Origin of the sequence: Streptomyces sp. NRRL F-5126, from assembly GCF_000721265.1 — a bacterium.
Classification (GTDB): Bacteria; Actinomycetota; Actinomycetes; order Streptomycetales; family Streptomycetaceae; genus Streptomyces.
In genome coordinates this window covers 683,718-910,390 of record NZ_JOFZ01000001.1, presented here as the reverse complement: position 1 = coordinate 910,390, position 226,673 = coordinate 683,718, and the positions used below count along the sequence as shown (strand labels likewise).

Genomic DNA, 226,673 nt, shown 5'->3' with positions numbered 1-226,673 from the left:
CGCACTGGGAGAGGGGAAGGGCCTGCGGTACGAGCAGGCCTGTGTGTGTCTGCACGCGCTACTGGTTCGCATGGCGATCGGCGAAGCGTTCCGCCGGGGGCCTCTGTGCCGGATCACGGGTCCTGAGCTGAACGACCTCGCCCACCAGGCGGCGGCCGACGCTCTTATGGGGATCACCCGCAAGATCCACGACTTTCGGGGTGACGCCAGATTCACGACCTGGGCCTTCCGGTTCGTGGTGCTCGAAGTGTCGAGCAAGCTGGGCCGCCATTTCTGGCGAGTCCCAACCGCCCGGTTCGACTTGAACGAGTGGGCGCAGATGCCAGATCACTCGGGCATCGACCCTGTCGACCACTGGCAGGCACAAGAGCTGGGTGAGGCCGTCCGAGAGGCTGTCGAGACGGCGCTGAGCGACCGGCAGCGACGGGTCTTCACCGCGGTGGTAGTCGAGGGGGTCCCCCTGGGAACCCTGGCCGACGAGCTGGAAACCAGCCGGAACGCCCTCTACAAGACCATGTTCGACGCTCGCAAGAAGCTGCGCGCCAAGCTGATCGCTGATGGTCACCTCACTGCGGTGGGCTGAGCCGCTGCCTCACGCACGGGCCAGTGCTGTCGCGAGAGCCGGGACTCGTCGCTCGCTGCCGACAGTGTGGCCAGTTCGTGCCGGACGGTACGGGGAAAGGCGTCGCCCGGCTCGGCATGGGTGGCGCCTCGTTGGCGGTCCTCCTGAGCGACGGATGAGCCTTCACCCCGCTTACCCGGCTAGTGGCCGGCCGTGCCCTCCGTGACGCGGAAGCTCGCCCGGCCGACGCGTATCACCCCGTCGATCAGTGGCGTGCACCGCACACCACCCCTTGCCCTCAGCGCCCGCTGGGCGCCGGGGCCGATCACCGCGTCCATCCACGCGCAGGGCCGTGCAGCGCGGTTCACGGCGAGTGCGACGGGTCCGTCGCCGGTGTCGAGCTCTATGGTCCAGCCGACGTAGGAGTCGATGTCGACGCCCCGCAGCAGGATATTCCTGCGCGTCTGACAGAGGTCGGTCGCCGGGTCGACAGCCACGGGCAACCCCTCCTCGGTCATGATGGTCACAGACGCATCCCGGTGGGCCGGCCGCGCGTAGTAGCGGTCCCCGACGATCCCGAGGTGCCTGCGCACCTTGATGCACGGCACCAACCCGCCCTCTGGATCGGGCTCCGGGCCATCGACTGGGCGCCCCGAGTAACGGTGCACCGGTGACACAAGGAGCTGCACCACCTCCACCTCGCTGGGAGGCGCTTTTGGAGAGCTCATACCGAGACGGACTCCCTATCTCCCGTTCTTCCGGGCTGAGGTCGGCCGGGATCAGACGGCTTCAGCGCACGTGTCTTGAAGGCGAAGCCTTCCGTCCCGCCCGGGACAGCCTTTGCTTCGTCGACCGGACGGATGCCGAGGACCCCGTGGACCAATGGGGAAGAACGGTCGGTCTGGTCAAGGCCGGGTGCCATACCCCGGCGGCGGGGGACACACGACGGTGGCCGGCGCGCCGGCCACGAGACGTTCTGACGGAGGTCGTGCTCGAACGCTTCCGCGTGGTGAAGGACCTGCGCGAAGGCGACTGAGGGCCCGGGCCGCGCGGTCCGGGCCCTCAGCCCCCTCCTCAGGTGTGCGGCACCGGCGCCGTACCCAGGCGGCCCGCCTGGAAGTCGTCGAACGCCTGGCGAAGCTCGTCCTGGGTGTTCATCACGAACGGCCCGTAGTGCGCCATCGGCTCCCGGATCGGGCGGCCGCCGAGCAGCACGACCTCCAGGTCAGGGGTGTTCGAGTCCTGCTGCTCGTCGGCCCGCACGGTCAGCGAGCCCCCGGCTCCGAAGACCGCCGCCTGGCCCGTGTGCACGGGGCGCCGGTCCGTGCCGACGGAGCCGCGCCCGGCCAGCACGTACGCGAGGCCGTTGAAGTCCTCGCGCCACGGCAGCGTGACCTCGGCGCCCGGGCGCAGCGAGGCGTGGATCATGGTGATCGGCGTGTGCGTGGCGCCGGGGCCCTCGTGCCCGTCGAGCTCGCCGGCGATGACGCGCAGCAGCGCGCCGCCGTCGGGTGAGGTGAGCAGCTGCACGGAGCCGCTGCGGATGTCCTGGTAGCGCGGCGCCATCATCTTGTCGCTCGCCGGGAGGTTCACCCACAGCTGGAGTCCGTGGAAGAGGCCGCCCGACACGACGAGCGCCTCCGGCGGCGCCTCGATGTGCAGCAGGCCGCTGCCCGCGGTCATCCACTGGGTGTCGCCGTTGGTGATGGTCCCGCCGCCGCCGTTGGAGTCCTGGTGGTCGAAGATCCCGTCGATGATGTAGGTGACGGTCTCGAAGCCGCGGTGCGGATGCCAGGGCGTCCCCTTCGGCTCGCCCGGCGCGTACTCCACCTCGCCCATCTGGTCCATCATGATGAACGGGTCGAGGTACTGGTAGTTGATGCCGGCGAAGGCGCGGCGCACCGGGAAGCCCTCGCCCTCGAACCCGCTCGGCGCCGTGGTGACGGCGAGCACGGGGCGGGCGACGGCGTCGGCGGGCGCGGCCACGCGCGGCAGGGTCAGCGGGTTCTCCACGGTCACAGCGGGCATGGTGTGCCCTCCTCGATGTCTGCTTCCAATTCAGTTGAACACTTAACATCCAGCAGCGCGACTCCATTCCCGTGGACCCGAAAGGGGCCCGTGCCCTCGCGGACACGGGCCCCTCCGGGGTCGCACGGAACGTCTCGGCCGGTCACCCGTACATCCGGCGCATCGCGTAGTCGACCATCTGCTCGACCGCCTTGGCGTCGAAGACCATCCGGTGCTCGCCGTCCATGTCGAGGACGAAGCCGTACCCGGTGGGCAGCAGGTCGATCACCTCGGAGCCGGTGATCACGAAGTACTTCGAGTCCTTGCCGGCGTACCTGCGCAGCTCCTTCAGCGTGGTGAACATGGGGATCACCGGCTGCTGCGTGTTGTGCAGCGCAAGGAACCCGGGGCCGTCGCCGCGCGGGCAGTACACCTTCGACGTCGAGAAGATCTGCTGGAAGTCCTCCGCGGACAGCGCGCCCGTGGTGAACGCCTTGACGGCGTCCGTGAGCGACGGAGGGGACGGCTCCGGGTACAGCGGCTGCTCGCCGTAGCCGCCGCCCATCGGCTGCTGCTGGTGCTGCTGGTGCTGCTGGTGATGCGGCGAGGCGTACTGCTGCTGGGCGCCAGGCGTCTGCTCGTAGCCGTACATGCGCGCAAGAATACTGAGGAACGACCGCCCGCGTGGGGGCGGGAGAAGCGTCACACCCGCCGGGCCGGGGTTGCTCTTATTACCGACGGGTAGCATCATCGGAGAAGCAGCGTGCCGCAGGATGCCGCACGCTGCGCGCAGAACCGGATACGTCCGCAGAACCGGATACACGTCTGAGGAAGCCCCGAAACCGCCGGGCGTCCTCGCGAGCCTTACGGAGCCGTGGCCATGGGGCACTACAAGTCGAACCTCCGCGACATCGAGTTCAACCTCTTCGAGGTGCTCGGCCGCGAGAAGCTGTACGGCAGCGGTCCTTTCGCCGAGATGGACGTCGAGACCGCGAAGAGCATCCTCGGCGAGGTCGCCCGGCTCTCGGAGCACGAGCTCGCCGAGTCGTTCGCCGACGGCGACCGCACGCCGCCGGTCTTCGACCCCGAGACGGGCACCGCGCCGCTCCCCGACGCCTTCAAGAAGTCGTACGCGGCCTTCATGGACTCCGAGTACTGGCGCCTCGGCCTGCCCGAGGAGATCGGCGGCACCACCGCGCCGCGCTCGCTGATCTGGTCGTACGCGGAGCTCGTGCTCGGCGCCAACCCGGCCGTGTGGATGTACTCCTCGGGCCCGGCCTTCGCGGGCGTCCTCTTCGAGGAGGGCACCGAGGAGCAGAAGAGGATCGCGGCGCTCGCCGTCGAGAAGCAGTGGGGCTCGACGATGGTGCTGACCGAGCCCGACGCGGGCTCCGACGTGGGCGCGGGCCGCACGAAGGCGGTCAGGCAGGACGACGGCACGTGGCACATCGAGGGCGTGAAGCGGTTCATCACGTCCGGCGAGCACGACCTCTCCGACAACATCCTCCACTACGTGCTCGCGCGCCCCGAGGGCGCGGGCCCCGGCACCAAGGGCCTGTCCCTCTTCCTCGTGCCGAAGTACCACTTCGACCCCGAGACCGGCGAGCTCGGCGAGCGCAACGGCGTCCGCGCGACGAACGTCGAGCACAAGATGGGGCTCAAGGTCTCCAACACGTGCGAGATGACGTTCGGCGGCGACGTGCCGGCGAAGGGCTGGCTGGTCGGCGAGAAGCACGAGGGCATCAGGCAGATGTTCCGCGTGATCGAGTTCGCCCGCATGATGGTCGGCACGAAGGCCATCGCCACGCTCTCCACCGGCTACCTGAGCGCCCTGGAGTACGCCAAGGAGCGCGTGCAGGGCCCCGATCTCGCGCAGTTCACGGACAAGGCCGCGCCCAAGGTCACCATCACCCACCACCCCGACGTGCGCCGCTCGCTGATGACGCAGAAGGCGTACGCGGAGGGCATGCGCGCGCTCGTCCTCTACACGGCGTCCGTGCAGGACGAGATCGCCGCGAAGGAGGCCGCCGAGGAGGACGCGTCCTCGCTGCACGGCCTCAACGACCTGCTGCTGCCCGTGGTCAAGGGCTACGGCTCCGAGCGGTCGTACGAGCAGCTCGCGCAGTCGCTGCAGACGTTCGGCGGCTCCGGTTACCTCCAGGAGTACCCGGTCGAGCAGTACATCAGGGACGCGAAGATCGACACCCTCTACGAGGGCACCACGGCCATCCAGGGCCAGGACTTCTTCTTCCGCAAGATCGTCCGCGACCAGGGTGTGGCGCTGAACACGCTGGCCGAGGAGATCAAGCAGTTCCTCGCGGTCTCCACCGGCGGCTCGGACCTCGCGGGCGCACGGGAGTCGCTGGCCAAGGCAGCGGCCGACCTGGAGGCCATCGTGGGCAGGATGCTCACGGACCTCACCGCCACCGGCGAGGACGTCAAGAACATCTACAAGGTCGGCCTCAACACCACGCGCCTGCTGCTGGCCTCGGGCGACGTGATCGTCGGCTACCTTCTGCTGCGCGGCGCGGCCGTGGCGGCGGAGAAGCTGGAGACGGCGGCGGCGAAGGACGTGCCCTTCTACCAGGGCAAGATCGCGGCGGCGAAGTTCTTCGCGGCGAACGTCCTGCCGGACGTCACGACGCAGCGGCAGCTGGCGGAGGGCGTGGACGCCTCGCTGATGGAGCTGGACGAGTCCGCGTTCTGACGCACCCGGGCCGGCCCTTCCGGCCGGCCCGCGCGCTTGCCCCGAGGGGGCGCTCCCACCAGCCGGTGGGGGCGCCCCCTCGCTGGTTTCCGGCGGCACATGCGCCGGCTGGGCTCTCTGGCGCCGCCTGGGGACTCAGACGTCCGGCGGACGGTTGTACGAGTCGAGCGTCGCCCGCGCCGTGGACGCGTCGTGGAACACGAGCTCCCATGGCCCCGTGTTGATGTCGAACTCCTTCCCGAAGCCGACCCACTTGCCGCGCATCCGGCGGCCGGTCGGCTCGACCAGGAGCTGGATGGCGCCGTGGTACCTGGCCCCCCGGTAGTAGCCCTCCGGGGCAGTCTGCTCGGTCCACGTGCCCGTTACGACGTGGCCGTCGAGCTCCATGTCCATGGTCAACGGGGAGCCCGAGGACCCGGGCAGGCTGCGCACGGAAAGCCGATGCCCGTGTTGCAGCAGCACCACGTAGTGCAGACCGGTGAACGCCGCGTCGCGTCCGCTGGAGAAGTACTCGTACCGCGACAGCCACACCCCCGAATGCGTGGCTCGCGGGTCGCGTTTCGGCCCGCCGGAAGCCGGTGCGGTGGCGCCCGCCGGCCGTTCCTCCATGTCGTGGCCGCCCTGCCCGTCGTCCGAGACCCGTGCGGTCGGCACCATGGAGAAGCCGAGGGCCTCGATCGGCAGGCCCGTCACGGCTTCCAGAGCGCGCGCGTACACGGGCCGGGGCGCGGTGGTGGTGCCGGACTCCCAGCGCTGTACGAGCCTCTTGTTGGCGTCGTTCGGCTGTCCCGCCCGGGTCCCGACGTCGCGTACGGCGCGGGCGAAGTCGTCCTGCGACATCATCATCCCCATGCGCACGGCACGGAGCGAGGTGTTCGGCGTGCTCATAGGTATACGGTAGCCCCCAACGTGCCTGTAATGACACCGAAATGACGTCCCCTCTGTCGTCGCTTTGACGCCCCGTCAGGCGTCGCGCCACTCTCCGTGTCCGCGCGATCGTTTTCCTGTGACGACTACAGGCTGTACGACATGACCCCGATGCGGGACGACGAACCGGAATCGCCGAGTGCCGGACTCCGGCTCCGGCTCCGGCTCCGCGCGACGTCTGACAGCTGCCCACGTCCTGTGGAGATCCGCTCGCTCACGGACGAGCAGCGCCGAGGCGGCGCCTGCGCGTACTGCGGCAGCCCCTTGTCGACGTGTACTGCCGTCGACCTGGGCGAGCGGCAGGACATCGACGGCACCCGCCTCTTCCTCCGCGCCTGCCCGGGCTGCGCCGAGAGGCGCATGCCATGACGCAGTGCTTCGGCGCCTACTGCGAACAGCACGGCGTCACCGCGATCTGGAGGTGTCGCCGCCCCACGCCGGGAGTCCCGCACCACGACCACGAGACAAGGAGAATTCCTGTGGAACGCACGGCAGCAGCGGAAGCCGGCAAGCACGGCGGCGAGCCGTCCGACAGGCCGTGGAGTCCGCCGCCCACACCGCCCTCCCCGGACGGGTCCGGGCCCTCGGGGCCCTCGGACGGCGGCGGGGAAAAGGCGACCGAGGGCTGACGCATGCCGATCACCCCTGACGCCACAGGGGGCCATGCCGCGCTCGTCCGTTCGCTCGACGAGCGCGGTCTCCTGAGCCCGCGTTGGCGCGCGGTGTGGCAGGAGCTGCCCCGCCACCTGTTCATCCCGGACCGCGTCTGGCGCCAGGGACCCGAGCGTTGCGAGCCCGTCGGCGCCGCCGAGTGGTGGCCTCTCGTTGCCTCGGACGAACCTGTCGTCATCCAGGTGGACGACGGCGCCGAGGGCGGGCCCGCCCTCGCCACGTCCTCCAACAGCAAGCCCAGCATGGTGGCGCGCATGCTCGGTCTCCTCGAACTCGGCCCGTCACACCGGGTCCTGGAGATCGGCACCGCGTCCGGGCATCGCCGCGCTCCTGGCCCGCTGTCTCGGCGACGACGACCTCGTGCACTCGATCGAACTCGACCCGTCCTTGGCCCGTCTCGCCGCCCAGAACCTCGCCCGGGCCGGGCACGCGCCGCGGCTGCGGCAGGGCGACGGCGGTCGCGGGTGGCCCGAGGCCGCGCCGTTCGACCGGATTGTCTCGACCTGCGCAGTCCGGCGCGTCCCGTACGCGTGGGTCGGGCAACTGCGGCCGGGCGGCCGTCTCGTCCTGCCGCTCCACCGCGAGTTCTGGAGCGGGGCCGTCGTGGCGCTGGTACGGAGTCCGGACGGCACGGCACAGGGGCGGTTCCACGGCGGCGCCTCGTACATGCTCATGCGCGACCAGCGCGGTGACGGCGGCGAGGCGGACGTCGACAGCTCCACGGCCCGCGCCTCGGCGACGGACCTGGACCCGGCCGCCCTGCTGTCGCTCGGCGCCGCGCTCTACCTGGGCGCCCGCCTTCCGGGCGTGTCCCTCCAGCACGCCGGGACCGAGGACGGCGTACGCGTGTGGGCGCGGGCCGCGGACGGTTCGGCGGCCACGGCGGCGGCCGGCGAGGTGGTGCGGTACGGGGTCCGGGACCTGTGGTCGGAGATCGAGGCCGGGCACCGCGCGTACGTGCGCGAAGGCGCGCCCACATCCGACGCGTTCGGTCTCACCGTGACAGCCGAGGGGCATGAGGTCTGGCTTCACGACCCGCGAAACACGATCGCGAGGGAGTTTCGCCCGGAGGGGTGACGGTGAATCGTTTCGTCCGTATTCACGCTCAATGCCCGTTGTAGAAAGAGCTCGTCCTGTTGATCACCTGATGGGCTCTCTCCATGCTGAAGGCAGTTCTGCGCGTCACCGCCGCCGCCTCTCTCGCCGTCGCCTCTTTGGCCATCACCGCCCCGGCGGACGCAAGCGGCCCCGCCGCCCCCCGGGCGGCGGCCCCGGCCCCCGACACCGGGCCCTGCGGGCCGGTCGGGCCGTTCCGCAGTTCGGACTGGTGGCGGACCACCACGTCCCCGTCCATCTTCCCGGCCATCAGGAAGGCCTCGGAGAACGAGCACTGGCAGTGGCGCGATGACGCCAACTCCCTGTGGCGGGGCGACACCCGGGAGAGCGTGCAGCAGATCTTCGACGACGGCTTCACTCCGCGAGGCGACGCGGTCACCCCGCTGGCCGAGTACATCGTCAAGGGCGGTGGCCAGAACACCGCGCACGTCAGCACCAGTTGCGAGAAGTGGGTGGCGGAGAAGTTCGCCACCTACGGCGCGGCGAAGACGGGATGGGTCTACGAGATCGAGGCTCCCGGCGGGATCGACGTGAACGCCACGGCCCATCTCGACGGCTACAAGTCCCCCTACCTCTGGAACAAGGAGATCGACTTCCCCGGTGGGATCCAGGGCACCGACATCAAGCGGGCCTGCAAGTACCACCTGGTGAAGACGGACCCGGACACCAAGGTCAACACGTACGAGAACCTCGGCTGCCGGACCAACCACCACTTCGAGCCCACGTTCGTACTCGCGCGCTGATCTGCGGAACGGGCAGCCGTCCCGATGACTCAGGCCGTGGGACGGCTGCCCGAGGTGGTCGCCGGTCCCGGTGACCCCTCCTGAGCCCTGCCCGCCGGCGAGGATCCGCCGAGCGGCGTGGTGTCGAGGTACCGGATCTCGTAGACGCGTTCGGTGAACTTCCATCCGTCCGCCGTGCGCCGGTACGTGTCGTGGTAGATCCCGTGATTCCGGTGCGATTGGCCGTCGCGTGTCCGGATCAGTTCGCTGATGTACGCCCGGCCGGAGGCGGTGTCCTCGCCGGACTCGCCGAACCGGACCGTTCCCGGGTGGGTGGTCTGGACGAAAAGGTCCATGCGGCCCTCCCGTTGCCTGCCCAGGGCGACCAGCCCCTCCCGGCCGACGGCCTCGATGCCGGCGTCCGGGATCCTGACGACGCCGTCGGGCGTGAACAGGTCCGCGAGCCGCTCGTGGTCGTTCATCATGGCCGCGTCGGTGAACTCCGCGCGCAGGGCGTCGATCGCGACGCGATCGGCGATCGTGTGGAAGTCGGTCATTGCTTCTGCCTGCCTTTCGTTGCCGGATCACTTGTTCCGGCGTTCCGTTGTTCCGACGAAACGGGCGGCCTGGATGTCAGGCCGGCCGATGGTGGGGGCGGGCTCACACTTCGGACCGCTGGTTCGTCGAACGGGAGAAGGACACTGCGAGCAGGGGGAAGCGCGCGCCATGGACATGCGTCCGGAACAAGCAGAGCCGTGCCGCCACAACGAGGACGCCGCACGGCGCCGCGCGATCGGTGACGAGCGGCGGCCGCTGATCAACCTCGCCTACCGGCTGCTCGGTTCGCTCGCCGACGCGGAGGACGCGGTCCAGGAGGGCTACGCCCGCTGGTACGCGCTCGACCCGCAGCGGCAGAACGCCATCGCCTCACCGGGTGCGTGGCTGAGTACCGTCGTGAGCCGCGTGTGCCTCGACCTGCTCGGCTCGGCCCGGGTCAGGCGCGAGCGCTATGTCGGCGAGTGGCTCCCGGAACCCGTGCCCGATGCCGTGGAGTGGCCCGGCAGGCGGTCGGGCGCCGCGGCCGACCCGGCGGACCTGGTCACGCTGGACGAGTCCGTCGACATGGCCTTCCTCGTCGTGCTCGACTCGATGACCCCTGCCGAGCGGGTGGCCTTCCTGCTCCACGACGTGTTCCGTTACCCGTTCACCGAGATCGCCGAGATCGTCGGACGCACGCCGGCGGCCTGCCGCCAGCTCGCGTCATCGGCCCGGCGCCGCGTCGGTGACTCACAGCCGGTCACGGCACGGCCGGCCGTGGCGCAGGGTGTCGCCCGCGCGCGGGTCGTCCGCGACTTCAAGCGGGCGTGGGAGGCCCAGGACATCCGGGCGCTCGTCGAACTGCTCGACCCGTCGGCGACCGCGACAGCCGACGGCGGCGGCCGGGTCGCCGCGACGCTGAAGCCCGTCGAGGGCGGCGCCGAGATCGCCCGGTCCCTCGTCGGACTCGCCAGGCGGGCCGGCACGTTGAACCTGCTGGAACGAACCGTCAACGGCAGGCCGGGACTGGTCGCCACCGACCGGGGAAAGACGGTCGCGGTGTTCGCTTTCGAGATCGCCGACGACCGCATCCAGCGGCTCTGGGCCATCCGCAACCCGGCGAAGCTCCGCGCCTGGGGGTAGCGGGCGGCCCGCATGCTTACGCGCTGCGCAGGCAGAACGGGTGGCCCGCCGGGCTCGCGTACACGCGGGAGCCGGTGGCATCCGGGCCGGGGCCGCCGGCCGGGCGCAGGCGGCGGCCGCCGGAGGCGAGGGCCCGGCCGTCGGCGGCCGTGATGTCGTCCGTGGCGAGATCGAAGTGCACCTGCTGGGGCGCGCCTTCGGGCCACCGGGGCGGTGTGTGCTCCGGGGCGTGCTGGATCACGATCACGGGGAGGCCGCCGGCCGCCAGGAAGTGGTGGGCCGGGGTGCGCGTGATCGTGCCGCCGAGCAGTCCGTGCCAGAACGAGCTCTCGCTCTCCAGGTCAGCGGCGTCAAGGACCAGGGACGTGAGGGTGATGGCCATCGGATTCTCCGTTTCGCATGAGTGCCCGTGCTTCAGACCGTGGGGATGATGCCGCCGTCGACCCGGAACTGGGCCCCGGTGAGCCACTTGGCGCGGCGTGAGGCGAGGAACGTGATCATTTCGGCGACGTCCTCGGGTTCGCCGGGCCGTCCCATCGGCACGCCCAGGTGGTCCACGAGTCGGCGCTTGACGTCCTCGACGCCGGTTCCCTGGCTGTCCGCCATCTTCCGCAGGTGCTCGGCGGCCCCCTCGGTGACGACGAATCCGGGCAGCACGCACACCACCCGCACGCCGTGCTCGCCCACCGCCGTGGCCAGTTCGCGGCTGTAGGCGTTGAGGGCCGCCTTCGACGCGGCGTACGACGCCTCGGCGGGCTGGGGGAGGTGGCTCGCGATCGATGAGACGTGCATCACGACGCCGGACCCGCGCTCGGCCATCCCGGGAACGAGAGCGCGGTCGAGCCGGACCGCGGAGAGCAGGTTCATCTCCAGGTCGGCGAGCCAGGACGCGTCGGGCCGCCGCAGTGTCGGCACGGGGCCGCCGGTCGCTCCGGCGTTGTTCACCAGCACGTCCACGCCGCCGACGCTGTCGAGCACGCGCCGCGCCAGCGCCTGGGCCCCCTCGTCGGAGCGCAGGTCGGCGGGGATGAACGTGGCGGGCATGTCGTCGGCCGGACGGGTGCGCGAGGCCACCACAACGGTGGCGCCCGCCGCGGCGAAGCGGCGCGCCGTGGCCTCGCCGAGGCCCCGGCTGCCACCTGTCACGAGCACGCGCAGCCCGGCCAGGCCTTCGTCGTCCATGGTCATGGTCATGGTCGCGTTCCTTCGGTGGGCGATAAGGTGAGTCGGACTCCGGAAACTGTACAGGGAAACGGAGTCCGACTCACCTTAGGGAGGACTGTTGCCGTCATCACGTCCGTTGCGCGCCGACGCGCGCCGCAACCGCGACGCGCTCCTGGGCGCGGCCAGGGAGGCGTTCCTGGCCGAGGGCGACGTGGGTGTGGAGGAGATCGCCCGGCGGGCCGGCGTGGCGATCGGCACCCTCTACCGCCACTTCGAGACCCGCGAGGCGCTCATCGCGGAGGTCTACCGCCAGGAGGTCGCCGAGCTCTGCGCGACGCCCGCCAGGCTGCTCGAACAGCAGGCGCCCGAAGAGGCGCTGCGCACCTTCTTCCTGCTGCTCGTGGAGCACGCGGCGGTCGGCAGGGGCATGGGCGAGGCGCTGGAGAGCATCATGGCGACCGACTCGCCGGTCTTCGACGAGGCGCGGGACGGGATGGCGGCCGCGCTCGACGAACTGCTCGCCGCCGGGAGAGCGGCGGGCGTCGTCCGCGACGGCGTCGGCGGCCGCGTCGTGCTGCGGGCGCTCGGCGGGATCTGCGGGATGCGTGCCGCCGGATGGCAGGACGACGCGGTCACCATCGCCACGCTCCTCCACGACGGGCTGCTCCACGGAGCGGCGGGCGGCGCGTAACGGCGCGCCGCGCACAGGCCCCACGCGCAGGTGCGGTGCGAGCATTGGCCGTGCTCAGGGCATTGGCCCGTTTCGTCACCCCCTCCGGAAGCTGCAGCGCGGGGAAGAGAACCGGTGAGGTCGGCCGTGGTCTCGTCACCCCTCGTTAGGGTGAGTTCCATGAGCACTTCCGCCGGCCGCCCCACCGAGCCGTTCGACCGCGGCCACACCGACGACCTGATGGCCTTCCTCGCGGCCTCGCCGTCCCCGTACCACGCGGTGGCGAACGCCGCGGCCCGCCTGGAGAAGGCAGGGTTCCGGCAGGTCTTCGAGACCGACGCCTGGGACGGCACGGCGGGCGGCAGGTACGTGCTGCGCGGCGGCGCGATCGTGGCCTGGTACGTGCCGGAGGGTGCGAGCGCCCACACCCCGTTCCGCATCATCGGCGCCCACACCGACTCGCCCAACCTGCGGGTCAAGCCGCTGCCCGACACCGGCGTGCACGGCTGGCGCCAGGTCGCCGTGGAGATCTACGGCGGCGCGCTGCTGAACACCTGGCTCGACCGCGACCTCGGCCTCGCGGGGCGGATCACCCTGCGCGACGGCAGCGACCGGCTCGTCACCGTCGACCGTCCGGTGCTGCGCGTCCCGCAGCTGGCCGTGCACCTCGACAGGTCGGTCAACAACGACGGCCTCAAGCTGGACCGGCAGCGCCACATGCAGCCCGTCTGGGGCCTCGGCGACGCGCAGGAGGGCGACCTGCTCGCGTTCGTCGCCGACGAGGTCGGCGTCGCGGCGGACGACATCGTCGGCTGGGACCTCATGCCCTACCCCGTGGAGCCGCCGGCCTACCTGGGCCGCGACCGCGAGCTCGTGGCGGGCCCGCGGATGGACAACCTCCTGTCCGTCCACGCGGCGACCGCAGCCCTCGCCGCCGCCGTGACGACGGCGGGCGCGGACCTCCCGTACATCCCGGTGCTCGCCGCCTTCGACCACGAGGAGAACGGCTCCCAGTCGGACACCGGCGCCGACGGCCCGCTCCTCGGCACCGTGCTCGAACGCTCGGTGCTGGCGCGCGGCGGCACCTTCGAGGACCGGGCGCGCGCCTTCGCGGGCACCGTCTGCCTCTCCTCCGACACGGGCCACGCCGTGCACCCCAACTACGCCGAGCGGCACGACCCGACGCACCAGCCGCGCGCCAACGGCGGCCCGATCCTCAAGGTCAACGTCAACATGCGGTACGCGACGGACGGCGCGGGCCGCGCGGCCTTCGCCGAGGTCTGCGAGCGCGCCGGCGTGCCGTGGCAGTCGTTCGTGTCGAACAACGCGATGCCCTGCGGGACGACGATCGGCCCGATCACGGCCGCCCGCCACGGCATCACGACCGTCGACATCGGTGTGGCCATCCTGTCGATGCACAGCGCACGCGAACTGTGCGGCGCGGACGACCCGTTCCACCTGGCGAACGCGCTGACGGCGTTCCTGGAGGGCTGACAGTCGGCTGACGCGATACCAGGAGCCGCCGCCCGCATGCCTGTTCCCTCGTGGGGTAACCGAGGTCAAGTCCCCGCAAGTCGGGGCCGAGGCCCGGAAGGCCACCACTCGTAACAGGAGGCGGGACTCATGGGCATAGGCGGAAGCATCGCACTCATCGCGATCGGCGCGATCCTCACGTTCGCGACCGACTGGCACATGAAAGGGGTGAACCTCGACCTGGTGGGGATCATCCTCATGGCCGTCGGGATCATCGGCATCGCGACCATCACCAGCATCGCCCGCCGCAGGCGCGGCGCCGTCCTGGAGGAGACGGTCGTGGAGCGCGACCACCACCACGGCCCGATCCTCTGACGCCCGTCAGGCGTCGGCGGCCCCGGCGCCCTCTGGACCCGCGCCGGCCCCGGCGCTCTCCGCGTCCATTCCCGCGAGTACGAGCCCGAGGCGGCCCGTGCCGTCCGGGGTGACGCGCACAGGGACGCCCCAGTCCTGCTGGTGGACGTGGCAGGCGGGGAACTCGATCGCCGGGTCGTCGTCGCAGGACGCTGCCATCGCCGACACGTGCAGCACGCCCTCGCCGATCCCGTCGGCCAGCACGAGGTCGCGGACGAGGTCCGTGCCGGCGCCCTCGCCCTCCCGCAGCAGCTCGGGCGGCGTCGACGACACCAGCAGGCGCGTCGAGGGCCCGTACCGCGTGTCCAGCTTCTGCCCGCCCGGCGCGGAGAAGACCACGTCGAGGCGGACCTTGCCGGGCGCCACGTCCGTCGCGGCCCGCCGGGTGCGGTGCGCGACCGCTGCCACCCGGACCGCCTCGTCGGGCAGGCGCAGCCGCGTCAGCCGGTGCCGGCCCGACTCCACCACGACGATGTCGTCGCCCACGAGGACCGCGTCCGACGGCTCCCGCAGGTCCGTGGCGAGCGTGGTGACCTCATCGCTCGCCGGGTCGTAGCGGCGCAGCGCGTGGTTGTAGGTGTCGGAGATCGCGAGCGAGCCGTCCGGCAGCGCGGTCACCCCGAGCGGGTGCTGGAGCAGCGCCTGGCCCGCCGGGCCGTCGCGGTGGCCGAAGTCGAAGAGGCCGAGCCCCACGGCGGTACCGACGGTGTACGAGCCGTCCTGGCCGCGCTCCACGTACCGCAGTGCGCTGTTCTCGGAGTCCGCGACCCACAGCCGGTCGCCCGCGACGGCGAGCCCCGACGGCTGCGCGAACAGCGCCTGTTCCGCGGGGCCGTCCTCCAGGCCCTCGCCGGTCGTGCCCGCGACGGCCTCGACCGTGCCGGCGGCCGGATCGTACGTCCACAGCTGGTGCACGCCCGCCATCGCGATCCACAGCCGGTCCTGCCACCACGCGACGTCCCACGGCGACGAGAGAGGCACCTCGGTGGCCGGGCCCGAGGTGGGCGACTCGTGCCACCACCACTGCCTGCCGGTGCCCGCGATCGTCGTGACGGCGCCGGTCGCCGGGTCGTACGCGCGCAGCGCGTGGTTGACGGTGTCCGCCACGGCCACCGTCCCGTCGGGCAGCAGGGCGAGGCCCTGCGGCTCGCGGAAGGCGCCGGGGCCGAAGCCGCGCTCGCCGCTGCCGACCCGCCGTACGACGCTCTCGCCGTCCTCGGCGAGCTCCACCAGCTGGTGGCGGGTCGTGTCCGAGACGAGGAAGTGGCCGCTGCCGGGCAGGACGACCGCCTTGCCGGGGAAGCGCAGGTCGGTCGCGACCGGCTCGGGCTCCACGTACGGCCCGTCGCCGCGCCGCAGCGTGCCCTTCGCCGCGTGCTCGGCCTCCAACTCCGTGATCAGCTGCTCGATCGCGTGGGTGTGCCCCTCGCCGGCGTGCTGGGCGACGATGTAGCCCTCGGGGTCGATCACGACGAGGGTCGGCCAGGCGTGCACCGCGTACTGCTTCCACGTCGCAAGCTCGGGGTCGTCCAGCACGGGGTGGCGCACCTCGTACCGCTCGACGGCGTCCACGACGGCCGCGTGCTCGGCCTCGTGCACGAACTTCGGCGAGTGCACGCCGACGACCACGACGGTGTCCTTGTGGGCCTCCTCAAGATCACGCAGGGCGTCCATGGCGTGCAGGCAGTTCACGCAGCAGAACGTCCAGAAATCCAGCACGAGGATGCGGCCGCGGAGGGCGGCCAGGGAGAGTTCCTTGCCACCGGTGTTGAGCCAGCCGCCCTTGCCGATCAGCTCGGGGGCACGGACGCGGGCGCGGCGGGGTGCGGGCGCGGAGGCGGGGTCGTTCATGGAGTCAAGGGTGCCATGACGTCGTGGTTCGCATAGGTTCGCGGCCATGGGGACAGGGGAGCGGGCGGAGCCGGGCAGGCTCCTGGGGGCCGGGCGGGACGCCGACGTCTACGCCCTGGACGACAGCGACAACGGCGGTTGGGTGCTGCGCCGTTACCGCAGCGGGCTGGACGCTTCGGGTGAGGCGGAGGTCATGACGTACCTGCGACGGCACGGCTACCCCGTGCCCGAGGTGCGTCCGCGGCGCGACAAGGGTGCGGTCGCCGACCTGGTGATGCGGAGGCTGACGGGTCCGACGCTCGCCGCGTCCCTGCTGGCGGGGGACACCGAGCCGCGGGAGGCGGGCGCGCTGCTGGCGCGTCTGCTGCGGCGGCTGCACGCCGTGCCGTCCCGGCTGGGCACCGGGCGGATCCTCCATCTGGACCTGCACCCCGAGAACGTGATGCTCACAGGCGACCGGCCCATGGTGATCGACTGGTCGAACACCGAGGAGGGCGACCCGGGTCTCGACCGCGCGATGTCGGCGCTGATCCTCGCGCAGGTCGTGGTGGGCGACTTCGGGGTGGCGCGGGAGGCGGGGCCCACGGTGCGGACGGTGTTGGAGGCGCTGTTGGCCCAGGCCCCGGTTTCACGTGAAACACTCGCCGGCGCGGTGGCCCGCCGCCTGGCGAACCCGACGATGACGGCGGCCGAACTGGCGCGCCTGGACGACGCGGCGGCCCTGGTGTGGGAGACCGGGCATGCGGCCGGGTAGGCATGGCCGCATGAAATACCAAGTACGGGACCGGATCTTCGGCATTGGCGACGACTACTGGATCGAGGACGAGCACGGCCGCAAGGCGTTCCTCGTCGACGGCAAGGCGCTGCGGCTGCGCGACACCCTGGAGATCAAGGACACCTCCGGCCGGATCCTGATCACGCTGCGCGAGAAGATGTTCAGCCTGCGGGACTCGATGACGATCGAGCGGGACGGCGAACCGCTGGCGACCATTCACAAGAAGCGGTTCTCGCTGCTGCGCAACCACTACCGCGTCGACCTGGTCGAGGGCACGGAGCTCGACGTCAGCGGCAAGATCTTCGACCGCGAGTTCGCGATCGAGTACGACGGCGAACTGCTGGCGGAGGTGTCCCGCCGCTGGCTGACGGTGCGCGAGACGTACGGGGTCAACGTCGTGCGGGAGGACGCGGACCACGCGCTCCTGCTCGCGGTCGCGGTGTGCGTGATCCGCATGGACGACAAGGAGCGCGCTGGCGACTAGCCGCGGGCCCGGCGGGGGCCGTCAGCGCGTGGGCTCCTGCGCGTCCTGCGGCTCCCGGCCCTGCGCGGGCGGCCGCCCCGCCCCGGCTCCGGCCCCGGCTCCGGGACCGGTCGCCGTCCCGGCCGACCTGGCGACCACGGGCGACCGGCGGCTGCCGCGGTCCAGGACGCCGCCGGTGATGGCGAGGCCGAGCCCGGCCATGGCGAGCACCGCGCCGACCAGGGTCGGCGATGCCCAGCCCCAGCCCGCCGAGATGACCAGGCCGCCGAGCCAGGCGCCGCCCGCGTTGGCCAGGTTGAAGGCCGAGTGGTTCGAGGCGGCGGCCATGGTCGGCGCGTTCTCGGCCTTGGCCATCAGCAGCATCTGGACGGGCGTCGTGATGAGCGAGCCGACGGCCCCGATGAAAGCGATCGTGATCAGCGCGGGCACCGTGGAGTGGACGGTGAAGTAGAACGTCACCAGCGCCCCGGCGAGCAGGACGAGCCCCGCGTACAGCGTCGGGCGCAGGGCGCGGTCCGTGAGAGGGCCCGCGACGAGCGTGCCGAGCGTCATGCCGACGCCGTACAGCGCCAGCACCCAGGTCGTCGAGGAGTCGGCGAGGCCGGTCAGGTGGGTGAGCATCGGCACGAGGTAGCTGTAGACGGCGAAGAACCCGCCGAATCCGACGACGGCGGTGATCAGGCCGAGCGCGATCTGCCGGTTGCCCATGGCGCGCAGCTCGTGGCGGATGCCGGACTGCGTGCCGCGCGGCTGGTGCGGGACGAGGAAGGCGAGCGCGGCGAACGCGATCAGGCCGATCACGGCGACCGCGAAGTAGGCGTACCGCCAGCCGAACTGCTGGCCGAGTGCCGTGCCGGCGGGCACGCCGACGATGTTGGCGACGGTGAGGCCGAGGAACATGGTCGCGACGGCGCGCGCCGCGCGTCCCGGCGCGACGAGCCGGGAGGCGACGACGGCGCCGACGCCGAACAGCGCGCCGTGCGGCAGGCCCGCGAGCACCCGGGCGGCGAAGAGCAGCCCGAAGTTCGGGGCGAGCGCGGAGGCGGTGTTGCCGACGATGAAGAGCCCGGACAGGAGCAGCAGCAGCCGCTTGTGCGGTATGCGGGCGCCGATGCCGGTCAGCAGGGGAGCGCCGACGACGACGCCGAGCGCGTACGCGGAGACGAGGTTGCCGGCGTGCGGCACGGACACGCCGACCCCGTCAGCGATCTGGGGCAGCAGCCCCATCGTGACGAACTCGGTCGTGCCGATGCCGAACGCGACGACAGCCAGGGCCAGCAGTGCCAAGGGCATGGCGGCAGGGGAACCTTCCGGAGTGGGCGGTCGGCTGAGCACCATTGCCCGGCGCACGCGAGAACAGGGGCCGACGCGGGTGGCCCCCGTCCAGTGCAGCAGACGGGGAGGGCCGCACATTCCGTATCGGCCCGTACAGCACCGTGACGTATCTCGCACCGAGCGGCGGCGGGCGGCGGAGCCGCCGAGTCGCGGGGCTGCCGGGCCCGGTACGGCCCGGCATCGAGGCCGCCCGCCCCCGCGCCCCCGCGCCTGCGGGGCTGTTACGCCGCCGGCGTGCCGGTCGCTTTGGGACGCGGGGGCAGGGGGCTGCCGGGGCCCGGGCCCCGACGGCACCGGCGTCGCGAGGTCGCTCGGCGGCCTCTGCGCCCGGGTTACCGGGCCGCAACTGCCCGCAGGGCGGGGACCGCCCCGCGCCGCCGGCGCGTCGGGTCCTTGGGGACGCGGGAGCAGCGGGCCACCGGACCGCGCGCCCCGCGCCCCCGCGCCTACGGGGCTGTTACGCCGCCGGCGTGCCGGTCGCCTTGGGACGCGGGGCCACGGGCCGGATGCGGGAGCAACGGGGCTGCTGGGGCCTGGCCCCGGCCCCGACGGCACCGGCGTCGCGAGACCGCTCGGCGGTGCCGGCCGGCGCGCCGCCCGTCGCCACGCCGGGGCGGCGGGGCGAGTCCCGCGCGCCGCCGTGCACCCGCGCCTGCGGCGCTGTTACGCCGCCGGGGCGGGCGGCCGCGGCGGTGTCGGGAGGCCCAGGCGGCGGTCCTTGAGCGCCGGGAAGCGCTCGCGCGTCGCGGCCACCGCCGTGACGTCCAGGTCCACCGTCAGGACCTCCTCGCCCGTGCCGCCCTCCGCGAGCACCTCGCCCCACGGGTCCACGACCATGCTGTGCCCCGACTGCTCCACGCCCGCGTGCGTGCCCGCGGTCGCGCAGGCCAGCATGTACGACTGGTTCTCGACGGCCCGCGCCCGCGCCAGCAGCGTCCAGTGCGAGCGGCGGCGCGCCGGCCAGCCCGCCGGGACGACCAGCACGTCGGCGCCCGCGTCCACGAGGCCGCGGAACAGCTCGGGGAAACGCAGGTCGTAGCAGGTCGCCAGGCCGAGAACGGCCCCCGCCGCGCCCGCCGTCGTGATCTCGCGGCCCGCGCTCATCAGCGTGGCCTCGCCCCGGTCGAAGCCGAAGCGGTGGATCTTGCGGTAGGTGCGGACGAGCGTGCCCTCGGGCGAGATCAGCAGCGACGTGTTGTAGAGGTCACCGGCCCCGGAAGAGCCCGCGGCGGCCCGCTCGACGATCGACCCGGCGTGCAGGAACACCCCCGCGTCGCGCGCCGCGGGCGCGAGCGCCGCGAACGTCGGCCCGTCCACCGACTCCGCCTCGTCGGCAAAGGATTCGTAAGCGAATGCGCCGACGGGCCACAACTCGGGGAGGACGACGAGGTCGGCGCCGCGCTGTGCGCGGACGAGTTCGGCCACGCGGGCGCGGCGCGAATCGACCGGTTCGTCCGGTTCTACCGCGATCTGGAGGAGCGAGGCGCGCACAGTACCACCGTCCTGGCATTCGATCCGTCAACACGGGCCTACGATCGTCACACGAAAGCACTGCCGGGGTGCCATCGGGCAGCGTAACTTAGGGCCTGCCGCTCGCCCACAGCCCGCCAGACAGCCCGCGAACCGCAGAACCGCCGAGGGGTCACGTGACCGTCCATCCCAGCCTCCAGAACTATGCCGATGCCTGGACCCACTCCGTCGACGCGATAGCCGCCCTGGTGCAGCCGCTCGACGAGCCCGACTGGAACAGGCGCACGCCGTGTCCCGGCTGGTCCGTTCGGGACATCGTCTCGCACGTGATCGGCATGGAGAGCGAGATGCTCGGGGACCCGAGGCCGATCCACACGCTTCCGCGCGACCTGTACCACGTGACGGACGAGCTCTCCCGCTACATGGAGATGCAGGTCGACGTGCGCCGCCACCACACCTCGCCGGAGATGACCGCCGAGCTGGAGTACACGATCATCCGCCGCAACCGTCAGCTGCGCAACGAGAGCCGTGAGCCCGGCACGATGGTCCGCGCGCCCCTCGGCACGGAGCAGACCCTCGAAAGGGCCATGCAGCTGCGGGCGGTCGACGTGTGGGTGCACGAGCAGGACCTGCGCACGGCGCTCGGCGAGCCGGGCGGCCTGGACTCCCCCGGCGCGTACGTGGCCCGGGACACGCTGGTCGCGGCGCTGCCCAAGGTCGTCGCCAAGGACGCGGGCGCGCCGGCCAACTCGGCGGTCGTCTTCGACGTGCACGGCCCGATCGAGTTCATGCGGACGGTCAGGGTCGACGCGGACGGCCGCGGCACGGTCGACGGCGCTCCGTCCCTCGGCCCCGCCGTGACGCTCGTGCTGGACTGGGAGACGTACTTCCGCCTGGCCTGCGGCCGGGTGAGGCCCGCGGCCGTCGCGGACCGGGTCAAGGTCGACGGCGACCAGGAGCTCGCGGATGCGATCCTCGCCGCCTTCGCCGTCACGAAGTAGCCGGGAACGGCACGAAGTGGCGCGATGAGGCCGCGTCGCCCCGGGGCGGGCGACGCGGCCTCATCGCAGGCCCCGTCCTACACGGGCACGTGGTGCACGGCCTCGACCTTGCTCGCCACCAGGTGCTCGCGCTCGCGCTTCGCGGCGCGGGCGCGCAGCCGCAGGATCTGCGTGACGCCCAGGGCTTCGAGGAAGAAGACCGACGAGAAGGCGATGCGGAAGTTGTCGCCCGTCGCGTCGAGCAGCACACCCACCGCGAGCAGCGTCGTCATGGACGCCGTGAAACCACCCATGTTGACGATGCCGGACGCCGTGCCCTGACGGGACGGCGGGTTCGCCGGCCTGGCGAAGTCGAAGCCGACCATCGACGCGGGCCCGCAGGCGCCCAGCACGGCGCAGAGCGTGACGAGCAGCCACATCGGGGCGTGCGGACCCGGGTAGGCGATCGCCGCGGCCCACAGCAGCGCCGTCGTTCCCGCGGTGCCGAGCGCGAGCGGCAGCCGCGCCGCGTGGTGGCGCGCGATGACCTGCCCGTAGACGAGGCCGATCACCATGTTGGACGCCACGACCAGGGTGAGCAGTTCGCCTGCCGTGGCCCGGGAGAGGCCCTGGGCCTCGACGAGGAACGGCAGCCCCCACAGCAGCAGGAAGACCATGCCGGGGAACTGGGTCGTGAAGTGCACCCACATGCCGAGCCTGGTGCCCGGCTCGCGCCAGGACGCCGCGATCTGCCGCCGCACGTAGCCGAGCCCGAGGCCGCCGCGCTCCGAGGCCGGGGGCGGCTCGTGGCCCTCCGGGTGGTCCTTGAGGAACAGCAGCACGAGTGCCAGCACGGCGACGCCCGCGAGCGCGCTGCCCCCGAACGTCGCGGTCCAGCCGAGGCCGTGCAGCGTGCGGGCGATCACCACGGTCGACACGAGGTTGCCCGCCATCCCGAACAGCGCCGCGATCTGCGCGATCATCGGCGCGCGCCGCGCCGGGAACCAGCGGGTGCCCAGCCGCAGCACGCTGATGAACGTCATCGCGTCGCCGCAGCCGAGCAGCGCGCGGGACGCCAGCGCCGCCGCGTAGGAGGGGGACAGCGCGAAGCCCAGCTGGCCGATGGTGAACAGCACCGTGCCGAGGGCGAGCACCTTCTTCGTGCCGAGGTGGTCGACGAGGAGGCCGACGGGTATCTGCATGCCCGCGTAGACGAGGAGCTGCAGGATCGAGAACGTCGAGAGCGCCGAGGCGCCGACGTGGAAGCGCTCCTGGGCGTCCAGGCCCGCGACGCCCAGGCTGGTGCGGAAGATGACCGCGACGAAGTAGACGGAGACGCCGATGCCCCACACCCAGACGGCGCGGCGGCCGCCGGGGGGATCACCCGGCAGGGACAGGGCAGCCGTCCCCGGCCGCCCGGACGCGGCGGCGGGCTGTATCGTCACCTGCCCTCCCCGCGCACCAGCGTGGAGACCCTGCCGAGGTGGGCGTTCACGCGCCCGGCCGCGAACTCCGCGTCGCCTGTCCTGATCGCGTCGAGCAGCTCCGTGTGCTCGGCGATGTTCGTGGCGATCCTGTCGGGGTGCGCCTCGAGCACGGCGACGCCCATGCGCAGCTGGCGGTCGCGCAGCCGGTCGTAGAGCTTGGAGATGATCTCGTTGCCCGCCGTGCGCACGATCTCGAGGTGGAAGGAGCGGTCGGCGGCGGCGACCGCCGCCAGGTCGCCCGTGACCGCGCAGGCACGCTGCTCGTCCAGCAGCGCCTCCAGGCGCGCGATGAGCCGCACCGGTGGCGTGGGAAACCCGAGGACCTTGCGGACCGCGAACTCCTCGACCAGCAGGCGGGTCTCGACGACGTCGGCGATCTCCTGCGCCGAGACGGCGAGCACGAGCGCGCCCTTCTTGGGGTAGAGCTTGATGAGCCCCTCGACCTCCAGCTTGAGGAGCGCCTCGCGTACGGGCGTGCGGGAGACGCCGACGGCCTCGGCGAGCTCGCCCTCGGTCAGCAGCGTCCCGCCCTCGTAACGGCGCGCCAGTACCCCCTCTTTGACATGGCTGTACACACGGTCGGCTGCGGCTGGCGGTCTGACGGGCGCGGATGGCATGCGCACAGCATAGATACAACATGGACGCAAGCGGCACGGCCGTCCGGGATGTGGACGCCGCGCCCGCGGCGTGCCGCACCCGGGCTCGTCCCCCGGCCGTGCGACGCCCGCCCCGGCCGGTGCGCGACGGGCCGTCCCGCGGACGTGCCGTGGGCCCGGCGTGGAGGGCCCCGCGCTCGGGTCCGTGACCCGCCGCGTGCCCGGTTCCTGCACGGCCGGGTCTGCCGTGGCACCTGCCAGGCGGGCAACCCGCCGCGCGGTCGCCAGGGCGCGGCCCCGGCGCTCGGGGCCGGCCGCAATCGGCCGGCGAACGCGCCGGGGCGTCACGCGCCGGCGTCTCCGTGCCGCACGCGGCGCACGACCCGCAGCAGGTACGCGCGGCGGTCCAGCGGGTCGTCGTCCCAGCGCGGCCGCACCGGCGGCGTGCCGTGCACCGGCGCGTAGTGGTCGAACGCCGTCTCCAGCAGCCCCTCGCCGCGCGTCGGCCCCACGAGGCGCCGCTCAAGCGCGTGCACGGACGCGGCGGGCACGCGGCCCTCCACGGTCGTCGTGGCACCCGTCACCGCCGGCGCGTCCGGCACGCCGCCCAGCCGCGCGAGCAGCGGCAGCACCGCGCCGTACGTGTCCGACGGCACATCGAGCCTGAACCGGTGCACGGGTTCGTGGACGCGCGTGCCCGCCGCGCGCAGCGCGTCAATCAGCACGAGCGGCGTCAGGTTCCTGAAGTCGCCCGCCGTGCTCGACATGCTCTTGTCGAACGTCCCGTGCGCGTGGCTCTGCCGGGCGTTGTACCCGGTGTGCGTCAACGTCACCGCCAGGTCCGTCACCCGCCAGCCGTACAGCCCCTGCTCCAGCGTCTCGCGCACGGTCTCCTCCACGGCCCGCATGAACGCGTACGGCATCGAGCCCAGTTCGACGCCGAGCCGGTACACCACGCCCGAGCCGGCCGGCGCCGGGTCCACGCGCAGCCCCACCGTCGCCAGGAACGGGTTGCCGTCACGCGACTTCACCTCGAAGGCGGCGCCGCTGCCCGCGAGCCGCTCCCGGCAGATCACCGTCGTCTCGCGGAAGGTGACGCCGATGCCGTAGTCGTCCGCGAGCGTCTCCCGCACGACCTCCTTTTGCACCTCGCCGTAGAGGCAGACGTACAGGTCCTGGGCGCCGCCGCGCCGCAACTCGCCCTTGCGGTAGCCGATCAGCGGGTCCTGCTCGGCGAGTTCCGCGAGCGCGGCGTGCAGCGCGGCACGGTCCGCGTCGCGGGCGGGCACCACCAGCGTCTCCAGCGTCGGCGGCGGGAAGAACCCGCGGGACGCCCTCGTCTCCGCGCCGGACGCACCGGTACGTGCGTCTGCCGGCGCGTCGCCCGCCGGGGCGAGCGCGTCGCCGATCCGCACGTCCGCGAGCCCCCGCAGCGTGCCGATCCGGCCCGCCCGCACCTCCCCCGCGGGCACCGCCGCGCCGTTGTCGAAGACGGACAGCCCGGTGACCTTGCCCTCGCCGCCCTCCCCGTCCGCGCCGAACCGCAGCCGGTCGCGGACCCGTACCGTCCCCCGGGCGATGCGCGCGTACGCGATCCGCTCGCCGCCCCGGCCGCGCTCGACCTTGAAGACGGTGCCCGCCAGCGCCCCGCACGGGTCGCCCTCGGCCGCGGGCAGCAGCGTGCGCACCGCCGTGACGAGCGCGTCGACGCCCGCGCCCGTGATCGCGGACCCGTACAGCACGGGATGGACGAGGCAGCGCGCCGTCTGCGCCGCGAGCTCACGGCGCAGACGCCCGTACGTGAGGGACGTCTCGTCCGCCACGTACGCGGCGAGCAGCTCGTCGTCCTGGTCGGCGAGGCTCTCGGCCAGCGCGGCGGCGTGGTCCGCGTCGTGCGGCCCGTACGGCACGTACGCGGCGCCGGGGCCGCCGGCCGCGGCGATCCGGCCGAGCGGCACGAACGACGTGCCCAGGCGGCGGGCGAGCGCGGCCGGCAGCCGCTCTCCGGCGCCCTGCGCGCCCGCGCGGTCGATCTTGTTGACGAAGACGAGCGTGGGGATGCCCAGCCGCCGCAGCGTGCGCATCAGCACGCGCGTCTGCGCCTGTACGCCCTCGACGGCAGAGACGACGAGCACCGCGCCGTCCAGCACGGACAGCACGCGCTCGACCTCGGCGATGAAGTCGGGGTGGCCCGGCGTGTCGATCAGGTTGACGGTCGTGGTGCCGACGGGGAACGAGACGACCGCCGACTTGACGGTGATCCCGCGCCGCCGTTCGAGCGCCAGCGTGTCCGTGGTGGTGGAGCCGGCGTCGACGCTGCCGACGGTGTCGATGACGCCGGCGCTGTGCAGCAGGCGCTCGGTGAGGCTGGTCTTACCCGCGTCGATGTGCGCGAGGATGCCGAGGTTCAGCGTAGGCAAGGAGGCTGGTTTCCTTCGAGGAGAGCGTGACGGCCGGCAGGCCCTGGCGGGCCTCGTGGGTGGTCGCGAACGCTCCTCGCATGGACATCTCCTCGGTCGACCGCACTTCTCGGGCTGCTCGTACCGCTGCTACCGCTGTGGCGCCGGTACGGCTCGTCACGCGCGGGCTCCTCCGGCCGCTTCCCCGGTGAGGCGCCCTCGCCGGGGACAGTGCACCAGCGGGCGCGCCGTGGGCGCAACCGGATTACGGCCCTGGGCGGCGCGAGGTGCCGCCGTACGCCCCCGGGCGGGCAAACGCGAACCGCCGCCCGGGGCGGCCCCGGACGGCGGTGGTGCGCGCGGACGCGCGGAACGCGGGCGTCAGCTCAGGCCGGCCTGCTTCAGCCAGGCCTGCGCGACCGCCAGCGGGTCCGCGCTCTTCGCCTGCACCTTCGTGTCCATCGCCAGCAGCGAGTCGGTGGTCAGCTTCGCCGAGACCGCGTTGAGCGCGTCCACGCCCTTCTGCGGCAGCTTCGACTTGTGGACGAGCGGCACCACGTTCTCGAACCCGAACAGGTTCTTCGGGTCCTGGAGGACGACGAACTTGTCCTTCGCGATGCTCGGGTCCGTGGTGAACACGTCACCGGCCTGGATGTTGTTGGCCTTGAGCGCCGCGATCGTGAGCGGGCCGCCCGCGTCGAGCGCCTTGAAGGACTTGTACGTCTGCCCGTAGTCCGACTTGAGGCCCACGAGCCCCTGGTGCCGGGTCTGGAACTCCGGCGAACCGCCGATGACCAGGTCGGGCGCGGCCTTGGTCAGGTCGGCGATCGTCGACTTCGAGGTCAGGCCGTACTTCTTCGCGGTCTGCTCGTTCAGGACGACGGCGTCCTTGTTCTGCGCGGGCGCCGGGTTCAGGATCTGGAGCTTCGGGTCGAGCTTGGCCGTGACGGCCGCCTGCGTGGTCTCGACCGTCTTCGGCGTCGCCTTGGGGTCGAGGTAGGCGAGCAGCGCGCCGTTGTACTCGGGGAGCACGGTCAGCGTGCCGTTCTTCATGAGGCCGTAGGTGGTCTCGCGGCTGCCGATGTTCGGCTTGTAGGTCACCTTCAGGCCCTTGGCCTTGAGTGCCTCGCCGTAGATGTCGCCGAGGAGGATCGACTCGGCGAAGTTGTTGGAACCGACGACCACGGTGTCGCCGCCTGCCGCGGGCTTCTGGAGCGGGTCGCTCGAGCCCTTGCCGGACGAGGAGGAGGAAGAACAGCCGGCCAGCGCCGTGGTTGCGGCCGCGAGGGCCACCGCGGCTGTGAGGGCACGTCTGCGGCTGTTACCGATTACGGTCACGTTTGCCAACCTGGGGTCGGATCGGGGGGATGAGACGCCGCGCGCCGAAGACGCGCCGCGTGAACATGTGGGGAAACCGAGGGCGCGCCGCACGCATGGTTGACGGGGCCCTGGAAACACATGGTGTCGATCCAAGCCAGGGGGACTCTGTGAGTCAAGGGTTTCTTGTTACCGATTGACATCATTCGGTCGTCGCCGCAAACCGCCCGGTCGGTACCGGTCGCGATTCGTTCGGAAGGCGGCTCGGGCGCGTTCAGGAGTTGACTCCGACGCGTTCGCCGTGCGCTCGTGGCGTGATCGCATCCGGTCATGTGCGCGCGGCAATTGTTGTCACGTGCAGCGAATCGATGGGGTCAATTCTTTCGTGGGGTCGTAGACGTCACCGTAGGGCGACTAGATAATCTTCATTCCTCGGTCCCGGACCGCTCACGCGTGGTCCGACTGAGTTGGTTTCCGCTCGCCGAACGGCCGGAATTCCCGGCCACCGCGCCCTGACCAGTCAGAACGGGCGTACAGCCGAGGAGGCTTGGTGCCCACGCACAGGAGGGACAAGAGGGACTTCGGGGACGGCGAAGCGGCGCCCGGGCGCCCCTCCCCGATGGCCAGGCTGCGGCGACGCGCCTCGGGCCTGCTCGAACGGTGGCCGTTCCGGCGCAAGTTGAACGTCATGGTCGTGGTGCCGATCGCCGCCATCGCCGCGATGCTCGTCTACGTCACCTACCAGCAGATCGACCAGGCACGGTCGGCCGCCGCCACCTCCCGCCTCGTGCGCAACAGCCGGGAGGTCGCCGGGCTCATCGACGGCCTGCAGAACGAGCACCGTGAGGCCCTCCTCGTCTCCCTGCACTACGAGGCCGGCCTCAAGCAGGCCAGGACGACGGCGACCGCCGGCTACCGCGAGGCCCAGCAGAGCACCGACGCCCAGGCACGGGCCGTCGCCGCCGCGTTCGGCGACGAACTGCCCCCGCAGGAGAGCGAGGCGCTCAAGGAGATCGGCGGCCTGTCGGCGCTCCGTGACACCGTCGAGAGCGGTCCGCTGCCCGCCGACAACATCGACCCCGCCTACACCGCGGCGGTGGGCGACCTCATCGACGGCCTCGGCCTCGGCTCGTCCCCCGACCGCTCGGCGACCTCGTCGGCCAACGTGCTGGACGCGCTGCTGCGCGCCGACACCGCGCACGCGTCCTTCGAGACCAGCGTGTTCGCCGCGCGCACGGGCGACCCGAACGCGCTGATCGAGTTCACCGGCGCTGTCGGCGAGTACGCCAAGTACAGCTACCAGGCCGACCGGTTCTCCCGGTACGCGACGACGCGCCAGGGCCGCGAGCTGGCCGGCATCGAGCGCGGCGGGTCGCAGAACGTCATCGGCCAGCAGTACGCGGCGCTCCAGGTCGACCCGGGCGCGCTCGTCGCGCAGGGCCACCTGGCCGTGCAGAACGCGCTGAGCACGGCGCTGGCCGCGCAGCCCACGTACGAGCAGCAGGCCGCGAGCCGGCTGCGGATCACCCGCTCCCTGATCGGCCAGATCGCCTCGGACGCCGACTCGGCGTCCAACGCGGCCTGGTGGCGCGCGGTCTACCTGCTGGGCGCCGCCCTCGTCGGCTTCGCGCTGTGGCTCGCCTTCTCCGTACTCGCGCGCCGTTCGGTCATCCGCCCGGTGCAGGCGCTCACCGAGGCGGCGCAGCGCGTCGCGGACCTGGCGGGCCGCGAGCTCGCGCGCGTGGCCGACGACGACTCCGAGGACACCGCGCCGCCCCGCCTCGAAGCCGTGCCGGTGCCCGTGCGCGACGAGATCGGCGACCTGGCGTCCGCGTTCAACCAGGTGCAGGCCACGGCCACGGCGCTGCTCGAACGGCAGGTGCTCGGCCGGCGCAACATCGCCGAGATGTTCGGCAACGTGGGCCGCCGCGTCTCCAACCTGACGGTTCGCCAGCTGACCCTGATCGACGCGGTCGAGCGCGGCGAGACCAGCCCCGACGTGCTGGAGCGGCTCTACCGCATCGACCACATCGCGGTGCGCCTCCAGCGCAACGCGGAGTCCCTGCTGCTGCTCGCCGGCATCAGGGACGACACCCCGGAGACGGGCCCGACCGCGCTCACCGACGTCGTACGGGCCGCACTCGGCCAGATCGAGGGCTACCAGCGGGTCGCGCCGCGCGCGGAGAACGACGTCACCGTCATCCCCGACATCGTCGGCGACCTGACGCTGATGCTGGCCGAACTGCTGGAGAACGCCGTCGCGTTCTCGCCGTCGGGCAGCCGCGTCGAGGTGATCGTGCGCTCGCGCACCGAGGGCGACGACGGGGACGGCGCCCTCGTCGAGATCGTCGACCACGGGCTCGGGATGAGCCAGGAGCGGCTCGACGAGGAGAACGCGCGCCTGGTGCGCCGCGAACGCCTCGACCTGGTGCCGACGAAGGTGCTCGGCCTGTTCGTGGTGGGCGGCCTGTCCCGCCGCTGGGGCATCAGGGTCGCGCTCAGCCGCACGCCGGGCGGCGGCACGACGGCGGCCGTGCTCGTCCCGCCGTCGCTGCTGCTGGCAGGACCGGTGCCGAAGGTCGGCCCGCGTGCGCTCGCGGCCGTGCCCGACCGGCGCGCGGTGAGCGCCGCACCGTCCGCGGGCGCCGCACGTCCCCTGCCCGGGCCCGCGCCGACCGCACCGGGTCACGCGCCGTCCGCCCAGGGTGGCCCGCCGTCCGCCCGGGGCGGCGCGCAGGGCCCGGGGCAGTACGGCGGTGCGGGGCAGTACGGCGGTGCGGGGCAGCGCCCGGGCGGGCGCGCACGCGCCGACCAGGCCCAGGCGCGTGCGTACAGGCCCGCGGAGAACGAGGCCGGCCAGGGCCTGGGCGCGGCGCCAGGCAGGCCCTCGGGCCATGCCCCGGGGCAGGACGGCGGACCTTCCCACGAACAGCCCTTCGCCACGGCCCACGACCGGTCCCCGGGAGGGCTCCAGGGCCAGGCTCCTGGCAGCCCGTACGGCGGGCCCGCAGGGCCGGTCGACGGCCAACGGCCGGGCGCAAGCACGCCCGGCACCCGCGCTCCCGGCCACGGTGCGGGCGAGGAAGGAGGACCGGGCCGGCGGCCCGGCCAGGCGCCACCCCCCGCGGGCGGCGTGCCGCCGCTGCCGCGCCGCACGGCGCAGCGGGCCCCCCAGCAACCCGAACGCCCCACACCGGACGGCCGCGTGAACTATCCGACACAGCGAGCCCAAGCACCGCAGGCGCCACAGGGATCGCAGACACCCCCGGCGCCACGACCGCCGCAAGCGGGACAACCGCCGCTACCGCCGCAACCACCGCGCCAGGCGCCGCCGCCGCAGGGCCACCCCTACGACGCGGACCGCTCCGACGCCCCCCGCCCGCTGCGGCGCCGGGTGCGCGGTGCGACGCTCCAGGGGCGCGGCCGGTTCGCGGACGAGCTGCCGCGCACCGTCCCGCGGGCCTGGCGGCCCGCCGACGCGCAGGCGGCGCGCGACGCCATCGACGAGTTCGAGGCGGCCGTGCAGCGCGCCGACCACGACGCGCCCCCGGAACGTCCGCAAAGTCCGGAAAATCCGCAAAGACCGCAAAGACCGCAACCGCAGGGAATGCACAGAGAGGCCAGTGACGATGTGGACAGGTGACGCCGGGCAGAATCCGCCGGAACCCACCGACGTACAAGCCGCGGCCGCGGACTTCACCTGGCTGCTGAACCGGTTCGCCACCGAGACGGCGGGCGTCGTGGACGCCATCGCCGTCTCGTCCGACGGGCTGCTGATCGCCGTGTCACGGCGGGACGCGCCGGCCGACTCGGAGCGGCTCGCCGCGATCGTGTCGGGCATCACGAGCCTGGCCATGGGCGCGTCGGGCAACTACGGGCTCGGCGGGCTCAACAAGGTGATCATCGATCTGGAGAGCGGGCACGTCCTGGTCTCGGCGATCGGCAACGGCGCCGTGCTCGGCGTCGTCGCCTCCAAGGAGGCGAAGCTCGGCAACATCGCCTACGAGATGCAGCTCTTCGCCAACCGCGTCGGCGCGGCCCTCAGCCCGCAGCTGGTGCTGGAACTGAAGAACAATGTGGGCGTTTCACCGACAAGGTGACCGGAAACGGCCGCACTCCGCCGGGCCGGGCGGACCGGGCGCCCCGGGAGGGATCGTGAAGGTGGCTGGTGAAGAACCGGTCGAGGGGGACGGAGCGCTCGACGAGGACGGCGTGGGCCGTGCCTCGGCCGTGCGTCCCTTCCTGCTGACCGCGGGCCGGGTCGCGGGCACGGCGGGCACGAGCAAGGGCCCGCCGATCCCGATCGAGACGCAGGTCGTCGCGACGTCGGGCGGGATCGCCGCGCTCGACTCCTTCGCGTCCGAGCACCGCGAGATCATCGCGGCCTGCCGTCGCCCGCAGTCACTCGCGGAGCTCGCCGCACGGCTGCGGCTGCACCTCAACGTGGTCCGTGTAATCGCCGACGACCTGCGCGCCCAGGGGCGCCTGCGGGTCTATGTGCCCCGGGCGAACGCCGCCCAGGACGCCTCTGTTCTTCGAAGGGTGATCGATGGTCTCCGCACCGTCCCCGACTCCAGGGGGTTCCTCCGTGAAGGCTGACCCGTCAGGCACGGTGTCCCCCGGCGCTCCTGGCGCCCCAGCCGTACTCGGCGCCGCCGACGCGGCCGTCCAGCAGCCGCCGCTGCCCGTGAAGATGGTGATCGCGGGGGGCTTCGGCGTCGGCAAGACGACGACCGTCGCGTCGATCTCCGAGATCGAGCCGCTGACCACGGAGGCCGCGATCACGACGGTCGCCGCGGGCGTCGACGACCTGAGCCACACCCCGGAGAAGACGACCACGACGGTCGCCATGGACTTCGGCTGCATCACCCTCGACCCGACGCTCAAGCTCTACCTGTTCGGCACGCCGGGGCAGGAGCGGTTCGGGTTCATGTGGGACGACGTGGTGGAGGGCGCCCTCGGCGGCCTGGTGATCGTCGACGCGAGACGCCTCGACGACTGCTACGCGGCCGTCGACTACTTCGAGAACCGCGACATCCCGTTCGCCGTCGCGCTCAACGCGTTCGACGGCAAGGTCGAGTACGAACTGGACGAGGTCCGCTGGGCGCTCGACGTCTCCGACCACGTGCCGGTGACGGTGTTCGACGCGCGCGAGCGCGGCTCCGTGCGCGACACGCTGCTCGTCGTGCTCGAACTGGCCCTGGAGCGCGTGGAACGGGCTCAGGGTCGCGCCTGAGCCGGTCGCCGCGGCTACGGCGGACAGCGGACGGCGGACAGCGAACGCGCCGGGCGCCCGCGAGGTCTCTCGCCTCGCGGGCGCCCGGCGCCGCCGCGTTCAGCGCTGCCGCACGCCCCGCGACACCGCGAACCGCGACGCGAGGCCGAACAGCCCGAGCGTGGCGAGGGCGAGCGCGGCGACGAGCGTCGCGCCGCCCACCACCTTCTCGTAGTTGCGCTGGTAGAGCCCGTCGATGATGTACCGGCCCACCCCGCCGAAGCTCACGTACGCGGCGATGGTCGCGGTCGACACCACCTGGATCGCCGCCGACCGCAGGCCGCTGAGGATCAGCGGGAGCGCGACGGGCAGTTCGACCTGGAAGAGGATCTTCATCGAGTGCATGCCCATGCCCCGCGCGGCGTCCACCGGCGGCGGGTCGACGGTGCGCACCGCCTCGTACGTGGTGACGAGGATCGGCGGGATGGCCAGCACCACCAGGGGGATCAGCACCGGCAGCTTGCTCAGGCCCATCAGCACGAACAGCAGCACGAGCAGGCCGAAGCTGGGCAGCGCGCGCGCCGCCGTCGCCAGCAGCGCGAGCGCGTTGCCGCCGCGCCCGTAGTGCCCGGTGAGCAGGCCGACGGGCAGGCCGACGGCCGCGGCGATGCCGAGCGCGATGAGCGAGAACTCGACGTGCTCGACGAGGCGGGTGGGGATGCCGTCGTAGCCGTGCCAGTGCGCGCCGTCGGAGAAGAACGCGGTGATGAAGTGGATGACGGTCACAGCGTGCTCCCCGCGGTGGGCCTGACGTCGGTCGTGCCGCCGTCGAGCGGCTCGCCCGTGACCGGGCCCGTGCCCGTACCGGCACCGGCGGCGCCGGCGGCCCGCGCCTTGTCACGGCCGCGCAGCGCGCGCCTGCCGCTCTTGGGCAGCCACGGCGTCAGCGCCACGCGCACGAGGACGAGCGCGGTGTCGGCGAGGATCGCGAGGACGGCCGTGGTGACCACGGAGCTGACCGCGTAGATCGGCCGGTGGAAGGTCATCGCGTCTTGCAGGAGGTTGCCGAGCGCGCCCTGGTTGCCGATGAGGGCGCCGACGCTGACCAGGCTGATGCTGGAGACGGTGGCGACCCGCAGGCCGGCGAAGATGGCGGGCACCGCGATCGGCAGCTCGACCTGGAGGTAGCGGCGCACGGGCCCGATGCCCATCGCCACGGCCGCCGCGTGCGTCTCGGGGGACACGGACCGCACCCCGTCCACGATCGCGGGCACGAGGACGACGAGGCTGTAGAGGCTGAGGGGGATGACGACCGTGGTCTTGGTCTGCCCGGTGTAGTCGATGAGGACGACGAAGAACGCGAGCGACGGTATCGCGTAGAGCACGGTGGTGGCCCAGAGTACGGGCGGGTAGAGCCACTTGAAGCGTACGCAGAGCTGCGCGATCGGCAGCGAGAGCAGGAGGCCGATGGCGACGGGCAGCAGCGCTTCTTGCAGGTGGAGGCCGATGAGCCCCAGATAGGAGTGCTGGAGGTCGCTCGGCATGTGGAAGAAGCCGTTGTTCATCGAGCGGCTCCCACGTCCACGGGCGCCGTGCCGCGCTGGCTGTGGGCGGCGCGTATCCCGGCGGCGATCTGCTCCTGCGAGACGACGCCGACGGCGCGCCCCTCGCCGTCCACGGCGACGGCCCAGCCGGTCGGGGACAGGACCGCGCAGTCGAGCGCGACGCGCAGCGAGTCCTCGCCGTGCCGGAACACCTGCCCGTGCGGCAGGAGCTCCGCGGGGCCGCCCTCGGGGCCCGCGCCCGCGGCGCCGGATTTGCGCAGACGCGCCGCGTCGGCCCAGCCGAGCGGCCGGCCGTCGACCCCGACGACGAGGAGGTGCGCGAGCCCCTCGGTGGCGCGTGAGGAGACCTGCTGCGCGGTGGCGTCGGAGGCGACGACGCCGCCCGGGTCGACGCTGAGCGCTTGCGTGCCGAAGAAGGACAGGCCGCGTATGCCGCGGTCCGCGCCGAGGAAGTCCTCGACAGCCGCGTCGGCGGGCGTGGACAGCAGCTCGTCCGGGGCCGCGTACTGGGCGAGCCTGCCGCCCGTGCGCAGCACCGCGATCATGTCGCCGACGCGTATCGCCTCGTCTATGTCGTGCGTGACGAAGACGATGGTCTTGCCGAGCTCCTCCTGGATGCGCAGCAACTCCTCCTGGAGCCCGCGCCGTACGACGGGGTCGACGGCGGAGAACGGCTCGTCCATGAGCAGCACCGGCGGGTCGGCGGCGAGGGCGCGTGCGACGCCGACGCGCTGCTGCTGGCCGCCGGAGAGCTGGTACGGGTACCGCTTGGCCATGGACGTGTCGAGGCCGACGCGCTCCATCAGCTCCATGGAGCGCTCCCGCGCCCTGGCCTTGGACCAGCCGAGCATGCGGGGGACCGTGGCGATGTTGTCGGCGATCGTGCGGTGCTGGAAGAGGCCCGCGTTCTGGATCACGTAGCCCATGGACCTGCGGAGCGCGTTGACGGGCTTGTGCTGGATGTCCTCGCCGTCGATGAGGATCCTGCCGCCGGTCAGCTCGATCATGCGGTTGATCATGCGGAGCGTCGTGGTCTTGCCGCAGCCGGACGGGCCGACGAGAACGGTGATGGACCGGTCGGGGACCTCCAGGGAGAGACCGTCGACGGCGACGGTGCCGTCGGGATACCTCTTGCTGACAGCTTCGATGGATATCAAGGCACCAATCACCCTTCGGTCCGGGCACCGGGCTGGGAAACGATCGATGAGCGACGATCGCAGGTGCGCAAGTGTAGACACCGCGGGTGAGCGGGCGGTGGGCGCCGCCGTGCGGCGGCGCGGCGGGAATAGGGGACGGGGTGCTTCCGTTGCCATGATTAGTTCAAATTTCAACCAGTGTGGCCGCCGGCCCGGCGGATCACGCGGCACGGAAGGGATGAGTGCGCGATGGAGTTCGGGATCTTCACCGTCGGCGACGTGACCGCCGACCCGACCACCGGACGTACGCCGAGCGAGCACGAGCGGATCGAGGCGATGGTCGCCATCGCGCGCAAGGCGGAGGAGGTCGGACTCGACGTCTTCGCCACGGGCGAGCACCACAACCCCCCGTTCGTGCCGTCGTCGCCCACGACCATGCTGGGCTACATCGCGGCGCGGACCGAGCGGCTCGTCCTGTCCACGTCCACGACGCTGATCACGACGAACGACCCGGTGAAGATCGCCGAGGACTTCGCCATGCTCCAGCACCTGGCGGGCGGCCGCGTCGACCTCATGATGGGCCGCGGCAACACGGGACCCGTCTACCCGTGGTTCGGCAAGGACATCCGCGAGGGCATCCCGCTCGCCGTGGAGAACTACGCACTCCTCCACAGGCTGTGGAGAGAGGATGTGGTCGACTGGACGGGCAGGTTCCGCACCCCGCTCCAGGGCTTCACCTCGACACCGCGCCCGCTCGACGGCGTGCCCCCGTTCGTCTGGCACGGCTCCATCAGGTCCCCGGAGATCGCGGAGCAGGCCGCCTACTACGGCGACGGGTTCTTCGCCAACAACATCTTCTGGCCCAAGGGCCACTTCCAGAAGCTGATCGAGCTGTACAGGCGGCGGTACGCGCACTACGGGCACGGCACGCCCGAGCAGGCGATCGTCGGGCTCGGCGGGCAGGTGTTCATGCGGGCGAGGTCGCAGGACGCGGTGCGCGAGTTCCGCCCGTACTTCGACAACGCGCCCGTCTACGGGCACGGCCCGTCGTTGGAGGAGTTCACCGAGCAGACGCCGCTGACCGTCGGCAGCCCGCAGGAGGTCATCGACAAGACGCTGTCCTTCCGCGAGACGTTCGGCGACTACCAGCGCCAGCTCTTCCTGATGGACCACGCGGGACTGCCGCTCAAGACCGTCCTGGAACAGCTCGACCTGCTGGGCGAGGAGGTCGTCCCGGTGCTGCGCAAGGAGTTCGCGTCGGGCCGCCCGGCGGACGTCCCGGACGCACCGCCCGCGCACCCGGCCGTCGAAAGGACAAGGACATGACCGCGGACGTGAGGGATGCGGGCCGCACGAAACTGGTCGCCGTCACGGCCGGCGTCGGAAAGCCCTCGTCGACGAGGCTGCTCACGGACCGCCTGGTGGCGGGCGTGAACGAACACCTCGACGCGGACGTGCGCGTCGTCGAGCTGCGCGACCTGGCGATGGACATCGCGGGCAACGTCGTCTCGGGCTGGCCGTCGCAGGCGCTGCGCGAGGTGCTTCAGGCCGTGTCGGAGGCGGACGGGCTGATCGTCGCGACGCCCGTGTTCGCCGGGTCGTACAGCGGGCTGTTCAAGTCGTTCTTCGACCTGGTCGAGCCGGACGCCCTGACCGGCACACCCGTGCTGCTGGCCGCGACGGGCGGCACCGCGCGCCACTCCCTGGTCGTCGAGCACGCGCTGCGTCCGCTGTTCTCGTACCTGCACGCGCTGACGCTGCCGACGGCCGTGTTCGCGGCCACCGACGACTGGGGTGCGGCCGCGGACACGCACGCGGGCGGCCTGCCGGGGCGCGTGGCGCGCGCGTCGCGCGAGTTCGCCGAGCTGCTGGGCCGCGCGAGGGGCACGACGGGTGCGGTGGGCGTGGCGCCCACCGCGACCGTTCCGGCGGCGCGCGCGGAGGACGGCGAGGCGGCGGACGGCGGGGCGGAGGACGAGGTCGTCCCGTTCGCCCGGCTGCTCGCCGACCTCGCCTGACGCTCCCGGCCGGTGCTCAAGCGCCCCCGGGGCTCACCCGGGGACTCCCCGGGGGCTCACGTGCCCTCGGGGGCCTCGGGCACCTCGCCGAGCAGCTGCCGCAGCAGCCCCTCGTCGCGGTCCGACAGGTCCGCGACGAACCGGGCGAGCACCGCCCCGTGGTCCGAGTCGGCCTCCAGCTCCTGCCGCATCCTGCGGGCGGTCAGCCCGTGCCCGTCCGCGACGGGCGCGTAGGCGTACGCGCGGCCGCGCTTGCCGCGGGTCAGCAGCCCCTTGTCGAACATCCGGGAGAGCACCGTCACCACGGTGGTGTAGGCGAGCCCCTCGCCGAGGCGCCTGCCCACCTCGCCGGGGGTCAGCGCCTGCGGCGACGACTGGAGCACGGCGAGCACCTCGGCCTCCAGCGCCCCGCCGGGACGGCGTTCCCGTTCCCCGGGAGCAGGTCCGGCGTTCAAGAGTTGGCCCGCCTCCCGGCATCGTTTACAGTCCCAGGGAACTTCTACCATTGTGTAGAAGTTGATTGATCGCCGAGTCTGCCACATCCGCACGCCATGCCGGGTCCGGCGCACTTACGCGCCCTCACGCACGGCGAGTGACGGGCCGGACCCGCATGTCCCTTCCGTCCTTGGGAGACTGGCCCGATGACCCTCCACTCCACCGTCCAGCTCGCCTTCGACGGCTCGTCCATCGACGGCTCGCTGTTCACGTCGGTCACCGGCATCGCGAAGTCGACCCGTTGGCTGAACGGGCCGCTCGACTGGTGGACCAACACGGGGCTCGGCGTCTTCGCGGTGCTCATGGTGATCGGCTTCTGGAACGCCCGCCGGCGCGACAACCTCGCCATGACGCGCGCCCTGGCCGCACCGGTGGCGGTGGTGTTCGCCTTCGCGGTCGCCGAGGTCATCAAGAAGGCCGTGGCCGAGGTGCGGCCGTGCTACTCGGTGCCGCACGCGTACTTCGTCGACCCCTGCCCCGTACGCAGCGACTACGCGTTCCCCAGCGGCCACACCACCACGGCGTTCGCCACGGTCGCCGCGCTGTGGCTGCTCGACCGGCGCCTCGCGGTGGTCACCGCGGCCTTCGCCGTCTTCGAGAGCTTCACCCGCGTCTACCTGGGCGACCACTACCCGCACGACGTGGTCGGCGCCGCCGTGATCGCCGTGCCGGTCGCGTACCTGGCCAGCAGGGTCCTCAGCCGCTTCGCCACGCCCCTCGTGGGCCGCTTGCGCGGCGGCGGGCTCCTCCAACCGGTCCTGACGGCGGCCCCCCGCGGAGCCCACGCAGCGGGCCGCTCCCGCCCGGCGGACCCGGTCCGCGCCGAGACCGCACGCCCCGATGCAGGCGGTCCTGACACCTACCGCGCCGATGCCGCCCGCTTCGACGCCCCGCCCGGGGACCCGGGCCGCGCCGAGCGCCGCCCCACCGACCCGGCTCTCTGACGCGGGACGGGCTGAGCCGGGCCCGGCACGAGCCGTCTCACTCGGGGTCGCGTCCCCCCGCATGCCTGCCCAGGAACGAGATCTCCGCCGCGACGGCCTGCTCGTGCGCCTCCAGGAACGGCGCGTAATGGCATCCTGGCAGGCGAACCACTTCTGACCGTGGCGCGTTTCCGGCGGCCCGCACGCCGGGCTCGGTGAGCACGCTCCGGTCCTGCTCGCAGACCACGACCAGCAGGGGGCAGCGGATCCGGGGCGCGTGCCGTCCCGGCCGGTAACCGCCGAGCCCCAGGATGATCCGTGCCGCGACCGTCCGCTCCCAGCCGGTGTGGCGGCCGCCCGGATCGAGGGCCCGGTCGCCGTCCATGGCGTCCGGTGTGGTCAGCGAGGCGACCGCGCCCCGTGGCCCTGCCGTCGGGACGAGCAGCGGCGGACGCCCGGCGAGGCTCCCGAGCGCGTCCCCGACGCCCCGGCCGAACAGCCGCACCGCCGCGGACGGTGGCATGCTGCGTAGCGCGTTCGGGGCGATGCTGCGCCCGTCGACCAGCGGCGTCTGCGCGATCGCACAGGCCAGGCGCGGGTGGTCTGCCGCGACACGGAAGACATGGCCGCCCGCGAGCGAGAAGCCCCACACGGCGATCCGGTCCGGATCGACGTCCGGCAGCCCGGCAGCGCACTCGATCGCGGCGTGCCAGTCGTCGATCTGCTCGCCGAAGCGGACGATCTGGCGCGGCGCGCCCCCGCTCTCCCCGAACCGCCGGTGGTCGAACGCCAGGACCGCGAAACCGGCGGCGTTGAACCGCGCGGCGAACAGGTCCGAGGCCGGCTCCTTCGTCACCGAGGTGCCGCCGGCCATGATCACGCAGCCGCCGTTGGTGCCCGGATAGTGCCAGGCGGCACACGAGGTGTCACCGCTGGCGAAGCGCACTTTCCGCCGTTCCCCCTGCCGTTCTTCCTGCCGTTCTTCGAACGCGGTCACGCGAACCTCCGTGGTCGATGGGTCGTTCCGAACTGATCAGGTGGCCGGGCGGTCAGCGGGGGAACCACACGAGCGGGTCGAGAACCATCGGGTGCCTCCTTCCTGCGGCGCGGAGCAGTCGCTTTCCATCCTTGGGCGCGGCCCGCGAAACGGGCGGCGCACGGCCGCTCGATGGGCGAAACTCGTCTCCATGGCACGCTCATCGGCGGATTCCGTACTGAGCCCCACGGACCAGCGGCTGGTGGCCGCGCTGCAGTGCGACGGCCGGCTCACCGCGGAGCGCGCGGCCCATGTGCTGGGCCTCAGCCCCGCCGTCGTGCGCCGCCGCCTGCACGCGCTCGGCGCCGACGGCACGGTGCGTGTGGTGGTCTCACCGGTCGCGCTGCCCCGAGGCGGCGGCGCGACCGGCGCCCTGTTCCTGCGCATCCGTGTGCTCCGGGGGAAGCTCGACACGATCGTCGCCGCGCTCGCGGCGCGCGACGACATCCCGTTCATCGACGTCACCACCTCGGGCGACGAGATCTTCGCGGTCACCGCCACAGAACCGGGCTCGCGCGATCCCCTCGTCTTCCGCCAACTGCCCTCCACCCAGGCGGTGACGTCACTGGAAAGCGCCTCGATCCTGCACGCCTTCCGCTTCACCTCCGAGTGGCGCCACCAGGCGCTGACCGCACCGGAACGCGCGGCGCTGACCCGGCTGGACCCAGCCGCCGAGACGGCCTCCGTCCCGCCTTCCCCCGACCTGTACGGCGTCGACACCGACGCCCTGGAACAGGCCCTCGTCGAGGCGCTTGCGCCCGACGCGCGCCTGAGCGCGGCGGCCCTGGCGGCCCGCACCGGCCACCCGGAGTCCACGGTGCGCCGCCGCCTGGCCCAACTGGCCGCCCAGGGCCGTCTGATCACCCAGGTCCTGGTGGACCCCCACCGCCTCGGGCTGGCCATCGAGGCCAAGCTCCTGCTGCACGTGACCCCCGACCACCTGGCCGCGACCGGACAGGCACTGGCCGACCATCCGTCGGTACACGGCGCGTACGCGACGTCGGGCCCGTCGAACCTGCACGCGGCCGCGTACTTCCCCGACCTGGCGGCCCTCTACGGCTTCCTCTCCCGCGACCTGACCGGCCTGGGCATCAGCCACGTCGAGACGGCGGTCGTCAGCCGGGTCGTCAAACGCACCCCGGCACTCACCACGGTGGAACACCATCGCCGCTCGTAGAATCACGGTGTGGCATTCATGAGCATCCCGCACTGCTGCTTCCTCTGACCGGAAGGCACTGAGGGCGACGCCTGGCGGCATCGCCCTCCTTGGTGTGCCTGCCGCGTGCGCCACGCTCCCTGTGTGACGTTCTGAGCGCGCGTGCAGGCACGGTCCCTTCCCTTCAGCTGTGTCAGGAGTGCCCTGTGCCCGTGTCGCTTCCCCCTGCCCTCGAACTGTCCCTCGCCCTGCTGCGCTGCCCAACGTGCCGCGCACGTGACCTCGCGTTCGACCGCGGTGCGCTGCGCTGTTCGGCCGGCCACTCCTTCGACGTCGCTCGCCACGGCTACGCCGGGCTGCTGACGGGCGCCCGCGCCACCAGCGGCGACGACGCGGCCATGGTCCGTGCCCGTAGCCGTTTTCTGTCCACCGGTGCCTACGCGCCCCTCCGCGAAGCCGCGGCCCGCCTGGCGGCCGGCGCCGCGCCCCGGCAGGCCACGGTCGTCGACGTGGGATGCGGCACGGGCTACTACCTGGCCGGTGTGCTCGACCGGTTGCCCGGAGCCCATGGCCTGGGCCTGGACACATCGGTACGGGCGCTGCGCTCGGCGGCCCGTGCCCACGAACGAGCCGCCGCGGCGTCCTGGGACGTCTTCCGCCCGTTCCCCCTGGCCGACGGGGCGGCCGATGTCGTGCTTGATGTGTTCGCCCCGCGCAATCCGGCCGAGTTCCACCGCGTGCTGCGCCCGACGGGCCGGTTGGTCGTCGTCCGCCCCACCGGGCGGCACCTGGCCGAACTGCACGGCCGCTTGCCTGCGGCCGTCACGGTCGATCCGTGCAAGGAGCAGCGCCTGCACCGGGCGCTTGACTCGTTCTTCGACGCCGCGGTCACCGAACACGTCGAGTACGCGGCACCCCTGACGGGGCCGGAGTCCCTGGACCTGGTGGCGATGACACCGAGCGCACGCCACCTGCGCCGCGCGGACCTGGACGTCGACGTCCTCCTACCCGGTCAGGTCACCGTCTCGGTGCTGGTCACGGTGTACTGGCCGCGGTGACCGTGCGCCGACGTGCCCGCGATCACGCGCCGAACAGAAGCGCGGTGACCGCCTCCGGGGCTTCGTGCATGGCGTCGTGACCGGTTGCCAGATCGGTCACCCGCCAACCGGGTTCGGCCAGCAGCCGGCTGCGCAGTCCGGCGAACGGCGTCCGATCCTCCCAGCCCGAGCAGTAGACGAACTCCCGGTGGGGGACCTGATCAACTGCGCCTGACAGCCGTGCCGTCTGCAGGAACGACGCGAGGGGATGGGGACGGCGGCGCGGATCGCCGCCGTCCGGTGGCCGGACGGCGTAGCCGGTGGCCGCGGCTCCGACAGCGAACACCTCGCGGTAGCGCTCGGTCGTCGACGACCAGCAGGACTCGCCGTCGCGCGGTACGTACGCGTCGAGATGCACCAGGCGTGAGACCCGGCCGTCTGCACGATCAGCAGCCGCGGCGATCACCATCCCGCCGTAGCTGTGGCCGACCAGCGTCACGTCGCTGATCCGGGAGCGATCGAGGAGCCGCAACACGTCGTCGGCGTGCGTGTCGAGGTTGGCGGCCGCGACCGTCGCACTGTCGTCGTCAGGCCGCAGACCGGTCAGGGTCAGGGCGTGGACGGTATGGCCGGCCCGCTCAAGCAGCGGGACCACCGCCTCGAACGACCAGGAGCCGTGCCAACCGCCGGGCACGAGGATGAACGTCGCCATGATCGTCTCTTTCTCTCAAGGCCGCGGCATCGGGCACGCTGCCTCGGCGTCATCCGGTTCGGAGTTCCGGCCCTCCGGCGTTGGCCGGCCAGGGTCGCGTTCTCCGTGGCCGGCCAACGCCGCAACCACGCCAACGCCAGGCGCAGTTGGAACTGTTCCGCGTCCTCGCCTCCTGCGAGCCTTCGCCGAGGAACTGAAGCCGCAGGTGCGCGCACCGGCCGGCGCTGATCAGGTCGCCTGCGGATGCACGGGCAGTGGATGCACTCGGGGGCGGAGCTCAGGAGCCGGCGGCCGGCTCGGGCGACGGCTGCCACTCCCGCCTGAGTAGCCCGTAGACCCACGAGTCGGAGACGTCGCCTGCCACGACGCAGTCCTCCCGCAACGTGCCCTCGTGCACGAAGCCGAGCTTCTCCAGCACACGGGCGGAACCCCCGTTGCGCGTATCGACCTCGGCCTGGACGCGGTTCAGGTCCAGCGTGTCGAACGCCCAGTCCAGCAGGGCGCGCGCGGCCTCGGTCGCGTAGCCGTGGCCCCAGGCCGCGTCGTCGTAGCAGTAGCCGAGCGACGCGCTGCGGAAGTCCGGGTTCCAGTTGTTCAGTGTGCACCAGCCGATGAACGCCCCGTCGGGGACACGGTCCACGGCCCACCGCAGCCCGGTGCCCTCCTGCTCCATCCGCCGGCACGTGGCGAGGAACTTCTCGGCGCGCGAGCGTTCGGTCCACGGGGGCGAGTCCCAGTAACGCAGGACGTGTGCGCTGCTGTGCAGGGAGAAGAGGTCGTTCGCATCCGCGTCCTCGAAGGCACGCAGCCGAAGGCGGGCGGTGCGCAACTCGGGGACGTGCAGCGAGTCGCTCATGTTTGTCTGCTCCCTGGTCGGTGGCGGCCGACCCATCAGACATTCGGCGCGGGCCGCTCGCAACGGGTTTTCGGGCCGCCACCGGGGGACCGGTGGCGGCCCGCAGCGGGGCATAGGCCCCCGCCGGGGCACCACCCTCGCGATCACCGGGCTCACATCGTCAACGGGCAGCCCCCGCTTACGGTCCGTGGCCTTCGCCGACGCGTCGCTCGCCACCCTGATGCCCACCGGGCGCAGCGGCTCCGCGCCCGCGCCCACCGGCCCCGCGCCGAGCGGCAGGCGCGGGCCCGGCGGGACTCGTCCGCCTCCAGCCGCAGATGCCCGTAGCGGCCGGCGCGCCCGCCGCACGCGTAGTCGTGGAGCGTCAAAGCGCCACCACGTCCGCGACCACGCACGCCACGTTGTCCGGCGCGCCCGCCTCGTGGGCCAGGGCCGTCAGCGCGTGGACCGCCTCCTGCGGGGTGGGCCGCGTACCGCCCGGCGGCGCCGTGAGCGTGCGATCGATCTCCGGCTGCGCCACCACCACCGACAGGCCCTTCGAGCACAGCAGGTAGCGGTCCCCCGCCCGCACGTCCTGGAGTCGCACGTCCGCGCGCAGCCCCTCGTCGCCGCCGGTCAGGGCGCGCACCAGCATGGCACGCTGCGGATGGGACGCGGCCTCCGCCGCATCGAGGTCGCCCGCGTCGACCATCGACTGCACCACCGTGTGGTCGTGCGTGACGAGGAACAACTCGCCGTCGCGCAGCAGATACGCGCGCGTGTCCCCGATGTGCACGAGCGCGAGCTGCGAGCCCGTCCACGCCATCGCCGTCAGCGTCGTGCCCGAGTCCTCGAACCGCTCGACGGCGCGGTTGGCGTCCGCCATCGACCCCGCCAGCACGTTCAGCAGGTCGGCGCCCGCCGCACCGGCCGGGATGCCCGCGCGCAGCGCGCCGATCGCCGCCTCGCCCGCGGGCGCACCGTCCCTGCCGAAGCCGTCCGCGACCGCGAACAGCCTCTCGCCCGCGTACACCGCGTCCTGGTTGACCTCCCTGACGAGGCCGCGCTCCGTGCGCGATGCGTACCTGATCCCCAGCGTCGACCGTTCCATGACCGCCGTCCCCTTCTCCGGCCGGTCCGTGGGACCGCCCGTCAGATGCTCGACGAGGAAGGCAGCGAGGTCGCGGCGGGCGGCCGTCTCGGCCTCGACCCGCGCCCAGTACGCCTCGACCTCCCGGCCCGCGGCCGGTGGATCGGTTGCGAACAGGTCGCAGACGAGCCGGATGCGGGCCAGTGGCATGCCGATGTGGCGCAGCCACGCAACCAGCCTGGCCCGCTCCAACTGCTCGGGCCTGTAGTAGCGGTAGCCGGTGAACGCGTCGACGTACGCGGGCGTGAGCAGCCCGAGCTCGTCATAGCGCCGCAGCGCCTTCGCGGACAGCCCGCAGGCGCTCGCGAACGCGCCGATCGTCAGCCGTGCCACCGCACCCGGTTCGCTCACGCCCACCCCGTTGCCCTTCCCCTGCCGAGCGGCCGTTTCCGCCCGGCACGGACGATGCTGGGGCTTCCCCCGCGGGCAAGGTCAACCATCGCGGTTCCCGCACTCCGGGTAGGGGATCTTGGACTCACGGTGAGACAGGGGACAGGGAACAGGGGACGGGGGCGGGCGGCCACGCCAGTCCGGCGTGCCGCCCCCACGTCTCGCCCCTACACCTCGCCCGTGTCCGACGGCCGCTCGTGCGTGTACCACCAGTACCAGGTCACGAGGATGGTGGCGAGGCCGATCACGATGCCGATCCACACCGAGCGGTAGTTGCTGAAGCCGCCCACGCTGCGCAGGAAGCCGACCGTGCCGCCGACGAGCACACCCCACAGCAGCGCCCGCAACTCGCGGGACATGAGGTGGCCCGCGCGCGTGAGTGTGAAGCAGATCGCGGCGAAGCCGAAGCCCGACGCCAGGGCGAGCCAGAGCTGCCCGAAGGTGGCGGGTCCGCCGTCGCGTGCCAGGTAGGCGGCGAACGCGCCGACGGCGATGCCGAGTATCAGGGCCGTGCCGACGGCCGCCGGGTGCATCTGCTGCGGAACGCCCGGGCGGCGCCTGGTCGTTGCCCGCCGGGGAGACGGTTCTGCGTGAGCCATGCCGGTGCCTCCTTCGCCTGCGCCTCATGCCCCGTTCACGAGTTCGCGGATCTCCGGCGCACGAGTAACCCTCCCGGCGCCGGTCATGCCTCTGCCGGGCTCCCGGGCAAGCCCGGCGGCCGAATGTGCAGGTCAACGAGGGTGAAAACGAGATAAATATCCCTTTTGCCCGAATGGGCGCACCATGAGGACATGAGCCACAACACCGCACAACACCCCCGTAGCACCGGTTCCGACATGGGCATGGGACACGACGCGGGTACCGGACGTGGACGGCACGACCACGACGCGGCCGCCGTCTGGGCGGCGGGCGGCACGCTCTTCGCGGGCACGCTGCTCGTCGTCTCCGGCGTCATGGACATACTCCAGGGCATCGTCGCGATCGCCAGGGACAACGTCTACGCGCACGTGAACAACTACGTGTACTCGTTCAACCTCACGAGCTGGGGCTGGATCCACCTGGCGCTCGGCGTGCTGATGGTCATCGTCGGGCTCGGCGTCTTCCGCGGCGCCACCTGGGCGAGGATGACCGGCATCGCGCTGGCCGCACTGAACGTGTTCGCGCAGTTCATGTTCCTGCCGTACGCGCCGGTCTGGGCGATCCTGGCGCTCGGCGTCTCGGTCTTCGTCATCTGGTCGCTGGCCTGGGACCGCGGAGGCCGCAGGTCGGCGTGAGGCCGGCGTGAGGCCGGCGGCCCGGTGGGTAGGGATGCGGACGGCGCGCAGGCGGGCCCGGCCCGCCGTACGCGCCGGCCGACTCCGTCCACGCCACCGCCACCGCCACCGCCCGTACGCCCGCCAGACGCCCGAGAGGCCGCCGGTTGCCCACGTCCACGCCCATGCCGTCGCGCGCCGATCGGCCCCGCGCCCAACCGCCCCGCCCCCGGCGCCCGTTGGTGCTGAGCCTGGCGCGCTGGGCCACCGGGCTGACGCTGCTCGTCGTGTCCGTCGTCGTGGCGTGCCGCGTGCTGGGGACCGACGCGGTCACGCCCGTCACGCAGTTGCTCGCGCCACTGCCCTGGCTGCTGGTGCCGGCGGGCGCGGCGCTCGCGGCAGCGGCCGCGCTGCGGTGGCGCGCGGGCGCGCTGTGGGCGGTGGTGGTGCTCGCGGTGACGGCCTGGTTCGCGCGGCCCTTCGGGGCGGGCGAGACCGCGCCCGCGCCGCCCGGTCCCGTCGTCGCCCACGTGAGCGTCCTGACGTCCAACGTCGAGTTCGGCCAGGCCGCGCCCCGGCTGATCGACGAGGTGCGGCGCGAGACGGCGCACGGGCAAAAGCCCGGGATCGTCTTCGTCGAGGAGTGCTCGCTGCGCTGCTCCGCGCTGCTGGAGCGGCTGCCGCGCACGGCCTATCCGTACCGGAACGTCGTCAGGCAGGACGGCTCGAAGGGGTCGGCGATCCTGTCCGTCTACCCGCTGCGGAACACGGCGGGCATCCCCTCGACGATGGCGATGCCCGGCGCGGTCGCGACGATCGGCGGCCGAGCGGTACGGCTGCAACTCGCCCACCCGCTGCCCCCGATCTCCGGCCAGGTGGCGGCCTGGCGCACCGAACTCGGCCGGATCCAGGCGTACGCGGCCGCCTCCGCCCGCGACGGCACGCCCGGGATCGTCGCGGGCGACTTCAACGCGACACGCGACCACGCGGCCTTCCGCCACCTGCTCTCGGCGGGCGGCCTGCGCGACAGCGCCCTGTACGGCGGGGCCGCGCACACCCCGTCCTGGCCGCACGCGGCGCCGCGGCCGCTGGGCGTGCAGATCGACCACGTACTCGTCAGCCGGGAATTCCAGGTGCGCGAGGCGCGGTTCATCGATCTGTCCGGCACGGACCACCGGGCCCTGCGCGTCCGCCTCGACCTGCACGGGTGACGGGGGTGACGGGGAGGGCAGGATGGGCGGAGCACGACCCGTACGAGTGAGAGGTGGATGCGGCGATGACCCCTTCGAAGGACGACCAGGGCATCTTGCACACGATCAACGGCCTCGTGGACGAGGAACACGCGCTGCGCGAGCGCTCCACCGGCAACCAGGGACTCGGCGACGAGGAGCGCGCACGGCTCAGGGCCGTCGAGGTCGAACTCGACCAGTGCTGGGACCTGCTGCGGCAGCGCAGGGCCAAGTCCGAGTTCGGCGAGGACCCGGCGGAGGCGAGGGTGCGCCCGGCGGGCGAGGTCGAGGGCTACCGGGGCTGAGGGCACCCGGGCGGCGCCGCCCGGCCGCTCATCAGTGGTGGCCCTGCAGCCGGTCCAGGTCCCTGCGCTCCCGCTTCGTCGGGCGGCCCGCGCCGCGGGGGCGCAGGGCGGCGGGTGCCGTGTACTCCTTGGGCGGCGGGGGCGGGCTGTTGTCGACGTAGCACGTCACGGCCACCGGCGCGCCCACGCGCTTCTTGATCACCTGCCGGACGACGACGAGCCGCTCGCGTCCCGCGTGCCACACGCGCACCTCGTCGCCCGCCTTCACCGGCTGGGACGGCTTCACGCGCTCACCGTTCACGCGGACGTGGCCGCCCTTGCACGCGGCGGCGGCCTGGGAGCGCGTCTTCGTCAGGCGCACGGACCACACCCAGCTGTCCACCCGCACGGACGGACCGCCGCTCGCGGCCGTCGCGGGCACGCGCGGCGCGGACTCGGCCGTCGTGGGCACGCGCGGCGCGGACTCGGCCGTCGCGGACTCGTGCGGCGTGGGGGCGGTGGCGGCCGGTGCGTTCGGTTCGGTCGCGTCCTCGGAAGCCATGCCACCGAGCCTAACGGGCGGGGGCGGCTCTCTCCGTGGCCCGAGCAAAAGGGCAGGTCAACGCCGAGCACGGGGCGAGGCTGGGGGTCCGCGGCCGGGGCGGCTAACCTTACGTACCCGCCCTGGCCAGAATTGCGGGGTCACCCGGGCCCGAACCACGGGCCCCAGGTCTCCCGCCGGCACCCACAACTGATCTGAAAGGGCTCCCTCATGGGCATTCGGAGCTTGCTGCGCAAGGTGTTCGGACGCGACGGTGGCGACACGAGCGGCCCCGAGGGGCACGACGAGTCGACCGGCACCGTCCTCCCGCCGCAGGCGGACCGCGAGCGCGCGGACCGCACGCAGCCGGCCCCGGCTGCCCCGGACGCCGCCGCGCCGGCGGACTCCGGCGACGCCGCGGCAGACCTGGTGGCGGCGGCCTTCGACAACCCGCGCGCCACGACGCCGCCGACCCCGAAGGTCCCGGCCCAGGCAACGCCGGACGACGCCCCGGACACGAAGATCACCGAGGCGGTGGCGACGCCCGAGCCGACGAAGCCCGATCGCGTGGCCGCCGAGCAGGAGCCCGAGCCCGAGCCGACGGCCCCGGAGGATCCGCAGACGGCCCCCGAGCCCGAGCGGGCGGAGGCGGCTCCCGAGGCCGGGCGATCGGAACCGGGCCCCGGTGCCGACGAGCAGGAGCGGTCCGCGACGCCCGCGTCCGAGCCGGAGCCAGAACTGGCCCCCGAAGCCGGTGAGCAGGAAGCACACGCCGACACCCCGGCCGAGGCTCCCGCCGCGGCGCCGGAGGACTCGCACCCCGAGCAGCCAGAAGCGGAATCGGCCGCAGAGTCGGCTCCCGAGCCGGACGCGGCATCGACCGCGGAGTCAGAGGCTGCGGAGCCCCCGGAGCCCGAGCGGCCGGGAGCGGAACCGCCGGCCGACGCCAAGAACGCGGCGGACGCCCCCGCCGCCCACGTCCCCGATGGCCTGCGCGGCGCGTACGACGCCGCCGGCGAGGCGCTGGGTGACAGGGCGCCCGAGCGCGCCGTCTACCTCGTGCTCGACCGGTCGGGCTCCATGCGGACGTTCTACAAGGACGGCAGCGTGCAGGGCCTCGCCGAGCAGGTGCTCGCGCTGGCCGCGCAACTGGGCGGCGAGGACGCCGTCGACCCCGTCGTCCACACGGTGTTCTTCTCCACCGACATCGACGGCTCGGCCGACCTGACCCTCGGCGCGTACGAGAACGTCATCGACGAGACGCACGCGGGCCTCGGGCGGCTCGGCCGCACGAGCTACCACCGCGCCGTCGAGGACGTCGTCGAGCACTACGAGAAGTCGGAGGCCGCGTCCGAGGGCCGCCCCGCGCTGGTCGTCTTCCAGACCGACGGCGCCCCCGACGCCAAGCTCGTCGCGCGCCAGGCGCTGAACGACGTCGCGGGCAAGCCCCTGGCCTGGGCGTTCGTCGCGTTCGGCCCGTCCGACTCCAAGGCGTTCGACTTCCTGCGCAAGGCGGAGCAGGAGATGGACCACGTCGGCTTCTTCCACGCGGGCCCCGAGCCCCGCGGCCTGAGCGACGCCGAGCTCTACACCGGCCTCGTCGCGGCCTGGGACGCGGCGGGCGGCCGCGCCTGATACAGCCCCACAAGGCTCCCCGTTCGCGGCTCACTGTGACCAGCGTCCAACAGATAGTCGTTGCGACGCAGTCCTGGCCGTTGGGAAGATGGCGCACATGTCTGACCACGGGGGCGAGGCGGCGCAGCCGCGCAACGGCGCGCGCGACCTGCGCTTGGCGGACGTGGCGCAGACGACGGAGGGACCCACACCCGCTGAAACCGGCACTGGCTCGGCGAAGGCCCGCAGGCACGCGTTCGCCGAGCTGCTGGGCGAGTTCCGTCGCACCGCAGTGCTGGTCCCGCTGGGCGACGGGCCGGGGCCCGACGAGGAGCGGGGCCTGCTGACTGCCGACTTCAACGGAATCCGTTTCGTCCTGGCGTTCTCCGACGAGCAGGCGCTGGCCCGTTACGCGGTGGCGCGTGGCGAGACGGCACGCGAGTGGGCGTACCAGACCGTCCTCGGCGCGCGCCTGCTGGACGTGGCGGTGCCGGCGGCGGGGGTGCCGTGCGGGGTGGCGCTGGACTGCGCGGACGGGGAGGACGGGATGGTCTTCCCGCCCCTGCACGGGATCGTGCCGGACGCGGCGGCCGTGGACCTTCCGGTGGGTGAAGGGGGCGCGGCATGACGGGCAGCGACGGCAAGGCCCTTCAGACCGAGGGGCTCGGCCTGATCGCACAGGGGCTGACGGCAGCCCTGGGCGAGCTCAAGGAGCTGGGCATGGTCGGCGCGGCCGACGCCGGGCGGGGCTTCAGCGACATCGCACTGTCGGGTCTGCAACTCGGACACGAGGGCCTGACGGACGAATTGCGAACGTTCTGCGACCGCTGGGAGTGGGGGTGCGTGCGCTGGTCGACGAGGGCAACGCGCTGGCGGCCAAGACGGGCATGTCGGCGGGTGCGCACTACGAGACCGAGCACTACCTGGAGGGCAGCTTCAAGGTCGCCACGAACGCGGCGGTCGGCAACCCGTACGCGTCCGAGGACGACATCGAGAAGACCGGCTGGCGCGACATCGTCACGTCCGGGGCGAGCACGGACTTCAGCGAGAAGTCCTTCGACGACGCGCTGACGAACATCGGGCAGGGGTGGAAGGACGCGGGCCACGACGTGATGACGTCGCACACCCTCGGCCCCCTCGGCCCGCTGGGCCCGAATCCCGCGGACCTGGACGGCGCGTTCGGCATCCCGGACGGGCAGCAGGACACGCAGCAGGACGGCAACGGCTGATGGGCCTGCTGGGGGACATAGGCGACGGCATCAGCCACGGCATCAACAAGGGCCTCGGCTACGGCGAGCACCTCTTCGACGAGGGCAAGAAGAAGGCCGGCGAGGGCGTCGACTGGGCCACGAACAAGGTCGGCGACGGCCTGGACCACGTCGGCCTGCACGACTGGGCCGATCACGTGGAGGACTGGGGTGACGACCTCGCGTCCGACCTGGGCGCCACCCCTGGCGAGCAGCAACTCGGCCAGAGCGACGAGCCGAACGAGCTCGTCCACGGCGATCCCGGCAAGATACGCGAGAGTGCCAAGCACCTCACCGACTTCCACTCCGCGTTCGGCAAGGTCGCCACGGGGATGAAGAAGGTCGACTCATCGGGCTGGAAGGGCGAGGGCGGCGACGCGTTCCGGGAGGAGTTCGGGCTCCACCCCGCCAAGTGGGCGCAGGCCGCGGCCGCCTGCGAGGCGGCTGCCGGCGCTCTCGACGCCTACGCGCACACCGTCACCTGGGCACAGGGCCAGGCCAAGGAGGCCATCGCCCTGTACAAGAAGGGCGTCAAAGCCTCCAAGGACGCAGTCAACGCGTACAACAAGAAGGTCGACGCGTACAACGCGAAGGTCGACGCGAACGAGGACCCCGGCCCGAAACCCGACCCGTTCACCGACCCCGGCGAGGCGGACGTCAAGGCGGCCCGTGCCAAGCTGGCCGAGGCGCGTAAGCAGCGCAACACCGCCGGCTCTGAGGCGCAGGGAAAGATCAAGGCGGCGCTCGCCCACGCCCCGGCCGAGCCCCCACCCCTGGCCCGCCTCGGCAACGACTTCCTCGACGCCAACACGGCCGTAAACACCGAACTCGCCCACGTCGGCGGCGGCATCATCAAGGGCACAGCCGGCCTGGTGACGTTCGCCCGGGGCCTCGACCCCATGGACCCCTACAACCTCACGCACCCGGCTGCGTACCTGCAGAACGTGAGCATGACCCTGTCGGGCCTGGTCTCCACGGCCGCGCACCCTGAGCGGGTCGTCCAGACGGCCGTCAACGGGTTCAAGAAGGACCCCGCCGAGTTCGTCGGCCGCCTCATCCCCGAACTCGTCGGCACCAAAGGCGTGGGCCTGGCCCGCGGCGGGCTGCGCCTGGCAGCGGAGGACGGGGCGAAGGAGGCCGCGGAGCAGGGCCTGCGCACGAGCGCCCGCAAGGCGGTGGAGGACGGCGCCGAGGACGTCTCGCGGCGGCCGGGCGAGAAGGTCTGCGCGAAGGATCCCGTCGACGTCGCGACCGGCCGCATGGTGTTGCCGTCAACCGACGTGTCGCTGCCGGGAGTACTCCCGCTGATCCTGCGGCGCCAGTTCGAGTCGTCGTACCGGCTGGGCGGCTGGTTCGGGCCCACCTGGTCCTCCACGCTCGACGAGCGTCTGGAGATCGACGCGCAGGGCGTCGTGCACGTCGGCGAGGACGGCGTGACCCTGGCCTACCCGCATCCCGCGCCCGGCGTCCCCACCCTGCCCGCCCACGGTCCGCGCCTGGCCCTGGACCGCACGGAGGACGGCTACACGGTCACCGACCCCAAGACCGGCCAGGTGCGGCACTTCGAAGAGCGCGGCGACGGCCTCGCACTGCTGGAGCAGCTCGACGACCGCAACGGCAACTGGACCGCGTTCGAGCGCGATGCCGACGGCACGCCACGCGCCATCGTCCACAGCGGCGGGTACCGGCTGCGCATATCGACCGCGGACGGCCGGGTGACGGCCCTGCACCTGGAGGGTGCCGCCGCGGACGGCGCGGACCAGGAACTGCTCCGCTACGGCTACACGGACGGCCACCTCACGACCGTCACCAACTCATCGGGGCGCCCTACCCGGTTCGGCTACGACGCACACGGCCGCATCACGTCCTGGACCGACACCAACGACAGCCGCTTCGACTACAACTACGACGACCAGGACCGCTGCACCCACCAGTCCGGCGCCGCAGGCCACCTGCGCTCGGACTTCACCTACAGCGCGGTCGACCCGGACACCGGCGAACACACCACCGCCATCACGGACTCGCTCGGCCACGCCACGCACTACACGGTCAACGCCCACTGCCGGGTGATCGCCGAGACCGACCCGCTCGGCGCGACCACCCGCTACCAGCGCGACCATCGGGGCCGCCTGCTGGCCCGCACGGACCCACTCGGCCGGACCACGTCGTTCCAGTACGACCAGGCAGGCGACCTGGTGACCGTGACCCGCCCGGACGGCCGAGCCACGCGGGCCGAGTACAACGGCCAGGGCCTGCCGACGAAGGTGATGAACACCGACGGCACGGTCACCAGGCAGACCTACGACGAGCACGGCAACCGCACCTCGATCACCGACCCCACCGGCCGGACCACACACCTCGCCTACAACACGGCCGGCCACCTCACCTCCGTGACGGACCCCCTCGGTAGCACCACAACCGTGGCCTCCGACCCCGCCGGACTACCACTGCTGGTCACCGACCCACTGGGCGCGACCACCCGCTACCAGCGGGACGCCTTCGGCCGCCCGACGGCGATCACGGACCCGACGGGCGCCACGGCACGCATGACGTGGACGGTCGAGGGCCACCTGACCCGGCGCACGGCTCCGGACGGTACGGCCGAGTCCTGGACGTACGACGGCGAAGGCAACTGCACAAGCCACACCGACCCGCTCGGCGGCGTGTCCCGGTACGCATACACGCACTTCGACCTGCTCACGGCCCGCACAGGACCCGACGGTGTGCGCTACGAGTTCGCTCACGACACCGAACTGCGCCTGACGAACGTCACCAACCCACAAGGGCTGACCTGGACCTACAGCTATGACGCGGCAGGCCGCCTGGCCGAGGAGACGGACTTCGACGACCGTACCCTCGCCTACGCCTATGACACCGCCGGGCGGTTGGCCTCTCAGACGAACGCTCTCGGCGACCGCGTGGAGTTCGAACGCAACGACCTGGGACAGGTGCTCCGCAAGAACGCGGCGGGCCGGGAGACGACCTACGCCTACGACCTCACCGACCACCTGGCCCAGGCGACCGGCCCCGACGGCACGACCCTCACACTCCTGCGCGACCGCCACGGCTGGCTGCGCTCGGAGACGGTCGACGGCCGGACCCTGACGTACACCTACGACGACCTGGGCCGCCGCACCGCCCGCACCACCCCGGCCGGCGCCAGCACCACGTACTCGTACGACGCCGCGGGCCGCCTGACCGGCATGAACGCCTCCGGCAGGGCCATCGACCTCACCTACGACGCGGCGGGACGCGAGCAGACCCGCCGCATCGGCGGGGCGATCACCCTGCACCACACCTTCGACGCCCTGGGCCGCCTGACCGAGGAGTCGGTAACGGCCGCGGGCGGCCGCCCGGTTCAGCACCGCGCCTACACCTACCGCGCCGACGGCAACATCACCGACATCGACGACCAACTCTCCGGCCACCACCACTACGACCTCGACACGTCAGGCCGCGTCACGACCGTCCAGGCGTCCGACTGGACCGAGTCCTACGCCTACGACGAGGCGGGCAACCAGACCCACGCGTCCTGGCCGGCCGAGCACCCCGGCCAAGACGCCGTGGGCACTCGCGAGTACACCGGCACCCGCGTCACCCGCGCCGGCGGGGTCCGCTACGAACACGACGCCCTCGGCCGCACGACCTTGCGCCAGAAGACCCGTCTGTCCCGCAAGCCGGACACCTGGCGCTACGAGTGGGACCCCGAGGACCGCCTCACCCAGGTCACCACCCCCGACGGCACGCGCTGGCGCTACACCTACGACCCCCTCGGCCGACGCACCGCGAAACTCCGCCTCGCACCGGACGGCGAAACAGTCACCGAACGCGTCGACTTCACGTGGGACGGCACGACCCTCTGCGAACAGACCACCACGTCCCCGGCTCTCCCCGCCCCCGTCACCCTCACGTGGGACCACCACGGCCTGCGCCCCCTGACGCAAACAGAACGCCGCACCACCACCACGGACGTCGCTGACGCGCCCCAGCCGGACATCGACTCCCGCTTCTTCGCCATCGTCACCGACCTCGTCGGCACCCCAAGCGAACTCATCGACGACCATGGCGACATCGCCTGGCGCACCCGCTCCACCCTCTGGGGCACAACGGCCTGGACAGCCGACAGCACCACGTACACGCCCCTGCGTTTCCCAGGCCAGTACTACGACCCGGAATCCGGCCTCCACTACAACTACTTCCGCCACTACGACCCCGAAACAGCCCGCTATATAAACCCGGACCCGATGGGTTTGTCGGCTTCACCCAATCCGGTTGGTTACGTCCCCACGCCCACATCCCTTATTGATCCGTTGGGCTTGGCTCCTGTGGGATGTCCGGAGGAACCACATCTATTTCGCGGTACCACCAGGGGGTACGATGCGAGTAGTGGTACTCAGGCGAGCGGTTACACACCTACCTCCACAGACGCTGGAGTAGCCACTGCCTTTGCGAGACACTCCGAGCAGTTCGGAGACGCTGTAGTCCAACTATTCCCCCGTAGTGCGCTCAATGGTGTGGCCACCGCTCCCGGATACATTGCAGCGGAAGCCGAGGTCGGCGTAGAGTTGTCGGCCGGCGAACTCGCGGGCCGCGCCAGCGTGACACTGCCTGTCGACTCTGCGCGCGATATCCTCGCAGATATGGGAATTCACGTACCGAAAGTGACCTCATATCAGGGAATCAGCGATGCCCTGGAGTGGGATATACCCAAGCTCACGCCAGAGCAGACCACCCAGTTCCTAAGGGAAGCCTACAGGCATGGATAAAATGGAAGAAAATAGAATTCAGATCGTTTCCGTTGAGTTGCAAGCCTCCGACCAACTGACCTGTGTAGTTCGATGCGTAGGAGGTGTCGTCCGGGTCGGCCAAAACTTTGCCCCTGAGCATCAGGATGATAGGGAGGACGCAGTGCGCTCGCTGCTGACCCTGGAACAGATCGACCGGTACGGGCGGTCTGTGGAATTCTTCGACGCTCCGCACGGAGCGAAAATTTCACTTTCGGTTAACGAGCCATCGGTCGATCTTGAAGTGGGTATGATTCTCCACAGTGTTCCCTGACAATATCGGCTCAGTGTTGCGGTGAGGGATAAGATGGGTGCTGGGAATGTCCCGACCTGTCTCGAATGCGTGCAGCCTTGGTGAGGCAATGGCCTATTTCCCGGACTTGAGTCCGTATTCATACAGCCCATCCGTCCAGGAAATGCTGAATATCGGTTGGCTGGCACGAGAACATCCCTACAATACGGGAGACGCGCCCGACGGGCTACTGACGTCACTCGTGAGTATGGCCCACGACCCCATCAACATGCAGCGCGGAATGCATTTTTGCGAACTGTGTCCCGAATTTCAGACTGCACGGTCGAATACCTCGCGTGGCCACCTTTTTCTCGGGAGCGGGGAAATTCGTGTCGCTGGTCGCCGGAGAATCACTTACGTGTCTCCCGTGATGATCATCCACTATATTGAGCAACGCGATTATCTACCACCAGCGGAGTTTTGTGCTGCCGCCCTCGCGTCGGCGCAGTAGCTACTGCGGATGTAAAAAAAGGTTGCGCAGAACGATCTCGCCTGCTTCGATCCAGACCCGGTGAACACCCGCCAGGCGCGTTGACCGATCGACGTCTGGAGATACCCCGCGAAACGCGGAGGAAATCGAGGAAGCCAGTTTTTCGGGCTGAGGAGCCGTCCGCATGACCGACACGCCCCCCTCACGCGGGGTCCGCGCTGTCTTCGACGCCGAGGTCGTCACGGTCTACCAGGCCTACCCGGACCGGATCGCCGGACCCGCTCTGCGTGTGGGGACCTTCGTCGAGCCGTTCAAGCGGGAGCGCATGACGTGGATCAAGCCGTCGTTCCTGTGGATGATGTACCGCTGCGGCTGGGCGGCCAAGCCCGACCAGGAGCGGGTCCTCGCCGTCGGCATCACGCGGGAGGGCTTCGAATGGGCCCTCGCCCACGCGTCCCTCAGCCACTTCGATCGCGACCACCACCCGACCGAGTCCGCATGGCGCGAGGAGCTGCAGGGCAGTCCGGTCCGCGTGCAGTGGGACCCGGAGCGCGATCTGGGGCTCAACCCGTTGCCGCACCGCGCGATCCAGATCGGTCTGTCGGGCGAGGCGGTCGACCGGTACGTGGACGACTGGATCACGTCGATCCGCGACGTGACGGCGCTCGCCCACGAGGTGCACGCAGCCGTGACCCGCGGGGACGGCTATGAGGCTCGCGGCCTGCTTCCCCGAGAGCGGCCCTACCCGCTTCCGGACGACATCGCCGCCCGGGTCGGCGGACGCTGACAGGAGTTGACGGGCCGGCCCGCTGCCACTCGCCTGTCACCGTCGGCACACGACCCACACCGTCTTGCCCGACGGCGGGTAAGGCCGTACCCCCCATTCCCCTGCCAGGGCCTCGACGAGCAACAGCCCACGACCCGACTCGCCACCTTCGCCGCCCTCCGGGCGCGTCGTCGGCAGCCGGTCGCCACGGCAGTCCGAGACCTCGATCCGCAACTCCGCCGGGCCGAGCAGGACATCGAGACGCGCCCGGCGCCCGCGCACCCGGCCGTGCACTGCCGCGTTCGCGGTCAGTTCGCCGACGAGAACGGCTGCGACGGCGAGGAGGTCGTCACGATCGCACACGGTGGACGGCAGTTGGTCCGCCAGCCACCGATCGGCGGCGTGCCGGACGGCATGGGCGCCGCGCCTGGTGGTGGGGAAGGGCCTGCTGAAACATGCGTGGTTGGTATGCGCGAGTGGGGCGTGGGTCGCGGTCCCGGATTCCTGGTTCACGTCACCGAGCGTGAGGCAGCGACGCTACGGTGGGTAGTAGTTGAATGCGTACGGTGAGCGACTGTCCGGTGGTACGGGCGGGTTGTCCGGGCTGCGGGCCGTGCTTGTCCGGGCGTCCGGGCGTGACACCGGCAGATGACGGTCGGTGGTCAGGAGAACGAGAACGGGGTGGCGGACATGGCGGTACGACCGGACGCAGGCCCGGAGGATCCGGCGGGCTCGGACGAGGCGGCGGATCTGTTCCGCGCAGTCGGCCGCCAGGTCAAGGCCGGGCGGGAACGGGGCGGGCTGAGCCAGAAGGAGCTGGGCGAGCGGACGGGGTACAGCGAGGAGCAGATCTCGTCCATCGAACGGGGCCGCCGCACCCCCCAGCCCGCCTTCTTGGCAGCGGTCGACGAACTCCTCGGCTGCGGCGGGTTGCTGGCGGTCACGGCGGAGGACGTGGAGCGGGCGAAGAAGCGGCGGCGGCTGCGGCACCCGGAATGGTTCCGCGACTACGCGGAGCTGGAGGCGCAGGCGGTTGAGATCTGCTTCTACAGCACGCTGACCGTGCCGGGGCTCCTGCAGACCGAGGAGTACGCGCGGACCGTTTTCACCGCGCGACGTCCCATCCTCGACGAGGACACCATCGAGCAGCGCGTGTCCACACGCCTCGCTCGCCAGCAGATCCTCGAACGATGGCCGCCGCCTGTAGTGACCGCTGTGGTCGATGAGTCGGTGCTGCTCCGAGAGATCGGTGGGCGACTGGTGCAGCGCGGGCAACTGGAGCATCTCGTGGCACTGAGCCGACTGCGCAACGTGGAGATTCAGGTTCTGCCGTTGGCCTGCGAAGGGCACGCGGGGATGGAGGGGCCGTTCATTCTCCTTACTCCCGAGGGCAAGTCCCAGCTGGGGTACGGCGAGTTCCAGAGTGTCAACCGGATCATCACGGACCCCGACGAGGTCCGTATGCTGGCCGCACGCTACGGAAGCATCCGTGGTCAGGCGCTCACCCCGCCGGACTCTCGGGTGCTCATCGAGAAGCTGCTGGGAGAATGATGAAGAGCGAACAGGCCGACAGGCTCCGCTGGTTCAAGAGCACCTACAGCGGTGGCGACGGCGGCGAGTGCATCGAGATCGCCCCAGAGGACACCGTGGTTCACATACGGGACTCCAAGGAGCGAACCGGCCCGCAACTCGCGTTCGCGCGTGACGCGTGGACCGGCTTCGTCGCCGGCATCGGACGCCGGTCAAGCGCCCACAGGGACTAGCGGGCCGGATTCGAGAGCGTCGCTCTCAAGGTACGCGCGTACCAGGGCTCGTCCTCGTGCTGCTGCGGTGGCGTGCTGGGAAGGTGCGTCCGGCGGTGGGGTGTTCAGGTTCTCGCAGCGGCGGCAGGTGCCTTTGTGTGCCGTCGGCCGACCGCACTCCGTGCACTCGTGCCAGCGCGGTGCGGTAGGCGTGACGGCGGGTGGCTCAGCCGCCGGTGGCAGTTTGCGGGTGAGGCGGTCGCGCAGAAGCGCGGACGCGCTGTGGATCCGGCCCGGCAGGCCGCCGAGAAGTGCGTTCGCGAGCTCGCGGGGACCGTGGCCACGTTCCAGCCAGGGTGTCACCAGCGGAGCGAGCGCCGCCGCCTCGGCCGTGCCGAGACGCAGACGCGGTTCTGGCGCCGTCACGCGGTGGAGCAGCGCTGCAGCTTCGCCCATGGTCGCGTAGCTTGTCTCCCGCCCGGCCGCCCGTGCGCGCTGACGGGGGAGGGTGGGTACTTTCTCCGGGGTCTTTACGGGGTGACCGCCCGCGCCGTCGGCAGCCACTGGACCGGGACCCGGGTTCACGGCACCCGGCGCCGTCACCCCGGCGCCCCGGGGCACGTCGAAGACATGGACCTGACTGCTGAACGTGCCGTCCGCGTGTCGCACCCGTTCGACGAGGTAGTAGCCGAACGCCGTGAGTTCGCGTAGAGCCTTCGCCACGGCGAGGCGCCCTTGCGGGCTGGTGTCGGCCATCTTCCGGCCGTCTTCGCGCCAGCCGTCCGGCCGCGACAGAAGGTCGGCGAGCAGGCCGCGAGCGGTATAGGACAACCGCCGGTCCTGCAACACCTCGTTGGGGAGGACAGTGAAGCCGCGCGTATGGCGGCTACGATGGATGTGCATGGGGAGGTGGTACTCCTTGTGCCCGGCCCCGGAGCGCGTTGCTGGCGCTGCCGGGGTCATCTATTGAGTTTGTCGCAACAGACAGTACCACGCTGGTCACACATGGTCATCACACGTGTGGGCCTGCCTCGGCGGGCGGACGCAGCACCCGCAGCGGCCCGCCCGACTCGGCATCGGGGACGTCTCGTGCGTGAAGCGGTACATCGAAGCGCAAGCCGATGCACCGGAGGCCGACGTCCAGCTCGTTCCTGCGCTGCGGAACGTTGCCGCGCGACTCGTTGGTGTAGGAGTCGTAGGCGCCCTGGACCACGGCGCAGTTCGCTGAGTCCTTGTCGGTCTCGCTGTAGACGGTGATGGTCGTCGCCTCGCCGCTCTCCTCGTACTTCTTCCGGGCCGCGGTCGCCTGCTCGCGGCGCGTGGCCAGGCCGTCCTAGCCGTGCACAAGGCCGGCGCCTGGCCGGACGGATACGTCTGCCGGACCTGCTCGGACCACACCGTCCGGACGCGTGGCACCTGCCCGGGACGCGGCCAGGGCCGGGCCTTTCCCGCGCCTCGCCCCGGTGATGGGGACGGCAGAGTGGGCATGCCTACGAACCAGCGTAGTAGAATTGAGAAAGTAGGAAAGTGAGAGAGTTTGATAGTTGCTATTTCCTGGGTAGACTGGCTGTCGATGACATGGATAGGAGGGAATTCCATGGCAATGGCCACATACCAGACCCGGATGCGCGAAAAGGGGCAGTTGACGCTTCCGGCACGCGTACGGGAGGCACTGGGGGTCGCCCCGGGAGACGAGCTTGAGTTCGAGGTCAGCGACGCCGGCACTGTCGAGGTCCACGGACTTACAAGGATCCGCTCCGACCAGGCGTGGTTCTGGACGCGGGAGTGGAGGGAGGGTGAGCGCCAGGCAAGCGAGGACATCGCCGCCGGACGCACCACCGTCCACGAGGACGCGGACGCTATGTTCGCGCACCTCAACGCAGACGACTGACCCCAGCACCCGGAGGCCCTATTGCCAACGTTTGAGACTGCTGCCCACTTCAAGCGCGACTTCAAAAGGCTCAGCCCGGAAGACAAGAAGCGCTTCGAGGAGGTCATCCAGACCAAGTTCGTTCCGGATGTGGTAGCAGGGCAGTTCCGACCCGGCCTCCGGGTCAAGCCCATACAGGGAGTCAGCGTTCCCGCAGGTCAGAGCCCTATCATAGAGATGACGTGGGCTCCTGACGGCCGGGCCACCTGGCAGTTCGGTGCGCAGGTCCGCGACGACGAGACGCACATCGTCTGGCGCCGGGTCGGCGGCCACGAGATTTTCGATCCCGGACCGCCCTGACGGAGCGCGGGGCCCACCAGCACATGTGGTGGGCCCTCTCGCATCGTCGAGGCCCTCGGACATGAGCAATCACCTCCCTTTGCAGCTCACCACAGGGCACCTCAGGTACCTGACCGAGCCCGACTCGCCGTCTCAGGCGCGCCCGCCGCGCCCCCGCGCCCCCGCCGCCGCCAGGCGGTCCGTGCGGGTGGTGGGGAGGGTGACCGTGATCTCCAGGCCGCCCGTCTCGCCGCGGCCCGGTACCGCGGAGACGCCGCCCCCATGCGCCTCCGCGATGGAGCGCACGATCGACAGGCCGAGCCCCGCGCCCGTGCCGCCGCCCAGGCGGTCCCTGCCCTCGCCCCTGCGGAACGGTTCGAACAGCGCCGGTATCTCGTCGGCCGGGACGGTGGGGCCCGTGTTGCGCACGCGCAGCGTGCCGTGCTCGACCGAGACGTCGACCGTGCCTCCCGGCACGTTGTACTTCTTGGCGTTCGTCAGGAGGTTGGCCACCAGGCGCGACAGGAGGAGACGGTTCGCGCGCACGGCGCGCACCGCGCGCGGCGGGCCGGGCGCGTCCCCGGCGATGGGGCCCGCGTCCCCGGCCACGGGCGCCGCGACGCCGTGGCGTGCCGCCTCCTCCGCGACGAGTTCGCGCAGGTCCACGTCCTCCAGCTCCTCGTCGGCGAGCCCGCGCTCGCTGCGCGCCAGCACCAGCAGCCCCTCGATGAGCTGCTCGCTCCTGCGGTTGTTGTCCAGCAGCGTCCGCCTGGTCTCGGCGAGCTCCTCGGGTGACGACGCGTCGTCGAGGCCCACCTGGATCGCCGTGCGCTGTGTGGCCAGCGGGGTGCGCAGCTCGTGCGAGGCGTTGGCGATGAAGCGCCGCTGGCTGTCGAACGCGTTCTCCAGGCGTGCGAGCAGGGCGTCGAGTGTGTCGCCGAGCTCCTTGAGCTCGTCGTCGGGGCCGCTCGCCGCGATCCGCTCGTACAGGTTGACCTCCGACAGGCCGCGCGCCTTCTCCGTCATCGCACGCACCGGCCGCAGCACCCGGCCCGCCGTCCACCAGCCGACCACCACCGCGAACAGCGCCATCACAAGCAGCGCGACCAGCGACCAGAACATCAGCTCGTTGCGTGCCGCGTCGCCTACCTGGTCCGTGAGCTGGAACAGCGTCACCCGCGCCGGCCTGCTCGCCCGCTGCTCGACGACGCCCGGCGAGCCGATCGCGCGTCCCGCGCTCGGCACCGCGCTCCACACGGGCACGACGTCGGCGCGCGAGGCGATGCGTGCGGCCTGGTCGCTCGTGCTGGCGCTGGAGAGCAGGTTCACGACACCGAGGAGGCCCGCGCCGAGTACGACGAAGACCGCGCCGTAGATCAGCGCGATGCGGGTCCTGACGCCCGAGCCGTGGCCGAGCACGGTCTTGCGGGGCGAACGGCCCGGGCCGGCGGACGAGCCCGGGCCGGCGGACGAGCCCGGGCCGGGGCCACGCCTGGGGCCCGGTACATGCGCGGCGGCGGACGTCGTGGCACTCACAGCGCGTACCCCACTCCCTGCACCGTCCTGATCACCGGTGGCTCCCCGAGCTTGCCGCGCAGCTTGCTCAGGCACACGCGTACCGCCCCCGTGAAGGGGTCGGCGTGCGCGTCCCACGCCCGCGCCAGCAGCTCCTCCGCCGAGACGGGAGCGCCGTCCGCCTCCAGCAGGATCTGCAGCACCGAGAACTCCTTGGGCGACAGGTCGAGCCTGCGCCCATCGCGCGACGCCTCGCGCCGTACGGAGTCGAGCCGTACGCCCGCGCGTTCGAGCTGCGGCGGGACGGGTCTCGCGCTGCGGCGGCGCAGCGCGCGCACCCGCGACACCAGCTCGGGGAACTCGAACGGCTTGCCCAGGTAGTCGTCGGCGCCCAGGTCGAGCCCCTCCACCCGGTCCTCCATGGACGCGGAAGCGGTGAGCATCAGGATGCGGGTACGCGACGACTCGGCGACGAGCTTGCGCGCCACGTCGTCACCGTGCACGCGCGGCAGGTCGCGGTCGAGGACGACGACGTCGTAGTCGTGCAGGCCCAGGTAGGCGAGTGCCGCGTCACCGCTGTAGACGGTGTCGACGGCGAACCCCGCCCGGCGCAGCCCCGTGGCGACCAGCTCCGCCAGGATCTCCTCGTCCTCCGCGACCAGCACCCGCATGCGACGTCTCTCCTGCCTTCCGCCCCGTTCCTTGAGCCCCGCGGCACCCCTGCGGGCCCGTGCCCCAGCGTCCTGCGCCAGCGACGCCCGGCCCCGGGTCCCGGCCCTGGGCCCCGGCACTCGGCCCTCCGGCAATGATCCTCCGCCCCTCGACGGAACACGCCGTTTCGGGGCAACCGGGGGCGGCTTCAGCCTGCCGTCCACGTGCCGTGCCGTGCCGTGTCGTGCCGGCCTCCAGCCCTCGTCCCGGTCCTGAGCACCGGATTCGGCCGGGTTCACCCAGAGATGTGACAGCCGCTGCCACTCTTACCCGACCGGGTGTTTCGCAAAGCTCTCCACACCACCGGCCCCTGTGCGCCTACTGGCCGCCCACCACCAGGCGTTCGAGCGCAGCCCGCGCCCTGGCGTCCGAGCGTGCGCGCGCCGTGATGGCCTCGGCCAGCCGCCGCGCCCAGTCGTCCATCTCGACCGGCGTACGGGACAGGGCCACGCCCCGCACCACCTTCACGACCTCCGCCGCGACGCGCCCGTGCGCCATGGTGAGCACGAGCCGGTCGTCGCCGAGTGTCACCTCGGCACGCTGGATCCTGCCCTCACGGCCCGCCATCCGGTCCGCGACCGAGCGCTTGCGCTCCAGCTCGACCGCGCCAGGCGGCAGCGCCTCGGCGAGCGAGCCGCTCAGCACCTGCGCGTAGACGTCCAGGTCCGCCGCGTCCCTGCGCAGCGCCGCGGCGAGCAGCTCGACGGACGCGCCGGGGCCGCCGCCCTCCGGCTGCTCCGGCTGCACCGGCTCCCCGGGCCCCTCCGGCCGCCTCGGCTCGATCGGCCCGCCGGTCCCGTCCGGCCCGTCTCCCGCCGCGTTCACCGTGCACGTCCCCCTTCGCTCGCTCCACGACCGGCCCCGAGTCCGGCTCCGACAACTGCCATCGTGACCATGGCGAACATGGTGACCACGAGGACCATGGTGACCCCTCGCGTCCGCGAACCCCTCAGCCGTCGAGGCTCAGCACCATCGTCGGCCGGGCGATCTCGTGGTCCTCGCGCAGCGGCCGCACCGCCGTGCCGATGGAGAAGAACTCCGTAGTGTGCCCGCCCCACCGGTGGTTGTGCGCGTTGAGCTGGACGCCGACCACGCCCTCCGCGTGCAGCTCCTCCGCCTCCGCCTGCATCCGGGCCATGGCCAGCTCGCGCGCGTCGTACAAAGCCTGGGTGAACTTCTCGATCTCGACGTTCTTGCCGATGTTCGACAGCGCGGCGCCCATCCGCTGGTGCGCGACGTGGTAGACGCAGGTGCCCATCACCATGCCGAGCGGCGCGTACCCCGCCCTGATCAGCGTCCAGAAGTCCTGGCCCGACAGGTCGGACGTGAAGGGCTGGCCCTTGTTGTTGCGCCAGGACGTGCCGCCCGGCGCGGGCTCGTCCGCCTTGACGGCCGTGCCGATGGCGATGAACTCGGCGATGTCGTTGCCGAAGTCCCGCGCCTCGACGCTGAGCCGTACGCCGACGATGCCGTCGGCCCCGAGCTGGGCAGCCTCGGCCTCCATGCGCGTCATGGCCAGCTCACGCGCGTGGTACATGGCCTGGCTGAGCGTCTCCAGCTCCTGGTTCTTGCTCCACCGGCCGATCTGGATGCCGACGTGGTAGATCGAACTGCCCAGCACAAGACCGATGGGCCGGAACCCGGCCTCCCGCACCAGCAGGAACTCGTTGACGGACAGGTCGCTGGTGAAGATCGACCCCGCCTTGCCCGGCTGGAGCTCCGAGAGCCTGCGCATGGCGTCCTCGGGCACGCCCTCCTGCGAGAACTCCGGTCGCGTACCGCTCACGTCGTCGTCACCCCTGTCGTGTGGAAAGCCTCTTTGCTACTGGTCATCCCTGGTCCCCCAGTTCCCGCAGTTCGTCCGCGAGTCGCGCGCGTTCCAGCGGGTCCCCGTACGGCGACGATGCCACGGCCGCGAGCCGCGCCCGCAGCCGTTCCGAGCGGCGGCCGAGCGGCAGCACGGCCAGCGTGCGCGGCTCGGCCGGGCGGCGGCGAAAGCCTGCGACGGTCGTGCCGATCATCGTGGACTCCGCGATGCGGTCCCGCGCCTCCGAGCCGTTCAGCACGCTGCGCTGGCACGAGCGCTCCCACACCCGCAGCGAGCCGCTGGCGAGGATGACGCCGTCGCCGCCGCGCGAGCGCGCCTGCAGTTCGAGCTGGTGGCGCGAATCGGCGCGGGCGCCGCCGACGAGCTCCGTCCACCCGTCGACCTCGGCGTTGTCCCAGCCGTTGGCCTGCATGCCGGTGAGGAACGTGTCGTGCGTGACGCCGATGGACATGCCGATCAGCAGCTCCACCGGCACCCACCCGCTGTCGACGAGCTTCGCGAAGCCCTGGCCGTCGAGGTGGCATGTGAACGGGCGCGGCGAGCGCACCCCGCCGCGCGCCCGTACGGCGGTGCCGATGACCTTGAACTCCAGGCAGTTCTGCTGCGTCGCGAACGGCGCTATCGTCAGCTCGGCCGCCACCACCCCGTCACCGCCGAGCGCCGTGCACTCCGCGCGCAGCCGGGTCAGGGCCGTGCGGCGTGCCTCGTCGAAGACGGCGACGAGCCGCGAGCTCGCGCCGCCGGTGCCGGAGAGGACGACGGGGGCGGGCGCCTGGGAGAGCGAGACGCCGGCCCCGAAGTACTGGCAGTCGTAGTAGCCCCAGTACTGCCCGGCACGGTCGACGTGGTAGACGGCGGACCCCATGACCTGGCCGACGGGCTCGAAGCCGACCGAGCGCACCGCCGCGAACGCGCCCGTCGACAGGGCGGAGGTCCAGGTGCCGCCGCGGTGGGCGCGCGCCACCCGCTCGCGGGCCGCGGGAGGCAGCACCTCGCCCTCGCCCCACGAGGGCGGCTCCGCACCGCCGGCATCATCCGACCCACTCGCACCACTCACCCCGCTCGCCACCGGACCGCCACCTCCCTGCCTCCCTGCCACGACCGCCCCACCGGACAACTGCCGCCGGAAACCCGGCGCACGAAGTCGAACGATCGGCCCCGCGCGGTTGCTCCCGCGGCACCGAACCTTAGACGCAAGCGCCCGGCCACCGCGCCGTACGGGTCTGCCGTGTCCCGGCCGGCCGGGACGCCGCGCGCACCGTCCGCCCCTCCATCCGCCGGGAAACGATTCGGACCCACCGGAACGCGCCGGATACCATTTCGTCCATGGCGGCCACAGAACCAGAAGCGCGAGGCGGGAAGACGTACTACGTCTCCACCCCCATCTATTACGTCAACGACGCTCCCCATCTGGGCCACGCCTACACGACCGTCGCAGGCGATGTGCTCACGCGCTGGCACCGGCAGCGCGGCGAGAAGGTGTGGTTCCTCACCGGCACGGACGAGCACGGTCAGAAGATCCTGCGCACGGCCGAGGCGCACGGTGTGACCCCGCAGGAGTGGTGCGACAAGCTCGTCGAGGAGTCCTGGCGTCCCCTGTGGGAACACCTCGACGTCGCGAACGACGACTTCATCCGCACCACCGAGAAGCGCCACACGGACCGCGTCCAGGAGTTCGTCCAGGACCTGTACGACAAGGGCGAGATCTACAAGGGCGGCTACGAGGGCCCGTACTGCGTGAGCTGCGAGGAGTACAAGCTCCCCGGCGACCTCATCGAGGCCGAGGACGGCACGCAGCTGTGCGCCGTCCACAAGAAGCCGGTGGAGCTCCTCAAGGAGGAGAACTACTTCTTCAAGCTCAGCGAGTACGGCCCGAAGCTGCTCGCGCACTACGAGGCGAACCCGGGGTTCATCCAGCCCGAGTCCGCGCGCAACGAGGTCGTCAACTTCGTCAAGCAGGGGCTGCAGGACCTGTCGATCTCCCGCTCGACGTTCGACTGGGGCGTCCCGGTCCCGTGGGACCCCAAGCACGTGATCTACGTGTGGATCGACGCGCTGCTCAACTACGCGACGGCCGTCGGCTACGGCTCCGACGAGGACAGGTTCGCGTCGACGTTCCCGGCCGACGTGCACCTCGTCGGCAAGGACATCCTCCGCTTCCACGCCATCATCTGGCCCGCCATGCTGATGGCGAACGGACTGCCGCTGCCGGGGAAGGTCGCGGCGAACGGGTGGCTGCTCGTCGGCGGCGAGAAGATGTCGAAGTCCAACCTGACCGGCATCAAGCCGCAGGACCTCACCACCCACTTCGGCGTCGACGCGTACCGCTGGTACTTCCTGCGCGCGATCGCCTTCGGGCAGGACGGCTCGTTCTCCTGGGAGGACCTCAGCGCCCGCTACACCTCCGAGCTGGCCAACGACTACGGCAACCTGGCGTCCAGGGTCGCCGCGATGATCGGCAAGTACTTCGGCGGCGAGCTGCCCGAGGCGACGGCCGCGGGCGACGCCGAGAAGGCGGTGCACGACGGCCTGGCGAAGGCGGCGGCGGAGGCGGACCGGCGCATCGGCGACGAGCTGGACTTCTCCGGCGGCATCGCCGCGGTCTTCGACTTCGTGAAGCAGGTCAACGGCTACCTGACGGAACAGGAGCCGTGGAAGGTCGCCAAGGACACCTCCGAGCAGGGACGGGCGCGGCTCGCGACGATCCTGTACACGGCGGCGGAGTCGCTGCGCGCGATCGCGGTGCTGCTCAACCCGGTGATGCCCGGGACCAGCGCGAAGCTGTGGGACTCCCTGGGCGCGGCGGAAGGACTCGGCGCGCTGGCCGACCAGCGGGTGGCCGAGGTCGCCGACTGGGGCAGGCTGCCGGCGGGGACGACGGTCACGAAGGGCGCGGCGCTCTTCCCGAGGCTCGAAGAGCCGCCGACGGCGTGAGCCGCGCTGCGTGAGCCGCGCTGCGTGAGCCGCGCTCGGGCCGGGTCGGGCCCGGTGGCGCCGTGACGCGGGCCCGGCTCGCGCCGGCGCCGGGCAGATGGCGCCGGACTCGCGTCAGCCCGTGCCCCGCCGGCTTCGGCTCTGGGCCGGTGCTGACCTGGCTATGGCAGCGTCCAGGCCCACCCCGGCGACGCGGGCCCGGCCTGGGCCGGCGCCTGGGGGCGTAGGCCCGGGCCGGCCCGTGCCCCGCCGGTGGCGGCCCGGACCTCCTTGCGGTGGCCGCTGCCTGGCCGTGCCTTTGTGATGGCGCGGCCTCCGGCCCGCCGGCGCGGCTCCGGCGGCCGCTGCCTGGCCGGGCTTCCCGGCAGGGTCCCGGCGCGGGCCCGAGCCAGGCTTGGGCCGCTGGGCACCGGCGCGGGCGGACTGCCCGCTCACGGTGCGCCGTCGTCCGCCAGGGCTGCCGTCCGTAGCGCCTCGGCGACCCGCAGGACGGCGTCGGCCGGGCATTCGGGCAGGCGGGCCAGCAGCAGCCGGCGCAGCTCTTGCGGGCCTCCGCGGACGGGCAGGATCTTGACCCCGGGCGGTGCGACGCCGCTGTGGAGGACGGACACTGTCGTCAGGCCCGCGCCCGCGGCGACCAGTTGGAGCTTGGCCAGCCAGTCGCGCGCCGTGTGGGTGACGTGGGGGCGTTCGTCCAGGCCCGGCCAGACGCCCATGTGGCGGTCCTCACCGGGCGGGCCCGCGATCCACTGCCGGCCACGCAGGTCTGCTATGTCCACGTAAGTGCCGTGGGCGAGCGGGTGCCCGGCGGGCAGGGCCAGGCGCAGCCCGCGTTCTGCCAGCGTCGTGAGCACCAGCGGCGGCGACTCGGTGTCCGGTGGGCGAAACGGCGGTGCGGAGGCCAGGACGGCGAGATCGACACTGCCTGCGCGCAAGGCGCGTACGAGTGCCGGCGTGAGGCCCTCCCGGCTCACGACGGTGATTTCCGGGTCGGTGCGGCGCAGCTCGGTCAGGGCCCGGGGCAGGAGCGAGGCACCGGCTGCGGGAAGCCAGCCGACCCGAACGGTGGCGGCCTCGGCCGACGCCCCGGACAACTCCCGTGCCGCCGCATCCATCTCGTCGAGTACGACGATCGCCCGGCGCAGCAGCGTCCGCCCGGCCGTAGTCAGGCGGGCGCCCTCGCGGTGCCGCTCCAGCAGGGAGCTGCCGGCGGCATGCTCCAGGGAGGCGATCTGCCGGGAGACCGCGGACTGCGTGTATCCGAGCGCCGCGGCGGCGGCGGTGAACGTTCCGCTCTCCGCGACGGCCCGCAGGACTCTCAGAGCCGTGAGGGAGGCGTCGCGGATATCCATGAGGGATACGCATACCACAGGTGCCTTATTGTCGTTGGACTCATGGACCCTCGCCCGTCACGGTTGACGCATGAGTACTTCCCGAATCGCCCTGGTGACGGGTGCCAACCAAGGACTGGGCCGTGCGCTCGCAGCCGGTCTGGCAGCCCGCATGCGTGCCGAGGACACCGTTCTCCTCACAGGGCGCGACGCGGGCAGGGTCGCCGCCGCGGCCGAGGAGATCCGCCGGTCGCCAAAGGTTGTCGCGCGCGTCGAGGACCGCGTCCTGGACGTGTCGCGTCCCGAGGCTGTCGCCGCTCTGGCAGAGGAACTGCGTGGACGGCACAGCGGAGCGGACGTCGTGATCTCCAATGCCGCCGCCCGACTGCGGCCCGACGTATCGCAAGCCGCGCAGGCCGACGAGTTCATCGACGTTTCCAACGGCGGCACCCACGCGGTGCTGCGTTCGTTCCCGCAGGTCCTGCGACCCGGCGGACGCCTGCTCGTCGTGGCGAGCAGCCTCGGTACGCTCGGCCGTCTCCCGGAGAGCCTGCACCCCATGTTCGACGGTGCCACTCTCGATCAGGTCGAGCACGTCGTGGAGTCGTGGCGTTCGTCGATCCACCGCGGCGTCGCGCGTGAGACCGGCTGGCCGTTGTGGCTGAACCTGCCGTCGAAGGTCGCGCAGGTGGCCGCGGTACGCGCGGTGGCTGCCGACCGTCGAGGGCAGGACCTCGCGAACGACATCATGATCGCGTCGGTCTGCCCGGGCATGGTCGACACCGCCGCGTCCCGGCCCTGGTTCACCGACTACAGCGCGGCGCAGTCCCCGAAGCAGGCGGCGGAAGCCGTGCTCGACCTGGCTCTGGCGACGTCGGCGGATCCCGCCCTGTACGGCGAACTCGTCCGCTTCGGTGAAGTCCTGCCCTGGCGCGGCGGTACCCGGCCGACCGAGCAGGAAGGCCTGCTGATCCCGTGAATCCCACCCCTGACCCGTCTCATGCCGGGAGTCTCCCCATGCGCACACCGAACACACCGTTCGGCTTCTCCAGCACCGCCGCCGACATCGTCGCAGGCGTCGACCTGACGAGGCGACGGGCGGTCGTCACCGGGGCGTCGTCCGGACTCGGCGCCGAGACCGCACGCGCCCTGGCGGTGGCGGGCGCTGCCGTCACCCTCGCGGTGCGGGACACCGGTGCCGGAGAGCGGGTGGCGAAGGACATCGTCGCGGAAGAGCCGGATGCCGACGTGTGCGTTGCCCACCTCGATCTGGCCGACCCCGTCTCCGTGGCCGCGTTCACCGGCGCCTGGCGTGGCCCGCTGCACATCCTGGTCAACAACGCCGGTGTCATGGCCTGCCCCGAAAGCCGCACCACTCAGGGCTGGGAGACGCAGTTCGCCGTCAACCACCTCGGGCACTTCGCCCTGGCCACCGGGCTGCGGCCGGCCCTCGCGGACGTGGGGGACGGCCGGATCGTCGTCGTCAGCTCCTCGGGGCACCAGCTGTCGCCGGTGGTGTTCGACGACATCCACTTCGCTTTCCGCCCCTACGACCCCTGGCTGGCCTACGGCCAGTCCAAGACGGCCAATGTCCTCTTCGCGGTCGAAGCGGCCCGGCGCTGGGCGGGCGACGGCATCACGGCGAATGCCCTGATGCCGGGGGCGATTTACACCAATCTCCAACGGCACACCGCCGGCAAGGGCAGCGGCCGGGTGCCGGCGGAACTGATCAAGACCGTGGAGCAGGGAGCAGCCACCTCCGTCCTGCTGGCCGCATCCCCTGTGGTCGAGGGCGTCAGCGGACGCTACTTCGCCGACTGCCAGGAGGCGGTCACCGTCGACCGCCGCACGGGAAGCATGACCGAGGTCGCCCGCTACGCGCTCGACCCGTGCGGCGCCGCACGCCTGTGGGAGGTGTCGGAGCGGATGCTGTCCGCCGCCGCTTGAGCGTCTCTCATCCGGCCGAACCGTCTCCGCTCCGTCGCCGTGTGCGCGACGGGGCGGCGACGTGGTTCAGGAGAGCGCCATTTGTGGCACACGCCTGCGGATGGCCTCCATTTCGGCTTCGTCCGACACACCCTGCCAGTCGTGCCGCGGCGTGTACGGGGCCTCCAAGCCGCGCACCTCGTCCTCGGTGAGCGTGACGTCGAGGGAGGCCACGGCCTCGTCGATCTGCCGGATGGAGCCGGCGCCGACCAGCGGTGCGGTGACGACGGGCCGGCGGCGCAGCCAGGCGAGCGCGATCTGTGCGCGGCTGACGCCGTGAGCGGCCGCCACCTGCCCGACCGCGTCGATGATCGCGTGGTTGGACGCCTCCTGCGCGGGCGAGTAGAGCAGGTCCGCGTACGCCCCGTCCGTCTCGGAGCGCACCGACGAGCGAGCGTCGTCCCACGCGCGGGCCAGGCGGCCCCGGGCCAGCGGTGACCAGACGATCGTGCCGACGCCCTCGTCCCGGCACAGAGGGAGCATCTCTCGCTCTTCCTCCCGCGCGAGGAGGTTGTAGTGGTCCTGCATCGACACGAACCGCGCCCACCCGTTCTGCTTCTGCAGGTGCAGCGCCTTCGCGAACTCCCACGCGTGCATGGACGAGGCACCGAGGTAGCGGACCTTGCCGGTCTTCACGAGGTCGTTGAGCGCTTCCAGGGTCTCCTCCCACGGAGTCGCGTGGTCGTTGCGGTGGATCTGGTAGAGGTCGATGTAGTCCGTGCCGAGGCGGCGCAGGGAGTGGTCGACCTCCGTCATGATCGCCTTGCGTGACAGGCCGCGGCCGTTGGGTCCTGGCCGCATCGGATGCCTGAGCTTGGTCGCGATCACCATGTCGTCGCGGTCCGCGAAGTCCTTGAGCGCACGGCCGAGAATCTCCTCGCTGGACCCGTTGGAGTACATGTTCGCGGTGTCGAAGAAGTTGATGCCTGCCGCCAGCGCGTGCTCGATGAGCGGGCGCGCCTCGTCCTCGGACTTCGACCAGACGGGATGGCCGCGGTCGGGTTCGCCGTAGGTCATCGCGCCGATCGCGATCGGGGACACGTCCAGGCCGGTCGTGCCGAGCTTGATGTATCGCATGGTGCTCCTTAAGCTATGTGGAGAGCTCTCCGAATAACGTAGTGGAGAGGTCTCCACATAGCAAGGTGGCACTCGGCAAGGTGAGGTCCAGTGGTCCGATCGGACGCCCGCGAGAACAGGGCGCGCATCCTCGCCGCCGCCCGCGAGGCACTCGCGGCAGACGGCAGCACATCGATGAACCAGATCGCCCAGCGCGCCGGTGTGGGCCCGGGCACCCTGTACCGCAACTTCCCCACCCGCGAAGCACTCGCTCTCGCCGTCTACCAGGACGAGGTCGCGCGCATTACCGGCACCGTGCCCGGGCTGCTGTCCGGGAAGCCGCCGCTGGAAGCGCTCCGCCACTGGACGACCGACCTCGTCGAGGCGATGCGCAGGAAGCACGGCCTCGGCGACGCGCTCAGCCCCGGCGCGCACCAGGCGATCACCGAACAGACCTACGGGCCGGTCATCGCCGCGATCACGCAGCTCCTCGACGCGGGCAAGAAGGACGGAACCATCCGCGCGGACGCCGACCCCGGCGACTTCCTCCAGCTCACCGGTGCACTCTGGCGCGCCGCGTCCGGACCCGAAGACCGGTCGCCCCGCATGCTCGCACTCATCCTCGACGGACTCCGCACGCACCGGTAGGGAAGGGGACACCCCACGGCAGGGCCCGCCCATGTCCGCGATGCGGACGGCCCCCTCAGCGCCGTCCGCCGCCCGCCCGCAGGTCCGGGTGGCCGAAGCGGACCGCGACCCCGGGCGAGTACAGCACGCTCGCCGGGGGGCCCACCGGCGCCGGGAGCCCGGCCGCGGTGATCACCGTCTCGCGGCAGTCGAGGAGTTCCGCGCGGTGCAGCGGCCAGCGCGCATGCGTGTTCGGCAGGTGCATGAGGCGGCCGAGCACGGTCGTGTGCAGCGCCCAGCGCGCGGTCAGGAAGTGTTCGAGCGGGGTCGGCTCCGCGATGGCCTCGCCGACCCGGACGCCGATCCGGGTGGCGGCGCCCACGGGACCCGGCCACCGCCGCCCGCTGGTGTACGTGAACACGCCGGGCTCGTCCTGCCTGATCCGCATCCGCGCCCACATGTACGGCAATCGCAGCGACGCGCGCGCCACCAGCACCGGGACGAGGCGTGACGCGTCGAGCGACCGGAACACGACGGCGCGCCGGCCGCGCCCGTCAACGGAGTACAGCCGCACGTTCGTCTCAGGGAACGTGCCGAGGTAGGGCACGCCGGGCAGCCGGAAGAACCCCACCCGGTGCATCCGGAACGCGATCAGCCCCACGTAGGCCGCGCCGTCGAAGACGTCCGGCACCGTCCCCGCGGGGAGCAGCGGCGCCACCGCCTCGGGATCGACGGCCCAGTGCAGCATGGCCAGGTCACGCCACTGCTGCGTCAGCAGCGGGCGCCGCAGATGGCCGCCGGGCGGCTCGGGGACGACGGGCTCGGTGCCGACGGGCCCGGGCGGTCCGCCGTCACGTGCCTCGCGTCCGCGCATGCCCCCACCATCGCAACCCGAGGCGTCAGCGCGCGAGTGACGCCGCGTCGCCCATCACCACGACCGGGTGGCTCGCCGGGTCGAGCAGGCGCAGCAGCTTCCTGATGTGGTCCTTGGAGATGGAGACGCAGCCCTGCGTGGGCCCGCCGTGGTCGACGTGGATCCAGATGCCCCCGCCGCGCGCGTCGCCCATCGGCTTGTCCTTGTCGAGCGGGCTCGTGCCCGGGTCGCGGTTGTAGTTGATGGCCACGACGTAGTCGAACGCGCCCGAGAGCGGCTCCCCGTGGAACCCGTACCCGTAGGCCGTGAAGTGGAAGCTGTGGTCGTACGGCATCCGCGTGCCGGGGTCGGTGAGCTTGCCGCCGGCGTCCGTGAGCGAGAAGACGCCCACGGGCGAGCGGCGGTCGTCCATCATGTGGTGCCGCGTCCAGCCGTGCAGGGCGTTGTGCGCGCGCCACACGTCGGTGACGGGCCGCCAAGGGGAGCCCGCGCTGTCGCGCTCGTAGAGGCGGAAGGTGGCGGTGTTGGTGTCGCTGTCCGCGCCCGTCACGAGGACGGCCTGGCGGGTCGACGGGGAGATCTCGCCGGTCATCAGGGGGCCGACGCCGGGGAGCGTGGGCGCGGACTGGTCGGGGATGCGGGCGGTCAGCGCGGAGCGCGTCTCCGAGCGGTTCGCGTTCCCCTTGCCGTCGTCGGAGGACTGCGCGCCCTGGCCGCCGTGCCCGCCGCGTCCGCCGTCCGCGTCGGACTCGGGACTGCCCGCCGACTTGTCGCCCGCCGCGTCGTGGTGGACGGATGCCGGGCCTGCGGTGCCGCAGCCGGCCAGCAGCAGTCCCCCGACCAGCAGTGCGGCCGCCGGCCGTTGCCCGCCGCGCAGCGCGCGGCGGAGGCGGGGGCGGACGGACGGCAGAGACATGGACGAGCCCTTCGCGGTACGAGGCCGCCCGCCCGTACGAGGTGTACGGGCCTTTCGGCGGCTCCTGTTGTTGCGGGTGCCGGCGCGGCACCCGGTGGGTCAAGTGTCCCTCAGCTGTCCTGCGACACCCGAAGCGGTCTCGTGAAGCAGTCCCGCGCCGTCCCGCACACAATAGCCGCCCCGTGCACGGCGGGTGACGGCAAGCATGCCGAACGTCACTGTATGTCAATACGAAGAACCCCCATCGCGCTGTGAAAGATCCCCGCTGCGGTTTCCCGGCCGCCGTCCGTCCTGCGACGATGGACGCAGACGTTCACGGTCCGCACGGGCCCAGGTGGGAGGACAACCTCACGTGGCAGAAGTCTTCTTGCGCCATCTGAGCAGGTGGCAGGCCGAGCAGCAGCAGGAAGAGCTCGCAGACGAGTTCATCGAGACGTACCGGCGGGCGCACGGCGCGGAGTACGACGACCGGCAGGCGTTCCTGAAGGCGTTCAACCGCGCCTTCACCAGGGACGGTTTCGACATGGTGGTGGCCGGCGCGGCGGGCAGGACCGCGGGCCACGCGTACGGGTACCTGATCGACAGGTCGGGCGGTTGGTGGCGCGGGCTCGGCTCGGACGAGCCATGGGACGTGGAGGAACTGACGGTCTCCGGCCAGGTGTTCGCGCTCGCCGAGTTGACCGTACGTCCCCCGTTCAGGCGTACGGGCGTGGCGGGCCGGCTGCTGGACGCGCTGCTCACCCGCACGGACGCGGCGCTCGCCGTCACGCGCGTCGACCCGGCCAACGCGGGCGCGCTCGCGGCGCTGCGCTCGTGGGGCTGGGTGCGCCTTGGCACAGCCGGCGCGGACGACACGCAGGTGCCGTCCGTCGGCACGGGCCGGGCCACCGAGATCTGGGGCCGCGCCCTGCGCGCCTGAACGGGCCGGGCCCGCCACCAATGGCCGTTTCCCGGCCCGGCATCGCCCGCCCGAAGCGCGGTTGCCTCAGCCCCCGCCAGGGGGCGGGGCCCGGCCCCGCGCGGGTGGCGGGGCACGGTGGCGTCAGCCCGCTACCGCAGGTCGGGGTGTCAGTTCCGCGTTGCACCGGGCGAGCGGGCGGCGCCCGGCTCGGTACGGGCCGCGGGCGGCCCCCGGCCCGCCACCGGCGTCCGGGGCGGGGTCCCGGGGCGCGCTCGGCCCGCAGGCCGGGGACATGCGCGTCAGCCGGTCCCGGCAGGAGCGGCCGCCGCCTTGGACCAGTCGGACTCGATCTGGGAGAGGATCCGCCCGGCGCCGGTGTACCCGATGCCGAGCATCCAGAGGTTGTCGTCCACCCGGAACGCGCGCCCCGCGCGCACCGCCGTGAGCCCGTGCCACAGCGGCCCCGCGACGACGGCGGTCTCCCCGGCCTTCTTCGGGTCGCCGTACGTCGAGTAGAAGAGGAGGTCCGCGTCGGCCTTGTCGATCCGCTCGGGGCTCACGTCCAGCGAGAACCCGTTCTTGTCCTGGTCGGCGGGCCTGCCAAGGCCCAGGTCGTGGAAGATCGAGCCGACGAACGTGTCGTTGAGGTACAGGCGGATGTCGGCGCCTTCCACGAACCGCACGAAACCGACCTTGGTGGCCTTGGCCTTGGCGGGCCCGCCCAGCGCGTGCACGACCTGCCGCACGTGCGCCGTGTAGTCGCGCTCGACGCGCGCGGCGCGCGCGGTCTCGCCCAGTGCGCGGGCGTGCACCGTGAAGTTGGCGCGCCAGGTGGGGCCCGTGGTGTTGGTGAAGACGGTTGGCGCGATCTTCGAGAGCTCCTTGTAGCTCTTCCCGTCGCGCGCCTTGCTGCCGAGGATCAGGTCGGGCTTGAGGGACGCGATGGCCTCCAGGTCGGGGGAGCCGATGACGCCGACGGACCGCACGCCCGCGAGCCGCGACTTCGGCAGGTACGTGGACAGCGGCGCCCCGGCGGCGACGCTGGTGGCGCCGACGGGCGTGACGCCGAGGGTGACGGCGGAGTCCAGGGCGTCCGTGTCGAGCACGACGACGCGGTGCGGATGGGCGCTCACGGTGACGCTGCCCATCGCCGTCTTCAGCGTGTGCGCGCCGCTCCCGGAGGCGGCGGCCCCGCCCCCGCCGCCGTCCCCGCCGGGGCTCCCGCTCCCGCCGCAGGCGGCCAGCGCCGCCCCGAGCGCGACGGCGACGGCCCCCGCCCCGACGCGCGTACTGCGTCGCAACAACACCACGATCAGCGCCTCCCCCTCAGCCGGTACGACGAAGTTAGGTGAACCTAACCCACCGAACCTAGCCCACGCCGGGACGGCGTCTCAAGTCCCTTTCAGCCCAGCCGTGTTACGTGCACGGGAAGGCGCGGCCCGCTGCCGCCACCCGCTTCTCGAACCAGTGGTGGGCGTACGGCTCGTCGTTGAAGGCGGGCACTTCCTCAAACCCCGCGGAGTGGTAGAGCCCGATCGCCGCGGACAACGTCTTGTTCGTGTCCAGCCGCAGCACCTCGCGCCCGTGCTCGGCGGCGCGCGCCTCAAGATCGGCGAGGAAGCGGCGGCCGAGCCCGAGTCCGCGGGCGCGGGGCGCCACCCACATGCGCTTGATCTCGGCGGGGGCGCCCGCCGGGAGCTTCAGCCCGGCGCAGCCGACCGGCTCGACGTGCAGCCTGGCCACCAGGAACAGGCCGCGCGGCGGCCGGAGTTCGCCCGCGTCGGGCAGCAGGCTGCGCGCCGGGTCGAACCCCGTCTCGAAGCGTTCCGCAAGCTCCTCGAAGTAGTGGCGCAGGCAGCTCTCGGCGTCGGGGTGGGCCGGGTCGACGACGTCGAGCGTGACGGTCGCGGCCGTCAGCAGCCGCTCGGCCTCGGCCATGGCGGCGACGAGCCGGGCGCGCTGCCCCGCGTTGAGCGGTTCGAGCAGCGACCCGGCGAGTTCGTCGCTGCGGGCGTCGAGCAGCGCGTGCTCGGCCCGCCCCGCCTCGGTGAGGCGCACGCTCCGCACGCGCCGGTCGCCCGGCACGGGCTCCACGACGACGAGGCCGTCGTCCTCCAGGGACCGCAGCAGCCGGCTGACGTACCCGGAGTCGAGCCCGAGCCGCTCACGCAGCCGCCGCACGTCCTGCCCGTGCCCGCCGATCTCCCACAGCAGCCGCGCCTCGCCGACAGGCCGGTCGCGGCCCAGGTAGTGATCGTGGAGCACGCCCACGCGCTGGGTGACGGTGCGGTTGAACCGCCGCACCTGCTGAATCTGCGTCTCGTCCATTGCCTGACTCTAGTCAGAGATTACGGTGCCAGAACAGGTAGTGCGTCACTCCGCTCGGGCTCGGCACGACATCCAGATGGAACCGGTCGAGCAGCTCGTCGGGTGACTCCCACAGGCGCACCCCGGTTTCGAGCTTCATCGGCGACACCGCCACGTGCAGGCTGTCGACGAGGTCGGCGTCGAGGAACTCCCGGATGGTGGTGGCCCCGCCGCCGAGCCGCACGTCCTTGCCCCGCGCGGCCTCCCGCGCCTGTTCGAGGACCGTGGCCGGGTCGCCGTCGACGAAGTGGAACGTGGTGTCGGAGAGGGTGAGCGACGGACGCTCGTGGTGCGTCATGACGAACACGGGCGAGTGGAACGGGGGCTCGTCGCCCCACCAGCCGCGCCACTCGTCGTCCTGCCAGGGCCCGCGCTGGGGCCCGAACTTGTTGCGTCCCATGATCTCGGCGCCGATGTTGCGTCCGTAATCCCGCGTGAGGTAGTCGTCCAGGCCACGGCTCCCGCCGGGGTCGCTGCGCATGGGCCAGCTCGCCGTGGCGCCGGCCCAGGCGAACAGCCTCTCGGGGTCGACATGGCCGAAGGGCCGCTCCAGGGTCTGGTCCTCCCCGGCGCCGATTCCGTCACTCGAGACGTTGAAGTTCTGCACCCTCAGTAGCTGCTTCACGTATTGCCTCCGGCGATCCGGTGATGGTGACGGTGATGACGAGGGTGGGACTCCCCGGGCCGGAAAATCTCATCGCCGTGCCGGGCGGCCGGCTCGGGTCAGTGGGGGATGGTCAGTGGTTCGCCGGGGTTGATGACTTCGACCGGGACGTCGGGGACGAGGCGGTGGACGGCGTCGACGAAGAGGGCGGGATCCTTGTCGCTCTTGAGGAAGAGCGCGTCGCCCACGGTGCCGCCGGTGAAGGCGTAGTGCTGTGGGATGGCGATCTTGGGGCGGAGGCGGGCGGTGAGTTCGGCGGCCTCTTCGGCGTTCATGACGACTTGCCTGCTGCGTGGTATCCGGGTGCGCAGGCCGTTGACGGGGAGCAGCGCGGCGTCGAGCGGGCCGTAGCGGTCGGTGAGGGTGTGCAGCTCCGGGATGAGCAGGGTGTCTCCGGCGAAGTAGACGCTGCGCCCGCCGCCGCTGATCACGTAGGTGACCTCGTGGACGCCGTGCTTGCCGGGTGCCGCGGAGACGGTCAGGTCGCCGACCCGCGCGGACTGCCACGGGTCGAGCGCGCGGACGTCGCTGAATCCCGCCTTACGGGCCTTCCCGAGGACCGGTCCGGCGACCAGCAGCGGCACGTCCTTGCGGGGGTAGCGGCTGAAGGTATCGAGATCGCAGTGGTCGTAGTGCTCGTGGCTGATCACGACCGCGTCGAGGCGCGGCAGTGCCTCGGGCCGCAGGGCGATCGGTTCGCCAGGGTGGTAGAAGGCGCGTTGGGAGAACCAGGGGTCGGTCAGCACGGTGAGGCCGCCGATCTGGATCAGGTGGCAGCTGTGGGTGATCCGGGTGATGACGAGCGGCTCGGTCATGGGGTTTTCCTCGTCGGGCGAGCGAAGGGAATTGAGGCGGGCGGGCCGGGCGCGGTTCCGTCCCCGCGGGCGGAGCGCACGCTCAGCGCTCGGACGCGTGCGTCAGGTGCAGGCCGCCGAGCGGTGTGCGCTGCGCCAGGATGGCGCGCCGGCTGATCCGCCAACTGCCGTTCTCGCGCCGCAGGGTGTCGCGGTGCGTCACGCTGCCGACGGATCCGTCGGCCATGATGATGAGTCCTTTGGACTGCGCGGTGGCGCGGTCATCCTCGTGACCGGTGATCACGATGTTCGTGATGTGGTGCGCGACGGGGTTGCCCGCGCCGAGTGCGACGGCGCCGTCCCTGATCGCCGCGATGCCCTCGAACGTACCGGCTCCCACGTCGCTGAGGTCGTAGACGGCCTCGGGCGTGAAGATCTCATCGAGCCGGTCCAGCTCGCCCCGGTCGAAGATGTGCCCTGTCAGAGCCAGGGTCCGGTCGATGGCCCGGTGGTCTTCCGTGGTCAGTTCGCGCATCATCTGATTCTCCGTTCGTGTTGGTACTGCGTACCAAAAGATACCCAGTTCCGTACGGTACGGCAACCGCCCGGGGTATGCTGCGTGCATGACCTCGTCGCGGCCTCTTGTCGAACGCAAGCAGCGCCAGGCGCGGCAGCGCATCATCGAGGCTGCCCAGGAGCTGTTCCACGAGCACGGCTTCGACGGCGTCTCGGTCGGCGACATCGCCGAACGCGCCGAGGTCGGACGCACCACGTTCTTCCGCCACTTCCGCGACAAGCAGGAGGTCGTGTTCGCCAGGGAGCAGGAATTGCTCGACCTGGTCGCCGAGGCCGGCCGGGCGGACCGCGCGCCGACTCCGCGCAGCGTCACCGAGGCCGTCGAGCAGCTGGGCCCGGTCCTGCTCGCCCTGTGCGCCCGGGCGACCGCCGACCCCGCGGCCTACACGCGCCACTTCGCGCTGATCGAGCAGCATCCGGAACTGCGCGACCGCGACGCCGTGAAGATGCAGCAGCTCGGGGACAAGCTGAGCGAACTGCTCATCCGACGCGGATCCGATGAAGCAGCCGCCGTCCTCGCCGGCCAGATCGCGCTTGCCTGCTTTCAGACCGCCAAACGCCTCGGCAACAATCCGCGCACCCTGGCGGACGACATCCGCGCCGCACTCACCCGGGCACTGACCCTCGGGACCCGTGACGCCGGCGCGGCGACCCCGTGAACCCGGCCGGCGTCGTGTTGGGCCACGTTCGCCGGCAGCCCTCTGCCCTCCTCATCGTCGATCTCGCGAACACGTACTGGCTTCGCCACCCGGCCGGGGTACCTTCGCCGACGCCGCCGTGACCTCGTGCGCGGACGCCGTGCCCCCGGCGGCGCGCCTGCGGCGTACCGCCGCCGCCGTCGTGGCCGCGAGCACGGCGGCGGCCGTGGCGAACGCGCCCGGTACGCCCGTCGCGTGGCTCACCATTCCGCCGCCGAACGAGCCGATCCCGGTGCCGCCGTCGTAGGCGACGTTCCACACCGTCCCCGCCCGGTGCGCGTCGGTGTGCAGGAACATCACGCTGAGCGTGTCGTTCTGCAGCGCCCCGAAGCCCAGCCCGTAGAGGGCGGCCCCGGCGAGGACGCCCGCGGCGGAGCCGCCGGCCGCGGAGGCGGCCAGGGCGCCGAGGCCGAGGGCGGACGCGGCGGCGGAGGGAAGCTGGAGCCCGCCGGCGCCGTGCCGGTCGGACCAGTGCCCGGCGGCCCACCGGCCGGCCGTGATCCCGGCCGGGAGCAGGAACAGCGCACCCGAGACGGTGGCCGAGGAGACCCCGGGGGTGAGCGCGAGGAACGCGCTGAGCACGCCGAGCGCGATCGCCGCGGCCACCATCAGCGCAGTGGGCCGGACGAGCTCGCGCCCCGCGCCGGGCATGTGCGGCGGGACCGGCCGCGCCGCGGTGGAGTCGGCGGAGGCGGTCGCCGTCGCGGAGGCGGAGGCGTCCGGCTCCCGGATCGCCCAGGCCAGCGGCGCCGCGGCCACGCTGAGCAGCGCGGCGACGACGAACACGGCCGTGAAACCGAGGTGTTCCGCCGCCCACAGCCCCAGCGGCAGCCCGACGAGCTGCGGGACGCCGATCGCCGCCCCGTACAGCCCCACGGCCCGCCCGCGCCGTTCGGCGGGTACGAGGACGGCGGTGAGCGCGCTCCCGGCCACCGTCACCATCCCGAACCCGACGCCCCGCACCGCGGACACGGCCAGCACGGGCGCGAGCGCGTCCGAGACGACGTATCCGAACGTCGGCAGCCCCATCAGCAGCGACCCGGCGGCGGCCAGGCGCCGCAGCCCGAACCGCGGGATCAGCCGCCGCATCGCGAACTGCGCCCCGACGGTCGTCGCCATCGTCACACCGGTCGTGGCCCCGAGCCCGGCCGACGAGGCACCGCCGTGCGCGGCCCAGACGGGGACGACGGGCAGCAGCGGCGCGTAGTTGGCGAAAGCCCCGAGCGTGGAGAGGAGCAGCAGGCGGAATGCGGACATGGGTTCCGTTCTAGGTTCGAACGGCACGCGTGTCCAATGTGACCACCAGCGAAAGGCTTACGGATCAATGAGGCGGTACGTACTCACGGGCACGCCAGGTGCGGGCAAGACGTCGATCCTGCGGCGCCTTGCCGAGCTTGGCCACGAGGTCGTCGAGGAGGCGGCGACCTCGGTCATCGCGCGGTCGCAGGCGCGGGGCGTGGACGAGCCGTGGACACGGGCGTCCTTCATCGACGAGATCGTCGCGATGCAACGACAGCGGCAGTTGGAGACGGCCGTCACCACCAGCCCGGTCCAGGTGTACGACCGCTCCCCGGTCTGCACTCACGCGCTCGCCACCTACCTGGGGTGGCCGGTGTCACGGGCGCTGGCAGCGGAGCTCGAACGCATCACCTCCATGGACGTCTACGAGCGGCAAGTGCTCTTCGTGCGCAATCTGGGCTTCTGCGAGCCCACCGCGGCCCGCCGGATCAGCTACCACGAGTCGCTGGTCTTCGAAGAGATCCACGAGCAGAGCTACCGCGCGTTCGGGTACGAGCTCATCGACATCCCGGCCGCCGACCTGCCCGAGCGTGTCGCAACCATCGACTCGGTGATCTCCCGGTCCACCGGGTGAGGGCCCTCTGGGCCGGGGTGGGTCCGTACTCGTGAACATGCGTCCGCCCGGCAGACCGTCGTGTCCCGTAATACCGATGCATCAGTCGATCGGCTACCCGTAATGTCAGGTGATCCTCACCTGATCCGACCCGTACGGGGAGTTCCGCTTGAGCCAGTACTACGACGTGGGCGATCAGACCCTGTGGAACCCGTCCAACAGCGCGTCCCGGCTGTTCATGACCCAGGTCACCGCCCATCAGGCCGAAGTGGGTCTGCCGTCCGGTATCGGGCCCATGGAGGCAGACGAGTGCCAGATCGATCCCGTCGTGTTCGCAGCGTTCGTCAATGCCCTGCTCGCCTGGCACGGCAGGACGGGGCACGCCGTGATGGTCGCTCTGTCCGAAGGGTTCGTCGCCACGACGCTCGTCCTTGCCGAGAGGGCGAACATCGAAGTGAACTGGCAGGCGGTCGAGGGCGCCGAGCGTGACGATCTCCCAATGACGTCGGATCCTCACGCAAGGGGGCGTACAGCCGCGTTGCGGCAGACGACGCGAGAGCTCGCCCGTCACATGCCGGCCTGACTGCGTCCGCCGGGGTATGTCTGCGACGACATGGGCTCGCTGCTTGCGTACTCAGAAGGCGCCACGGCGCTGCCTGGAGCGGTGGCCTTGCAGGGGCACGCGTTCATCGCCGACGGGTACCGTTCTGGTGTCGAGTCAGAACAGGAGCCGGTATGCACGCTCTGCCGCATGACCACACCGGCGCACGCATCAAGCGCTTGCGCCTGGAACGTCACCTCACCCAACGGGCTCTGTCCGACCTGTCCACGGTGCCGTACAGCACCCTGACCAAGACCGAGCAAGGGGTCATCGCCGCGACGCCCCACGTCATCGCCAGTCTCGCGCGTGCCATGCGCGTGGACGTTGCCACTGTCACCGGACAGCCGTACGCCAGTGAGCTGCGCGCCGACGAACTCGACGTTCTGATCCGGCCGATCCGCGAGGCGCTGGACGTGTACGACCTCGGGCCCGACCCCGATATCGTCCCCCGCCCCCACCAGTTGCTGGCCGACGATGCCGAGCAGCTGCTCGCCGACGTCCGTGCGGGTGAGATCAAGAAGGCGGCAGGCCAGGTGCCCGGCCTCATCCAGGAGGTGACGACTGCGGCGCACACGTCGCCCACCACTCAGGGGTGGCTGCTGCTCGCGTCCACGTACCGCACCGCCTACGACGTCACCACGAAGCTCGGGTTCGGAGACCTCGCGAGCATGGCGCTGACCCGGATGGACTGGGCGGCGCAGCGTGGGTCGAGCGCTGTGATCGGCGGTATGTACCGGTACATGCGTGCCCTCACCTACCTACGAGAGGGCCAGTTCCGCACCGGTGACCGCCTGGTCGACCTAGGCCTGTCGACACTGCAGCAGAGCGACCCGAGCCGAGAGCGCGACGTCGTCACCGGACAGTTGCACCTTGGGGCCGCGGTCATGGCCGCGAGAGCGCAGGACAAGGCCCGTGCGGATGGCCACCTCGCAGAGGCGGACACGCTTGCCGACCGCACCGGCGAGGCCGTCAGGGTGCACTGGCTGTCCTTCGGGCCGACGAATGTGGCCGTACATCGGGTGTCCGTGTCCGCCGAGCTGGACGAGTACGGGGATGCGGCGGCCGTCGGCGGCCGGATCAGGTTCGGTGCGGACTGGCCGGCCTCACGGCGAAGCCACCACTATGCCGAGCTGGCCCGGGCACAGATGTGGACCGGGGAGCTGGACAGCGCGTTCAAGAACCTGCTCCTCGCTCGGAAGTCCGCGCCTCAACAGGCGCGCTATCACGCGACGGTACGGGAGACGTACGCCGGTCTGGAGGCAGCGAAGCGCCAACTCCCGGAGTCCTTTCTCTCGTATGGCTCCTGGCTTGGCGCCTGACAGCCCGCTACCTTCTGGCCCCGGCTATCAACAATCCGTGATAGTCGGGGCCTTGTCGCCCGCCCACCATGTCGTCACCAGTCCTTCTCGACCTGGAGCCGACCATGGCCCGAAGCCGGGGCAATGAACCCCCCGCACCACCCGTGCCCCTCACAGAGCCTGCCCTGTCCGACGAACAGCGCCGCGGCGCGGCATGCGCGTACTGCGGGCTGCCCGTATCGACCGGTAGCGCCGTCGACCTCGGCGTACGCCACGACACCGACGGCGTGCGGATCTTCCTCCGCGCACACCAGGGCTGCCTGCCAGGCGGTGCCAGATGACGCAGTGCTACAAGGGCGGCCACGACTTCCCCATCGAGGACGAACACGGGGCCTACTGCGAGGAGCACGGCGTCACCGCGATCTGGAAGCACCCCCACCAGACCGAGCGCCCCCTGTCCGGCGCCGGCGCCTTGCGCAGATGCTCTTCGTCCGAGTCTGCGACTGGCCGAGAAACGGCGTTGTCGGTGGGCTCTGCAAGGGTGTGCATCGTGGATGAACTGGTGGAGCGCGTCGATGGTCGAGATCGTGTACTGGGGGTGGTCAGCCGTCGGGAGGCCATCCGGGAGGGCTGGCTGCATCGGGTCGCCGTGACGCTGTGTCGTGACGAGAGCGGCCGGGTCCTCGTCCACCGGCGGTCGGAGCAGGTGCCGCGGTTCCCCGGGCTCCATGAGGTCGTGGTCGGTGGCGCCGCGAATGTCGGCGAGTCCTATGAAGAGGCCGCCGCACGGGAGTTGGCCGAGGAGCTGGGTATCCGTGTGCTACCGCGCTTGCTGTTCACGTTCGTCAACCGAAGCGGTTTGAGCCCTCACTGGCTCGGCGTGCACGAGGCCGTGTTGCCTGACGCCGTGATCCCCGATCCCGATGAGGTCGCCTGGCATGGCTGGCTGACCGAGCCGGAGCTGCGGTCGGCCCTTCTGGATTGGCGCTTCACCCCCGACAGCCACGAAGTCTTCGGCCGGTATCTCGCGTTCCGGGGCACGCAGACCTGAGCTCTCTCGCCTCTGGGATGCCTCTTTGAGGCCGCTGCACGCACCTCGCGCCGGGCGCTACCCCTGCGCCGCCTTGAAGGCCGTCGCCCAGGTGCGGTCGCGGCCGGGCAGGCCGTCCGTTGCCGTGCGGCAGACGTACGGGCAGAACACGCTGTTGAGCACCCACGGCGAGCTGCTCGCGCCGAAGTCGCGGATCGGGCCGCCCTGCGTGATGCCGTAGGCGGCCACGGCGAGCTTGCCGGTGTCGCGCAGGCGCGCCATCTCGTTGGTGAGGAACGTCTTGTGGCTCGCGAACCACCTGTTGGAGAGCAGGAAGTCGTTCCACTTCCCCTCCGTGAACGGGTTGTTGGCGGCCTCGTGGATGACCTGCCACACGCGCGTGCCCGCCGGGGTGCCGTAGGCGCGGGTGAAGGAGGCGTCCACCGGGTCGTGCATGTGCTGTTTCCAGAGCTTGACCAGCGAGAACTCGGTGGCGAGGAACTTCTGGTCGGCGCGGAGGTACGGCAGTACGAAGTCGGTGTACTCGCGCGCCGCGCCGATGCTCGTCACGTGCGGGTGGATGTCCACGCCGGCGATGTCGGTGTTTCCGGCCGCGAAGGTCATCCAGCGCCTCGTCTGCGCGTTGCGGAACGCGGGGTCCTCAAGGCGGTTGAGCGCGCCCATGTACAGGGCGGTCTTGCAGTGCGCGCCGAAGTGGGCGCTGCGGTACTTCGCGGCGTGCTGCGCGAGCGCCTCGTAGAAGTCGTTGATGCGGGACGTGGCGCGGTCGGCCGGCCTCGTCTCGTAGAAGGGCTCGTTGCCGATGGTGAGGATGTCGATCTTGCCGAGCACGGCGGCGAGCACCTTGTCGAGCCTGGCCAGGGCGGTGTCCATGGCCGCGGTGCCGGGCTCGGGGAGCCGCGTGCCGTGGTACTGGAACTTCGTGGAGAGCACGGTCCCGTAGCCGTTGGAGGCTGCTTGGAGCAGCTTCGCCGTCCCGGTCCTGGCCGCCGGATCCGACCGGTCGGCCTTGGACATCAGGTAGAAGCCGCGTATCCACGTCGCGGAGACGGCCGCGAGCTCGGCGTGGTCGATCTTGTCCAGGGACTCGTTGACGTTGGCCGCGAGGACGCCCGAGGCGGGCGGCGCGCTCACCCGGCCCGCGCCGGACGGCGACGGCGATGTGCTCGCGGAACCGCCGGCTCCGGGCGCGCGGCCGTGACCGCGCTTTCCGTGCCCGTGACCGTGCCCGTGCGCGCCGCAGCCTGCCAGCCCCGAGACCGCGAGCGCGGCGCCCGTGGACAGGGCGAGCATCCGCCGCCGTGACGTGGTCCCGTTCTCCGGTCCGCCACCGGATCCGGATCCGGTCCCGCTTGCCCGCATGTGCCGCCTGCCCTTCCGTGCGACCGGTCACCCGGCCCGGCAGGCCGGGGACGATAACCGCCGCCACGCTACATGGCGGTGGCGGTGGCGGTGGCGGTGGCGGTTCGGGGCGCGGGCCCGAGTGGGCGGCGGAGTGGGCGTCAGATGACCGGGGGCCGGCCGAGCGCCGTCATTCTGCGTACCGTGCGCCACCGCATCGGCCGCCGCGCGCCGCACGGCTTGCGCATGCCCTCGCCGAAGCCGCCGAACCAGGCGCGCAGGCCCGAGACCGAGCGCGTGCGGGCGATCGTCAGCAGGATCCACGTGCCCAGGTACACGGGGACGAGAGGGGCCGGGAGGTTGCGGCGCGCAAGCCAGACGCGGTTGCGTGCGGTCATCCGGTAGTAGACGGCGTGCCGCGCGGGCGAGGTGCGCGGGTGCTGGAGCACCAGCTCGGGCTCGTAGCGGATCGTCCAGCCCGCGTCGAGCGCGCGCCAGGCCATGTCCGTCTCCTCGTGGGCGAAGAAGAACTCCTGGGGCCAGCCGCCGATCCCCGCCAGCATCTCCATCGACAGGGAGTGGCCGCCGCCGAGGAACGTGGTGACCTCGCCGCCCCGCATCGGGTCGTCCGCCCGCAGCCGCGGCACGTGCCTGCGGGCGGTGTACCCGGTCTCGTCCGCGATGCGGAAGGAGACGATGCCGAGCCGCGGGTCCGCCTCGTGCAGGTCCGCGACCCGGGTGAACACGTCCGTGTCGATCAGCAGGCCGTCGTCGTCGAGATCGACGAGCAGGTCCACGTCGCCCGTCTTCCGCAGCTCCGCGATCGCCGCGTTGCGGCCGCCCGTGACGCCCAGGTTCTCCGGGAGCTCCACGCCGGTGACCCCCTCGGGCAGCTCGGGCAGCGGCGCACCGTTGCAGACGACGACGATCCGCTGTGCGGGCTCCTGCTGCTTGGCGACGGAGTCCAGCAGCGCGCGCAGCTCGACGGGCCTGGTCCCCATGGTCAGGACGGCCACTCCCACGCGTGGTCGCGTCACGCCGCATCACTCCGCTCTGCTTCGGGCCCCGTGCGCATACCGGCGGCCTGCCGGGATTTCCTGGCCGCGGGGTCTGTCGTACCGAGCCTATAGGGCCCTCTCCACCGTCAGGCCACTGCAAGGTATCGCCGCCGACGCCCCGGGTTCACCTTGCCCGGCACGTACCCGGCACGTACCGGGCACGTACTCGGCACATATCCGGCACCGAAGCCGCGGCGCGGGCGCCCCCGCGTGGAACGATCACCTCCGGTCACGTCGCGATCGCGTTGCGGCGGGCACGCGAACGGCGGCGGAACAATGTGTACCGTGCAGGTCCGCCGGCGATCCCCTTGTGTCAGACTGCCGGAATGGTTCAGCGCGGACGGCGGACGAGGGGTGGGCATGAGTGAGCCGCGTTCTGCCCCGACGATCGGTCAACTCGTCCTGAGCAGACAGCTTCGGGCTCTGCGCGAGGGCGCGAAGGTCAGCCGCGAGGAAGCGGCCAAGTTCCTGCATGTGACCGTCGCCACCATCCGCCGGATGGAGTCGGCCGAGGTCGCGCTGAAGATCCCGTACCTCCAGGTGCTGCTGCCCGCCTACGGCGTGGCGCCCGACGAGATCACCGCGTACCTGGAGCTCACCGAAGAGGCCAACAAGCCCGGCTGGTGGCAGCGGTTCCACGACGTCCTGCCCGACTGGTTCGGCGGGTACGTGAGCCTGGAGGAGTCCGCCAAGACCATCCGCGAGTACGAGCCGCACTTCGTGCCCGGCGTCCTGCAGACCGAGGCGTACACGCGCGAGATCCTCATCAACGGCGCCGTCGGCCAGCCCGACCCGGAGCGCGTCGAGCGCCAGGTCGCCCTGCGCATGCGCCGCCAGTCGTTCCTCACCCGCGCCGAGGCGCCCCCGACGTTCTGGGCCGTCATCGACGAGACGGTGCTGCGCAGGCCGGTCGGCGGCCCCGAGCTGATGCGCGAACAGGTCGAGCGGCTGCTGGAGATGACGGAACTGCCCAACGTGACCCTCCAGATAGCGACGCTGGGGGCGGGCCACCACCCGGGCACGTACAGCCCCTTCGTCCTGTTCAGGTTCGACGTCCCCGAGATCCCGGACATGGTCTACATCGAGTACCTGACCGGCGCGCTCTACCTGGACGAGGAGAACGAGGTCTCCGAGCACATGGAGGCCATGGACCGCATGGTCGCCATGGCCGAGTCCGCCACCGGCACGCGGCGGCTGCTGGAGCGGTTCCGCGACGACCTGGGCTGAGGGCGCCCCGCCCGGCCCCGGCCCGGTGCCGCCTGCGGTGGTTCGGTCCCACGGGGCTCCGCCTGCTGCGGCTCGGCCCCGCGCGGCGCTGTGCGTCCGGGCCTGACCCGCGCGGTGTGGGTTGCTTGGGCCTGGCCTCTGCCCGGTGCCGCCTGCGGTGGCCCGGTCCCGCCCGGCGCAGCCCGCCGCGGCTCGGACCTGTCCGGTGTGGTGTGCCCGGGCTGGACCTGTCCGGTGCGGTCTGCTGGGGCTCGGACCTGCGCGGTGCCGCCCGTCCGGGCCTGACCTGCGCGGTGTGGTGTGCCGGGCTAGATCTGCGCGGCGCCGACCGCTCGGGCTCGGACCTGCGGGGTGCGGTGTGCCCGGCCCCGGCCCGGTGCCGCCTGCGGTGGCTCGCACCCACCGGGCTCCGTCTGCTGCGGTTCGGGCCTGTGCGGCGCTGTGCGTCCGGGCCTGACCTGCGCGGTGTGGGTTGCTTGGGCCTGTCCTCTGCCCGGTGCCGCCTGCGGTGGTTCGGTCCCACGGGGCTCCGCCTGCTGCGGCTCGGCCCCGCGCGGTGTGGTGTGCCCGGGCTGGACCTGTCCGGTGCCGTCTGCTGCGGCTTGGACCTGCGCGGCGCCGTGCTTCCGGGGCCTGACCTGTCCGGTGTGGTGTACCCGGGCGCGACCCGCCCGGTGCTGTCCGCCCGGGCTGGACCCCGCCCCGACGCTGCCCCCGCGCCGTGGGTCACGGCACCGCCCCGTGGGCAGCGGCACGCGCGCCGTGGGTCACGGCACCGCCCCGTGGGCAGCGGCACGCGCGCCGTGGGTCACGACACCGCGACCGCCTCCCGCTCGCGGTCGCGGCCCGCGCCCGCCGCTCCCGCTCCCGCTGCCGCCGCGCGGCGCTCACGCGACGCGCCGGGACCGCGGCGCCGCCAGCGCCGGTTCAGCGGCCGTTCGACGAGGTAGTACGACGCGGTCGCCGCGGCGAACGACGCGGCCAGCGTCGCCACCAGGTGCCAGCGGGTCACACCCAGGTCGGCCATCAGCCGTCCCAGCGGGTAGTGCCACAGGTAGAGCCCGTAGCTGAGGTTGCGCCCGATCCAGGCGAGCGGCGCGAGCGACAGCACCCAGGAGAGCGCCGAGCGCGGCCGCAGCTCGAGCGCTGCGATGATCGCCGCCGAGAACAGCGCCGTGGCCAGGAAGCCGACCGTGTACCAGCTCTCCGTCCACGCCGTCGCGCCCGTCACCGGGATCTGCCACACGATCAGCCCGAGCAGGATCATGCACGGCCAGGCCAGCCGCCCGGCCCACCGCCGCAGCGCCGCGAGCCGCGGGTCGTCGTGGCGCAGCCTGGCCACGGCGATCGCGAGGAGCGCCCCGGCGAGCAGCTGGTCGGCGCGCGTGTCGGTGCCGTTGTAGATGCGGTGCGCCTCGGTGGGGTTCCACAGCAGCCACCGCCAGGCGACCGGCAGCAGGCAGAGCACGCCGGCCCAGATCAGCACGGTGCGCGGACGCACCTTGCGCAGCAGCGCGCGCAGCAGCGGCGGCCAGAGCAGGTAGAACTGCTCCTCCACGCCGAGCGACCAGTTCTGCGCGAGGAGCGCGGTGCCGTTCGAGTACGGCCCGGGCTCGGTCGCCCGTACGAGGTTGACCAGGAACGTCACGGACAGCAGCAGCGACGTCCACGCCCCGTCGAACCCGGCGAGCTTCGTCACCCCGGCCAGCACCGCGCACAGCGCGCACACGGTCAGCAGCGCGGGGACGAGCCGCAGCCAGCGCCGCCAGTAGAAGGGGGCCATGGCGACGTTGCCCGTACGCGCGTACTCGGCGACGAGCAGGCGCGTGATCACGAAACCGCTGATGGTGAAGAAGATGTCCACCCCGATCGAGCCGCCGGGCAGCAGCCCCGGCTCCAGGTGGTAGACCATCACGAGCCCGACGGCGAGCGTCCGCATCCCGTCGACGCCCGGCACCCGCCCGCTGCGCCGGATCGCGGACGGGAAACCCCGCCCACCGCCCGGCGCCGCGAGTTTCGGCTGGACGGGCATGCCGCCGTGCGACTCGCCCGAGGCGCTGGCGTCGGACCCGGGGCCGCCACCCGTACCGGCGACGGCGGACGCCTCGGCCCCCTCTGACGCACCGTCCTGCGCGGACCCGCCGGACCCGCCGGACCCGCCGGAGCCGGGGGCGGCTCGCGCGGGCGCGCAGGACTGCGGCCGGGCATCGCGTCTGCCGCCGCCGTTCGCTTCCTCGGCCGAGTCGCGTGTGCGGCCGGCCGCTGCCGTGTCGGTTCCAGGGGTAGCGTCCACGTCGTGCCCGTGCCCGGAAAGCGCGGGCCCACACGGTGTCCGCCATGCATTAAGCCAAAACTCATAGTGGCCGTATCGATGCGGTGAGTTTGCCGTACCGTTATGCCGGATCCGGGTGTGTCCGTTATGCCTGTCCCGAACTCGGCTGATATGTCATGTCCACGTAGTAGACGGCGGACCCGACCCTACCCGGCGGGTGGGGCAAGGTCCGGCCGCAGTGCCGAACGCGGCGTGATCACCGTCATGCCCGGCGACGGTGACGGCGATGGTGACGGCGACGGCGCCGTCACCCGCTCGCCCATCGCCGCGAGCGCCGCCGGTGCCGCGTCCAGGCCGATCACCGACGTCACCAGCAGGTCGGGCCGCAGGGCGCCCGCCGCCACCTGCCGCATCAGCCGCGGATAGGCGTGCGCCGCCATGCCGTGCGAGCCGAGGACGTCGATCTCGTACGCCACGACCCGGTCCATCGGCAGCGGCGTGCCGTCGCCCGGCAGCAGCCCGACCTGTACATGCCTGCCCCGGCGCCGCAGCGACATGACCGACGCCGCGCACGTGGCGGGCGAGCCCAGCGCGTCGAGCGAGGCGTGGGCGCCGCCGCCGGTGGCGTCGCGCACCGCGGCCGCCGTGTCCGGCACGGACGCGGCGTCGACGCACACCGCCGCGCCGAACTCGCGCGCCAGCTCCAGCGCGCGCGGCGCCACGTCGATCGCGACGACCCGGGCGCCGCTCGCCGCCGCGATCATCACGGCGGACAGGCCGGCCCCGCCGCAGCCGTGCACCGCGAGCCACTCGCCCGGCAGGACGCGCGCCCGCTCCACGACCGCGCGGTACGCGGTGGCGAACCGGCAGCCGAGCGACGCGGCCGTCAGGAAGGACATCGAGCCCGGCACGGCGACGAGGTTCGCGTCCGCGTGGCGCAGCGGCACGTACTCGGCGAACGAGCCCCAGTGCGTGAAGCCGGGCTGCTCCTGCGCCTCGCACACCTGCTGGTCGCCCGTCGCGCACGCCGGGCACCGCCCGCACGCGCACACGAACGGCACCGTCACGCGCTGCCCCACCCGCCAGTTGGCGACGCCGGAGCCCACGGCCACCACGTGGCCCGCCAGCTCGTGCCCCGGGACGTGCGGCAGCGCGATGCCGTCGTCGTGGCCCATCCAGCCGTGCCAGTCGCTGCGGCACAGGCCCGTCGCGCCGACCCGCACGACGACACCGTCGGGCGACGGCGCCGGATCCGGCACCTCGCGCACCTCCGGAACCGCGCCGAACTCCTCGAACACCACGGCCCGCATCCCCGTCACGCCCCTTCCCGGTCCTATGGGCACGGCGGTGCTGGTTGGCCCGCGCCGGTCCCGGGCCTACCGTAGGCCGGCAGAGTCGGCGCATTCGCACACCGAGCCCGGAGGTACCGATGCCCGAGGTGACGCTCTCGGCCGGCACGATCGAGTACGAGGACACCGCCCACGGCGAGACGGCGGCGGGCGAGACTGCGGCAGGCGAGCCGCGCGAGCGGCCGACTCTGGTGCTGCTGCACGGGCTGACCATGGACAGCTCGGTCTGGCACGAGGTCGTCGCCGACCTCGGCCCCGGCTTCCGCTGCGTGCGCCCGACGCTGCCGCTCGGCGCGCACCGCATCCCCATGCGGGACGGCGCCGACCTCACACTGCGCGGGATGGCGCTGCTGGTAGGGGAGTTCCTCGAAGCCCTCGACCTGCGTGACGTGACGCTCGTCCTCAACGACTGGGGCGGCGCGCAGGTCCTCCTCTCTCAGGGGCGGCCCGAGGTCGTCGCGCGCGTAGGGCGGCTGGTGCTCACGGCGTGCGAGGCGTTCGACAACTACCCGCCCGGTCTGCCCGGCCGCCTGGTGGCGGCCGCGTGCCGTGCACCGGCCACGGTGCGGCTGATGATGGAGGGGCTGCGCTTCCGCGCGCTGCGCAGGGCGCCCGGGGGATGGGGCTGGATGAGCCGGCGCCCGGTGCCCGGCGCGATGATGGACGCCTGGTTCACCCCGGGCCGCGTCGATCCGCTGGTACGCCGCGACCTCGCCGCGTACGTCCTGTCGGTGCCCGACCGTGCCACCCTGCTGCGTTACGCGGACGGCATGCGGACGTTCGACCGTCCGGTGCTGGTCGTGTGGGCGAAGGAGGACAGGCTGATGCCGCGCGCGCACGGCCCACGGCTCGCCGCCCTGTTCCCCGACGCGCGCCTGGTGGAGCTCGACGACACGTACACGCTCATCCCGATCGACCAGCCGCACCGGCTGGCCGAACTCCTGCGGGACTTCACCGCCGGCCGAACCGCCGGCCGAACCCGCGGCTGATCCCGGCACACGCAGGCAGGAGGGGCACGGACCGGCCGACCCGTAAGATGGGTTGCGGTGTGCCGGGAAGCCTGGTCGGCGGCGTGACAGCTCTCTGTTCTCTGTCGCGTCAGTCAGCCGATCAGGGAGCCCCATGGCCAGCTTGACCGTCATCCTTCTCCTCGTCGTGCTCGCCACCGCCGTGGCGACGGGCGCCCGGCACTGGAAGGTGCCCGCCCCGTCCCTCCTCGTGGTGGCGGGCCTGCTCGTGGGACTCGCGCCGTGGGTGCCCGACGTGCGCGTGCCGCCCGAGGTCATCAGCCTGGTCGTGCTCCCACCACTGCTCCACGCGTCGGCCGAGGAGCTCTCGGCGCGTGAACTGCGTCCCGTGTGGCGGCCGGTTGCCGCGCTGGCCTTCGGCCTCGTCCTCGCGTCGGCCGCCGCGGTCGCGCTGGTCGCGTCGGCCTTCACGCCGCTGTCGCCGTCGATGGCGTTCGTCCTCGGCGCGGTGCTCGCGAGCACCGACCCGGTCGCGGTCACGGCGCTCGGACGCAGGCTCTCGCTGCCGCCGCGCGTGCAGACGATGGTGCAAGGGGAGAGCCTGTTCAACGACGCGACGAGCCTCGTGTTGTTCAAGGTCGCCGTCTCCGGCGCGGTCGCCGCGGGAGCCGTGTCCTTGCCGGGCGCCGCGTGGCGGTTCCTGCTGCTCGGCGGTGGCGGCGCGCTGATCGGCGGCGCGATCGGCGGCCTCGTGGTGCTCATCCGCCGCCGCACCGAGGACCCGACGCTGGAGACGGTGATCGCGCTGGTCACCCCGTACGCGGCGTACGTAGTGGCCGAGGAGTCGCACGCGTCCGGTGTGACGGCGGTGGTGGTCGCGGCGGTGGTGCTCGGCAGCACCGGCCACCGGCTGGGCAGCCCGGGCATCAGGCTCCAGACCCACGCCGTCTACGGGACGATCGTGTTCCTGCTCGAAAGCGTGGTCTTCGCCCTCATCGGGCTTCAGCTGCCGGTCATGGTGCCGGAGTTGGAGGCCACGGAGGGGAGCTGGCCGCTGTGGGTGATCGCGTGCGCGTGCACGGTGCTCGCCGTGCGGCTGCTGTGGGTCTTCCCGATGTCGGCGCTGACGCAGTACGTGCGAGGCGGCAGGCGCGGCGAGCGTGGCGCGGGGAGGCCGCGCGTGTCGTGGCGCGTCCCGGCCGTCGTGACGTGGGCCGGGACGCGGGGTGTCGTGCCGCTGGCCGCCGCACTGTCGATCCCGCTGACCACCGACGCGGGACAGCCGCTGCCGCACCGCGCGCTGGTGCTGGTGCTGACCACGGGCGTGGTCGTGGTCACCCTCGTCGGTCAGGGGTTCAGCCTCACGTCCGTCGTGCGCTGGTCGGGGATCGCCCTGGAGCCCGAGCACACCGTCCGCGAGGAGGCGTGGGTGCGCGGCGCGCTGGCGGGCCGTGCACTCGCCGAGCTCGACCGGTTGGCGGAACTCGGCGCGGCCCCGCCCACCGCCGTCGACCAGGCGCGGCGCAGGCTCGACGCCGCGCACGGCCACGGCGCGGGGGACGCGGACGGCCCGCGCGAGGAGACCCTCCACGAGGACGACCGCGACCTGCGCCGCGTGCTGATAAGGGCGGAGACGTCGGAGCTGCACAGGCTCTACGAGAGCAGCGAGATCAGCGGCGCGACGATGCGCCGCCTGCAGCGCGCCCTCGACCTGGAGCAGGCGAGCCTCGGCGAGGCATGAGCCCGGAACAGCCGGGAGCCGGCGGCACGGACACGTGCCGCCGGCTCCCGGGGACCCTGCTGCCGCGTCACCGCGCCGGTGTCAGGACACCGCCGCGCAGACGCCGGCGGTCACGGCCTTCGCGCGGCTCGCGCGACCATGGCCCCCGTGGCCAGGGAGAGGAGCACCATCACGCCGCCGACGACGCAGTTGCTCCAGATCGTGCGCGTCGTGTCCACGCTCCCCGACACGACCCACGGTGCGATGATCGTCCAGATGCCGATGCCGAGCGCGGCCCAGCTCATGCCGTGCGTGCGCTCGTAGGCGGAGTTGACGAACCCCATGGTGAGCAGGGTGAACGCGACGCCGGCGATCAGGTTGGTCACGGTCAGCGTGGTCAAGCCGCTGAACCCGACGATCCACGGCGATGCCGCCAGGAACAGACCTGCCAGCAGGGCCAGACCCTCGACGGCCTGGGCCGCCGGGTTGGTCGTGGCTCGCTCGGAGTGGGCGCGGAGGGCCATGATGTCCGGGTGCTGATCGATGCCGGGTGACGTATGTGCCGCCATCTCGGCCACCTCCTTCGCTGTGGCGTGTGACCGAGTTCGAGTGACCTTCTCGGCCCGGCTCAATCAGCTGAGCGGCAAAAATTTATCTGCTCCTTACCTCTCCGGGATGACCTGCCCTTTTCCTGTGCTTTCGCTGCCGCCCCCTGGCATGGCTCCGCCCTGGCCGGGTCCGGCCCTCCGACGCGCGCGCGGGGTCACAGAAATGTCATGCACCGGCAAATTATTCGGCTGACAGGGGTAAACAGGCGGCCCGTTGGCGCCCGGATCCTTGTCCCGGGACCGACCTGACGATCTGATCGTCATATCGATCATCCGATCGGTCGGCATGATCCACTCCATGCAAGGAGCATCTCCATGCACAGAGTTCTCCCGGCTCAGCCCCGGAAGAGAGCCGCGGCGCTGGCCATAGGGGCCACCGCCCTCGCGACCTGCGCCCTGGTGACCGCGCCCGGCGCGCCTTCCGGCTCGGGGGCGGCCGGCGCCGCGGCCGTCCGCGCCGAGAGCGCGGCGCTGCCGCAGCCCGTGCCCGCCATCGCGGGCCACCAGGCCGTCCGCGGCGCGCGCGGGCCGCTCACCACCGCCCAGTGCGAGGCCCAGTACGGCATCGCCTGCTACACGCCCACGCAGTACCGGCAGGCGTACGACCTGAACCCCCTCTACCGGCGGGGCATCACCGGGAAGGGCCGCACGATCGTCATCGTCGACTCCTTCGGCTCGCCCACCGTGCAGCACGACCTCGACGTGTACAGCAAGCAGTTCGGCATGAAGAGCACGCACGTGGACGTCGTGAAGTGGGGCAAGGTGCCGAAGTTCGACCCCACGGACGCGACGATGACCGGCTGGGCGGGCGAGACCAGCCTCGACGTGCAGATGGCGCACGCCGTCGCGCCCGACGCGCACATCGTCCTCGTCGAGACCGGCGTCGCCGAGACCGAGGGCGTCACCGGCCTGCCGGAGATGATGGACGCCGAGAAGAGCCTCATCGACCGGGGCATCGGCGACGTCATCACGCAGAGCTTCGGCGCGACCGAGAACACCTTCCCCGGCTTCGACAAGGGCGACTTCTCCAGCATCCAGAAGCTGCGGTACGCGTTCAAGGACGCCAAGAGGCACAAGGTGACCGTGCTCGCCTCATCGGGCGACGGCGGCGCCACCGACTCGACGGCGGACGGCGTCGGCTACTACACGATGCCGGTCAACTCCTGGCCGTCCGGAGACCCGCTGGTGACATCGATCGGCGGCACCCAGTTGCACCTCGACGCCAACGGCGACCGCACGGCACCCGACAGCGTCTACAACGACAACGGCGCGGGCGGCGGCGGCCAGTCGCACGTGTTCGCCAGGCCCTCGTACCAGAACACCGTCAGGCGCGTCGTCGGCAGCCGCCGCGGCACGCCCGACGTGTCGATGTCCGCCGCCGTGAACGGCGGAGCCTGGACGTACACGAGCTACGACCCGAAGGAGACCGGCTGGGGCGTCTCCGGCGGCACGAGCGAGGCCGGCCCGCTCTTCTCCGGCATCGTCGCCCTCGCGGACCAGCAGGCGGGCCGGCGCCTCGGCGACATCCACCGGGCGCTGTACAGCCTGGCGGCGCAGTCGCCGTGGAACCCCTTCACGGGCATCGTGGACGTGAAGGACGGCACGGACAACTCGTACGCGGGCGTCACCGGTTACCAGGCCGTGCCCGGGTACGACATGGCGACGGGCGTCGGCACGATCGACGCGAACAGGTTCGTCCCCGCGCTGGCGCGCAGGCACTGACCCGACGGTGCCCGCGCCGCGCACCCGCGCGACGCGGGCACCGCTTCCGTCACTCGCCGTCCCACCAGTCCGGGCGACGGGACTCCTCCGTGTGGTGCCCGCCGGGGTGCCGCACCCTCAGCCACACGTCACGCGCCTGGCGCCCCGCCTCCGTGCGGCTGCGCGCCACCAGGCTGCGCGCCTGCTCCTCGGTCTCCACCATCGGCCCCGAGCCGCGCAGCGGCTTGCCCGCCGTCTCGTGCAGGAAGAACGTCGAGATGAGCCCGACCAGCCCCGCGATCATCAGGTAGTAGGCGGGCACCATCTCGTCGCCGGTCCCCTCCACGATCGCGGACGCGATCAGCGGCGTCGTGCCGCCGAACAGGGACACCGACACGTTGAAGGAGATCGACAGGGCGCCGTAGCGGATCCTCGTCGGGAACAGGGCGGGCAGTGTGGACGCGGACGTGCCCGCGAAACACACCAGCAGCAGCCCGAGGATCGCGCAGCCGATCGCGGGCATCAGCACGCCGCCCTGCCTGATCAGCAGCACCGCGGGCGCCGCCAGCACCACCATCGCGATGGAGCCGCCGAGGAACATCGGCCGGCGGCCCCACCGGTCCGAGGAGCGCCCGACGACGGTGATGGTCACGGCCACCATCACCATCGTGCCGAGGATCAGCAGCTGCGCGGTGACGTCGCCGATCCCCACGTTCTCCGTCATGAAGGTCGGCAGGTAGGACGTCACCATGTAGTTGGTGACGTTGTAGAGCAGGACGAGCCCCATGCAGATGAGGATGGCCGCCCACTGCCCGGTGAAGATCTCCCTGAGCCGCCCCTTGCCCGACTGCCGTGCGCTCTTGGCGATTTCGTCCTCCACGGGGGCGGCCTCCGGGGAGGCGCCGGCCCAGTGCTGCTCCGCGGCCTCCTCGGCCTCCTGCTCCCGCAGGAACGCCGGCGTCTCCTCAAGGCGCAGCCGCATGTACAGGCCGACGAGGCCGAGCGGGCCCGCGACGAAGAACGGCACGCGCCATCCCCAGTCCACCATCCCGTCGGCGCCGAGCAGTGCGGTCAGGAGGGTGACGATGCCGGAGCCGAGCGCGTACCCGACGAACGTGCCGAAGTCGAGCCAACTGCCGAGGAAGCCGCGGCGCTTGTCGGGCGCGTACTCCGCGATGTACGTGGTGGCGCCCGCGTACTCGCCGCCGGTGGAGAACCCCTGCACCAGGCGGCAGATCAGCAGCAGGATCGGCGCGGCGAACCCGACCGCCGCGTACCCGGGCAGGAACCCCACGGCGAACGTGGAGATCGCCATCATGATCATGGTGACGGCGAGCACGCGCTTGCGGCCGATGCGGTCGCCGAGCGGCCCGAAGACCAGGCCGCCGAGCGGACGGACGAAGAACGCGGCGGCGAAGGTCGCGAACGTGGAGACGACCTGGGCGCCCGGCGAACTCGACGGGAAGAAGACCTTCCCCAACGTGGTCGCCAGGTAGGCGTACACGCCGAAGTCGAACCACTCCATCATGTTGCCGAGCGCCGCCGCCGACACCGCACGGCTGATCTCTTCCGTGTTGGTGACGGTGACGTCGGCCTCCGTCAAGGGCTGCTTCCGCCTGCGCAGCAGCGAGCGGAGCATCTGGTCGTTCGCGGAGCGGTCCGGGCCTGTGGAAACGCGGCCCTGTCGCATGCTGTTCGATCGACGGGGGCGGCCGATATTCATTGCGTCCTGTCCGTTGGCTACCGTTTTCGCTCATTATTCCCGGCCGGATCACTTCCGCCGGGAAGATGGGGAAGCGGGCCGCTTGTGGCGCCCGCCCCGCACCCGTGTCGCACAGTCGTTCGTGGTGGTGGCAGGTGCACCCGGGGTCCGGTCCCCAGGCCCAGCGACGGGCGCGGCCCCGCGCGCCACGATGAGCGCCGCCGCGGCGGCACTCATCGTCGAAGTGCCGCTCTACTTCCTCTACTCAGGGCCGCCGCCGGCCTCGAACGTACTGGCGAGACTGCTCGTCGGCATCGTCGCGCTCGGGCTCCTCGTCGTGTTCGTGACGTCCTTCCGCGAGCTGGTGAGGCGTGTCAGCCCCGAGCACGAGTGGGCCGGCACGACGGCCCTCGCCTCGGGCCTGGTCCACGCGACCGTCACGCTGGTCTCCAGCGGCCTCGAAGCCGGATCCTGTACGGGTCGATCTCCCGCCTGATGCTGGGGATCTTCCTGACCTCCGTCGGCCACGCGGTCTCCCGCGCCGGCCTGCTGCCGCGCTGGACCGGCTGGACGGCGTACGCGCTCGCCGCCGTGAACCTGGCGTTCGTGCCGTCCCTCTTCTTCGGCAACGACCCCAGCAACTTCTACGCGGCCAACGGCTGGGGCACCACGGCGCTGATGGGCGCGCTCCTCGGCTACTGGCTGCTCGCCCTGGGCGTCGCCACCGTGCGCAGCGCGCGTCCGGCCCGGGTGCGGCTCCCGGCCGGCCGCCCGGGCCCGTGAAGATCTTTCCGCGCACACGCGCGCACGGCGTGCTACCGTTCATGGAAGTTGCAGTTGTGGTTCCCAAGACTCCCAAGACTTCGAGTGTGCTTGTCGGCCTTCTACAGATGTGCTGGCGGGCGCACTTTCGTTTTTCCGAGATCCTCGATCTTCGAGATCTCCGGGCGGGGCAATCATGCGGCGACGCAGGGCCGCACAGTGTGGTCCTGAAACTGCCCCGAATGGAGATATGACATGGCTACTGGAACCGTGAAGTGGTTCAACTCGGAAAAGGGCTTCGGCTTCATCGAGCAGGACGGCGGCGGCGCCGACGTCTTCGCCCACTACTCCAACATCGCGACGCAGGGCTACCGTGAGCTCCAGGAGGGCCAGAAGGTCACCTTCGACGTCACGCAGGGCCAGAAGGGCCCGCAGGCCGAGAACATCGTTCCCGCCTGATCTTCCGCGCGGTCGCGTCGCGGCCGGGGTGCTCAGCCTTGCTCAGCCCCCGGCCGCGTCTCCGTGTCCGGACGCGTTCCGGCACGGAGGACACCGGTCATGCCCGACCGTAATTCCTCGCCGAAATCGACCGGGCCGCCCATTGCTGTACCCGGCTCGTTCCTGCGAATCTTCGTACCGTCCGCGGTGCCGGGAATTCCTCGATACGTGCCGCATCGAGGAAGGTTCTGCATTGAACCGATCACCCAGCACGAACAACCGCTCGTCCGGATCCTCCCGCCGGGGCACGGCGGGCCGCAGGTCCGGATCCGCTCCCCGCGCGGGCGGCGGGCGCCGCTCCGGCGGAGGCGGTGGCGCGGGCGCCGGCCGGGGCTACCGGCCCGCCGCTCCCGTACGGGAGTTCACCGTCCCCGAGCCGGTCACACCGGCCCTGCCCGCGGTGACGGACTTCTCCGAACTGGACATGCCCGCGCCGCTGCTCGCCGCACTGGCGGCCGAGGGCGTGACCGCGCCGTTCCCCGTACAGGCCGCGACACTGCCGAACTCGCTGGCCGGCCGTGACGTGCTCGGCCGCGGCCGCACAGGCTCGGGCAAGACGCTCGCCTTCGGTCTCTCCCTGGTCGCCCGCACCGCGGGCCGCAGGGCACAACCGCGGCGGCCGCTCGCGATGGTCCTCGTCCCCACGAGGGAGCTGGCGCAGCAGGTGACGGCCGCGCTCGCGCCGTACGCGCGCGCCCTGAACGTGCGGACGGCCACCGTCGTCGGCGGGCTGTCGATCGGCCGCCAGGCCGACGCGCTCCGCTCGGGCGCCGAGGTCGTCGTGGCGACCCCGGGCCGCCTGCGCGACCTCGTCGACCGCGGCGACTGCGTGCTGTCCGACGTTACGGTCAGCGTCCTCGACGAGGCGGACCAGATGGCCGACATGGGGTTCCTGCCGCAGGTGACGGCGCTCGTCGACCAGGTCGCGCCCGGCGCGCAGCACATGCTGTTCTCCGCCACCCTCGACGCGAACATCGACCGGCTCGTCAAGCGCTACCTCAGCGACGCCGTGGTGCACGTGGGAGACCTGTCGGACGGTGTGGTCACGACGATGGAGCACCACGTGCTGCACGTCCGCGACCTCGACAAGGCGGCCGTGACGGTCGAGATCGCGGCCCGCGAGGGACGCGTCCTGATGTTCCTCGACACCAAGCACGCCGCCGACCGGCTGGCGAAGAACCTGCTCAAGCAGGGCGTGCGGGCCGCGGCCCTGCACGGCGGCAAGTCGCAGTCCCAGCGCACGCGCACCCTGGCGCAGTTCAAGGACGGCCAGGTGACGGTGCTGGTCGCGACCAACGTCGCGGCGCGCGGCATCCACGTCGACAGCCTCGACCTCGTCGTCAACGTCGACCCGCCCGCCGACCACAAGGACTACCTGCACCGCGGCGGCAGGACCGCGCGCGCCGGCGAGTCCGGGCTCGTCGTCACGCTCGTCCTGCCCGACCAGCGGCGCCAGATGACCCGGCTGCTCGCCGACGCGAACATCACGGCCGAGACCACCCAGGTGAGCTCGGGCGAGGCGGAACTGACCCGGATCACCGGCGCGCAGGCGCCGTCGGGCGTCCCCGTGACGATCACCGTCCCCGAGCCTGCCAAGCGCCCCGCGCGCGGCAGCGGTTCGTCCCAGGGCCGGCGCGGCAGGCCGGGCAGCAGGCAGCGGCGCTCGGGCTCCGCCGGCGGCGGCGCGGCGCGCGACTCGTACGGGGTCCCGAACCCGCGCTCACGCCGCGCGGCGCACCGCCCGGCGGACGGGCAGGCGAAGGACGCCACCGGCACCCAGGACCGCCGCCGTCGCCGCACGGAACGCGGCTGACCGCACAACAGGCGGGGCTCGCACGGCTGACGCGGTTCGCGCGAACCGCCGCCACGGCGGCCCGCCGCCCTTTCGAACGCCCATCGACCCTTTGGTGAGGACCTCATGCGCTGTGTGATCGCCCGATTCCCGTTCGACCTGATCAAGAGCGAAGTGGAGCAGATGGCCAAGGGCGTCAAGCCGGAGCCCGCCACCGGGATGTGCGCGAAGATCGGTGGCAAGCTCTACCCGGTCAAGCAGGTGGGAGCACTCATCACGAAGCAGGACCGCAGGGACTTCACCGGGGAGGAGGTCCGCAGGGCGCTCGTCCGCCTGGGCTTCACCTGCGCGCCGGCCCCCACGGCCCCCGCGCCCGAGCCCACGCCCCCCGGCGACATCCTGGCCTGACGCATACGGCACGAACCACGGGGCGGCCGGAGGACACTCCGGGCCGTCCCGTCGGCGTATGTACGAAGCGCGTGTCCTGGCCGCGCCCCGACTCGCGGCGCTGTCCGTCGTGCTGCCGCCGGCAAGGCGGTCGCCTTCCTCTTCGTGCACCAGTGCCTGTTCGGCGTGTACCTCGGCTCGATCCTCGTGCCCAACCACAAGGAGCGGCCCGACTTCCTGAGGCGGCAGGTGCTCACGTCGCGCGACGTCAGCGGCGGGCGCAGGGCCGGAGGTCGGGCGGCTGCGGACTCAGTGCCCGGTGCCGCGGATGCCCTCAAGCAGGAGCGCCACGTGCCTGCGCCAGGCGCCGTCGGCCGTCATGTTCGCCATCGCGCCACGGGTGACGAGGACGAAGTCCTCCGCGCGGAAGTCCTCGCGGAGGCGGCCCGCGGCGACGGCGCGGCGCACGATGCGTTCCGTGATCGCGGAGAAGTCCGTCTTCTCCGCGGCGATGTCGTTCCAGCTGGGCTTCTCGGGGCCGAGGAGCGCGAAGCGGAACGCGGCGTCGGCCTCGGCGGCCTCCAGGTAGCCGTACAGCAGCGTCTCGAACGCCGCCCAGGGCTCCTCGGCCCCGTCGGCGTCGCGCGCGAGGGCGGTCATCGCCTCGAACCTGCGGCCGATGATCGCCGCGAGCAGCGCGCGCTTGTCGGCGAAGTGGCGGTAGAGCGTGCCGACGCCGAGGCCCGCGCGCTCGGCGATCTCATCCATCTGCACGGCGTCGCCCCGCTGGGCGAACAGCTCGCCGGCGGCGTCGAGCACGGACTCGCGGTTGCGCCGGGCGTCGGCGCGCAGCGGGCGTTCGGAAACGGCCATGGTCGGTCAATCGTAGTTGACGGTGCGGGGCGGGCGTGGCTACATTCGGAACCGGAGTTCAGGTTCATGTTAGGTCCGTGATGGAGGAGATTCCGATGATCGTCGTCACCACACCCACAGGACGGATCGGCCGCGCGCTGGTCCGCCTGCTGCTCGACCGGGGCGAGGAGGTCCGTGTCGTCGTCCGCGACGCCTCGCGTCTGGACGGCGAGGTCCGCGAGCGGGTCGCGGTCGTCGAGGGGGCCCACGACGACCCGGCCGTGCTCGACAGGGCGCTGCCCGGCGCCGACGCGCTGTTCTGGCTCGTCCCGCCGAACCCGGCGGCGCCCAGCGCCGAGGCGCACTACGTCGGCTTCGCCCGGGCGGGAGCCGCCGCCGTCGCCCGCCACGGCGTCGGGCATGTCGTGGGGGTTTCGAGCGCGGGGCACGGCTGGACGAAGCCGGCCGGCGTGCTGACGGCGGCCTTCGCCATGGACGCCGAGCTGGCCGCGTCGGGCGCCGCGTACCGGGCCCTGTCGATGCCCTTCTACATGGAGAACCTGCTCGGCCAGCTCGACGCGATCACCGAGCAGGGAGCGTTCTACCTGACGTGCGCGGCGGACCAGCCTCTCGCGACGATCGCGACCCGCGACATCGCGGGCGCCGCCGCGGGCCTCCTCGCCGACCGGTCCTGGACGGGGCAGGAGAACCTGCCCCTGTTCGGCCCCGACCGGCTGACCCCCGACGCCATGGCCGAGGTGATCGGCGAGGAGCTCGGGCGCCCGGTCGCCTACCGCCGCATGGGCATGGACGACTTCGCGTCGCTGCTGCGCTCCCGCGGCGCGGGCGAGCAGGCCGTCAAGGACATGACCGAGATGTTCGCCGCGCAGGACGACGGCATGTACGAAACCGACTGGAAGACCGCCACGCTCGCGCCGACGGACTTCCGCACCTGGTGCGGGCAGGTGCTGCGGCCTGCCGCCGATGACCGGTCGGCGTCCTGACAGGAGCGGTGGGGGATGCCATGACGCGCCTCAGGGCGTGCGCGTGACGCCCTGCGCGGGCTGCGCGCTCAGCCCGGGGTGGCGCGGGCACGAGGCGACGGCAAGCAGCGGCCAGAGCGACTGGGTGAAGGTCAGCACGCGCTCGGCCACGCCCGCCGCGCCGCCGTCCTTGAGCTCGTACCAGAACCAGGCGGCGCAGACCCACATCGCCGCGCTGGCCGCGGCCGCCATGGCGGGCCGGAAACCCCACGGCGGGCGCCCGCCGCGCACCGCGAGCACCGGCCACAGCGCCAGCAGCGAGAACCCCACGGCGGCGACCACGCCGTGCCGCAGCGAACCCCCGCTCGGCGGCGCGGGGAACACGATCAGGGCCAGCGCCGTCAGGCCGCCCGTCCCCAGGGCGAGCCGCCCGGCGAGCGCGGCGGCGCGCAGCCCGACGGCCGTGACGAGGTAGCAGACGCCCAGCGCGAACTCGGCCGTCGTCATCACCCAGTACCCGCCCGCACCGTCCGAGGCCAGGATGCTGATGGTCTGGGAGACGGGGTCGTAGCCGGGGTCCATCATCAGCTCGCCGATACTCCAGCCGCAGACGAGCAGCACGGGGGCGGACAGCGACGCGAGCCGGACCCACCAGGGAGCAATCCACATCAAAGCACCATAAAACGATCTACTGCCCGGCCCGTGCCCCGCCACGGCCGCCGCCTCCGTACGGCGGCTACCCCGCAGGTGGCGCCCCCGCGCCTGCGCGAGAATGGCCGGCACGGGACGCAGCAGCAATCGCAGGGAGAGCGCCATGGAGCCGGGCCGCACAGGTGCCGCCGGCGGCCGGACAGGCCACACAGGCCGCACCGGCCGCACCGGCGCCGCCGGCGGCCACGCGTCCGACGACCCGTTCGTACGGGTCAGGGGCGCGCGCCAGCACAACCTGCGCGCCGTGGACGTGGACGTCCCGCGCGGCGCGCTGACCGTGTTCACCGGCGTCTCGGGCTCCGGCAAGTCGTCGCTCGCGTTCGGCACGCTGTACGCGGAGGCCCAGCGCCGGTACTTCGAGTCGGTCGCGCCGTACGCCCGCCGGCTGATCCACCAGGTCGGCGCGGTGCGCGTCGACGAGATCACCGGGCTGCCGCCCGCGGTGGCGCTCCAGCAGCGGCGCTCCACGCCGGGCTCGCGCTCGTCGGTCGGCACCGTCACGACGCTGTCGAACCTGCTGCGGATGCTGTTCTCGCGCGCGGGCACCTACCCGCGGGACGCGAAGGACCGCCTGGACTCCGACGCCTTCTCGCCGAACACCGCGACCGGCGCCTGCCCGGAGTGCCACGGGCTCGGCGTGGTGCACCGCGTCACCGAGCGGTCCCTCGTGCCCGACCCGTCCCTGACCATCCGTGAACACGCCATCGCCGCCTGGCCCGGCGCGTGGCAGGGCAAGAACCTGCGCGACGTCGTGGCCGCACTCGGCTACGACATCGACCGGCCGTGGCGCGAGCTGCCGCAGGGGGACCGCGACTGGATCCTCTTCAGCGACGAGCAGCCGGTCGTGACCGTCGACCCGGTGCGCGAGGCGGGCCGGGTGCAGCGCCCCTACCAGGGCAGGTTCATGAGCGCGGAGCGCTACGTCATGCGCGCGTTCTCCGAGTCGAAGAGCGCGGCCACGCGCCGGCGGATGCTGCGCCACCTGGAGAGCGCTGCCTGCCCCGTGTGCCACGGCAGGCGGCTGGGGCAGGACGCGCTGGCCGTCACCTTCGCCGGGCACGACATCGCGCACTTCACCGCCATGCCGCTGGACGACCTCGCCGCGGCCCTGCTGCCGACGGCCGAACCGGACGAGCCGACGGCGGCGGTGGGTTCGTCCGGCTCGGGGGAGTCCACGCAGGCCGAGGTCGCGCTCGCGCGCGACCTCGTCGCCCGCATCGGCGTCCTGACCGGCCTCGGCCTCGGCTACCTCAGCATGGACCGCGCCACGCCCACGCTCTCGCCGGGCGAGCTGCAGCGGCTGCGGCTCGCGACGCAGCTGCGCTCGGGCCTCTTCGGCGTCGTCTACGTACTCGACGAACCGTCGGCGGGGCTGCATCCCGCGGACACCGAGCCGCTGCTCGCGGTGCTCGAAGGGCTGCGGGCCGGGGGCAACTCGCTCTTCGTCGTCGAGCACGACATGGAGGTGGCGCGCCGCGCGGACTGGCTCGTCGACGTGGGCCCGGGCGCCGGACGGTACGGCGGCCGCGTCCTCTACAGCGGGCCCGTGCGGGGCCTGGCGGACGTGGCGGAGTCGGCGACCCGCCCGTACCTGTTCCCGGCGGACGGCGAGAACTCCAGGGCCGAGCGCACGCCCCGCACGCCCCGTACCCCGTCAGGATGGCTGCGGCTGCGCGGCGTCACCCGGCACAACCTGCGCGGCCTCGACGTGGACGTGCCGCTCGGCGTCCTCACCGCGGTGACCGGGGTGTCGGGCTCGGGCAAGTCGACGCTGGTCGGCCAGGTACTCGCCGACGTGGCCACGGCCCACCTGCACGCGGCGGGCACGGACGGGGACAAGGACGGGGACGATTACGGCGAAGGCCAGGACACCGACGGCAACGGCGAGGGCGACGAGACGGCGGCCCTCGGCACCGCCCCCGCGGACCCCGTGGTGACCGCCGTGGAGGGCCTCGACGTCGCGGACCGCCTCGTGCGCGTCGACCAGAAGCCCATCGGCCGCACCCCGCGCTCCAACCTGGCCACGTACACGGGCCTGTTCGACGCGGTACGCGGCGTCTTCGCCGCCACCGAGGCGGCGCGGGCGCGCGGTTACACGCGCGGACGGTTCTCGTTCAACGTGGCGTCGGGCCGCTGCGAGACGTGCCAGGGCGAGGGCTTCGTCGCCGTGGAGCTGCTGTTCCTGCCCGGCACGTACGCGCCCTGCCCGACGTGCCACGGCGCCCGCTACAACCCCGAGACGCTGGAGATCACCTACCGGGGCCTGACCATCGCCGAGGTGCTCGACCTGTCCGTGGACGCGGCGGCGGACTTCTTCGCCGACGTGCCCGCCGCCTCCCGCGGCCTGCGCACCCTCCAGGACGTCGGCCTCGGCTACCTGCACCTGGGGCAGCCCGCGACCGAGCTGTCCGGCGGCGAGGCGCAGCGCATCAAGCTCGCCGCCGAGCTGCAGCGGGCGCGCAGGGGCCACACCCTCTACCTGCTCGACGAACCGACCACGGGACTGCACCCCGCGGACACCGAGCTGCTGATGCGCCGGCTGAACGGCCTGGTCGACGCGGGCAACACGGTGGTGCTCGTGGAGCACGACATGGCGGTGGTGGCGGGCGCCGACTGGGTCCTCGACCTGGGCCCGGGCGCGGGCGACGCGGGCGGGCGCGTCGTCGCCGCGGGCCCGCCACGGGAGGTGGCACGCGCCCGGGACAGCCGTACGGCCCCGTACCTGGCCCGCCACCTGCCGGGCTGACGGCCCCGGGGGCCGGATCCGGCGATCCCGGCCGGGTACGGCGATCCCGCGTACGGGCGCGCGGGCAGGACCCTCAGTGTCGATCGGGTGACATCAACGGCAGGGCGCGCCGCCGGGACGGCAGCGGCGATCCAGTGTGGCGACTGCATGCAGTCATCCCACTTCGACCGCCGATCGGGAGGAAAACGACCGATGCGACAGAGCCCGCTGGCCGGCCGCTATCCCGCGGTGGCGGCCATGGTGGTGTTCGCCCTGGTGCCGTACCTGGCGCTCTCGGCCGCGCTGGGACCCCTCATGCCGCGCATCGCCGGAGAGCTGGGCATGAGCCTCCAGGCGATGAACGTGACGACGGGCATGTCCAACGCCGGCTACGCCGTGGGAACGGTGCTGGCCGTGCAGCTCGCCCAGCGCCGGCCGCAGCGGCGGATGCTGCTCGTCTACGGCTGCCTGCTGGTGATCGGCTCGGTGCTCACCGCGGCGGCCACCGACCCGGCGATGTTCATCGTCGGGCACGTGCTGCAGGGCCTGTGCACCAGCCTGCTGCTGATCGCCGCCGTACCGCCGCTGATCATCGACTATCCGGCGGCCAGGCTGCGGGTGACGGTGGTGGTCCTGAACGTGTGCGTCTTCGGAGCGGTCGCGCTCGGCCCTGTCGTCGGCGGCATCCAGGCCGATACCGACGACTGGCGGCCGTTGTTCTGGATCATCGCCGGGATCGCCTTCGCCGCGCTCGTGCTGTCGATCCTGACCTTCCGGGACACGCCGCCGGTCGATCGTGGCGCGCCGATCGACTACGTCGCGCTCGCGCTGGCCACCGTCGGGTGCGTGGCTTCGTTCTTCGGCGCCTCGTGGCTGCTCGACCACCCCTTCCTCGACGCGGCGGCCTGCGGGCCGCTGCTCGGCGGGCTGCTGCTGATCGTCGTCCTGTTCTGCTACGAATACCGGGCGAAGAACCCGCTCCTGTGCGTCAGGAGTCTGGTCAGCACGTTCCCGGTGGCCGGAGTCGTCGCCGCGATCTGTGCGGCCGCCGCGTCGGTGTCGGCGACCTCGCTGACCCTGACCTCGCTCGCGCCCCGCCACACCCCCCTGGGCCTGGGGCTGCTCTACCTGCCCGAGTTCGGCGGTGCGGTGGTCACCGCGGCCGCCTTCGGCGTCATCTTCCGTACCCGCTTTCTGCACCTCTACGTCCTCATCGGCATGGGCTTCCTGATCGCGGGCAGCGTGGTCTTCAACGTGACCACTCCGCCCACGGCCGTGCTCACCGCCCTGGGCTCAGGACTGGTCGGCGTCGGCGTCGGCGCGGCAGTGGTGCCGGCGCTGTTCATCGCCGGATTCTCCCTGCGCTCCAACAACGTGCAGCGCGTGTTCGCGATCATCGAGCTGCTCCGGGCGGTGGCGGCGTTCCTGATCGCCCCGGTTCTGCTGTACATCGCCGCCACCACCGGGAGCGACACCGATTCGGGTACGAGGACGGCGCTGTGGATCTGCCTCGGCATCTCCGTCGCGGGTGCGGTGCTCGCCGTCGCCGTGTACATGGCCGGCGGGGTGAGCCGTCCGCCGAAGCCGTCGGTGGAGACGTGGATGGGCGGTGAAAGGCCGGGATGGGACTCCCCGGTGCTCTTCGCCCGGTTCAGGCCGGGAAAAGAGCCGGAGGAATACTGTCCGTAGCCGCGGGCCGTGCGGGGCTGCCCGACCGGGGCGCTAGCCCTCACGCGCCGCTACCCGAGCGCGGCGAGGAAACCGAGCGTGCGCTCCGTCAGCAGCGCCGCGGCCTTCTCGTCGTACGCCTCAAGACCGCTGTCCGCGAACAGGTGCCCGTCGCCCGGGTAGAGGTACAACTCGGCGTCGGGCGCCGACGCGACGAGCTCGCGGGCCGCGTCCACGTCGCCCTCGTCCATGAAGTACGGGTCGCGGTCCATGCTGTGGATCCGCACCGGCACCGACGGCGGCCACGCCCCGCCGAACTCCGAGGCGGGGACGCACGAGTGGAACAGCAGCGCCCCCTTCGCCCCTGCCCTGGTCTGCGCGAGCGCCTGCGCCGGCAGCACGCCGGCAGAGAACCCGGCGTACACGAGCCCCGCCGGCAGCGCGTCGGCCGCGGTGCGCCCGCGCTCGACGAGCGTGGCGAACCCGGTCCTCCGCGCGTAGGCGGCGCCGTCGCCGAGGTCGTCGAAGACCTTCCCCTCGTACAGGTCGGGCACGTGGACGGTGTGGCCCGCCCGCTCCAGCGTCCGAGCGAACGCGCGGACGCCCCGCGTCAGCCCGTGCGCATGGTGGAACAGCAGTACCTCGGCCATGGGGCCCTCCTCCGTGTGGCGGAGCCCGGCGGCCCCGGCACCACGGAGTATCGCCGGTGCCACTGACAGCGCGAGCCGACCGCCACGCGACGAGCCTTGGACTTTGAACGTTTCATATCGCCGTCCGCGGGCAAGGGGCGCGGCGGCGCGGCGAGTTGATCGACATCGATCTGTGTCACGGCTCTTGTCCACGCACAAGAGGTGACGGTAAGACATCTCCGAACAATGAAACGTTTTCATTGAGGAGGTGTCACCATGCTCACAGCTGGACACCGAAGAGGCCGGCGCAAGCGTGCGGGGACGCTGGCCGTGCTCGTCGCGGCGGCGATGGCCCTACCCGCCGCGGCCTCGGCGCATCCCGCGTCCGCGGTGCCGACCACGCACGTCGCGCATCCCGCTGCTCCCCCTCACCCCGCGCCGCCGCCGGCACGGCCGACCACCGCCGGTTCCCCGCTCGCGCCGACGGCCCTCCGCCTCGACGGGCAGGCGTCCGACGTGCTGCTCGACCGATCACGGCCCGAGTTCGCCTGGACGGTGCGCGACAAGGGCCGTGACGAGGCGCAGACCGCCTACGAGATCCGCGTCTCCCCAAGCCCCGGGCGGGAAGAGGCGTCCGGCCACGGCAAGGGCCACGGCAAGGACCACCACGGCGCGAGCGGCTGGGACTCCGGCCGCGTGCGCTCCGCGAACTCCACCGCCGTCACCTACTCGGGGCCCGCGCTCGCCTCCGACCACACCTACACCTGGTCCGTCAGGACGTGGAACAAGCAGGGCAAGGCGTCCCCCTGGTCCGCGCGCGCCTCCTTCGACGTCGGGCTGCCCAAGCCCGCCGACTGGTCGGCCTGGTGGCTGCGGGTCGACGACGGCGCCTACACGCGCGGCGACTTCACCCTCACCAAACCGGTGGCCCGGGCCCGCCTGTACTTCGGGGCGCAGGGCGTGGTCGAGCCCCATCTCAACGGCGCGAGACTGCGATCCACCGAGGTCCTGGACTCCTCGGTCACGGACTACGACTCCCGGGTGCTCTACCGCGACCTGGACGTCACCTCCCGACTCGGAAAAGGACGCAACACCCTCGCCATGATGGCCGGCAAGGGGCAGTTCAGCGGCCAACCCGTGTTCGCCGCGCAGCTCGACGTCACCTACACCGACGGCTCCACCGCGGCCTTCGGCACCGGCCCTTCCTGGAAGACGGCCGCGGGCCCCGTCACGGGCGACGACTTCTGGTACGGCGAGACGTACGACGCGCGCAGGAGCGTGCCCGGCTGGGACACCACCGGGTTCGACGACAGCGGCTGGGCGCCCGTGCGCGCCTTGTTCCCCGTCGCACACCCGAAGAGCCTGGCCGAGGGCAAGCCCGTCACCGCCCTCGACACCACGACCACCGCGGGGTGGTCGCCGCCCGCACTCACCGACGGGATCGACGGCTCGGTCGACGCCTCGGAGGGCTACCACTCGCGGATCGAGTCGAGCGGGGACACCACCAAGTGGGTCCAGACCGACCTCGGCGCCGACAAGCACCTGCGCACCATCCGGCTCTTCCCGGCGAGGCCCACCAACGACACGGCCGGTGACCTGCCCGGCGACGGCTTCCCCGTGCGCTACAAGGTCCAGGTCGGCGACGACCCGACGTTCGCGGACGCCACCACCGTCGCCGACCGCACCGGCGCCGACCAGCCGAACCCCGGCGCCTCGCCCGTCGACCTCCCCGTCGACGTCACGGGCCGCTACATCCGGGTGACCGCCACCGAACTGCCGTGCACGAGCGCGGGATGCACGTTCCGTCTGGCCGAACTCGGCGCGTACGGCGCCCACTCCACGACCACGTTCGACGCGATGACCACACCCCGGGCGGACGTGACACCCCCCACCCGCGTCGTCCGGACGTTCAAGCCGGTCGCGCAGACGCGGCCCGCCGCGGGGACGCGCGTCTACGACTTCGGCCAGAACCGCACCGGATGGGTCACCGTGCGGGCCACCGCCCCCGCCGGCACCACGGTGGACATCAAACAGGGTGAGATCCTCGACGCGCACGGCCAGGTGTCCACGGCCAACATCAGCTTCTCCGACGCCGATGCGCCGCGGCAGACCAACCACTACACGTTCGACGGCTCGGGTGCGCAGACGTACGCACCGCACTTCACGTACGCCGGCTTCCGCTACGCCGAACTCAAGGGGCTGCCCGACGACGCCGACGTCACGGTCACCGCGCAGGCCGTGCACACCGATGTCCCGGTCACCGGGCGGTTCACCACGTCCGATCCGCTGCTGAACAAGATCCAGGGCGCAGTGGCGCAGACCCAGCTCAACGACCTGCAATCCATCCCGGTGGACTGCCCCACCCGCGAGCGGCACGGCTGGCTCGGCGACGCGGGCGACACCGACCGGGAGGCCATGAGCAACTTCGACATGCAGTCCTTCTACGACAAGTGGCTCGGGGACGTCCGCACCAGCGCCAACGCCGACGGCAGCATCCCGTCCGTGGCGCCCGCCAACGGCGGCCAGAACTCCTGGGCCACCGACCCCGCGTGGGGCACGGCGTACCCGGAGATCATCTGGCACGACTACACCCAGTACGGCAGCACCCGGCCGATCACGGAGAACTACGCGCGGGTGAAGGCGTGGGTCGACTACCTCGCCACCATCAGCGACGCCGACCACGTCGTGGTCCACTCCCCGACGGCCTGGGGCGACGACTGGCAGGCCTCCGTCAGCACACCGCACTCCTACTTCCAGACCGCGTTCTACTACCTCGACGCCACCTTGCTCGCGAAGATGGCCGCCGTCACGGGACACACCGCCGACGCCACCCGCTACACCGCACTCGCCGGGCAGGTGAAGGCCGGGTTCCTGAAGCGCTACTTCGACGCCAGGTCGGGCGTCTTCGGCAACGGCTCCCAACTCTCCTACGCCATGCCGCTGGTCCTCGGCCTGGTCCCGGACAACCAGCGGGCGACCGCCGTCGACCGGCTGGTACAGGACGTCGCCGCACACGACGACCACGTCACCACCGGGTTCGTCGGCACCACCTACGTCTTCCAGGCGCTCGCCATGTACGGACGCAACGACGTCGCGCTCGCCGTGGCGCAGCGCCACGACGCCCCGAGCTTCGGGTACATGGTGGACAACGGCCCCGGCACCATCTGGGAGAAGTGGCCCGACTCGTCCGCCGCCGACGGCACGTCGTCCAAGGACCACATCGGCCTGGCCGGCTCCATCGGCCAGTGGTACTATCAGCAGCTCGCCGGCATCCAACCGGACAGCGGCGGCGCCGGCTACCGCCACCTCACGCTGGCGCCGAGCGTCGTCGGCGACCTCACCCACGTGTCGGCGACGCAGCGGACCGTCCGCGGCATCGTCGAAAGCTCCTGGCGGCGCGACGGGACGAAACTCACCTACCACGCCGTCGTCCCCGTCGGCGCGACGGCGACGATCGAGTTGCCGCTGCTGGGCGGGACCGGATCCACGGTCCGCGAGGGCGGCCACACCGTCTATGCCGCGGGCCGCCACCCGCAGACGGACCCCGGCCTGTCTGTGGGCGGGGCGAACGGCCAGGCGCTGACCCTGACCGCGGGCTCGGGCGACTACACCTTCACGGTCACGGCGCCCCGGACCCCCGTCACGCACCTGTCCCTGACAGCGGGGACCGCCGCGCCCGTCAGCGCGGGCACATCCGTGGACGTGCGCGTCGCGGTCGAGGGCTCCTCCACCGGTGCGGCCGGTGCGGCCGGTGCGCGGCTGACGGCGCGGGTGCCGGACGGCTGGTCCGCCACCGCTTCCCCGGCGAAGATCTCTCTGACACCGGCGCGGTCGGTCACACTCGCCACCGTGCGGATCGCGGTGCCGGCCGACGCGGCAGGGGACTCCTATCCGGTGTCGCTGAGCGTGCGGGCGCAGGACGGCACGGTCGCCACCGGCACCGTCACCGTCCCGGTGTTCGGCCGCTGGGCGGACGGCACCACGGCGGCCGCGTCGAGCTCGCACGCGCCCAACGTCGTGGGCGGCGCGACACGCACCTACGACGCCGCCAACGCCATCGACGGGAACACGTCCACCTTCTGGAACGACGACACGCAGAACGCCTACCCGGACATACTGACCGTCACCGGCCCGTCCGCGAAGCAGCTGGGCGGTGTGGAAGTCGTCTCGTTCCCGGACGGTGTGCCCACCGACTTCACCGTCCAGACCTGGGACGGCACGGAGTGGACGACGCAGGCGACGGTGGCGGGCAACTCCTCCGTCGTCCGGCGGATCGCGTTCGCGGCACCGGTGGAGACCACGCGTGTGCGGGTGGTGGTCACCGGCACCCAGGACGGCTTCTCCCGCATCGCGGAACTCGCGCCCTGACAGGGACGCGTCCCGTACGCGCCGTGCTCGCCGCCCCGGGCCCGACCCGGGGCGGCGAGCACGGCGCGTACGGGCCGAACACGGCGGGGCCGCCCCGTCCCACACCGAAAGTGGGCGGATCAGTCGACCAGCCCGTGGCGCCACGCCCAGGCGATGAGCGCGGCGCGGTCCTCCATGACCAGCTTGGCGAGTACGTGGTTGATGTGCGTCTTGACCGTCGCCTCACCGACGACCATCTCCCGTGCCACCTGGCGGTTGTTGAGGCCCTGCGCCACGAGCCGCACGACGTCGATCTCCCGCCGGGTGAGCCCCTCCGCCGCCTCCGGGACCCCCGGCGACGACGGGGGCGGCGGCACGGACGAAGCCGTGGCCGAAGAGGCGGAAGAGGCCGAAGAGGCGGAAGAGGCAGGCGATGCCGACGCGGGGGCCGACGCGGCAGCAGCGGCATCCGGGTCACCGACGAGAAGCTGGACGAGCCGCTGCTGCACCGCCGGGTCGAGCACCGTACGCCCGGCCGCCACGTCACGCACCGCCGCCAGCAGCGCCTCGCTCGTCGCGTCCTTCGTCAGGTACCCGACGGCGCCCGCGCGCAGCGCCGGGAGCACCGCGTCGTCGTCCGCGTACGTGGTGAGGATCAGCACCCGGGCACGCAGCCCGGAGGCCGCGATCTCGGCCGCCACGCCCGAGCCGTCGAGTTCGGGCATCCGCAGGTCGACGAGGGCGACGTCGGGCCGCGTGTCCGTCGCGAGGCGCACGGCGGTGCGCCCGTCGCCGGCCTCGCCGACCACCTCGATGTCGTCGGCGGACGACAGGAGCATCACGAGCCCGTCGCGCACCACTGCCTGGTCGTCGGCCACCAGCACCCGGATCGTCACCGCTGCGCCCTCCCCTCGGCGCCGGCCTCAGGCGGCGCGCCCTGCGGCCCCGCCGGCCGGGGCGAGCCCGCACCGCGGGCCATGTCCGTCCCGTTGCCCACGGGGACCCGTACGTCGATCCGCCAGCCCGGGCCGCCAGGCGCGCGCCCCGCCGTCAGGGACCCGCCGACGGCCTCCACCCGCTCGGCCATGCTGCGCAGGCCGGTACCGCTGCCCTTCACACCCGACGGGCGGCGCCCCGTCGGCAGCCCCTCGTCCCGCACGCCGACCCGCAACTCCCGCTCGTCCCACACCACACGCACGTCGATGGCGCTCCCGGTCGCGTAGCGCGCCGCGTTGGTCATCGCCTCCTGCACGGCACGGTACACGGCGTGCCCCGTCTCGGGCCCGACGTGGCCCGGCCGGCCGCTGACGTGCAGCCGCGCCTCGCCGGGGAAGCCCTCGACGAGCGTGCGCAGGTCGTCCACACCGCGCGGGTGGGCGGTGCGCAGCGCGCCGACCGCGGCGCGCGCCTCCTGGACGCCGTCGCGGGCGAGCCCGGCGGCGCGGTCGAGCGGTTCGGCCAGCCAGTCGGGGGCGCCCTTGCCCGCGGCGGTCGCGCGGATGCCCTGCAACTGCACGGACAGGCCCGCCAGGCTGTGCGCGAGCACGTCGTGCATCTCCCGCGCGATCCTGGTGCGTTCCTCGGTAGCCGCCGCTTCCTGGAGCGCCTGGCGCGACGCCTCCACCTCGGCCAGCAGCGAGACCGCGCGGTCGCGCTCGGCCTGCAGCGCCGCGTGCTCGACCATGCGGTCCGCGATGAACCAGGCGCCCACACCCGCCAGCAGCCCGGCCACGCTGCCCGAGACCACCACGATCGCGACACCGAACGCGACCGCGACCGCCGCGACCCCGGCGTTGCGCACGGGCCCCGCCGGCAGGCTCAACGGCAGCGCGGACGCCCCGGCCAGCACGGGGACGGAGCCGAGCCCGCTCGGCGCGAGCACCGTGATGGCGAGCCCCGCACCGACGGTGACCAGCGCGGCGGTCGCCGCCACGTACGTCGGCGTGACCCGCCTGGCCACCACCATGCCGAGCTCCGCGACGAGCATCAGCACACCGACCACGACCCGGAGCGTCGTGGTCGAGGCCGCGACGACGGAGACGGCCCCGCACGCCACCATCACAGAGCCCCCGATGAGCGCGCGATCGAAGGGCCGTTCGCGCCATCCGATTGGCCAGTGCCTGGTCAGCATCCGCCTCGTCCTGCCTGTCCGAGGCCGGTGCCCGTCGTCGGGCACCGGCCGGTGTGTCCTGTCCACCACTGAATCACGCCCGGGGCCGGATCCGTCCGGCCCCGCGGTCCGCCGGTCAGACGTAGCTGCCGGTGCGGGGCGCGACCTGCGCCGCGGCGGCGTCGTCCGCCGCGTTCTTGCCGCGTGCGAGGAGCAGCTGGCCCCGGGCGACGATCGTGCCGATACGGACGACGACCTCGCAGAGCGCCATCAGGAGGAGGGCCGCGACCCACGCCTGGGAGCTGGTGATGTCGTGCGCCACGGAGAAGTTGCCGACGTGCTGGGCGCCGGACGGGTGGGAGGTCCACATGGCGAAGCCGAGGCGGAAGCCCATGCTGATCACCCACAGGGCTGCCGCGGTGTAGGTCGCCTTGATGTGGATGTGGCCGCCGATGTCGCGGACGCGGGTGAGGAAGCCGCCGGCGAGGCCGAACGCGATCCCGATGCCGGTGAAGGTCGCGATCAGCGCGATGTCGTTCCCGGCGGTGGGAATGTCGCGCAGGTAGTGGTAGCCGACCCATCCGATGATCGCCAGCGGCATGAGGATCGTGCGCGCTGTGAGCCGTTCACCGCGCAGCTGCAGGACGACGATGAGGAGGAGGGCGATGTCGACGAGCCAGTCCGTTGTGTTCATGGCCTCGACTATTCGCCGATCGGGCCCGCAGTCCTTCAACCCATGGGTGGAACCCGGGTGGAAACCGGGGTGGAGGCCGCCGCCGCCCTCACGCGTGCGCGGGCACGCCGCCTGCGCCAGGTGCGGATCCCCGCCGCGAGACCGAGCAGCGCGAGGAGGACGCCCACCGTCTCGTAGAGGCCGGGCGTCGCCCAGGACGGCCCCGGCCACACCGACACGGCGACCCGCGCGGTGTCATTGGCGGCCGTGGTGTCACGGCTGGGGTGCTTGGCGTCACCGTCGGTCACGCGTACACGCCCGCCCGTGTGCGCGGCGTCGTCGTCGTCGATACGGAGGGTGAACGGGAAGGTCGTGGTGGTGCCTGCCGTCCCGGCCTCCTGTGCCGTGCACACGTACCGCCGGGCACTCGGCTGCCGCGCGGACGCCTCGGCGAGTGGTTTGCCGCTGGGGCCGAGGGCGCGGCACCGCTGGTCGTACACCTCCTCGTCGGCGTAGGGGTCGTACGGGGACGACACGACGGTCGTGCCCCGCGGCACCGTGAACTCGACCTTGACCGGTGCGGGCAGGTCACCGGGCCCGTCGTTGCGCACACCGACGCGCACGTCGGCACGGCTGCCGACGGGCCCCCGCGCGGTGCCGGCGAGGGCGACGAGGTCGCTGTGGCTGCGCACGGGCACCTCAAGCACCGCGGGGTTGCCGCCCGCGCCCTTCGCGGCGCCCGCGTCCTGTCCGCCGCCGGGGACGAGGCCGATCGCGGGTCCGTCGCCGTGGTGGTACTGCGACGCGATCTCGTCCGGGGGCACGTAGTCGGCGCCGATGGCGGCCGCCTCGAACGAGACGCGCGGGTACATGGCGTCGGAGGCGGCGCGCAGCGTCTCCGGCGTCCTGAGATGGTAGGAGCCGCCAGGAGGAATGGTCACGTCACCGGCAGGCAACCGGCACCAAGCCGAACCACCCCCTTTGTAGCGGCAGTTGCTGTGCCTGTCGCCAAAGACAAACCCATGGCGCACGTCCATGAAGAACGACACGCCACGAGCGGGCAGATCGCCGCTGTTGTGCAAGGTCAGCGAAACCTCCACCCGGCCGCCCGGGTCCACCTGACCCCGATCCGCATGGGCGGTCGCCTGGATCTCCGGCTTCCCGACCACGATGACGGTGTGCCCGGTGACGTCCGCCCGCCCGGGCACGGCCACCCGGTAGCGCAGCACACCCGAGTCGCCCGCCGTGGCGCCCTTCGCCGGGCTGAGGTGGAAGGACTGGCCGACCTGCGCCTGGTTGTGCGTCCCCTGCCCCGAGCAGTGGAAGACGGGCAGGCGGACGGGACAGGCGTCCAGGCCCGTCCGGATGGCGACGACGCCCTTGAGGTCACTGGCGTCGAAGGTGACGTCGAGATCGCCGATCCACTTCTCCCACACGCTCAGATCGGTGTGCCGGTCCGCGCCGCGCGGCACGTACACAACGGCCGGCGCGTCGATCTCCGGCGCGTCCGCGGCGCCTGCCGCCGCAGGCCGCACACCCCCGGCAACGACGGCGGCCGCCACGAGCAGCACCCCGGCGACGACCCGCCACGCACCGCCCACCCGGCACCCGCCCGCACGCCTGAACCCGGCCCCACTCAACGTGTCCACCACGAGCACCCTGCCAACCCCACGTCACACCCGGGCCTCGGAACGGTCACAGCCCCTTGGCGCCTTGGCCCCTTGCCGCAGCGGCGGAGCCGGCCCACGCTCGAACCGTGCGTTGACTAGGCCGAACAGCCGTGCGACGGTGAGGGTGCGCACCCCTCGTGAGCACCGGGAACTGGAGGAATACCGCCGTGAGCTACGGAAAAGACGACGCCCGCCCGACCGTGGCCCGCAGCCTGACGCCGGACCAGGTGGAGCTCTTCGAGAAGGGCTTCGCCGCCCGGCCCGCGAACCGGCTGATGCAGAACGCCGTCACCCAGACGCCGGTGGACGACGTCGCCCTCGACCGGCGGGTCGTCACCGGCATCGACCACTCGGTCTCCCACCACCTGGACGACTGGAAGGTCACCAACCAGAAGAAGAGCGGGCGCTGCTGGATGTTCGCGGGCCTCAACCTGCTGCGCGTCGGCGCGGCCGAGGAAATGGGCCTGAAGGACTTCGAGTTCTCGCAGAACTACACGCTCTGGTGGGACAAGTTCGAGCGGGCGAACCACTTCCTCGAGGCGATCATCGAGACGGCCGCCCGTGACGTGGACGACCGCACGGTGGGGCGCCTGCTGACCGACCCGATCGGCGACGGCGGGCAGTGGAACATGTTCGTGGCGCTCGTCGCCAAGCACGGCCTCGTACCCAAGTCGGCCATGCCCGAGACGGACAGCTCCTCCTCGACGCACGCCATGAACCGCGCCCTGGAGACCCTGCTCCGCCAGGGAGCCCGCGACCTGCGCGCACAGGCGTCCGAGGGCGTCGAGGCGCAGCGGGAGCACAAGCGCGACATCCTGGCCGCCGTCCACCGCGTGCTCAGCATCCACCTCGGCACGCCGCCGCAGCGGTTCCTGTGGCAGTGGGAGGACAAGGACAAGGAGTTCCACCGCGACGGCTGGCTCACCCCGGCCGAGTTCGCGGCCAAGTACGTGCGGCTGCCGCTGGACGAGTACGTCTGCCTGGTGCACGACCCGCGCGAGTCGAGCCCGGTGGGCCGCACCTTCACCGTCGAGTACCTCGGCAACATCGTGGACGCCCCGCCGGTCGTGTACCTGAACGGGCGGATCGAGCTGCTCAAGAAGCTGGCGATGGACGCGATCGTCGGCGGCGAGCCGGTGTGGTTCGGCTGCGACGTGGCGAAGATGATGCGCGCGGACGTCGGCGTCTGGGACGCCGAGCTCTTCGACTACGCGGGCGTCTACGACGCCGAGTTCACCATGGACAAGGCCGACCGGCTGGTGCTCCACGACACGGAGATGACGCACGCGATGCTGTTCACCGGCGTCGACGTCGTGGACGGCAGCCCGCGCCGCTGGCGGGTGGAGAACAGCTGGGGCGAGGACCGGGCCGACAAGGGCTTCTGGACCATGAACGACTCGTGGTTCGGCGAGCACGTCTTCGAGGTCGCGGTCAGGCGCTCCGCGCTGCCGCCGGAGATGGCCGCGGCCCTCGACCAGGAGCCGATCGTTCTCCCGGCCTGGGACCCGATGGGCGCGCTGGCCGACTGAGAACGGCGAGAAGCAAGGGCCGAGGGCGGGCCGCGCGGAACGTTCGCGCGGCCCGCCCTCGGCCGTTCCGAGCCCGTCCCCACGCAGTGATATGCATCACGAAAGTACCCAATGGGGGGTGGGCAACCACCCCCTTATGCGGCAATTGCCCACCCTGTGAGGACGGTGTGAAGCGCCCTTCACGTGCCCAACGCGCTTCCGACAACGGCGTTTCCGGTCATACGATCACCAAATCAAGCCCTGTGTGAGTGCTACCGCAGCGGCTTCCACCGCACTTTCCGCCCGCCTCCGGCCCCGTGAAGGAATCCGTTGAAGATTTCGCGAACCCTTGCCACGACCGTCGCCGCCGCCGTGACCGCGCCCGTCGTCCTGCTGTCCGCCACCCCCGCGCTCGCCGACGCCAAGCCGGCCTCCTCCACGCAGGCGCAGCAGCAGGGGGAGTCGGGCAAGCCGTCCATCGAGCAGCTCGAGAAGGCCGCCGCCAAGGCGCAGAAGGCGTACGACGACGCCGTGGCCGCGGCGAAGGCCGGAGAGGCCGCCATCGACGCCCTCAGATCCGAAGACGCGCCCCTCAACGTCGCCGCCAAGGAGGCCCAGGAGCAGGCGGACAACGCCGCCACCGTGAAGAAGGCCGACGACAAGGCGCTCGCCGACGCCAAGGCCGCGCTCGCCGCGCTGCCCGACGACGCCACGGACGAGCAGAAGGCGGCCGCACAGAAGGCCGTCACCGACGCCCAGGCCGTCGCCGAGACCGCGGCGAGGGCCAAGAAGGCCGCCGACGCCCACGCCAAAAAGGCGGTCAAGGCCCGCGAAGACGCCCGTGTCGCGGCCTTCACGGAGCTCGGCAAGCTGCAGAAGGCCGAGAAGAAGGCCCTCGCGGCGAAGAAGGCCGCCGACAAGGCGCTCGCCGACGCCGAGGCCGCGGCGGGCGGCCAGGACTGCAGCTACGAGTCCAAGCTCACCACCGCCATCACAAGGCTGCCGTCCAAGATCGCCGCGGGCTCGACGACCGACTTCGCCGTCCACGTCACCAACGGCACGGACAAGACCCTCGACAAGGTCGTCCCGCACGTCAACTTCCACGCGACGGACAAGACCGGCCGCAACATCATCGACGACGCACTGCACCTGCAGTGGTCCACCAGCTCCTCCAAGGCGTGGCAGAGCGTGGGGACCAGCGGCGACGCCGGCTCCATCAGCCCGCTGAAGGCCGGTGCGTCCGCCGACGTGAAGCTGCGCCTGAAGGTCGACGCCGACGCGCCGGCGGGCGAGGGCCTCGCCTTCGTCGCCGGCGACTACGTCCAGAACGACAAGTCCTGCGGCGGCAACCTGCCCACCGAGTACCCCTTCAAGATCGTCGCGGCAGGCGACAACGCGGGCGGCGGCGCCAAGCCCGGTGCGTCCACGTCGCCGAACGCGGGCACCAAGCCCCAGGGCGGCAAGTCCGCCACCCCGGTGACCTCGGCGACCCCGGTGGCCACCGCGACCGGCACACTCGCCCACACCGGCTCGTCCTCGGCCCTCCCGAAGCTCGCGGCGGCAGCCGGGGCCGCGGTGGCACTCGGCGCCATCGCGCTCGTCGTCGGCCGCCGCCGCAAGGCGGGCTCCGCGTCCTGACGCACCGTCACGAGGCTCAGTAGCGTGAGGGAGGGCGCCCCTGAAGAGGGGGCGCCCTCCCTCACGTCTGCGCGCTCATGTCTGTGCGCTCATGCCTGCGCCTTCACGTCTGCGCGCTCGCGGCCCGCGCCCTTGACCACGCGGTGGCGTCGACCCCGTACCGGACCAACAGCCGGGCGAACTGCACCCGTTCCTCCGGCGACCAGGCGGCGGTGATCTCCTGGAACGCGGCGCGCTGCTCGGAGGCGAAGCGGCCGCGCTCGGCCTCACCGTGCTCGGTGAGTACGAGCACGGTGCGGCGCCCGTCGGACTGCGACGCTGCCCGGCGCAGCAGCCCGTCGTCGATGCAGGCGGCGACGGTCCGGCTCGCCACCGGCTGGGCGACGCCCATCTCGGCGGCGAGGCCGCCGACGGTCGTCTCGCCCGGCGCGTCGGCGATCACGTTGAGCACGAGGTTGCGGGAGAGGTCCTTGCTCGAAGCGGGCGTGCGTCGCCGCAGGCGTGACAGTGCCGGCCCGATCTGGTCCAGCAGCGGATCGTCGGCGGGCTGCTCGGGGGAGGACGCACTGCTCATGCGGCCGATTCTAGGCCCGCGCCCCCACATTTGCATATCACTGCACAACTCCATAGCATCAGTTATGTAAATCTGAGGGAGCAAGCAACCGAGGGGCGAACCGCCATGGCAGTACCCACCGCGATCACCAACGCCCGTGTCTTCGACGGGGAGAAGACGCTCGGCATCCGCACCGTGGTCATCGACGGCGACAGGATCGCCCGTGTCGGCGGCGTCGCCCCCAGCGGCAGCGAGATCGTCGACGGCGGCGGTGCCACGCTGCTGCCTGGCCTCATCGACGCACACGTCCACTCCGCCCCCGGCTCCCTGGCGCTCGCCCTGCGCTTCGGTGTGACGACCGAGCTGGAGATGCAGGGGATGAACACGCGGGAGAACCGCGGGGCCATCACCGACGACGACACCGTGGCGGACGTGCGCTCTGCCGGCTTCGCCATCACACCGCCCGGCGGCCACCCGAGCGAGCTGATGCCGGAGGGGTTCCGCCCGAAGTGGGACCTGCCCCCGGTGATGCCGCTGATGCCCTTCTCCTCCACCCCCGAGGAGGCCGCGGCCTTCGTCCCGCAACTCCTCGCCCGCGGCTCCGACTTCATCAAGTTCATGATCGACGACGGCAGCGTGGAAGGCCACCCGGGACTGCCGTCGCTCGACCAGGCCACACTCAACGCCGGTGTGGCGGAGGCCAAGAAGTACGGGGCCCTCACCGTGGCCCACGCACTGACCGCGGAGGCCACCAGGATGGCCGCGGAAGCCGGCGTCGACGGCCTCACCCACGTCTTCATGGACCAGCCGCACACACCCGCCCTGATCGAACTCATCAGGGACGCGGGCATGTTCGTCGTCCCCTGCGTCACGCTCAACGCCTCGATGATGGGCATCACCGCCGGCGGACTCGCCGACGACCCCCGGGTTGCCGCGCGCCTCGACGGCAAGTGGGACGAGGCGCTGCGGTCCAGCTACAACCGCTACCCGCAGGGCAAGCTCGACGACGTGTACGACACGGTGCGCGCCCTGGACGCGGCAGGCGTCGACATCCTCACCGGCACGGACGTCTCCATGCCCGAGACGTTCTTCGGCGGCCTGGCACACGGGGCGAGCCTGCACCACGAGCTGCAATACCTCGTGGCGGCAGGCCTCACGCCGCCCCGGGCGCTGCGCGCGGCCACGGCGACAACGGCCCGCCGCTTCCACCTCGGCGATCGTGGCCGCATCGCGGAGGGCCTGCGCGCGGACCTCCTCCTGGTCGACGGCGACCCGACGACGACGATCACGGACACGCTCAACACCCGCGCGATCTGGCGCCGAGGCGCCCGCCTGGCCGCGTGACGCCGACGGCGCACGGCCCACCCGGAGCCGTGCGCCGCCCGCCGCCCTGCGTCCCGGGCTCGCCCGTCGCGCCGTCGCGCCGTCGCGCCTTCGCGCCGTCGCGTGTCAGCCGATGCTGTCCGTCAGCCCGGTGGACAGGTACGTCGCCCGGCGCTGGTCCTTCTCGCTCCGCCACGGCTCGATGAGTTCAAGGAGCTTGCTGGTCTTCGGGTCGACGATCACCTCGGTGGTGCCGACGCCCCCGTGGAAGGACAGCTCCGTCCCACTGCGCCCGATGCTGTCCTTGACGGTACCGATGACGGTCACGCCCTTCAGGTCCGCCAGCGCCTTGAACACGCCGCTGCGCAGGCGCGGCCCGGCAGGGGCGTCGGCGAGGAGGGTGGTTGCCTGCACGAAGCCGAGCGTCGCTGCGTCCTCGTCCTCATCGGCGGACGCCTTGGTGGTGTTCTCGATCTTCCGCAGCAGCTGGGCCGGGTCCGTTGTCAGCGCGTCCAGGCCGTTCCAGTCGTACGTCCTCGACCCGAGCCGCCAGCCGGGGAAGTGCGATTTGCGAAAGGGCTTGCCCGAGGAGGTGGTGTAGGTGACCTGCATGGAACGCGAGACGTATCCGTCCATGGAGCCGGTGTCGATCTTCCAGTACCGCCCCGAGCCGGCCGACTGGGTGGCGGCGACGTCGGCGACGTTGTTCAGGAAGACCGACGCGGACTTCGCCTGAGCCGTCCCGTGCTGGGCACCCGCCCCCAGATTCACGCCAGCCACAGCGACACCGGCCGCGACAGCCGCCAACGTGAGACCGGTGAGGAGGTGACGACGACGCTTGGGCATGGACGCCACCGCACCGTCCCGCACGCCTCGATCCTGCTCCTCCCGCACGGCCCCCTTGACCACCGTCAGCGCCTGGGCCAGCGCGTCCGCCGACGGAGCCTCGACCCGGCCCGCCGCCCGCAGCGCTTCGGCGCCGGGGAAGTCCATCAGTGCCTGCTGCTCGCTCATGCCCGTCTCCTCGACGTCGTACGTACTCATGCCAGGTCTCCCGTCACGCCAAGGCCCCGCCCGACCAGGCGGGCCGGGGCGAGCCGCTCACGCAACCGGCCACGCGCCCGGTGCAACCGCGAGCGCGCCGTCCCCGCGGGAATGCCCACGGCGGCGGCCGCCTCCGCCGGCGTCAGTTGCTCCCAGCTGACGAGAAGCACCAGCTCCCGCTCCTCCGAGGGCAGTTCGGCGAGGGCACTGCGCAGCGCGGGCGCGAGCGCCGCCGCGTCCAGCCGCTGGTCAACCGCGTGCCAGGGGTCGACGACCTGCCCACCCACCAGGGCCTCCGGCCGCGCCGCGCGCCGCACATGGCCCGCGAGAACGTTGCGCGCCACCCCGAACAACCAGCCCCGCGCGGACCCGCGTGAGGCATCGAACGTGCGCCGCGACGCGAACGCCTGCAGCCACGCCTCGGCCAGCAGATCATCCGCAGCCCCGGGCGCCCGCCGCACGAAGTAGCCGTGCAGCGCCGCCGAGTGCTTCTCGACCAACGGCGTGAACGCCGCGGGATCGTCGGCGGCCGAGGACAACTGGGCATCACCGTCGCGGTCGTGCCCGTCCTGTTCCGATTCCACAGATCTCCGTCTCCGACAGTCGGACGACAGTCTCACCCAGTACTTGTCGCCGAACGCGGCCAGCGTTCGCGCGCACGGCTCCTACGGTCTCGCCATGTCACGCGCCGGCCCGTCCGTGCTCACGCCGCGCTTCGATGGGAGACTGGAGGCATGGCCCCGACAGCATCGTCACCCGCCGTAGCGGCGCGAATGAGTCGCCAGGCGTCGCGCGACACAGCGCAGGAGCTGGCCGTTCGCCGACTGCTGCACAGTCGGGGCCTCAGGTACCGCCTTCACGTGCCTGTCCCGGGCATGCGGCGCAGAACGGTGGACGTCGTCTTCGGCAAGGCCCGGATAGCGATCTTCTTCGACGGTTGTTTCTGGCACGGGTGTCCTGAACACGCCACGAGTCCACGAGCGAACGCTCAGTGGTGGCGGTCCAAGCTCGATCGGAACGCTGCGCGAGACCGTGAGACCACGGATCATCTGGTGGCCGAGGGGTGGACCGTCTTTAGGTTCTGGGAGCACGAGCCCGCGGAGGAGGTGGCCGAGCAGATCAGTCTCGCCGTTGAGGCGAGGCGGTCCCCGTCCGCTCACGGGACCTGACGCGGAGCGAGATATCGCGCTTCGTTCGATCAACGCAAGCAAAAGGCTCGTGCAGTGCCCGGACGTCTACTCCTTCTCGGACCTCTCGGTCCGGCGCCAGGACGGGAGTCGCGCGAGGCCGTCCTCGAGCCGGTCACCGAGCCCCAGCGCGGCCGCGAGTACGTGCATGCCGAAGCGGGGCGGTACGGCGTTGCCGATCTGTTGGGCGATGACGCTGCGCGTACCGGGAGCGGTGGCATTGTCTCCGTTGCGCCTGCGCCACGGGTAGTCCGCGGGAAAGGTCTGCAGTTGTCCCAGCTCGGGCAGGTCGAACTCGCCGAGCTTCCGGCCGCCCCACTCCAGCTTGTTCCGCGACCCCTTGCCGGTGACGGTCGCCGAGGGCTGGTCGTAACGCCGACGCCCGCGAGCCTTGGGGTCGCCCCCTGTGCCGTAGTTCGACACCACCTCGTACGGGCCTCGGCGGTCGAGCACCTCACCCATCGTGACCCACTGCCGCAGTGCCGGTTCTCCCGCGTCACGGCCGTCGCTTCGGCTGAAGTGGCGGTGAGTGGGCTCGGGCAGCCTGGGCTTCCCCTCCAGTGCTGCTCCGGCACCGGCCCATCTGGCAATCATGATGGCCCTGCGGCGGGTCTGCGGTACGCCGTACTCCTCGGTTCGAAGCACGGCGGGTTCCGCGACCTCGTAGCCCTTCTCCGAGAGGATGCGGGCGAACACCTTCCACACCGGTAGCACCGCCGGCACCTGCTCCAGGACGACCGCTTGGTACGGACGGCCCAGGAGCAGTGCCTCGAGTGCCCACCGCAGGGGCTCCAGGACGAGCCCCGTACGCTCGTCGCTGAGGTGCTTGAGCTCCTCGCCGATCGATGCGAAGTCCTCGATGATCCGGACGTCGGCGTACCGATCGGCGAACTTCGTCACCGCGTCCAGTGCGGCGCGTCCTTCACCGTTGCCGGCCACAGTGAATGTCTGACACGGGGGACCTCCGACGAGCACGTTCGCCTCGGGATAGTCCTCCGGCCCGAACCCACGCACATCAGCACGACGGGTGGGCAGCCCCGCTGCGCGGCGGGTGGCGCAGGCGTCCTCGTCCCATTCGATTCCCTCGACAACCGGCACACCCAGGTTTCGAGCGGCCACGTCGAACCCTCCCGGGCCGGCGAACAGGTCGACGATCTTGAAGCTGTCGGACACGCACAATCCTTGCGGGACGAGGGGCAGGTCGACGTTCTCCCTGCTCCCTGGGGCTGGGGGCCTTGGCAGGCCGCCCTCATCGTAGCCGGCGCGGGGGCCGGTGATGCCCGGCGTGCGCAAGTGGCGTTCCGGACGCCCGAACCCTGCTGCCCAGCGCGCCGCGCGCCTGTCAGCCGCGCAGCGCCGAGGCGATCGCCCGTCCCACCGCGGTGGCCAGCGGCGGAGGCATGGCGTGACCGACCTGTCGGTATCTGGACGTCTTGCCGCCGTGGAAGTGCCAGCTTTCCGGGATCGCCTGCACCAGCGCGGCCTGGCCGACAGTGATCCTCGGGTGTCCGTCGGCAGGAAAGTCTGCGTCCGGTGGCGCGTCGCCCAGGCTGATGCCGTTGACACCGAGCGCTGCCCAGGCATTCTTGCTGCCGGTCGGGCCGAGGTCGGCTCCACCGCGACGATCAGAGCCGCCGACCAGGGCGGGAGCAACGCGGTCGGCGCCCTTGATCCAGCGATCCGCACCTGTCCAGCCGTTCGCGGACATCGAGGGGCCGAGGATCTCGCCCACGCTCGGAGGTGGCAGTTCGTGCGGCTCGGGCCAGGAGAAGCGGGCGAAGTACGGGTCCCGAAGGGCCACGAGAAAGCCGCTCTTCCGGTTCTGTGGGACCCCGAAGTCCTGTGCGTTGAGAGTCGTCCAGGCCGTGTGGAAGCCGGCCGCACGCAGTTCGTCGTCGATCCACGAGCGATCGGCCGTGAACTCAGGGCTCTCGATGAGGTCGGGCACGTTTTCGAGCAGTACGGCCTTGGGCCCGATCTCCTTTGACAGGGCCATCACCGCCCTGAGGACCCGACGCTCCTCGCCGTCCTCCGTCCGCGCGACGGCCGCCATGGACTTCACCCGTGGGAGACCACCGCTGAGAAGGTCGACGCCGAACACATCCGGGCACATGTCGGGCCGGAACTGAGTGATGTCCATGCAGACGACGTCCCAGCCCGGCCGGTTGGCACCGATCGTGAAGCAGGCGTCGGCCTTGCTGTCAACGAGCAGCACCGGGTCGAACCCGGCCTGTTCGAGGCCCAGGGCCTGGGCGCCGGCGCCCGCGCAGACTTCGAACGACGTGAAGTGTGACGTGCCGACCGAAGCGACCGGCACGTTCTCCGCGAGTGTGCGTGAGGCCGGTGGGACCGGCTCCGACGGTGTGATGTCCGGGACCACCCTGACGGCCGCCTCCGGCCCGGCGGTGGCCGCCCGGCCTCCGTCGGCCGCTGTGGTCGGGCGCTGTGCGCCGATGGACTCCTCGGCGACCGCACGCAGTTCGTCGTCGAGAGCTGCCTCTTCAACACCGTCGAAGAGCACGAAGGGAGCAAGTCTCAGCAGCCGTTTGAGGAAGTCGCGCAGCGTTTCACGCTCATTGAGGCCGCCGAGGTCGAGGTCCGCCCAGACGCGGAGGATGGCGCGGACGAGGTGCGGGCTGCCGCCGAGGGCCGCTCGCCGGGCGTAGATCTGGTCGAAGGCCGCCTCGCCGAGGATGTTCAGGGCACTGTAGGGGGCGGCCTCGTCGGAGGACCGTACGAGCTGGGCCCGCCACCACAGTCGGCCGAAGACGTGGCGGGTGAGGTCGGTGCCGAGGACGCGGTCCTGCGGCGGTCTGGGGTAGCGCCAGAAGGCGACATCGGGGAGCAGCACGAGCGCCATGAACGCCCAGACGTCACGGGAGGCGGCCTCGGCGGGGACCATACCCGTCTCGGCGTGGAGCAGGGCGGCGAGGCGGATGTCGAACTCCGCGTTGCGGGTGCGGTCGGAGTCGTCGGGGAATCCCGCGCGTTGTGCGAGATCGACAACAGCCGAACGGAGGCCGCGAAGGTGGCGCGCGGAGACACGGTCACCGCCGGTGGCGACGTACACGGACGACTCGTGGGAGAAGCCGACTCGGGTTGTCAGATCTGACACGTCGAGGTGCCGGTACTCCTCGAAGAGCGGCCGAGCCTGTTCGGTCAGCAGCCGAGGATAGAGAAAACTCATCAGGACACCTCGAAGATCTTTACCGCTGCCTGCATGTCCGAGGCGAACAGAGCGGGCGAACTCCGGCGGCGCAGGCGGACATCGGTGATCGACTGGTCCGGGAAGAGCTGGTCGAAGAGGTTCAGCATGGTGGCGCCGAGTGAACCGTCGGGGAAGTCGGCGTCCTGGGTGAAGTCGTCCTGGCCGAGTGCGTGTTCGATCATGGTTCGGGCCGCGTCGGCGTAGACGGCGGACAACACGATGCGGTCGACGGGTCGTGGCTTGGCCGCGTTCTCGAACGCGGTGGCAGTGACCGTGTTCTTCTCGTTGACGAGCAGGAGCAGGGAACCCATGGTGGCGCTGTCCAGGCTCCCGCTGATCTGCAGGTGCCAGGCCGCGTGCTCGGGGAAGGAGGTCCGCGCGAAGTCGATCACTGCCATCGGGAACTGCGGCGCGTCGCCCTGGAGGCGCAGCGACTCCCGGTCGCTCCACAGCACGGAACCCGCTCGCCGGGGCGAGGACGGACGGGCGTCGGGCAGGCGCTCGGCCAGGACGAGGGCGGTGTCGAGGAGGACGAGCCCTCCGAGATCGGAGCCGCGCAGCAGGGTCTCGATGTCCGTGCTGATCGTTCCGTGGCCGATCAGTGGCACATGGCTCGCGGGTCCGCCGAGGTTCGACCCGGTGGCCGTCCACGCGACGGCCAGGCCGAGCGCCGCGTCCACCGGGAGGCCGGATTGGGTGCGAGCGCGGTCGAGGTCGACACGGACGGTCCTGCGCAGACGTAGGTCCATGTGGTAGTCCCAGTCCGGCAAAGCCTCGGGCATCGGCGCCGCGTCGTCCCCGTCGACGAGCAACCACGGCTCGGTCTCGACGACATCCTCGGACGGAACGCGGTACGGCAGTACGCGCCGGGTCATTCGCTCGTCACCGCCTGCACCCTGATGTCGATCTCGGTCATGGTGTCCGGCGCCGGGCGCACGAGGGCGCGCCGGCGAGCGTCCCCTCCCTCGATGACGCACGACTCGGTCGTGCGGAGTTCTCCGGCCGCGTCCTCCCAACCGACGAGCTCGGGCATGCTCGCCCCCTTGGGCGGGTCCGTCTCGCGCCCGTTGGCGCCGGGCAGTGTCACGGCGAGATCGATGCGTACCCGTTGGAGCCCTGGTACGGGAAGCCGGAAGTCCTGGACGAGAAGGGTGTCGTCGCCCCGGTCCTCGTAGTAGGGCTCTCCGATGAACTCGACGCGCGGCCGTCTGCGCGCTGTGGCCGCGACACCGTTCGTGCCCGCGCCGGGCGGTCGGTCGGTGGCGGACGTACCGCCGACCACCGTGCCGGCACCGGTCGCATCGCTGGACGCGGCACCGCCGGCCGGCTCGCCCCGTTGATCATCGTCGGTTCCGCGCATGCGGGTACGTACGACGGTACTGCCCGGCTTGGCGTACGCGGTGGCACCGCCGATGCCCCAGGCGCCGCCCACGAGTCCGGAGAAGAGTGAACTGGCGGCGCCGAGCGCGACCTGGCCGGCGCCGGGGCGGGCGGAACCACCGAGAGAGAGCAGATCCTCCAGCGCCTCGTCGATGCGCCGGAAGGTCGAGCTGACGAAGGTGCTCTCAGGCCTGTCGAGGGATTGCGGGTTCCAGGCGTCGTGAGTGGGTGGCTCCGCCTTGGCGTAGACGTCGTCCATCGACTCGTCCGCACGGAAGACGCCGGCATAACCCTGGTTGACACTCGGCGGCTTCGGTCCGGGCCGGTAGGTGACCACCAACTCGGCCGGGCGCATCAGACACACGTGATGGACGAGGTCCTCGACGTCGACCATGCGTGAGGCACGTGTCGGTTCGAGGGGCGGCACGATGCGCTTGATCAGGCCGAGACGGCCGAGATGACGCTTCGGCTTGAGGCATTGGAGATCGCTGCCGTCCGGACCTGCCATGCTCTCGTAGGCGGCGACGAACATGTCGAGCGGTCGGGTCTCCCTGGGGTCGGGCACGGGGTGATCGATGCCGTCACAGGTGACCGTGAAGCGCATGGCTGAAGACTCGTCCGCGACGGAGATCATCTTGGGCCAGAGCTGCCACGCGATGGTCTCCGCCAAGTAGTCGGCCGCGGCGGGCCGCTCCAGGTCATCCAGATTCGGGTCGACGACGACGATCGTCGTACCGGTCTCGTCGAGATCGAACGGCCTGAGGCCCAGGCGTTTCGCCGTGGCCTCCGCCTGTTGACCGATCAGGGGCTCGACGACCTCCCCGGAGGTGTCGCCCCACCAGTGACGTCCGGTGTAGCGGCGACCACCCGCCACGTGACTCTGCCAGAGGGTGCAACCGATGAGCCGCGTCTCGTAGCCGCCCTCCGGCGTCCGACAACGAGAGTGCACGAGGATCGTCCCCGCTCCGGACAGGAGGTAGAAAATCCCCTTGCCGAAGCCGTACGTGCCGCCGCCCAGGGCGACGTCGCGAGGTTCGCCGATATTGCGGACGAAGGACACGAAGTCCCGCTCGGGACCGACGGCATTGTCGGCCCGGGTAGGCCCTCCGAGACCTCGGGTGCCCCGGTCGGAAACGGCCAGGACGGGGATGGATCCCTGCCTCAGGACCTTGCGGAGAGGGAAGTCCTCCACTCTCGCCGGCGCGCCCTCAAGGAGGAGGGCACGCCATGCCGCCGCATGTGCCGGTCCGACGGTCCACATGTCCATGCGGTAATCCACAGGGCCGGCCGTCTGCCCGAGACGTGCGTCCCAGCTGTTCTGGGCCGATTCGCGTACCAGAATGGTCAGCAGGTCGAGTGCGGGGCGTCCGAGTTGATTGCGGATGCCCTCGGCCGCACTCGCGCCCTCCGGGGGATACGGCTGGGAGAACCAACGAGGCCCCGTCACACGGACTCCCGAATCAGGTCGTCGATCACGTCGGAGATCTGGTGGGATGCGAGAGGAGCCGGGGTTTCCCCGGACAGGTCGATGGTGTACTCGACGTCCTGGATCGACACGGGCACGCCCGCGGCGGTGAGAGCGCCCACGGTGAGCCGTGGGAAGTCGGCCCCGACGCCGTACCACCGCTCTTCCACGATCGTGAAACGCACGTCCCCGTAGTGATCGGCGTCGGCAGGGCGATAACCGGCCTGCGCGAGCAGGCCGAGCAGTGCGCCCTCGTCGTCGCAGAGCCTCAGCGCTTCCGCGACCACCTCGGTCAACGAAACCCCTGTGCTGGTCCCTCCGGCGCGCCGCACGCGGAACCACGCCAGGACCAGTGTCCCGGCCTCTGGTGCCTCCAGCTGGTCGAGACCGTGGATGCGCGCTCGGCGTCCTTCGGTTCTGGTCGTCGTCTTCACCTCGACGGCACGCACTCCGGCAGCGAAGTCGTGACGGTTGCCGTCGGGCCCTCGCCAGAGCAGGTGCGCGCTCGGGTCCGCGCGGAGCAGCCGGAGCAGCACGGTCAACTCGCCGAACAGGCCCGCGAGCTCCTCGGGGCCGAGTGGCGTGCCTTGCGAGCGGAAGAGCGCCTTCCATCGATCCAGCACTTGGTGGAGCGCCTTGACGGGGCTGTCGGGCGACTGCTCGGCCGCAACGACGACATCGACGCAGAGCTCGGTGAACAGGTCGTCGACGTCGTGACGCAGACAGGCGAGGTCGGCATACGCCTGGTAGGAGGCGGCGTCCTCGAGGCCACGCTTGCGCAGGGCGAGCACGGGACCGTCCAAACCCCTGCGGACCTTGGTGTGACCGGCCGTGGGCAGGAGGACGTGGCGAAATCCTTCGTGGTCCACGGCCAGCACCAGTGGTCCGTCGTGGACGTCGACGGGAAGGTCGCACGCACGCAAGCGTCCCTCACCCGTGGCCGTCTCGGCCTCCAGCGCGCTCCACTGCTGCTCGACAAGGCCGCGAAGGTCCTCCTCGATCATGCGTCCTCGCCGTCGAGGAGCCCGTAGTCCTCGTCCTCGATCGGCACCTGCGACAGGTCGGCGGAGATGTAGCCCTCGACGGTGCTGTCGGCCTCGCGCGGCTCGGGGAACACGAGGCCCACGCCGATGACGTCCTCCTCCGCGTTGAGAGGCGCACGCAACTTCTTCGCCGGCGTCGGCTCGGAAACCTTGTCGATCGGGTAGAGGACCAGCAGTCCGGTGTCCGGGAGCTGCTTACGGCGTTCCTCCATGATCCCCTTCTCGGTCAGGCCGCTCACCTCCCCGGCCAGGTCGACAGCGGCGTCCCGACGGCTCATCAGAGTCTTGATGTCGGCGAAGTCCGCAGCAGGGCCCGACGGTTTCAGCCGAGCACGCGTGTTGAGCCCGACGCGCACCCTGGGGCTGAAGGGGAAGCCACCACCCCTGGGATTGCCCACCACCGCGATGTTCCAGCGGCGCAGGGACCCGGCCGCGCTCACCCGCTTCCGGATGTACTGGATGATCAGGTCCGCATCGTTCTCCGGCGACTTCTCGTGGAACTTGTAGCTCGACAGGAAGTCGATCACGATGTCGTGCGGCACGTCACGGAAGACGTAACGTCCCTCGGACGGCCGCTCCTCGATGGCGACCGCGTTCGCGGTGGCGGACGCGACGAGAGCGCGGGCGGCGGTGATGTTGCCGCCCAGCCACTGGGCGTTTGTGTGGAAGTAGTGCGTCTGGATCCGTTTGCCGCCGTAGGACGAGGCAGCCACCACCGCGTCGCGCATCTTGGCGGCCGCGGTCACGCGCAGGGCCGGGTGCGTGCGCAGGCGCACGGCGAAGGTCATGGGGTTCTCGGACTCGGTCATGTAGACGTCGATGTCCCGGCGCATCTCGGTCTCGACCGTCGCGAGGTGCCGGAACCACTCGGCCAGTTCATCGGTCATCCAGATGCGTGGCAGGTCGGCGTAGCCGTTGCGGAAACCGAACCAACGTCCCATCTGCAACAGCGTGTCGTAGGCCGAGACGGAGCGCACGAAGTAGTTGACCGACAGGCCCTCCAGGGTCAGTCCGCGGGACAGTGTGTTGCCGCCGACCGCGATGGCGACCACAGGACCGTTCTCGTAGTCCAGGCGGTCCTCACTGCTGGAGTTGTCCATGATGATGCGGCAACTGCTCAGTACCGTGGGCAGTTCGGGCAACAGATCGTCGAACCGCACCTTGGTCTCGCCGAACTCCGACGCGGGCACCCGCTTCGTCTCCTCGTCCCACAGACCACGTAGCCGTTCGAGGAAGTCGGCGTCTCCCGTGGACAACGACCGGACGAACCTGCTGCGCAGTTGCTCAAGAGGAGTCTTGAAGCTGTTGTGCACCGAGGTGTTGACGCTGGTGTGGATCAGCATCGTGTTGTGCGGGTTGCCCGTTCCGCGGACGCGCCGTGCGGCCGTGACCAACCAGAAGTAGTCGACCGCACGCCGCAGGGTGTCCGTGATGAAGGGCTCGAATCCCTCGACATCGGCCTTGGTCTCGGGACGTACGGCCGACACGTCGTCGTCGGGTACCGACCGGATCATGTCGTGACCGTCGTCGAGTTGTTCCGGATCCTCACCGTCGAGCGCGTACCGACCGAAAAGGACTTCCGTACCAAAGTGACCTTCCGGCTTCGGCAGGTTGACGATGAAGTCCTTCGGATAGAGGTCCTGGGCGCCCGGATCGATCAACAGGTTCGCGAACGGGGAGGCCGTGTACCCGACATAGGCGGACCTCGGCAGGTGACCCATGATCTGAAGGATCAGCGGGTTGATCGACTTGGTCGCCACGGTGGCCTGATCGGCCTCGTCGTCGATGATCAGCGCGGGGCAGCCCTGAAGGTATTCGGACGCCTTGCCGAGCCAGCCGGCCAGCTTGCGCAGCACCGTCGCGTTCTTCTTCACCACGCACAGCACGTGCGTCCGATTGCTGCGCCCGAAGTAGCCCGCCGGGTTTTCCTGCGGCGTGAAGTCCTTGTCGAGCCCGGTGAGCTGGGACCACAGCGAGGGGTTGGGCTCCACCAGTTGCTGCACGAGCCGAGCCTGCGTCTGGCGCCTGAGGCCGTTGTGGATCCCGGCCAGGACGATGAAAAGCTTGTAGCCGCGGTCGGCCGCTTTGGCCATGACCGAGGTGAAGTTCGTCGTCTTGCCCGACTGGACGTAGCCGACGACCAGACCGCGTGTGGAGAAACTCTTCTCCTTCGGGTGGTTCAGCAGCGAGACGATACGGGTGGAGGAATCGTCGAGGCTCCTGATCCCCGGGTCCTCCGACCATCCGTCCTTGAGCAGCAGCTCCTTGATCGCGGGCCAGCACTTGTCCTTCTTCTGTGGGCCGGTGTACCAGGTGTCCCGGCCGTCCATGACGACGGCCTGCGGCTCCTGGAGCTCCTTGATGCGGATCGTCTGCTGCTCGTGCCGTTCCCGGATCAGCTCCACGACGTCCGGGCTGACACCGAACTGCTCCAGCCGCTTGACAGCCTCCGCAGGGGGAAAGGAGTCCAGCAGAGCTTTGAACGTGTCGTACATACCGTCAAGATCGTCGCCCATGGCAGTCGACCGTCCCCCTATCCGTCCCGCGCGACTGCCGACCGGCGAACACTCCTGCCCCGTATGCAGCTCACGGGCATGGAGGCGCCGTGGGACAGGTGCGCAACCTCACTCGAACCACCACGTTAGCCCCCGCGCGTTGGTCCCAGTAGAGGAGGCGGGTCACAAAACCTTCACATGTGGCTGATCGGGCAGACGGGGATCCGCGCCATGGGGTGCGAGCCTGGGGGACGTTGCCATGCGTGATGAGCGTGGGGAGCCCTGAACCCGACCTCGTCTACCGGGTGTTCTCCTTGACCCGTCGGTGATCCCCTACATTGCTGTCACGGGCGATCGTGCCGGATCGGTGGAGTGTTTCGTGCTTGCGCGATACCTTGATCGGTCTCAACCAATGGGGACCCCTACGGAGAAGCGGGACATCCATGAGCGTAGTGCCACACCTCGAAATTCGCTTTCGTGGAAGGGTCATCGAGCATCTCGGTATTGACATGTATCAGTCGCCGGTGGCGGCGATAGCAGAGTTGGTTTCCAACTCTTGGGACGCAGACGCTTCCAGGGTTGATGTGACGCTGCCGGCAAAGATAGGGCCCGATGCGAGAATCGCCATCTCTGACGATGGCGAAGGGATGACGCTCGCTCAATGTCAAAGCCGCTACCTCAATGTGGGTTACGATCGGCGCAAGGACAGGGGGAATGACAGGACGTCAGGTGGGCGTCCAATGATGGGACGGAAGGGTATCGGTAAATTTGCTGGCTTCGGCATAGCGAGGTTCGTTACCGTCGAAACCGTCAGTAAGGAGACAGGAGAGCGAACAGTCTTCCGTCTGGACTCTGCGCAGCTCATCGAAGATACGGATTCCTATGCGGAGAGCCAGCCTTTGACCGTCGAAGTAATCGAGTATGAAGAAGCATCTGAAGAACGTAAAGCGCGGCATGGCACGTCCATCTCTCTGAGTGATCTTTCGTTGAAGGTCACCCCTAATGCGGGTAAATTTCGAATAAGTATGGCACGGCGCTTTCTGTTGATGGAGCGATCGGATGAGTTTCATGTTGACGTCAATGGCGAGCCCATCTCGGATGCCGAGAATGTTGAAAAGATAGAATTCTCCTTTCCAGGCGATTACACTGCAGATCAGTTGCCGGAAGGTGTGGTCGTTGAGGATGGCTGGGGGGTTGAATCACTTTCCAACGGAAGCAAGGTTCGTTGGCGCTTTGTCTTCTACAAGGAGCCGATTGGCGAGGAAGAGCTGACGGGAATTTCGATCTTCAGTCACCACAAACTGGCTCAGCGTCCCTTCCTCTTCAACCTGAGCGGTGGGTTCGGTGGCCAGCAGGGAACAAGCTACCTTTCGGGTCGGGTCGAGGCTGACTTCCTTGACGAGCAAACGCGAGATCTCATTTCTACCGAGCGCCAGCGGGTGAACTGGGAAATGGACGCGTCTCAGCCACTCTTGGAATGGGGTCAGATTCGCGTCAAGTCTTTGCTGCGCATTTGGCAGGGCATGCGCTCGAAGGCCAAGGTGGATGCTATGCGAAAGCGCATGACGCCCTTTTCGATCAGGTTGGGGAAGCTGGAAAAACCGGAGCGGAAAGTTGTGGAAAGGGCGCTGACCTCGATAGCGCGTATTACTTCATTGAGCGACGAGCAGTTCGGCGAGCTTGCCGAAGCAATGCTGACGGCTTGGGAGGGAGGTCGTCTGAGGGAATTGATTGATGACTTGTCCGAGGCCGACACCATGGATGCCGATGACCTGGTGAGGATACTCGCGGAATCTCGAGTAATGAGTGCTCTCCATGCTGCGGAGCACGTGAAAAGTCAGCTGAATCTTATCACTGGGTTGGAGGAGAGAATCAAGAAGCGTGAACTTGAGAACAAGGTTCGGGACTACATAGCAGAGAATCCTTGGCTTGTCTCCCCCCGGTGGGAGACTTTCAGGGTCGAGAGGAGCGTCAAGGCTCTGGTGGATGAGGTCGCCAAGGAGGCCTATGGGGAGTACTGGAACGCGCGTATGGACCTGGTCCTCTCGTCTGGTAATCAACTCCTCGTCGTCGAGTTCATGCGTCCTGGGCTCAAAGTTGACTGGGACCACCTGAACCGATATGAGCGTTACGTTTATAAACTACAGGATGCAACGATTGCCCGCAGTTCGGAATTCAGGTCGGTGTCGGGGCTACTCGTTGCCGACAAGATCGAGAAGGCCAGTGACGTTCGGGCCAAGATCGACGACATGCGCCCCAAGGATATGGACGCGACGGACTGGGCCGGCCTGCTCGGCCGGGCCAAGAAGCAGTGGGAGGACTACTTCGACATCCTTTTCGCTCGCGCACCTGAGGATGCTCGAATGAAGTCGCTGGCGGAGTCTACTGCTGGCGACGCGCAAGCTAATCGCTAGTGGCGTCGGAAATAGCCGCAGATCGTGCAGAGGGGGTCTGGAGGCAGCACTGAAGCGCATCCGCCGCCAGACGGGGGCGTGCCATTTGACCACCACGCGTACTGGGATCATGGGTTCGAAGAGGCCGACCTGGCGAGACTCCTCACCGCGGAGCGGGTGGTGCCTTCAAGGCCTCTATGAAAGTGGTGAAGGATCCGGTCGTCATGGACAGGGCGGCTCTGGCCGGCACCTTCGAGTCGCGAACGGCTACGTGGGTGTGGCGGTGCGCCACCTCCACGCAGGCGTTGCCCTGGCCGCCACCGGAGTAGGACGACTTCTGCCAGGTGTTCGGGATCATCATGGGCTCACAGCTCCTTCGCCATCCGGAGGATGAGGTCGCGCGAACGTCCGGGGTCGAGTGATGCCGCTTCCACCCTACGGAAGAGCGTCCGATAGCGCGCGAGTTGAGCCTCTGCGTCGACGAACCTGGGTTCATTGGGGCCGTCGCGGACGACCGTGTCCAGCTTGGGGACCCGGCCGCCCGCGTACACCATGGCGCTTCCCGCTCCGGCGAAGCCGTCCAGGTCGAAGGGGATCACCCGTACGGTGATGTGGTCGGCTTCGGAGAGTTCCAGGACGCGGTTGAGCTGGGCCCGCGTCGCGGCTCGGTCGCCTACCCGGATGCGCAACGCTGCCTCGTGGATCACCGTTTCGTACGGGATCGGGTCGGGTCGCTCGATGATGACTCTGCGCCTCATCCGGTGTTCCGCCCAGCGCTCCACATCGCTTCTCGGGAGCTCCGGGTTGACGAACGAGAAGAGGGCGAGGGCGTAGTCCTCGGTCTGCATGAGGCCCGGGACGTGCAGGAATTCGACGTCCCAGCGGTAGTCGGCATGGTGCTCCAGCTCCGACAGGTTCAGGAACGACTGGGGTAGCAGATAGCGATACTCGTCCCACCATCCGCGCGTGCGTTCGGTCGCCATCGCGACCAGCGCGGAGATCAACTCGTCGTCGGCGCAGCTGTAATGGGCGGCGAGTCGCCGTACGCGCTCCGCGCTGACGCCCGCCGTCCCGGACTCGATGTGACTCATCTGGACCGAGTTGGACCCGAGCAGCGCGGCAGCCTCGCGGGCCTTGAGCCCTGCGGCTTCACGTAGTTTCCGCAGTTCAGCGCCCAGGCGAACCTGACGGGCAGTGGGTTGCGGTCTGGGCGGCATGTCCTTCTCCTCGCCTTCGAGGGCGCGTTGACGTGGTGACCCGTTCGGGGCAGGTTACGCGAGCAGCTTGCGGGAGGACAAATTTATGCCCTACCGTCGGTGACACGAAGCACACGCAGAGGAAGTGCACCGCTCCGTCATGTCATCGACGGCTGCGGCAATGCCACCGCTTGCGGACAAAGCCACTGTCACCCGAATCGGAGCTGACGCATGCCCGAAAACCTGACCGAGTCCTGGGAGTACTGCCTCTACATCCCGAACGACCTGCGCGCCGTCACCATCAGCCGTCGCACCCTCCGCCTCATCCTCACCATGCATGGCCTGATCCGTCTGGTCGACACGGCCGAACTCCTCGCGACGGAGCTCGTGTCCAACGCCGTACGTCACACCAAGGGCCCTGCGGCCCTGCGCATCCGCTGGGCGGCTGGTGTGCTGCGGCTCGGGGCCTGGGACGCCGATTCCGAGCCGCCCGAGCCGCCCGTGCCGCTGCAGCGAGTGGCCGAGGCGGAGGAAGGGCGGGGCCTGGGGCTGGTGCGGGCGTGCGCCGACCTCTGGGGGTGGCATCCGCTGGCCAGGGACGGCAGCGGCGGAAAGGTCGTGTGGTGCGAGCTCGCCGCCGCGTAGGCAGCTCCTGCCGCCGGCGGCACGCGAGCACGGGGGCGTCAGGCCTTGCCGAACACCGTCGCGACGATGTGTTCCGCGATGGCCATGGACGCCGTGGCCGCCGGCGACGGCGCGTTGCGTACGGCGGTGATCCGGCCCAGCCGGTGGATGCGGAAGTCGTCGACGAGCGAGCCGTCGCGATCCAGGGCCTGGGCGCGGACGCCCGCCCCGCCGCGTACCACGTCCGCGGCGCCGACGCCGGGGACGTACTGGCCCGCGTCCCGCATGAAGGCGCTCGCCGAGAGCGAGCCGCGGTACTCCCTGAGGCCCGTGCGCCAGTGCTGCGCGGCCATCCGCCAGGCGCCCGGGTACGCGGCGAGACCCAGCAGGTCCTTCGGCGACACGGTGCCGAGCCGGTAGCCCTCCCTGGCCAGGGCCAGCACGGCGTTGGGTCCCACCTCGACCGATCCGTCGACCCGGGGTGTGAAGTGGACGCCGAGGAACGGGTAACGCGGGTCGGGAACCGGGTAGATGAGCCCGCGCACGAGGTGGGCGCGTTCCGGCTTCAGCAGCAGGTACTCGCCTCGGAACGGGACGATCCGCGGTTCCCGCCCGTCCCGGGCGAGCGCGGCGACCAGGTCGGACTGGAGGCCCGCGCACACGATCAGCCGGTCCACCCGTACCTGCACCCGTGCCCGTCGCGTCCCGGACGAGACGTCGATGCCGCCGCGTCCGCCGCGCCCGCCCCGCACCTCGTCGATGCCGGTGACGGGAAAGCCGAGCCGTACCTCGCCGCCCGCTCCCGCGATGTCCTTGGCGAACTCCTCGGCCACCGCCGGGTAGTCGGTGATCGCGGTGCGCGGTGAGTACAGGGCGGCGACGCCGCCTGCGTGCGGCTCAAGCTCCCTGATCTCCTCGCGGGAGACCCGGCGCAACTCGGGGACGTGGTTGTTCCTTGCCCGCTCGTAGAGGTTCTCCATGCGGCCCAGTTCGTCCTCGCGGACCGCGATCACGAGTTTGCCGATCTCCCGGTACGGCAGCGCGCGTTCCTGGCAGTACTCGCGCAGCAGCGCGACCCCGCGCACGCACAGCTCCGCCTTCAGGCTGCCCGGCGCGTAGTAGATCCCGGCGTGCACAACACCGGAGTTGTGGCCCGTCTGGTGCGGCGAGACGCGCTGCTCCTTCTCGAACACCACCACCCGCGTGCCCGGTCGGCGCAGCGCGATCTCGCGTCCGACCGCCAGTCCCACGATGCCCGCGCCGACGACGCCGATCGTCTCGTCAGCCGGCTGAAACCCCACCGGCGATCCCATCGGCAACCTCCCCTTCCGCCTTGGCCGTTCCCGCACCCTCGCCCACGCCCCGTAGGGGATGGCGACGTCGACCGGTCGGACGGCGGCGCGGTACGCGCACTACCGCTTTCCGGGCCGCTCGTCGTACTCCTCGCGGGCGGTGATGACCTGGTGGACGTGGTCCACCGACCACTCCGCGAGCGCCTTCAGCGGGCCTCGCAGCGTCTGGCCCAGCGGCGTCAGCGCGTACTCCACGCGGACGGGTACCTCGGGGTACACCGTCCGCAGGACGATCCCGTCGCGTTCGAGCGTGCGAAGGGTCTGGGTGAGCATCTTCTCGCTCACCCCCGCCAGCCGCTGCCGCAGCTGGGTGAACCGGCACGGCCCGTGCCTGCCGAGCTCGCCCAGCACCAGCACGGCCCACTTGCTGCCGATCTGGTCGAGCAGGTCGCGCGAGGGACAGCCACGCGCGTACGGGTCCCACGACGGTATGGGCTCGATCACATCCTCGGCGGTCGTCACCAACCTCACCTCGATCCTTTCGCCAGGGTGGCCACCTTACCGCGAAGTGCGTCCTTACCAAAGGAGAGTGACCAGGTCATCATGGGTTTTGTGCCGCGGGAGGTCCGCGGCGGAGAGGGGCGAGCACCATGTCGATCGTTGTCACCGGAGCATCAGGGCAGCTGGGCAGGCTCACTGTCGAAGCGCTGCTTGCCCGCGGAGTGCCCGCCTCCGGCATCGTCGCGACCAGCCGTGACATCACCAAGCTCAAGGATTTCGCCGATCGCGGCATAGTGGTGCGCCCGGCCGACTTCGCTGAGCCGGACGGCCTCCCCGCGGCCTTCGAGGGTGCTGACAAGCTGCTGCTGATCTCCACGACGACTGTCGACGAGCGCGTCGCCAACCATCGCCGCGCCATCGACGCCGCGGTGGCGGCGGGTGTGCCGCTGGTCGCGTATACGAGCATGTTGCGGGCGGACACGTCGAGTACGGCCCTCGCGGACACCCACCGGGAGACAGAGGAGTACCTGCGGGAACGCGTTCCCAGTGTGATGCTGCGCAACGGCTGGTACCTGGAGAACTACACCGCCCAACTCCCGCAGGTGCTGAGTGGCGGAGCGATCGTCGGGGCGGCCGGCGAGGGCAGGATCAGCGCCGCGACCCGCGCCGACTACGCGGACGCGGCAGCAGCCGTGCTGGCCACCGGCGGCCACGCCGGCAAGGTGTACGAGCTGGGTGGCGACGAGGCGTTCACGCTGGCCGGGTTCGCCGCGGAGGTCTCGTCCGCCACGGGGCAGCGGATCCGGTACACCGACCTGCCGGCAGGGCAGTTCGCCCGGGTGCTGGCCGAGAGCGGCGTGCCCGGCGAACTGGCGCGCGTTCTCGTCGACGCCGATGTCGCCATGGGTCGAGGCGAGCTGTTCACCGACTCCGGCGACCTGCGGCGCCTGATCGGACGCCCGACCACGGCCCCCGCAGAGGCGATCTCCGCCGCACTCGCCTGATCGCCCGCTGCCCGACCGCCCGCCGCCCGATGCCCGACACCCAATCGCCCGACGCCCGTTCGCCCGCTGCCCGATCGTCCGCCGTGACGCCACGTTTCGGAGCCCTCCAGCTGTCCTCGTCAACGTCTCCACACGGCAAGCTCTCTTCCCGGTGTGGACACGATCCGGGTCCCGTCCGCTGCGGTCAGCCCCCAGGGCTCGAACGCGTCCGACGCGTCGACACGGAGCGAAGCCCCGCCTTCCAACCCGACCTCAAGGCCCCCGTCCTTGTACGCGTGCAGGTGGACGAGACGGGTGTGGAGGAGCGACAGGGCCGGCGCGAGTTGCTCGGCTCCGCCCTCCGGGTCGATGGTCGTCTCAGAACCATCAGGGTTCGCGAGGACGAAGGGATCCTCTATCCGCAGCTCAAGCGAGGGCGACCCAGCGGAATTCACCAGAAAGGTGACGGCGAAGTCGAAGCAGACGCGCGTGACGCCGGCTTCCTCGACCGCGATGCTCCAGTAGTCGTCGTGCTCACTCAGTCGCACGATGCTCGCCTCTGTCGTTCGCCTTCTTGGCCAGTTCGGCGAGGAATTGAGGCATTCGCCCGGCGCCGAAGTCGTAATACCGTGCCCACCGAGGCTCGACCGCGATACGCGCCATTTGGTCGTACATGGCCCGGCAATTCCGTTCGAACTCGGCCGCGTACTCGGCGTCGAAGTTCTGCCGCGCGGCCGCGAGGTATTCCGGGACCACTCCGTCGACGATGGTGAGGTGCGCGACGCCGCGCACCGACAGTGTCTTCGCCGAGCCGGGGCTGTCGCCGGCGTCGATCGTCAGGGCGACCTCGGGGCGGGCGGAGAGCGCCTGCACCTTGGGCGCCGTGGCCGCGGTGGACATGACGATCTCGTCGCCGGTCCAGAAGATCCCGATCGGGATGACGCGTGGCAGCCCGTCGAGTCCGTTGTAGGCCAGCCGTGCCATCGACGCCCGGCTCAGCAGCTCGTCGGCGTCGGCCAGTTCCTGCGCGATCCGGTGGGGGTCCATGACTCGTCGTCCTCTGCTGTCGCGCGGCCGCCGCTCTGGTGGCCCACGATGCCGTAGCCCGGCGCGACCGGGGGAGGGGCGTGCCGAAACTCGACCCTCTCAATGGATCGAGACTTCGCCGAAATCGGATCAAATTACTCATTCTCCGCCAATGGGCGACCGGCGCCGGCGACGGCGTGTCGCCATATGCTGTGATTTTTGCGGAGAAATTACAGCGAAAAGATGGCCTGTCGATTCAGCCAAATTATTTATGCAACTTTATTGAAGTCTTGACCGGGCTGTTCACTCGCCGTACAAATTGGTCTTGACCAATCCGCTCAGTGGTTGAGACCACTCCGTTCGCCCACGTGCAGGCACGTGCAAAAACGTGCAGAGCGGCCGCTTTGTCGGCCCTCGGGTTGAGCGAGGTGCCGCAATCGCAACAGCTCCTCTCATCCTTGGAGGGTTCATGCGAGTCGGAAGACGGATTCTACGCAAAGCTCTTGTCGCCGGCTCGGCGCTCGGGCTGACTCTCGGCGGCACGGCCTTCGCGGCGGCCATGGCGCCGGCCGCGCAGGCGGCCACCACGTGCGCCGCGGCGTGGAGTGCCGGCACCGTCTACACCGGCGGTCAGCAGGCGAGCGAGAACGGGACCAACTACACCGCCAACTACTGGACCCAGGGCAACGACCCGGCGACCAGCAACGGCGGAGCCGGTTCCGGACAGCCCTGGACGTCCAACGGCTCGTGCACCGGCGGCTCCACGGGAGGAGGCGACGGCGGCGGAGACGGTGGCGGAGACGGCGGCGGGACCGGTACGGGCTCGGCGAGCGGCCTGCTCTTCAGCCCGTACAAGGACGTCACCATCAACATGGACTGGAACACCAACCAGATGCGGACGGCCGTGACCGGCTCCCCCATCCCGGTGGTGGGCTCCGGCAGCCTCAAGTCGCAGTACGTCCCGAACCTGTCCGGGCTCACGCTCGCGTTCGCCACCGGCACCTGCGGCAGCGAGACGTGGGGCGGCGTCTCGGGCGCCAACTGGGCCGCCGCGAACGTGCCCCAGCTCAAGGCCGCCGACCTGGACTACGTCGTGTCGACCGGCGGTGCGGGCGGCACGTTCAGGTGCGCCTCGACCGCGGGCATGGAATCGTTCATCGCCCGCTACGCCAGCCCGAACCTGGTCGGCATCGACTTCGACATCGAAGCCGGTCAGAGCGCGTCGGACATCCAGAACCTGGTGGCCTCGGCGGCAGGAGCGCAGGCGCAGTACCCGAACCTGCGGTTCACGTTCACGCTCGCCACGCTGGGAGCGTCCGACGGCAGCTACAGCGGCGTGAACCCCCTCGGCGACGAGGTCGTCAAGGCCGTGAAGGGCTCGGGCCTGAACAAGTACGCCATCAACCTGATGACCATGGACTACGGCACCTCGACGTCCAGCAGCGTGTGCGTCGTCGTCTCCGGCAAGTGCGAGATGGCGCAGTCGGCGATCCAGGCCGTGAAGAACCTCGAACACACCTACGGGATCCCGGCGAGCAAGATCGCCGTGACACCGATGATCGGCCTGAACGACTCCACCAGCGAGACCTTCACCGCCTCGGACGTGGACACACTGTCGTCGTACGCGGTCAGCAACGGCCTTGCCGGGGTGCACTACTGGTCCCTTGACCGGGACACGCCCTGCTCCGGCGGGTATGCGTCCCCCACGTGCAACTCGGTCCCCAGCACGACGTCGCTGGAGTACACCAAGAAGTTCCTGAGCGACCTCGGGCACTGACACACAACACACTGGGGCGGGCCGCGCACGGATCATCGTGCGCGGCCCGCCCGCTTGTCCCGCGTTCGCACGGGTGGGACATCTGCCGCACGCCGACCGGTCAGGCGTCCGGCTGAGCCGTCGTGAGAGCCTGCACGTGGTCGATGGCCGCCCCCAGCGCGTCCTCCAGGGGAGTGTTGTTCCCGGCGACCTGCGCGAGCAGCATGCCGCCCTGGAACGCGGCCAGGAGAAGGTTCGCGAGCCGGGCGGGATCGGCGTCCGCGTCGAGGCGGCCGAGCCGCCGCATCCGCTGGAGCCCGTCGCGGAAGATGTCACGCCACTGATCGAACTCGCCCGCGAGCTGATCGTGGACATCGAGGTCCGTCTTGATGATCTCGCTCGCGAGGGAGCCGAGCGTGCAGCCTTCCTGGTAGGCACGCTCGTAGGCGACGTAGTGATCCGCCCAGTCGCGGAACGCGTCGAGGCTGTCGAAGTGGCCGAAGCGCGCACTGCGGTGGAACGTGAGGACGCGCTCGGCCTGCCAGGCTATGACAGCGAGGACGAGGCTCTCCTTGTTCGGGAAGTAGTGGTTGAGCTGTGATCCGCTGACGCCGGCCGCGCGGCGGATCTGCTCGTTGTTCGTCGCGTGGACGCCCTTCGTGTAAATGAGCTCGGCGGCCTGCTCCAGGATGCGGGCGCGGGTGGCCTGTCCCTTGGACGTGAGCGTGTGAGGCGCCGGGGCTGCCGTCGTGGTGGTCATACTTCATGGTAACGCCAGTTTGGGCTTGACAGCCCAGTGTCGGATGATGTTCACTCCAAGAAGTGGGCTGGGAAGCCCAGAAAATGCGCGGATGCAGGAAGGTGTTCCCCATGAAGGCAATCGTGGTAACGGACCAGGCTGCGGGAACGGCCGGGATGACCCTGGGGCAGCAGCGGGAGCCGGAGCCGGCGATCAACGACGTCGTCGTGCGGGTCCACGCGGCGGGATTCGTCCCCACCGAGCTGGACTGGCCGTCGACCTGGACGGACCGCCTCGGTCACGACCGCACCACGCCGATCCCCGGACACGAGCTGGCCGGGGTGGTCACCGCCCTCGGCTACGGCACCACGGGCCTGTCCGTCGGGCAGCGGGTGTTCGGCCTCACGGACTGGCACCGCCCCGGCACCCTCGCCGAGTACGCGGCCGTCGAGGCGCGCAACCTCGCCCCGCTGCCGGGGGACGTCGACTTCGCGACGGCCGCGAGCCTGCCGATCTCCGGCCTGACCGCGTGGCAGGGCCTGTTCGACCACGGCCGCCTCCGGGCAGGGCAGAGCGTGCTCGTGCACGGCGCGGCCGGCGCGGTCGGGACGATGGTGACGCAGTTGGCGCGCGAGGCCGGCGCGTACGTCATCGGTACCGGACGCACGGGCGACCGCGAGAAGGCGCTCGACTTCGGCGCGCAGGAGTTCGTCGACCTCGCCAACGACAAGCTCGAAGACGTCGGCGGCGTCGACCTGGTCTTCGATGGCATCGGCGGCGACATCCAGCGCCGGTCCGTGGGCCTGATCCGGGCGGGAGGAACACTCGTCACGGTCGTCGCCCCGCCCGAGGCCCGCCCCGCCGACGGCCTGGCCATCGACTTCGTCGTCGAGTCGGACCGCGCGCAACTGGGCGAGATCGTCCAGCGGGTACGCGACGGACGCCTGCGGACGAACATCGGCGACGTCACGCCCCTGGACGACGCGCTCACCGCGCTCAACCCGACGGGGCGGCGCAAGGGGAAGACCGTCATCGACATGCGTGCGTGAGGCGCCAACGGTCTGCTGCGCTCCGCGGCTCGTGGCGTCGCGTCACGGGACGTCGAGGCACGGGACACCGGAGGAGCGGCGGGCGGCGCACAGCTTCAGGCCGTGGCCCGCTCTCCGGCGGGCCACGGCCCTCCGCGTTCACGCGCCGCGGCGCCAGGCGTCGACCGCCGCGGCAGCCCAGGCCTCGACGCGTTGCGTGAACTCCGAGGCAGGGAACGTCCCATCGACGGCGACGTCTTGGATCGTGACGGAGAAACGGGGCCGCGACGCGTCGCAGTGCGGCACGGCCGCGTCACGGACCACCCGTGAGGGCGTGCCCCTCACACGATGGGAGTTGCCACGACGGGCCTGACCGACGAGCCGGTCCACCTCGTCGAGGCCGCCCCGCAGGTACGCACGCAGGAGCGCCCGAGCCATCGCGCCGCCGTCGGCGGGAAGCCGATGGGGGTGCTGGAGCAGGAAGCAGGAGACCGAGACACCGTGCAGCGGCCCCCACGGTTCCCGACGTGAATGGTCCAGAGCGAGCAGGGCGTGGAACAACTCGTCGCAGGACCGCGGATCCAGCGGATCCATCGGCGCACCGCACTCGGGGCATGGTTCGCAGGATCCCATGACTTCTCTCCCTCGGCCCTTGTCCTCGACCCGCGAAGGGCGGCGGGAGCAGTACTCCGGCCGCGGCGGTGATGGTGTCGGACGCCCCATGCCCATGCGATGCCGGGGCCCGACGTCGACCGGCGACGTGCGCACCCGTCCGCGCTGCCCCGCACGGTCCGCGTCCAGCCGCGAGGGCGCGATCGCGACCACTTGGCGTGCGTCCGCGTGCGCGGGACGAAGCGGGCGCATGCCCCACGCTCTCAGGGCCGACGCGCCAGCACATGGGTGTCGAGGAAGCCCCGCTCGGACGCCGGGGCGTGCAGCAGCCGGGCGAATGTGACGAATCCGGCCCCGCCCAGCAGTTCGGCGAACCGGTCCACCGGCCAGCTGTAGGCGGGAGTCACCTTGTGGTCGAAGCGGACCGGCTCCGGTCCCTCGGTGCCGAAGAGGGACACCAGGAGCAGGCCCCCTGGCGCCAGAACACGCACCTGCTCGGCGAGGAGCGCGGGCAATTCCTCAGGCGGAGTGTGGATCATGGAGTAGTGGGCCAGCACTCCGCCGAGTGCACCGTCCTCGACCGGCAGGGCTTCCATGCGCGCTTCCTCGAACCGCAGCGCCGGCTGGGTCCGCCGTGCGTGGGCGACCATGGCGGGGGAGAGGTCGAACCCGAAGGCCTCAAGACCCAAGTCGTGCAGCATGGCGGTGAGATGACCGGGGCCGCACCCGACGTCGGCCACCCGCGGGTTACCGGTGGCCCGCACGAGCTCGGCGAAGGTGCCGATCATGTTCCGCGCGAACGGTCGCGTCTCCAACCGGCTGCTGAACATCGAGGCATACAGGTCGGCGATCCCGTCGTAGGCCACTCTCGTCTCGTCCTGATGCTTCGACACGGGAAGGAAACTAACACCCGTATCGCTCGCAGCCGTTCCTTCGCCCTGACCCGTGCACGCTGACGAGTCGGGATTAGGGAAACCCCTCGCCCTCCGCTCGGTGCCTTCCGCTCGTGACGGCCGTATCCACACACTCGTGTGTCGGCGTCGCTCCACCCACGAACGGCGCCGCTCGACCAGCGTATGTGTCCGCCGGCTCCGTCACCGCTCCCCGACCAACCCAGTGGCGGGCGCCCCGATGTACGAGGTGGAAGGAAACCCCGGTCCTATGTACATACGAAGAACCGCGAGACTCATGACGGTCATCCTGGCCTGTGTCTCCGCGTCCGCTATCGCCCTGCCCGCCGCGACAGCGGCTCCGGCGCCGCCCTCGGCTCCCGGGCCCGCCTCGCATCCGGCGGCGGGCCCTGATGCCTTCGACGCGGCGCCGTACACGGCCAATCCGTCGTCCGCCGTCCGCAGCCGGGTCGTGGACGACGCACAGGAGGCGTTGGCCGCCCACGGAGGCGCCGCGCACACGTCCCGCGGGGACGCGTTCAAGGTCAGGAACCTCGTCGTCGACCGTGACGGGTCCGCCTCCGTCCGATTCGACCGGACGTACAAGGGCCTGCCGGCCTACGGCGGCGACGTCATCGTGCAGCTGAAGAAGGACGGCACGTACGCGTCGCTGGCCACCGGCTCGAAGACGTCCGCATCGGTCTCCACCAAGCCCGAACTGCCCGCATCCCGCGCCGCCAAGGTGTCGAGGGCCGCGTTCGACGGCCACATCGCCTCGGTGTCCACACCGCACCTCGCCGTGCGGATGAAGGGCACCAACGCCACCCTGGTGTGGGAGACGGTCGTCAGCGGCATACGCCCCGATCAGACCCCGAGTCGACTGCACGTCCTGGTGGACGCCCGTACCGGGAAGGTCGTCAGGACCAGCGACGACGTGGACACCTTCGCGGCCACGAACGCCACGCACGTCGCCACGAACGCCACGAAGGCCACGCACGCGGCCACGAAAGCCACGCACGCCGCCGCTCCGGCCGCCACAGCCCACAAGGCCGCGGCCAACCCCACCGTGGCAGTCAACGGCGACTCGATCTACAGCGGCCAGGTCCCCATCGACGTCACCCAGTCCGGCGGCGGCTACGCGATGCAGGACCCGGCGCACGGCAACGGCTACACCACCAACCTCAACCACGCCACCAGCGGTACAGGCACCATCTACACCAGTTCCAGCGGCACCTTCGGCAACGGGTCCAACAGCGACCCGGCATCCGCCGGCGTCGACGCGCACTACGGCGCCGCGGAGACGTTCGACTACTACAAGAACGTCCAGGGCCGCAACGGCATCTTCGGTGACGGCAGGGGCGTGCCCTCGCTGACCCACTACGGCAACGCCTACGTGAACGCCTTCTGGGACGGCTCCAAGATGACGTACGGCGACGGGCAGGGCAACGCACGCCCGCTGGTCGAACTCGACGTGGCCGGCCATGAGATGAGCCACGGCGTGAGCGGCGCGCTCACCGGCTGGGACGAGACCGGCGAGACCGGCGGACTGAACGAGGGCACCAGCGACATCTTCGGCACCATGGTCGAGTTCTACGCCAACAACCCCGTGGACACACCCGACTACACCATGGGCGAGCTCATCAACATCAGCGGAAACAACCAGCCGCTGCGTTACATGTACAACCCGTCGCTCGACGGCTCATCGCCCAACTGCTGGAACAGCAACAACGGCAGCCTCGACCCGCACTACTCGATGGGCCCGTTGAACCACTGGTTCTTCCTCGCCGCGGTCGGTAGCGGCAACCACGGCTACGGCAACAGCCCGACCTGCAACAACTCCACGGTCACCGGCATCGGCAACGACAAGGCCGCGAAGATCTGGTACAAGGCGCTGGCCTCCTACGCCAACAGCGCCGAGAACTACCACCAGGCCCGCATCGACTCGCTGCGGGCGGCGGCCGACCTCTACGGCGCGCACTGCACCGAGTACAACACCATCGACGCCGCCTGGGCGGCGGTCAGCGTCACCGGCTCCGACCCGGTCCCCGGCACGTGCGACAGCAACCCGGGCTCGCCCTCGGTGACCAACCCGGGGAACCAGACGACTGCCGTCGGCACCGCGGTCTCGCTGCAGATCCAGGCGAGCGACCCCGGTGGCGAGACGCTCACCTACAGCGCGACCGGCCTGCCCGCCGGGCTGTCCATCAACTCCTCCACCGGCCGCATCACGGGCACCCCGACCACCGCGGGCACCTCGTCCGTGAACGTCACGGCGAAGAACACCGACAACGCGACCGGTAAGGCCGCCTTCACCTGGACCGTCAGCGACGGCACCCCGCCGCCGGAAGGCTGCGGCGATCTGCCTGCCTGGAACTCGACGACCAGTTACGGGCCGGGCGACCAGGTCTCGTACAACGGCCACAAGTGGGCGTCCCAGTGGTACTCGACCGGCGCCGAACCGGGCGCCGCGGGATCCTGGGCAGTCTGGAAGGACCAGGGAGCCTGCTGAAGCACCTCGTCCGCTGAACCGCACCGTCTGCTGAACCGCACCGCCCGCTGAGGCGCGTGCGTTGAGGCAACACCCGCATACGGCCGAGCCGTTGGCCTCTCCACCAGCGGCTCGGTCCTCATGCCCGGCCCCCGGAGCCCTCATTTTCAAGGGTCTTGACCACTGTCCGGGACAGACCTACATTCGCCGCGGCACCAGGGTCACGGATGGCAGGCTCATGATCGGGGCCTGCGGCGTGAAGGAAGCTGTGTCCGGAGGGGCTTGCGATGACCGAGCCGACCACCCTGCCGTCCCAGAGCCCGGCAGGCCACGAATCGCCCACCGTGCGGCGGGACGCCCTGTGCGAGACTGTCCGGGTCCATCTCACCGCAGGGGGTGGTGCCCTCCTCACCGGTCCTGCCGGCATCGGCAGGACCACGGTGGTGTCCCAGCTGACGGCGGAACTGGGCTCCAGCGGCCACCGGATCCTGCGCTGCTCACCCACCCCGTCCGAACGGGACAGCCCCTTCCTCGGGCTCATCGATCTGCTCGCCACCGTCGGCGACGACATCCTCGCCGGTCTTGAGGCCCACGAGGAAGCCGTGCTCAAGGCAGCGCTGCTGCGGAGCTCGCCGTCCTCGGGGAGCGATCCGGCCATCGGCCGTGACGCGCTGGTCCTGCGCATCGCCGTCGGCAAGGTACTCGCCCTGCTGAGCGGCGCCGGCCCGGTCCTGCTGGTCATCGACGACGCGCAGTGGCTCGACGTACCGACGGCGGAGATCCTCATGTCCCTCGCCAGACGCGCCGGTTCCGGACCCGGAACCGGACCTGGACTCGGACCTGGACCCGGACGCCGACCCGGGCCCGGGTCAGGGCCCGGACGCCGACCCGGGCCCGCTGTGCTCGTCGCGCTGCGGACGGGCGCGGCCGGGGACGAGCCCGGACACGCCGAGGACCACCCGCCGGGCGGGCCGGTGAGCGCCGAGAAGCTGTGTCCAGGGCCGGTCCGCAGGGTACCGGTGCCACCCATGACCGCCCGTGAGGTCGCCGAGATGCTGGAGAGGCACGGCCGCCCGCTATGGCCACGGCAGCTCGTCGCACGTCTGCACCGGGCAGGCGGCGGAAACCCGCGCACGGTGCTGGACCTCAGCTCGGCGCTCGACGAGCGCGTCCGGATCGACGGAGCGTCCCTGCCGGAAGCCACGGAGCCCCTCCCCGTCCCGGACTGCCTGCGCCGACCGATCCTCGACCGGATCGACGCCCTGCCACCCAGCGCGCGGCAGGCACTCGTCACCGCGAACGCCGCCGCACGTCCCACGGTTGACCTGCTGCGGCGCGCGGGCTGCCAACACGCCCCGGCCGACATCGACACCTGCGTCCGGCACGGCATCCTCCAGGCTCCGGGCGACGGGATCATCAGATTCCTCGACCCGCTCACGCCGATGGTGCTGCGGGCCGAGACCCCGTACGAGCTCCAGGTGAACGCACACCGCGCACTGGCCGACGCGACCTACGACGCGGTCGAGCGCGCCCAGCACATCGCCCGGTTCACAGCGGGCCCCGATCCGGCGGTTGCGGCCCGGCTCGCCGACGCGGCCTCCGCCGCACGCCGCCGCGGCGCTCCGGGGACCGCGGCGAAACTCGGGCGTCTGGCCGCCGAGTACACACCGGCCGGCGAGCCGCACGTCGACACACACCGCCGGCTCACCGCCGCCGAGGACGCCCTCGATGCCGGGCACTTCGACCTCGCCAGACAACTCGCCTACGAGGTGCTGGGCGACGCCGACCGGCCCGCCGAGCGCGTACGCGCCTGGAACGTGATCGTCGACTCGTGCGGTCAGGCGATGGCCGAGATCGCGGACGTCTTCCCCGAGGCGGTGCGTGACGCGGGCCGGGACCCCGGTCTGCTGGCCCAGCTCCACTACCGGATGAGCTGGCGCGAGTGGATGGTGGGTGGCTCGGCGGCCCGCGGGCACGGTCACGCCGTCCGCGCCGCCGCACTCGCGGCGCGCGCGGGCGATCGCAGGACCGAGCTCATGGCGCTGACCCAGCAAGCGGCCCTGGAACTCTTCCTGGGACTGCCGGAGGCGGAGAGGACCCTCGCCGCCGCTCTCGCCACACCACACGATGTGCACGCCATGGCGCACCACAACGGCCCGATCTACCTCAAGCACCGATTCCACCTGGTGCACGACCGCTTGGACGAGGCCAGGGCCGAGCTGCGCACCCTCGTCTACACGCTGCGGCAACGAGGCTCGGCCGACAGCCTCAGCCAGTGCCTGATCGGACTCGCGCAGGTCGAGATCCAGCGCGGCCGCTGCGGGCAGGCACTGACCATCGCCCGGCAGAGCCTGCGCATCGTCGAACAGGCCGGGCTGAGCCAGGGCCCGGCCTGGTACGCCGTCTCGCTGGCCGAGACCGCGGGCGGCAGCCTGAGCCAGGCGCTCGCCGCGGCCGAGGCCGCCAGGCAGCACAGCGAGGACGACGACGACAGGCTCTTCCTGCCCCGCGCCCTGCATGCGGAGGGAAGGATCAGACTGTTCGGCGGGCAGACCCAACAGGCAGTGGAACTGCTCAGGCGCACGGCTCAGTTGGAGACCGTCCAGGGGCAGCGGGACCCGGCGACCCGGCGTTGGCACGCCGACCTCGCGGAGGCTCTTGCGCACAGTGGAGCGACGGACGAGGCGGAGGCCGTCATCGCCAGGGCACGCTCTCAGGCCGCGCGGCTGGGGCGGCGGGGCGTGCTCGCCGCGCTCGGCCGGGCGGCAGCCGCGGTCAGTGAGGCCCGCGGCGAACTCGGCGCGGCGGCAGCCGGATACGAGGACGCCGCGGCTCGCCTCAGGGCCGCCGGGTACCCCCTGGAGGAGGCCCGCACCAGAGTGGCGCTCGGCAGGGTCCGCGGGCGTCTCGGCGACGGAGCGCTGTCACACGCCGCCTTCGACGAGGCACTGCGGATCTTCACCAAGGCGGGCGCCAGGGCCTGGGTTTCGCTGACCTGTGCCGAGCGGGACCGTTCAGGGGACCGCTCGGTTCGCCTCCCCGAGGAGATGTGCTGGTCGGATCGTCTCACCCCGACAGAGCGCAGCGTGGTCGCCCGCGTCGCACAGGGCGCCACCAACCGGGAGATCGCGGCGGGCCTGGCGCTCAGTGTGAAGACCGTCGAGGCGGCGCTCACCCGCGTCTACCGCAAGTTCGGCGCCAAGTCGCGCGTCGACATCACCCGCATCGTCATGGCGCGGCCTACGACATAGGCGCCGCGGCGGGGCGGCCGGGCTATCGAAGCAGAGGGGACACGGCATGGCCGGCATCGCGGGCGAGACACTGGAGACGCACAGCCTGGACGTCACGCGGCCCGGGGTGCTCCCCTTCGCCATCGGTTCGTTCGACACCATCGGCCCGCTGGCCAGGGCCGACTTCCCGCATCGGCACAGCTTCTACGAGATCGGGCTGGTGACCCGAGGCAGCGGCGCGCACGTGGTGGACCTCGTGCGGCAGGACCTGGACCCGCCGTGCCTCTACGCGCTGGTCCCCGGCCAGGTGCACCAGTGGCACAACGCCCGGGGCATCGCCGGATGGGTGCTGCTCTTCGACGAGGACTTCCTGCTCACCCACCACGGGGACGCCGAGGTCATCCGTACGCTCAGTGCCCGGCCGCGGCTGCGCCCGGGCAGGACCGAGGCGGCGGACCTGCGGGCCCTGCTGAGGGAACTGGACCGCGAGTACCGCTCGGCCGCCGCGGGACACATCAGCATCCTCTCGTCCTACCTGCACATCCTGCTGCTGTCGTGGTTACGGATGACTGACCGCGAGGCCCCCTCGGGCGAAGCCGTGGACACCGGGGGCAGGGGCGCCGAACTGAATGACCACTTCCGCCGGTTGATGGAGCGATCTGACCCCGGGCCGCGCTCGGTCGAGGAGTACGCACGCGAGCTGGGCGTCTCGACGAGCTACCTGCACGACGTGGTCAAGCGGGGGACGGGGAGGACGCCGGGACAGCTGATCCGGGCGCAGCAGATCCTGGAGTCCAAACGCCTCATCGCCGGCACGGACCTGACGATCCGACAGGTGGCCACGGCGGTCGGGTTCTGTGACCCGGCGTACTTCTGCCGCTTCTTCCGCAGGGAGACCGGAGTGTCTCCGGGACAGTTCCGCCGGGAGTTCTGCCGTGAGTTGCGCCCGGAGTTCCGCCGGGCGGTCGGCGAAAAGCACCACGATCCCGCAGAGCGGTCCCTCGGAAGCACTCGTTGGCCTGCGTAGATTCGCACGCAGCCCCGCACGCGGCTGCGCACGCAGCCCTCGAGAGACGTTCCGCATCCGGGCCGCATCCGGGCCGCATCCGGGCCGCATCCGTCCGCATCCGTCCGTATCCGGCGAAGGAGATCACTGTGCCCACCCCCCACGACGAGACCGACCGCTCCGGCAGTTCCGTACCCGGTGAGAGCCGGGGGATCAGCCGGAAGAGCGTGATCAAGGCGGCATTCCTGACCAGCGCCGTTCCGTTGGTGACGGGCGGTGGAGTGGCCTGGGCCCGCGACCGCGACCGCTCGGCCGCCCCGGCCCGTCGCCCGGCAGCCCGCCCCCTGGCTCCCACCCCGGCGTGCCACGACGGTGACGAGCCCACCATCCCGAACATCGAGGGGCCCTACTTCAAGCCGGACTCACCGCTCAGGACCGACCTCGTCGGCTCCGGCATGCCGGGCACACCGCTCACCGTCAGCGGCTACGTCTTCGGCCGGGACTGCGCTCCGATATCCGGCGCCCTGCTGGACTTCTGGCAGGCCGACGACAGCGGCGCGTACGACATGACCGGCTTCACGCTGCGCGGACACCAGTTCAGCACGAAGCAGGGCGAGTTCACGCTGACCACGATCGTGCCCGGCCTGTACCCGGGCCGCACCCGGCACATCCACGTCAAGGTCCAGGCACCGGGGCAGCCCATCCTCACCACACAGCTGTACTTCCCCGGCGAACCCAGGAACAGCACGGACGCGTACTACGACGTCCGGCTCCAGATGACGGTGCAGCAGGTCGACTCCGGCGAGCAGGCGACCTTCGACTTCGTCCTGGACGTCGACGGCTCCACCACCCCGCCCACCAACCCGCCGCCCGGCAAAAGCGGCACCTGGGCGGCCGGCACCGCCTACCGGGCGGGCGACCAGGTGACCTACGACTCGGTGACGTACCGATGCGTCCAGGCCCACACGTCGATGGCCGGCTGGGAGCCCCCGAACGTACCGGCGCTCTGGCAGCGCGTCTGACCACACCACCAGGGGGAGGTGCAAAAAACTCCGGGCGCCGCCCACCACCGTCGACGCCCGGAAGAACACGCCGATCGCTTCCCCCCGCACCGTTCCCATGCCGTCCCCCGACAGCCCAGGAGCTGACATGCACCTCAAGCGAAGACTTGCCGCCGTGATCGGCGTGGGTATCGCTCCCCTTGTGGCGGTGTGCCTTCCGGCCACCACAGCCAGTGCGCACGGATACGTCTCGTCACCCCCCAGCCGCCAGGCGCAGTGTGCCGCGGGCGTCGTCGAGTGCGGGCCCATCAAGTACGAGCCGCAGAGCGTGGAGGGGCCAAAGGGCCTGACCAGTTGCAGCGGCGGCAACCCGGAGTTCGCCGAACTCGACGACGACAGCAAGAATTGGACGGTCACCCCTGTCGACAGCACGACCACCTTCACCTGGCGTCTGCTGGCGCGGCACGCCACCAGCAATTGGCAGTACTTCGTCGCAGGCCAGAAGGTTGCGGAGTTCTACGACGGAGGCGCAAAGCCCGGCGCGACGGTCACCCACCAGGTGAACTTCGGCAGCATCACCGGACGCCAGAAGGTGCTCGCCGTGTGGAACATCGCCGACACGGCCAACGCCTTCTACGCCTGCGTCGACGTGGACATCAGCGGCAACGGCGGCGGAGGCGGCCCCACAGGACCGGGCGCCTGCACCGCGCCGGCCTGGGACGCCGGGACCGTCTACAACGACGGTGACACCGTCACCCGGGACGACCACACGTGGCGCGCCAAGTGGTGGGTGACCGGCGAGGATCCCACCACCAGCGGCCAGTGGGGCGCCTGGACCGACCTGGGGCCCTGCACGACGACGTAACCGCGGCTTCGCCCACAGCAGGGGCGTCGCGCAGGGCGCGACGCCCCTCGGGTCGCGGGTCCGCGGTCCCCGGTCCGCGGTCCCCGGTCCGCGGCGGGAAGTTTGTCTTCGCCGTATGCCGGTTGTCACGGTGCGGAACCATCGGGCATGCGGCGGAACCCCGTCCCGGCAGCTCGATGTCCTCCTTGGCGTCAGGTCAGTACCAAGGTCGGCTTCACTGCCAGGGGAGATCCATGAACCGCCGTCACGCCTTCGCCGCTGCAGCCATCGGCGTCGCCGCCGCGTTCCTTGCTACTGCCTGCGGCCCAGCCGACTCAGGCTCAAGCACGTCGGCGAGTAGCGCCCCGTCCAGCGCCGCCGGTTCCGCCGCACCCTCAAGCCACTCGAGCCCGGCCGGTTCGGCGGGCAGCCCGGCAGACAGCGGGAGCTCGCCCGCCTCGAACGCGTCCGCGTCCGCCGCCACCACACCGGCCACCAAGGGAACGCTGATCCGTACCGAGACCCTCGTCGACGGCAGCACAGCCAAGATCTACAAGCTCGGCGACACGCACTACGTCGCCAAGGTCACCGCCGACGGGCAGCCCTTCGCCAGCCTGGAGACGACGAACGGACACGTGGACGGTCTCGATGCCAACGACATGTTCATCGTGCTCACACTGGACGGCCGGATCCATTCCTGGGAGGGCGGCGCGAAGCAGGGGCCGGGCACATTCACCGTCGCGGGCGGTTGGACGGCCAAGGTCACGAAGCTCGGCGAGTTCCACTACCGCGCGGAGATAAGCGGCGGTGAGGAAGGCACGGTGGGCACGTTGGAGGCGAAGCAGGGCGACGGCGGACGCGACGCCGGGGGCCAGTCCAACGGCACGTACTTCGTGCTCGGCGACGACGGTCAGATCAGCGCCCACGAGTAATCGGGCGCCGAGTGGCCCACCGGCCTCCCCGGTGGCCGGTGATCTGCTGGGGTGCTCCTGTTGGCGGGTTGCGGGGGTGGTCCCGCTGTCTGTGGAGTCGCTCGGATGACATGTAGTGTGTGGCGCCATGCCGTTTCCCGATGAGCGCGGTCAGGTTGCCGTGGTGGAGTACCGGCCCCAGTGGCCGGTGGAGTTCGAGCCGCTCGCGGGGACGCTGCGAGATGCGCTGGGTGACCTCGTGCTCGGGGTCGATCACGTCGGATCCACTTCGGTACCGGGCTTGCCGGCCAAGGACTGCATTGATGTGCAGGTGCGGATGACGTCGATCGACGAGGCCAGGGATGTACCGCTGCTTGCGGTGATCGGCTTCCGGTGCCGCCCGGAGCCGTGGAACCGCGTCGAAGTCTCCGGCGGGCAGCGGTGTCACAAACTCGTCTTCGCGCCGCCGGCCGGCGCAAGGTCGTGCAACGTCCACTTGCGGGAGGGCGCCGCACCCAATGCCCGCTTTGCCCTGCTGTTTCGGGACTACCTGCGCGCGGAGGGGGACGCCCGTCGGGCGTGGGGCGCATTCAAGCAGCGCCTCGCACTGAGCGTGCCGGACCTGTCGGACTATGGGCAGATCAAGGCCCCCGCTACGGAGGTGTTGATGACCGCGGCCGAACGGTGGGCCGCGGGTACCGGCTGGAGCGCGCCCGCAGCGGCTTGATCGAGTGCGCCGACGGGCACACGCAGGCCGGCGGCCGCGGACACGCGGCGGTGGACCGTGAGCCGTACATCCCGCGCTCGTGGACATGCAGCCCGAACCGCCGCCGGGCTGCGGGCCTGGACAGGGACACCGTCTTCGCGACCAGCCAGAGCCGGCTGACCGCTGTTGTCTGCCTCGAAGGGCACGGATGGGGCACGCCGACGGCAGGTCATCAACCTGAGGTGATGTGCCGGAGCGGTGACAGGAACTGGAGATCTCCCGTGGCACAGACGCTGCGGTGACCCAGGCGTCAGGCCCAGAAGGCTTCGGTGACGACGATCTGCGGGTCGGCGTGGCGGCGCATGAAGGTGTAGATGAGCCAACCGCGTCCGCCGGCCAGGTCCACGATGTGGGGGCCGCCGGGATTCGTGGAGGCCAGTGGCCGGACGGTCATCCAGTGCGGGAGCGAGACGTCGGCGTCGATTCCGCGGAAGTACGGGTCTTCAGCGGTGATCAGTTCCGCGTGCACTCATGACCAGGTCACTGCCTTCGGCAGGCATGCTTTGGAAGTCGTGCTGTGCCTGCTTCGTCCAGTCCATCTGCCAGGGCGGCCGGAGTGGTTCGTCGATCACTCTCCAGGCTTCGTCTCGGCGGCTTCGTGCCGGAGACGGCTGTACTCCTCCAAGAGCCGGCTGGACTCCTCGGGGTCATCGGACTCGGCTGCGCGGGCTTCGAGATCGCGAAGGTGCGCGTCGAGAGCGGGATTTCGCGCGATGGCGTACTGAGTCCACCACAGGCGCATGAAGGCAGGCACGGGGGTGATGCTGAAGGCGTCACCAATGACGCGCTTCCAGTGGGCCTCGAAGTCCGGGAGGAGTTGCGGGGCGTGTTCCTGGATGGCCAACCGGAGTGCCTGAGGGGTGCGTTCGGGCATCGGTGGCAACCGCAGGGGTCCCCCCTCGTACCCATCGCAGTGGAGTGCATGGGCGGTCATGGTTCGGGCTCCTTGAAATGAAGGGTGGGTCATGCAGCCTCGTGCTGGTCCTCGTGAGGCTGGTGCCGACGGCCCATCTCCTCGAACCACTCGGCCGGCACCAGGTAGGCGACCGTCTTCCCCTTGCGGGTGATGGCAGCGGCCTCACCGGCGATACGTGTCCGGTCCAGGATCTCGCCCATCCCCTTGCGCAGGTCGATGGTGGTGTAGGTCTTGGTCTCCATGCACTGAAGCGTATAACAACTATCATAGATGACATACATGCTCGTAAGACGCTGACGACCTGAAGAAGCCGACGGGCGCGTTGGGGGCAGTACGGGCGCACAAGGCGCTCGGTCGGGCTTGAACAAACAAAAAAGCCCCGGGCCAATGGCGTGGGGCTTTTCTTTGGAGCGGGTGACGAGAATCGAACTCGCGCTCTGAGCTTGGGAATCACCGACACATGCACAACCAACGGCCCACTGACCTGCTCCTTCGCCTTGCGTGGGCGAGGTTGACGCGCCCTGTGGGCACCGCACTTGACCGCTGTAGTCTGCTCCGAAGGGCACGGTTGGGGCACGCCGAGATTCTGTGGGCCGGGGAATCGGAGCGACGTTCAGAACGTACACAGGAAGCGGCTGTGCGGCCTCCGGGGCCTGGTGCATCCCCTGCTCGCAGCGGAGTGTCCGCAGCCTTTGGATTGACGAGTTCAGCGCGTGCCGGTGCCCTCCTGGCGGGGAGAGTCTCGGGAGAGCGGAGAGACTACCGCGCCGTGCGCAGTGAGTGGGGGACGATCGGTGGGTCGTCCTCGTCGGAAAGGGCGCATGTCGACCGGCGGTATGGCTGGGAGATGAGTGTGAGGCGCTGCGATGGTCACAGGGCGATCCGCTCGCTCAGACTGAGTTCGCCGCCGCGGCGGAGCAGCCAGATGTCCTCGAACTGGTAGTGCGGTACGGCATCGCTGCAAACCGCTTCAGCTTGCCGGGGTATCAGGCTGGCCATTCATCCTGTTGTTGTCGGGCGTCGTATGTCAGGTTCTGCTGGAACCCCACGGACACCGTGGGAGTGAAACCGGAGTCGGTCGCCACCGGTCAGTAGGTCTTGGACAACAACGCGAGCCGGTATCCGAGTTGGAAGCGGGTCTCGACGCACAGCTGCGACTTTAGCCGGGCGATGTGCGACGCGTAGGTACGCTGGCTCACCCCGATTTTTTTTGCGATTACAGCGTCGCCTTCACCGGCAATGAGGTAGCGAATGATTGTTTCCTGGAGGGACGAGGTGATGTCTGCCGAATCCTTGGCCGACCGACCGCCGTTGAAGGTCTCGCTGCGCAGCCAACTGCGCTCAAATATCTTAGCAAGGAAACTCACCAGCGCCGAATTACGCACCATCATGGCTTCTTCACGGGCGCGGCCGATGGGTATGAAGGCGATCTTCCGGTCGACGATGATCAGCCGGTCGAACAGTTCGTCTAGTGTTCTCACCTTTGCTCCGTGCGCGGTGACCGCTGCGACGTAGGCGCGCGTGGGACCGTCGTGTCGGACGGTGTGCTGGTAGAGAGTGCGAACGGATACCCCGCGGTCGAGGAGCGCCGACACATCTGCCTGCACGGCCTTCAAGGTGCGCTCGGGGCGGCTCCCGCCCGGCTGTGCGGTCAGCAGTTCCTCTGTGCACTCGGTCATCGCCATGCTGATGTGCGCCCTGATCAGGGGTTTCCCCGACAAGTGCGTGATGAGGTCGGCCGGGTCGGCGTGCAACGGATCCCGGTTCTTTCTGGTCAGGGGCCGGAGCCACTCTGCCAGGTCGCTGGAGCGTTCCAGTAGGTCGAGCGCGGCCCGCCGCCAGGCAGCACCCAGTTGTGCTTCCACCAAGCGGGGGTCGGACAGCACGAGGTATCCCGGATCGTCCGGATCGGGGGAGGCCAGACCCAGTTCCGTCAGCTCGTCGACGGAGCGACGAACATCCTCTGCGGACCATGCCGCCACCGGCACGCGTGCCCTGACCTCGTCGGCGGTCCCGTGCTGTCCCGACCACGTCAGCATGTCGGCGTACACCTTCTGGGCCCGTGGGCTCGGGAAGTCGAAGGGCCCCACCGCTGTGCCACTTCCCCCATGTGCTGGCGTGGACTCCATCGTGCGCCTCCCGACTATTACCCAGAGTGATTCGACTATCACACTGCGGACCGGCAAGTGATGGTAGCCCAGGTCTAGTCCATGAGCGGTGTGACTTTTGTCAGGCAGTCAAAAGTGGCGTCACTGTCACCTCCTGAAAGAGCGGCCGCAACGGCGGCTCAATCGTGACGAAGTCAGTCAAGGTACGCCAATTTGGAATCAAGTTTCCTGTCTCCGTCCGTAGTTTCGGAGGCTCCGACCGGCTCTCCGAGGGCGCCACCCGGCGCTGGAGAGTCGCCGCTCGCTGTCGTTGCCGGCCGTCGCCGAGTACGCGGAGTCAGAGACAGGACTCGATGGCCCACAACGGTTATAAGGGTGCCGAGCGCGATACCGCTCACCGAGAAGGACTTGCTGACCTGCAAGGACACCCCACCGATCCCGGCGATGAGTCCGGCGGCGACCGGGAACAGGTTTACCGGATTGGTGAAGTCCACCCGGTGTTGTATCCAGATCCTTGCTCCCAGTGAACCGATCATTCCGTAAAGCACTACAGTAATGCCGCCCAGGACGCCTCCCGGGGTGGCGGCGATGAATGCGCCGAACTTGGGACAGAGTCCGAATGCCACGGCCACCAGCGCCGCGACCCAGTAGGCGGCCGTGGAGCAGATTCGGGTCGCCGCCATCACCCCGATGTTCTCCGCGTACGTGGTGGTGGGAGAACCACCCACGGCGGCGGACAGCGCGGTCGACGCGCCATCCGCCATCACCGCCATGCCCACTCTGCGGTCCAAGTCCTCACCCGTCAGTTCCGCGATGGCACGCAGGTGACCGGTATTCTCCGCGAGCAACGCGATCACGGCGGGCAGCACCAGGAGTACTGCCGACCAGTGGAACACCGGAGCGTGCAGAGGCGGCAGGCCGAACCAGTGCGCCGATGTCACCCCGGAGAGGTCCAGCCGGTTATGCGTGGTGATGTGCCCCGCGGCGTCCGGGGCAGTCACCGGTCCGGACAGCCGGTCGAAAAGCCAGGACAGCACGTAGCCGAAAACCAGGCCGATGAAGACCGACAGCCGTGCCCAGAACCCCCGCAGGAGCACACCGCTGCCCACGACGACCACCATCGTCGCCAACGCAACCCACTGGTCCTGCGGCCAGTAGGTTTTGGCCACCACAGGCGCCAGGTTGAAGCCGATCAGCAGGACCACCGCACCCGAAACGACCGGAGGCAGCAGCCCGTTGATCGACGCCGGACCGAGTCGGTTCACCACGAGGCCCACGGCCGCCAGTAGCAGGCCGGCAACCAATATTGCCCCACAGACCGTTGCCGTGTCCCCACCCCCTGCCCGGATCGCCGCGACACCACCCACGAACGAGGCGCTCGTACCGAGGTAACTCGGAATCCGGCCCCGGACCAGCAAGAGGAACAGTGCGGTCGACACTCCTGACATCAGAACGGCCAGGTTCGGATCGATCCCCATGACCACGGGGAAGACGAACGTTGCCCCGAACATCGCCACCACGTGCTGTGCGCCCAGCCCGATCGTCCGCGGCCACGTTAGCCGCTCACCGGGCAGCACCACCTTCCCCTCCAGTGGTCCTGTACCGTCCCCGTGCAGCCGCCAGCCCCACTTCCCGCTTCCGTTCACCCGGCCACCTCCGGCGTCGGCTTGCCGAGCACCATCGCACCGGAGGCCGCCGCCGCCAGGCGCTTGTCCACAGTCGGTACGTCCGGGCCGACCACGACGGCATAGCCTGCCCGGCCCAGGAACTCACGCGGTGGCAGTCGCAGTACCGTGCCACGCTCCCGGACCATGTGCACCGCGTGCACCCATGGCTCCGTTGCCAGATTCCGGTCGACCTCGACGTCTTCCAGGACCAGGTCGCACGGTGGATACAGGAACCGAATGCCCACGAGCTGCCGTGGCCGCCACACTGACCCCGGAGACCTTCCCAGGGTCACCGAGCCAACAATCTCGCCCACCGACAGCCCCGGGCAGGCCAGTTGCGCCAGCCAGGGAATCAGGTCGCCGCCGAGCCGCCCATTGACCTCGACGACGCGTGGCCCCCGCGACGTCAATCGTAGCTCCGTATGCGTGACGCAACGGTCCACTCCCAGCGCATGGTTGGCTCGTACCACGACGTCGTGCACCGCTGCCGCCGTTGCATCGTCCAGCACGTCGCCGGCCACATGGCCGACCTCCTCGAAATAGGGCGCGAACCCGGTCCGTTTAAGGGCCGTGGCATACGGAACCACCTTGCCGTCCAGCACCCAGCAGTCGACGCTGATCTCCTCCCCGTCCAGGTACTCCTCCACCAGGACCCGTTCGTCCCGTGACCCGGCCGCTGCATGGACCGCTGAGGCGAACGCGGCGTCCAGCTCCCTGGCCGAGGCGGCGACGCGTACCCCGACACTGGCCGCCCGGGACAGCGGCTTGACCACCACAGGGAAGCCAATCTCCCGCGCCGCCCTCCTGGCCTCTTCCAGCGCGCTTACCGGCGCATACCGCGCTGAGGGCACCCCATCGTGGGCGAACGCCAAGCGCTGGACCGCCTTGTCACGGCACGCGGCAGCGGCCAGGGGCGGGATCGCCGGCGCCCCCAACTCTGCGCCGACCCGTGCGCTGAGTTCCAGCAGCCGCTCCTCCCATGTCACCACACCGCCCACCGAGCGTCCCGCGGTCAAGGCGGCCGCCGCGGCGCTGACGGCGTCAGCGTCGTCGAGATCGGCCACCACATGGGCTGCCACATAAGGCAGCTGCCAGTCCACTGGTCCGCCGTTGAGCAGCAGCACCTCGCACCGTTCTGCCAGGCCCCGCAGGACGTACTGTCGGAACTCCTGATAACCCGAACCGATCACCAGAACGGTGTCGCCCACATTCTCCTCCTTCGTCAGGCAAGTCCGCGCCAGGGGCGCGGGCCGCGGGGGTGTCATCCGGCGGCCGGTGTAGCTGGGACCGGGAGCCGCCCGGCCGTGGTGACAACGCTCTCGATCTGGTGCGCTGTCAAGGCGTCCAGACAACCCGCCCCGACTAGTTCACGCAGCCGGGGCGGCAGTCGCAACGCGTCGTCGTACGCGCAGGTGACCACCGCGTTCGGGACGCTCACACCGTCGATGTGGTAGGTCGCCGTCCTTACCAGGTCCAGCGTGTCCGCCAGAAGCCGGTCGGTGTCCTCACCGCAAGAACACAGGGGGAACTGCAGAGCGATCATCCGCGCCTGACCCGCTGCGGCTGGCAGTCGATGCGGCCACTGGCCGCATGCCATGGACACCAGGCAGTCGTAGGTGTTGAGTCCGGAACCGGCGATTGCCAGCGTCGTCGCCCCCGACACCCGGGGGTTGATCTCCAGCACGTGGAATTCACCGTCAACGTAGATCATGTCCATGTCGAGAGCGCCCTCGATGTCCAGTGACCGGCACAGCCGCACCAGCCGCTGGGCGACCGGTGCGAAGGCAGCGTCGGCCTCGGGACGCGGAGCCACGTACCGCAGCCGTTGGAATGTCGACGACGGTCCGTCATCGGCCGGACCCATCCAGATCACCGGCTGCACCACGTAGTGCCCCCGCGCCCCCACCACCTCGACCGAACAGAGCTCGCCGCGGGTGAAGCGCTCCAGCATCAGGTTCCCGTTGTACGGCTGCCGCAGGTAGTCGGACAGCTCATCCTCATCGGCCAGCACGTGCATCCCGTTGCCCAGGCAGTCCCACAGCGGCTTGGTGATCAGCGGGTAGCCCAGTGACTGGGCCTGGTGCAGCACCACGTCACGGAAGGCCGGAACCGGCAGGCCGCGGCCGTTGAGCAGGTCGCCGTCGAGCAGGACTGCGTCCGGCTGCGCCAGCCCATGCTCGGCGATCACCCGCTTGGTCTCCCACTTGTTCGACAGCAGGTTGACCGTGTCAAGGCCGTGCATGACCACCGGAACGCCCTGGCGCTCCAGCCGCTCCTTGACAGCTGCGTCCCTCAGGGCGTTCTCGTCCGGGATGGACAGCGAGACCACGGCGTCTGGTCGCCAGGCAAGCACCTGCCTGGCTAGTACGTCGGGGGTGACGCCGGGGTCTACGCGCTCCGCACTACCGGGGAAGTCCTCCGGGCCGCAGTCGCCCTCGGTGTGGAACAGTCGCGCGACGATGCCTTCCCTGGTGAACCGGTAGCGCAGCATTCCCAGATAGGGCCGGGTCTGTTGAATTTCTATGGACCGCAGAAAGGCCAGCCGGGTCATCGCGGTGGCTCCACACGGATCGCCACGTCGGCGGCCACCTCTTCGGCGATCCGGTCCGCGTCGGCCGCAGAGGTCGCCCGCACCAGTACGTGCCCGACGCGACTGTGCCGCTCGTGCGCATGGTCGACCGGATCGCCCGGCGCCATGTATGCCTGGACGGCGGCGACCCCGGGACGGTCCGCCGGACCGGTCAGCCCTGCGAACGTGCCGCAATCCTCGGTCGTCAGGAACCGGATCGCGGCGCCCTCGTGACGAGACGGCGTCACGTCGGGAGCCAAGCCGACTGCCACTTGGAGATAGGCCCGCGTCTCGCTGACCCCCAGGGCCTGTTCGACGACCTTGACGATGTGTCCCCCGGGCGGCCGGGCACCGACCTCGATCACACGCGGCCCGTCGGGGGTCGCCTTCAATTCCGTGTGTGCCACGCCGTTCCGCAACCCTAGCGCCGACAAAGCCCGCTCAGCCGTGTCGAGAATCCGCTCCCGCAGTCCCGCGTCGAGCTCGGCAGGCACGGTGTGCCCCAGCTCCTCACGGATGTCGCCGCCGGTGGTGAGCTTCCTGGTCACCGCGAGGTGGACAGCATGCCCGTCCGCGACGACGCTCTCCACACTGAACTCCGGCCCGTGCAGGTACTCCTGCACCAGCACACTGGTGTCCAGTGGGATGCCATACGGGAACTCGGCCGTCCACGCGCGGGCCGCCGCGAACGCCGCCGGGAGCTCGGCGAACGACCCGACCACCGTCACACCCACTGACCCTGCGTTCTCTGCGGGCTTGACGACAAGGGGGAAGTCCCAGCCAGCCGCTTTGACCGCTGCTGCTGCAGACTCCGCCGATACCGCTGCAAGTGAACGGGGAGACGGCACACGGTGTTCCGCGAACGCCAGTGCCATCTCCCATTTGTTGCGCGCGGCCTCCGCCCCGGCCACGTCGTGGCCGGGCAGCCCCAGGCGCCCAGCCAGCCGAGTGGCCGTCAGCGACAGGAACTCCCAGCCGGCCACCACCCCACCGATCCGGTGCTCCTCTGCGTAGCGCACCAGCTCTTCCAGCGCGGCCCGCGGCGCCCGGAAGTCGGTGAACACCACACCGGCAAGGGCATCGCGCAGCTCCGGTGGGTAGCGGTCGTACACATCGCGGTGGGTAGCCAGGTGGACGGTGATGTCCAGGTCCTTGGCAGCGGTCAGCAGGTCCTCGACGGCGCTGCTCTCCGCTCCCAAGAGGAGAACTGTTTTTCTCATGAAGTCATCTCCGGATTTACGGTTTCAGCAGAAGGAAGGTGGCCGCCTGGCGGCTCACGGCGCGGTGACCGGTTCACTCCGGCCGTTCGTGCCGACGGCCGAGTCGGACCGGGCGGCGATCTCCCGGGCCAGGCCGTACATTCCCGGTACAGCCAGCGTGCTGAGCGCACACAACACGAGCCACGGCACCCGGGGGCCGACGCTCAGAAGTGTGGTGAACAGCCAGGGGGCCAGGGCCATGCCGGCCGTCCACGACATCTGGAAGATCGACAAGTATCTGCCCTGGGCGTGATCCGCCGCCAGCACGACGCTGAGTTCGCTCATCGTGGGCGACGCCAAGATCTCACCAAACGTGAAGACGATCACACCCAGGAAGAGTCCAATGAAGGTGATCCAGCGTGGCCCGCCACCCAGCAGTGACAGCAGGAGGAAGGCGAGCGCGTCCAGCGCCGAGGCGACAGCGGCGACGCGTGCGAGCGACCTCCGTTCGATGAACCGGGTTGCCACCGACTGGCCGCCGATCACCAGCGCCGTGTTGAGGGTCAGCAGGACCCCGACCAGCCAGGCGGGCGCTCGCAGCACCTCTACGGTGTACAGCGCCAGGAGGATGCTCAGCACCATCGCGGCGAGCACGAACACGAGGTTGACCGCCACGAGCCGCAGGTACGTCCCGTCGCGCAGCACTAGGGCGTACTGGGCTCTAGGCGCCCCGGGTGAGTCCCCGACGCCGACGGCGGCCGCGGCACCGCCGGGTCGGCTGGCCGGGATAGCGCCTCGGGGCCGCCAACGGGCGATCAGAACCGCGGCGACTACATAAGAGACGGCATTGGCCGCCACCAGCAGCCGTAGGCCCGTCGTGCCCGCCGTGCCGACGACCGCCGCCGAGACCGCGCCGCCCAGACCCAGGCCAACGTTGCGAATGACGCGGATCAGGCCGAACCACCGGGTGCGGTCCTTACCCTGGGCGGCCAGCGCTGTCAGGGCACTGTTGGCGGTCCAGAACATAGCCGCGCCGGCCTGTACCGCGACGCCGGTGATCAGTACGAGTGCAAAGTCATGCGCGAACAGGAAGCCGCCGAAGGCGAGGGCGGACAGGGCGTTGCCGGTGACCACCACCATGCGGGGTCCGTACCGGTCCATCAGCGGACCGATCAGTGCGGGCGCCGGCAGTGCGAGCAGGCGGCTGAGGGTGATGGCCGACCCGACTTCCACCGCCGACAGGGACGTGGTTGAGACGAAGTACACCAGCTGGAACGCCAGCACCAGGCCGTTGCCCAAACTGTCGATCAGGCCGGCCGTCAGGAACGAACCGGCACCGGACACGTCCGGCAGGCCGAGACTCCGGACCAGCCGTCCGCGTCCGGTGGAGACGTCGCTCGACGCCATGTCACACCCTTTCCTCAGTGGTGCTTACGCCTCGCCGTACGCGCGGCGGAACTTGCCGGTGATGTATTCGCCGGATCGCACCGGCGGATACTTCTTCCGGGCGCCGGCACCGGCGCAGGTCGGAATGCACTCGATGACCGCGTCGTAGTTAGGCTGGTGGAAGAAGGGGAACGAGTACCGCTCACGGTGCGCCAGGTCGCGCGGCGGATTGACTACGCGGTGTACGGTGCTGACCCATCGGTCATTGGTCCACCGCGCCATAAGGTCACCGATGTTGACGACGAAGGAACCCTCCAGAGCTGGAACGTCCAGCCACTGCCCCTCGGACGACAGCACCTGCAGGCCACCGGGGCTGTCGTCCTGGTGCAGGATCGTCAGGCTCCCCCAGTCGCTGTGCTGGCCTTTCCGCAGTTGACCCTCCTGCGGGGTGACCGGCTGCGGCGGGTAGTAGTTCGCCGTCAGGTTGGTCATGTGCTGGTCGATCTTCTCGTCGAACCAGTCTTCCGGCAGTTCGAGCGCTAGCGCGAACAGCCGCATGATCCGGGTAGCCAGAGCCTCCATGGCCGCGTAGTACTCCTGGTAGGCGGTCCGGAATCCAGTCAGCTCGGGCCACGGGTTGGCCGTGCGCAGCCGGGGGTCGGCGTCCGCGGGAAGAGCGCCGGGATCAGTGTCCTCGCCGAGCCGGTTCACGGTGAAGGTCTCGGAGACGTCCGGCAGTGCCCGCTCCCGCAGGACTGCCGCGTCGCTGTTTGACGCGGCGAGACTGCCTTGACGGCCGAAACCGCGCATCAGCGGGTCGTGCGGGTCGGCGAGCAGCGCGTGTTTCTCCGCGGCCGGAAGGGCGAAGAATCGCTGAGTGGCGCCCGTCATCGCCGCGATCGTCGCCTCCGGTACGCCGTGCCCGACGATGACGAGGAAGCCGCTGGTCCGGCAGACCGCGTCGATAGCCTCGGCGGTCCGGACGCGGTCCTCGGGCCCTCCGACTCGTGATGGGCCGAGGTCGATGACCGGGACGTAACCGTCGACAATGGTGACTGGGGTGGCCTGAGCCTTACCGGTCGCCGAAGTAAGGCCTGTTGTCATGACTCTCTCCTCAGTGCGGCGGAGGCCGGAAGGCCTGCGGCGGGCTGCCAGCGGGCTGGTGGTGGTGTCCACAGGAGGAGCGCGTTGAAGAGCTCCTTGGCGTTCTCTACGGCAAGCAGGCTCTCGCTCTCCTCGGGCCGCATGAAGCCGCTCGCGAACATCCGCTGGGTGAGCCGTATGAGCCGGTCCCAGTAGCCGTCCACGTTCATCAGCGCCACCGGCTTGGTGTGGTGGCCTAGGACGAGCCAGGCCCACACCTCCAGAACTTCCTCGATCGTGCCGACTCCACCGGGCAGTGCCACGAAGCATTCGCCCAGTTCCGCCATGAGCTGTTTGCGTTCGTGCATAGAGTCGACAATGTGGGTGCTTGTCAGGCCCGGATGAAGGAGCTCGGCGTCAGCGAGGGACCGGGGGATGACTCCGGTCACCCGGCCCCCCGCGGCAAGGGCGGCATCGGCGACGGCGCCCATTAGGCCGACGGACCCGCCGCCGTAGATGATCTCGTGGCCTCCGGCGACGGCTTCACGGGCGAAGTGTCGCGCGGACTCCTCGTACACCGGGCGGTTGCCGCGGGCCGATCCTGCATAGATTGTGATGCGCATGTCAGCTGCCTTTGGTTCGTCAGGGACTGACCCGGCCGCAGCGCTCGTACGCCGCGTGGGTGAGCGGCATCAGGCGGGCGAACTCTGATTCCATCCGCTCGGCCACGATTTCGGTCTCCCGCTGCGGGTGCGAGACGTACGTGGCGTGCTCGCGATGGGTGCGCAGCCCCAGGAAGTGCATCAGGGCACGGGCATTGCAGGTGGCGTAGACCGTCGAGAACGTCGCGACCGGCAGTACGATGCGCGCCAGCTCACGCGAGATTCCGGCGTTCAGCATCCGCTGGTACTCGGCGAATGCTTCGCGGTAGGCGGTGGTGACCGACAAGGTCATCAGCTCGTAGTCCTCGGCGTCGCCGTTGACGTACTGGTAGTGGCCGGGCTTGCCAATCTGCTTGAGTGCCCTGTCGTTGGCGGGCACGTAGAAGACCGACTTCAGGTCCTTGTATCGTGCGCTCTCCTCGTTGAACGACCACATGCGGTGACGCATCAGATGGCGGATGGTGAAGATCGGCGCGTTGATCAGGAACGTCATCGAATTGTGTTCGAACGGGCTGCCGTGCCGGCTGCGCATCAGGTAGTTGATCAGGCCCTCGACGTACCCGTCGCCGCGTTCCTCGCGGTGAGCGCGTTCGCCGGCTGTCGAGACCCGGGCCGCCCGCACCACGCCGATGTCGGAGGCAGAGGCGTCGACCAGATCGACGGTGATCTCGCTGCGCAGTTCGATGGAGGGGTCATCCGAGGCCGTCAAGGCGGCTTCGTTGATCAGATCGACACTCATGTGTTGTCCTTCGGTTCGTGAAAGGTACCGTTCTCCCTCTGTCACGCCGTGCGACGGTGTTGACGAGGGCGGTAGGACGTGGTGGGCGACGGGAGCCTTTAGTCCCAGCCCGGGTCGGATGGGGCGGCGTCCGGTGCCGACTGCGTGGCCGCGACGTGGGCCGCCGTCCTGTAGAGACCCCCGGTCCCTGCGGCGGTTTCGGCGCCTGCCTCCAGAGCGATCGCGGCAGCGAGCCCGACCGCGACCAAGCCGGTCCTGCGAACGATTCTTTCGAGCTTCATCTGTTCCCCCCAGAACTATGTGATGCGCGGCTCGTTCTCGGCCGCACACGAGGATCCTCACGTCGATCCCTGAGGCCCGAAAGGGCCATAATTCTGCGTTGCACAGAACTGCACTCCGGCCGTCCGTTCCGGTAAGGGGCCGCACGGCCGAAAGGGAGAGGAACGTATGCGCGACGCTGCCGTCACGGGTAAGGGAGACCGGATCCGCTGGGTGGAGGTGCCGGGAGACGAGCCGGCCCGGGTGTACCTGCACGGGCTGGGGGCGAGTTCGCCGCCGTACTACGCGGCGGCGGTGGCGCATCCGCTGTTGGCGGGGCGCAGGTCGCTGCTGGTTGACCTGCTGGGGTTTGGCATCAGCGACAGGCCGCGGGATTTCGGGTACACGCTGGAGGAGCACGCCGACGCGCTGGCCGTCGCGCTGCGGGCGGCCGGGGTGGTGGGAGGCGAAATGGTCGCCCACAGCATGGGAGGTTCGGTCGCGATCGTGCTCGCGGCCCGGCATCCGGAACTGGTGTCGCGTCTCGTGGTCGTTGATGGCAACCTCGACCCGGTGACACCGGTTCGCGGAGCCGCCGGAAGCAGCGGGATCGCGGCGATGTCGGAAGCGGAGTTCCTCGCGGGCGGCCAGGAAACGCTGAGGGATGTGGTGGGCGAGCAGTGGTGGGCGACGATGCGCCTAGCGGGCCCGGAGGCGCTGTATCGCAGTGCGGTCCATCTGGCCCGTGCCACCCGCCCCACCATGCGATACCTGCTGAGGGACCTGGCGATCCCCCGTACCTTCCTATACCCGTCGGCCGACGGACCCCTACTCGGAGGCCCCGAGATGACGTGGGGGGGCGTTCGCGTGGTGCCCGTACCGGATTGTGGGCACAACATCATGCTGGACGCCCCCGACACCTTCGCCCGCCTGACGGCCGCCGCACTGACCACGAGCTGACTCTCGTCATGCACTGTTCTCCTGCCTGCCGTTGGGGTCCCACACCGACCGGAATTCCGATAATCGGGCGGAAGTACCGCGGTGCGATGACGGCGAGTGGCAGCAGGAAGTTGCAGCCGGATCAGATGAGGTGGTGCACGTGCCGCAGACGAAGCTGGGAACCTTCAGCTGAATGACCGCTGGACCTCAAGCCTCCCTCTTCCGATGCAGGACGGCCGACCTGGCTGCCCAGGCCAATACGCTCTGGCTTCGCATGGACAGCCCGAGTCGGTTCCAGTGGAAGATCACGTGGTAGCTCAGGACCTGCCGCAGCCCGCGATCGAGCGTTCCTTCCCATACGGCGTGCCTGAGCGCTTGGCCCGTGTTGCGAAAGGCGGTCGCCCACTCGGCGACCGGCTCCAGCAGGCCGCCGGGGCGCAGCAGGGCGCCTTCGTCGGCCAGGAGCAGGGGACGTATTTCACCGGCGCGGGCGTCGAGGCGTTCCCTCGGTACGTCGCCGATGGCCGAACGGTGCTCGTCCGTGATGACGCGATGCCAGACGTCTCCCTGCTCGTACCACTCCAGTCCGGCGGCGCGCATCATGATCGTGCAGAGGAGCACGGACAACTCCCGCGGTCCGACCGGCAGGTCGTTTCGGTCTCGTAGGCGCTGTGCCTGCCGGCTGTCGGTGACGAACAGGGCGTGTGCGGCCGTCATGCTGGCCTCGCCTCCGAACGCTGCCGTCTCCGGCTCGTAGATGCCGGGCAACCACCGGTGCAATTGTCCGAAGGCGACGAGGCGGTCGAAGCTGTCGCCGAGCGAGAGCTCGGCTTCTGGCCCGGACAGCCCGTGGAGCCGCAGGCGCCAGCAGGGGTGCTTCCTCGTGTACCACCAGCCGTCGATCGTGCGCGCTGTCTCCGCTTCGAGCAGTACCGGCAGGACGTGGGCGAGGAAGACGGCGTCGGCGTTCGTCCAGTCGGTGAAGTGCAGGTAGACCTGCCACCAGTCGGTCTCGGCGGCATTGCGGGACAGCGCCTCTCGGCCCGCGTGGTTGTAGACCGCGACGGCGTCGGACAGGACTGACGGGTCCATCCGGTTCTGCTGCGCGGTGTCGGGGATGGGAAGGCCGGCCATCACGGCGAGGACCGCGCGCTGGACTGGACCGGGGTCGGGTTGGGTCAGTTGATCAAGAGACATGCGTCCCATCCGGTGGTCGGCGCCTGCTGCGAGGCGTAGGTGGTGAGGGCGAGTGCGGTTCCGGCTTCGCCGTTGATCAGCCCACTCGGGGCGGGGCCACCGGGTCGGGCGGCTCCGGCGAGCGTCTCGCCGAGGAGATTCGGCAGTGTCTGAAGTCGGGGGTCGCGAGCGTCGGCGGCGGCACGGTAAGCGGTCTGGTAGATGCCGGCCCAGCCGTGGCACAGCCCGGCGTCAGTAACGTGCGAGAGCTGTGCAGGGTCGGTCAGTGCCCGGTACAGGGCGTCCTCGTAGAACGCCTGGAGGTCGGGTGCGTGTAAGGCAATCCCTGCGAGTTGCCCGGCTCGCGCGATGCCCGTCGTGCCGTAGCACCAGCTCGGTCGTGCGGGGGCGTCGTGGTGAGGGCGTCCGCGTTCGAGGTCGCGGCGCGAGACGTGCTCGGGCCACCACGGGCCGGAGGGAGCATGCTGGCACCAGGCGTCGAGGTGTTCGCAGATGGCCAGCATGGCTTCCCGGTGGCCTTCGACGGTGATGTCACGGCGCAGCGCTTGGGCCAGGAGGAGCAGCGGGCCCGTGATGCCGTGCGCCGCGCCGAAGTTGGCGTGTCCACCGGGGAAGAGGGATGACTCACCGCGCGCCGGGTCGTGGCGAACCCACCAGCCGGGGAGGCCGCGCTTTCCAGGCGTGAGCGGGCGGGTCAGGGCGACGAGATACCCGAGGACGCGTCCCAGCGCGGTGCCCCCGGGGTCGGTGCGCAGGAGGTAGGCCCCGAAGCCGGTGAGGCCGTAGAAGAGGTCGTACTCCGCGAACGTGGGCAGGTCGTGATTGCCGATGCGCGTGAGCGCCGCTTCCACGCGGCGGTGGGCGAGTGCGGTGATGTGCTGGTGGAGAGTTCTGTGTGCCGGGGCGTACAGGTGCTGATAGGCGGGCGGAACCGTGGCGAGGACGAAGCCGATGGCCGGAGCTGCGAGGAAGAGGCCGGCGATGTCGGCTGCACTGACAGGGTCGGCGGCAGCGGCGGTGATCCACCGGTGGGCGGGGTGCCAAGGGCGGCCGTACCGGGCGGCCATCTCGATGTGCAGGAGGCTGATCCCGGCGGCGCCTTCGGCGAGAGACTGCATTGCCCACGGTTCGTCCGGTGACGGGGCAGGTGGGTCTGCCAGCCGGTCGGTGTACTGGTCCAGCAGCGAGGCGGCCGTGGTGTTCGGGGCGGTCATTGGCTTGTCCGCCGGTGCTGGAGGGCGGCGTTGCGTACGAGGCGTAGTGTCGTGGCCTCGGCGCTCGGGCTGACGCCGAGAGCCCGGACGTGATGCTGGTGAACCAGGGATCGGGCGACGGTGAGTGGATCGCGCTCGCGGCCCAGGGCGTGCCGGTAGACGTTCAGCGCGCTGGCGCGGGACCGCCATGCGTCGGCGACCTGAGGGCCTCCGGGCAGGGCTACGAGAGCGGATCTCCCGTCAGCTGCGGCGAGTTCGAGCATTTGGCTGCGCAGGGCTCGGTCGAGCTTTCCACTGCCCTGTGGAAGGTTGCGCACTAGCCACTCCTCGGCTTCGGCGGCGTCCGGCGCGAGCTGCGTGACCAGGTCCAGTGCACTCGCCGCGGCGATGGCCTGTGGAGAGTAGGCGTCGGCGCGCTCGGCGAGCCGGATCTGCGCGAGGGCGGCGGCAGAGTCCGTCGCGAACACCTGGTGCGCGGCGTCCATGGCGGCCCCGTGGCCGTAGCGTCCGGTCTGTGGGTGGTATGCCGTCAGGGCGATTCCCGATGACAGCCCGAGATTGCGAAGTGCCTCCGCCCACTCGCGAGCGTGCTTGGCCGCGGCGCCGTACGCGCCCTGCGGTAGTTGCAGTGTGAGATCGAGGTGCTGATCGGCGTCGGGTCGCGCCATTTCCCGATAGCGGGTGAACCACCAGGTCGGCGGGGCGTCGCCGAATGCGGCGAGAAGGCGAGGCAGGTGCCCGCTCAGGATCTCGTCGTACCGTCCCGGATGGGCATGGAGCTGGGCGTGGAAGAAGTCCCCGACCCTCTGGGCACTCGACTCCGTTGCTGCCTGACTGTGGTGCTGCTGCTGGGGCTCCTTGGTGTTCTCAGGTTCGGGAGCGCCAGTGTGTTCAGGCTGAGTGAGCCCGAGGGAGAGCCATACCTCGTGCGCACGACCGATCCAGCCGTGGGCGTCATTGGCGGGGACTTCGCGCAGGTCCAGGCGTCGAAGGTTGTCCAGAGCGGAGCGCAGCAGGCGGCGGTGGACGGGATGGGTCATGTCCAGTGGAAGGCGCTGGTCGTACTCCAGCATGGCGACACGATCCGGTACGCGGAGGCGATCTCGCCAGGCGTCGAAGGCTTTGTCCCACTGCGCCGTTGAGGCCGTCCGGCCGGGCAGGTCTTCGGCGGTCAGCAGCCAGCGGGCCTGGGCGAGGATGGTGCGCCGGTAGCGCACCCTGGGCAGGAAGGGCAGCCGGGCGGCGGCGCCGAAGTCGAAGGGTTTGTAGGCGGCGTACCGCGCGGTGGCGACCTCGGCGAGGAAGCGCGCGAGCGGCGGTGTCTGGGTGCCGGCTTCGAGTGCGTGCAGGACTCGTACGTCGATGCGGTCACCGGTGGAGAGCCGTACGAGGTGGAAGGTGCGCGCGTCGGCGGTGACGGCAACGTCCGCGAGAGGGATCGTCGTCTCGTCGGTCGTGTGGTGGCCGGACAGCTCGATGACGTGCGGCAGCACGCGTGGGGTGCGGGTGACGTTCTCGTTGCGGCGGCGGCGCGGAGGGAAGACGAGCTGAGTGGCGAGCGCGCCCGGGCTGCCGTGGTAGGTGGCGGCCAGTGCGTCCTGCTGGGCCGGAGGCAGAATGTGGGCGAACCGGCCGGCCATGCTGCTGCCCGGTCGTGGGACGGAGGTCAGCAGTACGTCGAAGTCACCGCCCGCGAGCGCCGCGGAGCTGGGCGCGTGGACTTCGAAGGCGACTTCCACCCGCGGCACGAACAGTCGCTCGTCACCCCCGGCAGCCTTCTCCAGTGCGTCGACCATCGCATCGGTGAGCCGGAGCTCGTCCCGGCCGTCCATGAGGACCTGCTGCACCATGGCGAGGAGCACTTCGTCCCGGTCGGTGAGCGGCTTCGGCGCGAGGCCGCGTTCGGAGCCGATGTACCCGGCCGGTAGTCCGAGGCCGCTGTCGGCCACCAGGCTCATCACGGGTACCACGGCGCCAACTCCGTACCGGGCACGGAAACGGCGGTGGTATTCGCGCCAGTGCTGGTAGCCGTAGGGCTGCGGTGTGGTCCGGTAGAGGCGCGATACGGCAGCTTGCACCTCCGAGACCACCGCCTGCGGAAGCTGCACCTCGGCGTCGATGGCGGTATCGACGAGCAGAGGCGTCGAAGTGACGGGGGAGAGATCGCGCATCCTCGCCGAGACGGCTCTCACGCCGGCGCCGGAGAGTTCGGGCCGCTGCGCGGAGATCTCCTCCCGCACCGCGTTCAGCGCCAGGACCAGAGCCCGTACTTCCGGCACGGTGTCTGCCTTGCGCTTGTCCAGCTCGCGACATAGGTGCTGCAAGGCGTCCACGGTGGTCATAGGGGCCCACAGGCTGGTGATGAGAAGTTGCTGTTCGATCAGGCTGTCGAGGAGGGCATCGATCTTCTCGTCGGTGGCCTGCGGAAAATCGGCGCGCAGGCGGGCACGGAGGTCGCGGTAGGTGATGGGGCTGCGGGCAGTCTGCATGGCGGTCGCCACCGGGCGAGTGAGACGGACGGACACCTCGGCGGGGGCCAGCAGCCTGGCGTAGCCGTCCGCGGGCGGGCCCGGTGCCACCAGTCGATCACCACGCGTGTGGGCGGCGTTGTTGGCGACCAGCGGTAACCGCCTGAGCAGTTGGGGGCTGCGCTGGAGGCGCGCGATGATGTCGGTGATCCATTCCGCGTCGGGCCGGATTGCCACACGGTGCTTGTTCCTCCATCGCACCTCGGGGCGGGAGCCGACCGTCAGGGGAGCGGTGCCGGCGAACAGGCCGAGCGGCGTGGGACGGTGCTGCCACCGTAGGAGGTATGAGGCTGTGGACAACGCCGTACGGAGGACGTGCCGTGGATCGCTCTGCCTGCCCTCGCTCACGGCCTCGATGGCAGCGGTAAGGGCCGGGGTGGCAAGTTCCAGCGCGCTGCGAACCTCTGCGCGCTGCCAGACATGCTTCAGCCACCCACGCGTGACGGTCGCGTCGTCCAGGTCGAGGGTGCGGGGTACGTCGGCCGGCGCGGGACTGGTGGTCGCGCGCAGCATCGCGAAGCCCTGCCACCGGTAGTTGGCGACTGCTCGGGGAGCCATGAGTCCTTCCTTCATGCAACGCGCGGGAGGGTGGGGCCGGTGGGCCGGGCGCATCGCTACGCCTGGCCCACCGGCAACGGAGTGGCCTGGATCAGGCCGGGTCCTCCACGAAGGAGTTGCAGGCGGAGGAGCCCGTCGCGCACGTGGAGCCGCAGCCGTCGCCGGTGCTGCACATGAGCTTCCCGTACGCGTGCTCGGCGATGACGATCTTCACGTCCAGCGGCGCGAAGTCGTCGTCCAGGTCTGCCGGCGGGGTGGGCGGGGCCAGCGTGGTGCTCGTCATGGTGGTGCCCTTCCTTCTGTTTCGGTGATGTGGAACCGCCTGGCTCCCTGCGCTACGCCGAGGGCCAGGAGAGTGAGATCCGGCTGTGCACCTTGTCGATGACCCGTTCGGCCGGGATCTGGTCGTCGGAGGTGCCGGCCGGATGGACCCGGATGACCGGGCCGGGGCCGCCGCGCCGGTTGGTTTCCCAGTCGCGCAGCACGTCCGCGACCTTGTCGGCGAAGGGCTGCGCATGCGGTCCGAGGGCGTGGACGCCGTATTCGACGTGCTTGTTGTCCTCGGTGCGTCGGGTGACGAGGTAGGCGAAGGTGTCGTCCTCGACGGCGGCGAGGGTGAACCGCTTGTTCGCCGGGGTGACGAGGCCCGTGTCCAGATCCTCGTCGACCGTCATCGTGCAGAATCCCGGCAGGGTGATCGCCATGGTCATCTGGAGGGTGTCGAGTAGTTCGGAAAGGCCGATGGTGACCCCGGTCCACAGCTCGTGGCGCGGCGTCGTGACGGCGTTGTCCAGCCGGTGCGGGTCCGCGGGCAGACCGTCGTCGAAGCGCAGCCCGATCTCCGGTGTGCCGTTGACCAGCAGGAGTTCTTCTCGATGAGCGGTCGAACCCTGCATGGGGACGAAGCCGCAGATCCGCGCCGACTCACTTTCCAGGTGGGGGCCGTGCTCACCCGTGACCTGGGTGAAGGCGACCGAGCGGGTCAGGCCCCGCATCCGCAGCGGCACAACGAGCCGGCCGCCCTGCTTGAGCTGCGAGGTCCAGGCGGGGGAGACGTCCCAGGCCCCCGCGGTCACCATGACGACATCAACCTGGCCGAGGTCCGGGACGGGCTCGGCCGCGTCGGCGGTGACCACACGGACCCTTTCGTAGCCGTGCTGATCCAGGAGCCGGCGAGCGCGTTCGGTGACAGCAGGGTCGATGTCGACGGTCACGACCTCGCCGCCCTCGCCGACGAGTTCGGCGAGATAGGCCGCGTTCAGCCCGCCCGAGCCGATCTCCAGTACCCGCATGCCGGGCCGTACACGGGCCTGCTCCAGCATCATGGCCTGGACCTGCGGGGCCGAGACGGAACTGAGCTGCACGCCGTGCTCATCCGTCTTGGTGATCACGGCGGCGTACGTGTCGTACGCCTTCTCCAGGGAGGTGCCAGGTGCGAACTCGTGGCGAGGCACCTTGCGCAGCACCGCTTCGATCTCGGGAGAAGAGACCGTGCCGTCCGCGCACAGCTCGTCCACCACGTTGTTGCGCAGACGGGTCGCCTCGTCCGGATCGATGGTCGTGTTGGTCATGAACTTCCTTCGGTTGAGCGTGTCGGAGGAGACGGAGGCGATTGGCTCTCGTGCTCGGTCGCGGGCACGGAGCGAACCGGAAGAGATCACGCGACGCTCCTCACGGTCCGTGTATCAGCCAGTCGTTCGAGAAGTGTGCTGGTGAGGTCGGCCATCCGCCGCAAGTAGGCGAGGGCCTGTCGACTGTCTCCGGGTATTGCGGCTGCGCGCAGCATGAGACCGCGCTGAACGAGGCACGCCACCTGTGCGTCGCGCTCCTTCGCCGCCACCGCGATGTCCACCAGGTGGGTCAGCCCCTTGCGGAGACGCTCGGCCAGGTCCCCGAACTCGGTCTCGGGCGGAGCCTGATCGCCGAGAACATCTCCGGCATCGTCGAGGATCGCCTCCAGAGACCGTGTGCTGCGCAGTTGTCCGGCGACTCGGGCGAGACCCTCCGCGTCAAGGGGCGGCGACCACGGCGCGATCGGCCGACACCGCGGACGACGCTCCGTGAAGCCCGGCGGACACATCAGCGGCTCCCGGTGGTGAAGAGGCACCACGTGGTTGCCCCGCCGTCACTGACGCCCCAGCGCGTGGCGAGCGCGGCGACCAGGAAAAGCCCTCGACCCGAGACGTCGTCCTCGGCCGGGCAGCGCAGTTCAGCCAGCATCGCCGGATTTCCGTCCGCGACCTCGACGATCAGCTCGTCGCCGGTGCACCACACCTTCAGGCCCACCTGACCGCAGCCGTAGGAGACGGCATTGGTGACGAGTTCCGAGACGGCGAGCACGATGTCCTGGGCCAACTGGTCGGACACGCGCCACTGCCGCAGGTGAGCGCTGGTGAGGTGTCTCGCCTGGCTGACGTGGGCTTCCTCCGCCGCGAACGCCGCATCGAAGCCGCGGACGTGCGTGGGCCGGGAGACGAAGTCCGATGCGGAGCCTGTTTCAGCCGCCGGCACCTCCGGCCCGCTCCTCCGATCCTGCGACGGTCTGCTGGGCGTGCGGACGAAGGCGGAGACGTGATCTGCCACGGTTCCCACACTCCCCATTCCGGTCGGCGAACGTCAGGACAGGCGGCCCGCCTACGGGCTGCGCTGCGGTAGTGAGATGAGTCTGGGGCCGTCGCCGACGGGTGGGCATCGCCGCCGCGATATCGCCGCAGAGATATCGATCTCCGCATAGCCTGTGACTCAGTGAAGTCATGAACTCACCGAGTACGGGGGGTGCTGCCATGAAGATGCCCAACCGCGCTTGCACCAAGTGCGGGAGCGCGCTGAGTCAGTACAACTCTGGCTCCCTGTGTGCGCCGTGCTCGCGCTCCGACGCGGCACCGAACGTGCCGGACAGGGCGTGGCGTGACCCTCTCGTCCAACGTGCCTTGGCCGAATGGGACTTCGGGACGCTTCTTCGGCTGTTGCGTCGTCGATCGGGCTTGTCTCAGATGCAGATGCGCGCCCTGACGGGCTTCACCCAATCGCACATTTCCGGTCTGGAGAACGGGCGGAAGCAGCTGGGTGGCCGAGACGCCATCATCGATCTGCTCACCGGCCTCGGTGTCCCGGCGGATCTCCGGCCTCTCCTTCTGACACCGCTCGCCGGACGCCCGCAGACGGTGGTCACAGAGGCTCTGGACCCGGCGATGCCGTGGACGGCGGATCGTATGGTGACCTCACTTGAAGTTGCTGTCGGAGGTCCCGTGAAGCGTCGCAGCGTGCTGGCCGCCCTGAGCGGTTCCGTGCTCACCCAATACATACTGCAGTCGGCCGTCGCGCCCACGGAGGCGCTGGCCGCCGAGACAGGCGACGGAACGCGAGTGACCGTCCCACTTCTCGAATCGCTGCAGAGCACTACGAACGCGCTGAGAGAGATGGACGCCGCGAGCGGCAGCGGCTCCCTGGCCGGTACCGCCAAGCAACAGCTACGTGTCCTGCTCGGGCTGATGAAGACGGGTACGTACAACGACCGCACCGGACGCCGCCTCGCGGCGGTGACCGCCGATACCGCCATGCAGGCCGGTTGGTACGCGCTCGACGGCGGCAACCACGATGCCGCGCAGCGGCTGCTCCTGGGCGCGCTTCGCGCTGCTCACGCGTCGGGAGACTCGCGGCTCCGCGCCGGGGCACTGTCGTTCCTGGCCATTCACGGCTACTCCGTCGGCGACCCGCGCGACGCGGTGACCGCGGCGAGAACCGCACGGCAGGCGATCTCCGACAAGGACGCGCCGGCCTTGCACGCCATGCTTTTGACACGGCAAGCGCGCGGCCATGCCCGGTTGCGGGAGGAGCGGCACGCGCTCGCGGCCCTCCAGGAAGCCGAGGCGCTGTGTGCCCGTGGAGCTGGAGAGGACGATCCTCACTGGCTGTACTGGATCAACCCGGGCGAGATCCTGGGCCAACGTGGCAGCGCCTACCTGGAGATGGGGAAGCTGGCTGAGGCCGCCTCCACCTTCGCCCAGGCCCGAGGCGTGCTGAGCCAGGAGGAAGTCCGCACGAGGGCGCAGTTCCTCTCGCGCGCGGCCACAGCCCAGATGCGTGCGGGGGACGCCGACGCCGGGTGTGCGATCGGGGAAGAGGTCCTGATGTTGGTGAACGGCGTCCACTCCGCCCGGCTGAACGAGCACCTTCACTCGATGCTCCACGAGGCCCGCCAGTCTGGCGATACGGTCGCCACGCGGTCCTTCGTCGAACACGGCGAAGGTCTGCTGCGAGAGCGGGCGTCGGCATGATCCTCGTCCTGTGGGACATCGACCGGACCCTGCTCTACGTCGGCGAAACCGATCGCCTGGTCTATCGCGAGGTCTTCCGCGCCCTGGTCGGTCGCGCCGCCACGGCCCTTCCCGCCAGGGGGACTGGCGTCACCATGCCCCTCGCCGTGCGAGAACTTCTCTCGGCCAACGACGTGCCGACATCGTCGATCGACCACCTAGCGGGACAGATGGTTGATCGCCTCCCAGGCGAATTGCTTCGCCATCAGGAGGCGTTGCTCCGCGACGGGCGCCTGATGCCCGGGGCTGTCGAAGCGCTCAAGGCTGTGCACAAGGACCCGCAGCTCGTTCCGACGATCGTGACCGGGAACCTGAGAGAGAGCGCCGAGATCAAGCTGTCAGCCTTCGGCCTCGCCGGGTTCGTCGACACGGCCATCGGGGGTTACGCGTCCGACGACTCGCACCGCCCGGCCCTCGTCAGCATTGCCCAGGACAAAGCGGAAACGACATACGGGCACCCGTTCACGCGAGAGAACACCGTCATCATCGGTGACTCCCTCCAAGACGTCCGTACCGGACAGGAGGGTGGGGCCCGGGTCATCGCCGTCACCTCCGGCACGACCTCGGCCCAGGCTCTGACCGAGGCGGGAGCTGACCACGTCATTGAGGACCTGACAGACCCGGTACAGGTCCTGTCCTTGATCCACAGTCGGGCATAGGACTTCCCCGAGACGTTCTGCGGTTTGCGGCGTCGGGTCACCTGTGGCGCCCGGGATGTCCCGCATAGCCATGTGGCGGGGCAGCCGATGCCAGTGGACGCGGGGAGTGCGTGGGCGGTATCCGGCGGGTGCTGCGCGTCTGGGCGGCGATGGCTCGCGCGCTGGGTGGCGTGTGATGCGCCTGGCGGCGGATGCGCCAGGTGAGGGTCCGGGCCGGAGATCGGGCGTCGTCCAGGCTTCGGGTGGAAACGGCCCGTTCCAGGAGAGCCACGGGCCGGTGTCCTGCGGCCTCCGCCTGTGCGAGGGACGCGGCCAGAGCAGGCCAGGCCGGATCGTCGAGGATGCGTTCTGCCAGCTCGGGCACCGCCGAGCGGATGTGTTGAGCGTGGCGTTCGACGACGGGCACGGGCGGCTTCCGCCGGCTCAGAGCTGCCAGTGGCGCGGCAGCCGCTTGCCGGGAGGCTGCTTGCAGGTGGACAAGGGCCTGTTGAGCGGCAGCGACCTGCTGGTCGTGTTGGTGGAGTCGGTGCCAGCGCGCGGTGGCGATGACGACGAGGACGGCGACGTCGAGGAACATCGCCAGCCCGTCGCCCGAGGTGGGGGAGGTACGCAGCGCGCGGATCGCTCCGCGCAGAGCGCGAGCCTGGTCGTGTTCTGCCCGGATGCGGGAGCGGGTGGCCCGTTCGAACGTGGCGGCCGCCTGCTGGAGTGCCGGTCGAAACTCGACTGATACGAGGAGAGGAAGGGCGTCGAGTGCCTCGCCGAGAGCCGCGATGTGCGCTTGGGCGATGGCGCCGTCGCCTCGTTCCAGGCGATGGGGGATGCGCTCGGCTGCGGCGGTGGCCTGGTGCCAGGGGTCGGCCTTGCGGTGGGCGCGGGGTTCGGCGCTGGGCTGCGCCTCGACGGTGGAGAGGCGTTCGCGGATCTTGGGGAAGGACAGGTCGGGGGCGAGTGTGGAGCCGGAGAACCAGACGGGTTCGCCCGAGGCGTTGGTGTCACCTTCGACGGCTACCTTGTAGCCGCGTACGTCGCCGGAGGGGAAACGTTGGATGTCGACCACCACGCCCTCGACACCGTCGAGGAGGCGGAGGAATTCCTCCGGATCCGCGGAGACGGACACCACGGTGCGAATCGTGGCACGCAGCCGTGCGCGGGGAGTGCCGGTGCGGCCGGTGCGGTGGGCCTTCTCTTCCTCCGCGCGTGTGGGGCGCCGGGCCGCGGTGCGGTCGCCGCGCCTTACCTCCTGGAGGCCGTACTCCTTCTCCACCGCGGCGAGTTCCTTGTCGGCGGTGAGGTAGTCGTTCCAGTGACGGGCTGGCCGGAGGTCTCCTCGGACTTTGGTGGCGGCGATGTGGATGTGGTCGTCGGCGTGCCGGACGGCGATCCAACGGCAGCCGTCCGGGTCGTCCGCCGGCGCGATCCCGGTGGCCGCGACGACACGGCGGGCGATGGCCGCCCAGTCGTCGTCGGTGAGTACGCGGTCTCCGGGTGCGGCACGGAGCGAGCAGTGCCACACGTGTTGCTTCGGTGCACGGCCGAGGCGCTGGGCTTGCTTGACGCGCAGGTCGAGGTCGGCCACGAGGAGCTTCCTGCTGGCTGCGGTGTCGTCGGTGCGGCCGGGGTCGGGTGCGAAGCCGTCCCAGGAGGCTACGAGGTGGGGGTCGGTGTGCTCGTTGGCGCGGCCGGGGCCGAAGAGGTAGCGGACGAGGCCAGCGGTGCTCTTGCCATTGCTGATCTTCGCGATCACTGCGGGCCCTTTGTGGCGGCGGCCTGGTTTGTGGCCACCGCGATGTGGCGGACGGTGCTGCCGACCGCGCCGAGGGAGCGCTCGGCCTGCGCGAGCAGCGCGGTATCCCCAGGGTGTGGACAGTCGCCGGAGTTGAGTTTCTTGGCGATCTGGTTGATGTTGTGGCCGATCTTGGCGACCTCGCGGCGCAGGGCTGTCAGTTCGTCAATGTAGTCGTCGAGCTGGGTGCGCTGGCCCCGCAGGGCGAGGCCGCCGAGCAGGTGGGTCATGACGACGGCGCCGACGTAGTGGGCGGCAGCGATGTTGAGCGAGCGCGCCATGGCGAGGATGGCGGCTTTCTCGTCACTGCTGTAGCGGACGTCGACGCGCTCTTTGCGCTGGGTCTCTTTGCGTCGGCGGCGTCGGGCGACTCGGTGCAGCGCGGCGGCTTCGGCGGCACGCGGTGGCAGAGCGCTGGTGGCGTCGGCGGGCTGGTCCTGCTCGGGCACCCCCCGGTGCCCGATGTCCTCCGCCACCCCCGGGGCGGAGGACACCGCGTTGGACCGGCCCTTGGACGGTCCAACGCCATACCTTGCTCCGCCTGGTTCCGGGGTGCGGGTGATCTGCTTCTGTGCGGCTTGGGGTTCGTGTTCGACGTGGTGCAACTGGGCTCCTGGGCGCGGTGGGTGCTGGTGCTGGATGGGGGCCGTGCGGGGTCAGCCGGTGCTTGCGCTGTTCTCGTCGAGCTCGGCCTGCAGCGCGTCCTTGACCTTGTCCAGGCGGCTTCGGGAGATGGCGAATCCCTTGTCGCGGATGGCCTTCTCGATGTTGCGGCGCGAGACGCGGTCGCCTCGCCCGAGGGGAGCCGTGCGGGCGATGTCGATGGCGTGCTCCATGGGCAGGCTCGGCTGGGCGCTTCCCGTCCGTGGCGCAGGCACCGCCGCCTGCTCTGTGACCGGTCGCGCCTCGTCCTCCGCGCTCGTGGCGAGAGGCGTGGCCGTCTCACTGTCGTTCTTGTCCGTGTCGGGTTTGTGGCCCTGGTTGTTGTGGCGGTCGGCGCTGACGTGGTGGCGGGCGATGAGGAGGTAGAGGTGGACGGCTCCGGCCAGGGCGAGTGGGGCGATGGCGGAGATGACGCCGACGGTGATGTTGTCGAGGGCCAGGCCGTTGTGGCGGGTCTGCTGGTTGAGGCGTATGGCGTGCAGGACGTTGGCCCAGATGCTTGTGGCGGTGGCGAGGCCGACCAGCGCCCAGACGTAGAGGCGGGCGGGCAGGGGCGCGGTACGTAGGACGAGAAGGGCGCCGATCCCGATGGCGATGAAGCCGTCGATGACGAGCGGGAAGGCATAGGTGAGCACCGGGTGGATCTGGCTGGCGGCGGCCATCTGGCGCAGGGCGTCGTAGGAGAGCGCGAAGGCCGAGATGGCCAGCAGTGCGACACCCGCCCTGATCGCTGTGGTCAGGGCCATCGATGCGGTGGATGAGGGGGCGGGCAGCGGAGAAGGCAAGGGGGAAGCGCTCCAGAGGTACGGAGGTGGGGGCGGCGTGGCCTGGGGACGGGTGGCGAGACCCGTCGCGACTCGTCGCATGCCTGGTCAGGGCAGGTACGGGTGGGACGGTGGCATCGGGTCGACTCGTCACCGCCCCACGACCCGTCACTGCGCTGACCTGCGCGGAGACGAGTCGTGACGGGTCGTGTCGGGTCAGGCGCCGGTAGGGACTTCCGGGACTGGCTCGGGGCAGTAGCGGGCCCAGGAGTCGGCGAAATCCAGACGGGCATAGCCCCGGGCCTGGACGTTGCCGTGGAAGCGGCGGACCGCGGACCTGATGCCGTACTCGTTGAGCAGGATCTGCAGTCCTCGGGCGTCAGGCCCTTGCTGGTGTACTCCGGCCATGGCGTCTCGGCGTCCTGGTTGAGGACGTCGAGGAGACGGCTGGTGCGAAGCGCCGGCGGGTTGCCCTCGGTGGCGAAGGCGCGCCGGACGTCTGCCAGGAGGCGGATGCTCAGGCTGCCGCTGTCCTGTTCTTGGGCGGCCTCGCGCTCGGTCATGAGCCGGCAGGCGGTCCGCGCCGAGTCGGGCCAGGATCCGCCCGCGAGGTCGGCGACCGACACCAGCGGCTGCCAGGTGTCAGCCGCGCGGTCCTGGACCGGCATGGCCGGGGTCAGTTCCATCGCCTCGGTGTGAAGCGGAGTCAGCCAGGCGACGAGCCGATCGCGAAGGGAGTGCAGGGGCGGGGTGTCACGGAAGGTGCGGAACTCCGCCACGTTCTCGCCCGGCCTGCGGCGGCGCATCCGGATGACGACCGACCGGTCCATGATCGTGTCGGGCAGGTCGCCGATGCCCGCGAGAGCTGCCATGGCGAAGGTCGGGAACTTCGCCACCTCGTGATTGGGCCCGCAGACCCGCAGGGTGGGCCTGTTGCGCTGATGCCCCGCGTTGAGCAGACCGCGCATCTCCTCGTTCTTCTCCGCGACCTTCGCGGAACCGAAGAGTGTGTCGGCCTCGTCGACCAGCAGCGTGGGCGGGGTGCTGGTGATCGACCGGAACACCGCGGCGGCAGAGGCGTTGACCGTGATCAGCGGATCGTGCACGCTCTCCGTGATCACATCCAGCAACCGCGACTTCCCGCACCGTTTCGCCGGGCCCACCACGGCCAACCGTGGCGCGTGCTGCCACGCCGTCTGCAAGTGGGTCGCGGCGACCCACAGCGTCACGGCCGTGAACGCTTCTTCGCTCGGCAGCACGACGTACCGGCGGATCTGCTCTCGCAACTCCACCAGTACGCGCTCCCCGTCGGATGTCGAGGCGGAGGTGTCGGCTGCCTCAGGTGCTACTTCCTCGGCGGGTCGGCCCGGTACCGCCGCGGGCGGCCCAGCGCAGGCGTTGACCTGAGGGGATGGCGCGGTCGGGGTGGGATCGTCCATACTGGACATGAAGCTCCTCTGCTTGCGGGCCAATGGGACGGCAATCCCGGCCTCGCAGGTCGGTCGTTCAGGGATGGGCGGCTTGAGGTTTGCGTTGTGAGCCCCTCGGTGTCGCATCACCGGGGGGCTTTCTGCATGTCGGGGATCCGCTGAGGACGCGCCTCAGCGGATCCCAGCGGTCTCGTGGGGAGATCAACAGTACCACGAGCTGTGCGAATCGCATAGAGCTATGCGATCCGCAGAAGTGATGTTACTGTTGTGGCATGCCGCAAAACCGGCGGTGAGCGCGGAATTCGAGAGGGCAAGACATGCCGGATGATGACGGAACCTCGCAGGGGGTGCTCCTCAGCGGCGAGGAGAACGCCGCTACGCGGGTCAAGCTGGAGCGAGAGAAGCGGGGTTGGAGCACAACGGTCGTGTCCGACCGCCTCAACGACGCCGGCTTCGACATGAACCCGTCCGCTGTCTGGCGCATCGAAAACCGCAAGCGGCGCATCAACCTCGACGAGGCCATCGGTTTCGCCGAGATCTTCGGCGTGGCGCTCAGCAACTTCGTCGGGCCACCCGGCCTGGCGACCATGGGCCGCGCCATGGAGCTGATCGACAACGTCGTTGCCACGTACAGAGCCTCTCACCGAGCCAACCACGAGGCCCGGAGAGCGCGCGACCAACTCGATGCCTACCTCGCCGAACACCCGGACATCCGCGAGGAGGCGGACGTGATGGTGTCCAACGCCATTGCCGGCGAGGTCATGAAGGTCAATGACGAGTACGGCCCCGGATCCGACGCCGAAGCATAGCCGTCCGCGACACCAGCCGCAGCGAGATCGCAGACCCTCGCTGAGGCCGTACCACCCGTCCCATCCCTGAACGCCACGAGGCCGAAGCAGAGTTGCCGCTCTGCCTACCGGCCAGAACCTGGAGCACGCTCTTGCGCCACTCGGCGATACCGCACGTCCCCACTCAGCGCTCCCAGCCGCAGCGGGAGGTGACCACAACCGACACCCTCCTCACCGTGGAGCAAGCCGCCGAACGCCTCGGTACCGGTGTCCGCTTCATCCGCCGGCTCATCCAGGAGCGCCGAATCCGCTACGTCAAGCTCGGCAAGCCTGTACGGATACCCGAGAGCGTCCTGGCCGAGTACGTCGCAGAACGCACCGTTCCGACGCTCCGCGAAGCGCGTTCGAGCTTTAGGAAGGTCGCCTGATGGCGGGCCGCAGGCCGCAGAGGCGGCGGGAGTTCGGCACCGTCAGGCAGCTCCCCTCAGGACGGTGGCAGGCACGCTACTGGGCCCCGGACGGCAACCGCCGCAAAGCGCCGGAGACCTTCCCGACGCGCACCGACGCCCAGACCTGGCTCACGCTCACCCAGGCCGACATCGAGCGCAATCACTGGGTGGACCCCGACGCGGGCAAGGTGAACTTCGCCGCGTACGCGGTGCGGTGGATCGAGGAGCGTGGGCTCTCGGCCACCACGGAGGAGCTGTACCGCAGGCTCCTGCGGTTGCACCTGCTGCCCACGTTCGCCTCGGTGAACCTGGACGACATCACGCCGCCTGTTGTGCGCACCTGGCGGGCCGAGCGGCTGGAGGCAACCGGCGCGACGACCGTCGCCAAGGCGTACCGCCTCCTCAAGGCCATCATGGAGACGGCCGCCGACGACGAGCTGATCCGCCGCAACCCGTGCAGGATCAGGGGCGCCGGCAGCGAGAAGGCGGGGGAGCGCCCGACGGCCACCGTGGAACAGGTCGACGCGCTCGCGGATGCCATGGGACCGAGGTGGCGGCTGATGGTGTACTTCGGCGCCTATGGGCCGATGCGCCCGGAGGAGCAGGCGGCTCTGCGCCGTCCTGATGTCACACTCGACCCCCTCGCGGTCAAGATCCGCGAGGCCGCTCCTGAGCTGGCCACCGGCCGCAGGGTCGAGGGCGACACGAAGTCGATGGCGGGCAGGCGCACTGTCTTCCTCCCGGCCTTCCTGTACGTAGAGGTCGAGCGGCACCTGAAGTGGTTCGCCGAGAAGGAGCCCGACGGGCTCGTCTTCGTCGGCGAGAAGGGTGCGCCGTTCCGACGGTCCACGTTCGGCCGGAAGTGGCGCAGGGCGCGGACGAAGGTCGGACTGCCGGAGGGCTTCCGCTTCTACGACCTCCGCCACACCGGCCACACCCTGTCCACCCAGTCGGGCGCCACGCTCAAGGACACGATGGTGCGCGCCGGCCAGTCCTCGGAGAAGGCCGCGCTGATCTACCAGCACTCCGACGGGGAGCGGCAGCGGGAGGTGGCGTCGGCCATCGACACGCGGGTGCGTGCCCAGCGTGCTCAGAGCACTGGGAGCAAGAAGCCTCGCGAGGCGTAAGGGCGCGGTCGAGTTGGGGGCAGAATCCAGGTGCTCTGCCCCCAACCTGCCAATCAGGCCGTTTTCCCTCGTTCGGCAGTGCTGTCCTGCCACGCTGGGGCGTGTGACTTACGTCGTGACTGTGGACGCGCAGATCCCCGAAGGCAGTACGGAGATGGATCCTCTGCAACGTACGGGTGCGGTGGCCCTGCTCGAAGAGGGTTTTGCGTCGGTCGATGCCATCGAGGGGCCGGACGGTCTGGAGGTCGACCTTCTCGACTCGATCGTGGCGGTGTACCCCGGCGGGGCCCTGCTGAAGGTCTTCGTCGATGCTCCCTCGCTGGAGTTTGCCGAGGAGGCTGTCGGATCTGTGGTGGGCGAGCTTCTGGAGCGTTCGGATCTGCTGTCGGAGTGGACCGTCGAGCGGTGCGAGGTCGAGTTGCACCCCGAGTTGGCGAAGGAGAGCCTCGACGCGGCAGACGGTCCCGACGTCCCACCCGACGATCCGGCATCTCGTCGGGAGCTTCACGCGCAGCCGATCCAAGGTCAGGGCCCGGGCGCTTGGACCGAGGAGGATCAGACTGCCGAGAACGCCGCAATGCGGGTCAAGCTCAACTCCATGGCCGACGAGCTCAAAGCTTTCGGCCCTGACATGTTCGGAGCCGTCAGCGAGGAGGATCGGGAAGAAGCCGAGGAGGACTCATTCGACCTCGGTGTATCCGCTGAGGCCGCCCGACTTGCCGCCGGCGCGATGGTCTACGGCACCCACCTCCTCGTGGACGAACTCTTCCAGGATCTGCAGACCCTCACGCAGTACAAGACCACGGTGGCCGAGAGCGAGCGCCCGTTCTGGCTTCTTGAAGAACTGCCGGACCGCTACGCGTTGCAGTACGACTCATTGTTCGCCCGGCGGTTCCTCGTCACCGCGATCGCCCTGACCACCCGCTTCACCCAGGGAACGTTCGAGCAGCTCAGTTGTGTCGCGGAGGAGTTGCTGCTCAGACTGCTGCTGAGACAGGCGAAGGTCACCCTGGACCTGTACGGACTGCTCGACCCGGGCACCTCGTCAGCGCTCGACTCATTTGCCGATCAGGTCTACGAGGACATGGATCACGAGTGGCTGTACGACGACGCGGCGGACGGGATCGACGAGGACCCGGCCTTCGCGTTTCTGGGGATTGCGCCCATGGGCATCAACAGCTGGTTCACCCCCTTCAACGAAGGCAGGTATGTCCACCCATACGCCCTCGACGCTCAGGCGGATCCCGGGGAAGAGGACAAGGCAGGGGAGTAGGGCCGCTCCGATGCGAGGCCGTCGTGCAGAGCGTAGGCGCAGACGCTCGCCGCCGCGTGATGCAAGGCACATCGAGCCGGTTCGGATGTTGAGACGCCTGAGGCATCTGGCTGCCGAACGCGGGGTCGTCACGTGCCCTCCGCGGGCGGAATTGAGTGACTTGGGGCACGTTGAGGGCACGGCAGGTCGTGAGAGGTCTAGACAACAAAGAACCCCCGGGTCATTGACCTGGGGGTTTGTCATGGAGCGGGTGACGAGAATCGAACTCGCGCTCTGAGCTTGGGAAGCTCATGTTCTACCATTAAACTACACCCGCACATCGACGCCGCGTCCGAAGATCCCCGCGTCGTATCTGCTCGTACTCTACCTCATCGCCTCGCCCCCGGAGCAGCTCGCCGGGGGCTTGTCGTGTTGGGCGGGTTGCGGGGGTTTCTGGGGGACTCGCGGGGTTCGGTGCCGGGCGCGTATGCGGGGGTGCCTGGCGGGAGTTGGGGCGTAGCGTGGGGTGTCGGAGTGCCGGGGGTCGCGGGGTCCTGGTCATCCCCTAATGTGGCGTTCGTCCGCGTTTTTGGGGAAGGGACCTGATGGACTTGATGGAGCGCACCGTCGTCCGCTGTGCCGATGGTCATGTGTTCAGCACCACGTCGTTCCCGCTGCAGCATCTCGACGCCGGGAGGATCGGGCCCGGGCGGCTCATCCGGTGTCCGCGGTGTGCGCGGCTGCGCCATGCCGTGCCCGTGCCCGGGGCACGGCGCGAGCAGCAGGGCTAGCGGCCGGCGGCGCACGTGGTGAAGGGGGGCGCGGGGCGGCCGGTCGCGGGCGGCCCGCGCACTCCCCGTATCCTCGGGGCGTGCTCCTCTCCGACAAGGACATCCGCGCCGAGCTCGACTCAGGCAGCGTCCGCCTCGAACCGTACGACTCCTCGATGGTCCAGCCATCCAGCATCGACGTGCGGCTCGACCGGTACTTCCGGGTCTTCGAGAACCACCTGTACCCCCACATCGACCCCGCCGTGGAGCAGTCCGGCCTCACCCGCCTCGTCGAGCCCGAGGGCGATGACGCGTTCATCCTGCACCCCGGGGAGTTCGTGCTCGCCTCCACGTACGAGGTGATCTCGCTGCCCGACGGCATCGCCTCGCGGCTGGAGGGCAAGTCGAGCCTGGGGCGGCTCGGGCTCGTGACGCATTCGACGGCCGGGTTCATCGACCCCGGGTTCTCCGGGCACGTCACCCTCGAACTGTCGAACATGGCCACCCTGCCCATCAAACTGTGGCCGGGCATGAAGATCGGGCAGCTCTGTCTCTTCCGGCTCAGTTCGCCCGCCGAGTTCCCTTACGGGTCGAAGCGGGCCGGGTCGCGTTACCAGGGGCAGCGCGGGCCGACGGCCTCGCGCTCCTACCTCAATTTCCACCGGACCCGAGTCTGAGGTTGGGAGTCGCAGGCGTGAGTCAGTCCAGGGAGGACCTCTCCTACGAGCGGTTCGGCGTCGCCGTGCGCGAGCTGGCGCAGGCCGTCGCCGACGACGGGTACGAGCCCGACATAATCCTCTCCATCGCCCGCGGCGGCGTCTTCGTCGCCGGCGGCCTCGCGTACGCGCTGGACTGCAAGAACATCCACCTGGTCAACGTGGAGTTCTACACCGGCGTGGGGACGACGCTCGCCATGCCGGTCATGCTGGCTCCCGTGCCGAACGTCGTCGACTTCAGCGACAAGCGCATCCTGATCACCGACGACGTCGCCGACAGCGGCAAGACGCTGAAGCTCGTGCACGACTTCTGCCGGGAGCACGTCGCCGAGGTGCGCAGCGCCGTCGTCTACGAGAAGTCCGCATCGCAGGTCAAGTGCGAGTACGTGTGGAAGCGCACGGATGAGTGGATCAACTTCCCGTGGAGCGTTCAGCCGCCCGTCGTGCGGCGCTCCGGGCAGGTATTGGACGCCTGAGGGGATGAGGGGCTGAGGGCCTGAGGAGCTGAGGGCCTGAGGCGTCCGCGCGGGCTTGCGCGCGTCAGAACGTGCCGAGCTTCAGCAGTGACAGCAGCGCCAGCAGTTCGATCGCCGACGCGCCCAGCGCCTTCGGCCACGGCAGGTCGTGCGACTTGCGGACCATCGACGTCATCAGCGCGGCGGCGAGCAGCCAGGTCAGCCAGCCGAGGATCTGCACGAAGCCGTTGTCGCCGCCGAGGAACGCGGCGAAGACCAGCCTCGGCACGTCCGTCAGCGACATGATCAGCATCGAGAGGCCGACCGTGGGCTGCCACGAGCCGTCGCCGCCCAGCTGACGTGCGAGCGTGTGGGTGACGGCGCCGAGGATCAGGCTGCCGATGACGAACGCGACGCCGGTGACCAGGACGTACGGGACGGCCATCGAGAACGCGGACGAGATGACGTCGTGGCGCGCGTCGTCGAACCCGAACAGCGCCAGCATGCCGTAGATCAGGGTGACGATGATCGCGGGGCCCCAGACGGGGTAGTCCCGCATCTGGAGGAACGTCTGGCTCGGGCGCATCACGATGCCGCTCAGCAGGTCGCGCCAGGCGAGCCTGGGGCCGCTGGGGACGGGCGCCGCGCCCGCGCGGTACGTGGCGCCGTCGCCGTACGGGTCGTCGGCGGCGCGGAAGACCTGGGTGTGGCCCGGGTTGTTCGCGTGCGGGTTGGGGTCCGCGGAGGGTATGCCGCCCCGCATGGGGGCGTCGTACGGCGTCGGGCCGCCGCCGTGCGGCTGGGGGTGCGGGGCGTAGGGGCCTTCGGATCCGTAGGGGTCCTGCGCGTACGGGTCCTGCGCGTAGGGGTCCTGTGCGTAGGGATCCTGCTGGTTCGGGCCGGCCTGGTACGGGTCCTGCCGCCCGTACGGGCCGCCCTGGTACGGCTGGGGCGGCCTCGGGTCGCCGAAGTACTCGGGTTCGCCGCTGTACTGCCCGCCTCCCGCCGGGGGCCACTGCGGCGCCTGCGGGCCGGCGTAGGGACGCGGCGGCTGCTGCCGTCGCGCTCGCGGTTGCTGTCGCGGGTCGCGGTTGTCCCGGCCGCGTCCGTTCCTGAATCCAGCCACGCTCTCGAAAGTACCCGGTCGCGCGGGAGCGGGCGGCCGGGGGAGGCGAACGCGCATGCCATTGGGGCTGTCCTGTGACATCCCCTAGGGGGCATCAGAGGGCCGCTCGGCGCCGTCCTTCGGCGCTCATGGTGAGGGCGAGATTACGTTGGGTGCCCGTCACCGTTCTCTGGAGGTCCCATGCCATCCCTACGGTCCACCGTCGCCTCCGCGCTGGCCGCGCCCGCCCTTCTGCTGTGCCTCACGACGCCCGCGGCCGCCGCGCAGGCGGGCACGGTGAAGGACGGCACCTACTACATCAAGGACGCGGCGTCCGGCCGCTGCCTGGCCGGGACGCGGCTGGAGACCTGCGGCGTCGACGGCACCGAGTGGGTCCTGCGCAACCACGGGGACGGGACCGTCCAGTTCGTACGGCCGGGGCCGACGAGCCGCTGTCTGTCGATGCCGCGGACGCCGGGCTACCCGGCGCCCGTGCGGATGGACGCCTGCGGGTCGGCCGTCGACCAGGGGCGGGCCAGTACGGACGCCGCCGCGGACGACGCAGGCGCCTCCGCCGACGCCGCCTCCGCCGTCCCCCAGGGCCGTGCCGCGCGCGCCGACCGCTGGCGCATCGAGGGGTGGCCCGACGGGCCCGTCACCGTCGCCCACGCCTACCCGCCCGCCGGGCGCCTCGTCGTTCAGGGTTCCGCCGTACGGGTCAGCAACAACAGTTCGGCCATGTGGGTGTTCCAGCCCGTCGGCGCGTGATTCCCCGGGGCGGGCCTCGGGCCCGTCCCGCCTACTTCGCCGGCTCCGGCTCGGGCTCGTCCGCGGCCTCCGGCGCGCCGTCCGGGTCCGCGGGCGTGCGGACGGAGTCGAGCAGCAGCTGTGCGACGTCGACGACCTGGAGTGATTCCTTCGCCTGGACACCCGTGGCGGAGCCACTGTTGGACGCAGCTTTCTTGCCGTTGACCGAGTCGGTCAGCATCACCAGGCAGAACGGGCACGCCGTGGAGACGATGTCCGGGTTCAGGGACAGCGCCTCGTCCACGCGCTCGTTGTTGATGCGCTTGCCGATGCGCTCCTCCATCCACATGCGCGCGCCGCCCGCGCCGCAGCAGAAGCCGCGCTCCTTGTGGCGGTGCATCTCCTCGTTCCGTACGCCCGGTACGGCGGCGATGATCTCGCGCGGCGGTGTGTAGACCTTGTTGTGGCGGCCCAGGTAGCAGGGGTCGTGGTACGTGATGAGGCCCTCGACGGGCGTGACCGGCACCAGCTTGCCCTCGTCGACGAGGTGCTGCAGCAGCTGCGTGTGGTGGATGACCTCGAACTCGCCGCCCAGCTGCGGGTACTCGTTGGCGATGGTGTTGAAGCAGTGCGGGCAGGTCGCGACGATCTTCTTGGCCGACTTGGGCTTCCTCGACTCGTCGGTGGCCTTGCCGTCGTCGTCGAGCTCCTCGCCGAACGCCATGTTCAGCGTCATGACGTTCTCCTGGCCGAGCTGCTGGAACAGCGGCTCGTTGCCGAGGCGGCGCGCGGAGTCGCCGGTGCACTTCTCGTCGCCGCCCATGATCGCGAAGTTGACGCCCGCGATGTGCAGCAGCTCGGCGAAGGCCTTGGTGGTCTTCTTGGCGCGGTCCTCCAGGGCGCCGGCGCAGCCGACCCAGTACAGGTAGTCGACCTCGGTGAGGTCCTCGACGTCCTTGCCGACGACGGGGACCTTGAAGCCGATCTCCCGCTCCAGCTCCTTCGTCCACTCCAGGCGCTGCTTCTTCGCCAGGCCCCACGGGTTGCCGCGCTTCTCCAGGTTCTTGAGCATCGTCCCGGCCTCGGACGGGAACGCGGACTCGATCATCACCTGGTAGCGGCGCATGTCGACGATGTGGTCGACGTGCTCGATGTCGACGGGGCACTGCTCCACGCACGCACCGCAGGTCGTGCAGGACCACAGCACGTCCGGGTCGATGACGCCGCCCTCTTCGAGCGTCCCGATCAGGGGGCGCTCGGCCTCCGCGAGGGCGGAGGCGGGAACGCCTGCCAGCTGCTGTTCGGACGCCTTCTCGGCGCCCTCCGCGTCCTTGCCGCCGCCCGCGAGGAGGTAGGGCGCCTTCGCGTGCGCGTGGTCGCGCAGCGACATGATCAGCAGCTTGGGGGAGAGGGGCTTTCCGGTGTTCCAGGCCGGGCACTGCGACTGGCAGCGGCCGCACTCGGTGCACGTGGAGAAGTCGAGGATGCCCTTCCACGAGAAGTGCTCGACCTGCGAGACGCCGAAGACGGTCTCCTCGGCGCTCTCCTCGTCGTCGAAGACCGTCTCGAAGTCGATGACCTTGCCGCCCGAGGCCATCGGCTGGAGCGGGCCGAGCGCCGTGGCGCCGTCCGCGTTGCGCTTGAACCAGATGTTCGGGAAGGCGAGGAAGCGGTGCCAGGCCACGCCCATGTCGGTCCTGAGCGCGACGGTGATCATCCAGACGAACGACGTCCCGATCTTGATCATCGCGAACAGGTAGACGAGGTTCTGCAAGGTGGGAAGCGACAGCCCGCGGAATGCGGCGACCAGCGGGTACGTCAGGAAGTACGAGGCGCTGTAGGAGGTCTCGTGGTAGAGCGCGCCCTCCAGTCCGCGCAGCGCGAGGATGCACACCCCGATGATCAGGATGACGGCCTCGACGAAGTACGCGTCGCCGACGTTGGACCCCGCGAAGCGGGACTTGCGCTCGGCGCGCCCGGGCCGGGAGAGCTGGCGGATGACGATCAGCGTCAGGATGCCGAACGTGGTCAGCACGCCGATCAGGTCGACGGCGACCCCGTAGGGCGGCCAGTCGCCGATGATCGGGAGCAGCCAGTCCGCCTGGAAGATCTGCCCGAACGCGTTGATCAGGGTGACGATCAGCGCGAAGAAGCCGACCGCGACACACCAGTGCGCGACGCCGATGACGCCCCACCGGTTCATGCGCGTGTGGCCGAGGAACTCCCTGACCACCGTCAGGGTGCGGCCGCCGGGGTCGTCCGTACGCGCACCCGCCGGGACGGACTGGCCCATCCGAAGGAAGGCGACGATCTGCCCGATCGCGCGGACGAACAGCGCCGCACCGACGACGGCGAGTACCAGCGACACGATGATCGCGGCGAGTTGCATGGAGGGCTCCTCGGGCATGCGAGCTGGGGAGGTCCGCACGCTGCGGCCGCTCAGAGATGTACTAAGCGGTAACTTAATCGTTCCGCACTGAGCGTACCCACTTATCCGGCCGCAATGTAGCGCCCCGAGCGGTGATCTGTGTCGCTCACCGTGACGCGTCCGTGCGCGCTCCGCGATCCCTGGCCCGCGTGCGTCGTGGACGCGGCCTCGCGCGTGCGTGCGCCGCGGGCGCGGGCGGCCCGCGTGGCGCGGGCACGAGCCGTACGGGCGAGGGCAGCACGCCCGAGAGCCGCGCGGGCGCCGGTCGAGAGGGCGCCGGTCGTACGGCCGCCGCGCGCGCGTGCGGCGCGTTCGCGCGGAGTCTCGCGCAGAGAGCGGGACGTGCGGGACGTGCGGGACGTGCGGGGCGCGCGGGAGGCCCCCGGCTTCGGTGAGGTCGCGGTCGGCGGCAGGGAGGGCAGGGTGACGGCCAGGATCGCCAGGTCCGTGCCGAGCCAGTGGTGCTCCACGTAGTGCTGGTCGAGCAGCGGCGCCTCGTACCAGGGCAGCCGCGATCCGCGCCGCACCTGCGCCAGGCCGGTGATGCCAGGCCGTACGGACTGCCGCCAGCCGGCACGCGCGCGCGGGTGGCCGACGGGCAGCGCCGCGGGGCCGACGAGCGACATTCGGCCGCGCACGACCTGGGGCAGCCGGGACAGCAGGTCGAGGCGGAAGCGGCGCGTGGGCAGCGACCGCAGGGTGAAGGGCGCGCCGTGCAGCCCCACCACCTCCTGGCGGCGGAGAACGCGGCCGAAACGCCCGACGCCCGCCGCGTCGCCGCGTACGGCGAGGACGGCGGCGGCCACCAGCAGCGCCGGCGCGGCGAGTACCAGCAGCAGAGAACCGAGGACGAGGTCCAGGGCACGTTTCGCGCCGGGGAGGCGTTCCTCTTCAAGAGGCGGGCATGCGGCGGGTGGCCCCGCGGGCATCCGCGCGAGAGGCGCGTCGGGCGCGGGTACGGGCGCGTGCCTCGCGTCACGCCGCGTGCCGAAGGGCCGACCGGCCGGCAGGCCGAGTCGCGAAGCGAGGCGCAGAGCGTGCCGCATGGGCAGCCATCCGTTCCGTCGGGTTATTCGGTAGGTTTGTCCCGGTTCGCACTGGGTTTTCGACACCATCGCACGGCCTGCCCGCCCCGCCGCCGCACCGCGGCGGCCGTGTCGGGCCGACGCGCCCGACCTGCGGCGTCATCCCCGCGCCGCAAGGCTTCCGCACAATAGTTGAGCCTGACCGACTCAGGTCCTTTGACTCAACGCGATTCGTGTTGCATCCTTGAGCCTGTTCCACTCAAGTCCTCTGGAGGAATCGAAATGGCACGTGCGGTCGGCATCGACCTGGGCACGACTAACTCCGTCGTCAGCGTTCTCGAAGGCGGCGAGCCCACCGTCATCACCAACGCCGAGGGCGCCAGGACCACGCCGTCCGTCGTCGCCTTCGCCAAGAACGGCGAGGTGCTCGTCGGCGAGGTCGCGAAGCGTCAGGCGGTAACCAACGTCGACAGGACCATCCGGTCGGTCAAGCGCCACATGGGCACCGACTGGAAGATCAACCTCGACAACAAGGACTTCAACCCGCAGCAGATCTCGGCCTTCGTGCTGCAGAAGCTGAAGCGGGACGCCGAGGCGTACCTGGGCGAGAAGGTCACCGACGCGGTGATCACCGTCCCCGCGTACTTCAACGACTCCGAGCGCCAGGCGACGAAGGAGGCCGGCGAGATCGCGGGCCTGAACGTCCTGCGCATCGTCAACGAGCCGACCGCGGCCGCCCTGGCGTACGGGCTCGACAAGGACGACCAGACGATCCTCGTCTTCGACCTCGGTGGCGGCACGTTCGACGTCTCGCTGCTGGAGATCGGCGACGGTGTCGTCGAGGTGAAGGCCACCAACGGCGACAACCACCTCGGCGGCGACGACTGGGACCAGCGCATCGTCGACTACCTGGTCAAGCAGTTCTCCAATGCCCACGGCGTGGACCTGGCGAAGGACAAGATGGCCCTCCAGCGCCTCCGCGAGGCCGCTGAGAAGGCGAAGATCGAGCTCTCGTCCTCGACGGAGACCACGATCAACCTGCCCTACATCACGGCGTCCGCCGAGGGCCCGCTGCACCTGGACGAGAAGCTCACGCGCGCCCAGTTCCAGCAGCTGACCTCCGACCTGCTCGAGCGCTGCAAGACCCCGTTCCACAACGTGATCAAGGACGCCGGCATCCAGCTGAGCGAGATCGACCACGTCGTGCTCGTCGGCGGTTCGACCCGCATGCCCGCCGTCGCGGAGCTCGTCAAGGAGCTGACCGGCGGCAAGGACGCCAACAAGGGCGTCAACCCGGACGAGGTCGTCGCCATCGGCGCCGCCCTGCAGGCCGGTGTCCTCAAGGGCGAGGTCAAGGACGTCCTGCTGCTCGACGTCACCCCGCTGTCCCTCGGCATCGAGACCAAGGGCGGCATCATGACCAAGCTCATCGAGCGCAACACCACGATCCCGACGAAGCGCTCCGAGATCTTCACGACGGCCGAGGACAACCAGCCGTCCGTGCAGATCCAGGTCTACCAGGGCGAGCGCGAGATCGCCGCGTACAACAAGAAGCTCGGGATGTTCGAGCTGACCGGCCTGCCGCCGGCCCCCCGCGGGGTCCCGCAGATCGAGGTCTCCTTCGACATCGACGCCAACGGCATCATGCACGTGACCGCGAAGGACCTGGGCACGGGCAAGGAGCAGAAGATGACCGTCACCGGCGGCTCCTCGCTGCCGAAGGACGAGGTCGACCGGATGCGCCAGGAGGCCGAGCAGTACGCGGACGAGGACCACAAGCGCCGCGAGGCCGCCGAGTCCCGCAACCAGGGCGAGCAGCTCGTCTACCAGACCGAGAAGTTCCTCAAGGACAACGAGGACAAGGTCCCCGGTGACGTCAAGACCGAGGTCGAGACCGCCGTCGGCGAGCTGAAGGAGAAGCTCAAGGGCGAGGACACGGCCGAGATCCGCACGGCCACCGAGAAGGTCGCCGCCGTCTCCCAGAAGCTGGGCCAGGCCATGTACGCCAACGCGCAGGCCGAGGGCGAGGCCGGTGCCGCGGGCGCGGCCGGCGGTCCCGGTACGGAGCAGGCGCAGGACGGCCAGGACGACGTCGTGGACGCCGAGATCGTCGACGACGAGCGTGACAGCAAGGGCGGTGCCGCGTGACGGAGGAGACCCCGGGCTTCGAGGAGGAGCCCGACGTCCCCTCCGGCGCAGGCCCCGACGACGCGCCGAAGGGCGCCGGACCGGGCTCGGCGGAGCCCGGCCGGGCGGCCCCGGCCGGGGACGTACAGGAAAAGGCCGCTCTGACGGCGCAGCTCGACCAGGCGCGCACCGCTCTCGGTGAGCGCACGGCCGACCTGCAGCGCCTTCAGGCGGAGTACCAGAACTACCGCAGGCGGGTGGAGCGCGACCGGGTGACCGTGCGCGAGATCGCCGTCGCGAACCTCCTGACCGAGCTGCTGCCCGTGCTCGACGACATCGGTCGCGCGCGGGAACACGAGGAGCTGGTCGGCGGGTTCAAGTCGGTGGCCGAGTCGCTCGAGTCGGTCGCGGCGAAGCTGGGCCTCCAGCAGTTCGGCGAGGAGGGCGAGCCCTTCGACCCGACGGTCCACGAGGCCCTGATGCACTCGTACGCGCCGGATGTCACCGAGACGACGTGCGTCGCGATCCTCCAGCCCGGGTATCGGTTCGGCGAACGGACGATCAGGCCCGCCAGGGTCGCCGTGGCGGAGCCCCAGCCGGGGGCCCAGCCGAAGGCGGCCGACGAGCAGGACGAGGCGGGCGGATCCAAGAGCGGTGCCAAGGAGGCCTCCCCGGAGGCCGAGAAGGAGAGCGGTGGCCCGGACGAGGGCTGACGCGGCTGAAGCTGAGCGGAAGGAGGGACGTCGGGAATGAGTACCAAGGACTTCGTCGAGAAGGACTACTACAAGGTTCTCGGCGTCCCCAAGGACGCCACAGAGGCCGAGATCAAGAAGGCGTACCGGAAGCTCGCCCGCGAGTTCCACCCGGACGCCAACAAGGGTGACGCCAAGGCCGAGGAGCGCTTCAAGGAGATCTCCGAGGCGAACGACATCCTGGGCGACGCGAAGCGGCGCAAGGAGTACGACGAGGCGCGCACGCTCTTCGGGAACGGCGGCTTCCGCCCCGGCCCCGGGGGCGGCGGCGCCGGCGGCGGCACGTTCAACTTCGACCTGGGCGACCTCTTCGGAGGCGCCGGACAGGGCGGCGGCACCGGGACGCAGGGCGGCTTCGGCGGCGGTCTCGGGGACGTGTTCGGCGGGCTGTTCAACCGGGGCGGCACGGGCACGCGCACGCAGCCGCGCCGCGGCCAGGACATCGAGTCCGAGGTGACGCTCAGCTTCACCGAGGCGGTCGACGGGGCCACGGTCCCGCTGCGGATGTCCAGCCAGGCGCCCTGCAAGGCGTGTTCCGGCACCGGCGACAAGAACGGCACGCCGCGCGTGTGCCCGACGTGCGTCGGCACGGGGCAGGTCTCGCGCGGCACCGGCGGCGGGTTCTCGCTCACCGACCCCTGCGTCGAGTGCAAGGGCCGCGGGCTCATCGCCCAGGACCCCTGCGACGTCTGCAAGGGCAGCGGGCGCGCCAAGTCGTCGCGTTCCATCCAGGTCCGCATCCCCGCCGGCGTGTCCGACGGGCAGCGGATCAGGCTGCGCGGCAAGGGCACGCCTGGCGAGCGCGGCGGCCCCGCCGGCGACCTCTACGTCGTCGTGCACGTGGGCTCGCACCCCGTGTTCGGCCGCAGGGGCGACAACCTCACGGTCACGGTGCCCGTCACGTTCGCGGAGGCGGCGCTGGGCGGCGAGGTCAGGGTGCCGACGCTCGGCGGGCCACCGGTGAAGCTGAAGCTGCCGGCGGGCACGCCCAACGGGCGCACGATGCGCGCCCGCGGCAAGGGCGCCGTACGCAAGGACGGCACGCGCGGAGACCTGCTGGTGACGGTCGAGGTGGCCGTGCCGAAGGACCTCGGCGCGCCCGCGCGCGACGCGCTTGAGGCGTACCGGAAGGCGACCGCGGAAGAGGACCCGCGGGCGGAGCTGTTCAAGGCCGCGAAGGGAGCGTGACGTCATGGACAGGGACGGCGGCGGCGCCCGGCGCCGTGCCTCTGCCGCGTTCGGCAGGGCGTACGAGCTGACGGAGGAGACCCCGGTCTACGTCATCTCGGTGGCGGCCCAGCTGTCCGGGCTGCACCCCCAGACGCTCCGGCAGTACGACCGTCTCGGGCTGGTCTCCCCCGACCGCACGGCCGGGCGGGGCAGACGCTACTCGGCGCGGGACATCCAGCTGCTGAGGCAGGTGCAGCAGCTGTCCCAGGACGAGGGCATCAACCTCGCCGGCATCAAGCGGATCATCGAGCTGGAGAACCAGGTCGCCGCGCTGCAGTCGAGGGTCGCCGAGCTGTCGGCCGCGGTCGAGGGCGCGGCGGCGGCCATGCGGCAGCGCGAGGCCCAGGTGCACGCCTCGTACCGGCGCGATCTGGTGCCGTACGAGGACGTGCGGCAGGCGAGCGCGCTGGTGGTGTGGAGGCCTGGGCGCCCGGAGTGAGCGACGGTGAGGGGCCGGTACGCCTTCGGGTGTACCGGCCCCTTGCGCTTGCTGTCCCGGTGGCTCAGCATGCCCGTGGGTGGGCCGCACCTCGGCCGGCGCCGTCCTCAGTCCCTCTCCCCCAGGATCCCGGACTGTGCTATGAGGAAGCCGAGTTGGGCACGGCTGCCGCTACCCAGTGCGGCGGCGAGCTTGGCGATGTGCGCGCGGCAGGTGCGGACGTTCATGCCCAGGCGGCGCGCTATGGCCTCGTCGACGAGCCCTTCGACGAGCAGTTTGGCGATGGAGCGCTGCACTTCGGTGATGCCCTCGGCGTCCGGAGCCGCGGACAGCGGCTGGACCAGGGGGGTCGCGCGCTGCCACAGGTGATCGAAGATCTTGGTGAGATAGCTCACGAGGCCGGGGTGCCGCAGTTCGAGCGCCGCGCCGTCGTCGTCGCGCGCCGGAATGAAGGCCACCGCGTCGTCGAAGATGATGAGCCGTTCTATGAGCTGCTCCATCGTCCGTATCTCCATCTTGGCGCCGGCCAGATGGTCGATGTAGGCGAAGGTGTTCTGGCTGTAGCGGACGGTGTGCTGGTAGAGCGTGCGCATGCTGATGCCGCGGTCGATCAGGGGTTTGCTGCGCGTGATGGCCTGGCTCAGCAGGCGCTCGGGACGGCCGCCCCCCGGCTGGACCGTCAGCACCTCGCTCTTGAGCTCGGTGGTGGCGACGTCGAGAGCCGCGTTGATGCGGTGGGACCCCTCCAGCACGGTGATGGCGTGGATACTGGGCGGCGCCTGGGCGCTGATTGCCATGAACTCGTCGAAGGACGCGGTGAGGTCGAGGGATCGGCGGCGCTGCTCCTGGATATCCCGTTCGATCGGGTGCAGCCGCTGCGCCAGGGCGATGGACGGTGCGACGGGGCGCAGCCAGTCCGGATCGTCCGGATCAGGGTGCAGTAGGGCGAAATCCACCAGGCAAGGGGCTGTCTCTATTTCGCGTTTTGCTATGCGGCCGGCCTGGAGCGCGGCCGCATACAGCCGCTTACCTTCAGCACACAGATCTGTCAGAGAGTGCTGATGTGCCTGTTCTGTGTATCTCGTCCCCATTTATCCACCCCTCAGGTTGCTGAACCTGCAGGAACATGATGCCTCGCCGATGTGGCGCTGGGGTCCTGGCGTGGGTCATTGTCGTTGTCAACGGGGAAGAGATTCCATCAAGTGAGGACGAAGCCGACGATGAAGAAGAGATTGCTTCGCTCGATGCTTGCGGCGGCGTTCGCCATCCCGTTGGCATGCGGAACCGTCGCCGCCACGGGCTTTGGGTCCGGGGACGCGCCGGGCGCCGTGAACGCGACGTCGGCCCACGCCGGAACGAGTGCGCACGAAGCAGTCCCCGCGGACATCAGCTGGCCCTCCGCGAGCTCGCACGGCACGGCGGTCGTTCCCGCGGACATCAGCTGGCCGGCGGCCCCGGTCAATGGACCGGTGCACGCCACACCCGCGGACATCAGCTGGCCCTCCGCCGCAGCCGGCGGCCCCACGAGCACCACGTCCGCCTTCCGGGCATGACAACCCCGGCGGACGACGCAAGTCTCCGGCGTGAGATGGCCGCGGCCTACCGTTCCGGGTGGCACTTCGTCGATCTCGTGTCCGCGATTCCGCGGCGCGGGGACTCGGTGAGGGTCACGTTGTTCGGTGAGCCCGTGCTCGTCGTGCGCGAGGAGGACGACGACGTCCGTGCGTACCGCTGCCTGCGCCGCCCCCACGGCGCGCCGCAGCTGGTCCGATGCTGCATCAGGTATGACATGATTTTTGTTAATCTGGAGCGGCGGGACCACGAGCTGGTGGTTCCACAACCTCATACAGCCACCCCCCGCAGTGCCTGAGCGATTCCCCCGTCGTAACAAGTCGCTCAGGCGCTTCCCCCACACAACGGCGCCATCGTGGACCTGAAACGCGATGGCGCCGTTGTGCTGCCCGCGTGCGGGCGCCGGGCGTGTGCGTGCGCGGCCGGCCCGTCAGGCGCGGCCCATGGCCCGGTCGACGGCTATCTCGATGACCACGCGCTCCGGGTTCTCCCGCGGCGGGCGCCCGTAGCGCTCCTCGTGCCGGCGCTCGGCGTCGGCGACCACCTCGGGCTCCGTGCGCACGCGCGCCCGGCCCTCCAGCGTCGCCCAGCGCCCCCTCGACACCTGGCAGACCGCGACGCGCGCGCCGCCGGGCCCGTCCGCCGCCAGGACGTTCGCGGCCTTCCTGCTGTGCTTCGACGTGATCACGCGCGCGACACCCGCCTCCGGGTCGTACGTGACGCACACGGGCACCACGTGCGGCGAGCCGTCCGCGCGGTGCGTGGTGAGCGTGCAGATGTGGTGTTCGCGCCAGAACGCGAGGTACTCGGGGTGCGGCGCGCGCACGTCGATCGTCATGCGTCAGAGCTTAGAAGCCGGTCCCGGGTCGTGGTCCCGTTTTCGGGTTGAGTGGACTAGACTCAACTTTACGCACGTTCTCATCGTCAGAGTTTGGAACAGGAGGAGAGAGCGCACGTGGACGCCGAGCTGACCAACAGGAGCCGGGAAGCGATCAGTGCCGCGAGCAACAGTGCCGTGGCAGCGGGACACCCCGATCTGACCCCCGCGCATCTCCTGCTCGCGCTGCTGGCCGGGCAGGACAACGAGAACGTCACTGACCTGCTGTCCGCCGTGGAGGCCGATCTGGCCGCCGTCAGGTCGGGCGCCGAGCAACTGCTCGCGGGGCTGCCGAGCGTCGCCGGGTCCACCGTGGCCCCGCCGCAGGCCAACCGCGACCTGCTCGCCGTGATCGCCGACGCCACGAAGCGCGCACGCGACCTCGGCGACGAGTACGTGTCGACGGAGCACCTGCTCATCGGCATCGCCGCCAAGGGCGGGCAGGCCGGTGAGGTGCTGGCCGGGCAAGGGGCCACGGCCAGGAAGCTTGTCGACGCCTTCGAGAAGGCCAGAGGGGGACGCCGGGTGACGACACCCGATCCGGAGGGCAACTACAAGGCGCTGGAGAAGTTCGGCACGGACTTCACGGCGGCCGCACGCGAGGGCAGGCTCGACCCGGTCATCGGCCGGGACCACGAGATCCGGCGCGTCGTGCAGGTACTGTCCCGCCGCACGAAGAACAACCCGGTGCTCATCGGCGAGCCCGGCGTCGGCAAGACCGCCGTCGTCGAGGGCCTCGCCCAGCGCATCGACAAGGGCGACGTGCCCGAGTCGCTGAAGAACAAGCGGCTCATCGCGCTCGACCTCGGCGCGATGGTCGCCGGAGCGAAGTACCGCGGCGAGTTCGAGGAGCGCCTGAAGACCGTGCTGTCCGAGATCAAGGACAGCGACGGGCAGATCATCACGTTCATCGACGAGCTGCACACCGTCGTCGGCGCGGGCGCCGGCGGCGACTCCGCCATGGACGCCGGCAACATGCTCAAGCCGATGCTCGCGCGCGGCGAGCTGCGGATGGTCGGCGCGACGACGCTCGACGAGTACCGCGAGCACATCGAGAAGGACGCGGCCCTTGAGCGCCGCTTCCAGCAGGTGCTGGTCGCCGAGCCGTCCGTCGAGGACTCCATCGCGATCCTGCGCGGCCTCAAGGGCCGCTACGAGGCGCACCACAAGGTGCAGATCGCGGACGCCGCCCTGGTGGCCGCCGCGACCCTGTCCGACCGCTACATCACGTCGCGCTTCCTGCCCGACAAGGCCATCGACCTCGTCGACGAGGCCGCCTCGCGGCTGCGCATGGAGATCGACTCCTCGCCCGTCGAGATCGACGAGCTGCAGCGCGTCGTCGACCGGCTCTCCATGGAGGAGCTCGCCCTGCGCAACGAGTCGGACCCCGGCTCCGTGCAGCGCCTCGAAAAGCTCCGCCGCGACCTGGAGAACCGCAAGGAGGAGCTGCGCGGCCTGACCGCGCGGTGGGAGAAGGAGAAGAAGGGCCTGAACAGGGTCGGTGAGCTCAAGGAGCGCATCGACGAGCTGCACGGCCAGGCCGAGCGCGCCCAGCGCGACGGCGACTTCGACACCGCCTCCAAGCTCCTCTACGGGGAGATCCCCGCGGTCGAGCAGGAGCTGCGCGAGGCCTCGGCCGAGGAGGAGCAGGAGAGCGACGAGAACAAGAACACCATGGTCAAGGAGGAGGTCGGCCCCGACGACATCGCCGACGTCGTCGCCTCCTGGACGGGTATCCCCGCCGGCCGGCTGCTGGAGGGCGAGACGCAGAAGCTGCTGCGCATGGAGGAGGAGCTCGGCAGGCGGCTGATCGGCCAGTCCGAGGCGGTGCGCGCGGTGTCCGACGCCGTGCGGCGCACGCGCGCCGGCATCTCCGACCCCGACCGTCCGACCGGCTCGTTCCTCTTCCTCGGCCCCACCGGCGTCGGCAAGACCGAGCTGGCGCGCGCGCTCGCGGACTTCCTCTTCGACGACGAGCGGGCCATGATCCGCGTCGACATGAGCGAGTACGGCGAGAAGCACTCGGTGGCGCGGCTCGTCGGTGCGCCCCCCGGCTACGTCGGCTACGAGGAGGGCGGCCAGCTCACCGAGGCGGTGCGCAGGCGCCCGTACTCGGTGGTGCTGCTCGACGAGGTCGAGAAGGCGCACCCCGAGGTCTTCGACGTGCTGCTGCAGGTGCTCGACGACGGGCGGCTGACCGACGGCCAGGGCCGCACGGTCGACTTCCGCAACACCATCCTGGTGCTGACGTCGAACCTCGGCAGCCAGTACCTGGTGGAGACGGGCACCTCGCAGGAGCAGAAGCGCGAGCAGGTGCTCGGGGTCGTGCGGTCCTCCTTCAAGCCGGAGTTCCTCAACCGCCTCGACGACATGGTCGTCTTCTCCGCCCTGTCGCGCGACGAGCTGGCGCGCATCGCCGGGCTCCAGGTCGGGCGCCTCGCGAAGCGGCTCGCCGAGCGCAGGCTGACCCTCGACGTCACGCCCGCCGCGCTCGACTGGCTGGCCGACGAGGGCAACGACCCGGCGTACGGGGCGCGGCCGCTGCGGCGGCTGGTGCAGACGGCGATCGGCGACCGGCTCGCGAAGGAGATCCTGGCGGGCGAGGTCACGGACGGCGACACGGTGCGCGTCGACCGGTTCGGCGACGGCCTGATCGTGGGCAGGCCGGACGGCTCCGCCCCGGTGGAGGACGTCCAGGTCCAGGAGGCCGAGGGCCCGGCCGAGGACGCGGAGCCTCCGGCCAAGACGCTGTAGGCGCGCCGCGTACGAGGCGCGAGCCGCGACGCGCGGGGTACGTGCCCCGCGCGTCGCGTAAGGCGGCGCACGCTGGGCAGGCGAAGGGTCCGGCGGCAGTAGCGACAGACGGGAAAACGTCCGGCGCCCCGTCCACCTGGCTTGCCACTTCCCGGGCCTGATGAGGGAGGATGGCGGGATCCGTACGAAGGGAAGAACACGGTGAGCATCGATCCGTCCGCGATTCCGAATTTCGGGGGGCGCCCCGAGCCCGAGGAGGGTCCTGCGGGGCCGGCTCCCGTCGTCGTCCCCGACCAGGACCTGGTCAAGCAGCTCCTCGACCAGATGGAGCTGAAGTACGTCGTCGACGACGAGGGCGACCTCGCGGCGCCGTGGGAGGAATTCCGCACGTACTTCATGTTCCGCGGCGACGAGGAGCAGCAGGTCTTCTCGGTGCGCACGTTCTACGACCGCCCGCACGGGGTCGACGACAAGCTGCGGATCCTCGAGCTGATCGACGACTGGAACAGGCGCACCCTGTGGCCGAAGGTCTACAGCCACGTGCACGAGGAGGAAGAGGGCCCGCCGACCGTCCGCCTGATCGGCGAGGCGCAGATGCTGATCGGTACGGGCGTGGGTCTCGACCACTTCGTGTCGTCGACGGTCAGCTGGGTGCGCGCGTCGATCGAGTTCGACAAGTGGCTCGTCGAGCAGCTGGGTCTCGAACCCGGCGACGAGAAGCCCGAGGACGCGTAGGGGCCACAGGCCGCACAGGCCGCACAGGCCGCACAGGGCGCCGGGGTCGCGTACCCCGGCGCCCTGCCACGTCCCGCACCGGCTCACAGCGCGTGCGGTCCCACTGCCCGCGAGGACCTCACGGTGTGCCCCCTCGGCCCTGGCGGCGCCCGCCCCCGCTGCCCTAGCGTCGTACCCTTGGCCGACTGTTCACTCGGGACGCCCCCCACCACTCCCAGGGAGCCGTGATGTACGCACGCCATGAGCCGGTTCGCGCGAGCGGAGGAGCCGGGAGCCGGGCGCGGCGCAGCGGTAGCACGCTGTTGTCCCGTGCGGCGTCCGTGCTGGATCTGCAGCGGCGCGCGGGCAACACGGCGACCGCGGCCGGCCTGTCCGCCGGGGGGCCGCTGGCCGTGCAGCGCGCCTACGGCAACGAGCCGGGCACCTACGGGTACCGCAGCCGCGACCGGCGCCGCCTCGAGGACGAGTACGACGAGGAGATCGACGGCAACAGCACCCACCAGGCGGAGCACCCCATCCTCTTCTCCGCCGCCGCGCCCCGCTCCCGCACCGGCACCCGGCGGCGGCAGGCAGGACCGGCCGGTGCCGACGTCCGGTACGTGGAGGACCGCCTCCCCGCGTACTACGAGGGCTACCGGGACCACCGCGACCACGACGGCACCGGCCGGCGGCGCCGTGACCGGCGCGGCACCACCGGTTACACCCAGGAGGAGTACCGGAACGCGCAGACCGAGGCGCTGGAGGAGTGGGACAACCCGGCCACCGCCATGCACATGAACATGGTGGGGTACGCGAATCAGCCGAACTTCCGCAACCCGCGCAGGACCGCGGCCGTGGAGCAGTCGGACGACAGCTACCGCTACATGCTCGGCCACGGCTCGGGCCGCGCACCCTACTTCGACTCCGCCGGGCGGGTGCGCACCACCCGCCCCCTGATGGCGTACGAGCGCGCCGAGCTGGACGCGGGGCGCGCGGTCGCCCGCGGCGGCGGACACCCGGACCTGGCGGAGCAGGACCGGATAATGCGCAGCTACGGCGCACGCTCCTACCGGCTGCGCTCGGAACGGCACACCGACTTCGACGAGCTGCGGGACTACCCCGACCTCGGCAGCGACCGCAGCGAGAGCCCCAGGCCGCTCGACACCTCCTACTACCGCGAGCCCAGCCGCTCGCGGGCGCGCTCCCGCTCCCGGGCGCCGATGAGCCAGCGGGAGCAGCTGCGCACCCTCGCGCGGGGCGGGACGCTGGCCGACGACGACTTCGCGACGAGCTTCGGCGGCGGCTACGACGACGAGGACCGGGGCCGCGGCCGTTCGCGCAGCCGTTCGCGGGTGGCCGGCCGCTCCCGCAGCCGGGCCGTGCCCTCGTACCTGGACCTCGGGGACGACGCGTATTCGTACCTGGACGACGACGGCGCCGACCTCGGCCGGAGCCGTTCCACGCGGCGCTCCGGCCGTTCCCGCAGCCGCGCGAGGTACTACTGACGTACCCCGGCCGCGGCTTCCGCTCTCCCGGACGTGTGAGGCACCCGCGGTGTTCGGGGCGGGACCTGCCATGGGCCAGGATGGTCCCCTGAGCATGGACGGGACGGGCACGCGAGTAAGGACGGTGGGGACGTGGACGCCAGGCCGCTGCTGAACCGGAGGCTGGAGGGGCACGGCTCGACGATCTTCGCCGAGATGTCCGCGCTCGCCGTCAGGACCGGGGCGATCAACCTGGGCCAGGGGTTCCCGGACACCGACGGCCCGGAGGAGGTGCGCGAGGCAGCTGTACGCGCGCTGCGGGAGGGCCGGGGCAACCAGTACCCGCCGGGGCCTGGCGTCCCCGAACTCCGTACGGCCGTGGCAGACCACCAGCGGCGCTTCTACGGACTCGACTTCGACCCGGACACCGAGGTGCTGGTGACCGCGGGCGCGACCGAGGCCATCGCCGCTGCCATGCTGGCGCTGCTGGAGCCGGGCGACGAGGTCATCGCCTTCGAACCCTTCTACGACTCCTACGCCGCCTGCATCGCCATGGCCGGCGCCGCGCGGGTCCCCCTCACCCTCCGCGCCCCCGATTTCCGCCCCGACCTCGATGCGCTGCGCGACGCCATCACGCCCAGGACCCGCCTGCTGCTGCTGAACTCGCCGCACAACCCGACCGGCATGGTCCTCACGCGGGAAGAGGCGACGGCGATCGCGGCACTCGCCGTCGAACACGACCTCCTGGTCGTCACCGACGAGGTCTACGAGCACCTCGTCTTCGAGGGCGAGCACATCCCGCTGATCTCCCTCCCCGGCATGCGGGAGCGCACGGTGTCGATCTCCTCCGCGGGCAAGACCTTCTGCTTCACGGGCTGGAAGGTCGGCTGGGTCACGGGCAGCGCGGCCCTCGTCAGCGCCGTCCGCACGGCCAAGCAGTACCTGACCTTCGTCAGCGCCGGCCCGTTCCAGTACGCCGTCGCGGAGGCCCTGGCGCTGCCCGACTCCTACTTCACGGGGTTCCGCGAGGACCTGCGCGGGAAGCGCGACCTCCTGGCCGAGGGGCTCGCCGGCGCGGGTTTCGTGGTCCACCGCCCGCAGGGCACGTACTTCATCACCACGGACATCACGTCGCTCGGCGAGAGTGACGGCGCCGCCTTCTGCCTCGCCCTTCCCGAGAGGTGCGGTGTGGTCGCCGTCCCCAACTCCGTCTTCTACGACCACCCCGACGCCGGCCGTACCCAGGTCCGCTTCGCCTTCTGCAAGAAGGACGACGTCCTCACCGAGGCCGTGATCCGCCTGCGAGGCCTGACGTCCGCGTGAACACCTGAACACCTGAACACCGAGGCCCCCGAGGGGATGGAAACCCCGCCAAGTTGGGTAAAAACGCTGTAGGTGGCCGGTACTTCGTGATTCGCTGATGAAGGTTTCCCACCAGCCCTCGGCCGGGGCTCCACGCGGAGCCGGGCAGGCCGCCTTCCGCATGCCCTGAAGCCCGTTCCTCCTCCCGGGGTGCCCCCGGTCCATCCGTCACGTGTGTCTGCGGAGCCGATCCATGCTCACGACCCTGAACACCTCCTACACCGACACCCGAGCCGCCGATCTCGCCTGGGCGCTGGGTCGCGGGCCGCTTCCCGCGCTCGCCACGCACGGCGTCGACCTGTCCGGCGCGCGGCTCGAGTTGCGGCTGCTCGGCGCGTCCCACCAGGTACTGCTCGAACAGGACGGGGGTGCGTGCTCGGAGACCGTCGCGTGCATCCCCGGCAGCAGCACACCGCTGCCCCTCGGGGCCTCCGAGCGCATCGGCGAGTGGGAGTACGAATTCGCGGCGCGTGTGGAGGAGTTGACGACAAGACAGTTCGCCTCGCGAGCGCAGGAGTTGCTGGCGCTCGTGTCCGACCACCCGAACGGCCTGGCGGGTACGTTTCCCGGCTCGCCGCACGCGTTCACCGCACTGCTCGCCCAGCACGACGAGGGATCCGTGCGGTGGCGCACCTGGCACGCGTACCCGCAGGAGGGCCGGCTCGTCGTGACCCGCACGCGTGTGCTGGTACGCACGCCCGCCGTGCTGTGACCCGGCCGGCAAGTTGCACCCTTGTGGGTGACCTTGTGCGAGCGGTGTGTGACGTAGCGTTACTGCATGATCGACCAATGCACCACGGCGCGGCAGGAGCCGTCGCCGGCGGGCAGGCCGCCGCCCCGCCGGGGCCCGCGGCCCCCGGAGCGCGCGGACGCCGTCCGCCTCATGGTGCTGCTCGTCGTGTTCGTCTGCGCGGCCTGCGGGCTCGTGTACGAGCTTGAGCTCGTCGCGCTCGGCTCGTACCTGATGGGCGATTCGGTCACGCAGGCGTCCGTCGTGCTGTCGGTGATGGTGTTCGCCATGGGCATCGGCTCGCTGCTCGCGAAGCGGCTGCGCTCGCGCCCCGCCGTCGGGTTCGGCCTGGTGGAGTCGGCGCTCGCGCTCGTGGGCGGACTGTCGGCGTGCACGCTGTACGCGAGCTTCGCGTGGCTCGGCGAGTCGCGGGGCCCGATCGTCGCCTTCTCGCTCGCGATCGGCATCCTCACGGGCGCCGAGATCCCGCTGCTGATGACGCTGATACAGCGCGTCTCGCGGCAGGACGTCGGCGGCACGGTCGCCGACCTGTTCGCCGCCGACTATGTGGGCGCGCTGGTCGGCGGGCTCGCCTTTCCGTTCCTGCTGCTGCCGTGGCTCGGGCAGTTGGCGGCCGCGATGGTGACCGGCGGGGTCAACGTGGTCGCCGGGGGCGCCCTCGTGCTGTGGCTGTTCGGCCGCGACCTGACGCGCAGGTCGCGGTGGCTGCTGCTGACGGCCAACACGATGGTGCTGTGCGTGCTGGCCACAGCCGCGGCCACCGTGCACGACTTCGAACGGGCGGCCAGGACCGCGGTGTACGGCACGGGCGTACGCGTCGCCGTGCGCTCCAGCGTCCAGGAGATCGTGCTGACGGGCGGCGAGAAGGGCCCGCTGTCCCTGTACCTGGACGGCAGGCTGCGGGTGAGCGCGAGCGACGAGTACCGCTACGACGAGGCGCTCGTCCACCCCGCGATGCGCGGGCCGCACGCACGCGTGCTCATTCTCGGCGGCGGAGACGGCCTCGCGGCGCGGGAGGCGCTGCGCTACCGGGACGTCGGGTCGGTGACGATCGTCGACATCGACGGCGAGGTGGAGCACCTCGCCCGCACCGACCCCGCGCTGAGCAGGCTCAACGGCCACGCGTACCGGGACCCGAGGCTGCACGCGGTCCGGGCCGACGCGTTCGACTGGCTGCGCGGCGCGGGCGCGCGGCGCGGGCCGTTCGACGTGATCGTCTGCGACCTGCCCGACCCCGGCATCACGTCGAGCACGAAGCTCTACTCGCAGGAGTTCTACGGACTGGTGGCACGCGCGCTCGCGCCGGGCGGGCGCCTCGTGGTGCACGCTGGGCCGCTGGCGCGGCGCTCGCGCGCCTTCTGGACGGTCGACGCGACACTGCGCGCCGCCGGGTTCCGCACGAGCGCCTACCGGGCCACGGGCCCGGCCGACGGCTTCTTGGGCGGCCCCGACAGGACGAAGCGCGCGGGCCGGGACGCGGCCCCGAAGGACTGGGGGTTCCTCCTGGCGGGGCGCGGCTCGCGCCCGCCGCGTCCGCGCCTCGCGGCGGACGCGCCGAAGCTGCGCTCGCTGGACGCCGCGCGGCTGCGCGCCGACACCCGCGCGGCGGCCCGCGACCGCCCGCAGGGGGCGGGCGACCTGCCGCCGTCGACCCTGGTTCACCCCAGATACGACGACTGAGCGCCTAGTGGGGCGGGCGTTAGTAGGCTCGTGCCATGGACCATGAGGTGTTCGTTCCGATGACGGCGGAGGCACTGCGGCGGACGCTGCGGGACCCGGCGCGGGTCGCCCACTGCGTCCCCGCCTTCCAGCAGGACGAGGGGGGCGTGCCCGGGGAGATCACCGGCCGTCTCAAGGTCCGTGCGGGCGGCCATACGATCACGTACCGCGGCGTGCTGAGCGTCACGGAGGAGGACGACGGCGTCTTCACGGTCCGCGCCGATGGCGAGGAGGTCCGCGGCACGGGCTCGGTGTCCGTGACGCTGGACGTGCGCCTGATCCCGGCCGTCTCCGTCTCCGGCACCGTGCCGGCCCCGCAGGACGGGGACGGGCCGGCCGCGGCGCCCGCCCGCACGGACGGCACGGACATCGGCTTCACCGGCGTCTCGCACGCCGAGGGCAGGCTCGCGGAGCTGCCGCCCGAGGCGGCGGCGCAGGCCGCGCGGCGGCTGCTCGACCGGTTCGCCGCCCGCCTCGGCGACGAGAGCGGCCCGCAGAAGGACGTACGGCCGGGGCCGCCCGACAGCGCCGAGGAGGCGGCCGAGCCGCTGCCGCCGAAGGCGACGCCCCCGTCCGCCGCGGATCCCTCACCGCTGTCGGGCGAGACGGTGGCGGGCGACGGCGACTTCCACGTCCCGGAAGGCCCCGAAGGCCTTGCAGGGCCCGCCGACCCTGACGACCCCGGCGAGGACGACGACGAGCCGCCCGCGGAGGCGGCACACGCGCGCCGGACGATGATCGGCCGCAGCGCCGAGGAGGTCGACCACGCGCCGCCGCGCGGCCGCTACGCCCCCATCCCCCTGCCCGAGGCCGCCACGGCGGTCGGCTCCCTGCGCTGGGTCGCCCCGGCGGCGGCGTTCGCGCTGGCCTCGGCGGTCGTGGTGACGCGCGCCCTGCGCCGCCGCCACTGACGCGCGCTCCGTTCGCCTACCGAGCCGCCGCGCGCGCCGCCCCCTCGTCAGCGGATGCGCTGGCGCAGGAAGAGCGCCGCGCGGTCCAGCGCCTCGTCCGCCTCGTCCAGATCGCCGGCGAGCGACTGGAACACGTGCGGCACGTCCGCTGTCACGTCCAGGACGACGTCCACGCCGGCCGCCCTCGCGCGGGCGGCGAACCGCGTGGAGTCGTCGAGCAGGAGCTCGTTGGTGCCGACCTGGAGCAGCATCGGCGGGAAGCCGGTCAGGTCGGCGAGTACCGCCGGACTGAGCAGTGGCTGGTGCGGATCGGCCCCGGCGAGGTACATGGCGCCGGTGTGCTCAAGGGCCGCGCGCGTGAAGATCGGGTCGATGCCTTCCTTGGTGTCCATGCTCTCGCCTGTCCTCGTCGCGTCGAGGCCCGCGGAGAACACCACGAGGCCGGCGGGCAGCGGGAGGCCCGCGTCGCGGGCGGCGAGGCACGTGGTGACGGCGAGGCCGCCGCCCGCCGAGTCGCCGGCGAACACGACCGCCGAAGGGTCGGCGCCGCCGTCGAGCAGGGCGCGGTAGGCGGCCAGCGTGTCCTCGATCGCGGCGGGGAAGGGGTGCTCGGGGGCGAGCCGGTAGTCCACCGAGTACGCCGGGATGCCGGTCCTGGCCACGAGGTTGCCCGTCAGGGACATGGCCGTCTCGGGGGAGCCGAACACCCAGCCGCCGCCGTGGAAGTAGAGGATCGTGCCGGCGCGTGACCCGCCGTCCGCTCCGGCGTCCGGTGTCGCCGGCTCGACGCGCAGTGCGGGCCGGCCACCGAGGTCGGTCGCCGTGGTGCGGATGCCGCCCGGCACGTTCATCCGCTCCATCAGCGCCCTGAATCCGGCGCGGATCTCCTCGACGGAGGGCGGCTCATCCGGTTGCGGCTGCCGCATCATCGCGTCGATCCGGGCGCGCTGTTCCACGCTCATGGTCTGCTCCTGACTCCTGCGGGGTTGGCTTCCTGTACATTATATGCCGTGGAATATACATCGCCGGGCGCCGAGGACCTCCCGGGTTTCTTCGCGGACCTGGTCCGCTGCGAGACGCGCCTCTACAACGCCTTGAACGACCGTCTCCGCGAGCGGCACGGGATCGTTACCTCGCAGTACGAGGGCCTGCGCTACCTGCGCGACCACCCCGGGGCGCGGGTCGCGGACCTCGCCGCCGAGTTCGCCATCGGCGTCGGCGCGACGAGCAAGAGCGTCGACCGGCTGGAGAGGCGCGGGCTGGCCGTCCGGCAGCCGAACCCCGCGGACCGCCGATCCTCGCTGCTCGCCCTGACCGCGGACGGCGCGCGGCTCGTCGACTCGGCGGAGCGCACCGTCGCCGACGGGCTGGCCGAGCTGGTCGGGGGCGCGCTCGACGGCCCGTCGCTGACGGCCGCGGTCGCGGCCGCCGCGCGGCTGCGCGCCGCGCTGGAACGCGCCGGCGCCGGCACCCCGACGGGCTGACGCGCCGCGCGCCGCCGTCGGCGCCTCCGCCCGCCCGGAGGGCGTGCCCGCGTCTCCCGGCCGACGCCGGACGCGGGCGGCCCCGGCCGGAAAGGCGAACCCCGTGCGGGTCCGGCGCCGCCCCGGGGGCCCGCCTCGCGGCGGCGTCCTGCCCCGCGCTCCCGGCTTCCTGCGGCTGCCCGTTCGTCCGCCACCGGCCCCGCGCCCTGCGCCCAGGACCGGCGGGCCGCCGCGCCGGGCGGCTGTGCGGGCCAGGCCCTCGGTGCTGGGTGCCGCGTGCCCCGCGCTCCTGGTCCGCCGCGCGCCTCGCGTCGCGACCTCCCGGCCGCTGCCCGTTCGTCCGCCACCGGCCCCGCGCCCTGCACCCAGGACCGGCGGGCCGCCGCGCCGGGCGGCTGTGCGGGCCAGGCCCTCGGTGCTGGGTGCCGCCTGCCCCGCGCTCCCGGTCCGCCGCGCGCCTCGCGTCGAGACCTCCCGGCCGCTGCCCGTTCGTCCGTCACCGGTCCCGTGCCCTGCGCCCAGGACCGGCGGGCCGCCGCGCCCGTGCGTTCCCGGTCCCGCGTGCGTCAAGCGTCCCGGCCGCTGCCCGTTCGTCCGCCACCGGTCCGTCACCGGTCCGTGGGAGTGAGCGTCCCGTGCGAGCACACGCTGGTGCGCGCCGGGATCCGTCTCCGGGCTCCCGGGGCCGTGTCCGATGCCGGGCGCCGGCCGGTCCGGCGCCCCCGGGCGGCACTCAGCGTGCCAGCCAGGCCGTGCCACGGCCGTGGGAACTACCCTGCTCGCGTGAGCGATCTGAAACTTTCCGCCGGCGACGTCTCCCTGACGGTCGACCCCGGCAACGGCGCCCGTGTCAGCAGCCTCCTCATCGGCGGGACCGAGCTGCTGCGGCAGGGGCCGCGCTACGGGTGCTTCCCGATGGTCCCCTTCTGCGGGCGCATCGCGCTCGGGCGGTTCAGGAACGGCGAGACCCAGCACCAGATGCCGCTGAACTCGCCGCCGCACGCCATCCACGGCACAGGCCGCGACACCACCTGGCGCGTGCGGCACTGTGACGAGGCGTCCGCGACGCTGACGTACGAGCTGGGCGACCCGTGGCCGTACGCCGGTCTCGTCACCCAGACGTTCCGGCTGGCGGCCGACTCCCTGGAGCTCACGCTCGGCGTGGAGACCGCGTCCGACTCGTTCCCCGCGCAGGCCGGCTGGCACCCGTGGTTCCGCAGGAACCTCGGCGGCGAGGACGCGAGTCTCGCCTTCGCGCCCGCGTTCCAGCTGGAGCGCGGCGACGACCACCTGCCGACCGGCCGCCGCATCGACCCGCTCCCCGGCCCGTGGGACGACTGCTTCGGCATGCCCGACGGCGTCGACGCCACCCTGACCTGGCCAGGGCAGCTCGCGCTGACCGTCACCAGCCCCGCCCGCTGGGTCGTCGTCTACGACGAGCAGCCCGAGGCCGTGTGCGTCGAGGCGCAGTCGGGCCCGCCCAACGGGCTCAACACCGAGCCCGAGCTCGTGACCAGGCTCCAGCCCCTGGAACTCGCCGCTACCTGGTCCTGGCAGCGCCTCTGACGGCCGTAGGCTCGGGGGCATGACCGCTACGAACGACGCCGACGCCAAGGGCGAGCTCCTCCAGTCGATCAAGGATCTCGCCGTGGTGCACGGCAGGGTGACGCTCTCCTCCGGCATCGAGGCCGACTGGTACATCGACATGCGCCGCGTCACCCTCGACGGGCACGCCGCCCCCCTCGTCGGCCGGGTGATGCTCGACGCCACCGCAGGACTCGACTACGACTGCGTCGGCGGCCTCACCCTGGGCGCCGACCCCGTCGCCACGTCCATGCTGCACGCCTCCGCCGCCCGCGGGCGGCGCCTGGACGCCTACGTCGTGCGCAAGGAGCAGAAGCAGCACGGCATGAAGCGGCGGATCGAGGGGACCGACGTGAAGGGGAGGCGCTGCCTCGTCGTCGAGGACACCTCCACCACCGGCGGTTCGCCGCTCACCGCCGTGCAGGCCGTCCGGGAGGCCGGCGGCGAGGTCGTCGCCGTCGCCGTGATCGTCGACCGGGGCGCCGCGTCCGCCGTCGACGAGGCGGGGCTGCCCTACGTACCGGCGTACACCGCCGCCGAACTCGGTCTCGCGTGAGTCTGTAAAGATACGGGTGACGATGACGTCGCCCCCAGGTCAGGGACAAGCACCTCCACCCAAACATCACATAGGAGCGGCACCATGCCCATCGCAACCCCGGAGATCTACAACGAGATGCTCGACCGGGCGAAGGCAGGCAAGTTCGCCTATCCCGCCATCAATGTGACGTCGTCCCAGACCTTGCACGCCGCCCTGCGTGGTTTCGCGGAGGCGGAGAGCGACGGCATCATCCAGATGTCCACGGGCGGTGCGGAGTTCCTTGGCGGCCAGTACAACAAGGACATGGTCACGGGCGCCGTCGCCCTCGCCGAGTTCGCCCACGTCGTTGCCGAGAAGTACGGCATCACGGTCGCGCTGCACACCGACCACTGTCCGAAGGGCAAGCTCGACGGCTACGTGCGCCCGCTGCTCGACATCTCCGCCGAGCGCGTCAAGGCGGGCCGCAACCCGCTGTTCCAGTCGCACATGTGGGACGGCTCGGCCGAGACCCTCGCGGACAACCTCTCCATCGGCGAGGAGCTCCTCGCGAAGGCCGCCGCCGCCAAGATCATCCTTGAGGTCGAGATCACCCCGACCGGCGGCGAGGAGGACGGCGTCAGCCACGAGATCAACGACAAGCTGTACACGACGGTCGACGACGCGCTGCGCACGGCGCAGGCGCTCGGCCTCGGCGAGAAGGGCCGCTACCTGCTGGCCGCGTCGTTCGGCAACGTCCACGGCGTCTACAAGCCGGGCAACGTCGTGCTCCGCCCCGAGCTGCTCAAGGAGCTCCAGGAAGGCGTCGCCGCCAAGCACCAGCTGGCCGCGGGCAGCAAGCCGTTCGACTTCGTCTTCCACGGCGGCTCCGGCTCGTCGGACGAGGAGATCACCACCGCGCTGGAGAACGGCGTCGTGAAGATGAACCTCGACACGGACACGCAGTACGCGTTCACGCGGCCCGTCGCGGACCACATGCTGAAGAACTACGACGGCGTGCTGAAGGTCGACGGCGAGGTCGGCTCGAAGAAGACGTACGACCCGCGCACGTGGGGCAAGTCCGCCGAGGCGGGCATGGCGGCGCGCGTGACCAAGGCGTGCGAGTCGCTGCGCTCCGCCGGGACGCGCATGAAGTAACGGGCGCGCTCCGGCGCCCGTCCGCCGGGCGCGGCCCGCGGGCCCGTCCCCGACACGGGGGCGGGCCCGCGACGCGTGCGCCCTGCCGCCGAGCCGTGCGCCCGCCGGGCGGCGCGTGGCGCGTGGCGCGATGGCCGGTGCCCGCCGCAGAGCCGCCGCTCCGCCTCGGTCGGCCGCGATGGGCCGGCGAGATGTGGGCGCGGGCGGGCCGTTCGCGCGGGCCTGGTCCGGCCGTGCGGGCTGGGCCGTCCCGTCCGCGCAAGCGGGGCCCGCGCTGCCGCGCGGGCGGCGGGTCGCCCGCCGGGCGTGGGGCGGGCCCGCGCTGCGGGCGGTTGGTTGCCCACGGCGGCTGGCGCCGGGGTCCGGTGAGATGTGGGCGCGGGCGGGCCGTTCGCGCGGGCCTGGTCCGGCCGTGTGGTGGGGCCCGCGGCTGCCGCGCGGGCGGCGGGGCGCCCGGCGGCGCCCTGTTGTGGCGGCCCGGCGCGTCCGACACCCGGACGCCGCGGCCGGTCCGCCGCGTCGACCGGATGGCCAAGTGCCCACGCGGCGAGGATGATCCCCCTATGGACATCCGCCTGTCCTCGGCCAAGGGCCGCTGGGTCGTTCTCACGACCGTCCTCGGCTCCAGCATGGCCCTGCTGGACTCCACCGTCGTCAACGTCGCGCTGCCCCACATCGGCGACGACCTGCACGCGAAGCTCGGCGCACTGCAGTGGATCGTCAACGCCTACACCGTCACCCTCGCCGGGCTGATCCTGCTCGGCGGATCGCTCGGCGACCGCTACGGGCGCCGCGCCGTGTTCGTGACGGGCGTCGTCTGGTTCGCGCTCGGCTCGCTGATGTGCGGGCTCGCCCCCAACGCGGGCGTCCTCATCGCCGCGCGCGCCCTCCAGGGCATCGGCGGCGCCCTGCTGACACCGGGGTCGCTCGCGATCATCCAGGCGAGCTTCCATCCCGACGACCGTTCGCGCGCCGTCGGGATCTGGTCGGGGCTCGGCGGCGTCGGCGCGGCCGTCGGTCCTTTCGTCGGCGGCTGGCTGGTTGACGGGCCCGGCTGGCGCTGGGTGTTCCTGATCAACCTGCCGCTCGCCGCGGTGTGCGTGCCGGTGGCGCTGCGCCACGTCCCCGAGTCGCGGGACTCGGCGCACCACGGCCGCTTCGACGGGCTCGGCGCCGCGCTCGGCGCGGCGGCGCTCGCGCTCGTGACGTACGCGCTGATCGCGAAGGACTGGTGGGCGGGGGCCGCGGGCCTGGTGGCGGGCGCCGTGTTCGTCCTCGTCGAGAAGCGGCGCCGCGACCCGATGCTGCCGCTGTCGATCTTCTCCTCGCGCCAGTTCACGACCGTCAACCTGGTCACGCTGTGCGTGTACGCGGCCTTCGGCGGGTTCTTCTTCCTGTCCGCGCTCCAGCTGCAGGTCGTCGCGGGCTACTCGGCGCTCGCCGCCGGCACGGCGCTGCTGCCCACGACGGTGCTGATGCTGCTGTTCTCCGCGCGCTCGGGGCAGCTCGCGGAGCGGATCGGCCCGCGCATCCCGCTGACCGTCGGGCCGCTGCTGTGTGCGTGCGGGATGCTGCTGATGACGCGGGCGGGCCCGCACTCCTCGTACCTGCCCGACGTGCTGCCCGCGCTGCTGGTGCAGGGCGCCGGGATGGTGACGCTGGTGGCCCCGCTGACGTCCACGGTGCTGTCCTCCGTCGACACCGGACGCGCGGGGCTGGCCAGCGGCGTGAACAACGCGGCAGCGCGGGCCGCGGGGCTCATCGCGGTGGCCGCGCTGCCGCTGCTCGCCGGCATGGGCCCGGAGGCGTACCGCTCGGCGTCGGCGTTCGACCACGCCTTCGGCCGGGCGATGCCGATGTGCGCGGGCATCCTGCTGGTGGGTTCCGTGATCGCGTTCCTCACCGTCAGGACGGCCGGCACGGTCGCGGAGGAGCCGGCGGGCGCGGCGGGCGGGGAGCCGCCCGCGCACCCCGAGTGCAAGATCAACTGCGGGGTGTCCGCGCCCCCGCTCGAACCCGACCGTGGCGTTTCGGCCCCGCCTCCCGCCCGGGGCGATCCGCCGCCCGCGCAAGGCAGACTGTAGGTATGGCGATCCACGAGAACCTGCTGGGGGAAACTCCCCCCACCCATCTGCCCGACAGCCCCGAGCCGCGCGAACTGCTGGCCTCGGGCGTGTCACCCGCCGATGTGGCGGCGAAGTACCCGACGTCCTCGCTGGCCTGGGCCCTGCTCGCCGACGACGCGTGGACGGGCGGACGCGTCGTCGAGTCGTACGCGTACGCGCGCACCGGGTACCACCGGGGCCTCGACTCGCTGCGGCGCGCGGGCTGGAAGGGTCACGGCCCCGTGCCGTGGGAGCACGAGCCGAACAGGGGCTTCCTGCGAGCGCTGCACGCGCTGGCGCGTGCGGCACAGGAGATCGGCGAGGACGACGAGTACGAGCGGTGCGCGACGTTCCTGCGCGACTCGTCGCCGACGGCGGCGGACACGCTGGGCTGACGGCCGCGGACCGGCGACGGCGACCCCGGGCGTCGTCCCCGGGACGCTTCGGGGCCACCTGGTGGTGGCTCGACGCCGCACGGATGCCGCTGGGCCGGGCGAGCGTGCGGGTCCCGTGCCGCCCGGCCGCCGTACCACGGCGCCGCCGTCCCGCGGCGCCGCTGCCGCAGCCAGGGCGGCCGGGCGGGGCCGTGCGACCGGGCCGGCGGCCGGTCGAGCGCCGACCCGGCGGCGCCCCGACGCCGACCCGCAGTCGCCGGGTACCCGGCGCGCGTGCGGCCCCGGCGGACGCGCCGGACCGGGCGTGCGTGCGGGATACGACGGACGCGGGCGCTCGGCCCCCCGTGTCCGGCAGGCTCCGGCTCCCCGCCGCACGCTGAGGGCGGCCCGGCGGCCGGGCGGGGCCGTGTGACCGGGCCGGCGGCCGGTCGAGCGCCGACCCGGCGGCGCTCCGACGCCGACCCGCAGTCGCCGGGTGCCCGGCGAGCTTGCGGCCCCGGCGGACGCGCCGGACCGGGCGTGCGTGCGGGGTACGACGGACGCGGGCGCTCGGCCCCCCGTGTTCGGCAGGCTCCGGCTCCCCGCCGCACGCTGAGGGCGGCCCGGCGGCCCGGGCAGCCCCGCCCGTACCGGGCGGACCCGCGGTCGTGCCGTTATGCTGCCGCTGAGGGGACCGGGGCTCCGAGACCAGTCGTCAGGGAAGGGGCGGACCGCTACCCGGGAGATGCATACGGAGACAGCGATGTCCGAGGATCCCGAGACCCCGAATCTCGACTTCGCGGGGACGACCCCGTACGAGGACTACGTCAAGGCCGACGTCCTCACCCACGCACAGCACCTCTTGTCCGACGACCCGGGCGAGATGGTCTTCCTCGTCACGACCCAGGTCATGGAGCTGTGGTTCACCGCACTCGTGCACGAGTGGGAGACCGCTTCCCGCGCCCTGCGCGAGGACCGCGTGCCCGACGCGATGGACGCGCTCAAGCGGTCCGTGCGGGAGCTGGCGGCGCTGAACGCTTCCTGGCGGCCGCTCGCGCAGCTCACGCCCGTGCAGTTCAACTCCTACCGCTCGGCGCTCGGCGAGGGCTCGGGATTCCAGTCCGCGATGTACCGGCGCATGGAGTTCCTGCTCGGTGACAAGTCCGCGTCGATGCTCGTGCCGCACACCGGCGCCCCGCGCGTCCACGCCGAACTGGAGAAGGCGCTCGCGCAGCCGAGCCTCTACGACGAGGTGCTGCGGCTGCTGGCCCGGCGCGGGCTGCCGGTGCCGCGCGAGGTGCTGGAGCGCGACTTCACCCGCAGGTACGAGCCGGTCGCGGCGGTGGAGGAGGTGTGGGCCGCGGTGTACGCCGAGCCCGACCAGCAGGCGGAGCTCGTACGCCTCGGAGAGGCCCTGACGGACGTCGCCGAGCTGGTGTCGCGATGGCGGGGCGACCACCTCGTGGCCACGCGCCGCGCGATGGGCTCCAAGGCGGGTACGGGCGGCTCCGCCGGTGTGGCGTGGCTGGAGAAGCGCGCGGCGCAGCCCGTCTTCCCCGAGCTGTGGACGGCGCGTGGCCGTGTCTGAGCGCACAGAAGCGGCCCCGGCCGGCGACCGCGCGGCCGACCACGACCGTGCGGCCGACCGCGACCGTGCGGCCGACCGCGACCGTGCGGCCGACCGCGACCGCGACCGCGCGGCCCTCGCCGAGCGGGCCGCGCGGCTCGACGCGTCCGACCCGCTCGCCGCCGTGCGCGGCCTGTTCACGCCCCCCGGCGACGGCGGAGCCGTGTACCTGGACGGCAATTCGCTGGGCGCCCTGCCCGCCCACCTGCCCGCGCGCTTGCAGGACGTGATCACGCGCCAGTGGGGCGGCCTCGGGATCAGGTCGTGGGGCGAGAGCGGCTGGTGGACCGCGCCCGAGCGCGTTGGCGACCGGATCGCGCCGCTCGTCGGCGCCGCACACGGCACCGTCGTCGTCTCCGACTCGACCAGCGTCAACGTCTTCAAGGCGCTCGTCGCGGGGACGCGGCTCGTCGCGGACGACCGCGACGAGATCGTGGTCGACGCGACGACGTTCCCCACCGACGGGTACATCGCCGAGTCCGCCGCCCGCCTCACCGGCAAGCGGCTCGTGCCCGTCGACCCGGCCGACGTGCCCGGCGCGGTGGGGCCGCGCACGGCCGTCGCCCTCGTCAACCACGTCGACTTCCGCACCGGGCGCCTGCACGACCTGCCCGGCATCACCGCGGCCGTGCACGAGGCGGGCGCGATCGCCGCGTGGGACCTGTGCCACAGCGCGGGCGCGCTGCCCGTCGGCCTTGCCGAGCACGGCGTGGACCTCGCCTTCGGCTGCACGTACAAGTTCCTCAACGGCGGCCCTGGCGCCCCGGCCTTCCTGTACGTCGCCGAGCGCCACCAGGGCCGGTTCGACTCCCCGCTGCCGGGCTGGAACTCGCACGCGGACCCGTTCGCGATGTCGTCCGCGTACGCCGCGGGCGAGGGCGCCGTACGCGGCCGGGTCGGCACCCCCGACATCCTGTCGCTGCTCGCCGTCGACGCGGCGCTCGACGTGTGGGACCACGAGGCCGTCACCGTCGGCGCCGTACGGGCCAAGAGCCTGGCGCTGACGGACTTCTTCCTCGACTGCGTGGCCGCGTACGCGCCGCCCGGCCGGGTCGCCCCGCTGACGCCCGCCGCGCACGCGGAACGAGGCAGCCAGGTCGCCCTGCGGTGCGCGCGGGCGCCCGAGGTGATGGAAGCGCTCATGGCCCGCGGCGTGGTCGGTGACCTGCGCAGACCCGACATCCTGCGGTTCGGCTTCACGCCCCTGTACGTGGGGTTCGCGGACGCGGAGCGCGCGGCGCGCGTGCTGGCAGGCGTGCTGGCGGAAGTGGCCGCCTGACGGCCGGCGGGGGCGGGGAAGCCACGGGCGTGCGCGGGCCCCGCGCACGCGGAGTGATCAAGGGCCCGATGTGCTGGTAGCGTCCCCGCAGGTCGGGTCAATTCCGCCCTCGCATCGAAAGGTTGGACGAGCATGCCGGACGCCGCCGCGCACGGACCCGTGAACGACTGCCGCAGTGGCGGGACGCGTGAGGCGGGCCGTGACGCCGGACGCGACGCCGGACGCGACGAAGCCGAGCACGACTCGCTGTTCTCGCACCCCGCCGTGGCGCCCGACGTCACCTCCGCGTACGGCGAACACCCCGATCAGGTGGTCGACTTCTACGCCCCGAGGGCGGACGGCGCGGCGGGCGCGCCGCTGGTCGTCCTCCTGCACGGCGGCGCCTACCGCGAGCGCGTGGACCGCGCGCACCTCTCGCCGTTCGCCGGCTTCCTGGCGCGGCGGGGGTTCGCGGTGGCGAGCGTCGAGTACCGGCGTGGGCCCGGTGCGCCGCCCGAGGGAGACGGCGCACCGCGCCAGGACGACGGCACGCCGCCCGCGGGCCGCTGGCCCGAGACGTTCGACGACGTGGCGGCCGCGCTCGACGCCCTCCCCGCGCTGGCCGGCGAGGCGCTGCCCCGGGCGGACCTGCGCCGCACGGTGCTGGCCGGCCACTCGGCGGGCGGTCAGCTCGCGCTGTGGGCCGCCGCACGGCACGTGCTGCCGCACGGCTCCCCGTGGCGGCTCGCGACGCCGCCGCAGCTGCGCGGCGTGGTGGCGCTCGGCCCGCTCGCGGACCTCGGCCTCGCGGCCGAGCTGGCGGTGTGCCACGGGGCGGTCAAGCAACTGCTGGGCGCGGGCGAGGAGTTCAAGCGGCGCCAGGAGATGGTCGACCCGGCGCTCCTGCTGCCGACCGGCATCGCGACCACCGTCGTCCAGGGCCGCGAGGACACCACCGTGCCGTACGTGGTCGCCGAGTCGTTCGTGGACGCGGCGTCGCGCGCGGGCGAGACGGTGGGACTCACACTGCTCGAAGGCGTCGGG

206 protein-coding genes, 1 tRNA gene and 5 pseudogenes (1 of these 212 only partly in view) are annotated in these 226,673 nt (G+C 71.1%); 107 read left to right on the top strand and 105 right to left on the bottom strand.

The annotated features are described in order from the left end of the window. Nucleotides 1-70 precede the first annotated feature (70 nt). A complete protein-coding gene (locus IH48_RS0104185) occupies nt 71-583 on the top strand; it encodes an RNA polymerase sigma factor (protein WP_234434114.1) in 513 nt (170 codons plus the stop codon). A gap of 179 nt (nt 584-762) precedes the next feature. On the opposite strand, the gene IH48_RS37460 is transcribed toward IH48_RS0104185, so the two are convergent. The 3 genes from IH48_RS37460 to IH48_RS0104170 all read right to left on the bottom strand — a co-directional run bounded on the left by IH48_RS37460 (nt 763) and on the right by IH48_RS0104170 (nt 3,221). Then, complete coding sequence (locus IH48_RS37460) at nt 763-1,080, bottom strand: molybdenum cofactor biosysynthesis protein (RefSeq protein WP_324604285.1); 318 nt, start codon at nt 1,078-1,080, stop codon at nt 763-765. 556 nt (nt 1,081-1,636) lie between these two features. Further along, a complete protein-coding gene (locus IH48_RS0104175; protein ID WP_030899185.1) occupies nt 1,637-2,590 on the bottom strand; it encodes a pirin family protein in 954 nt (317 codons plus the stop codon). A 142-nt stretch (nt 2,591-2,732) separates the two neighbouring features. Beyond that, the gene (locus IH48_RS0104170; protein WP_030899182.1) at nt 2,733-3,221 is read right to left on the bottom strand and encodes an SseB family protein; all 489 of its coding nucleotides are present in this window, start codon (nt 3,219-3,221) and stop codon (nt 2,733-2,735) included. A 228-nt stretch (nt 3,222-3,449) separates the two neighbouring features. Between IH48_RS0104170 and IH48_RS0104165 the strand changes: the two genes are divergently transcribed. After that, nucleotides 3,450-5,276 carry an acyl-CoA dehydrogenase gene (locus tag IH48_RS0104165; protein ID WP_030899180.1) on the top strand — a complete coding sequence of 609 codons (1,827 nt, stop codon included), beginning with the start codon at nt 3,450-3,452 and terminating at the stop codon, nt 5,274-5,276. Nucleotides 5,277-5,411: 135 nt separating this feature from the next. On the opposite strand, the gene IH48_RS0104160 is transcribed toward IH48_RS0104165, so the two are convergent. Then, on the bottom strand, nt 5,412-6,164 hold the full coding sequence (locus IH48_RS0104160; protein ID WP_030899178.1) for a hypothetical protein: 753 nt from the start codon (nt 6,162-6,164) through the stop codon (nt 5,412-5,414). 671 nt (nt 6,165-6,835) lie between these two features. Here IH48_RS0104160 and IH48_RS37590 point away from each other — a divergent pair. After that, a pseudogene (locus IH48_RS37590) lies at nt 6,836-7,952 on the top strand (methyltransferase). 83 nt (nt 7,953-8,035) lie between these two features. Beyond that, nucleotides 8,036-8,734: a scabin-related ADP-ribosyltransferase gene (locus tag IH48_RS0104145; RefSeq protein WP_030899175.1), complete on the top strand. Its 699-nt coding sequence runs from the start codon at nt 8,036-8,038 to the stop codon at nt 8,732-8,734. Nucleotides 8,735-8,763: 29 nt separating this feature from the next. On the opposite strand, the gene IH48_RS0104140 is transcribed toward IH48_RS0104145, so the two are convergent. Beyond that, nucleotides 8,764-9,270 carry a nuclear transport factor 2 family protein gene (locus IH48_RS0104140; RefSeq protein ID WP_037840830.1) on the bottom strand — a complete coding sequence of 169 codons (507 nt, stop codon included), beginning with the start codon at nt 9,268-9,270 and terminating at the stop codon, nt 8,764-8,766. A 175-nt stretch (nt 9,271-9,445) separates the two neighbouring features. Between IH48_RS0104140 and sigJ the strand changes: the two genes are divergently transcribed. Beyond that, nucleotides 9,446-10,393 carry an RNA polymerase sigma factor SigJ gene (gene sigJ / locus IH48_RS0104135; protein WP_051839147.1) on the top strand — a complete coding sequence of 316 codons (948 nt, stop codon included), beginning with the start codon at nt 9,446-9,448 and terminating at the stop codon, nt 10,391-10,393. A 16-nt stretch (nt 10,394-10,409) separates the two neighbouring features. On the opposite strand, the gene IH48_RS0104130 is transcribed toward sigJ, so the two are convergent. Together IH48_RS0104130 and IH48_RS0104125 are read right to left on the bottom strand one after the other, a co-directional pair. Then, nucleotides 10,410-10,775: a VOC family protein gene (locus IH48_RS0104130; protein ID WP_030899166.1), complete on the bottom strand. Its 366-nt coding sequence runs from the start codon at nt 10,773-10,775 to the stop codon at nt 10,410-10,412. A 32-nt stretch (nt 10,776-10,807) separates the two neighbouring features. Then, the gene (locus tag IH48_RS0104125) at nt 10,808-11,581 is read right to left on the bottom strand and encodes an oxidoreductase (RefSeq protein ID WP_030899163.1); all 774 of its coding nucleotides are present in this window, start codon (nt 11,579-11,581) and stop codon (nt 10,808-10,810) included. 94 nt (nt 11,582-11,675) lie between these two features. Between IH48_RS0104125 and IH48_RS0104120 the strand changes: the two genes are divergently transcribed. The 3 genes from IH48_RS0104120 (at nt 11,676) to IH48_RS0104110 (ending at nt 14,075) form a co-directional block, all read left to right on the top strand. Then, nucleotides 11,676-12,248, top strand: coding sequence for a TetR/AcrR family transcriptional regulator (locus IH48_RS0104120; protein WP_030899160.1), 573 nt, complete (start codon nt 11,676-11,678; stop codon nt 12,246-12,248). Nucleotides 12,249-12,407: 159 nt separating this feature from the next. Next, nucleotides 12,408-13,721: a M18 family aminopeptidase gene (locus tag IH48_RS0104115; protein ID WP_030899158.1), complete on the top strand. Its 1,314-nt coding sequence runs from the start codon at nt 12,408-12,410 to the stop codon at nt 13,719-13,721. Between the two features lie 129 nt (nt 13,722-13,850). Then, the gene (locus tag IH48_RS0104110) at nt 13,851-14,075 is read left to right on the top strand and encodes a DUF6458 family protein (RefSeq protein WP_030899156.1); all 225 of its coding nucleotides are present in this window, start codon (nt 13,851-13,853) and stop codon (nt 14,073-14,075) included. Between the two features lie 6 nt (nt 14,076-14,081). Here the strand turns inward: IH48_RS0104110 and IH48_RS0104105 are convergent, their stop codons facing one another. Continuing rightward, nucleotides 14,082-15,965, bottom strand: a complete 1,884-nt coding sequence (locus IH48_RS0104105; RefSeq protein ID WP_051839056.1) for an NHL domain-containing thioredoxin family protein — start codon at nt 15,963-15,965, stop codon at nt 14,082-14,084. A 46-nt stretch (nt 15,966-16,011) separates the two neighbouring features. Between IH48_RS0104105 and IH48_RS0104100 the strand changes: the two genes are divergently transcribed. Beyond that, nucleotides 16,012-16,719, top strand: a complete 708-nt coding sequence (locus IH48_RS0104100; protein WP_030899153.1) for a phosphotransferase — start codon at nt 16,012-16,014, stop codon at nt 16,717-16,719. 10 nt (nt 16,720-16,729) lie between these two features. After that, complete coding sequence (locus tag IH48_RS0104095; protein ID WP_030899151.1) at nt 16,730-17,224, top strand: LURP-one-related/scramblase family protein; 495 nt, start codon at nt 16,730-16,732, stop codon at nt 17,222-17,224. A 21-nt stretch (nt 17,225-17,245) separates the two neighbouring features. Here the strand turns inward: IH48_RS0104095 and IH48_RS0104090 are convergent, their stop codons facing one another. Both IH48_RS0104090 and IH48_RS0104085 read right to left on the bottom strand, forming a co-directional pair. Further along, nucleotides 17,246-18,517: an MFS transporter gene (locus tag IH48_RS0104090; RefSeq protein ID WP_078849442.1), complete on the bottom strand. Its 1,272-nt coding sequence runs from the start codon at nt 18,515-18,517 to the stop codon at nt 17,246-17,248. Nucleotides 18,518-19,222: 705 nt separating this feature from the next. Beyond that, nucleotides 19,223-20,050 (bottom strand): carbon-nitrogen family hydrolase, encoded by an 828-nt coding sequence (locus IH48_RS0104085; protein ID WP_030899147.1) that lies wholly within the window; start codon nt 20,048-20,050, stop codon nt 19,223-19,225. 155 nt (nt 20,051-20,205) lie between these two features. On the opposite strand from IH48_RS0104085, the gene IH48_RS0104080 reads away from it, so the two are divergent. Further along, nucleotides 20,206-21,030 (top strand): maleylpyruvate isomerase family mycothiol-dependent enzyme, encoded by an 825-nt coding sequence (locus IH48_RS0104080; protein WP_030899144.1) that lies wholly within the window; start codon nt 20,206-20,208, stop codon nt 21,028-21,030. Between the two features lie 77 nt (nt 21,031-21,107). Here IH48_RS0104080 and IH48_RS0104075 read toward each other — a convergent pair whose 3' ends face one another. The 4 genes from IH48_RS0104075 to IH48_RS0104060 form a co-directional block, all read right to left on the bottom strand. Continuing rightward, complete coding sequence (locus IH48_RS0104075) at nt 21,108-22,448, bottom strand: MFS transporter (RefSeq protein ID WP_051839145.1); 1,341 nt, start codon at nt 22,446-22,448, stop codon at nt 21,108-21,110. A gap of 2 nt (nt 22,449-22,450) precedes the next feature. Then, nucleotides 22,451-23,113: a GntR family transcriptional regulator gene (locus IH48_RS0104070; RefSeq protein ID WP_030899140.1), complete on the bottom strand. Its 663-nt coding sequence runs from the start codon at nt 23,111-23,113 to the stop codon at nt 22,451-22,453. 323 nt (nt 23,114-23,436) lie between these two features. Further along, nucleotides 23,437-25,512: an elongation factor G gene (locus IH48_RS0104065; protein WP_030899138.1), complete on the bottom strand. Its 2,076-nt coding sequence runs from the start codon at nt 25,510-25,512 to the stop codon at nt 23,437-23,439. 360 nt (nt 25,513-25,872) lie between these two features. Then, a complete protein-coding gene (locus tag IH48_RS0104060) occupies nt 25,873-26,838 on the bottom strand; it encodes an ABC transporter substrate-binding protein (RefSeq protein ID WP_030899136.1) in 966 nt (321 codons plus the stop codon). A 520-nt stretch (nt 26,839-27,358) separates the two neighbouring features. On the opposite strand from IH48_RS0104060, the gene IH48_RS33000 reads away from it, so the two are divergent. The 4 genes from IH48_RS33000 to IH48_RS0104035 all read left to right on the top strand — a co-directional run bounded on the left by IH48_RS33000 (nt 27,359) and on the right by IH48_RS0104035 (nt 32,044). Further along, nucleotides 27,359-30,451, top strand: a complete 3,093-nt coding sequence (locus IH48_RS33000; RefSeq protein WP_234434112.1) for an ATP-binding protein — start codon at nt 27,359-27,361, stop codon at nt 30,449-30,451. Continuing rightward, a complete protein-coding gene (locus IH48_RS0104045) occupies nt 30,438-30,908 on the top strand; it encodes a roadblock/LC7 domain-containing protein (RefSeq protein ID WP_030899133.1) in 471 nt (156 codons plus the stop codon). Before IH48_RS33000 ends, IH48_RS0104045 begins: the two co-directional genes overlap by 14 nt. A 61-nt stretch (nt 30,909-30,969) precedes the next feature. Beyond that, nucleotides 30,970-31,407: a DUF742 domain-containing protein gene (locus IH48_RS0104040; RefSeq protein ID WP_051839141.1), complete on the top strand. Its 438-nt coding sequence runs from the start codon at nt 30,970-30,972 to the stop codon at nt 31,405-31,407. Beyond that, nucleotides 31,358-32,044 carry a GTP-binding protein gene (locus IH48_RS0104035; protein WP_078849440.1) on the top strand — a complete coding sequence of 229 codons (687 nt, stop codon included), beginning with the start codon at nt 31,358-31,360 and terminating at the stop codon, nt 32,042-32,044. Before IH48_RS0104040 ends, IH48_RS0104035 begins: the two co-directional genes overlap by 50 nt. 99 nt (nt 32,045-32,143) lie before the next feature. Here the strand turns inward: IH48_RS0104035 and IH48_RS0104030 are convergent, their stop codons facing one another. From IH48_RS0104030 to IH48_RS0104020, 3 genes are read right to left on the bottom strand one after another with little or no spacing between them, the layout of a single operon-like run. After that, a complete protein-coding gene (locus tag IH48_RS0104030) occupies nt 32,144-32,809 on the bottom strand; it encodes an ABC transporter permease (protein ID WP_030899127.1) in 666 nt (221 codons plus the stop codon). Continuing rightward, nucleotides 32,806-33,588, bottom strand: coding sequence for an ABC transporter permease (locus IH48_RS0104025; RefSeq protein ID WP_078849439.1), 783 nt, complete (start codon nt 33,586-33,588; stop codon nt 32,806-32,808). The genes IH48_RS0104030 and IH48_RS0104025 overlap by 4 nt, the downstream gene beginning before the upstream one ends. Further along, a complete protein-coding gene (locus tag IH48_RS0104020) occupies nt 33,585-34,745 on the bottom strand; it encodes an ABC transporter ATP-binding protein (protein WP_030899124.1) in 1,161 nt (386 codons plus the stop codon). The genes IH48_RS0104025 and IH48_RS0104020 overlap by 4 nt, the downstream gene beginning before the upstream one ends. A 228-nt stretch (nt 34,746-34,973) precedes the next feature. On the opposite strand from IH48_RS0104020, the gene IH48_RS0104015 reads away from it, so the two are divergent. Then, nucleotides 34,974-36,050 (top strand): LLM class flavin-dependent oxidoreductase, encoded by a 1,077-nt coding sequence (locus IH48_RS0104015; protein WP_030899121.1) that lies wholly within the window; start codon nt 34,974-34,976, stop codon nt 36,048-36,050. After that, nucleotides 36,047-36,742 carry a CE1759 family FMN reductase gene (locus tag IH48_RS0104010; protein WP_030899118.1) on the top strand — a complete coding sequence of 232 codons (696 nt, stop codon included), beginning with the start codon at nt 36,047-36,049 and terminating at the stop codon, nt 36,740-36,742. Before IH48_RS0104015 ends, IH48_RS0104010 begins: the two co-directional genes overlap by 4 nt. A 56-nt stretch (nt 36,743-36,798) precedes the next feature. Here IH48_RS0104010 and IH48_RS0104005 read toward each other — a convergent pair whose 3' ends face one another. Next, nucleotides 36,799-37,197: a BlaI/MecI/CopY family transcriptional regulator gene (locus IH48_RS0104005; protein ID WP_030899116.1), complete on the bottom strand. Its 399-nt coding sequence runs from the start codon at nt 37,195-37,197 to the stop codon at nt 36,799-36,801. 186 nt (nt 37,198-37,383) lie between these two features. On the opposite strand from IH48_RS0104005, the gene IH48_RS0104000 reads away from it, so the two are divergent. After that, nucleotides 37,384-38,181, top strand: a complete 798-nt coding sequence (locus tag IH48_RS0104000; RefSeq protein WP_051839054.1) for a phosphatase PAP2 family protein — start codon at nt 37,384-37,386, stop codon at nt 38,179-38,181. Between the two features lie 37 nt (nt 38,182-38,218). Here IH48_RS0104000 and IH48_RS0103995 read toward each other — a convergent pair whose 3' ends face one another. Then, complete coding sequence (locus IH48_RS0103995) at nt 38,219-39,157, bottom strand: alpha/beta hydrolase (protein WP_051839052.1); 939 nt, start codon at nt 39,155-39,157, stop codon at nt 38,219-38,221. Between the two features lie 190 nt (nt 39,158-39,347). Between IH48_RS0103995 and IH48_RS37340 the strand changes: the two genes are divergently transcribed. Both IH48_RS37340 and IH48_RS0103985 read left to right on the top strand, forming a co-directional pair. After that, a complete protein-coding gene (locus IH48_RS37340; RefSeq protein ID WP_037840821.1) occupies nt 39,348-40,373 on the top strand; it encodes an Lrp/AsnC family transcriptional regulator in 1,026 nt (341 codons plus the stop codon). A gap of 185 nt (nt 40,374-40,558) precedes the next feature. Further along, nucleotides 40,559-41,410, top strand: a complete 852-nt coding sequence (locus IH48_RS0103985) for a methyltransferase domain-containing protein (protein WP_030899104.1) — start codon at nt 40,559-40,561, stop codon at nt 41,408-41,410. A gap of 22 nt (nt 41,411-41,432) precedes the next feature. Here IH48_RS0103985 and IH48_RS0103980 read toward each other — a convergent pair whose 3' ends face one another. The 4 genes from IH48_RS0103980 to IH48_RS0103965 all read right to left on the bottom strand — a co-directional run bounded on the left by IH48_RS0103980 (nt 41,433) and on the right by IH48_RS0103965 (nt 45,075). Next, complete coding sequence (locus tag IH48_RS0103980; protein WP_030899102.1) at nt 41,433-42,101, bottom strand: alpha/beta fold hydrolase; 669 nt, start codon at nt 42,099-42,101, stop codon at nt 41,433-41,435. Between the two features lie 277 nt (nt 42,102-42,378). Further along, on the bottom strand, nt 42,379-42,957 hold the full coding sequence (locus tag IH48_RS0103975; RefSeq protein ID WP_030899098.1) for a GNAT family N-acetyltransferase: 579 nt from the start codon (nt 42,955-42,957) through the stop codon (nt 42,379-42,381). A gap of 364 nt (nt 42,958-43,321) precedes the next feature. Then, nucleotides 43,322-44,419: a MerR family transcriptional regulator gene (locus IH48_RS0103970; protein WP_030899096.1), complete on the bottom strand. Its 1,098-nt coding sequence runs from the start codon at nt 44,417-44,419 to the stop codon at nt 43,322-43,324. A gap of 224 nt (nt 44,420-44,643) precedes the next feature. After that, entirely contained in the window at nt 44,644-45,075 is a 432-nt protein-coding gene (locus tag IH48_RS0103965) for a hypothetical protein (RefSeq protein ID WP_030899093.1), read from the bottom strand. A 192-nt stretch (nt 45,076-45,267) separates the two neighbouring features. Here IH48_RS0103965 and IH48_RS0103960 point away from each other — a divergent pair, with 192 nt between their 5' ends. The 3 genes from IH48_RS0103960 (at nt 45,268) to IH48_RS0103950 (ending at nt 47,263) form a co-directional block, all read left to right on the top strand. Beyond that, nucleotides 45,268-45,750 carry a DUF7144 family membrane protein gene (locus tag IH48_RS0103960; protein WP_234434111.1) on the top strand — a complete coding sequence of 161 codons (483 nt, stop codon included), beginning with the start codon at nt 45,268-45,270 and terminating at the stop codon, nt 45,748-45,750. A 221-nt stretch (nt 45,751-45,971) separates the two neighbouring features. Next, nucleotides 45,972-46,940 carry an endonuclease/exonuclease/phosphatase family protein gene (locus IH48_RS0103955; protein WP_234434110.1) on the top strand — a complete coding sequence of 323 codons (969 nt, stop codon included), beginning with the start codon at nt 45,972-45,974 and terminating at the stop codon, nt 46,938-46,940. Nucleotides 46,941-47,005: 65 nt separating this feature from the next. Continuing rightward, a complete protein-coding gene (locus IH48_RS0103950) occupies nt 47,006-47,263 on the top strand; it encodes a DUF2630 family protein (protein WP_030899086.1) in 258 nt (85 codons plus the stop codon). 31 nt (nt 47,264-47,294) lie between these two features. On the opposite strand, the gene IH48_RS0103945 is transcribed toward IH48_RS0103950, so the two are convergent. Continuing rightward, nucleotides 47,295-47,804 (bottom strand): RNA-binding S4 domain-containing protein, encoded by a 510-nt coding sequence (locus IH48_RS0103945; RefSeq protein WP_078849436.1) that lies wholly within the window; start codon nt 47,802-47,804, stop codon nt 47,295-47,297. Nucleotides 47,805-48,014: 210 nt separating this feature from the next. Between IH48_RS0103945 and IH48_RS0103940 the strand changes: the two genes are divergently transcribed. From IH48_RS0103940 to IH48_RS0103920, 6 genes are all read left to right on the top strand, one after another. After that, nucleotides 48,015-49,418 (top strand): VWA domain-containing protein, encoded by a 1,404-nt coding sequence (locus tag IH48_RS0103940; protein ID WP_107059211.1) that lies wholly within the window; start codon nt 48,015-48,017, stop codon nt 49,416-49,418. Between the two features lie 97 nt (nt 49,419-49,515). After that, nucleotides 49,516-50,025 carry a hypothetical protein gene (locus IH48_RS0103935; RefSeq protein ID WP_030899078.1) on the top strand — a complete coding sequence of 170 codons (510 nt, stop codon included), beginning with the start codon at nt 49,516-49,518 and terminating at the stop codon, nt 50,023-50,025. 211 nt (nt 50,026-50,236) lie between these two features. After that, a complete protein-coding gene (locus tag IH48_RS34250; RefSeq protein WP_051839049.1) occupies nt 50,237-50,626 on the top strand; it encodes a hypothetical protein in 390 nt (129 codons plus the stop codon). Next, nucleotides 50,626-55,410 carry a putative T7SS-secreted protein gene (locus tag IH48_RS0103925; protein WP_030899075.1) on the top strand — a complete coding sequence of 1,595 codons (4,785 nt, stop codon included), beginning with the start codon at nt 50,626-50,628 and terminating at the stop codon, nt 55,408-55,410. The genes IH48_RS34250 and IH48_RS0103925 overlap by 1 nt, the downstream gene beginning before the upstream one ends. After that, a complete protein-coding gene (locus IH48_RS36145) occupies nt 55,403-55,702 on the top strand; it encodes a hypothetical protein (RefSeq protein ID WP_158710243.1) in 300 nt (99 codons plus the stop codon). The genes IH48_RS0103925 and IH48_RS36145 overlap by 8 nt, the downstream gene beginning before the upstream one ends. 632 nt (nt 55,703-56,334) lie before the next feature. After that, nucleotides 56,335-56,937, top strand: coding sequence for a DUF4291 domain-containing protein (locus IH48_RS0103920; protein ID WP_030899073.1), 603 nt, complete (start codon nt 56,335-56,337; stop codon nt 56,935-56,937). Nucleotides 56,938-56,973: 36 nt separating this feature from the next. Here the strand turns inward: IH48_RS0103920 and IH48_RS0103915 are convergent, their stop codons facing one another. Further along, entirely contained in the window at nt 56,974-57,429 is a 456-nt protein-coding gene (locus IH48_RS0103915; RefSeq protein WP_030899070.1) for an ATP-binding protein, read from the bottom strand. 177 nt (nt 57,430-57,606) lie between these two features. On the opposite strand from IH48_RS0103915, the gene IH48_RS0103910 reads away from it, so the two are divergent. Next, on the top strand, nt 57,607-58,467 hold the full coding sequence (locus tag IH48_RS0103910; protein WP_030899067.1) for a helix-turn-helix domain-containing protein: 861 nt from the start codon (nt 57,607-57,609) through the stop codon (nt 58,465-58,467). Then, complete coding sequence (locus tag IH48_RS0103905; RefSeq protein ID WP_030899065.1) at nt 58,467-58,679, top strand: DUF397 domain-containing protein; 213 nt, start codon at nt 58,467-58,469, stop codon at nt 58,677-58,679. Before IH48_RS0103910 ends, IH48_RS0103905 begins: the two co-directional genes overlap by 1 nt. Here IH48_RS0103905 and IH48_RS34795 read toward each other — a convergent pair. Beyond that, nucleotides 58,659-59,561: a hypothetical protein gene (locus tag IH48_RS34795; RefSeq protein ID WP_078849435.1), complete on the bottom strand. Its 903-nt coding sequence runs from the start codon at nt 59,559-59,561 to the stop codon at nt 58,659-58,661. The genes IH48_RS0103905 and IH48_RS34795 overlap by 21 nt on opposite strands. A gap of 109 nt (nt 59,562-59,670) precedes the next feature. Beyond that, nucleotides 59,671-59,871 carry a hypothetical protein gene (locus IH48_RS0103895; RefSeq protein WP_030899061.1) on the bottom strand — a complete coding sequence of 67 codons (201 nt, stop codon included), beginning with the start codon at nt 59,869-59,871 and terminating at the stop codon, nt 59,671-59,673. A gap of 384 nt (nt 59,872-60,255) precedes the next feature. Here IH48_RS0103895 and IH48_RS0103885 point away from each other — a divergent pair, with 384 nt between their 5' ends. Together IH48_RS0103885 and IH48_RS37335 are read left to right on the top strand one after the other, a co-directional pair. Beyond that, nucleotides 60,256-60,549, top strand: a complete 294-nt coding sequence (locus IH48_RS0103885; RefSeq protein ID WP_030899058.1) for an AbrB/MazE/SpoVT family DNA-binding domain-containing protein — start codon at nt 60,256-60,258, stop codon at nt 60,547-60,549. Between the two features lie 216 nt (nt 60,550-60,765). Next, nucleotides 60,766-60,888: a hypothetical protein gene (locus tag IH48_RS37335; protein ID WP_267885298.1), complete on the top strand. Its 123-nt coding sequence runs from the start codon at nt 60,766-60,768 to the stop codon at nt 60,886-60,888. A 132-nt stretch (nt 60,889-61,020) separates the two neighbouring features. Here IH48_RS37335 and IH48_RS0103875 read toward each other — a convergent pair whose 3' ends face one another. From IH48_RS0103875 to IH48_RS0103855, 5 genes are all read right to left on the bottom strand, one after another. Beyond that, nucleotides 61,021-62,286: a sensor histidine kinase gene (locus IH48_RS0103875; RefSeq protein WP_051839131.1), complete on the bottom strand. Its 1,266-nt coding sequence runs from the start codon at nt 62,284-62,286 to the stop codon at nt 61,021-61,023. A gap of 113 nt (nt 62,287-62,399) precedes the next feature. Beyond that, nucleotides 62,400-63,053 (bottom strand): response regulator transcription factor, encoded by a 654-nt coding sequence (locus IH48_RS0103870; RefSeq protein ID WP_030899049.1) that lies wholly within the window; start codon nt 63,051-63,053, stop codon nt 62,400-62,402. Between the two features lie 358 nt (nt 63,054-63,411). After that, nucleotides 63,412-63,918: a hypothetical protein gene (locus tag IH48_RS0103865; RefSeq protein WP_234434109.1), complete on the bottom strand. Its 507-nt coding sequence runs from the start codon at nt 63,916-63,918 to the stop codon at nt 63,412-63,414. A 124-nt stretch (nt 63,919-64,042) separates the two neighbouring features. Beyond that, a complete protein-coding gene (locus IH48_RS0103860; RefSeq protein ID WP_030899042.1) occupies nt 64,043-64,879 on the bottom strand; it encodes a heavy metal-binding domain-containing protein in 837 nt (278 codons plus the stop codon). A 43-nt stretch (nt 64,880-64,922) separates the two neighbouring features. Beyond that, nucleotides 64,923-65,912 carry a heavy metal-binding domain-containing protein gene (locus tag IH48_RS0103855; RefSeq protein ID WP_051839047.1) on the bottom strand — a complete coding sequence of 330 codons (990 nt, stop codon included), beginning with the start codon at nt 65,910-65,912 and terminating at the stop codon, nt 64,923-64,925. A gap of 335 nt (nt 65,913-66,247) precedes the next feature. Between IH48_RS0103855 and metG the strand changes: the two genes are divergently transcribed. Beyond that, nucleotides 66,248-67,855 (top strand): methionine--tRNA ligase, encoded by a 1,608-nt coding sequence (gene metG / locus IH48_RS0103850; RefSeq protein WP_030899038.1) that lies wholly within the window; start codon nt 66,248-66,250, stop codon nt 67,853-67,855. A gap of 431 nt (nt 67,856-68,286) precedes the next feature. Here metG and IH48_RS0103845 read toward each other — a convergent pair whose 3' ends face one another. Continuing rightward, on the bottom strand, nt 68,287-69,207 hold the full coding sequence (locus tag IH48_RS0103845; protein ID WP_030899035.1) for a LysR family transcriptional regulator: 921 nt from the start codon (nt 69,205-69,207) through the stop codon (nt 68,287-68,289). Nucleotides 69,208-69,277: 70 nt separating this feature from the next. Here IH48_RS0103845 and IH48_RS0103840 point away from each other — a divergent pair, with 70 nt between their 5' ends. Continuing rightward, complete coding sequence (locus IH48_RS0103840) at nt 69,278-70,165, top strand: SDR family NAD(P)-dependent oxidoreductase (protein ID WP_030899033.1); 888 nt, start codon at nt 69,278-69,280, stop codon at nt 70,163-70,165. 38 nt (nt 70,166-70,203) lie between these two features. Next, nucleotides 70,204-71,133 (top strand): SDR family NAD(P)-dependent oxidoreductase, encoded by a 930-nt coding sequence (locus IH48_RS0103835; RefSeq protein ID WP_030899030.1) that lies wholly within the window; start codon nt 70,204-70,206, stop codon nt 71,131-71,133. Between the two features lie 66 nt (nt 71,134-71,199). Here IH48_RS0103835 and IH48_RS0103830 read toward each other — a convergent pair whose 3' ends face one another. Next, a complete protein-coding gene (locus IH48_RS0103830; protein WP_030899028.1) occupies nt 71,200-72,249 on the bottom strand; it encodes an aldo/keto reductase in 1,050 nt (349 codons plus the stop codon). A 90-nt stretch (nt 72,250-72,339) separates the two neighbouring features. On the opposite strand from IH48_RS0103830, the gene IH48_RS0103825 reads away from it, so the two are divergent. Beyond that, on the top strand, nt 72,340-72,876 hold the full coding sequence (locus IH48_RS0103825) for a TetR/AcrR family transcriptional regulator (protein ID WP_030899025.1): 537 nt from the start codon (nt 72,340-72,342) through the stop codon (nt 72,874-72,876). A 55-nt stretch (nt 72,877-72,931) separates the two neighbouring features. Here IH48_RS0103825 and IH48_RS0103820 read toward each other — a convergent pair whose 3' ends face one another. Further along, a complete protein-coding gene (locus tag IH48_RS0103820) occupies nt 72,932-73,729 on the bottom strand; it encodes a YqjF family protein (protein WP_051839046.1) in 798 nt (265 codons plus the stop codon). A gap of 25 nt (nt 73,730-73,754) precedes the next feature. After that, entirely contained in the window at nt 73,755-74,645 is an 891-nt protein-coding gene (locus tag IH48_RS0103815; protein ID WP_051839044.1) for a L,D-transpeptidase family protein, read from the bottom strand. A 352-nt stretch (nt 74,646-74,997) separates the two neighbouring features. Here IH48_RS0103815 and IH48_RS0103810 point away from each other — a divergent pair, with 352 nt between their 5' ends. Beyond that, nucleotides 74,998-75,564 (top strand): GNAT family N-acetyltransferase, encoded by a 567-nt coding sequence (locus tag IH48_RS0103810; RefSeq protein ID WP_051839042.1) that lies wholly within the window; start codon nt 74,998-75,000, stop codon nt 75,562-75,564. Between the two features lie 281 nt (nt 75,565-75,845). Here the strand turns inward: IH48_RS0103810 and IH48_RS0103805 are convergent, their stop codons facing one another. The 5 genes from IH48_RS0103805 to IH48_RS0103785 form a co-directional block, all read right to left on the bottom strand. Further along, nucleotides 75,846-76,853, bottom strand: coding sequence for an ABC transporter substrate-binding protein (locus tag IH48_RS0103805; RefSeq protein ID WP_234434130.1), 1,008 nt, complete (start codon nt 76,851-76,853; stop codon nt 75,846-75,848). A 109-nt stretch (nt 76,854-76,962) separates the two neighbouring features. After that, on the bottom strand, nt 76,963-77,874 hold the full coding sequence (locus IH48_RS0103800) for a bifunctional helix-turn-helix transcriptional regulator/GNAT family N-acetyltransferase (protein WP_030899013.1): 912 nt from the start codon (nt 77,872-77,874) through the stop codon (nt 76,963-76,965). Between the two features lie 13 nt (nt 77,875-77,887). Further along, the gene (locus IH48_RS0103795) at nt 77,888-78,538 is read right to left on the bottom strand and encodes a dihydrofolate reductase family protein (RefSeq protein WP_030899011.1); all 651 of its coding nucleotides are present in this window, start codon (nt 78,536-78,538) and stop codon (nt 77,888-77,890) included. Between the two features lie 98 nt (nt 78,539-78,636). Beyond that, nucleotides 78,637-79,392, bottom strand: a complete 756-nt coding sequence (locus tag IH48_RS0103790) for an MBL fold metallo-hydrolase (protein ID WP_030899009.1) — start codon at nt 79,390-79,392, stop codon at nt 78,637-78,639. An 82-nt stretch (nt 79,393-79,474) separates the two neighbouring features. After that, the gene (locus IH48_RS0103785; RefSeq protein WP_234434108.1) at nt 79,475-79,909 is read right to left on the bottom strand and encodes a nuclear transport factor 2 family protein; all 435 of its coding nucleotides are present in this window, start codon (nt 79,907-79,909) and stop codon (nt 79,475-79,477) included. Nucleotides 79,910-79,994: 85 nt separating this feature from the next. Here IH48_RS0103785 and IH48_RS0103780 point away from each other — a divergent pair, with 85 nt between their 5' ends. Then, nucleotides 79,995-80,606 (top strand): TetR/AcrR family transcriptional regulator, encoded by a 612-nt coding sequence (locus IH48_RS0103780; protein WP_078849433.1) that lies wholly within the window; start codon nt 79,995-79,997, stop codon nt 80,604-80,606. A 51-nt stretch (nt 80,607-80,657) separates the two neighbouring features. On the opposite strand, the gene IH48_RS0103775 is transcribed toward IH48_RS0103780, so the two are convergent. Further along, entirely contained in the window at nt 80,658-81,902 is a 1,245-nt protein-coding gene (locus IH48_RS0103775) for an MFS transporter (protein ID WP_051839040.1), read from the bottom strand. A 67-nt stretch (nt 81,903-81,969) separates the two neighbouring features. On the opposite strand from IH48_RS0103775, the gene IH48_RS0103770 reads away from it, so the two are divergent. The 5 genes from IH48_RS0103770 to IH48_RS0103755 all read left to right on the top strand — a co-directional run bounded on the left by IH48_RS0103770 (nt 81,970) and on the right by IH48_RS0103755 (nt 85,447). Further along, a complete protein-coding gene (locus IH48_RS0103770) occupies nt 81,970-82,518 on the top strand; it encodes an AAA family ATPase (protein ID WP_030899001.1) in 549 nt (182 codons plus the stop codon). 148 nt (nt 82,519-82,666) lie between these two features. Further along, nucleotides 82,667-83,080 (top strand): DUF6086 family protein, encoded by a 414-nt coding sequence (locus IH48_RS0103765; RefSeq protein ID WP_030898999.1) that lies wholly within the window; start codon nt 82,667-82,669, stop codon nt 83,078-83,080. Nucleotides 83,081-83,232: 152 nt separating this feature from the next. Next, nucleotides 83,233-84,417 carry a helix-turn-helix domain-containing protein gene (locus IH48_RS0103760; RefSeq protein ID WP_030898998.1) on the top strand — a complete coding sequence of 395 codons (1,185 nt, stop codon included), beginning with the start codon at nt 83,233-83,235 and terminating at the stop codon, nt 84,415-84,417. Nucleotides 84,418-84,560: 143 nt separating this feature from the next. Further along, nucleotides 84,561-84,737, top strand: coding sequence for a hypothetical protein (locus IH48_RS36140; RefSeq protein WP_158710242.1), 177 nt, complete (start codon nt 84,561-84,563; stop codon nt 84,735-84,737). A gap of 221 nt (nt 84,738-84,958) precedes the next feature. Further along, nucleotides 84,959-85,447, top strand: a complete 489-nt coding sequence (locus IH48_RS0103755) for an NUDIX domain-containing protein (RefSeq protein ID WP_030898996.1) — start codon at nt 84,959-84,961, stop codon at nt 85,445-85,447. Nucleotides 85,448-85,504: 57 nt separating this feature from the next. Here IH48_RS0103755 and IH48_RS36530 read toward each other — a convergent pair whose 3' ends face one another. Continuing rightward, nucleotides 85,505-86,809, bottom strand: a complete 1,305-nt coding sequence (locus IH48_RS36530; protein WP_199809879.1) for a hypothetical protein — start codon at nt 86,807-86,809, stop codon at nt 85,505-85,507. A gap of 140 nt (nt 86,810-86,949) precedes the next feature. After that, entirely contained in the window at nt 86,950-87,825 is an 876-nt protein-coding gene (locus IH48_RS0103745; RefSeq protein ID WP_030898990.1) for a glycosyltransferase family 2 protein, read from the bottom strand. A 381-nt stretch (nt 87,826-88,206) separates the two neighbouring features. Between IH48_RS0103745 and IH48_RS0103740 the strand changes: the two genes are divergently transcribed. Continuing rightward, nucleotides 88,207-89,073, top strand: a complete 867-nt coding sequence (locus IH48_RS0103740) for a helix-turn-helix domain-containing protein (protein ID WP_030898987.1) — start codon at nt 88,207-88,209, stop codon at nt 89,071-89,073. Between the two features lie 808 nt (nt 89,074-89,881). On the opposite strand, the gene IH48_RS0103735 is transcribed toward IH48_RS0103740, so the two are convergent. Further along, a complete protein-coding gene (locus tag IH48_RS0103735; RefSeq protein WP_051839033.1) occupies nt 89,882-91,366 on the bottom strand; it encodes an acyltransferase family protein in 1,485 nt (494 codons plus the stop codon). Between the two features lie 185 nt (nt 91,367-91,551). Continuing rightward, nucleotides 91,552-92,655 (bottom strand): zinc-dependent alcohol dehydrogenase family protein, encoded by a 1,104-nt coding sequence (locus IH48_RS0103730; RefSeq protein WP_051839031.1) that lies wholly within the window; start codon nt 92,653-92,655, stop codon nt 91,552-91,554. Between the two features lie 119 nt (nt 92,656-92,774). On the opposite strand from IH48_RS0103730, the gene IH48_RS0103725 reads away from it, so the two are divergent. Together IH48_RS0103725 and IH48_RS0103720 are read left to right on the top strand one after the other, a co-directional pair. Further along, the gene (locus tag IH48_RS0103725) at nt 92,775-93,683 is read left to right on the top strand and encodes an alpha/beta fold hydrolase (protein WP_030898979.1); all 909 of its coding nucleotides are present in this window, start codon (nt 92,775-92,777) and stop codon (nt 93,681-93,683) included. Between the two features lie 133 nt (nt 93,684-93,816). After that, nucleotides 93,817-95,403 (top strand): Na+/H+ antiporter, encoded by a 1,587-nt coding sequence (locus IH48_RS0103720; protein ID WP_030898976.1) that lies wholly within the window; start codon nt 93,817-93,819, stop codon nt 95,401-95,403. A 110-nt stretch (nt 95,404-95,513) separates the two neighbouring features. Here the strand turns inward: IH48_RS0103720 and IH48_RS0103715 are convergent, their stop codons facing one another. Continuing rightward, nucleotides 95,514-95,951 (bottom strand): SPW repeat protein, encoded by a 438-nt coding sequence (locus IH48_RS0103715; RefSeq protein ID WP_030898971.1) that lies wholly within the window; start codon nt 95,949-95,951, stop codon nt 95,514-95,516. A gap of 354 nt (nt 95,952-96,305) precedes the next feature. Between IH48_RS0103715 and IH48_RS0103710 the strand changes: the two genes are divergently transcribed. Beyond that, nucleotides 96,306-97,712, top strand: coding sequence for a S53 family peptidase (locus IH48_RS0103710; protein ID WP_030898968.1), 1,407 nt, complete (start codon nt 96,306-96,308; stop codon nt 97,710-97,712). A 49-nt stretch (nt 97,713-97,761) separates the two neighbouring features. Here IH48_RS0103710 and IH48_RS0103705 read toward each other — a convergent pair whose 3' ends face one another. Beyond that, entirely contained in the window at nt 97,762-99,330 is a 1,569-nt protein-coding gene (locus IH48_RS0103705; protein ID WP_199809890.1) for an MFS transporter, read from the bottom strand. Between the two features lie 274 nt (nt 99,331-99,604). Between IH48_RS0103705 and IH48_RS32980 the strand changes: the two are divergent. From IH48_RS32980 to IH48_RS36830, 5 genes and pseudogenes are all read left to right on the top strand, one after another. Further along, a pseudogene (locus IH48_RS32980) lies at nt 99,605-100,176 on the top strand (hypothetical protein). Between the two features lie 234 nt (nt 100,177-100,410). After that, complete coding sequence (locus IH48_RS0103695) at nt 100,411-100,614, top strand: cold-shock protein (RefSeq protein ID WP_030898965.1); 204 nt, start codon at nt 100,411-100,413, stop codon at nt 100,612-100,614. A 232-nt stretch (nt 100,615-100,846) separates the two neighbouring features. Next, on the top strand, nt 100,847-102,466 hold the full coding sequence (locus tag IH48_RS0103690) for a DEAD/DEAH box helicase (protein ID WP_078849431.1): 1,620 nt from the start codon (nt 100,847-100,849) through the stop codon (nt 102,464-102,466). A gap of 105 nt (nt 102,467-102,571) precedes the next feature. Then, the gene (locus IH48_RS0103685; RefSeq protein ID WP_030898961.1) at nt 102,572-102,853 is read left to right on the top strand and encodes an SCO5918 family protein; all 282 of its coding nucleotides are present in this window, start codon (nt 102,572-102,574) and stop codon (nt 102,851-102,853) included. Between the two features lie 120 nt (nt 102,854-102,973). Further along, nucleotides 102,974-103,111: pseudogene (locus IH48_RS36830) on the top strand (acyl-CoA desaturase); the annotation flags it as partial. A gap of 30 nt (nt 103,112-103,141) precedes the next feature. Here the strand turns inward: IH48_RS36830 and IH48_RS0103680 are convergent. Continuing rightward, nucleotides 103,142-103,705, bottom strand: a complete 564-nt coding sequence (locus IH48_RS0103680) for a TetR/AcrR family transcriptional regulator (RefSeq protein WP_030898958.1) — start codon at nt 103,703-103,705, stop codon at nt 103,142-103,144. Between the two features lie 80 nt (nt 103,706-103,785). On the opposite strand from IH48_RS0103680, the gene IH48_RS0103675 reads away from it, so the two are divergent. Then, nucleotides 103,786-104,688: an NAD(P)H-binding protein gene (locus tag IH48_RS0103675; protein ID WP_324604284.1), complete on the top strand. Its 903-nt coding sequence runs from the start codon at nt 103,786-103,788 to the stop codon at nt 104,686-104,688. 30 nt (nt 104,689-104,718) lie between these two features. Here the strand turns inward: IH48_RS0103675 and IH48_RS0103670 are convergent, their stop codons facing one another. Next, nucleotides 104,719-105,336, bottom strand: coding sequence for a DUF998 domain-containing protein (locus tag IH48_RS0103670; protein WP_037840816.1), 618 nt, complete (start codon nt 105,334-105,336; stop codon nt 104,719-104,721). A 145-nt stretch (nt 105,337-105,481) separates the two neighbouring features. On the opposite strand from IH48_RS0103670, the gene IH48_RS0103665 reads away from it, so the two are divergent. Both IH48_RS0103665 and IH48_RS0103660 read left to right on the top strand, forming a co-directional pair. After that, nucleotides 105,482-108,124: an excinuclease ABC subunit UvrA gene (locus tag IH48_RS0103665; protein WP_158710241.1), complete on the top strand. Its 2,643-nt coding sequence runs from the start codon at nt 105,482-105,484 to the stop codon at nt 108,122-108,124. Between the two features lie 192 nt (nt 108,125-108,316). After that, nucleotides 108,317-109,792, top strand: coding sequence for an MFS transporter (locus IH48_RS0103660; protein ID WP_037840814.1), 1,476 nt, complete (start codon nt 108,317-108,319; stop codon nt 109,790-109,792). A 50-nt stretch (nt 109,793-109,842) separates the two neighbouring features. On the opposite strand, the gene IH48_RS0103655 is transcribed toward IH48_RS0103660, so the two are convergent. Then, nucleotides 109,843-110,421, bottom strand: coding sequence for a dienelactone hydrolase family protein (locus IH48_RS0103655; protein ID WP_030898944.1), 579 nt, complete (start codon nt 110,419-110,421; stop codon nt 109,843-109,845). 255 nt (nt 110,422-110,676) lie between these two features. Between IH48_RS0103655 and IH48_RS0103650 the strand changes: the two genes are divergently transcribed. Next, nucleotides 110,677-114,768 carry a family 78 glycoside hydrolase catalytic domain gene (locus IH48_RS0103650; RefSeq protein WP_107059208.1) on the top strand — a complete coding sequence of 1,364 codons (4,092 nt, stop codon included), beginning with the start codon at nt 110,677-110,679 and terminating at the stop codon, nt 114,766-114,768. Nucleotides 114,769-114,887: 119 nt separating this feature from the next. On the opposite strand, the gene IH48_RS0103645 is transcribed toward IH48_RS0103650, so the two are convergent. From IH48_RS0103645 to IH48_RS0103630, 4 genes are all read right to left on the bottom strand, one after another. Beyond that, entirely contained in the window at nt 114,888-115,643 is a 756-nt protein-coding gene (locus IH48_RS0103645) for a response regulator (protein ID WP_030898939.1), read from the bottom strand. Beyond that, on the bottom strand, nt 115,640-116,806 hold the full coding sequence (locus IH48_RS34245) for a sensor histidine kinase (protein WP_158710240.1): 1,167 nt from the start codon (nt 116,804-116,806) through the stop codon (nt 115,640-115,642). The genes IH48_RS0103645 and IH48_RS34245 overlap by 4 nt, the downstream gene beginning before the upstream one ends. A gap of 187 nt (nt 116,807-116,993) precedes the next feature. Continuing rightward, nucleotides 116,994-117,551 (bottom strand): hypothetical protein, encoded by a 558-nt coding sequence (locus IH48_RS0103635; RefSeq protein ID WP_030898932.1) that lies wholly within the window; start codon nt 117,549-117,551, stop codon nt 116,994-116,996. 35 nt (nt 117,552-117,586) lie between these two features. Next, nucleotides 117,587-119,179, bottom strand: coding sequence for a hypothetical protein (locus IH48_RS0103630; RefSeq protein ID WP_158710239.1), 1,593 nt, complete (start codon nt 119,177-119,179; stop codon nt 117,587-117,589). Between the two features lie 188 nt (nt 119,180-119,367). On the opposite strand from IH48_RS0103630, the gene IH48_RS0103625 reads away from it, so the two are divergent. Both IH48_RS0103625 and IH48_RS0103620 read left to right on the top strand, forming a co-directional pair. After that, nucleotides 119,368-120,729 carry an aminopeptidase C gene (locus IH48_RS0103625; RefSeq protein WP_078849430.1) on the top strand — a complete coding sequence of 454 codons (1,362 nt, stop codon included), beginning with the start codon at nt 119,368-119,370 and terminating at the stop codon, nt 120,727-120,729. Nucleotides 120,730-121,038: 309 nt separating this feature from the next. Then, nucleotides 121,039-122,346: a hypothetical protein gene (locus IH48_RS0103620; RefSeq protein WP_030898924.1), complete on the top strand. Its 1,308-nt coding sequence runs from the start codon at nt 121,039-121,041 to the stop codon at nt 122,344-122,346. Between the two features lie 103 nt (nt 122,347-122,449). On the opposite strand, the gene IH48_RS0103615 is transcribed toward IH48_RS0103620, so the two are convergent. Continuing rightward, nucleotides 122,450-122,920, bottom strand: coding sequence for a MarR family winged helix-turn-helix transcriptional regulator (locus tag IH48_RS0103615; protein ID WP_030898922.1), 471 nt, complete (start codon nt 122,918-122,920; stop codon nt 122,450-122,452). 105 nt (nt 122,921-123,025) lie between these two features. On the opposite strand from IH48_RS0103615, the gene IH48_RS0103610 reads away from it, so the two are divergent. Further along, on the top strand, nt 123,026-124,243 hold the full coding sequence (locus IH48_RS0103610; protein WP_030898920.1) for an amidohydrolase family protein: 1,218 nt from the start codon (nt 123,026-123,028) through the stop codon (nt 124,241-124,243). A gap of 105 nt (nt 124,244-124,348) precedes the next feature. Here the strand turns inward: IH48_RS0103610 and IH48_RS0103605 are convergent, their stop codons facing one another. Then, complete coding sequence (locus IH48_RS0103605; protein ID WP_030898918.1) at nt 124,349-125,266, bottom strand: hypothetical protein; 918 nt, start codon at nt 125,264-125,266, stop codon at nt 124,349-124,351. Next, nucleotides 125,263-125,850 carry an RNA polymerase sigma factor gene (locus IH48_RS0103600; RefSeq protein ID WP_030898915.1) on the bottom strand — a complete coding sequence of 196 codons (588 nt, stop codon included), beginning with the start codon at nt 125,848-125,850 and terminating at the stop codon, nt 125,263-125,265. Before IH48_RS0103600 ends, IH48_RS0103605 begins: the two co-directional genes overlap by 4 nt. 189 nt (nt 125,851-126,039) lie before the next feature. Here IH48_RS0103600 and IH48_RS0103595 point away from each other — a divergent pair, with 189 nt between their 5' ends. Continuing rightward, nucleotides 126,040-126,435 (top strand): very short patch repair endonuclease, encoded by a 396-nt coding sequence (locus tag IH48_RS0103595; RefSeq protein ID WP_078849429.1) that lies wholly within the window; start codon nt 126,040-126,042, stop codon nt 126,433-126,435. Nucleotides 126,436-126,501: 66 nt separating this feature from the next. Here the strand turns inward: IH48_RS0103595 and IH48_RS0103590 are convergent, their stop codons facing one another. From IH48_RS0103590 to IH48_RS0103565, 6 genes are all read right to left on the bottom strand, one after another. Beyond that, nucleotides 126,502-127,626 (bottom strand): DNA cytosine methyltransferase, encoded by a 1,125-nt coding sequence (locus IH48_RS0103590; RefSeq protein WP_037840812.1) that lies wholly within the window; start codon nt 127,624-127,626, stop codon nt 126,502-126,504. 169 nt (nt 127,627-127,795) lie between these two features. After that, on the bottom strand, nt 127,796-129,640 hold the full coding sequence (locus IH48_RS37450) for a DNA cytosine methyltransferase (protein WP_324604281.1): 1,845 nt from the start codon (nt 129,638-129,640) through the stop codon (nt 127,796-127,798). Further along, nucleotides 129,640-130,536, bottom strand: a complete 897-nt coding sequence (locus tag IH48_RS36520) for a hypothetical protein (protein WP_199809878.1) — start codon at nt 130,534-130,536, stop codon at nt 129,640-129,642. Before IH48_RS36520 ends, IH48_RS37450 begins: the two co-directional genes overlap by 1 nt. Continuing rightward, nucleotides 130,533-132,488: a hypothetical protein gene (locus tag IH48_RS0103575; protein WP_158710238.1), complete on the bottom strand. Its 1,956-nt coding sequence runs from the start codon at nt 132,486-132,488 to the stop codon at nt 130,533-130,535. The genes IH48_RS36520 and IH48_RS0103575 overlap by 4 nt, the downstream gene beginning before the upstream one ends. Further along, nucleotides 132,485-133,510: a PD-(D/E)XK motif protein gene (locus IH48_RS0103570; protein WP_030898900.1), complete on the bottom strand. Its 1,026-nt coding sequence runs from the start codon at nt 133,508-133,510 to the stop codon at nt 132,485-132,487. The genes IH48_RS0103575 and IH48_RS0103570 overlap by 4 nt, the downstream gene beginning before the upstream one ends. Then, nucleotides 133,507-136,065: a Z1 domain-containing protein gene (locus IH48_RS0103565; RefSeq protein WP_030898898.1), complete on the bottom strand. Its 2,559-nt coding sequence runs from the start codon at nt 136,063-136,065 to the stop codon at nt 133,507-133,509. The genes IH48_RS0103570 and IH48_RS0103565 overlap by 4 nt, the downstream gene beginning before the upstream one ends. 422 nt (nt 136,066-136,487) lie before the next feature. Here IH48_RS0103565 and IH48_RS34780 point away from each other — a divergent pair, with 422 nt between their 5' ends. After that, nucleotides 136,488-138,458, top strand: a complete 1,971-nt coding sequence (locus IH48_RS34780; RefSeq protein WP_078849428.1) for an ATP-binding protein — start codon at nt 136,488-136,490, stop codon at nt 138,456-138,458. Between the two features lie 142 nt (nt 138,459-138,600). Here the strand turns inward: IH48_RS34780 and IH48_RS0103555 are convergent, their stop codons facing one another. Next, entirely contained in the window at nt 138,601-138,798 is a 198-nt protein-coding gene (locus IH48_RS0103555) for a DUF397 domain-containing protein (protein WP_030898894.1), read from the bottom strand. Nucleotides 138,799-138,802: 4 nt separating this feature from the next. Beyond that, on the bottom strand, nt 138,803-139,654 hold the full coding sequence (locus tag IH48_RS0103550) for a helix-turn-helix domain-containing protein (protein ID WP_030898891.1): 852 nt from the start codon (nt 139,652-139,654) through the stop codon (nt 138,803-138,805). Between the two features lie 210 nt (nt 139,655-139,864). On the opposite strand from IH48_RS0103550, the gene IH48_RS0103545 reads away from it, so the two are divergent. Next, entirely contained in the window at nt 139,865-140,278 is a 414-nt protein-coding gene (locus tag IH48_RS0103545) for an ATP-binding protein (protein WP_030898889.1), read from the top strand. 38 nt (nt 140,279-140,316) lie between these two features. On the opposite strand, the gene lhgO is transcribed toward IH48_RS0103545, so the two are convergent. Continuing rightward, complete coding sequence (gene lhgO / locus IH48_RS0103540) at nt 140,317-141,570, bottom strand: L-2-hydroxyglutarate oxidase (protein ID WP_030898887.1); 1,254 nt, start codon at nt 141,568-141,570, stop codon at nt 140,317-140,319. 99 nt (nt 141,571-141,669) lie between these two features. Continuing rightward, nucleotides 141,670-142,071 (bottom strand): winged helix-turn-helix transcriptional regulator, encoded by a 402-nt coding sequence (locus IH48_RS0103535; RefSeq protein ID WP_030898885.1) that lies wholly within the window; start codon nt 142,069-142,071, stop codon nt 141,670-141,672. 128 nt (nt 142,072-142,199) lie between these two features. On the opposite strand from IH48_RS0103535, the gene IH48_RS0103530 reads away from it, so the two are divergent. Further along, nucleotides 142,200-143,054, top strand: a complete 855-nt coding sequence (locus IH48_RS0103530) for an SDR family oxidoreductase (protein WP_030898883.1) — start codon at nt 142,200-142,202, stop codon at nt 143,052-143,054. 119 nt (nt 143,055-143,173) lie between these two features. On the opposite strand, the gene IH48_RS0103525 is transcribed toward IH48_RS0103530, so the two are convergent. Together IH48_RS0103525 and IH48_RS0103520 are read right to left on the bottom strand one after the other, a co-directional pair. Next, nucleotides 143,174-143,581, bottom strand: coding sequence for a DUF6188 family protein (locus tag IH48_RS0103525; protein WP_158710237.1), 408 nt, complete (start codon nt 143,579-143,581; stop codon nt 143,174-143,176). Continuing rightward, nucleotides 143,568-144,080 carry a pyridoxamine 5'-phosphate oxidase family protein gene (locus IH48_RS0103520; RefSeq protein WP_030898880.1) on the bottom strand — a complete coding sequence of 171 codons (513 nt, stop codon included), beginning with the start codon at nt 144,078-144,080 and terminating at the stop codon, nt 143,568-143,570. Before IH48_RS0103520 ends, IH48_RS0103525 begins: the two co-directional genes overlap by 14 nt. Nucleotides 144,081-144,160: 80 nt before the next feature. Here IH48_RS0103520 and IH48_RS36135 point away from each other — a divergent pair, with 80 nt between their 5' ends. Both IH48_RS36135 and IH48_RS0103515 read left to right on the top strand, forming a co-directional pair. Further along, a complete protein-coding gene (locus IH48_RS36135) occupies nt 144,161-144,388 on the top strand; it encodes a hypothetical protein (protein ID WP_158710236.1) in 228 nt (75 codons plus the stop codon). A 140-nt stretch (nt 144,389-144,528) separates the two neighbouring features. After that, entirely contained in the window at nt 144,529-145,836 is a 1,308-nt protein-coding gene (locus IH48_RS0103515; protein ID WP_030898879.1) for a carbohydrate-binding protein, read from the top strand. Between the two features lie 100 nt (nt 145,837-145,936). Here the strand turns inward: IH48_RS0103515 and IH48_RS0103510 are convergent, their stop codons facing one another. Continuing rightward, entirely contained in the window at nt 145,937-146,575 is a 639-nt protein-coding gene (locus IH48_RS0103510; RefSeq protein WP_030898877.1) for a TetR/AcrR family transcriptional regulator, read from the bottom strand. A 110-nt stretch (nt 146,576-146,685) separates the two neighbouring features. On the opposite strand from IH48_RS0103510, the gene IH48_RS0103505 reads away from it, so the two are divergent. Further along, nucleotides 146,686-147,603, top strand: a complete 918-nt coding sequence (locus tag IH48_RS0103505; protein WP_030898875.1) for an NADP-dependent oxidoreductase — start codon at nt 146,686-146,688, stop codon at nt 147,601-147,603. Between the two features lie 138 nt (nt 147,604-147,741). Here IH48_RS0103505 and IH48_RS32975 read toward each other — a convergent pair whose 3' ends face one another. Together IH48_RS32975 and IH48_RS0103495 are read right to left on the bottom strand one after the other, a co-directional pair. Beyond that, nucleotides 147,742-148,215, bottom strand: a complete 474-nt coding sequence (locus IH48_RS32975) for a DUF5946 family protein (protein ID WP_199809877.1) — start codon at nt 148,213-148,215, stop codon at nt 147,742-147,744. 242 nt (nt 148,216-148,457) lie between these two features. Beyond that, the gene (locus IH48_RS0103495; RefSeq protein ID WP_030898871.1) at nt 148,458-149,087 is read right to left on the bottom strand and encodes a class I SAM-dependent methyltransferase; all 630 of its coding nucleotides are present in this window, start codon (nt 149,085-149,087) and stop codon (nt 148,458-148,460) included. Nucleotides 149,088-149,382: 295 nt separating this feature from the next. Here IH48_RS0103495 and IH48_RS0103490 point away from each other — a divergent pair, with 295 nt between their 5' ends. The 8 genes and pseudogenes from IH48_RS0103490 to IH48_RS35660 form a co-directional block, all read left to right on the top strand. Next, the gene (locus IH48_RS0103490) at nt 149,383-151,593 is read left to right on the top strand and encodes a M4 family metallopeptidase (RefSeq protein WP_234434107.1); all 2,211 of its coding nucleotides are present in this window, start codon (nt 149,383-149,385) and stop codon (nt 151,591-151,593) included. Between the two features lie 266 nt (nt 151,594-151,859). Next, nucleotides 151,860-154,823 carry an AAA family ATPase gene (locus IH48_RS0103485; RefSeq protein ID WP_030898867.1) on the top strand — a complete coding sequence of 988 codons (2,964 nt, stop codon included), beginning with the start codon at nt 151,860-151,862 and terminating at the stop codon, nt 154,821-154,823. A gap of 46 nt (nt 154,824-154,869) precedes the next feature. Then, a complete protein-coding gene (locus IH48_RS0103480; protein WP_037840807.1) occupies nt 154,870-155,829 on the top strand; it encodes an AraC family transcriptional regulator in 960 nt (319 codons plus the stop codon). Nucleotides 155,830-155,957: 128 nt separating this feature from the next. After that, nucleotides 155,958-156,830: a carbohydrate-binding protein gene (locus IH48_RS0103475; protein WP_051839028.1), complete on the top strand. Its 873-nt coding sequence runs from the start codon at nt 155,958-155,960 to the stop codon at nt 156,828-156,830. Between the two features lie 127 nt (nt 156,831-156,957). Continuing rightward, nucleotides 156,958-157,674, top strand: a complete 717-nt coding sequence (locus IH48_RS0103470) for a lytic polysaccharide monooxygenase (protein ID WP_030898862.1) — start codon at nt 156,958-156,960, stop codon at nt 157,672-157,674. Nucleotides 157,675-157,907: 233 nt separating this feature from the next. Beyond that, on the top strand, nt 157,908-158,585 hold the full coding sequence (locus tag IH48_RS0103465; protein WP_030898861.1) for a hypothetical protein: 678 nt from the start codon (nt 157,908-157,910) through the stop codon (nt 158,583-158,585). 127 nt (nt 158,586-158,712) lie between these two features. After that, nucleotides 158,713-159,291: a GrpB family protein gene (locus tag IH48_RS0103460; RefSeq protein ID WP_030898860.1), complete on the top strand. Its 579-nt coding sequence runs from the start codon at nt 158,713-158,715 to the stop codon at nt 159,289-159,291. Nucleotides 159,292-159,317: 26 nt separating this feature from the next. Next, a pseudogene (locus IH48_RS35660) lies at nt 159,318-159,434 on the top strand (IS701 family transposase); the annotation flags it as partial. A 146-nt stretch (nt 159,435-159,580) separates the two neighbouring features. Here the strand turns inward: IH48_RS35660 and IH48_RS32970 are convergent. The 14 genes from IH48_RS32970 to IH48_RS0103385 form a co-directional block, all read right to left on the bottom strand. Next, nucleotides 159,581-159,799, bottom strand: coding sequence for a hypothetical protein (locus IH48_RS32970; RefSeq protein ID WP_234434106.1), 219 nt, complete (start codon nt 159,797-159,799; stop codon nt 159,581-159,583). Between the two features lie 99 nt (nt 159,800-159,898). Next, nucleotides 159,899-160,264: a DUF6247 family protein gene (locus IH48_RS0103445; RefSeq protein WP_030898858.1), complete on the bottom strand. Its 366-nt coding sequence runs from the start codon at nt 160,262-160,264 to the stop codon at nt 159,899-159,901. 29 nt (nt 160,265-160,293) lie between these two features. Further along, a complete protein-coding gene (locus IH48_RS0103440) occupies nt 160,294-160,488 on the bottom strand; it encodes a type II toxin-antitoxin system Phd/YefM family antitoxin (protein WP_030898857.1) in 195 nt (64 codons plus the stop codon). Between the two features lie 628 nt (nt 160,489-161,116). Beyond that, a complete protein-coding gene (locus IH48_RS37325) occupies nt 161,117-161,245 on the bottom strand; it encodes a hypothetical protein (protein ID WP_267885297.1) in 129 nt (42 codons plus the stop codon). Between the two features lie 89 nt (nt 161,246-161,334). Beyond that, complete coding sequence (locus IH48_RS34240) at nt 161,335-162,285, bottom strand: TrmB family transcriptional regulator (RefSeq protein ID WP_158710235.1); 951 nt, start codon at nt 162,283-162,285, stop codon at nt 161,335-161,337. A 263-nt stretch (nt 162,286-162,548) separates the two neighbouring features. Further along, nucleotides 162,549-164,000 (bottom strand): solute carrier family 23 protein, encoded by a 1,452-nt coding sequence (locus IH48_RS0103425; protein ID WP_078849427.1) that lies wholly within the window; start codon nt 163,998-164,000, stop codon nt 162,549-162,551. Next, a complete protein-coding gene (locus tag IH48_RS0103420; protein ID WP_051839024.1) occupies nt 163,997-165,229 on the bottom strand; it encodes an ATP-grasp domain-containing protein in 1,233 nt (410 codons plus the stop codon). Before IH48_RS0103420 ends, IH48_RS0103425 begins: the two co-directional genes overlap by 4 nt. A 53-nt stretch (nt 165,230-165,282) precedes the next feature. Then, nucleotides 165,283-166,572 carry an ATP-grasp domain-containing protein gene (locus IH48_RS0103415; RefSeq protein WP_051839022.1) on the bottom strand — a complete coding sequence of 430 codons (1,290 nt, stop codon included), beginning with the start codon at nt 166,570-166,572 and terminating at the stop codon, nt 165,283-165,285. Further along, on the bottom strand, nt 166,569-167,789 hold the full coding sequence (locus IH48_RS0103410) for an ATP-grasp domain-containing protein (protein WP_234434104.1): 1,221 nt from the start codon (nt 167,787-167,789) through the stop codon (nt 166,569-166,571). Before IH48_RS0103410 ends, IH48_RS0103415 begins: the two co-directional genes overlap by 4 nt. Before the next feature lie 75 nt (nt 167,790-167,864). Then, nucleotides 167,865-169,196, bottom strand: coding sequence for an MFS transporter (locus IH48_RS0103405; RefSeq protein WP_051839020.1), 1,332 nt, complete (start codon nt 169,194-169,196; stop codon nt 167,865-167,867). 24 nt (nt 169,197-169,220) lie between these two features. After that, complete coding sequence (locus IH48_RS0103400) at nt 169,221-170,279, bottom strand: isopenicillin N synthase family dioxygenase (RefSeq protein WP_051839019.1); 1,059 nt, start codon at nt 170,277-170,279, stop codon at nt 169,221-169,223. Next, nucleotides 170,276-170,881 carry a TIGR00730 family Rossman fold protein gene (locus IH48_RS0103395; RefSeq protein ID WP_037840806.1) on the bottom strand — a complete coding sequence of 202 codons (606 nt, stop codon included), beginning with the start codon at nt 170,879-170,881 and terminating at the stop codon, nt 170,276-170,278. The genes IH48_RS0103400 and IH48_RS0103395 overlap by 4 nt, the downstream gene beginning before the upstream one ends. Before the next feature lie 19 nt (nt 170,882-170,900). After that, entirely contained in the window at nt 170,901-171,659 is a 759-nt protein-coding gene (thyX, locus tag IH48_RS0103390) for an FAD-dependent thymidylate synthase (RefSeq protein ID WP_030898835.1), read from the bottom strand. 98 nt (nt 171,660-171,757) lie between these two features. Next, nucleotides 171,758-171,940 carry a hypothetical protein gene (locus IH48_RS0103385; RefSeq protein WP_030898832.1) on the bottom strand — a complete coding sequence of 61 codons (183 nt, stop codon included), beginning with the start codon at nt 171,938-171,940 and terminating at the stop codon, nt 171,758-171,760. Nucleotides 171,941-172,106: 166 nt separating this feature from the next. Here IH48_RS0103385 and IH48_RS0103380 point away from each other — a divergent pair, with 166 nt between their 5' ends. Then, nucleotides 172,107-172,877: an alpha/beta fold hydrolase gene (locus tag IH48_RS0103380; RefSeq protein ID WP_030898829.1), complete on the top strand. Its 771-nt coding sequence runs from the start codon at nt 172,107-172,109 to the stop codon at nt 172,875-172,877. A gap of 186 nt (nt 172,878-173,063) precedes the next feature. Here the strand turns inward: IH48_RS0103380 and IH48_RS0103375 are convergent, their stop codons facing one another. The 7 genes from IH48_RS0103375 to IH48_RS32960 form a co-directional block, all read right to left on the bottom strand. Then, nucleotides 173,064-174,053: a thiopeptide-type bacteriocin biosynthesis protein gene (locus IH48_RS0103375; RefSeq protein WP_030898826.1), complete on the bottom strand. Its 990-nt coding sequence runs from the start codon at nt 174,051-174,053 to the stop codon at nt 173,064-173,066. After that, nucleotides 174,035-175,267 carry a lanthionine synthetase C family protein gene (locus tag IH48_RS0103370; protein WP_030898824.1) on the bottom strand — a complete coding sequence of 411 codons (1,233 nt, stop codon included), beginning with the start codon at nt 175,265-175,267 and terminating at the stop codon, nt 174,035-174,037. The genes IH48_RS0103375 and IH48_RS0103370 overlap by 19 nt, the downstream gene beginning before the upstream one ends. After that, entirely contained in the window at nt 175,264-178,353 is a 3,090-nt protein-coding gene (locus tag IH48_RS0103365; protein ID WP_030898821.1) for a lantibiotic dehydratase, read from the bottom strand. The genes IH48_RS0103370 and IH48_RS0103365 overlap by 4 nt, the downstream gene beginning before the upstream one ends. A gap of 91 nt (nt 178,354-178,444) precedes the next feature. After that, nucleotides 178,445-178,636: an FxLD family lanthipeptide gene (locus tag IH48_RS0103360; protein ID WP_030898818.1), complete on the bottom strand. Its 192-nt coding sequence runs from the start codon at nt 178,634-178,636 to the stop codon at nt 178,445-178,447. 52 nt (nt 178,637-178,688) lie between these two features. Further along, entirely contained in the window at nt 178,689-179,924 is a 1,236-nt protein-coding gene (fxlM, locus tag IH48_RS0103355) for a methyltransferase, FxLD system (protein ID WP_030898815.1), read from the bottom strand. An 86-nt stretch (nt 179,925-180,010) separates the two neighbouring features. Continuing rightward, nucleotides 180,011-180,433, bottom strand: coding sequence for a DUF6415 family natural product biosynthesis protein (locus IH48_RS0103350; RefSeq protein ID WP_051839017.1), 423 nt, complete (start codon nt 180,431-180,433; stop codon nt 180,011-180,013). Beyond that, complete coding sequence (locus IH48_RS32960) at nt 180,433-180,864, bottom strand: ATP-binding protein (RefSeq protein ID WP_234434103.1); 432 nt, start codon at nt 180,862-180,864, stop codon at nt 180,433-180,435. The genes IH48_RS0103350 and IH48_RS32960 overlap by 1 nt, the downstream gene beginning before the upstream one ends. A gap of 272 nt (nt 180,865-181,136) precedes the next feature. On the opposite strand from IH48_RS32960, the gene IH48_RS0103340 reads away from it, so the two are divergent. Beyond that, entirely contained in the window at nt 181,137-182,630 is a 1,494-nt protein-coding gene (locus tag IH48_RS0103340) for a helix-turn-helix domain-containing protein (protein WP_030898809.1), read from the top strand. Then, nucleotides 182,627-183,328, top strand: coding sequence for an HAD family hydrolase (locus IH48_RS0103335; RefSeq protein ID WP_030898806.1), 702 nt, complete (start codon nt 182,627-182,629; stop codon nt 183,326-183,328). The genes IH48_RS0103340 and IH48_RS0103335 overlap by 4 nt, the downstream gene beginning before the upstream one ends. Before the next feature lie 37 nt (nt 183,329-183,365). Here IH48_RS0103335 and IH48_RS0103330 read toward each other — a convergent pair whose 3' ends face one another. From IH48_RS0103330 to IH48_RS37585, 4 genes and pseudogenes are all read right to left on the bottom strand, one after another. Further along, a complete protein-coding gene (locus tag IH48_RS0103330; RefSeq protein ID WP_030898803.1) occupies nt 183,366-185,075 on the bottom strand; it encodes a relaxase/mobilization nuclease domain-containing protein in 1,710 nt (569 codons plus the stop codon). Continuing rightward, nucleotides 185,072-185,590 carry a plasmid mobilization relaxosome protein MobC gene (gene mobC, locus IH48_RS0103325; protein WP_030898800.1) on the bottom strand — a complete coding sequence of 173 codons (519 nt, stop codon included), beginning with the start codon at nt 185,588-185,590 and terminating at the stop codon, nt 185,072-185,074. The genes IH48_RS0103330 and mobC overlap by 4 nt, the downstream gene beginning before the upstream one ends. Nucleotides 185,591-185,770: 180 nt before the next feature. Further along, the gene (locus IH48_RS0103320) at nt 185,771-186,523 is read right to left on the bottom strand and encodes a DUF2637 domain-containing protein (protein ID WP_199809874.1); all 753 of its coding nucleotides are present in this window, start codon (nt 186,521-186,523) and stop codon (nt 185,771-185,773) included. A gap of 234 nt (nt 186,524-186,757) precedes the next feature. Continuing rightward, nucleotides 186,758-187,347: pseudogene (locus tag IH48_RS37585) on the bottom strand (DUF3631 domain-containing protein). A 941-nt stretch (nt 187,348-188,288) separates the two neighbouring features. On the opposite strand from IH48_RS37585, the gene IH48_RS0103310 reads away from it, so the two are divergent. The 4 genes from IH48_RS0103310 to IH48_RS0103295 all read left to right on the top strand — a co-directional run bounded on the left by IH48_RS0103310 (nt 188,289) and on the right by IH48_RS0103295 (nt 191,608). Then, nucleotides 188,289-188,780 (top strand): helix-turn-helix domain-containing protein, encoded by a 492-nt coding sequence (locus IH48_RS0103310; RefSeq protein ID WP_030898795.1) that lies wholly within the window; start codon nt 188,289-188,291, stop codon nt 188,778-188,780. A 188-nt stretch (nt 188,781-188,968) separates the two neighbouring features. Continuing rightward, nucleotides 188,969-189,187 carry a helix-turn-helix domain-containing protein gene (locus IH48_RS0103305; RefSeq protein ID WP_030898792.1) on the top strand — a complete coding sequence of 73 codons (219 nt, stop codon included), beginning with the start codon at nt 188,969-188,971 and terminating at the stop codon, nt 189,185-189,187. After that, entirely contained in the window at nt 189,187-190,335 is a 1,149-nt protein-coding gene (locus IH48_RS0103300) for a tyrosine-type recombinase/integrase (RefSeq protein WP_030898789.1), read from the top strand. Before IH48_RS0103305 ends, IH48_RS0103300 begins: the two co-directional genes overlap by 1 nt. Nucleotides 190,336-190,438: 103 nt before the next feature. Then, a complete protein-coding gene (locus tag IH48_RS0103295) occupies nt 190,439-191,608 on the top strand; it encodes a hypothetical protein (RefSeq protein WP_051839015.1) in 1,170 nt (389 codons plus the stop codon). Nucleotides 191,609-191,850: 242 nt separating this feature from the next. On the opposite strand, the gene IH48_RS0103290 is transcribed toward IH48_RS0103295, so the two are convergent. Then, nucleotides 191,851-191,924: transfer RNA gene (locus tag IH48_RS0103290), tRNA-Gly, on the bottom strand. Nucleotides 191,925-192,192: 268 nt separating this feature from the next. Between IH48_RS0103290 and IH48_RS36815 the strand changes: the two genes are divergently transcribed. The 3 genes from IH48_RS36815 to IH48_RS0103275 all read left to right on the top strand — a co-directional run bounded on the left by IH48_RS36815 (nt 192,193) and on the right by IH48_RS0103275 (nt 193,549). Continuing rightward, on the top strand, nt 192,193-192,378 hold the full coding sequence (locus tag IH48_RS36815) for a hypothetical protein (protein WP_030898784.1): 186 nt from the start codon (nt 192,193-192,195) through the stop codon (nt 192,376-192,378). A gap of 80 nt (nt 192,379-192,458) precedes the next feature. Beyond that, the gene (gene dcd, locus IH48_RS0103280; RefSeq protein WP_030898782.1) at nt 192,459-193,034 is read left to right on the top strand and encodes a dCTP deaminase; all 576 of its coding nucleotides are present in this window, start codon (nt 192,459-192,461) and stop codon (nt 193,032-193,034) included. A 17-nt stretch (nt 193,035-193,051) separates the two neighbouring features. Next, entirely contained in the window at nt 193,052-193,549 is a 498-nt protein-coding gene (locus IH48_RS0103275) for a phosphoribosyltransferase (RefSeq protein WP_030898779.1), read from the top strand. Nucleotides 193,550-193,613: 64 nt separating this feature from the next. Here the strand turns inward: IH48_RS0103275 and IH48_RS0103270 are convergent, their stop codons facing one another. After that, nucleotides 193,614-194,654 (bottom strand): Yip1 family protein, encoded by a 1,041-nt coding sequence (locus IH48_RS0103270; RefSeq protein WP_030898777.1) that lies wholly within the window; start codon nt 194,652-194,654, stop codon nt 193,614-193,616. A gap of 180 nt (nt 194,655-194,834) precedes the next feature. Between IH48_RS0103270 and IH48_RS0103265 the strand changes: the two genes are divergently transcribed. Beyond that, nucleotides 194,835-195,401: an RICIN domain-containing protein gene (locus IH48_RS0103265; RefSeq protein WP_030898775.1), complete on the top strand. Its 567-nt coding sequence runs from the start codon at nt 194,835-194,837 to the stop codon at nt 195,399-195,401. A gap of 31 nt (nt 195,402-195,432) precedes the next feature. On the opposite strand, the gene IH48_RS0103260 is transcribed toward IH48_RS0103265, so the two are convergent. Beyond that, a complete protein-coding gene (locus tag IH48_RS0103260; protein WP_030898772.1) occupies nt 195,433-197,769 on the bottom strand; it encodes a (Fe-S)-binding protein in 2,337 nt (778 codons plus the stop codon). Between the two features lie 101 nt (nt 197,770-197,870). Next, complete coding sequence (locus IH48_RS34235; RefSeq protein ID WP_051839013.1) at nt 197,871-198,854, bottom strand: sugar transferase; 984 nt, start codon at nt 198,852-198,854, stop codon at nt 197,871-197,873. Nucleotides 198,855-199,115: 261 nt separating this feature from the next. Between IH48_RS34235 and dnaK the strand changes: the two genes are divergently transcribed. The 4 genes from dnaK to IH48_RS0103235 are packed head-to-tail and all read left to right on the top strand — an operon-like array spanning nt 199,116 to nt 203,381. Next, nucleotides 199,116-200,981: a molecular chaperone DnaK gene (gene dnaK, locus IH48_RS0103250; protein ID WP_030898765.1), complete on the top strand. Its 1,866-nt coding sequence runs from the start codon at nt 199,116-199,118 to the stop codon at nt 200,979-200,981. Continuing rightward, nucleotides 200,978-201,673, top strand: coding sequence for a nucleotide exchange factor GrpE (grpE, locus tag IH48_RS0103245; protein WP_030898762.1), 696 nt, complete (start codon nt 200,978-200,980; stop codon nt 201,671-201,673). The genes dnaK and grpE overlap by 4 nt, the downstream gene beginning before the upstream one ends. Nucleotides 201,674-201,709: 36 nt before the next feature. Beyond that, a complete protein-coding gene (gene dnaJ, locus IH48_RS0103240) occupies nt 201,710-202,900 on the top strand; it encodes a molecular chaperone DnaJ (protein ID WP_030898760.1) in 1,191 nt (396 codons plus the stop codon). Between the two features lie 4 nt (nt 202,901-202,904). Further along, nucleotides 202,905-203,381, top strand: coding sequence for a heat shock protein transcriptional repressor HspR (locus IH48_RS0103235; RefSeq protein ID WP_030898757.1), 477 nt, complete (start codon nt 202,905-202,907; stop codon nt 203,379-203,381). 107 nt (nt 203,382-203,488) lie between these two features. Here IH48_RS0103235 and IH48_RS0103230 read toward each other — a convergent pair whose 3' ends face one another. Next, nucleotides 203,489-204,472 (bottom strand): helix-turn-helix transcriptional regulator, encoded by a 984-nt coding sequence (locus tag IH48_RS0103230; protein ID WP_078849425.1) that lies wholly within the window; start codon nt 204,470-204,472, stop codon nt 203,489-203,491. Nucleotides 204,473-204,930: 458 nt separating this feature from the next. Here IH48_RS0103230 and IH48_RS36810 point away from each other — a divergent pair, with 458 nt between their 5' ends. Continuing rightward, nucleotides 204,931-205,251: a hypothetical protein gene (locus IH48_RS36810; RefSeq protein ID WP_030898748.1), complete on the top strand. Its 321-nt coding sequence runs from the start codon at nt 204,931-204,933 to the stop codon at nt 205,249-205,251. Nucleotides 205,252-205,383: 132 nt separating this feature from the next. On the opposite strand, the gene IH48_RS0103215 is transcribed toward IH48_RS36810, so the two are convergent. Next, nucleotides 205,384-205,791, bottom strand: a complete 408-nt coding sequence (locus IH48_RS0103215; RefSeq protein ID WP_030898747.1) for a pyridoxamine 5'-phosphate oxidase family protein — start codon at nt 205,789-205,791, stop codon at nt 205,384-205,386. Nucleotides 205,792-205,908: 117 nt separating this feature from the next. On the opposite strand from IH48_RS0103215, the gene clpB reads away from it, so the two are divergent. From clpB to IH48_RS0103180, 7 genes are all read left to right on the top strand, one after another. After that, nucleotides 205,909-208,584: an ATP-dependent chaperone ClpB gene (gene clpB, locus IH48_RS0103210; RefSeq protein WP_078849424.1), complete on the top strand. Its 2,676-nt coding sequence runs from the start codon at nt 205,909-205,911 to the stop codon at nt 208,582-208,584. A gap of 201 nt (nt 208,585-208,785) precedes the next feature. Further along, nucleotides 208,786-209,319 carry a YbjN domain-containing protein gene (locus IH48_RS0103205; RefSeq protein WP_030898743.1) on the top strand — a complete coding sequence of 178 codons (534 nt, stop codon included), beginning with the start codon at nt 208,786-208,788 and terminating at the stop codon, nt 209,317-209,319. A 320-nt stretch (nt 209,320-209,639) separates the two neighbouring features. Beyond that, the gene (locus IH48_RS0103200; RefSeq protein ID WP_158710234.1) at nt 209,640-210,803 is read left to right on the top strand and encodes a hypothetical protein; all 1,164 of its coding nucleotides are present in this window, start codon (nt 209,640-209,642) and stop codon (nt 210,801-210,803) included. 132 nt (nt 210,804-210,935) lie between these two features. Continuing rightward, nucleotides 210,936-212,105 carry a pyridoxal phosphate-dependent aminotransferase gene (locus IH48_RS0103195; RefSeq protein WP_030898738.1) on the top strand — a complete coding sequence of 390 codons (1,170 nt, stop codon included), beginning with the start codon at nt 210,936-210,938 and terminating at the stop codon, nt 212,103-212,105. A gap of 232 nt (nt 212,106-212,337) precedes the next feature. Beyond that, a complete protein-coding gene (locus IH48_RS0103190) occupies nt 212,338-212,856 on the top strand; it encodes a DUF2617 family protein (RefSeq protein ID WP_030898736.1) in 519 nt (172 codons plus the stop codon). A gap of 66 nt (nt 212,857-212,922) precedes the next feature. After that, the gene (locus IH48_RS0103185; protein ID WP_030898734.1) at nt 212,923-214,575 is read left to right on the top strand and encodes a polyamine aminopropyltransferase; all 1,653 of its coding nucleotides are present in this window, start codon (nt 212,923-212,925) and stop codon (nt 214,573-214,575) included. 35 nt (nt 214,576-214,610) lie between these two features. Continuing rightward, nucleotides 214,611-215,525, top strand: coding sequence for a hypothetical protein (locus IH48_RS0103180; protein ID WP_030898731.1), 915 nt, complete (start codon nt 214,611-214,613; stop codon nt 215,523-215,525). A 47-nt stretch (nt 215,526-215,572) separates the two neighbouring features. Here IH48_RS0103180 and IH48_RS0103175 read toward each other — a convergent pair whose 3' ends face one another. Then, complete coding sequence (locus IH48_RS0103175; RefSeq protein ID WP_030898728.1) at nt 215,573-216,487, bottom strand: alpha/beta hydrolase; 915 nt, start codon at nt 216,485-216,487, stop codon at nt 215,573-215,575. Between the two features lie 48 nt (nt 216,488-216,535). Between IH48_RS0103175 and IH48_RS0103170 the strand changes: the two genes are divergently transcribed. The 9 genes from IH48_RS0103170 to IH48_RS0103130 form a co-directional block, all read left to right on the top strand. Beyond that, entirely contained in the window at nt 216,536-217,009 is a 474-nt protein-coding gene (locus IH48_RS0103170) for a MarR family winged helix-turn-helix transcriptional regulator (RefSeq protein ID WP_030898726.1), read from the top strand. A gap of 783 nt (nt 217,010-217,792) precedes the next feature. Next, a complete protein-coding gene (locus tag IH48_RS0103165; protein WP_030898723.1) occupies nt 217,793-218,575 on the top strand; it encodes an aldose epimerase in 783 nt (260 codons plus the stop codon). Nucleotides 218,576-218,594: 19 nt separating this feature from the next. Further along, nucleotides 218,595-219,149: an orotate phosphoribosyltransferase gene (gene pyrE / locus IH48_RS0103160; protein WP_030898721.1), complete on the top strand. Its 555-nt coding sequence runs from the start codon at nt 218,595-218,597 to the stop codon at nt 219,147-219,149. A gap of 84 nt (nt 219,150-219,233) precedes the next feature. After that, on the top strand, nt 219,234-220,265 hold the full coding sequence (gene fbaA, locus IH48_RS0103155; protein WP_030898718.1) for a class II fructose-bisphosphate aldolase: 1,032 nt from the start codon (nt 219,234-219,236) through the stop codon (nt 220,263-220,265). 563 nt (nt 220,266-220,828) lie between these two features. Continuing rightward, the gene (locus IH48_RS0103150; RefSeq protein ID WP_051839011.1) at nt 220,829-222,349 is read left to right on the top strand and encodes an MFS transporter; all 1,521 of its coding nucleotides are present in this window, start codon (nt 220,829-220,831) and stop codon (nt 222,347-222,349) included. A gap of 2 nt (nt 222,350-222,351) precedes the next feature. Next, the gene (locus IH48_RS0103145; RefSeq protein ID WP_030898714.1) at nt 222,352-222,765 is read left to right on the top strand and encodes a DUF3151 domain-containing protein; all 414 of its coding nucleotides are present in this window, start codon (nt 222,352-222,354) and stop codon (nt 222,763-222,765) included. 742 nt (nt 222,766-223,507) lie between these two features. Next, on the top strand, nt 223,508-224,332 hold the full coding sequence (locus tag IH48_RS0103140) for a tryptophan 2,3-dioxygenase family protein (RefSeq protein WP_030898712.1): 825 nt from the start codon (nt 223,508-223,510) through the stop codon (nt 224,330-224,332). A gap of 163 nt (nt 224,333-224,495) precedes the next feature. After that, entirely contained in the window at nt 224,496-225,650 is a 1,155-nt protein-coding gene (locus tag IH48_RS0103135; protein WP_051839126.1) for a kynureninase, read from the top strand. A 132-nt stretch (nt 225,651-225,782) separates the two neighbouring features. Then, on the top strand, nt 225,783-226,673 hold the 5' portion of the coding sequence (locus tag IH48_RS0103130) for an alpha/beta hydrolase family protein (RefSeq protein WP_030898709.1). Its footprint extends 75 nt past the window's final position; the window shows 891 of its 966 coding nt (coding positions 1-891); it begins with the start codon at nt 225,783-225,785; its stop codon lies off the right edge, out of view.

Bases quoted from the DNA above. Each gene is read 5' to 3' on its own strand.
- IH48_RS0104130 (WP_030899166.1), bottom strand. From the start codon at position 10,775: ATGGCCATCACCCTCACGTCCCTGGTCCTTGACGCCGCTGACCTGGAG.
- IH48_RS0103925 (WP_030899075.1), top strand. From the start codon at position 50,626: ATGGGCCTGCTGGGGGACATAGGCGACGGCATCAGCCACGGCATCAAC.
- IH48_RS34245 (WP_158710240.1), bottom strand. From the start codon at position 116,806: ATGGTGGCGTGCGGGGCCGTCTCCGTCGTCGCGGCCTCGACCACGACG.
- IH48_RS0103320 (WP_199809874.1), bottom strand. From the start codon at position 186,523: ATGGCCCTGACCACAGCGATCAGGGCGGGTGTCGCACTGCTGGCCATC.
- IH48_RS0103350 (WP_051839017.1), bottom strand. From the start codon at position 180,433: ATGTGTCCGCCGGGCTTCACGGAGCGTCGTCCGCGGTGTCGGCCGATC.
- lhgO (WP_030898887.1), bottom strand. From the start codon at position 141,570: ATGGGATCGCCGGTGGGGTTTCAGCCGGCTGACGAGACGATCGGCGTC.
- sigJ (WP_051839147.1), top strand. From the start codon at position 9,446: ATGCGTCCGGAACAAGCAGAGCCGTGCCGCCACAACGAGGACGCCGCA.
- IH48_RS0103885 (WP_030899058.1), top strand. From the start codon at position 60,256: ATGGCAATGGCCACATACCAGACCCGGATGCGCGAAAAGGGGCAGTTG.
- thyX (WP_030898835.1), bottom strand. From the start codon at position 171,659: ATGAGTGTCGATCTGATCAACGAAGCCGCCTTGACGGCCTCGGATGAC.
- IH48_RS0103140 (WP_030898712.1), top strand. From the start codon at position 223,508: ATGTCCGAGGATCCCGAGACCCCGAATCTCGACTTCGCGGGGACGACC.
- IH48_RS0103845 (WP_030899035.1), bottom strand. From the start codon at position 69,207: ATGGATATCCGCGACGCCTCCCTCACGGCTCTGAGAGTCCTGCGGGCC.
- IH48_RS0104105 (WP_051839056.1), bottom strand. From the start codon at position 15,965: ATGAACGACCCCGCCTCCGCGCCCGCACCCCGCCGCGCCCGCGTCCGT.
- IH48_RS0103980 (WP_030899102.1), bottom strand. From the start codon at position 42,101: ATGGCGACGTTCATCCTCGTGCCCGGCGGTTGGCACGGCTCCTGGTCG.
- IH48_RS0103615 (WP_030898922.1), bottom strand. From the start codon at position 122,920: ATGAGCAGTGCGTCCTCCCCCGAGCAGCCCGCCGACGATCCGCTGCTG.
- IH48_RS0104100 (WP_030899153.1), top strand. From the start codon at position 16,012: ATGGGGACAGGGGAGCGGGCGGAGCCGGGCAGGCTCCTGGGGGCCGGG.
- IH48_RS0103705 (WP_199809890.1), bottom strand. From the start codon at position 99,330: ATGCTCCGCTCGCTGCTGCGCAGGCGGAAGCAGCCCTTGACGGAGGCC.
- IH48_RS0103595 (WP_078849429.1), top strand. From the start codon at position 126,040: ATGAGTCGCCAGGCGTCGCGCGACACAGCGCAGGAGCTGGCCGTTCGC.
- IH48_RS0103545 (WP_030898889.1), top strand. From the start codon at position 139,865: ATGCCCGAAAACCTGACCGAGTCCTGGGAGTACTGCCTCTACATCCCG.
- IH48_RS0103340 (WP_030898809.1), top strand. From the start codon at position 181,137: ATGAAGATGCCCAACCGCGCTTGCACCAAGTGCGGGAGCGCGCTGAGT.
- IH48_RS0103570 (WP_030898900.1), bottom strand. From the start codon at position 133,510: ATGATCGAGGAGGACCTTCGCGGCCTTGTCGAGCAGCAGTGGAGCGCG.
- IH48_RS0104115 (WP_030899158.1), top strand. From the start codon at position 12,408: ATGAGCACTTCCGCCGGCCGCCCCACCGAGCCGTTCGACCGCGGCCAC.
- IH48_RS0104010 (WP_030899118.1), top strand. From the start codon at position 36,047: ATGACCGCGGACGTGAGGGATGCGGGCCGCACGAAACTGGTCGCCGTC.
- IH48_RS0103725 (WP_030898979.1), top strand. From the start codon at position 92,775: ATGCCCGAGGTGACGCTCTCGGCCGGCACGATCGAGTACGAGGACACC.
- IH48_RS36530 (WP_199809879.1), bottom strand. From the start codon at position 86,809: ATGCGGGCAAGCGGGACCGGATCCGGATCCGGTGGCGGACCGGAGAAC.
- dnaJ (WP_030898760.1), top strand. From the start codon at position 201,710: ATGAGTACCAAGGACTTCGTCGAGAAGGACTACTACAAGGTTCTCGGC.
- IH48_RS0104175 (WP_030899185.1), bottom strand. From the start codon at position 2,590: ATGCCCGCTGTGACCGTGGAGAACCCGCTGACCCTGCCGCGCGTGGCC.
- IH48_RS0103510 (WP_030898877.1), bottom strand. From the start codon at position 146,575: ATGACCACCACGACGGCAGCCCCGGCGCCTCACACGCTCACGTCCAAG.
- IH48_RS0104185 (WP_234434114.1), top strand. From the start codon at position 71: ATGGCGATCGGCGAAGCGTTCCGCCGGGGGCCTCTGTGCCGGATCACG.
- IH48_RS0103720 (WP_030898976.1), top strand. From the start codon at position 93,817: ATGGCCAGCTTGACCGTCATCCTTCTCCTCGTCGTGCTCGCCACCGCC.
- IH48_RS0103965 (WP_030899093.1), bottom strand. From the start codon at position 45,075: ATGGCTCACGCAGAACCGTCTCCCCGGCGGGCAACGACCAGGCGCCGC.
- IH48_RS0103515 (WP_030898879.1), top strand. From the start codon at position 144,529: ATGCGAGTCGGAAGACGGATTCTACGCAAAGCTCTTGTCGCCGGCTCG.
- IH48_RS0103395 (WP_037840806.1), bottom strand. From the start codon at position 170,881: ATGCGCATCACAATCTATGCAGGATCGGCCCGCGGCAACCGCCCGGTG.
- IH48_RS0103800 (WP_030899013.1), bottom strand. From the start codon at position 77,874: ATGGACGAGACGCAGATTCAGCAGGTGCGGCGGTTCAACCGCACCGTC.
- IH48_RS34795 (WP_078849435.1), bottom strand. From the start codon at position 59,561: ATGCACATCCATCGTAGCCGCCATACGCGCGGCTTCACTGTCCTCCCC.
- IH48_RS0103665 (WP_158710241.1), top strand. From the start codon at position 105,482: ATGGAGCCGGGCCGCACAGGTGCCGCCGGCGGCCGGACAGGCCACACA.
- IH48_RS0103415 (WP_051839022.1), bottom strand. From the start codon at position 166,572: ATGACCCGGCTGGCCTTTCTGCGGTCCATAGAAATTCAACAGACCCGG.
- IH48_RS0103300 (WP_030898789.1), top strand. From the start codon at position 189,187: ATGGCGGGCCGCAGGCCGCAGAGGCGGCGGGAGTTCGGCACCGTCAGG.
- IH48_RS0103385 (WP_030898832.1), bottom strand. From the start codon at position 171,940: ATGAAGCTCGAAAGAATCGTTCGCAGGACCGGCTTGGTCGCGGTCGGG.
- IH48_RS0103715 (WP_030898971.1), bottom strand. From the start codon at position 95,951: ATGGCGGCACATACGTCACCCGGCATCGATCAGCACCCGGACATCATG.
- IH48_RS0103840 (WP_030899033.1), top strand. From the start codon at position 69,278: ATGAGTACTTCCCGAATCGCCCTGGTGACGGGTGCCAACCAAGGACTG.
- IH48_RS0103485 (WP_030898867.1), top strand. From the start codon at position 151,860: ATGACCGAGCCGACCACCCTGCCGTCCCAGAGCCCGGCAGGCCACGAA.
- IH48_RS0103465 (WP_030898861.1), top strand. From the start codon at position 157,908: ATGAACCGCCGTCACGCCTTCGCCGCTGCAGCCATCGGCGTCGCCGCC.
- IH48_RS36145 (WP_158710243.1), top strand. From the start codon at position 55,403: ATGGATAAAATGGAAGAAAATAGAATTCAGATCGTTTCCGTTGAGTTG.
- IH48_RS0103375 (WP_030898826.1), bottom strand. From the start codon at position 174,053: ATGTCTCTTGATCAACTGACCCAACCCGACCCCGGTCCAGTCCAGCGC.
- dnaK (WP_030898765.1), top strand. From the start codon at position 199,116: ATGGCACGTGCGGTCGGCATCGACCTGGGCACGACTAACTCCGTCGTC.
- IH48_RS0103145 (WP_030898714.1), top strand. From the start codon at position 222,352: ATGGCGATCCACGAGAACCTGCTGGGGGAAACTCCCCCCACCCATCTG.
- IH48_RS0103870 (WP_030899049.1), bottom strand. From the start codon at position 63,053: ATGCGGGTGCTGGTCGCGGAGGACGAGGAGATCCTGGCGGAGCTGGTC.
- IH48_RS0103740 (WP_030898987.1), top strand. From the start codon at position 88,207: ATGAGTGAGCCGCGTTCTGCCCCGACGATCGGTCAACTCGTCCTGAGC.
- IH48_RS0103365 (WP_030898821.1), bottom strand. From the start codon at position 178,353: ATGGCTCCCCGAGCAGTCGCCAACTACCGGTGGCAGGGCTTCGCGATG.
- IH48_RS0103905 (WP_030899065.1), top strand. From the start codon at position 58,467: ATGAAGAGCGAACAGGCCGACAGGCTCCGCTGGTTCAAGAGCACCTAC.
- IH48_RS0104170 (WP_030899182.1), bottom strand. From the start codon at position 3,221: ATGTACGGCTACGAGCAGACGCCTGGCGCCCAGCAGCAGTACGCCTCG.
- IH48_RS0103670 (WP_037840816.1), bottom strand. From the start codon at position 105,336: ATGTGGATTGCTCCCTGGTGGGTCCGGCTCGCGTCGCTGTCCGCCCCC.
- IH48_RS0104110 (WP_030899156.1), top strand. From the start codon at position 13,851: ATGGGCATAGGCGGAAGCATCGCACTCATCGCGATCGGCGCGATCCTC.
- IH48_RS0103405 (WP_051839020.1), bottom strand. From the start codon at position 169,196: ATGGCGTCGAGCGACGTCTCCACCGGACGCGGACGGCTGGTCCGGAGT.
- IH48_RS0103920 (WP_030899073.1), top strand. From the start codon at position 56,335: ATGACCGACACGCCCCCCTCACGCGGGGTCCGCGCTGTCTTCGACGCC.
- IH48_RS0103265 (WP_030898775.1), top strand. From the start codon at position 194,835: ATGCCATCCCTACGGTCCACCGTCGCCTCCGCGCTGGCCGCGCCCGCC.
- IH48_RS0104035 (WP_078849440.1), top strand. From the start codon at position 31,358: ATGGTCTCCGCACCGTCCCCGACTCCAGGGGGTTCCTCCGTGAAGGCT.
- IH48_RS0103260 (WP_030898772.1), bottom strand. From the start codon at position 197,769: ATGCAACTCGCCGCGATCATCGTGTCGCTGGTACTCGCCGTCGTCGGT.
- IH48_RS0104095 (WP_030899151.1), top strand. From the start codon at position 16,730: ATGAAATACCAAGTACGGGACCGGATCTTCGGCATTGGCGACGACTAC.
- IH48_RS0104070 (WP_030899140.1), bottom strand. From the start codon at position 23,113: ATGCCATCCGCGCCCGTCAGACCGCCAGCCGCAGCCGACCGTGTGTAC.
- IH48_RS0103685 (WP_030898961.1), top strand. From the start codon at position 102,572: ATGCGCTGTGTGATCGCCCGATTCCCGTTCGACCTGATCAAGAGCGAA.
- IH48_RS36815 (WP_030898784.1), top strand. From the start codon at position 192,193: ATGGACTTGATGGAGCGCACCGTCGTCCGCTGTGCCGATGGTCATGTG.
- IH48_RS34235 (WP_051839013.1), bottom strand. From the start codon at position 198,854: ATGCGGCACGCTCTGCGCCTCGCTTCGCGACTCGGCCTGCCGGCCGGT.
- IH48_RS0104000 (WP_051839054.1), top strand. From the start codon at position 37,384: ATGACCCTCCACTCCACCGTCCAGCTCGCCTTCGACGGCTCGTCCATC.
- IH48_RS32975 (WP_199809877.1), bottom strand. From the start codon at position 148,215: ATGGGATCCTGCGAACCATGCCCCGAGTGCGGTGCGCCGATGGATCCG.
- IH48_RS0103565 (WP_030898898.1), bottom strand. From the start codon at position 136,065: ATGGGCGACGATCTTGACGGTATGTACGACACGTTCAAAGCTCTGCTG.
- IH48_RS0103910 (WP_030899067.1), top strand. From the start codon at position 57,607: ATGGCGGTACGACCGGACGCAGGCCCGGAGGATCCGGCGGGCTCGGAC.
- IH48_RS0104090 (WP_078849442.1), bottom strand. From the start codon at position 18,517: ATGCCCTTGGCACTGCTGGCCCTGGCTGTCGTCGCGTTCGGCATCGGC.
- IH48_RS0103760 (WP_030898998.1), top strand. From the start codon at position 83,233: ATGCACGCTCTGCCGCATGACCACACCGGCGCACGCATCAAGCGCTTG.
- IH48_RS0103830 (WP_030899028.1), bottom strand. From the start codon at position 72,249: ATGCGATACATCAAGCTCGGCACGACCGGCCTGGACGTGTCCCCGATC.
- IH48_RS0104045 (WP_030899133.1), top strand. From the start codon at position 30,438: ATGTGGACAGGTGACGCCGGGCAGAATCCGCCGGAACCCACCGACGTA.
- IH48_RS36520 (WP_199809878.1), bottom strand. From the start codon at position 130,536: ATGACCCGGCGCGTACTGCCGTACCGCGTTCCGTCCGAGGATGTCGTC.
- IH48_RS0103490 (WP_234434107.1), top strand. From the start codon at position 149,383: ATGACGGTCATCCTGGCCTGTGTCTCCGCGTCCGCTATCGCCCTGCCC.
- IH48_RS37460 (WP_324604285.1), bottom strand. From the start codon at position 1,080: ATGACCGAGGAGGGGTTGCCCGTGGCTGTCGACCCGGCGACCGACCTC.
- IH48_RS0103610 (WP_030898920.1), top strand. From the start codon at position 123,026: ATGGCAGTACCCACCGCGATCACCAACGCCCGTGTCTTCGACGGGGAG.
- IH48_RS36810 (WP_030898748.1), top strand. From the start codon at position 204,931: ATGACAACCCCGGCGGACGACGCAAGTCTCCGGCGTGAGATGGCCGCG.
- IH48_RS0103650 (WP_107059208.1), top strand. From the start codon at position 110,677: ATGCTCACAGCTGGACACCGAAGAGGCCGGCGCAAGCGTGCGGGGACG.
- IH48_RS0103185 (WP_030898734.1), top strand. From the start codon at position 212,923: ATGATCGACCAATGCACCACGGCGCGGCAGGAGCCGTCGCCGGCGGGC.
- IH48_RS37335 (WP_267885298.1), top strand. From the start codon at position 60,766: ATGACGTGGGCTCCTGACGGCCGGGCCACCTGGCAGTTCGGTGCGCAG.
- IH48_RS0103820 (WP_051839046.1), bottom strand. From the start codon at position 73,729: ATGCGCGGACGCGAGGCACGTGACGGCGGACCGCCCGGGCCCGTCGGC.
- IH48_RS0103215 (WP_030898747.1), bottom strand. From the start codon at position 205,791: ATGACGATCGACGTGCGCGCGCCGCACCCCGAGTACCTCGCGTTCTGG.
- IH48_RS34240 (WP_158710235.1), bottom strand. From the start codon at position 162,285: ATGCTGACGTGGTCGGGACAGCACGGGACCGCCGACGAGGTCAGGGCA.
- IH48_RS0103370 (WP_030898824.1), bottom strand. From the start codon at position 175,267: ATGACCGCCCCGAACACCACGGCCGCCTCGCTGCTGGACCAGTACACC.
- IH48_RS0103380 (WP_030898829.1), top strand. From the start codon at position 172,107: ATGCGCGACGCTGCCGTCACGGGTAAGGGAGACCGGATCCGCTGGGTG.
- metG (WP_030899038.1), top strand. From the start codon at position 66,248: ATGGCGGCCACAGAACCAGAAGCGCGAGGCGGGAAGACGTACTACGTC.
- IH48_RS0104025 (WP_078849439.1), bottom strand. From the start codon at position 33,588: ATGAACAACGGCTTCTTCCACATGCCGAGCGACCTCCAGCACTCCTAT.
- IH48_RS0104125 (WP_030899163.1), bottom strand. From the start codon at position 11,581: ATGACCATGGACGACGAAGGCCTGGCCGGGCTGCGCGTGCTCGTGACA.
- IH48_RS0103530 (WP_030898883.1), top strand. From the start codon at position 142,200: ATGTCGATCGTTGTCACCGGAGCATCAGGGCAGCTGGGCAGGCTCACT.
- IH48_RS0103555 (WP_030898894.1), bottom strand. From the start codon at position 138,798: ATGATGATCCCGAACACCTGGCAGAAGTCGTCCTACTCCGGTGGCGGC.
- IH48_RS0103605 (WP_030898918.1), bottom strand. From the start codon at position 125,266: ATGAGTACGTACGACGTCGAGGAGACGGGCATGAGCGAGCAGCAGGCA.
- IH48_RS0104165 (WP_030899180.1), top strand. From the start codon at position 3,450: ATGGGGCACTACAAGTCGAACCTCCGCGACATCGAGTTCAACCTCTTC.
- IH48_RS0103470 (WP_030898862.1), top strand. From the start codon at position 156,958: ATGCACCTCAAGCGAAGACTTGCCGCCGTGATCGGCGTGGGTATCGCT.
- IH48_RS0103950 (WP_030899086.1), top strand. From the start codon at position 47,006: ATGACCCCTTCGAAGGACGACCAGGGCATCTTGCACACGATCAACGGC.
- IH48_RS0103520 (WP_030898880.1), bottom strand. From the start codon at position 144,080: ATGGACCCCCACCGGATCGCGCAGGAACTGGCCGACGCCGACGAGCTG.
- IH48_RS0103180 (WP_030898731.1), top strand. From the start codon at position 214,611: ATGGACCATGAGGTGTTCGTTCCGATGACGGCGGAGGCACTGCGGCGG.
- IH48_RS0103730 (WP_051839031.1), bottom strand. From the start codon at position 92,655: ATGCGGGCCGTGGTGTTCGAGGAGTTCGGCGCGGTTCCGGAGGTGCGC.
- pyrE (WP_030898721.1), top strand. From the start codon at position 218,595: ATGACCGCTACGAACGACGCCGACGCCAAGGGCGAGCTCCTCCAGTCG.
- IH48_RS0104015 (WP_030899121.1), top strand. From the start codon at position 34,974: ATGGAGTTCGGGATCTTCACCGTCGGCGACGTGACCGCCGACCCGACC.
- IH48_RS0104160 (WP_030899178.1), bottom strand. From the start codon at position 6,164: ATGAGCACGCCGAACACCTCGCTCCGTGCCGTGCGCATGGGGATGATG.
- IH48_RS0103790 (WP_030899009.1), bottom strand. From the start codon at position 79,392: ATGACCGAGCCGCTCGTCATCACCCGGATCACCCACAGCTGCCACCTG.
- IH48_RS0103480 (WP_037840807.1), top strand. From the start codon at position 154,870: ATGGCCGGCATCGCGGGCGAGACACTGGAGACGCACAGCCTGGACGTC.
- IH48_RS0103775 (WP_051839040.1), bottom strand. From the start codon at position 81,902: ATGTCCGCATTCCGCCTGCTGCTCCTCTCCACGCTCGGGGCTTTCGCC.
- IH48_RS0103675 (WP_324604284.1), top strand. From the start codon at position 103,786: ATGGAGGAGATTCCGATGATCGTCGTCACCACACCCACAGGACGGATC.
- IH48_RS37325 (WP_267885297.1), bottom strand. From the start codon at position 161,245: ATGGCCAGCCTGATACCCCGGCAAGCTGAAGCGGTTTGCAGCGATGCC.
- IH48_RS0103945 (WP_078849436.1), bottom strand. From the start codon at position 47,804: ATGGCTTCCGAGGACGCGACCGAACCGAACGCACCGGCCGCCACCGCC.
- IH48_RS0103835 (WP_030899030.1), top strand. From the start codon at position 70,204: ATGCGCACACCGAACACACCGTTCGGCTTCTCCAGCACCGCCGCCGAC.
- IH48_RS0103695 (WP_030898965.1), top strand. From the start codon at position 100,411: ATGGCTACTGGAACCGTGAAGTGGTTCAACTCGGAAAAGGGCTTCGGC.
- IH48_RS0103660 (WP_037840814.1), top strand. From the start codon at position 108,317: ATGCGACAGAGCCCGCTGGCCGGCCGCTATCCCGCGGTGGCGGCCATG.
- IH48_RS0104145 (WP_030899175.1), top strand. From the start codon at position 8,036: ATGCTGAAGGCAGTTCTGCGCGTCACCGCCGCCGCCTCTCTCGCCGTC.
- IH48_RS0103505 (WP_030898875.1), top strand. From the start codon at position 146,686: ATGAAGGCAATCGTGGTAACGGACCAGGCTGCGGGAACGGCCGGGATG.
- IH48_RS0103400 (WP_051839019.1), bottom strand. From the start codon at position 170,279: ATGACAACAGGCCTTACTTCGGCGACCGGTAAGGCTCAGGCCACCCCA.
- IH48_RS0103440 (WP_030898857.1), bottom strand. From the start codon at position 160,488: ATGGAGACCAAGACCTACACCACCATCGACCTGCGCAAGGGGATGGGC.
- IH48_RS0103780 (WP_078849433.1), top strand. From the start codon at position 79,995: ATGACCTCGTCGCGGCCTCTTGTCGAACGCAAGCAGCGCCAGGCGCGG.
- fxlM (WP_030898815.1), bottom strand. From the start codon at position 179,924: ATGACCAACACGACCATCGATCCGGACGAGGCGACCCGTCTGCGCAAC.
- IH48_RS0103360 (WP_030898818.1), bottom strand. From the start codon at position 178,636: ATGACGAGCACCACGCTGGCCCCGCCCACCCCGCCGGCAGACCTGGAC.
- IH48_RS0103655 (WP_030898944.1), bottom strand. From the start codon at position 110,421: ATGGCCGAGGTACTGCTGTTCCACCATGCGCACGGGCTGACGCGGGGC.
- IH48_RS34780 (WP_078849428.1), top strand. From the start codon at position 136,488: ATGAGCGTAGTGCCACACCTCGAAATTCGCTTTCGTGGAAGGGTCATC.
- IH48_RS0103175 (WP_030898728.1), bottom strand. From the start codon at position 216,487: ATGAGCGTGGAACAGCGCGCCCGGATCGACGCGATGATGCGGCAGCCG.
- IH48_RS0103940 (WP_107059211.1), top strand. From the start codon at position 48,015: ATGGGCATTCGGAGCTTGCTGCGCAAGGTGTTCGGACGCGACGGTGGC.
- IH48_RS0103635 (WP_030898932.1), bottom strand. From the start codon at position 117,551: ATGAACACAACGGACTGGCTCGTCGACATCGCCCTCCTCCTCATCGTC.
- IH48_RS0103235 (WP_030898757.1), top strand. From the start codon at position 202,905: ATGGACAGGGACGGCGGCGGCGCCCGGCGCCGTGCCTCTGCCGCGTTC.
- IH48_RS0103150 (WP_051839011.1), top strand. From the start codon at position 220,829: ATGGACATCCGCCTGTCCTCGGCCAAGGGCCGCTGGGTCGTTCTCACG.
- IH48_RS37450 (WP_324604281.1), bottom strand. From the start codon at position 129,640: ATGAGTTTTCTCTATCCTCGGCTGCTGACCGAACAGGCTCGGCCGCTC.
- IH48_RS0103460 (WP_030898860.1), top strand. From the start codon at position 158,713: ATGCCGTTTCCCGATGAGCGCGGTCAGGTTGCCGTGGTGGAGTACCGG.
- fbaA (WP_030898718.1), top strand. From the start codon at position 219,234: ATGCCCATCGCAACCCCGGAGATCTACAACGAGATGCTCGACCGGGCG.
- IH48_RS0103335 (WP_030898806.1), top strand. From the start codon at position 182,627: ATGATCCTCGTCCTGTGGGACATCGACCGGACCCTGCTCTACGTCGGC.
- IH48_RS0103935 (WP_030899078.1), top strand. From the start codon at position 49,516: ATGTCTGACCACGGGGGCGAGGCGGCGCAGCCGCGCAACGGCGCGCGC.
- IH48_RS0103975 (WP_030899098.1), bottom strand. From the start codon at position 42,957: ATGAGCGACTCGCTGCACGTCCCCGAGTTGCGCACCGCCCGCCTTCGG.
- IH48_RS0104140 (WP_037840830.1), bottom strand. From the start codon at position 9,270: ATGACCGACTTCCACACGATCGCCGATCGCGTCGCGATCGACGCCCTG.
- IH48_RS0103445 (WP_030898858.1), bottom strand. From the start codon at position 160,264: ATGACCGCCCATGCACTCCACTGCGATGGGTACGAGGGGGGACCCCTG.
- IH48_RS37340 (WP_037840821.1), top strand. From the start codon at position 39,348: ATGGCACGCTCATCGGCGGATTCCGTACTGAGCCCCACGGACCAGCGG.
- IH48_RS0103230 (WP_078849425.1), bottom strand. From the start codon at position 204,472: ATGGGGACGAGATACACAGAACAGGCACATCAGCACTCTCTGACAGAT.
- IH48_RS0103960 (WP_234434111.1), top strand. From the start codon at position 45,268: ATGAGCCACAACACCGCACAACACCCCCGTAGCACCGGTTCCGACATG.
- IH48_RS0103310 (WP_030898795.1), top strand. From the start codon at position 188,289: ATGCCGGATGATGACGGAACCTCGCAGGGGGTGCTCCTCAGCGGCGAG.
- IH48_RS0103770 (WP_030899001.1), top strand. From the start codon at position 81,970: ATGAGGCGGTACGTACTCACGGGCACGCCAGGTGCGGGCAAGACGTCG.
- IH48_RS0103550 (WP_030898891.1), bottom strand. From the start codon at position 139,654: ATGCCGCCCAGACCGCAACCCACTGCCCGTCAGGTTCGCCTGGGCGCT.
- IH48_RS0103815 (WP_051839044.1), bottom strand. From the start codon at position 74,645: ATGTCTCTGCCGTCCGTCCGCCCCCGCCTCCGCCGCGCGCTGCGCGGC.
- IH48_RS0103680 (WP_030898958.1), bottom strand. From the start codon at position 103,705: ATGGCCGTTTCCGAACGCCCGCTGCGCGCCGACGCCCGGCGCAACCGC.
- IH48_RS0103785 (WP_234434108.1), bottom strand. From the start codon at position 79,909: ATGATGCGCGAACTGACCACGGAAGACCACCGGGCCATCGACCGGACC.
- IH48_RS0103710 (WP_030898968.1), top strand. From the start codon at position 96,306: ATGCACAGAGTTCTCCCGGCTCAGCCCCGGAAGAGAGCCGCGGCGCTG.
- IH48_RS0103190 (WP_030898736.1), top strand. From the start codon at position 212,338: ATGCTCACGACCCTGAACACCTCCTACACCGACACCCGAGCCGCCGAT.